Origin of the sequence: Rhodoferax sp. AJA081-3 (genome assembly GCF_017798165.1) — a bacterium.
GTDB lineage: Bacteria > Pseudomonadota > Gammaproteobacteria > Burkholderiales > Burkholderiaceae_C > Allorhodoferax.
On the sequence record NZ_CP059068.1, the window covers coordinates 2,293,070 to 2,523,755 of the forward strand.

The window sequence follows — 230,686 nt, forward strand, 5'->3', positions numbered from 1 at the left end:
CTACACATCGGTACAGGAATATTGACCTGTTTCCCATCAGCTACGCATCTCTGCCTCGCCTTAGGGGCCGACTCACTCTACGCCGATGAACGTTGCGTAGAAAACCTTGCGCTTACGGCGAGGGGGCTTTTCACCCCCTTTAACGCTACTCATGTCAGCATTCGCACTTCTGATACCTCCAGCAGGGTTTACACCACCACCTTCACAGGCTTACAGAACGCTCTCCTACCACTTGCAATAAATTGCAAATCCGCAGCTTCGGTAACTGGCTTAGCCCCGTTACATCTTCCGCGCAGGACGACTCGATCAGTGAGCTATTACGCTTTCTTTAAATGATGGCTGCTTCTAAGCCAACATCCTGACTGTTTTAGCCTTCCCACTTCGTTTCCCACTTAGCCAATTTTAGGGACCTTAGCTGGCGGTCTGGGTTGTTTCCCTCTTGAGTCCGGACGTTAGCACCCGGTGCTCTGTCTCCCAGGCTGTACTCGACGGTATTCGGAGTTTGCATTGGTTTGGTAAGTCGCCATGACCCCCTAGCCAAAACAGTGCTCTACCCCCGTCGGTAATACCTGAGGCACTACCTAAATAGTTTTCGGAGAGAACCAGCTATTTCCAAGTTTGTTTAGCCTTTCACCCCTATCCACAGCTCATCCGCTAGTTTTGCAACACTAGTCGGTTCGGACCTCCAGTACCTGTTACGGCACCTTCATCCTGGCCATGGATAGATCACTTGGTTTCGGGTCTACACCCAGCGACTTGACGCCCTATTCGGACTCGATTTCTCTACGGCTTCCCTATTCGGTTAACCTTGCCACTGAATGTAAGTCGCTGACCCATTATACAAAAGGTACGCAGTCACCCCTTGCGAGGCTCCTACTTTTTGTAAGCACACGGTTTCAGGATCTATTTCACTCCCCTCCCGGGGTTCTTTTCGCCTTTCCCTCACGGTACTAGTTCACTATCGGTCAATGATGAGTATTTAGCCTTGGAGGATGGTCCCCCCATATTCAGACAGGATTTCTCGTGTCCCGCCCTACTTGTCGCAAGCTCAGTACCACACAGGTCATTTCACGTACGGGGCTATCACCCGCTATGGCCAGCATTTCCAGGCTGTTCCGTTATGTCTTGTGCTATCACTTGCAGGCTTCTCCGATTTCGCTCGCCACTACTTTCGGAATCTCGGTTGATGTCTTTTCCTCGAGCTACTGAGATGTTTCAGTTCACCCGGTTCGCCTCGCATACCTATGTATTCAGTATGCGATACCTTTGCAGGTGGGTTTCCCCATTCGGAAATCTCCGGATCAAAGCTAATTTGCCAGCTCCCCGAAGCTTATCGCAGGCTATCACGTCCTTCGTCGCCTATCATTGCCAAGGCATCCACCATGTGCTCTTATTCACTTGACCCTATAACTTTGATGTTTCTTGCGAAACTACATCGTTGTTTTCAAGGAATGTTTGATTGGTCTTTCACCAATCGCGTTATGCCGTAAATGACGCCACCTTTTACTTACGTAAAAAGCTCGTCCAATTTACTTTCGAATTTCAAACAAAGTTTGATATTCATTTTGACGCAATCAAAAATTGTTGCTAACAACTGAGTGAGGCACGGTCTGCACTAAACCTTTACGAATGTGCAGTTTCCTCACGCAGCTTAAAGTTAGCAACGCTGATTAAACTCTATAAATTGTTAAAGAACAGCCGATTGATCAAGAAATCTCGATCAACAACAAAGCAGCCTTTTTCAAAGCTACTTTGGTGTTGAAATCCTAAGTATTCAATAAGTCATTAAAAGATTGGTGGAGGTGACAGGACTCGAACCCGCTACCTACTGCTTGCAAAGCAGCCGCTCTCCCAGCTGAGCTACACCCCCAATTCCACAAGGAATTCCAAATTCTAGCCAGAAGGACATTGGACGACGATGGTGGGTCTGGTTGGTCTCGAACCAACGACCCCTGCGTTATCAACACAGTGCTCTAACCAACTGAGCTACAGACCCAAGCCGGTCACTTGTGACCAAGGCGCTAGCCATAGCCGTCAGCGACAACCTTCCAACAACCGATAAGTGTGAGCGTTCAAATTAGATTGCAGTTTCCAGAAAGGAGGTGATCCAGCCGCACCTTCCGATACGGCTACCTTGTTACGACTTCACCCCAGTCACGAACCCTGCCGTGGTAATCGCCCTCCTTGCGGTTAGGCTAACTACTTCTGGCAGAACCCGCTCCCATGGTGTGACGGGCGGTGTGTACAAGACCCGGGAACGTATTCACCGTGACATTCTGATCCACGATTACTAGCGATTCCGACTTCACGTAGTCGAGTTGCAGACTACGATCCGGACTACGACTGGCTTTGTGGGATTAGCTCCCCCTCGCGGGTTGGCAACCCTTTGTACCAGCCATTGTATGACGTGTGTAGCCCCACCTATAAGGGCCATGAGGACTTGACGTCATCCCCACCTTCCTCCGGTTTGTCACCGGCAGTCTCATTAGAGTGCCCAACTAAATGTAGCAACTAATGACAAGGGTTGCGCTCGTTGCGGGACTTAACCCAACATCTCACGACACGAGCTGACGACAGCCATGCAGCACCTGTGTTACGGTTCTCTTTCGAGCACTAAGCCATCTCTGGCGAATTCCGTACATGTCAAAGGTGGGTAAGGTTTTTCGCGTTGCATCGAATTAAACCACATCATCCACCGCTTGTGCGGGTCCCCGTCAATTCCTTTGAGTTTCAACCTTGCGGCCGTACTCCCCAGGCGGTCAACTTCACGCGTTAGCTTCGTTACTGAGTCAGTGAAGACCCAACAACCAGTTGACATCGTTTAGGGGCGTGGACTACCAGGGTATCTAATCCTGTTTGCTCCCCACGCTTTCGTGCATGAGCGTCAGTACAGGTCCAGGGGATTGCCTTCGCCATCGGTGTTCCTCCGCATATCTACGCATTTCACTGCTACACGCGGAATTCCATCCCCCTCTACCGTACTCTAGCTATACAGTCACAAATGCAGGTCCCAGGTTGAGCCCGGGGATTTCACATCTGTCTTATATAACCGCCTGCGCACGCTTTACGCCCAGTAATTCCGATTAACGCTTGCACCCTACGTATTACCGCGGCTGCTGGCACGTAGTTAGCCGGTGCTTATTCTTACGGTACCGTCATTAGCCCCCTGTATTAAAAGAGACCGTTTCGTTCCGTACAAAAGCAGTTTACAACCCGAAGGCCTTCGTCCTGCACGCGGCATTGCTGGATCAGGCTTTCGCCCATTGTCCAAAATTCCCCACTGCTGCCTCCCGTAGGAGTCTGGACCGTGTCTCAGTTCCAGTGTGGCTGGTCGTCCTCTCAGACCAGCTACAGATCGTCGCCTTGGTGGGCTTTTACCCCACCAACTAGCTAATCTGATATCGGCCGCTCCAATCGCGCGAGGTCTTGCGATCCCCGCTTTTCCGTCCGTAGATCGTATGCGGTAAGCGTAACTTTCGCTACGTTATCCCCACGACTGGGCACGTTCCGATATATTACTCACCCGTTCGCCACTCGCCACCAGGATTGCTCCCGTGCTGCCGTTCGACTTGCATGTGTAAGGCATGCCGCCAGCGTTCAATCTGAGCCAGGATCAAACTCTATAGTTCGATCTTGAATTTTTGCTCTTTCGAGCAACTCATAAAGTGGAATCGACACGAACTTCATTTCTGAATTTCATATCTTTTTACTTCGCAGGCGTTTGTAAGTCAGTTAAGACTTAGTTCCGAAGAACTTGGCAATCGCCTTCAAACGCCCACGCTTATCGGCTGTAAATTTTTAAGGAACCGAAGAGTTTTTTACTTTCTTCGTTTGCTTCGCTGTGATCAGCGAAGCCTTGAATTATGACACAGTTTTTAGACCTTCGTCAAACTTCTTTGAAACTTTTCACTACCTATCAATTTCGATAGAAGCTCATTCTTATTTCAGCGAAGCCTTCTATTATGGCACAGTTCCAGCGCGATTGGCCAACTGATCGAACAAGGCTTAGACACGGTACCGATCCGACGTACTTCCAAGTCTAGACAGGAGTGCCCCCGCGATGTCAAGTAAAGGCAATACCTCGTCCGCAGCCCCATGAAGAATAGCCTCTCTAGGCATTCCAAACACAATACAACTCGCCTCGTCCTGGACATAGTTATAGCTGCCCGCGTCCTTCATTTCCCTCATCGCCTTTGCCCCATCGCCGCCCATTCCGGTCAACATAATCCCAAACGCATTTCTACCCACAACACGCGCCGCAGACTTGAAAAGAACTTCGACAGATGGCTTATGGCGATTAACAGCTTCACCGTCTTCAACTACGCAAACATAATTTGCACCGCTCTTGTCTATTCGAAACTGCTTCCCGCCGGGAGCAATGTAGGCGTGACCGGGAAGAACCCGCCCACCATTGACGGCTTCCTGAACTGTTATCTGACAAAGTGTATTTAAGCGCGCGGCAAAACTGGTCGTAAATCCAGGCGGCATGTGTTGCGTGATGACGATGCCAGGCGAGTCCGCCGGCATACGCATCAAGATCTCCTTGATAGCTTCAGTCCCACCAGTAGACGCCCCAATACAAATCAGCTTCTCGGTTGAAACCCTACCCAATGAAATGGGCTCAGCGCGCTGAGCCCCGCCCGAGGCGTTCCCGCTTGCCGCCATGGACGACGGGTTCGGCAGCGACACTCGCCGAATATGCGCTGATGCCGCTATCCGAATTTTCTCAACGATTTGGCCAGCAAGTTCATTGATCCCATCTGCAAGGCCAATTCTCGGTTTTGCCACAAAATCGACCGCGCCAAGCTCCAACGCTCGCATGGTGACCTCCGCGCCGCGCTCGGTCAGAGTAGAGATCATCACCACCGGCATTGGTCGAAGCCGCATCAATCGCGAGAGGAAGTCGATACCATCCATTCTGGGCATCTCTATGTCTAAAGTGATGACATCCGGATTGAGGTCTCGAATCATTTCCCTGGCAATCAACGGGTCATTGGCGGCCCCGACACACTCCATATCTTTCTGGCGGTTGATGATCTCGGTCAACAGGCCACGCACCAGTGCGGAATCATCTACAACGACAACGCGAATCTTCTTCACGTGAATCTTTCAAAACAAATCAACCGAGCCGCCGGCGTTTGACTTCGCAACACTGGCAGCATTACCACGACGCTCTTCCACAGCCAAAGTTTCAGGATGTGAGTGCGCAAGTCTTTTGACCAACGCCTTTCCGGTTACGGGAAAGAAGCACACTTTGCGGGGATGAATATCGAGAACATCCTGAGACACTACCGGGATTCTTTCGGTAGACAGGTAGTCCAACACAAACTGTGTGTTGCGCTCCCCCACATTCATCGTGGTGAAACCAGCCATAACCTGTGCGCCGCCAAAAATCTTTGCCTGCATGGTTTCCCGTCTTGCGCCTAATTTAAACATCTCGTTAATCAGCAACTCCATTGCATACGATCCGTATCGACCGGAGCCCTCCCCGCCCTCTCCATCAGGCAGCATGAAATGATTCATGCCGCCCGTTCTGGCTTTTCCATCCCAAATGCAAGCAGCGATACAGGAGCCCAAAACCGTCATCACCACCAAATCTTCATTAGACACGTAATACTCTCCAGGCAAGACCTTCACCGCATCGTACTGAAAGTGGTGATCCGCATAGAAGAAAGAGGCCTCGCCAGGTTTGCGCGCCTGCGCCTTGAGATGGTCGATCCTTGACACGCGTCCATTTGCCAAAACCTTGGTCGCTGGCGAAGCACCCCCAACTGGTCGGCCAAACGACGACTCAACACTGTAATGCGGCAAATTCATGTAGACCTTGTTGTATGTAAAAACAGAACAGGCTCGCGCACCCTGATTCCTACAAATGTGATGCGCTATCGTCTTTCATAGACTGTCTTCCCCTTCAAGACAAACAGATCGCGCGAATCACTGAAATTTTCAGCGTGGCCGACAAATAACAAAGCACCAGGCTTCATGACTTTGTAAATTCGCTCCAGCACTTTTCTTTGCGTCTCAGCGTCAAAGTAGATCATGACATTTCTACAGAAAACGACGTCAAAGGCATCTTTAAACGGCCAATCATCCCGAATCAAATTGACTATCAAGAACTCAATGAGCCGACTCAATTCCGGCTTGACTCGCACCATGCCGTCGTTACCACCTTTCCCCCGCAAAAAAAACCGCTGCATCTTGCTCTGATCTATTCCTTTCATGCCGTCCAGTCGATAAACGCCTTGGGCCGCAGATGCCAGTACTTTGGAATCGATGTCACTGGCAGTCAGAGAAAACTTCGGATTTTGACCAAGGATGTCCATAGCCGTCATGACTATCGAATAAGGCTCTTCTCCTGTTGAAGCGGCACTGCACCATACCCGCCAATGAGTTCCTGCCGGCTTAGACTTCAGCAAGTCTGCAAAAATTTCGAAATGGTGGTGCTCCCGAAAAAAAGAGGTTAGATTGGTCGTCAAGGCATTGACAAACTCCTGCCACTCGGGGCTTTCGGCAGACTCTAACCAACCCAGATAGTCTCGAAAGCTCTGGTGACCAGTTTCCCGCAAGCGCCTCGACAACCTGCTATAGACCATCGCGTGCTTACCATCGTGAAGACTGATCCCCGCACGCTTGTAAATCATGGACTGCACGCGATCAAAATCTGCATTGGTCCACGCAAACTCACGTCCCTGCATTCCCGCCGAAGAGCTCACAATAACTCCCGTTTCAGAATAGTTCTCTAGCCACGCCGTTATGCGTCACCCGTCTGACTCCGCTGGAATCAAGAAAATCTGTTGTGCATCAATCAGATGCACCTACCAGTCCCATGTCCGGCGCAGACATCAGAAGTTCGATATCGAGCAAAATCAACATCCGATCACCCAACGACCCCAACCCCAACACCGCTGCGCTATCAATAACGCTATCGATGTCGGGCGCCGACTTCAGACTCTCTGGAGGCAATTCCATCACGTCACTGACTGAGTCAACAACGATTCCAACGATTCGATGCCTCAAATTCAAAATGATGACGACAGTAAAGGAGTTGTACTCCGCCTTTGAGCAACTGAACTTCAGTCGCATATCGACGATCGGCACAATCGTGCCTCTCAAATTCACAACACCTTTGATGAAATTTGGTGCATTCGCTACCCGAGTGGGCGGCTCATATCCTCTTATCTCTTGGACCTTGAGGATGTCAATGCCGTACTCTTCTTGATCCAGACGAAATGTGAGGTACTCTCGCGCTTCGGACGATGTCGGCTCTTCCAGTTTTTCCATCACACCCATATTGCACTCCTTATTCAATATGTTGGCATCAATGCCGAGATCGACGAACCAAGGCACCCGTATCAAGGATTAGAGCCACCTTGCCGTCACCGAGAATTGTTGCACCCGACACGTTTGGAACCTTACGGTAGTTGGACTCCAAGTTTTTAACCACGACTTGCTGCTGACCCAACAATTCATCCACAAGCAAGGCAACACGGCTTCCATCTGCCTCCACGACAACCATGATGTCGCAGGACTTTTCGAAGTCAAATCTGGGAATCTGGAAAATTTTCTCAAGCTCGATGACGGGCATGTACTCATCCCGAACCTTGACCAACTGAGAGCCTTGCCCAACCGTACTCACAGCGTCGGCTTTGACTTGGAAAGACTCCACTACCGACGAAAGGGGAAGAATGTACACCTCACCCCCCACACCCACGGACATTCCATCCATGATCGCCAGTGTCAACGGTAGGCGCACAGACACCTTCATGCCGTAACCTTCCGCTGAATCGATTTCAACCGTTCCGTTCAACGCGGCAATGTTCTTTTTTACAACATCCATTCCCACACCACGGCCGGAGACATCCGTAACGACCTCCGCAGTAGAGAATCCAGGTGCAAAAATCAGCTGCCACACCTCCGCATCTGACATCTGATCCGAAACGTCGAGCCCACGCTCCTTAGCCTTACTCAAAATTCTTTGACGGGACATACCCTTTCCATCGTCACGCACCTCAATGACGATGGATCCGCCCTGATGGGAAGCAGACAGTGTGATCGTGCCCGTTTCCGGCTTGCCCGCCGCCAAACGTTCAGCCGGAGACTCAACCCCATGGTCACAACTATTTCGCACCAAATGGGTCAATGGGTCAGTAATCTTCTCGACTAAGCCTTTGTCCAGCTCGGTAGCCTCACCCTGCGTAACAAAGTCCACCTTTTTACCCAGCTTAGTCGCAAGGTCACGCAACATCCTAGGAAAGCGGCTAAAAACAATGGACATCGGTATCATGCGAATCGACATGACCGACTCTTGCAAATCTCTGGTGTTGCGATCCAAATCAGCCAGACCAGATAACAACTGCTGGTAGACCGCCGGGTCTAACGCGCGACTATTCTGTGCCAGCATCGCTTGGGTGATTACCAATTCACCCACGAGGTTAATCAATTGATCGACTTTGCTGATGGCAACACGAATGGTTGCGGCCTCTGGCTGAGCGGCTGAGTTTGAGCCAGCGGGCTTGGCAGCGGCAGTTTTTGGCACAAGCGCCGTCGTTGTCGTTGTTGGAGCACCGGGGGCGCCATCGAAAAAGCCAAACCCAGGCAGCGGCGCCAATGGCGCGCCGGGCAGCGGGTCATCCACAATGCCCACAGCAACAGGCTCACTATCCACTACCTCAGATGTGGCTTCAACTGACTTAATCTGAATGTAGTCCCTTGATACATGGAATGCAAACAGATCCAGAAGGTCTTCATCCGTCGATCCCGTTTCAACCAGAAAAAGTCTCGTATTCTTTACATCCAATGGCAATGTAGAAATGCTGCCAAGCCCCGGAATATCCCGGAAAAGCTCTTGCACCGCATCGGCCTGCTCAAGTCTCTCCAGTGGCCCAATCCGTATTTCGAGCGTACGCGTTGACTTGGACTTCGCCTCAGATGCTGCCTTGGGTGGGCTAGCGATGGCGGGTGGCGGCTTCACCGCCACAGGCGCAGGGGCCGCAACGGGCGTGTTACCCGCAGCCAATTCACTGATGCGCCGAACCAGGTCACCAGTTGGCAGAACTTCGCCTTCACCGCCCGCCTGATGGCGCGCCAGCAAACTTCGTGAAGCATCTGCAGACTCCAGCAGAACATCCACCATTGCCGAATTAGGATGCAGTTCATGCCTACGCAACCGGTCCAGCAGCGACTCCATCTGGTGCGTCAACTCTGCAACATCGGCAAAACCAAATGTTGCCGCACCGCCTTTTACAGAATGGGCACACCGGAAAATGCCGTTCAACACTTCATCGTCCGCAGTTTCCAAATTCAGATTGAGAAGCATCTGCTCCATCAAATCCAGATTTTCACCAGCTTCCTCGAAAAAAATCTGATAGAACTGGGTTAGATCGAAGTCGCCGCCACCGCTGCTGTCCTGATGCGTCTCAGACATACCTATCTCCTGTTTGCTATTTATCCCACTGTCGCGTAGTCAGTCAGCGAATGACCTTCTTGATAACGTCCAAAAGTCGCGCTGGATCGAAAGGTTTTACCAACCAACCAGTTGCGCCAGCAGCACGGCCAGCCTGTTTCATGAGATCACTGGACTCTGTCGTTAGCATCAAAATAGGCGTAGTTTTGAACTGAGGATGGTCCCGTAGTTTCCTAGTCAAACCCAATCCATCTAGGCGCGGCATGTTTTGATCTGTCAAAACCAAGTCAAACGACTGCGATTGCGCCTTCTCATAGGCATCTTGACCATCAACCGCCTCCACCACTTGGTACCCTGCACCGGTCAAAGTAAAGGAGACCATCTTGCGCATGGAAGGTGAATCATCAACGGCGAGTATTAGAGGCATTTGTAACTCCGACTATTCAGTTTGGTGTAATAGGTATGTGGACTCAGAAGAGCTCAACAGAACCAGCGTCCATCTCGTCCTGCGTAACAGGATTGGGCCGTTCGGGAACCTCTTCAACAAAAGGCACAGCCTCGCCGTCTTCACCCCCCATGGATTCCGACGCCAACCGGTAGGCGCATCCCTGAAGGATTTTCGAAGTGTGAACGATAAGCTGCGACGCCATGTCCTGAAATTGCAGTTCCGTAACGGCAGCACGCAAAGTGCTGCGAACGTCGTCCAATTCCTTGGTGTTCATCAGTGCGGGTGTTGCCAAGTTGGCACTTGCACTGGTAAAGCGCTCCATGAGGTTTTCCATCGTGTGCGCGAGCAATCCGTCTAGCCTGGATAGGTCATGGACAACCACGAGCAGGGAATCTTGTACCTCCGCGACAAGCATGACGGGCATCTGAACCGCGGGAACAGTTGGTGTTGTCAATGTTGGTTGCATTGTCATAGGTCCTAAGTAACCACTCTCCACATAGGCTTCGCTCCGTTTCCTGAAACCGAGACATCACACGTTACTAGATTAGCAGGAAACAACCAGGTTTGGGAACTTTCGCTAGCGTTGCGTCACATAATACCTGCGCTATTGCCACTTGCTTGCTCTGGCATCAACCATCCATAATCAAGTAACAATGCCACGCTGAAAATGGACGCACAACATACCGCCGCGACGCTCAGCATATTGCATCTGGAAGACTCTGCCCAAGACCACCGGTTGGTCTGCAGGGTGTTGGATAAAGCAGGGTTCCAATATTCGATCAGTCGTGTCGAAACACTCGCGACTTTTACCGAGGCCGTGCTCTCAGGTGCGTATGCATTGATCCTCGCCGACTACCGTTTAGCCGGATTTACTGCTGTTGATGCATGGTCATCTTTGCCAGCCAACAGCCTCCGGCCCCCCTTCATATTGCTGTCAGGAGCAATCGGCGAGGCTGCAGCGGTTTCCGCCATACAGCTCGGCATTAGCGACTACCTGCACAAAGACAACTTGGCACAACTGGAACGCGTTATTTTGCGAGCGCTAGACGTCTACAGTGCCCACAAAGCCAAAGAAAAGGCCAGTCTGGAACTGGCAGTCTCCGAAAGGCGGCTTTCTGAGTTGACGGGGTATCTCCAAACTGCAATTGAGCGGGAGAGAGCGTCAATTTCACGTGAAATCCACGACGACATAGGGGGCTCACTTGCGGCTGCCAAGCTCGACCTGGCCTGGATTTCCCGACACGAGCCCGATCCCACAATACAGCCCCATCTGCAAGCCGCCACAGACATGATCCAACATGCCCTCGGGGCCAGTCAACGGATCATGATGAATCTGCGACCCTCGATTCTGGATCAGGGTCTTTTTGCCGCGGTTCAGTGGTTGGCGTCCAGTTTTGAGCGGAGGACCGGCATCAAAACCACATTGCGCGCAACCAATGAAGATCTGTGCCCAGAAAAGGCCGTTCAGCTGACCGCCTACCGCACAGCGCAAGAGGCGCTCACCAACATTTCCAAATATGCGAAATGCAACCAGGTTCAAATAGATATTTCGGACGCAGAGCAATTTTTGACGCTGGAGATCAGCGACAACGGAGTCGGCATCTCATCACAAGAGATGCAAAAGCCCGACGCGTTTGGGATCCGTGGGCTTCACGAACGTGCAAAAACCGTCGGTGGCTGGCTGGACATCAGCTCACGCCAAGGCTTTGGCACATCCGTGATTCTGTCGGTTCCACTCAACGCTGAGATGAATCAACTTACGGAAGCGCAATTCAAGTGATCAAAGTGATTCTGTGCGATGACCACGCCATGGTACGACGTGGTATCAAAGACACACTGGCAGACGCCAACGACATCACGGTAGTGGGCGAGGCGGGCGGCTACGCTGAGGTCAGAACTTTGATCCGAACAGAACCCTGTGATGTGCTCATCCTGGATCTGAACTTGCCCGGCCGCGGAGGATTGGAGGTTCTGGCAAGTTTGCGCGAGGACAACTCTCCCATCAAAGTATTGATTGTTTCCATGTTTGCCGAAGACCAGTACGCCATCCGTTGCCTGCGCGCTGGCGCAGACGGGTATCTGAACAAGGCCGGGGACCCCTCTGAACTGATCCCCGCCGTGCGTACTTTGGCCAAGGGCCGAAAATATGTCACCCCAGCAATATCCGAAATGCTTGTGGACAATTTAGCGTCGCCCAGCACAACGTCGCTGCATGCAACTCTCTCTGAGCGTGAACTGCAAACCTTGTTAAAGATTGCTTCTGGCAAACGCCTCTCGGACATTGCAGAGGAACTCATGCTCAGTCCAAAAACCGTCAGTGTGTACCGTGCACGCTTGCTGGAAAAGCTCAAACTTTCCAACAATGCCGAGCTGGCGGTTTACGCCATTCGCAATGAATTGGTCTAGCGTCAATTTCACTGCTTGCGAGAGAAGAGGTCTATCGAGCGCTCCAGAAGCACCATGAACGGTTGGTCCAGCATGGGCAAGGTGGCGGCAATGCCGATCAGGCCCACTACCAGCGTAATGGGGAAGCCAACCGCAAACACATTCATCTGAGGCGCCACCCTGGACACCACACCCAGAGCCAAATTTGCGAACATCAAGATGCCAACCATGGGCAGCGCAATCCACAGAGCGCTGGCAAACAAATCCGCGCCCAGATGCTGTAGTTTCATTTGCCCCAAGGTTTGCAGGAAATTCTGATCCACCGGAAAGCTGTAAAAACTCTGGGTAATCGCGAACAACACCATCAGATGACCATTGATTGCCAAAAACAGCAACGAGGTCATTTGGCCAAAAAAGCGTGCGACTGCGCTGGACTGTGCCCCAATCGTCGGGTCAAAGAACGCGGCAAAATTCAGCCCCATCTGAAATCCGACCACTTCCCCGGCTAACTCCACCGCGGAAAACACCACCCGCACGGCAAAACCTATGGCCAGCCCCACACCAACCTGTTGGACAACCACGGCGAGCGCGCCTGGGTCGTTGAAGCCGATAACCGGCATTTCGGGCAAACTGGCTTGCGCAGCCACTGCGACCAAAAATGCCAATGCAATTTTGGCGCGCACCGGAAATGCACGGGAGGAAAAAACAGGGGCCGTCGTAAAAACAGCCAATACGCGCAGAAATGGCCAGAATATGGGCGATATCCAGGCAGCCAGTTGCGCCTCTGTGATGGAGATCACAGCATCTCCCCCGTCAGACTACCGACCCTGGAATGGCCTCAATCGTGCGCCGAATGTACTCCACCAGCATGGTCAGCATCCACGGTCCCGCGATGGCAAACACAGCGATCACCGCCACGAGCTTGGGAACAAATGCCAATGTCGCTTCGTGGATTTGCGTAACCGCCTGGAACAGGCTTACCAGCAAGCCGACGACCAATGCGGTCCCTAAGACAGGGGCAGACACCATCAGCAACATCAACAAGGCATCTTGCCCCATCGTCAAAACCATTTGTGCATTCATAGTGCGGGCACCCCTCAGGTCACAAAGCTGGCGGCCAGTGAACCAATGAGCAGATTCCAGCCGTCGGCCAACACAAACAACATCAACTTGAACGGCAATGCCACCAACACGGGTGACAACATCATCATGCCCAGAGACATCAACACGCTCGCCACCACAATGTCGATCACCAGGAAGGGTATGAAGATCATGAAGCCAATCTGAAATGCAGACTTCAATTCACTAATGACAAAAGAGGGAACCAAAACCCGCATAGGGGCAGTATCTGCCTTTACTTCGGGTGGCAACTTCGCCAACTTGGCGAACAGGGCGAAGTCTGACTGCCGGGTCTGCTTCACCATGAAGCTACGAATAGGGGCTTCACCCCGCTCCAGAGCCTGCTCAAAGGTGATGGTATTTTTGGTCAGCGGCAGATAAGCGTCCGCATACACCCGGTCAAGGGTTGGTCCCATGACAAAGAAGGTCAAGAACAGCGACAGCCCTACGATCACCTGGTTGGGAGGCGAGGACTGTGTTCCCAAGGCCTGGCGCAACAGGGACAACACAATCACGATTCGCGTGAAGCCCGTCATCATCAACAACACGGCTGGCAAAAACGACAGTGCCGTAAAGAAAAGCAGTGTTTGAATGGGGACCGAAAAGCTCATATTGGAGCCGCCGGTTCCAACCAGCAAAGGCAACTGCCCAGCCGTTTGCGCAGCAACCGCCGCATGCAACGCCAACGCAGCTAGGCCCAACAACGACTTGCCCAAGAAAGCCATTCGACTCAAACAATGCTCCCAGGTTTAGGGACTTCAGGCTCAGACCCATCAACATCCACACAATGCAGGCAGGAGATGTTTTGTCCGGTGACCCCCAAGGTCAGCCATACACGTTTGCCCTCGGGTCCGACCTCCACGGTCACCACACGCTGGTGCGGCCCCACCGCCAGCGCTGAGACAAACCGCGATTGGCCACTGACGTCGGCGAAACGCCCGGGGACCCGTTGTTTAAGCCATTTCAACAGCACGGGCAAACACACCAACACGCCTAAAAAGGCTCCGATAAGGATCCAGGACTGCGTCATCACACCCCATCAACTCTTGCTGACCCGGCGCAGCCGCTCAGAAGGCGTCACCACGTCCGTCAAACGGATACCAAATTTGTCGTTCACCACCACCACCTCACCCTGGGCAATCAGATAACCGTTGACCAACACATCCATGGGTTCTCCAGCCAAGGCGTCCAGTTCAACAACCGACCCCTGTCCGAGCTGCAGAATGTGTTTGATAGGAACCTTGGTCCGGCCCAATTCCACAGAGAGCTGAACCGGGATGTCCAAAACCATGTTGATGTCATGCGACGGTACGTCCCCTCCCCCGCTGGGCATGGACGAAAAGGGTTTTGGCGCTTCACCGGCCAAAACGCCGCCCTGCCCATCACCGGCACCTGGCTCGGTCGCCTTTTGCTCCAGCAGCGCTTCCGCCCAGTCGGCCATGCCGTCATCGGCAGCCGGCTCTTCGGGTTTGTCTTCAGATGCCATTACTTTCTCCCAACCAGTTTTGGTCATTGCCCCGCAAGGCTTTGTCTATGCGAATGGCGTACTTTGCGTTGTGCGTGCCGTATTGGCACTCAAAAATCGGAACCCCATCCACCGAGGCCTGAATTTTTGGCTGCCGATCCAGCTCAATGAAATCGCCTTTTTTCATCGCCAGCAGTTGCTCTATGGTCGCGTCTGCACGCGCCAACTCCGCAACCAGGGTGATTTCCGCCGCCTGAATCTCCCGGGTCAGCAGATTAACCCACCGTCGGTCCACCTCGATCGAATCACCCTGCGTAGACGAGTAGAGCACATCCCGGATGGGCTCAAGCGTCGAATAAGGGAAGCAAAAGTGGATAGCGCCCGTGATGTCACCGATTTCAAGCTGAAACGACGTCGAAATCACGATTTCGCTAGGCGTTGCGATATTGGCAAACTGGGGCTGCATCTCGGAGCGCTGGTAATCCAGCTCCAGCGGGTAGATGCCCTTCCAAGCCTTTTTGTACTCCGCAGTGATGACGTCTACCAGGCGGTTGATGACACGCTGCTCGGTTGCGGAGAAATCCCGCCCTTCAATGCGGGTCTGAAACTTGCCGATGCCTCCATACAGGGTGTCGATGACACCAAACACCAGCGCCGGCTCGCAGACGATCAGGCCGCTGCCGCGCAAGGGCCGGATGGCCACGATATTGAAGTTGGTGGGGACCGCCAGCTCCCGCAGGAAAGCGCTATAGCGTTGTACCGTGACCGGTCCGACCGAAATTTCCGGGCTACGGCGGATGAAATTAAACAGACCAACCCGCAAGTTGCGGGTAAACCGCTCATTAACGATCTCCATCGTGGGCATGCGCCCACGCACGATCCGCTCTTGGCTGGAAATGTTGTAGGTGCGGACTTCGCCATGCTCGGCCGCCTCTTCGACCGTCTTTTGGCTCTCGCCGGTAACCCCTTCGAGAAGGGCATCTACCTCTTCCTGGGAAAGAAACGATTCACTCATATATAGATACCTGCGAAACCGCTACTGGACAATAAAGCTGGAGAACAGCACACCCACCACCGGGTAATCGGGCTGACGCGCTTTGGCTTTGGGCTTCTTTTTCTTCGCTTTGGCGCTATCTGCGGGCTCGGCGTCCTCCTCTTCGTCATCACCACCACCAAACGGTCGCGAGGTCTCACGCAGAATGTCCTTGGCCAGCTTCTGTTTGCCGTCCTGCGTCAAAAGCTCCTCGGCTGTTCTCTGGGAAATGAGCATCAGCACGCCGCTGCGTATGGTTGGCAAAAACGCCTTGACCTTGTCCACCGAGGCAACGTCGCTTACCTCCAACGTAATACCAACCTGTGCCACACGCTCACCACCAGGATCCGCCAAATTGACAACCATGCTGTCCAGCGGCAAATAGGCTGGAGGGGCCTTTGGTGAAGAAGAGTGCGCTGCTGACTTTGCCGGGCTGGCCTCTTCACCTTCTTCCGCTGCTGCTGCAGCCGCACGCTGCTTACTGATGTAGAAAAAAGCTCCGCCACCGCCCAATGCCAGCACCAAAACTGCCGCAACAATAATGATCAGCAGTTTTTTGCTTTTGGCGGGAGCTTTGCCGGAATCTCCGGCATCTCCTGCATCAGGTTTCGTAGCCACATGTGCTCCTTTTATTCGAAGTGGGGGTGTTTTTCATGAAACCGGTTCGTTTCACCCTGGTAGCAATGGTGACACATTCCTGGGTCCTAAACAAAAAGGTCCAAGGCCCCACCCGTTGAGCGTCGGGATCCGGCCACACTTTCCGTACGCGAGGGTTCTACAGATGCCACGCCCGCCTGGCGAGCGCCTTGGCGCGATTTGCGCTCCTGGCCACCGGCATCGCCAGCACCGGCCGTTCCCACGGAGACACCGGTCAGCACCACGCCTTCGCGTTGCAGCATGTCCTTCAGGTGTTCGCTGGCATTTTCCAACGCCGCCCGCGCATGTAACTCGTCAGACCGGAAGGCAATATGGGCTTCATTGCCCTGCATGCGGATACTGACCTCCACCGGCAGTTCGCCCATCCCGTCCAACTTCATTTCCGCGTTCTGCACGTCGTTGGAAATCCAGTAGGCCACCTTCTCCGCCACATACGTCTCCATCGAGGTAACTGGCGCCGGTGCATTGGCAAATGACCCGGTGGTTGCCGACGGTGCATAAGTCTGTACGGGTGACGCTGTGTCCGTAGCGGTGGATCGGAAAACCGACCGCTCACGAACCGGATCCTCCCTGCGACTGGACGCGCCAGCCACGGCCGCCGTCAGCGCAGCGGCCGTTGGGCTCAACGGCGCATCGGCGATTTTTTGCAAGACCTGTGTCTGCTGGCGGGACTCCGCCGCAACCGTGTTACCGGTTGGAGCGGGTTCGGCCAGCGCCGCCTGTGCGGCCGCCAATCGCTCGGCCACTTCCTTGTGCGCCTTACCCACTTTGCCTGCCAGTTCCGAAACCATTTCACCCAAGGCAGCATGGGCAAGCGCAGTGCCTTCCGGCTTTTCAGCGCCCATCAAAGGCTTGCCAGCAACCGGCGGGCTGATTGCGCCCGGGTTCGCGGCTTTGGGTTGGGACTGTTCCGGGCTTGCCGCCGCTGCGGCATTCCACTGCGCCGCCTGCGCGAGCAGTGCCGTGGTATCCACTGGCAACTCGGGCTGCCAAGGCACGTCAACCGGCGGTGGCAGGACACCCGGGTCCAGAACAACCTCTTCACCCTGCAACAACTTTGCAAGATCGGCCTCTGCAACGGCGACGCCCAATCCGATGGCTGGATCTGCCAAGTCGGCGGCCTCTGTATTCGCAGTGACGCCCTTCAGCGCCGCCGCTGCACGCTGCAGCGCGGCCAACGCGACAGCGCCGGGGTCTTTGGCCGAAAGCGGGAGATCTGCCACCGTGGGGACTGCCAGATCGGATGTATCCAAGGACGCCAAAATAGCCATGAAGCCGCCTGGGCCACCACCCCCTTGGCCATGGGCGTCGCCGGTTTTTCCTTTGCCATGTTTGGATTCGGTTGCCGCCGGTCGCGACGTGTTTTGTGCGGACGCTGTTTCAATTGTCATGTTTCTCTCCACTCATTGGCAGTGCCCGGTTGCGGGCGTGCTGCATGGCTGCAAATTCGTCGGTGTGGCGCTGCTGGCGCTGCCGCTGGGTGCGCAGCAAGGCCGTTTGCCGCACCTTCAGGATCTGGTTCAGGCCCAACAGGCGAACCTCGGCCTGCAACAGTTTGGCCTTGGCCTGTTCCAGCTGTCCGGCTGATTGGGTCAAAACGCCGGACTGCATGGCGATGGCTTGTTGCAGGCGGTCCATGAACTGGTACTGGTGCCGCATCAGCTCCACGGATACCCCCTGCGTCGCCTTCCCGGTCCAGCGGGTATCTGTGTCCGCGGCATAGTTTTCCAGCTGCGCCATCTGAGAGCGCGCAAAGTCCAGGTTGCGTTCTACCCGTGCTGCCGCCTTGGCCAAGGCATCGCGGTTGAGCGTGGCATGTTCTATGGCCAACAGAATGCTTTTTATTCCGGACATGGCCAGCTCCCTGGGTGGTGCAGCATCATGCAACCCCCGCGCCAACGCTGGTCGCTGCCAGCAACTCGTCCAGCACGTACTCCGCCGGCGCCGCCTGGTACATGTCTTGCTGCAAAAACTGGCGCATGTTGTCATGCAGGGCAATGGCTTCGTCCAGCGCCGGATCGGAGCCAGGTGCATAGGCACCAATCTGAATCAGGTCGCGGCCCCGCTCATACTTGGAGTAGACCGCGCGGAAGCGGCGGGCCAGCTCGAAATGTTCACGCGACACCACGTTGTGCATCACCCGTGAGGCCGATTGCTCCACATCAATCGCCGGGTAGTGGCCCGATTCGGCCAAGGAACGCGACAACACGATGTGGCCGTCCAGAATGGCCCGCGCCGCGTCGGCAATCGGGTCCTGCTGGTCGTCCCCCTCGGTCAGCACCGTATAAAACGCGGTGATGGAACCCACACCATTGAGCCCATTGCCACTGCGCTCCACCAGCTGAGGAAGCTTGGCAAAACACGATGGCGGATAACCTTTGGTAGCGGGCGGCTCGCCAATGGCCAGCGCAATTTCGCGCTGCGCCATGGCGTAGCGGGTCAGGGAATCCATCAACAACAGCACGTGCTGGCCCTGGTCCCGAAAACTCTCGGCGATGGCCGTTGCGTACGACGCACCCTGCAGGCGCAGCAATGGTGGTGCATCGGCCGGTGCGGCCACCACCACCGAGCGTGCGCGGCCTTCGGTGCCCAGAATGTCCTCGATGAATTCCTTGACTTCTCGGCCCCGCTCACCGATCAGGCCCACAACGATCACGTCGGCCTCGGTGTAACGGGCCATCATGCCCAGCAACACACTTTTACCCACGCCAGAACCGGCAAACAGGCCGATGCGCTGTCCCCGCCCCACGGTCAACAACGCATTGATGGCCCGCACACCGGTGTCCAGGGGTTGGCGCACCGGGGCGCGGTCCATGGCATTGATAGGCCTGCGGTCCAGCGGCTTGGAGGCCACCTCGGAAATGGGGCCTTGGCGGTCCATGGGCTGGCCCTGCGCATCCACCACCCGACCCAGCAGGCCATTGCCCAACGGCAAGCGCAACATGCCCGCGTCTGACACCGTGGCAGACGCGGCCGTTTCCCCCAGACGGGGCACCGGAATATAGGCGGCAGCGGGTGCAACCCCCGCACCGCTGGACAGGCCTTGCACATCGCCGGCGGGCATCAAAAACGCCCGGTCCCCTGCAAAACCCACCACTTCGGCCAGCACAGGTGCCCGCGCCTTCATGGAGACCACACACTGTGAGCCCACAGGCACACGGATACCACTGGCCTCCAGCACCAGACCGGTCAGCCGGGTCAGGGTGCCCCGCACCTCCAGTGTGCTGTCGTGGCGCACACTGCGGCGGGCGCGCTCCAGATACTCCGTCCAGCGGGTGGTGGTGTCACTCGTCGACATGTGCCACCTCCCACGCCGATTCCAGGCCCAACTTGGCAACCACCCTACTCCAGCGCTTTTCTATGGTGCCATCCACAACGGTTCCGGCCGCCTCTACCAGGCAACCACCGCGTGTGATGTTGGCATCTGCCAACAGCGAAAGCGAAAGACCGGAGAACTCCTGCCGTAAAACCTCTTCCAGTACATCCAGGTCCAACGGGTTCAGCCGCACCAGGGCGGCCTTGCAATCGGTGGCCAGCACACTCAAGGCTTCGCGGATGATGGGTTGCAGGGCGTTGGGGTTGCTGGCCAGTTCATGGCGCAACACCTGGCGTGCCAATTCACAGGCCAGCTCCAGCACGCCCTGGGCCATAACCTGCTGGGACTCCTCAAGCTGGGTGTTGGTCGTCTCAAACAGTTGCAGATACCGTTGCGCGGCATCCTGCCCCTGGTTTTCTATAAATTCCGTAATCTGGCGCTGCCCCTCCAGCGTGGCCTGGGCATGGCCCTGGGCATACCCGTCGGCAAATCCGTCGGAGAAGCCGGCTTGGCGCACCGCCTCATCGTGCACCAGGGTCTCGGCCTCTTCCTGTGCCTTGACCTTGGCCGCAAACCGCACCGAGGCCTGGTCTACAGGGCCAAAGTCCCAACCGACCACGGCGCCGAGGTCGTCGCTGGCAATAAAACGGCTTTGGTTGCTGCGTGTCATCAGACCATGGCGTCGTCGCCACCTCCACCGCCGATGACAATCTGGCCCTCGTCCGCCAGTCGGCGCACGATTTTGAGCACTTCCTTCTGCTGCGCCTCCACCTCGGACAGGCGCATGGGGCCGCGGGACTCCAGGTCTTCGCGCAGCGTAGCGGCCGCACGGGACGACATATTGGCCAGAATCTTCTCCTTGAGCTCGGGCTGCGCACCCTTCAGGGCCACGATCAGCACATCGGAAGACACTTCCTTCAGCACCATCTGGATGGCCTTGTCGTCGAGTTTGAGCACATCGTCGAACACAAACATCTTGTCCATGATCTTCTGGGCCAGGTCTGCATCGTGGTTGCGGATGGACTCGATAACCGTGCCTTCGATGGCCGTGCCCATCAGGTTGATCATTTCCGCCGCCGTCTTGATACCGCCCAGCGACGACTTGCGTATCTTGTCGCCACCCGCCAGCACCTTGAACAAGACCTCGTTCAGGTCTTTCAAGGCCGTGGGCTGGATACCCTCCATGGTGGCGATGCGCAGCATGACTTCATTGCGCTGGCGTTCGGTCAGGTTTTTCAACACGTCGGCGGCCTGGTCGTAGTCCAGGTGCACCAGGATGGCGGCCACGATTTGGGGGTGTTCGTTGCGCAGCAGTTCGGCCACCGATAGCGGGTCCATCCACTTCAGGCTCTCGATGCCCGAAACGTCGCCGCCCTGCAGAATCCGGTCGATCAGCAGTGCCGCCTTGTCGTCACCCAGGGCCAGCTTCAGCACCGAGCGCACATAGTCGCCCGAGTTGGACACCAGCAGACTCTGCGATGCCGCCACACCGGTGAATTTCGTCACCACATCGTCGACCCGCTCGCGGGTGATTTGTGTGGTCTTGGCAATGGCCTCGCCCAGCTTCTGCACCTCTTTGGGTGACAGATGCTTGAACACCTCTGATGCCTCTGCCTCGCCCAGAGACATCATCAGAATTGCAGCGTCTTGGAGTCCGTCGTCTTGTGCCATGGTGTTATTGTGCGCCGACCATCAGGCCGGTGCCTCGCCGTTCATCCATGCTTTGATGATGTTCGCCACCGCGGCCGGGTTGTCCCGTGTCAGCTGCCGGGCGTCTTCCAGTTGCTTCTCCCCGGCAGAGACCTGGGCCGCATCATTGGCGGTGCCAGGCCCCGTCAATTGCGGCCGCTCTGGCATGTCGGACTCCATGGCATCGAGTTGGTTCATTTGCATGTCGCTGCCGACTACACCGCCCGCAACCGGCGCCGTACCCATGGCCTTGATGGCCGGGCGGATCACACCCATCAGCACCAGCGCCCCAAACGCCAGGGTGCCCAGCGGCCAGGCAAAGCTGCGGGCCAGGTCCACGACCTCGGGCTGGCGGTAGAACGGCACATCCAACACGGCTACCTTTTCATCCACAAACGCCGCGTTGAGCAGGTTGACCGAGTCACCACGGTCCTTGTTGAAGCCCACGGTTTCGCGCACCAGGGCTGTCATTTTTTCAATCTGGGCGTCCGTTAGCGGTGTACTGACAACCTTGCCTTTGTCGTTGGTGGTCACATTGTTGTTGACCACGACCGCCGCATTGATGCGTTTGACAAGGCCCGAGGCACCCTTGACCACGCGGATGGTCTTGTCCACCTCGTAGTTGATGATGGATTCGCGCTTGCCACCGCCGGCCAGGGCGCCTTGGCCGCCTGCAGCCCCAGCAGCCAGGGTCTGGGCTGCACCGTTGATGGGTGCTGCAGCCGCGCCGGGTGGCTGGTTGGTGGTGGCGCCCGGCACGCCAGAGGGCGGGGTGTTGCCCGCCGCATTGGTGCTTTCGACCAGTTGCTGGCTGCGGATGGCACTGCTGTCGGCGGTCTGGTTGGGCTTGTGGGATTCGGTGGTGGACTCGGTCTGCGAAAAGTCCAGCTCGGCGGTCACCTGGGCCTTGACGTTGGCGCGCCCCACGATGGGCTCCAGGATATCCAGGATGCGCTGGCTGTACTGCTGCTCCACCTGGCGCACATACTTGAGTTGCTCGGCATCCACGCCCAACACACCACCCGAACCATCGGACGGCGTGGACAAGAGCTTGCCGGAGTCGTCCAGCACGCTGACGGCCGTTGGGCTCATCTCTGGCACGCTGGAGGCCACCAGGTGAACAATACCGGCCAGTTGGGCGCGGTCCAGGTTGCGCCCGGGGTGCAAACTCAGCAATACCGAAGCCGAGGGCTTTTGCTGCTCCCGGAAAAATCCGTTCTGATTAGGCAGCGCCAAGTGCACCCGCGCATTTTGTACAGAAGACAGGGCCTGGATGGAGCGGGTCAATTCACCCTCCAGGCCGCGCTGGAAGGTCAGCCGCTCCTGGAACTGGGTCATGCCGAAGCGGTTGGACTCCATCATCTCAAAACCATTGACCGAGCCCTTGGGCAGGCCCAGGGCCGCCAGCTTGAGCCGGACATCGTGCACACGGTCGGCGGGCACCAGGATGGCACCGCCGCCTTCGGAGTGTTTGTAGGGCACATTCAAGGTGCTCAGCTGGGCCACGACGGCACCGCCGTCCTTGTCTGCCAGATTGGAGTACAGCACCCGCCACTCCGCCTGGCGCCCCATCACCAGGCCCACAATACCAATGGCCACAAACAACACGATGCCAATGGCCAGGCGTAGACGCTGCCCTTGCTCCAGACCGGCCAGGCGCTGGGCGAGTGTGGGATTGACGGGAAGGGTGGCTACTGCAGACATTTTGTGTTCCGGTGGATTTCCAATGCAAAGGGGCGTGGTTCGCCGCGGGACTGGGATTGATTATTCGACCCGGACCCGAAAACATTAGGGTAATAAGCACCGGCTTTCCCTACCAATTCAAAATAATGGCCCCCGGGCACGGGGCATAGGATTGCGGCACCCCAAACAACCAGGGAGATCCACCATGGATTTCAAGCTCAGCCCCGTCACCATGCCCACCACGGTGCGCCCCAGCACCGGCGTGCGCCCTGCCGCATCCGCGGGCACCGAAGGTGTGGGCGGCGGCTTTTCGGGCGCCCTGAAATCAGCACTGGGCTCCGTCAGCGCGGCGCAGAACGAGGCATCTCGCCTGCAGAAGGAAGTGCAGATGGAAAACCCCAAGGTCAGCCTGGAAGAAACCATGGTGGCGATCCAGAAGGCGCAAATCGGCTTCCAGGCCAGCCTGCATGTGCGCAACCGCATGGTTCAGGCTTACACTGACATCATGAACATGCAGGTCTAGGCTTGGCAGAGTGCCTACTAACAAAATAGTGCTCTAGCCCCCGTAAAACCTGGATGTAACGCTATCAAATAAGTAGCAAATTACACGATGTGAAGGTGGATCAAATGAAGGCAGTGATACTGGCCGGCGGCCTGGGCACCCGGATATCCGAAGAGACCGACACCAAGCCTAAGCCCATGGTGGAGATCGGCGGCAAGCCCATCCTGTGGCACATCATGAAGATTTACTCCGCCCATGGCGTGAATGACTTTGTGATTTGCTGCGGCTACAAGGGCTACCAGATCAAGGAATACTTCGCCAACTACTTTCTCTATATGTCGGACGTCACCTTCGACATGAGCAAGAACACCATGGACGTGCACCAGCGCAGCGCCGAACCCTGGCGCGTGACACTGGTCGACACCGGCGAAAGCACCATGACCGGCGGGCGCCTCAAGCGCGTGGCCGAGCACATCCAGGGCGACGATGCCTTTTGCCTGACCTATGGCGACGGCGTCAGCGACGTCAATATCACCGAACTGATTGCCTTCCACAAGGCCCAAAACGTGCAGGCCACGCTGACCGCCACCCTGCCTCCAGGTCGTTTTGGCGCGCTGGAATTCAATGGCAACAAGGTCAACAAGTTCATGGAAAAGCCCAAGGGCGACGGTGCCATGATCAACGGCGGATTCTTCGTGCTGTCTCCCAAGGTTCTGGACCGCATTGGCGGCGACGACACCATCTGGGAACGCGGCCCGTTGGAAACCCTGGCCGCCGACGGCCAACTGGCCGCCTTCCAGCACACGGGTTTCTGGCAGCCGATGGACACGCTGCGCGACAAGATCCACCTGGAAGAACTGTGGGCCAGCGGCCAGGCGCCCTGGAAGGTCTGGAAATGAAGCCCGCGTTCTGGTCAGGCAAGCGTATCTTCCTGACCGGCCACACCGGCTTCAAAGGCAGTTGGCTGTCCCTGTGGTTGCAGCAGCTCGACGCCCAGGTTACCGGCTACGCGCTGGGTGCCCCCACCCAGCCCAGCCTGTTTGACGTGGCCCGCGTGGGCGAGAACATGCAGTCCGTGCACGGCGACGTGCGTGACCTCCCTGCCCTGCTGCGCGCCATGCAGGCCGCCCAGCCCGAGATCGTCATCCACATGGCGGCCCAATCGCTGGTGCGCCTGTCGTATGACACGCCGGTAGAAACCTATGCCACCAACGTCATGGGCACCGTCCATCTGCTCGAAGCCGTGCGCCAGACACCCGGCGTGCGGGCCGTGGTCAATGTCACCACCGACAAGTGTTACGAAAACAAGGAATGGGCCTGGGGCTACCGCGAGAACGAGCCCATGGGCGGATTCGATCCGTACAGCAACAGCAAGGGCTGCGCCGAGCTGGTCAGCGCTGCCTACCGTTCCTCCTTCTTCAACCCGGCCCAGCATGCACAACACGGCGTGGCACTGGCCACGGCACGCGCTGGTAATGTGATTGGCGGCGGCGACTGGGCCAAAGACCGGCTGATACCCGACATCCTGGCGGCCTTTGAGGCCGGCAAGCAGGTACCCATCCGCAACCCGCACGCCACCCGCCCCTGGCAGCATGTGCTGGAGCCATTGCGCGGCTACCTGACGCTGGCCGAACGCCTGTGCACCGACGGTCCGGCCTTTGCAGAGGGCTGGAACTTTGGCCCCCACAGTGACGACGCCAAACCCGTGGAGTGGATCGTGCGGCAACTGGCCGAGCGTTGGGGCCAGGGTGCGTCCTGGCAAGTGGATGCCGGCAACCACCCGCATGAAGCCAATTACCTCAAGCTCGACATCTCCAAGGCCGCGCAACGCCTGCACTGGCAACCCGCGCTGCGCCTGGACGCCGCGTTGGGCCTCATCGTGGACTGGGCGCGCGCACGGCAAGCTGGCGCCGACCTGCATGCCACGACACTGGCGCAAATAGCCGCCTACCAGGCGCTAGCATTGGCATCCAGCCCAGACTGATTTCCGAAACAACACCCCTTATGCAAAACGCCAAGACCCACGCCCTGCGGGAGCAGATTTCCAAACTGGTCGAAGAGTACGCGTCCATTGCGCTGGCGCCCGAGCTGTTCTTGCCCGGCGCCTCCGTTGTGCCGCCGTCTGGCAAGCTGCTGGACGCGGCCGAGCTGAAGAACATGGTCGACGCCTCGCTGGACGGCTGGCTGACCACCGGGCGCTTCAACACCGAGTTTGAGAAAAAACTGGCTGCCTTCATTGGCGTCAAACACCTGATCACCGTCAACTCCGGTTCGTCGGCCAACCTGGTGGCCTTCAGCACATTAACGTCGCCCCGGCTGGGCGCACGCGCCATCCAGCAGGGTGACGAGGTCATTGGTGTGGCGGCGGGTTTCCCAACCACCGTCAACCCCATCCTGCAGTTCGGCGCAGTGTCGGTGTTTGTGGATGTGGACCGCCTGACGCACAACATAGACGCCAGCAAGATCGAGGCCGCCATCGGCCCCAAGACCAAGGCCATCATGCTGGCGCACTCGCTGGGCAACCCGTTCAACCTGGACGTGGTGACCGCGCTGTGTAAGAAGTACAACTTGTGGCTGGTTGAGGACTGCTGTGACGCGCTGGGCAGCACCTACCGTGGCCAGATGGTGGGCACATTTGGCGACATTGCCACTTTAAGTTTCTACCCCGCCCACCACATCACCATGGGTGAAGGCGGCGCCGTGTTTACCAACAACGACGAACTCAAAAGCATTGCCGAGAGCTTCCGCGACTGGGGCCGAGACTGTTATTGCGCCCCCGGCAAGGACAACACCTGCGGCAAACGCTTTGACCAGCAGTTTGGCACCCTGCCCCACGGCTACGACCACAAGTACACCTACAGCCACCTGGGCTACAACCTGAAGATCACCGACATGCAGGCCGCCTGCGGTCTGGCCCAGTTGGACAAGGCCAATGCCTTCATCGCCGCCCGCCGCGCCAACTTTGCCTTCCTGAAAGAGCGCTTGAAGGACTGCGCGGAGTTTGTTAATTTGCCCGAAGCCACCGAACACTCCGACCCCTCGTGGTTTGGCTTTCCGATCACCCTCAAGGACAACGCGCCCGTGAGCCGCCTGGACCTGCTGACCTACCTGGACCAGAACAAGGTCGGCACGCGCCTGCTGTTCGCCGGCAACCTGACGCGCCAGCCCTATATGGTGGGTGCCAAATACCGCGTCAGCGGCGACCTGACGAACACCGACAACGTGATGAACAACACCTTCTGGATCGGTGTGCAACCCTCCCTCACCCAGGAGATGATGGAATTCACCGCCCGCAAGATCGAGAGTTACCTCGGAGTCAATTTCTGATGACCCTGGCGCGCATGTATGCCACCTGGGACGCAGACGTCGCCGCCATCGCGGCGCGCGACCTGCCCTGGCACCAGCTCTCCGGCGCGCGGGTGCTGGTCACCGGTGCCGGCGGCTTTCTGGGCGGTTACCTGGCACGCACGCTGCTGGGCCTGCACGCCCTGGGCAAGGTGGATGAACCGGTGCAGGTGGTCGGCCTGGTGCGCAACGCCGCGCGTGTGCACGAGAGCCTGGCCGACCTGTCCGCCTCGCCCCATTTCACCCCCCTGGCCTGGGACCTGAACACGATTGGCGTCCCCGACGTGGGCGACATCGACTACATGCTGCACGCCGCCAGCCAGGCCAGTCCGCGCTTCTATGGCAGCGACCCGGTGGGCACGCTGCTGCCCAACACCATCGGCACGGCGGCCTTGCTGGAAGCGCTGCGCCGCGCCAAGGCCCCCAAAGGTTTCTTGTTTGTCAGCAGCTCCGAGGTTTATGGCGCGGTGGCCGGCGACGCCACGCTGGCCGAGACCCATTACGGCAGCGTGGACCCCGCCACGGTGCGCGCTTGTTATGCCGAAAGCAAACGCATGGGCGAGACCATGTGCCTGGCCTGGCACCAGCAGTACGGCATTCCCAGCTTCATCGTGCGGCCCTTCCACACCTATGGCCCGGGCCTGCAGGCTAATGACGGCCGTGTGTTTGCCGACTTTGTGTTCAACGTGCTGCGCAACGAGAACATCGTCATGCATAGCGACGGCAGCGCGCGCCGCGCGTTTTGTTACGCGTCCGACGCCATTGCCGGCTTCTTCAGCGTACTGCTCAAGGGCACACCTGCCCATCCCTACAACGTGGCCAATCCGGCCGGCGAGTTGTCGGTGATGGAACTGGCCGAACTGCTGGTGGGTCTGTACCCCGCCAAACACCTCGCCGTGGACCGCCGCCACAGTCCCGACAGCCCGGGCTACATCCCCAGCGCCTACAGCCGCCTGGTGCCCGACGTGGCACGCCTGCATGCCCTGGGCTGGTCCGCGCAGATTGACCCCGCAGCCGGATTCCGGCGCATGATTGAGGCCTACACCGCATGAAATCCACTCTCGCCGCACTCAAGGACCAGTTCCAAGCCGGCACTTTATCCAAGCCCGATTTCATCCGCACGGCACTGGAAACGCACAAGACGCTGTTCGAGTATGTGAACATCACCCGCAGCACCGACGTCAAGGAAATCCTGATTACCGCCGACGGCGTGTCCTTTGTGCTGGGCGAGGAGCGTATCCGCCTCTACGCCCCCGAGAACGAAGCCCGCGTGGCCCCGATCGAGGTGATGAACTTCAACCACTACGAGCCGGCTGAGACGCGGGTCATGGACCTGCTGGCCGCCAACGCCCGCAACATCCTGGACGTGGGCGCCAATATCGGCCTGTACGCCATCCGTTTTGCCAAGCGCTTTGCACAGGCGCGGGTCTACGCCTTCGAGCCCCTGCCCACCAGCCACGCCTTCCTGCAGCGCAATGTGGCGGCCAATGCCGTCGGGGACCGGGTGAGCTGCTTCAACTATGGCCTGTCGGAAACCAGCGGCACGGTGGACTTTTTCATCTCCCCCGCTGCGGGCACCAATGCATCCCTGCTCAACGTGGCCGGTGCGCAGGACGCCCAGCGCGTGGTCGGGTTGACGCTCACCATGGACCAGTGGAACGCCAACCAGAACGTGGTGCCCGACTTCATCAAATGCGACGTGGAAGGTGCAGAGCTGTTGGTCTTCCGCGGTGGGCGTGCCACGCTGGCCCAGCACCAGCCGATTGTGTTTGCCGAGCTGCTGCGCAAGTGGTCCAAGCCCTTCGGTTACCACCCCAACGACATGCTGGCCTTCTTTGCCGAGCTGGGCTACCAATGTTTTGCCGTGGGCGAGGCCGGTGTGCGCCGCATCACCGAGGTGACCGACGACACGCCGGAAACCAATTACGCGTTTCTGCACGCTCAGAAACATGCCGACACCATCCAACGTCTGACGACGCTCGCCGGGTAGCACTGCCGTGACGGACACCACCCCACTCGCCCGCCGCATGCGCATCCAGGCACTGCAAATGGTGCACCGGGCCAAGGCCTCCCACATCGCCAGCGCGCTGTCCATCTGTGACATCGTCGCCGTGCTCTACGACCAGGTGCTCAACGTTGACCCGGCACAGCCCAAGGCGCCGGGGCGCGACCGCTTCATCCTCAGCAAGGGCCACGCCTGTGTGGCCGTCTACGCCGCGCTGGCCGAATGCGGCTTTCTGAGCGCCGACGACCTGCTGACCTATGGCCAGGACGACTCGGTGCTGATGAACCACATCAGCCACAAGGCCAACGGGGTTGAGTTCTCCACCGGCTCGCTGGGCCACGGCCTGCCCTTTGGCGTGGGCAAGGCACTGGCCGCCAAGCGCCTGCGCGCCGACTGGAAGACCTTTGTGCTGCTGAGCGACGGCGAGCTGGGCGAAGGCAGCAACTGGGAGGCGATGATGTTCGCCGCCCACCACGGCCTGGACAATCTGGTGGCCATCATCGACTACAACAAGCTGCAGAGCCTGACCACCGTGGACCAGACCCTGCGTATCGAGCCGCTGGCCGACAAGTTCACCGCCTTTGGCTGGAGTGTGCGCGAGGTCGATGGCCATGACCACGTGGCCCTTGCCAGCACGCTGGGCTCCACGCCCTGGACGAATGGCAAGCCATCGATGCTGATCGCCCACACCACCAAGGGCAAAGGCGTGAGCTACATGGAAAACACCGTGAAGTGGCACTACAGCACGCCCAACGCCGAGCAACTGGCGCAGGCCCTTTCCGAACTAGAAGGCTGAGGCAACCACCATGCGCAACGCCTTTATCGAAGAACTCGTCAGCCTGGCCACCCAGTACCCGCACATCGCTCTGGTGGTGGGTGACCTGGGTTACTCCGTGGTCGAGCCCTTTGCCGACCGCTTCCCGGACCGTTTCATCAACGCCGGTGTGGCCGAGCAGAACATGACCGGCCTGGCCGCCGGCATGGCGTCCGAGGGTTATCACGTCTTCACCTACTCAATTGCCAACTTCCCGACCTTCCGTTGCGCCGAGCAGATCCGCAACGACGTGGACTACCACCGCCTGCCGGTCACCGTGGTCTCGGTCGGTGGCGGGCTGGCCTATGGTGCACTGGGCTATTCGCACCACGCGGTACAGGACTACGCGCTGATGCGCTCTTTTCCCAACCTGCTGATCGCCGCCCCCGGCGACCCGATGGAGGTGCGCGCCTGCATGCGTTACCTGGCCGCCAACCCGCAACCGTCGTACCTGCGCCTGGGCAAGGCCGGTGAGCCCAACTTCCACAACGCCGTGCCCGATGTGGCACCCGGCAAGTGGCTCAAGGTGGTCGATGGAACGGACGGCGGCGATGGCCGCTCCACCCTGCTCTCCACCGGCGCCGCGATGGGCATCGCCATGGGCTGGCGCAGCGCACCGCAGTATCGCCGGCACAGCGTGCACAGCATGCCGCTATGGAGCATGGCCAGCAAACCGGACCAGATCGCCGCCGTGCAACCCTTTGAAGTGGTGGAAACACTGGAAGACCACCTGCGCGACGGTGGCTTTGGGTCCTGGCTGATGGAGGCTGTGGTGGGGCAGCCGGGTGTGGAGACGCGGCTGCGGGCCCATGCATTGAGTCCAGCGGTGTGTGGAACGGTGGGCTCACAGGCCATGCTCAATGCGCTAGGTGGGCTGGGAGCGGTTCCGCCGGTTTGAGTGGCAAGAGGCTTCCAAGGCAATGGCATTAAGCAAAATGCGCCTCTAGCCCCCGTATTTACTCACTGTCATGCTACTTAATACATAGCATGTTCAATGAACTGCACCAGCTTCAAGCCGGCACTGCCTTCACCACGTACTGCATGGGCAAGCTGTCCTGCACGGCCAGGTCGGGGTCTGCACCTACGCCCATTGCCATGGAGCGGATGGCGGCAATGATGTGTTCGTTTTTCAGCTCGCCAAAGATGCGGGGGAAGCCGACCTCCAATTTGAAGCCTGCGCCTGCAAACATCTCCAGCATCGTGGCACGGGTGAACCAGCGCATGTGGGTGCGGTCCATCAGGCCGCCTGCGTCGTAACGGAAGTCACCCACGGCCAGCTTGGCCTGCACGCTCCAGTGTTGGGCGTTGGGCAGGCAGACAATCACGCAACCGTCGGCCGGCATGCTGCGGCGGATGCGGGCCAACACCTCCCAGGGGTAACGCAGGTGCTCCAGTACGTCGCCAAAAATCCAGACGTTGTAGTCTGCATATTTGGCGTAGAAGGATTCGTCCACGCTTTCGATGTCCATCAGCAGGACTTCATCACAATAGCGGCGCGAGCCTTCGGCATTGCCGGCGTCGACCTCGATGCCGGTGTATTTGCAGGCCGGGTTGATGGCCTTGTAGGCACGGGCAAGGGCGCCATTGTTGCAACCCACCTCCACCACGCCACGGGCATTGGGCGGGATCAGTGGCAGCAGGTCACGGTTGTAATTGGTGGGCTCATCAGGCGCTGCTGCCGGGGAAGGGTTAGTGCTCTGTTGCTGTAGCTGCTTTTCCATGACGCTCCTTTGCCATTCTTCCAGGTGGTAGCCGCCGGTGCGCTTGACCGTGCCTTGCCAATCGTGTCGCAAATAGTGCTTGGGCTCAAAGGTGAGCGAGAAGTCTTCCTTGACCCAGTCTATGCCCTGTATCAGCTGGTGCTGGCCCGCGCGGTGGATAGCCAGCATGGGCTCGATGTTGGGTGCACCGTGTTTTGTGGGCATGGGCCACTGGCGCACCACCTCGATATTGCACAACATGCAGGCCGGGTGCAGGTAACGCACCGCGCCGTCTTCATAGGTGACGTCAAAGCCGCCTTCGTTGACATGGTTGACGTAACCGACGCCGTACATGCCAGGCTTGAGTTCTGCCAGTAGGGCCTCCACCAGGCCGGCCTTGAGCACAATCACATCCGAGTCCAACACCAGCACCGGGCCTTGCAGGTCCAGGTTCTGGTAGGCCCCATGCATGCCGGGGCCATGGTGGATGTTGTAGTCGAAGTGGATGAACTTGACGTTTGGATACTGGGCGCAGACGGCGGCGATGGCCGGGGCGTGTTCTGCACTGGAGCCGTCGATGATAGTGACCGGGTTGGCGTAAAACTGGCGGAAGGTGCGCAACAGTTCGTCCACCAACTCCGCCGAGTTGTAGGAGACGGAGACCAGCGGGATGCTCTGGATATCCATGGGCCGCGCTCAGCCCTTGTCGTACACCGCCTGCTCGGCCGGTGCCAGCGGGAATGAGGGCTTACCCTTCATCCGCACCTGGGGCTGCTGCATGGCGCGCTTCTCGATCACCAGCACACTGTCGTAGTAGTGCAAGGAAAAGGCGGTGCGCGTGAATTCGTTGACGGTCAGGCCGCTGTTGGGCACGGCGTGCCAGGCATGGAGCTGGTCGATCAGGTTCTTGGTGTATTCGACAAAGTTGACCGGGTCCTTGTAGCCGCCACCAAAGGAGGGCCAATAGCTGGTCAACATGTCTTCAATCAGGTAGATGCCGCCAATCTTCAGCTGGCGCCACATCTCTTCAAAGGTGGTGGTTTGCTGCAGCATGGTGTGGCCGCCGTCGTCGATGATGATGTCAAACGGGGGCAGGGTCTTGCAGATGTTTTGCAAGGACGCGCGGCTCTCCTGGTCGGCCAGCAAAATACTGATCTGGTCTTCGGCCAGTTCGGCGCAGCGCGGGTTGATGTCGGCACCAAAAATCTTGGCTTGGGGGCCAAAGTAATGCTTCCACATCTGCAAAGAGCCGCCGTGCAGCACACCAAACTCCAGCAGGGACATGGGCTTGTTGCGGAACTGCGAGAAATGGCGCTCGTAGATCTCGAAGTAATGCATCCACTTGTGGATCATGCGGTGTTCGTGGTTTTCGAAAAAGTCGATCAATACACTGCCATTGGCCTGTGGGTCCATCGTCGCTCCTGTGGATATGTGGGTTATAGATGGGCCCTGGGGCTTGGCGCCGCTTGCAAACAATATGGATGTTGCCTGCTGCAGCACCGCCTGAATCCGCTCCAGCGGGTAGGCGCCGGCCTTGACCTCGTCGCGCACCGACAGCAGAAACCAGATGCAGGTCACCAGCTTGGAGCTGAGCAGCTCATGGGCGGTGGGCTGGTCGGGCAAGAATTTTCTGTTCTGGTGGGCATCACAAAACAGCTCCAGCCACTCCACATTGGCCTTGATCTTGATGCCATTGCTGCGCTGGTCCTGTCCGCCATGGATGCGAAAGTAGCTCAGTGCCTCGGGCAGGTAGACGCCGTCCTTGTGTGCCAGCACCGCCAGCCAGGTGGCCACGTCCGACAAGGTGGTGTACTGCTTGCCCAAAAAGCGTCCAAACACCGGGCCTACGTCGCTCTTGCGAAACAGCACCGTGGTGGGTTCGCCAATCATGTTCAGTCCATTGGACAAAATGGTGGTGCCCAGCGAGCGCCCTTCGATCAACGTGTCCACTTCGAACTTGCGCTCCGTGCCCGAAATGGGGGCCATCTCGGCGCCCCTGCCGTCGATCAATTGGCGAAAAGATGTGACCAGTCCAATATTGGGCTTGGCCAGCATGAAGGACATCATCTTCTGGATTTTTTCCGGGTGGAAGAGATCGTCGTCCATCAGGTAATTGACATACTCGCCGGTGGAGCGGGCATAACAGTACTGAAAATTCTCCATCACACCGCAGCCCGGCACCCGCGCGTAATGGATATGCGGGTGGCGCTCCAGATACGGCGCAAACCGCTCTTGTGTCAGCGTATCGTCACTGTTGTCGTTGACGATGATTTCGATATGCGGGTAGGTCTGCGCCAGCGCGCTTTTCAACGCCAGTTCGGCGTAGTCGGGCCGGTTGTGGGTGGGTATCAAGAGGCTGACCAAGGGCAGTCCATGCCCCGGAAAACCACCGCCGCCGCCCTGGGCGTTGGCGGGCGCTTGCGGCATGTGTTTTTGCTTCTGTGTGCTGACAACCATTTACTGCGACCTTCCCAAGAACGAGCTTTTTTGTCCACCACGCGGGTCTGGCACCACCTTGCAGCCCTGCCCCGCTTGCAGCAGAGTATCGCAGTAGCCAGCGGTGTTTTTTTGCTCTTTGAACCCGGTCACGAATACGCGGTACCAGGCCTCTCCGGCCTGGGCCCCACCGTCTATGTGGTCCAGGTGGGCGGCGCGGATCCAGGGTTTGGCGGCATCACCACCTGCACCAGTGCCGCCGGTGTACCGCGCATCCAGGTCACGCCACAGGGGCAAGAGGCTGCTGCGGTGGAACACACCTGGCAGCTCTACCTCCCACTGGCCAATGGCGTTTGAGGGGGTCAGCGCATCCGCCAGCAGCACCGGCCTGCCATCCACCGGGCCCACCCGCAGGTCGCCGGCAAAGGTGGTCTGCAGGTGTTTGCCTGGCGCAAATTCGTAGGCCGCTTCGTTCAGTACGGCGCCCAGGCCCAGGGCGTACGACAGGTTGGCATAGGCACGCAGCAGTTCGGCCTTGGCGCGCTGGGTTTCGTCCGCGCTGCGCTGGTAGTTCTTGCGGCTTTCCAGTAAGCCGGACTGGTCAATGGCGCCCACCGCAAAGGCATTGCTGCCGATCTTGAAAATATTGAGAGCAGACCGTGTTACGGCTTTTTGTGCCTCCAGCCGACGGCCGGTGGTCTTTAGATTGGCCAGTGCACCCTCCACATCGCGCACCGCCTGCAGCACGGTCTTGCCATAGGTTTCCACCATCTCTTCGTAGTAGGACTGGGCAAAGGCCTGTTCGCCACGCTTCACCCCGGCGTCAAAGATGGACATGACCAGGGCCGCGGCCGTGCTGACCAGAAAGCTCTGCGGCTGGAACAGGCTGGCCACGCTTGCGCCGCTGAAGCCCACCTGGGTAGACAGGTCGATCGCCGGCAACAGACGGGCACGGGCTATGTCGATGTTGGCATTGGCCGCACGCATGCGGGCTTCCATCATGCGGATATCGGGCCGGCCAAGCAGCAGGGCCGATGGCAGACCGGTTTGCACTGCGGGCAGTTGCAAGGCGTCCAAGCCTTTTTCGGACAGCACGAGGTGACCGGGCAAGGCGCCAACCTGGCGCGAGATGGTATTGCGCAGGTCTTCCCGCTGGTTTTCCAGGCCGGGCAAGACCACCTGCTGGCTGAACAACACCGCACGTTGCTGCTCCAGGTCGTCCGCGGTGGCATCGCCCAGCGCCATGCGTTTTTCCACATTGCGCAGTATGTCCGCGGCCACGGCCTCGTTCTCCCGGGCGATCAGCATGCTGTCGCTGACCGACAGGTAGGCAATGTAGGCGTTGACCAGGGCACCGATGGTATTGCGCTGCACGTTTTCACGCTCGTGCACGGCGCGCACCAGTTGCATGTCAGCCGAGTCCACCAGCGCACGTTGCTCGCCCCAGACATCCACGCGGAAGGTGCCCGCCAGGCCCGCCTGCGAATTTTGCTGCGATTCGGTGTTGCTGCCCTGGCTTTGCACCACGGCACGCACCGGCGCGGTCAGGCTGGGCCAGCGGCCGGCGCGGGCCTGGTCGGCGCGGATTTTGGCCTGCACCACCTGCAGCGTGGCGACCCGCAGGTCGGCGTTATGGGCCAATGCGCGGTCCACCAGGCGGTTCAACTCTTCGCTGCCGTACTGCGTCCACCAGTCTGCTCGCACCGCGGCAGGTGCGGTGGCAACTGGTGCCCCTTGTTCGCTGGCCAAGGCATTGCGGTAGGTGCTGGGAATGGGAAAGGTATTGGCATCCACCTTGGGGCCAGTGCTCTCACAGCCCGTCAACACACACAGCGCCGTTACAGCACCCCATGCAGCCCAACGGCGCCCTGAAACCTGCGAACGGTGCGTGGATGTGCGGGATTTCATTTACGGCTCCCTCAAGGACTCTTTGGCGGCTTTGGTCAGCGGCCACAGCAAATACGACAACACCGAACGCTTGCCCACCATGATCTCGGCGGTCAGCGTCATGCCCGGCAGCAAGGCGGCATTGGGCGGCATGTCTTGCAGTTTGGCGCCGCCCAGTGTGATGCGCCCCCCGTAGTAGGCGTCCAAGCCGGCCTGGGCCACGTTGTCCCGGCGGAAGGCGTCCTGGCTCACGGTGCGCAGTGATCCGTCGAGGGTGCCGTGCTTCTGGAACGGATAAGCATCGATCTTGACGTTGGCCTTGGAACCAATCTTGATGTAACCCACATCCAGCGAGTCGATCTGCACATCGGCTTCCAAGGTCTCGCTGATGGGCACCAGCGTGAAGAAGGGCTCTGCCTCTTTGACAATTGAGCCGGCGGACAGCTTGGCTACCTCCAGCACCACAGCATCCGCCGGGGCGGTCAGAATCACCCTGCTCTGGCGCAAATTGGCTTTTTGCAACTGGTCGCTGACGGCGTCCCGCTCGCGGGACACGGCCAGCATCTCTTCCAGCATCTTTTGCCGCCAGCCGGTCTCATACGCGGCCTTCTCAGCCTCCAGCGCCGAGAGTTCCCGGCGGATCTCAATCTGGCGGTTGCGCGCCAGCTCGGTGCCCCGCTCAGCTTCCATCAGGCGGTCACGCACATCCAGCAGGCGGCTTTTCACCGCCAATTGTTTGCTGACCAGGTCCGCGGTCATGACCTCCATTTCTTTCAGGCCTTTGACCCGCGCCTGCTGGCCTTCTTCGTCGCGCCGTGCGGTCTCCAATGACGAGCGCAGTTTGGCAATTGACTCCGTTTGCCGCCGAATCTGCGACTGGTAACTGGACTGCCGCTCTTTGGACAAGCGCGACTGAATCTTGCTGTCGGGTGACTCCGCGCCGGGACGCTCCATACGTTCACCCGAGAGTTCCGCATCCAGGCTGGCCCATTGGGTGTTCAGGCTGTCGAGCTTGCTCTTGAGTTGGGAACCATCAGCGGCGGCAAAGGTGGGGTCCAGCGTGGCCAGGCGGTCACCCTTGCGCACCACCTGACCGGCCCGCACATCGATGGTCTGCACAATCGAGGTCTCCAGCGGCTGGACCACGATGTTGGGCAATGGTGTCACCAGGCGTCCCCGTGCCGTGACGATCAGATCAACCTCGGATATCCAGGCCCAGGCAAAAAAGCTCAGCAGCGCGCCAACCAACAAGTGCACGGTGATGCGGGCCATGGGCGGCAACGGGCGCCGCTCGATCTCGTCGGCGTCCGGCAGGAAGTCAATGGCGGTCTTGTCAGACCCGCCCTTGCTCTGCGCTACAGGTGGCTTGTCTGCTGATGCCATAGTTGTTGGTAGGTTTGACTCTTGGCGAGCAACTCTTCGTGGCGGCCGCTGTCGGCCAGTTTGCCCTGCTGCATCACCAAAATGGCGTCGGCATTGACCAAAGTGGACAAGCGGTGCGAGATCATGATGACGGTACGGCCTACGGCGATCTTGCCCAGATTGCGGATGAAAATGGCTTCACTCTCGGGGTCCAGCGCACTGGCGGCTTCGTCCAGGATCAACACGCGGGGCTTGAGCAACAGTGATCGGGCAATAGACAACCTCTGCTTCTGGCCGCCACTCAAGTTGGACGCGTTTTCTTCGAGTATGGTGTCGTAGCCCTGAGGCAGGCGTTCCACAAATTCGTCGGCACCGGCCATCTGCGCGGCGATGACAATTTCTTCGAACGAGGCGCTGGGTTTGGCGATGGAGATGTTGTCGCGCACGGAGCCGCGAAACAAGAAGTTCTCCTGCATCACGATGCCGACCTGGCGGCGCAAATGCGCCAATTCAATCTCGCGCGCATCCACACCGTCGAACCGCACAATACCTTCAGCGACCGGGTACATACCCTGGATGATCTTGGTTAGCGTGGACTTGCCGGAGCCGCTGCGCCCCACAATGCCGACCACCGTGCCGGCCTTGATGGTGAACGTGGTCTTGTCCAGTGCTGCCACATTGGCGCCGGGGTAACGGAAGGTCACGTCGTCAAAACTGATTTCCCCCGTCAAGGTCGGCCGCAGACCAGCACCACCGCCACGGCCCTCTGACGGACGGTTCATGACCTCACCCAGAATACGCACCGACACTGCGGTCTGCTGGTAGTCGTTGATCAGGCCGACGATTTGTGTCAGCGGGCCCATGACCCGGCTGGAGAACATTTGGAAAGCAATCAGCGCACCCACAGTCAGGGTCTGGTCGAACACACCCTGTGCGCCAACCACAATGACCACGATGGGCAACAACTTGCCCAGGAATTCCGTCATCGCATTGCCGGTCATTGCGGTCTTGGCCACACGGAAGTGCGAGGTAATGGTTTGCGCGGACAACTGGTCCCAGGCGCGGCGCTGGGCCGGCTCAATTGCCAGGCCCTTGACGGTACGCATGCCGTGGATGGTCTCCACAAGCAAAGCCTGGCGGGCGCCTTCGGCAGCATTCAGTGTGTCCAGCTGGCGCCGGTAGGTAGGCAGCAGGCCGGCAATGATGAGCGCAATCAGCATGGCAAACACCAGCACGATGGAACCCAGCTTGACCGAATACGAAAACAGCAGGGGCACGTAGATCAGCAGGGTCAGCGTGTCCAGACAGGTAAAGAACAGACGCCCAGTCAGGAAGCCGCGTATGGCCTCCAACTGCTGCATGACACGCGCCACCACACCAGCCGAGGTACTGTCAAAGTAGTCAATGGGCAACGACAGCAGGTGGCCGAACGCGCGCCGGGTGATCTGCATGTCAATCTTGTTGGTGGCCGAGAGCAGCAGCAGCTGGCGCACATAGGAGAACACCGTCTCAAAACCCAGCGCCACCAGAATGCCGGCCGCCAACACCCACAATGTGGAGACACTCTGGTGCACCAACACCTTGTCGATCACCAACTGGAAAAAGATGGGCGACGCCATGGACAAGATGCTGAGCGCCACGGCGGCAATGGCAATGTCCCTAAAGGCGGTCTTCTGCTTCAGGATCTCCGGGATAAACCAGCGGAAGCTGAAGGGCTGCTTGGGGTCGGTCAGCGCATGGGTGTGTTTGAGCAGGATGACCTGCCCACTCCAGTTGTCGGTGAAGACATCCTTGTTCAGGTAGTGGACCGAAGCCTTGGGAATCAGCGGGTTGAGGACTGCAACCTCGCCCTCGGCGCCATCCCCCCCGGCACGCACACCCACAATGATGACCGCCTTGCCATCCTTCAGCAGGCCGATGAAGGGAAACACGCCTTCCTGCGCAAACAGGCCTTTCCAGGTCAGTTTTGCCAGTTGGCCTTTGAGCCCGATACCGGCCGCCATGCGGATCACCAAGGCTGGGCGCGGCTCTTCGTCGGGCAGGGCATGCTCTTCAATCAAGCGCTCAGGGTTGACCTGCAGGCCATGGTGCTGCGCAATGGCAGTGAGGCACTGCACAACAGAATGTGATTTTTGCTCAGCCATTGCAGAGAGGAGCTTTCGGGGACAACGCCAGTGGAATCCAGTTGAGACCCGCTCATGGTCCCACGTTCACCCCGCACTTAAACTACAAAAAGGCCGTGGATCAGGTCTTATTTTCGTGAGCGGCGGTCCACACCTTGGCTCTGCGTTCGGCTTCAGCCAGCTGTGCAGCGCCCAGACCTTGGCGGGCCCGCGCGCGATTGGCTGCGGCCGCCTTGTCGCCCCGCTGCGCGGCGAGTTCGAACCATTTGCAGGCCTCGATGGGGTCGAGTGCCGCACCCTCGCCGGTTGCATAGGCAAGCCCAATGCGCGACTGGGCTGCTGCCACGCCCCCTTCCGCGGCCTGCAGCATGAGTGCGAACGCCTTGGCCTCGTCTTTGGCCACCCCTAAACCCAGGCGGTGGGCCTGGCCCAAGTTGAACAAGGCTTCCAGATCACCCTGCTCTGCTGCCAGGGTCCACCACTGCACGGCGCGGTCATGCTTATTGGCGCGGGCAAACAATGCGCCCAGCGTGGCGCTGGCCGGTGCAAACCCAGCATTGGCGGCGCGTTTGCACAGTTGCGTCGCCTTTTTGGCGTCAGCTTCCACACCCGCAATGCCGGTGGCATACAACTCGCCCAGATTCCACTGGGCCTGTGGCAGGTTCTGCGCTGCGGCCTTTTCAAACCAGATGAAAGCGCGGGCCATGTCTTTCTTGACGCCTTTACCCGAGGCATAACAACCAGCCAGCGCACACTGCGCTTCGGCATCCCCCTGCTGTGCCGCCAGGTCGTACCAGCGACAGGCGTCGAACCAGTTTTGCGCGACGGCGTCGCCGTGTGCATAACGGTCGCCCATGGCGCGCTGCGCTTGGGGCTGCCCCCCCGCTGCCGCGCGGGAAATCGCTTCCTGCGCAATCGCTGCGGCATCCTTTTTCAGCATTTGGGCCAAGGCGTACTGCGCAGTCGACAATCCTTGCGCCGCCGCGTTGGCGTAACCGGTCAGGGCACCGACACGGTCCTGCGCTACGCCCTGGCCCTGGAGATGCAACTCTGCCAGCGCAGCCTGCGCGCCGGCGTGTCCTTGCGCCGCGGCGCGTTCATACCATTGGGCAGCCAGACCCCATTCAGCAGACTCCAGGCCCTGGGCCAATGCAAATTGCGCGTCCGCGTGCCCGGCTTCGGCAGCCTTTTTGTACCAGGCTCGGGCCTGTTTCGTATTTTTCTCGACGGCAACACCCTGTTCGAACATCACGCCCAGGTGGAAAAAGTCATCGCTACGGCCATGTGCTGCATATTTGATCCAGCGTGCATCCCCGGTTCGGCGCTCGCGGGCTGGCGGGCGACTCTTGCCGGTGCTTTCGGATCGACCATCACCCGCCGCATCCATCCCTTCCAGGGCCAGCTGTGCTCCGGGATGGCCCTGTGCAGCCGCCTCGCGGTACCACTGCCGTGCCACCGCCACATTTCGGGCCACACCGGATCCCAGCGCGTGAAGGCCGCCCAATGCAAACTGCGCCGCAGCCAAGCCCTGCTCTGCGGCGCGCTGGTACCAGCCCAGTGCCAAACGCGTATCTTGCTCGGTGCCAAGCCCCGTGGCATACGCCTCGGCAACCAGGAGCTGCGCATCGGCCAAGCCGCGTTCTGCGGCCTCCAGTGCAAATTGCAGTGCAAGGCCGGGCTGGCCGGTGCCCAATACCTTGGCGAGTTTCAGCGCCGCCTTTTCATTGCCATGTTCGTAGGATTTGCTGAACCAGAAGAGCGCCTTTTGTTCATCCTTGGCTGTCCCCAAACCGCCGGAATACGCACTGCCCAAAAGATATTGCGCGGCAACGTGGCCTTTGTCGGCGGCCGCTTTAGTCCAGGCAAAGGCCTGGGCCACATTTTTACCAGTGCCCACGCCGGTGGCGTACATGAGCGCCACATCGTATTGGGCCGCTGGATCTCCAATGCGGGCCTCTTTCAGGCGCCGCGTGAAATTGCGCTTGTCGCTCGCGCTATCGCTCATACGGGCTCTGCCAAAGTCTGTCGGGGAGCTAGTTCGGTAACAAGGTCTTGCAGGCGCACTTCCAGATCACGGACAAACAATGGGGTATCGAACAACACGCCAGTTTCCCGTACCGTTGCCAGTTTGGTGCGCAAGGCGGCGCAGCGCTGGGGATCATTGGCCAGGGCAAGGGCCAGTGCCTCATAGTCGGCCAAGTTGTAGGTGATCAGTTCGGGCAAGCCGGCAGCTGTCAGCAGCGCCCCCGCCATGCGGGCACCAAAGGAGCGGCCTGTGTAGGTGACCAGCGGGCAACCCATCCACAAACAGTCGTTGGCTGTCGTGCCGGCGTTGAAGGGGAAGGTGTCCAGGAACAGATCGGCCACCAAATACCGCGCCAGATAGTTCTCTGGCGAGACCCGTGTGGCAAACACCAGGCGCTCGGGCGCAAAACCCTGGTCTTCAGCCACCTTGCGCAGGTTCTTCTCGGCCGACGGGTTGTCGGCCAGCAACCACAAGACACTGCCCGGTACCTGCTTCAACAGCGAGAGCCAGACGGCAAACACTTCGGGCGTGTATTTGTAGCTGTTGTTGAAGGAACAAAACACAAAGCCTTGCTCGGGCAAACCACAGCTGGCCCGGCTAGGGCGTGGACCGTGTACCCGTTTACGGTCACTCACCTGGTACACGTGGGGCATGTACAGAGGCTTCTCAGAATAAAACTGGGCCTCAGACCGGGGAATCAGAAACTCATCTGCAATCACATAATCAACACTGGGCAGTCCGGTGGTGGCAGGCAAGCCCAAATAGGTGATCTGGATAGGCGCTGGACGGTATCCCAAGATATTGGCACGTGCACCAGAGGTCTGGCCCTGCAAGTCCACCAGGATGTCGATCTCATGGGATCGGATCAGGCGCGCTGCGTCTTCATCACTGAGCTGGTGGATAGTAAAGAAATGGTCCATGGCCTGCTTGACCCGCTGGCGGGTCGCGGAGCCGTCTTCCGGGCTCCAACAGAAGCCGTAGACTTCAAACAGGTCTCGGTTGTGCAGCTCAAACATCTGCACTGTCAGTAGTGAAACCGGATGCAGGCAAAAATCGGACGAGCAGTAGGCAATGCGCAGTTTCTTATGGCCGTAGTTTTGCCTTTGTGTCAGCTGCGGTAGATTTTTGGCCAATTTGGCTTCTACAAACAGCTCCGCGGCATGTAACTGGTCACGCGGATCATCTGACACACTCAACATGGCCAGGGCAGAAGTGGCTTCGTGCATTGCCTCTTTGCTAACACCAGGTACATCCGCGTACACGGGCCAGGCACATTGCTTTTGCCGCATAAATACCCAATGGTGCAGTACATCGGGTTGGTCCGAATCGAGCAACAGGCTTTGCGTCAGGTAGGCTTCGGCTTCCGGAAACTGCTTTTTGGCCTCCAGAACCCGCCCCAGGTGGTTCATCGCCAGTTGCACCAGCGGCCGGGTCGCATCATCCCGCGGGCAATTGCCAACAATCCATTGCCACTCGGCCATGGCCGCGTCCACCTGTCCAGCGCGCTCCAACAACAAGCCGAGGTTAAGACGCGGTTGCGCAAAAGCGGGGGCGATGGCTATAGCCCGGCGATACGCGGCGTCGGCACCCGCTGTATCGCCCAATGTATTGAGGGTCGCGCCGAGGTTGAAGTTGACCGCATGCGCATAGGGTGAGGGGTTGCGATTCAGCCATGTCTGGTAGAGCAGCGCTGCCAAAGGTTGCAGCCCCGCGCTCTCCAGCCGGGATGTGTAGTCGATTAACTCGACGAAAGGAAGCTTGCCCTCCCAGGCCAGCAAGACTGTTGCACCATAGCTTTCAGCAATTTCCATCCGTTTGCGTCCCCAGACTGACCAAAACCTCGCCTCATCCAGACCCTGAAGGGTCCGGATGGCCGTGCGCTATCTAGCTCGACGCGAGTATATCGGTGTCTGGTTTGCGCTGAATGTTGGTATTCAGGCTTGTCGCAACGTGTCCGGAAGTAGCCCCTGCACCAGGGAGAAGCGGTTGACCATTGGCGTCAAACTGCTTCATAGCATCGACCATGCCGGTTACTGCTGGTGCCGCCGCGACTGCATGGATAGCTGCCTTTGGCGTGCCGGCCAGAGATTCGCCCGCCGTTGTTTCAGACACACCCTTGTTGCCGTAGGCTGCCATTGCGTCAACCAAACTGCCCACTTGTGCGCGCATTTGGTCGGACGCAGTCTCTGCCACCGGAGGAGCGCTCACCGCTGCAATATTTGCTGGCGGCAATTGCAAACCAACAGGCTGCGCCGGGGTGTTCGCAGCACCTGTTACCGGCGCGGCGCTACTGGTCTGGAACCAGACGTCTGCCATGTCGTGGACACCACCATCTGCGGTGGTGTAGTTGGACACCAATCCAATCAGGTTGCCGTTGTCGGTGGCGGTCGACGTTTGCGCGTTCAAACCAAGCTCTGTGATTCCCAGCGAACCCAGGCTGTGCAGCTCAGATTCCTGGCTTACGCCATCACCATCGTCCACCCACACCATGAGATCTGCAAAGCCCGCGTCGTCCGCACCGATAGCGCCATCACCATTGGTATCCATTTCGGCAAGGGCCTGGTAACCATTGGTTGCCTTGTCGCCGCTGGCCAGGTTTGTACCCTCGCCGAACAACTCCGTTCCGCCATTGATGGAGCCATCACGGTTACGGTCCAGAACCAGCAGACCATCACCGCCGGCTACCCAGCCCGTCGTGACGTTCTGGTTGACGCCAAAGATGTCGAACTGCACACCATTTGCAATGCTCTGCGTCGTTATGCCATTGCCATTCAAATCCAGAACAATGGGTGTACCGAGTTGCAGATGCGGTGTTTGGTCTGTCGTCAGCGCTCCGATCTGTTGCGAAGACAAAGCCTCGACCTGTTTGGTGGTCAGTGCCGCAATCTGATCAGTTGTCAGCGCAACAATCTGATTCGTTGTCAGGCCTTGTTGCACCTGAGCCGTGGTCAGCACCGCTACGTCACGTGTTTCGAGTGCCGCCGTGCCATCCGTGGTAAACGCAGCGACTTGACTGGTCCTGAGGGCAGCGACTTGGTCTGTGCGCAGTGCCACCACTTGATCCGTAGTCAACGCAGAGATACCTGCGGTGGTAACGGCGGCAACGCCGGACGTGGTGAGTGCAGCAATCTGTGAGGTCGTCAAGCCTTTGCTCACCTGATCCGTCGTCAAGGCTGCAATGTTTGCCGAGGTCAATACGGCCACATCACGCGTCTCAATCGCCGCCACCTGGTCTGTCGTCAGCGCTGCAACCTGGTTGGTTTTCAGTGCAACCACCTGGTCGGTGCGCAAGGCCACAACCTGGTCGGTCGTCAGGCCTTTGCTGACCTGATTGGTGCTCAGCGCAGCGATGCTGGCGGTAGTCAGGGCCGCTACGTCGCGGGTTTCCATCGCAGCAATGCCGTCTGTCGTCAATGCTGCCACCTGGTTGGTCTTGAGCGCTGCTACCTGGTCGGTGCGCAAGGCCACGACTTGGTCCGTGGTCAAGGCCGCCATGCCTGCCGTCGTCAAGGCTCCAGCACCAGCGGTCGTCAAGGCCGCTATTTGGTCTGTCGTCAGGCCCTTGCTCACCTGGTCGGTTGTCAAGGCACCAATGCCGGCTGTTGTCAGCGCTGCGACATCCAGCGTCTCCATCGCAGCAACCTGGTCTGTCGTCAGGGCTGCTACCTGGTTGGTCTTGAGAGCTGCAACCTGATCGGTCCTCAAGGCTACGATCTGGTCAGTTGTAAGGCCCTTGTTGACTTGGCTAGTGGTCAGCGCACCCACACTGGCTGTAGTCAGTGCCGCTATATCGCGGGTTTCAAGTGCGGCAATACCGTCTGTGGTCAGAGCTGCAACTTGGTGGGTCTTCAGAGCCGCAATCTGGTCGGTACGCAAGGCCACGACCTGATCCGTGGTGAGTGCCGCCATACCCGCCGTGGTCAGTGCTCCGGCACCGGCCGTTGTCAGGGCCGCCACCTTGGTCTGTGGTCATGCCCTTACTGATCTGGTTGGTGCTCAGCGCCGCAATGCTGGCTGTGGTCAGGGCCGCTACGTCGCGGGTTTCCATCGCAGCAATGCCGTCTGTCGTCAACGCTGCTACCTGGTTGGTCTTGAGGGCTGCTACCTGATCAGTGCGCAGGGCAACAACCTGGTCTGTGGTCAGCGCTGCCACACCCGATGTGGTCAAGGCGGTCACGCCGGCCGTTGTCAGGGCCGCTACCTGGTCCGTGGTCAGGCCTTTGCTGATCTGGTCTGTGGTCAACGCGCCTATGCTGGCCGAGGTCAGGGCCGCTACATCACGCGTCTCCATCGCAGCAACCTGGTCTGTCGTCAGGGCTGCTACCTGGTTGGTCTTCAGTGCAACCACCTGGTCTGTGCGCAACGCAACAACCTGGTCTGTGGTCAGGCCTTTGCTGATCTGGCTGGTAGTCAGTGCGCCAACGCTGGCTGTGGTCAGGGCCGCTATGTCGCGGGTTTCCATCGCAGCAATGCCGTCTGTCGTCAATGCTGCTACCTGGTTGGTCTTGAGCGCAACCACCTGGTCGGTGCGCAACGCAACAACCTGGTCTGTGGTCAGGGCCGCCATACCCGCCGTGGTCAGTGCTCCGGCACCGGCCGTTGTCAGGGCCGCCACTTGGTCTGTGGTCAAGCCTTTGCTGATCTGGTTGGTGCTCAGCGCCGCAATGCTGGCTGTGGTCAGGGCCGCTACGTCGCGGGTTTCCATCGCAGCAATGCCGTCTGTCGTCAACGCTGCTACCTGGTTGGTCTTGAGGGCTGCTACCTGATCAGTGCGCAGGGCAACAACCTGGTCTGTGGTCAGCGCTGCCACACCCGATGTGGTCAAGGCGGTCACGCCGGCCGTTGTCAGGGCCGCTACCTGGTCCGTGGTCAGGCCTTTGCTGATCTGGTCTGTGGTCAACGCGCCTATGCTGGCCGAGGTCAGGGCCGCTACATCACGCGTCTCCATCGCAGCAACCTGGTCTGTCGTCAGGGCCGCTACCTGGTTGGTCTTCAGTGCAACCACCTGGTCTGTGCGCAACGCAACAACCTGGTCTGTGGTCAGACCTTTGCTGATCTGGCTGGTAGTCAGTGCGCCAACGCTGGCTGTGGTCAGGGCCGCTATGTCGCGGGTTTCCATCGCAGCAATGCCGTCTGTCGTCAATGCTGCTACCTGGTTGGTCTTGAGCGCAACCACCTGGTCGGTGCGCAACGCAACAACCTGGTCTGTGGTCAGGGCCGCCATACCCGCCGTGGTCAGTGCTCCGGCACCGGCCGTTGTCAGGGCCGCCACTTGGTCTGTGGTCAAGCCTTTGCTGATCTGGTTGGTGCTCAGCGCCGCAATGCTGGCTGTGGTCAGGGCCGCTACGTCGCGGGTTTCCATCGCAGCAATGCCGTCTGTCGTCAACGCTGCTACCTGGTTGGTCTTGAGGGCTGCTACCTGATCAGTGCGCAGGGCAACAACCTGGTCTGTGGTCAGCGCTGCCACACCCGATGTGGTCAAGGCGGTCACGCCGGCCGTTGTCAGGGCCGCTACCTGGTCCGTGGTCAGGCCTTTGCTGATCTGGTCTGTGGTCAACGCGCCTATGCTGGCCGAGGTCAGGCCGCTACATCACGCGTCTCCATCGCAGCAACCTGGTCTGTCGTCAGGGCCGCTACCTGGTTGGTCTTCAGTGCAACCACCTGGTCTGTGCGCAACGCAACAACCTGGTCTGTGGTCAGACCTTTGCTGATCTGGCTGGTAGTCAGTGCGCCAACGCTGGCTGTGGTCAGGGCCGCTATGTCGCGGGTTTCCATCGCAGCAATGCCGTCTGTCGTCAATGCTGCTACCTGGTTGGTCTTGAGCGCAACCACCTGGTCGGTGCGCAACGCAACAACCTGGTCTGTGGTCAGGGCCGCCATACCCGCCGTGGTCAGTGCTCCGGCACCGGCCGTTGTCAGGGCCGCCACTTGGTCTGTGGTCAAGCCTTTGCTGATCTGGTTGGTGCTCAGCGCCGCAATGCTGGCTGTGGTCAGGGCCGCTACGTCGCGGGTTTCCATCGCAGCAATGCCGTCTGTCGTCAACGCTGCTACCTGGTTGGTCTTGAGGGCTGCTACCTGATCAGTGCGCAGGGCAACAACCTGGTCTGTGGTCAGCGCTGCCACACCCGATGTGGTCAAGGCGGTCACGCCGGCCGTTGTCAGGGCCGCTACCTGGTCCGTGGTCAGGCCTTTGCTGATCTGGTCTGTGGTCAACGCGCCTATGCTGGCCGAGGTCAGGCCGCTACATCACGCGTCTCCATCGCAGCAACCTGGTCTGTCGTCAGGGCCGCTACCTGGTTGGTCTTCAGTGCAACCACCTGGTCTGTGCGCAACGCAACAACCTGGTCTGTGGTCAGACCTTTGCTGATCTGGCTGGTAGTCAGTGCGCCAACGCTGGCTGTGGTCAGGGCCGCTATGTCGCGGGTTTCCATCGCAGCAATGCCGTCTGTCGTCAATGCTGCTACCTGGTTGGTCTTGAGCGCAACCACCTGGTCGGTGCGCAACGCAACAACCTGGTCTGTGGTCAGGGCCGCCATACCCGCCGTGGTCAGTGCTCCGGCACCGGCCGTTGTCAGGGCCGCCACTTGGTCTGTGGTCAAGCCTTTGCTGATCTGGTTGGTGCTCAGCGCCGCAATGCTGGCTGTGGTCAGGGCCGCTACGTCGCGGGTTTCCATCGCAGCAATGCCGTCTGTCGTCAACGCTGCTACCTGGTTGGTCTTGAGGGCTGCTACCTGATCAGTGCGCAGGGCAACAACCTGGTCTGTGGTCAGCGCTGCCACACCCGATGTGGTCAAGGCGGTCACGCCGGCCGTTGTCAGGGCCGCTACCTGGTCCGTGGTCAGGCCTTTGCTGATCTGGTCTGTGGTCAACGCGCCTATGCTGGCCGAGGTCAGGCCGCTACATCACGCGTCTCCATCGCAGCAACCTGGTCTGTCGTCAGGGCCGCTACCTGGTTGGTCTTCAGTGCAACCACCTGGTCTGTGCGCAACGCAACAACCTGGTCTGTGGTCAGGCCTTTGCTGATCTGGCTGGTAGTCAGTGCGCCAACGCTGGCTGTGGTCAGGGCCGCTATGTCGCGGGTTTCCATCGCAGCAATGCCGTCTGTCGTCAATGCTGCTACCTGGTTGGTCTTGAGCGCAACCACCTGGTCGGTGCGCAACGCAACAACCTGGTCTGTGGTCAGGGCCGCCATACCCGCCGTGGTCAGTGCTCCGGCACCGGCCGTTGTCAGGGCCGCCACTTGGTCTGTGGTCAAGCCTTTGCTGATCTGGTTGGTGCTCAGCGCCGCAATGCTGGCTGTGGTCAGGGCCGCTACGTCGCGGGTTTCCATCGCAGCAATGCCGTCTGTCGTCAACGCTGCTACCTGGTTGGTCTTGAGGGCTGCTACCTGATCAGTGCGCAGGGCAACAACCTGGTCTGTGGTCAGCGCTGCCACACCCGATGTGGTCAAGGCGGTCACGCCGGCCGTTGTCAGGGCCGCTACCTGGTCCGTGGTCAGGCCTTTGCTGATCTGGTCTGTGGTCAACGCGCCTATGCTGGCCGAGGTCAGGGCCGCTACATCACGCGTCTCCATCGCAGCAACCTGGTCTGTCGTCAGGGCCGCTACCTGGTTGGTCTTCAGTGCAACCACCTGGTCTGTGCGCAACGCAACAACCTGGTCTGTGGTCAGGCCTTTGCTGATCTGGTCTGTACTGAGGGCGGCCAAACCAGTAGTGGTGAGTGCAGCGACATCACGGGTTTCCATGGCCGCAACGCCGTCCGTTGTAAGAGCCGCAAGTTGGTTGGTTTTCAGGGCCGCAACCTGGTCTGTGCGCAGGGCCACGACCTGGTCTGTGGTCAAGGCCGCCATACCCGCCGTGGTCAACGCTCCAGCACCAGCCGTCGTCAATGCAGCTACCTGGTCTGTGGTCAGGCCCTTGCTCACTTGGTCAGTGGTCAAGGCGCCAACGCTACCGGTCGTCAACGCAGCAACATCACGGGTCTCCAGCGCTGCAACCTGGTCTGTAGTCAGGGAGGCAACCTGATTGGTCTTGAGAGCCGCCACCTGATCTGTACGCAGGGCAACCACCTGATCTGTGGTCAGCCCCTTGCTGAGCTGGTTGGTGGTCAGAGCACCCACGCCGGCTGTTGTCAGCGCAGCTACGTCGCGGGTTTCCAAAGCCGCGACACCGTCTGTCGTCAATGCTGCAATCTGGTTGGTTTTCAACGCGACCACTTGGTCGGTGCGCAGTGCAACAACCTGGTCTGTGGTCAGGGCCGCCATACCCGCCGTGGTCAGTGCTCCGGCACCGACCGTCGTCAGGGCCGCCACTTGGTCTGTGGTCAGGCCTTTGCTGATCTGGTCGGTAGTCAGTGCACCAATGCTGGCCGTGGTCAGGGCCGCTACGTCGCGGGTTTCCATCGCCGCGACGCCGTCTGTCGTCAATGCCGCAACCTGGCTAGTCTTCAGCGCTGCGACCTGGTCGGTCCGCAAGGCCACGACTTGGTCTGTAGTCAAGGCCGCAATGCCTGCTGTAGTCAACGCTCCGGCGCCCGCCGTCGTCAAGGCGGCTACCTGGTCGGTGGTCAGGCCTTTGCTAATCTGGTTGGTGGTCAATGCGCCTATGCTGGCTGTGGTCAGGGCCGCTACATCGCGGGTTTCCATCGCAGCGATGCCGTCTGTCGTGATGGCCGCAACCTGGTTGGTCTTGAGGGCTGCTACCTGGTCGGTGCGCAATGCAACAACCTGGTCTGTCGTTAGGCCTTTGCTGACTTGGTCTGTACTGAGGGCACCTATGCCAGCGGTCGTGATAGCCGCAACATCCCGCGTCTCCATAGCGGCTACGCCGTCTGTTGTCAAAGCTGCAATCTGGTTGGTCTTCAGGGCCACCACCTGGTCTGTGCGCAAGGCCACAACTTGGTCTGTTGTCAGCGAGGCTATTCCGGCGGTGGTGAGTGCAGATGCCTCTGCCGTTGTCAGAGCGGCAATTTGGTCAGTCGTCAGACCTTTGCTGACTTGGTTGGTCGTCAAGGCGCTTACGCCCGCCGTAGTCAAGGCCGCGATATCCCGCGTCTCCATGGCTGCGGTGCCATCCGTCGTAAATGCAGCGACTTGATTGGTCCTCAACGCAGCAACCTGGTCGGTACGCAGGGCCACGACTTGGTCAGTAGTCAAGGCCGCAATGCCCGCCGTAGTGACCGCCGCTACGCCTGCAGTCGTCAACGCGGCAACTTGGTCTGTGGTCAGGCCCTTGCTCACTTGGTCAGTGGTCAAGGCGCCAACGCTACCGGTCGTCAACGCAGCAACATCACGGGTCTCCAGCGCTGCAACCTGGTCTGTAGTCAGGGAGGCAACCTGATTGGTCTTGAGAGCCGCCACCTGATCTGTACGCAGGGCAACCACCTGATCTGTGGTCAGCCCCTTGCTGAGCTGGTTGGTGGTCAGAGCACCCACGCCGGCTGTTGTCAGCGCAGCTACGTCGCGGGTTTCCAAAGCCGCGACACCGTCTGTCGTCAATGCTGCAATCTGGTTGGTCTTCAAAGCCACCACCTGATCCGTGCGCAGGGCAACAACCTGGTCTGTGGTCAAGGCCGCAATGCTCGCTGTCGTCAACGCGCCAGCGCCTGCAGTGGTCAAGGCGGCGACCTGGTCTGTCGTCAGGCCCTTGCTCACCTGGTCAGTGGTCAGGGCACCAATGCCGGCCGTCGTGAGCGCTGCAATGTCTCGGGTTTCCATCGCAGCAATGCCGTCAGTTGTCAGTGCCGTGACCTGGCTAGTCTTCAGCACTGCGACCTGGTCAGTCCGCAAGGCCACGACCTGGTCTGTGGTCAGCGCCGCAATACCGGAGGTTGACAAGGCTGTCACCCCAGCAGTTGTCATGGCTGCGACCTGGGAAGTGGTCAGGCCTTTACTCACCTGGTCGGTGGTCAACGCACCAATACCGGCGGAAGTCAGAGCCGCTACATCACGGGTCTCCAGTGCAGCGACTTGATCGGTTGTCAGAGACGCGACTTGGTTGGTCTTCAAGGCTGCAGCCTGGTCTGTGCGCAAAGCAACCACCTGATCTGTCGTCAGGCCTTTTCCGACCTGGTCGGTGCTGAGGGCGCCTATACCGGCGGTTGTTATAGCCGCAACATCTCGGGTTTCCATCGCAGCGATGCCGTCTGTCGTCAAAGCCGCAATCTGGTTGGTCTTGAGAGCAACAACCTGGTCTGTGCGCAAGGCGACGACCTGGTCTGTCGTCAGAGAGGCAATTCCGGCTGTGGTCAAAGCTCCGGCACCAGCCGTTGTCAACGCGGCTATCTGGTCGGTCGTCAGGCCTTTGCTGATCTGGTTGGTACTCAGGGCGGCGATGCTGGCTGTGGTCAACGCGGCAACATCGCGGGTTTCCATCGCGGCAACACCGTCTGTTGTCAGCGCCGCAACCTGGTTGGTCTTGAGAGCAACAACCTGGTCTGTGCGCAGGGCGACCACCTGATCCGTCGTCAGCGCCGCAATACTTGCCGTTGTCATTGCGCCGGCACCGGCCGTAGTCAAGGCCGCAATCTGGTCTGTCGTCAGGCCCTTGCTCACCTGGTCGGTGGTTAGCGCACCAATGCTCGCCGTAGTCAGCGCAGCAACATCACGGGTCTCCAGCGCTGCAACCTGGTCTGTTGTCAAAGAGGAGACTTGACTAGTCTTGAGGGCAGCAGTCTGGTCTGTGCGCAACGCCACCACTTGGTCTGTGGTCAACCCCTTGCTAATCTGGCTGGTAGTCAAGGCGCCAATACTGGCGGTAGTCAGCGCTGCTACATCGCGGGTTTCCATGGCGGCAATGCCATCGGTGGTCAATGCGACTATTTGACTGGTTTTCAGCGATGCGACCTGATCAGTTCTCAGCGCAACAACCTGATCGGTCGTTAACGCGGCCACGTCCTTGGTGTTCAATGCGGCGATGAACTTGGTCTGCAGCGAAGCAAACTGGTCCGTAGTGAATGCTCGCACCTGGTCCGTCGTGAGTGCTAGGTAGTCCGACGTGGCCAAGCTATTCAGTTGGGTTGTCGTCAATACAGCGATATTCGCTGTGCTCATTCCCAGGAACGGTGAGGCCATGAAAAGTTCTCCTACAAGTTGCCGTACCTAAAGGGGATAGGTCAGCCCAGCAAATCCACTAACGGAATACCAGTATCCAAGAACTATCGGCAAAATTTTTACAAAATTAAACAACTTGTCAGTGCCATTTCCGGCGTTTTGCGCGCCCCCGTTTTTCCAGCTCGGGAAAGAACCGAGGGAAAACCCTATGCCTAGATTCCGCTAAAAAGAGCCGCTCGGGGTACTTCTGCAAATACGCCTGAAATCGCCTTCAGTTTCAGAAGCAAGCCCCTGTAGTTGGCAATACGATGTATACAAACCAGATAAAACCAACGCCATGAAAACCCACATGCCAAGTGACGTGTCACCCCCCCGCTATTTCACTAGTGAAATGTTGGTACCCAAATACGTCACCCAGTTTCAGTGCCTTGGCGGTGCATGCCCCGACACTTGCTGCTCCACATGGTCCATCAGCGTAGATCAGGACACCTACAAGCGCTACCGCGGTGAAAACCACCCAGAGCTCAAGCCGTTGCTGCAACAGTACCTGGTGCAAGCTGACAAAGAGTCATATTCCAAACATGGAACGCTGAACCTCAGGCCTTCCGACTCCCACTGTGGAATGCATTCCAGTGAGGGCATTTGCCCCATCCAGCAACACCTGGGCGAAGACGCTTTGTCTGACACGTGTTACGTCTACCCGCGCCATGTTGTGCAGTTTGGTGACCGTTTTGAACAGAGTCTGACCCTGTCCTGTCCAGAGGCTGCAAGACTGGCCTTGACACAGGACGATGCATTTGAGTTTGTAAGTGCAGACTTCACATCGCGCCTTGCGACCACACCAGTCATCACTTCTATTCACGGTTTCTCCGTGGAAGCAATGGATGAAGTGCGCATCTTTCTCATTCAGCTGTTTCAGACTCCGAGTCTTAGCAACACGGAACGTTTGGTGACTGCGGGATGGTTATGCCAGCAGATCGACCATCTGGTTGCGACCGACTCACAACCGTCTGTCGACACGCTCTTGGCAGAAATGACCAACATGGTCGAAAGCGGAAGCATCCACGCAACGGTGGACCAACTGAACAAACAACAGGCCACTAGTGTGACCTTGTTCTCCATTCTGTTTGGGGTGAAGTCACCTGCAGAAGTCAGGGGCATCCAACGTGATGTGCTCGACAGGGTCAGAGCAGGGCTGGGCATTACAGCCGAATTGCCCCTGGCAACCATTTCCAACAACTATGTTCGCGGTACCAAACTCCTGGCAGAAGACGGCGGAGTCTGGGAAAGACTGGCGTCAAAATACCTGCTCAATGACTTGATTCGGGAGACCTTTCCCTGGACACGAGGGTCAGCCATGGAGCACTACCGAAGACTCCTGACGCGGTACGGGATTCTGCGTCTCATGCTGGCGGGGGTTGCGGCTGAACAAGGTCGTGCACTGGACACTGAAACCATTGTGCAGACCATCCAGGTGTTTTGCCGCATCTACCAACACAACGCCCTGTTTACCAAGCGCGCGGAAAGCCTGCTGGCCCAATCAGAGTGGACACAGCTTGATCGCCTTTACGCGCTCTTACACTGAATCAGTGCAGGTAAGGGGGATGGTCTGCTGTTTTTGCATCCAGCTGTTCCAACCAAGGCTCGGCTAGGTAGCGGATTTGGGCATCGTTGCGCAGAATGCGTTGCATGATGCGCGTTTTCTCGGTTCGCTGCTCTGGCAATAGCTGCTCGGAATGGCTATGCAGTCGGAGTTGTTCAATCAGCACTGCACACACACCTTCACACCGTACCACCTGCTCCCAATCCTGGGATTTCGCTGCGTCCAGCATTTTCAGACTGCTTTCCTCTATTGATTTGTAATAGTCGATCAGCATCTGTGACATCTCAGGCTCCTGCGCGCATGGAGTACTGGGGCAGGTTGGCAACCTCGGCCTTGATGTCTGTCCAAGCTTGGGCCACGGGTTGAATCAATCGGATGACCTCTTCTACCTTATTGATGTCGTTGCGCAAATTCGCTTCCGTCAGGACCACGATGCAATAGTCGTACAGACTCCGCAGATTAAGCGCCAATTCGCCACCCTTTTCATCGTTGAGACCCGCCTTCAAACCTTCCTCAATCAGGCGAACGGCGCGAACAATAGCCTTGCCTTTTCCTGGAATGTCACCAGCCTGTATCGACAGCTTGGCAGCCCCACAGGACTGCAAGAGTGCCTGGTACAGGAGGCCCACCAACTGGTGGGGGTCAGCACCAGCTACGGAAGTTTCAACCCCAACGGTTCTGTAAGCATTTGCGGAACGCATATTGACGGAGGTGTACATTTTGAGTCTCTGGTAGCTGCTGTGTAACTTAGTTATCGGCAGACCTCCAACGAACTCAAGGGGGCAGTAAAACGAATTGGACGATTCTTTCAGTCTAATTTGCCGCAGCACCCAGACGGTTGGCTAAGCCCCCACGCCCTGGGCAACATATTTATAAGAGCCCAAGCGCCTGCTTGGCTTGAGGATGCTGTGGATCACATAACAGGCATTCCTCAAACATAACCTTAGCATCCTCCGTCTGCCCATGCAATACTGCACAGTAACCTAGCCAGTAATAAACCGCACCATTTTGGGGCGAATCCTGCGCAGCCTCGAACAATAGCGGCATCCCCGCTTCAACGTGCCCTTCCACGACCAAGGCTTGCGCCCATCGCATGCGGACCGTCGGCCATTGCCCACCCAACACCACAGAACCATGTCGAACGATGGCGTCGAAACTGTTGGTCAGTGGGTATTTAAATAAGAGAAGGATCCAGGCATCCAACTCCTTGGGCGCCTCAGGCCAGGACGATGGTGCCGCCTGTGCAACACCAGCGGTAGTCAAGAGACGAAACAGCAATAGTGCCAGCTTGGTGCTGTTTCCATCCGGCGTGTGGACAAGCCATGCATCCCACACACTGGTCGCATGCGCAGAGTGCCCCAATACAAAATGGGACCATCCAACAATCAGGAGAGCAGCCGGCAGGGTGTTTGCAGCCAACAACACGAGAGCCTGCTCCGCCCTGCCGGTATCCAACAGTATGCGAGCCAGCAATAGATCAATCTGGGGGTCGTTTGGAATCCCACGCAAAATACCTTCCGCGCGGTCTAAACGGCCCATCTTGTACAAACACCATCCCAACTTAAGTGCAACACCGCCGTCGGTTGGATTGCGGCGATAAGCCTCTTCAAACAAGGGTGCTGCCTGCTCAACCAGCCCACTATCCATTAGTAGGGCGCCCATCTCAGCATGGGCGTTGGAGAATTCCGCAGGCGCCTGCGCTATCGCCTTCTGCAACTGCACCATCGCCTCGTCGCCTCGCCCCAGTTTCCGCAACACTTGGGCCAACCCCGTACGCGCGCCATGACCAGTCGCAGCAGGATCAACAACCAGCGGGAAGGCCAACGCCGAAGCACTGAGTGCGGCGACAAAATCATCTGCAGCGCCCGCATAGTTTCCCAACGCCATTCTGGCACCGCCACGTTGGTACAGCAGGTCCGGCGATGCGGGAAACAATACAAGCGCGTGGTCTGCCATAACAACTGCCTGCTCCACGTTGCCACGCGACTGATAAACATGGATGGCAGCCAGGTACAAATTGACGACGTAGTGTTCTCCGCGGACGCGCCCAGGGTTGGCGTCTATCAGCGCCATAGCCTTTTGCGCGGCGTCGAGCATGGCATCTTTGTCAGACTGCGATAAGGCCATGGCGTACACAAACCATGAAAACGGATCGTCTGGCCGGGACTGCGTCAACTTATGGGACAAACGGATATTGCGAAGGGCCTTGCCCGCACCTGCAACGACCGCTGCGGTGTAGCCGTCATGGTCCAATTGCAAACAGGAAAGGCTGGAGGTACGCAACCCACCGGCTGCAACCGCTTCCAATTGCTCATGTATCTCGCCACGGTAACGCATACCCGGTCGTTCGCGTCGGAAGAGACGAAAAACCATCGCCTTTGAATACGTGCCGTTGTCATTCAGGCTGCGAATGGGCAAACTGAAACCGTCCCACTGCGATTGCAACAAGGCGGCCTTAAATTCCTCAGGCTTCTCGACAGTGAGTGCCTCATCACCGTCCAACACCAGTACCCATTCGCTGGTGACTTGATCCAGCGCCGCATTGCGCGCAGCAGAGAAATCATCACACCACGGAAAGTAGGAAACACGGACCCCAAGCGATTCCGCAATACCTACCGTACCGTCCGTCGAACCAGTATCCACAACCACCATCTCGCCAACCCAGTTGCGTACCGACTCCAGGCATCGGGCCAAGGCACGCTCTTCGTTTTTCACGATCATGCACAACCCCAGCTTTTCGCGTGGAAAGTTCAAGGGAGTGGGGGTGGCTGCCATGTAACCTGATCTAGTGGATGACTGAAATTGTAGACAAGTGCAAAAGGGCCAAAAGCCAGCCATTGGTGGCACAGGGTTCAACGGTATCATCGTGCATCAACGCCCACAGACCCGTTGCCACCGCGGGAAACCGAGACACTACATGAGCTTTAAAGACCTGATTCAACCTGGCGCTCCCTTGCAGATATTGGATGTGGGCGCTGCCTTTATCAACGAGCGGCCCGTGTACCTTCCGCTACTGAACGAAGGCTTGGGACATTTGAATGCCTTTGAAGGTGATGCCCGACAAACGGAAAAAATCAAACAAGCCTACGGTGACAGCGCACACGTTTTCACACAGTTTCTGGCCGACGGTCTGGCACACACCCTGTACGTAACCCACCCCGAAAGCGGGATGACATCCCTGCTCAAGCCCAAGGCAGCGGCGTTGAAGTTTTTCAATCAGTTCGAACATTTCGGCAAAGTTGAATACACCGAAACGGTTCAGACCACCCGATTGGACGACATAGTCGAAGTGCCGCCCATTGACTTCCTCAAAATGGATGTCCAAGGAGCGGAACTTACCGTGCTCAAACACGGCAAGAAGAAACTGGACCAGTGCGTAGCCATACAGTTGGAGGTTTCCTACATCTGCCTGTATGAAAACCAGCCCACATTTGGTGAGGTGGACGTATGGATGCGGGCCAACGGATACGTTCCGCATTGTTTTGTAGACGTCAAGCGCTGGTCCATTGCGCCCACCATCAAAAACAACAATGTCAAGGCGCCGTTCAACCAGTTGCTGGAATCGGACATCATTTACATCAAAGACCCACTCAATCTGCAACTGCTTTCCAACGCACAGCTGGTTAATCTGGCACTGATTGCACACTACAGCTTGGCCAGCTTTGATTTGTGTGTGTTTGTACTGCTGGAACTGATTGCCCGCAAACAACTTAAACCGGCAGCACATGGTCAGTACCTTGCTTTGTTGGCCGGCGGCGCTCCAACTGAACAGCAGAGGGAGTCAAAAGTGCCATCCCAAACGGAGACTAACGTTGTGACCGATGAAACTTCCCCGCTGTGGATACGATTTGAAGCCTGCCCACTGTGCAACAGTACGGACACCGTCTTGCTGCGCAGCGACAGTTGCGAGAACTACCCCATATGGCAACCAGGCTTGCCTTTGAAGCTGGATTGGATGCACTGCCAACAGTGCCAGCATATCTACAGCCGCAACTACTTTACGGCGCAGGGGCTGGCGCTGCTATTCAGCAAAGCCCATCCCATGCAGGTCACCGGCCTGAACCTGGACCAGGAGCGCGCACGATGGGCTCCCACCGTGGAGCGCGTGCAAGGCCACCTCCAGCAGCAGGGCTGGATGGGAGACAGTATGGTGTGGCTGGACGTCGGATGCGGCGCCGGTGGCCTGGTGATAACTGCCGCAGAGTATGGTTTCAGTGCGATTGGGCTGGATAGCCGCGTACAGTCCGTGGAGCGGATAGAGGCTTTGGGTTATAGCGCCGTGGTGGGTGACCTGATGGAGCTCCATGTCACCGATCCGGTCATGGTCATTTCTTTGGCTGATGTGTTGGAACACGTACCCTTTCCGCGCGAGGCTTTGAAACGTGTGCACTCGGCACTGATGCCAGGCGGATTGGTGATGATTTCTTGCCCCAACCTGGATAGCGGTTCTTGGCGCAAAGCCAATGCCGAGGGTGTCAACCCCTATTGGAGTGAGCTGGAGCACCACCACAACTTCAGTCGCGCATCGTTGATGCGTCTGCTGGCTGAAGAAGGGCTCATCCCTGTTGATTACAGCATTAGCACACGCTACAAATCTTGCATGGAAGTTATTGCGCGACGGGCGTAACGCCTTGCGCGGCCAAAGCCCGGTACTTGCGGGCTTCGTCACTTCGCCCCAATCCCTCGTAAATAACGGCGAGATTGGTGGAAGCCAAGTGACTGCCACGCCCTTGCACCGCTCCTTCGAGATCAGGCCGCTCACCAATCTCCAAACAACGCAGCCAGCTGGACTCCACCATGGGCATCAATACTGCGGCCTGCTGGGGCGCCTCACAAGCCCAGTCCAGCAATAGGTCTCCCACCGTGAACCAATAGTCCGGCGAATCCTGCCAAAGCGACATACGGGACTCGGCCAATTCAACGGCTTTGGCGTGCTGGCCACACTTTTTCAAAGCAAAAAGCCAACGCAGCAGAAGATCGTGGGCGATGGTAAGACCTGGTGGCAGGGCTTGGTCGGCCTGCTCAAAGTAGCGTGCCGCAAGATCAAAGCGCTGGTACACCGCGTGGTCCTTGCCCAGTTGGTACAACATGTAACCATTTCCCGGCGTTTCCATCAACGCGCGATGGAGCAATGCCGCGTTTCTGCCATCTTTGGCGACCATGGCGGATGGTGTGTATCCCGTGTGATCCAGATACACCCCCAATTTGCGCACGGTCAACATATGTTGTGGTTGCTCGTGGATGCGCCCGCTGTAACGCACCCCGCGGGGCAATACACGCGAAATCCAGGTCGAGGCAAAACCCTCAGAGTCGGAAGCTCCAAAGCGGTTGTCCTGCCGAACGGAGCCCACAAAGTCCGGACGGAGCGCGCGCAACTGGGCAATCGTCTCTCCGCCCACCGTCAGCACCTCATCGGCATCCAGCACCAGGTTCCAGTCGGCATCGGCGAAATCAAGGGCACGATTGCGTGCAACCGCGAAATCATCAACCCAGGGGAAATGCTCTACCCGAGCGCCACAGCGCTGCGCCAGGGCAACGGTGTCGTCCGTGGAGCCGGTATCCAACACCAGCATATGGTCGACCCAGGGGCGAACACTGTCCAGGCACTGGGCAATCGACGCCGCTTCATTGCGGACAATCATTGCGAGGGCGACAGAATGCATGCGGGGTGCGGACGTCGCGCGTGCAGGGGCAAACGATGTTTAACTTGTCTTGTTCCACTGCGCCAGTTGCGCAGTGACAAACGAACTCAGTCCACTCATTTTGGCCATCTGGGCATCCAGCGCAGAGTACTGCGCACGCAAACGCTTCTCAACAACCGCGGCACGGTCGTTGACCCGGTCCTGCTCCTTACCGTTTCGGCTGATGGCGCCCTGCAGTGCCGTCGACTTGTTGCTAACCGTCCCGTCCGCTGCCAGGAGACCGCTGGCCAGATCACGCAATTTCAAACCGAAGCCATTGGTTGCGGCATTTGAATTATTGGTTGTAAACAATTTCTGCAAATTGCTCACATCTCCCATGGCAGTTGCCAGTTTGGTCGTATTGAGCTTCAACGATCCGTCCGTTTGCTGCTCAAGCCCCACTTCCGACAGCCGCGTGTAGGTGGACCCGGTACTGCTGGATCCGATGATTGTGCGCATCAGGCTTTGCAGCCCAACGGTCGTCGAGTCCCCCTGCAACACCCCAGACCTACCGCCTTGCACATACTTGGTAGCGTCCGCCAGGGTTTTGCTCAGGGCCGAATAGGCATCCGCAAAGGTTTGGATATTCTTCTGTAGCGCAACTTTGTCCTGTGCCACATTAATCTGAACGGGTGAACCCGGTGTCGTGGTCTGCGACAGATTCAGCGTCACCCCCGGCACCATATTCGCCACCGTGTTGGTGGCAGACTCCAACGCAACACCGTTAATTTTCAAGGTGGCGTTCAAGCCCACTTGGCTCGACTCCATACCCAGCGCAGACTCAGATCCATTGCCCAAGGAGGTGAAGGAGAGACTATCCAGGGCTGCAAAGCCGCCATTCGATGCGATGGAAAAACCCGCATCGCTACCCGAGGTTGTCGACTGAAAGGACAGCCGCTCGGTATTGCCAATTTTCAGGACCGTCGCCTTGACGCCCGCATTGGCCGCGTTGATGGCATTGGCTATCGTTGTATAGGTGTCGGTTTCGCTGACATTGATGTTCACCGCGGCCCCTGCCCCGGCAACAAAGGGGCCTGCACCGGCAGGGCCCCAACTTCCCAGCTGAATGCTCAGTTGCCCCGTACCGGACCCCGCCCCCAGCGAAGCACCTGCCGCTATGCTTCTAGACGCCGTAGTCTGTGACTGTGCCAGGCGGGTGATATCCAGACCAAACGAAGTCGCTGTTGCGGTTGAGTCCACACTCACCGTCGCGGCAGCCGTGTTGGACGACGTCGCCGCTTGGCTGGCCCAACTGGTAGCCGACGCCAAAGTCGACGCAGCATCCTTCAGTGCAGAGACCTGGGACTTGATAGTCCCATACAAAGACAACTGGCTTTGTAAACTTGACGCCTTGACCTGCAAGGCTTGCAAAGGTTGCTTTTCAATTGCAACCAACTGCGTGACGATGCTATTGACATCCAGCCCACTACCAACCCCAGGTGATGAAATTGCCATGGTGGCCTCCTATTTCCAGTTTATAGCGCCCTAGCGGCAATTGCAAAACGCAGAAAAGCGGCGTTGGCATGTGCCAGACGCCGCTGCAGCAGGCTGGAGGCTCTCGCCTCCAGCCTTGCGCTTTGTTTACCGCAGCAGGGCCAGCACACCGCTTGGTCCCTGGTTAGCCTGCGCAACCATCGCCGTTCCCGCCTGCTGCAGGACCTGGGATCGTGTCAGATTGGCAGTTTCCGTCGCGTAGTCGGCATCCACGATGCGTCCACGTGCGGCAGCCGAGTTCTCAGCACCGACTCGCAAGTTGTTGATCACCGTTTCAAATCGATTCTGCGACGCACCCCAGGTAGCACGCAAGGTTGTGACTGCTGCGATGTCCACATCCAACTTGGCCAGTTCGGCATTGGCGGTGACGGACGTTGTGCCCAGTGTGGTCGATGTACCCGTGTAGGTTGCACCGGCAACGGCAATCTGGTCGCCTGTGTTGGCTCCAACCTGGAAGGTAAACGTGGTGGCCGCGATAACGGCTGTGCTGTTGAACAGCGTGGCCGTTGTAACCCGTGTATTTTCTGCGGCAAGCAACGCGAACTCTTGCTCCAAGGAGGCGATGTCGCTGGTGGTGTTGGTGCCGTTGGACGCTTGCACGGCCAATTCACGCATACGCTGCAGGTTGTTCGAAATGGCGCCGAGTGCACCTTCCGCCGTTGCAGCCAGCGAAATCGCGTCGTTCGCATTGCGAATGGCCACATTCATGCCGCGGGTCTGCGCATCGAATCGCTCGGCAATGGCCAGTCCCGCCGCATCGTCTTTGGCACCATTGACACGCATGCCGGAAGACAGGCGCTCCATGGATACGGCCAGACTGGTAGCAGAACGCGCCAGATTGCGCTGTGCATTGATCGACGTGATGTTGGTATTGATAGTTGATGACATTTGATTCTCCTAAAGATCGTTACAACCAGGCATCGCTGCCCTTTTCATAGCCAACCCCAAGGTTGGTCGCCATGACCGGGGCATCTGGGCAGACGCCTTCTGGCCGACGAGTCCATGAAGTAGAACCCGTTGGATTTGTTTTCGGTCGCTTTGGCCCAAGACTTAAGGATTAATTGCCAAAACCGTGTCCAGAGCACTGGAAATGGCTTGGTTTTACCGGTTTTATCCGGGAAATGAAAAATTCAAGTTTCTCCACAATTTGCTGACCGTGTAGCCAAGTCGGCGAGTGAGCTGACTCCAACCGGGAATTACCCCGGGCTTAACAGCTTTAAAGGAGCTCCTTATGTCAAGTACCATCAATACCAACGTTGCATCGCTCAATGCGCAGCGCAACTTGTCGACTTCATCAACGTCCCTCACTACGTCTATGCAGCGCCTGTCCTCCGGGCTGCGCGTGAATAGCGCCAAGGACGACGCCGCCGGTTTGGCCATTGCCGAGCGCATGGACACCCAAACCCGCGGCATGAATGTGGCCATCCGCAATGCCAATGACGCGATTTCCATGGCGCAGACTGCGGAAGGTGCGCTGGGCGCCATCACCAGCAACCTGCAGCGCATGCGTGAGCTGGCCGTGCAGGCCGCCAACGGCACCAACACGACAACCGACATCGCCTCCCTGGACCAGGAATACCTGCTGCTGAAGGAAGAAAACGACCGAGTCATTGCTTCGACAGCTTTCAACAGCGTGCCGCTGCTGAGCGCTGCCGTCTTGGCCCAGTTCCAGGTTGGCGCCAACACCGCCGATGTGATCATTGTGAATGCTGGCCAAGCCACCCAAACCGCCACCACACTGGGTACGACCAATGCGACCGCATCGGCCGAGTTGGCAATTCTCGATGCCGACCTCATGACCATGACCAGCATCCGCGCGACCTGGGGTGCCTCACAGAATCGCTTTGAGCAGGTCATTGCCAATCTGCGTGTCGCGGCGGAAAACTCTGCGGCGTCTCGCGGACGCATCATGGATGCCGACTACGCTAAAGAGACAGCCAACCTGTCCCGAGCAACCGTGCTGCAACAGGCCGGAACCGCCATGGTGGCGCAGGCCAACCAGATGCCACAAAGCGTATTGGCCCTGCTGCGCCAGTAAGCCGGTTGACCCCACTACCCCACCGACACGTCCCCGTGCCGGCAAGGGAAGCACGTTGACGGGTTTACGCCAACGGACATCTATATATAGATACGGACTGAAAGTTGAGAGTGCGCACCTGCAGCAAACCCTGCACGTTCTGCCACGCTCAAGTTGTATCGGCGCATGCCGATATGGATGCAAGACGCTTGACGAAAACCACTCTCCGCACGCTACACGGTATGGCCTGCAGAACGACCGGTTTCGGCTCGCCTTCTTACAGCCTGTAGGGCAACTTCCTACATACACTGCGCGCTTTCACTACAGTCGGATTAGCCTTTGTCCGATTTAAGTTTCTGGCACTCCAGCCCAGAATTGGCTCCATGGTGATTCACACGAATTGCCGCTCATACCAGGAGCCAAAAATGACCAACGAACAACTGCTGAACGAAATTCGTGAAGCCAACATGACCTACTTGATGTTGGCGCAAAACCTGATCCGCCAGGACAAACCCGAGGCACTCTTCCGCCTGGGCATGTCGGAAGAATCCGCCGACCTGATTGGCGCCTTGTCCCCCGCGCAGATCATGAAAATTGCCTCGGGCAATATGTTGCTGTGCCGCTTCCGGGTAGATGACGATATGGTCTGGAACCTGTTGACCAACCACTCCGTCAACAAGGTGGACAACGACGCAACGACCAAGCTGCATGCCAGCATCCTGATGGCCGGCCGTTACGCCGAAACCATGTAAGCCACCCCCCATTTTCCGGAGCAAGACCATGGCCACCAAAAGCGTTTTGAACGATTCCAAGCAAGTTGAACGTGCCGTTGCACTCATCCAGTTGGGCGCACGCCTTCAAGTATTGGAAAGCGAAACCGACCTGTCTTATGAGCGACTGCTCCGGCTCTACAAAGAGGTGGCCGGTCGTTCGCCCAGCAAGGGACAACTCCCGTTTTCCACCGAGTGGTTTTTGACCTGGCAGCCCAATATTCATGCGTCCCTGTTCCAGAACACCTACGAATACCTGACCAAGGTGTGCGCCATGGACGACATTGACGCCATCATGAAGGCCTACCGCCTGTACAGCGAACAAATTTCAGCCTGCGCAGTGGAGCCGCTGTTGTCTGTCACACGGGCCTGGCGCCTGGTCAAGTTCATTGACAACAACATGCTGTCCATGACCAAGTGCTGCAAGTGCGGAGGCCACTTTGTCAGCGAAGCCTATGAGAACAGCCGGCACTTCGAGTGTGGTTTGTGCACACCACCCGCCCGGGCGGGCAAGGGCGCGGCAGCAGGCGGGATACTGCTGCACTAATTGCTACTATATTCATAGCTAATCAGTGAGCAAACTCGGGGGCTAGAGGCCAATTTGACCAATACCGCCCCCGCCAGCCACGGTGGCTGCGCACATTGCTTCAAATTTCTCAAGCACATTTGGGTAGCGCCGATATGATAGTGACAGGCCCTCAAAAGCCCGTCTGTTCAACCCTTGAAGCCCCGGGCTTCCCTGTCACAATGCCCCTATGCTTGTAATCGTCGGCTGGCTTGTCATCCTGGTGTGCGTCTTTGGCGTGTACATCGTTCACGGTGGAAACATCATGGTGATTTTGAAGGCGCTGCCGTTTGAAATGATCACGATTGGTGGCGCCACCCTTGGTGCGTTTGTGGCCAACAACCAGATGAAGGTGATCAAAGCCACCTTGAAGGGTTTGGGCGAGTGTTTCAAAGGCAGCAAATACACCAAAGCCCGCTACATGGAGTTGATGGCACTGCTGTTTGACATCCTCCAAAAGGCCAGAAAAGAAGGCCTGATGGCGATCGAAAAAGACGTCGAAGAGCCACACGAATCCGAGCTGTTCAAAAAATACCCCACCGTCGGCCATGACCACCACGTCGTGGAGTTCATCACCGACTATTTGCGCATGATGGTGTCCGGCAACCTCAACGCCCATGAGATCGAGTCCCTGATGGACAACGAAATCGAAACCCACCACCACGAAGCCCATGCCGCCGTTGCCGCCATCCAGCGCATTGCGGGCGGTCTCCCCGCGTTTGGTATCGTGGCCGCGGTGCTGGGGGTCGTCAACACCATGGGTTCCGTCGGTCAGCCGCCGGCCGTATTGGGGGGCATGATTGGCTCCGCCCTGGTGGGAACCTTCCTGGGCATTTTGCTGGCCTATGCGTTTGCGGAACCACTGGCCGGCGTGCTGGAGCAAAAGGTTGATGAGGGCGGCAAAGAACTGCAGTGCATCAAGACCACCCTGCTGGCCAGCATGCAGGGGTACAACCCCTCTACGGCCATAGAGTTTGGTCGAAAAGTCCTCTACTCCACCGAGCGCCCCACGTTTGTCGAACTGGAGAGTTATGTGAAGGGCAAGAAGTAAGACCATGGACACCTGAGCATGGCAGGAGACGCCAAAAAGCTTCAACCCATCATCATCAAGCGGGTCAAAAAAGGGGGCCACGCTGCGCACGGTGGCGCCTGGAAGATCGCTTACGCCGACTTCGTGACGGCCATGATGGCGTTTTTTCTGCTCATGTGGCTGCTGGGCAGCACATCAGAAGGTGACAAGAAAGGCATTTCTGATTACTTTCAGTCGCCCATGAAAGTCGCCCTGCAGGGTGGCAGTGGCGCAGGCGCCAGCAGCAGTGTGATCAACGGCGGTGGCAGCGACCTGACGCAGACCACTGGACAGGCCCGGCGGGGCGACGGCGCAGACAAACGGGCCAAAAAGATGTCCGGTGAACTCAAGAAGGCCGAAGTCGCCAGGCGCGACGCCCAAAAACTCGCCGAACTCAGCGCCAAGATTGCAGGCGCCATCTCCAACAACCCCAAAATGGCAGAGTTCGCGTCGCAGATCCGCCTGGAAATCACACCCGATGGCCTCCTCATTCAGATTGTGGACGACCAGAAACGCCCCATGTTTGACAGCGGAAGTGCCGCGCTAAAACCCTATATGCGTGACATTCTGCGCGAAATAGGAACCGCCCTGCTGGACGTGGAAAACAAGATCAGCCTGGACGGCCACACCGACCGCAGCGCCTATGGCAACGCGGGCCGGGGTTACAGCAACTGGGAACTGTCGGCCGACCGCGCCAATGCCTCGCGGCGGGAGCTGGCGGACGCTGGCATGCCCGAGGAAAAATTGGCGCGTGTCGTTGGCATGGCATCCAGCCTGCTGCTGGATGCGGACAATCCGCTGAGCCCCAGCAACCGCCGTATCAGTATTTTGGTCATGACAAAAGAAGCTGAAGAAAGGCTTCTGGGTGGTCTGCGGGTTTCAGCCGACGCAGCGGACGAAGTTGAAACGCCGTGAGTGCACGGGCTTGCGTAACCAACCCATTGATTCCATGCAAAATTCGGTGATACTTAGCAATATGCAAAATTCACCCGGGAAAGGGTAATCCATGTCAAAAGAACTGCGCTTTTTAGTCGTCGATGACTTCTCCACCATGCGACGCATCGTGCGCAATCTACTCAAAGAGAGCGGGTTTGTTGATGCGGACGAGGCAGAAGATGGAGTTGTCGCCCTGCAGAAACTTCGCAGCTCGACTTTCGATTTCGTCGTGAGCGACATCAACATGCCCAATATGAACGGCTTTCAGTTGCTCGGCGAAATCAAGAAAGATGACAAGCTCAAGCACATTCCCGTACTCATGGTGACGGCAGAAGCCCGTAAAGAAGATATTGTGCTGGCAGCGCAACAAGGTGCAGCTGGTTACATCGTCAAACCCTTCACCAAGGCAACGCTGGAAGACAAGGTCAACCACATCCTGACCAAAACCGGATTGAAATAGTCCGGTCACTCCAGGGGCCAGCCCCCGCAAATAAGCAGGTGTATCTACCTGCTTATTGACCTTTAGTTCCGTAAGTCCCTTAGGACAATGGTGGCAACTACAGAGCCCCACCATGGAACAAGGCAGTCAAGATCGCAACCTACCGGCCTCCGAGCGCAAGCTCAAAAAAGCACGGGATGACGGTCAGGTTGGTCGCTCAGAAGACCTCTCCCACCTTGCAGTCCTGGGCGCTGGCGCCGTCAGCGTCATGGTTCTCGCGCCCATACTGTTCGACCGCTTGCAGCACAGCATGGGCAAGCAGTTGTCCTTTGACGCATCGACGGTCAAACAAACCGGCGCCATGCTGACCCGCTTGTCCGACGCAACCAGCATAGGTGTTGCTGGAAGCGCAGCGTTTGCCGGCATCATCACGGCGGCGGCCATTCTTGCTGCGGTTTCGTCGGGTGGCTGGGTGAACAGCCTGAAGCCATTGATGCCTGACTTCAGCAGGCTGAATCCCTTGGCCGGCTTCGGCAAACTGTTTGCCAAGAAGAAGTTGCTGACGGTGCTGAAGATGGCGGTCATGACCAGCATTCTTTTTGCCGTCGCTGCGCTTTTTTTAAGCTCTGGGTTTCAAACGGTTTCCGCCCTGATACTGCAGCCCTCCAGCATGGCCATTCGACACCTGACCGAATGGCTCACCAGCGGCATGGGCCTCTTGTTATTGGTGGTACTGATGGCGGCGTTGATAGACGTACCCCTGCAAGCCTTTCTGCACAAGGACGAAATGAAGATGTCCCACCAGGAAGTCAAACAGGAAGGAAAAGAGTCGGACGGCAACCCCCAGATCAAGGCCAAGATTCGCCAACGCCAACGCGAGATGGCACAAAAGAATAGCGTCAACGCGGTTCCCAAAGCCGATTTTGTCGTCATGAACCCCACCCACTTTGCCGTTGCCATCCGCTACGACGAAAAAACCATGGGTGCGCCACAGGTCGTGTCCAAAGGCACTGACCTTCTGGCCATGAAAATTCGGGATGTTGCCAAACACCACGCCATTCCCGTCTTGCAGTCCCCCATGCTGGCCCGTGCCTTGTACGCCAATTCGGAATTGAACCAGGACATTCCCTCTAGTTTGTATACAGCAGTGGCCCAAGTCTTGGCCTACGTCTACCGGCTGCGGGCCGCCATGCGGGGTGACGGCCCCAGCCCCGGTGAGCTCAACCACCCCTTCGTTCCTCCTGAGCTTGATCCGCTTACCAAACCAGCCAAGGCGACCGCGGCATGAACACCTATCTCAAGTCCCTGCAGCAATGGTTTGGCACCAACACCACGGTGATACAGGGGGCGTCCGCCCCCATGCTGGTTGTGGCCATTTTGGCCATGATGGTGTTGCCACTGCCACCGCTGTTACTGGACGTATTTTTTACGATCAATATTGCCGTGGCGCTCATGGTCATGATGGTGGCCGCCTACATGATCCGCCCGCTGGACTTCGCCGCATTCCCCTCCGTTCTGTTGCTCACGACGCTGATGCGACTGTCGCTCAATGTGGCCTCCACGCGCGTGGTGTTGCTGGAGGGCCACACAGGTCCAGGCGCCGCAGGTGCGGTGATTGAGGCTTTTGGCCACTTCCTGATTGGTGGCAACTTTGCGGTCGGTCTGATCGTCTTCGCCATCCTGGTGGTCATCAACTTTGTGGTGGTCACCAAAGGCTCCGAGCGTATTGCCGAAGTCTCTGCCCGCTTTACCCTGGATGCCATGCCCGGCAAACAGATGGCTGTGGATGCCGATCTGAACGCAGGGCTGATAGACGAGAAAGAAGCCAAACGTCGGCGCGCAGAGGTCGGCGAAGAGGCCGAGTTTTTTGGCTCCATGGACGGTGCTTCCAAGTTTGTCCGCGGCGATGCGATTGCGGGCATTCTCATTCTGCTGATCAATATCTTCGGCGGTTTCGCCATTGGCATCTTGCAGCACAACCTGACGGCATCCCAGGCCGCCAACAGCTACATCCTGCTTGCGGTTGGTGATGCCCTGGTTGCCCAGATCCCAGGTCTGCTGATTTCCGTCGCGGCGGCCATGGTGGTGTCGCGCGTAGGCAAAGAGCACGACATCGGCAAACAAATCGTGGGCCAGATGTTTGTCTCACCCAAGGTATTGGGGATTACAGCAACGATCATGTTCATTCTGGGCGTGATCCCCAACATGCCCCACTTTGTGTTTCTGACCATTTCGGCCGTACTGGCCTATGGCGCCTGGGTACTGGCGCACAAACCGCCACCGGTCGATCCACAAGCCTTGGTCGCTCCGGTGGCAACGGATGGCGAGGCATCGTGGGACGACCTGCAACCCGTCGACCAATTGGGTCTGGAGCTGGGTTACCGGCTCATCGCCCTGGTCGACAAGACACGCCAGGGAGACCTGTTGACCCGTATCAAGGGCGTGCGCAGAAAGTTTGCGCAAGAGGTCGGTTTTCTGCCCCCGCCCGTCCATGTGCGTGACAACCTGGAGCTCAAGCCCAGTGGCTACCGCATCACCCTACGTGGCGTCATCGTGGGCGAAGGTGAGGCCTTCCCCGGCATGTTTCTGGCGATCAACCCGGGCGGCATCACCACCCCCTTGATCGGCACCGCAACAACCGACCCCGCATTTGGATTGCCCGCGCACTGGATCGACGAACAGCAGAAGGAAACTGCGCAAATGGTCGGCTTTACCGTGGTTGATTCCGAGACTGTGATGGCTACACATTTGTCACACTTGATGCAGGTTCAGGCCTCCAAATTACTCAGCCGCACAGAGACCCAACAACTCGTGGAACACGTTGCCAAACTGGCCCCTAAACTGATTGAAGAAGTGGTCCCCAAAATGGTTTCCGTCGCCGTATTTCAGAAAGTGTTGCAGCTGCTGCTAGACGAATCGGTGCACATCCGCGACATCAGGACCATCATCGAGTCGATTGCCGAACATGCCAGCAGCACCACAGACCCGGCCGAGCTGGCCAAGCGGGTACGTGTGGCGCTGTCGCCGGCCATCGTCCAACAAATCTACGGTCCCGTACGCGAGCTCAATGTCATTGCTATCGACCCAGGTCTGGAGCGCTTGTTGGTCCAGGCCCTGGGCAATGCCGCGGGCCCTGCATTGGACCCTGGCGTCGCCGACATGCTGACACGCAGCGCGGCAGAAACAGCCATGAAGCAGGAAGAAGTGGGCGTACCCGCCTGCTTGCTGGTACCCGACCAGATCCGCAGTGCCATCGCCCGCTTGGTCAGGCGCGTAGCGCCCCGGCTGCAAGTACTGGCCCACAGTGAGATTCCAGAAACCCACACGATCCGCATCGGTCCGATCCTCAGAGGCGCAACACCATGAACATCCAACGCTTTACTGCACCGACTTCCCGTGAGGCGCTTGCCAAAGCGCGCATGGCCTTTGGTGACGGCACACTGATCTTGTCCAACCGCCCCACCGAAAATGGCGTGGAGGTGGTTGCCACTGCAGAAGACACACTGGCCGCCCTGGACCAGATGCCCGGCAACCCCATTTCCAAAGTGGGGGGAAGCCCTGCACGCAATAACAGACCCGCGCCGCAAGACGTGGCGACCAAGGTCGAAGACGACGCCGCGCAACTGAGCATGAGCACGCTGTCCTTTCAGGACTATGTGCGTGAACGGATGCTGCGCAAGCGCCACGAGACCGGCACAACCAACAGTGCAGAGGTATTTGCACCGCAGCCGCAGGAGCGGCCACGCGCAGCAACTACGGCCGAACGCCCAATGGTCCGCAAAGAACCTGTCCGCAAGCCACAGGCGACAGTCGCCACGCCCTCTGCCGCCATGCCCCAAGGCATCGTCGATGAGTTGCACGCCATGAAGGAGATGATGGAGGACCGGTTCAACACGCTGGCCTGGCTGGGCCAGGCGCGCCAGAATCCGATCCAGGCCAACCTGATGCTCAAGCTCATCCGCTCGGGTTACTCGCCCAATCTCTCCCGCACCATCCTGGAGCGGATGCCGGAAGAGATGAGCGCCTCTGAATCGGTTCACTGGGTCATGGACGTGCTGGAGCGCAACCTCAGGACTGACTCCGAAAGCACCTCGCTGAATGAAGAAGGCGGCGTTTTTGCACTGATCGGTGCAACCGGCGTTGGCAAGACCACCACAACGGCCAAGCTGGCTGGCCTGTGCGCCCGTACGCACGGTGCCGCAAGCGTAGGACTGATAACCCTGGACACCTACCGCGTCGGCGCCCACGAACAATTGCGGGCTTACGGAAAAATGCTGGGGGTGGTCGCGCACCTGGCGCATGACCGCGTCGCCCTGCAAGACCTGCTGGGCTTGTTGTCCAACAAGAAAATGGTGTTGATCGACACCACCGGTCTGGCACCGCGTGACCCCCGTAAACACGAGATGATGGAACTGCTCGATTTGCCCAGCGTGAAACGCCTCTTGGTGTTGAACGCCGGCAGCCACGGAGACACGCTGGATGAAGCCGTTGCCGCGTTCAAACCCGTGGGCACTCAACAAGCCATCTTCTCCAAAACCGACGAAGCCGTCAAACTCGGCCCCGCCATCGATGCGGCCATCCGCAACCAGTTGATGTTGCGCGGAATAACAACCGGCCAACGGGTGCCCGAAGATTGGGAGGCAGCCAACGCGGCCAAACTGGTCCGGCAATCCATGCGTACCGTGGGCATTTCAGCCTACGACCCCAAAGTAAGCGACCTGGGTTTCTACTTCGGGCAACCGTCCGCCCAATCTCTTGCCAAGGGGCGCATGGATGCTTGACCATTACGCCAACCAGGCGTCCGGCTTGCTGGGCTTGGGTTGCCAGCCGGGGCCGAAACTGATTGCCATGGTCAGCCACGGCGACGAGCATGCCGAATTGCCCCTGCTGTGGCAGCTGTGTTTGTCTATGGTGCAGCTCGGTTACTCCATCACCGTATTGGATGGAACAACGGCCGAGTCCGACACCAACCCCGGCCTGGAACAACTGCTGGACAACACACATTGGTCCGACGATGGCGCCAGTGGCATTCCAGCCTGGACCGTCATGCCTTCGGCCCATGGCTTGCGCGCCCTGTGCGGCACTCCCGACGCGCACACCCGTGGCCTGCACCACCTGCGCAAGGTGGTTCCGCCCGAAGGTGTACTGGCGCTGTATTGCCAGGCAGAGTGGATGACAACACTGCTGGGCGAGTGCCAGACGGAGCCCTTGCTTGCCGTGTCGTCCACGCGCGCATCCTTGTTGAGCAGTTATGCTGCACTCAAACGGCTGTTGATAACTGGCAAACTTAGGCCTACCATCATCCATATGCTGCAAGACACCAACCGCCATGCCTCCAGTACAACCGCAGACACGTTGTCCGGCTTGCGTGCCTGTGCAGAGCGGTTTCTGGGGTACGAATGCAAAACTTTAACCATGCGTGAGCCACGCCATGATTCACAACACAGCGCGGAAATGCAAAGCCTGGCCCTGCGCCTGCTCGAAAATGCGATGACACTGGACGCAAAAGATGCGCCAACCGGTGGCCTACACCGTCTGGCACCGCTGCGCCGTTTTGACCACTTTGCGGAGAGGCATTGATGTACACCGAGAAGGGGCAATTGGACCGGTCTGCGCTGATCAAGCAGTACCAACCTCTGGTACGGCGGTTGGCACATTACATGATGGCCAAGCTGCCTGCCAGCGTCGAGGTGGATGACCTGATACAGGTCGGCCTCATTGGTCTGGCAGATGCGCTGTCCCGGTACGAGTCCGCCCAAGGTGTGCAGTTTGAAACGTTTGCCACCCAACGCATCCGAGGTGCCATGCTGGACGAATTGCGCGGCAATGACTGGATGTCACGCGGCTCGCGCAAGAGCCAAAAAGAGATCGAGACCACCATGCGGCGCCTGGAACACCGCCTGGGTCGCAGTCCTATTGAGTCTGAAATTGCAAGCGAGATGGGTATGAGTCTGGTGGACTACCAGAGCCTGCTGGGCAAAGTGCGCGGCACCCAGTTGGTGTATCTGGAGGACATGTCGCGCAATGGGGAAGAAGACGATAGCTTCCTGGACCGCCATGTGGCGGACAGTGAAGCAGACCCCATGAACATGCTGCGGGACCACCGCCTGCGGGAATCATTGGTTGCCGCCATCAAGAGTTTGCCTGAGCGCGAGCAATACATCATGAGCATGTATTACGAGCAGGATATGAATCTGAAGGAAATCGCTGCAGTCCTGGACGTGACCGAGTCCCGCATCTGCCAGCTGCACAGCCAGTCAATTGCCCGTCTCCGGGCAAAAATGCGTTCACATTGATTGGTTTTTCGCGCAATCCCCACCACGCGGTGGGTGGGAGACAGGCTCAGGCAGCGAGGACCGAAAATGCGCCGGATTGGCGTACGGGTTGACCATAAGCGCCGCTTCCCGCATAGGTCGCTTTGTCTCGGGTAGCAGGCACCACAATCTCCAGTGCACGGTCTACGTAGGCCATATGGCGCAGCAGATTCTCACGCAGGTTGGCAATGCCAGTCGCCAAAACCTGGACTCTGCGGCGTTGACGGGGTTGCTTGAACTGCGCCAAACCTTTTCCACCGGTCACTTGCAGCAAGTCCACCGCCAAGCGCTGCAGTGCAGCACTACCGGACTGCAATGCGTCGGGGCGCCCTTCTACCAAGCTTGCGGACAGGGCGTTGAGCTGGGATTCAAGAAGATCGAGTTGGGTATCCAGGGAAGAATTTTGCATTTTGGGGCCTTTGCATTAAAAAAGTGCGCGGGCCCCAAACGAACTCAACGGGAGGTTCGGTTGAGCATTTCCTGCGCGTTGGTCAAAAGTTTGTCGGCAATGGCTTCCGGGTTGACCACGTAGGACCCGTCCTCGATGGCCGCACGAACGGACGCTACCTTTTGCGTATCGATGTCCGCACCCTCGTTCCGACCGGACTTCTCCAGCCCCCGGGCCAAAGTAGACACCGTTACAGCCACACCGGCAGACCGCGTGCTTTGCGTCGCTCCGCTGGAAGCGGTGGCACTGGCGTTTTGACCCGCCTTTTGTGCCGTTGCAGCATTGCCGAGCTGAGTCTGAATCGAGTTGTCTGGTGTTTGACCGATTTTCATAGGGTTCTCCAAAACCACGGAATATGTAGTCTCGTGCGATAGTTATCGGCCGCATCATGACTGACTTTAGAGAAATTTGCATAGAAAAAAGGTGGCAATTGTGGTCTATAGGTCGATCTTTACTGTTTTTGTATCCAGCACCGTGCCAGAGGACACCCGCCCGTTCTCCATGCGAACCCTGGCAACCTGCCCCACCACCCCTGCTGACAAAGCCTGCCCTTCGGCGGAAACCTGAAAACCGGCGCCCTGCGCGACCACCCGAACCTGGGCACCCGCCTGAAACACCTGCGCGGGTCTGACCATGCCTTGCCGCAGGGTCTGGCCCGTCATCAACGCGCGGGTGGCAATCTGTCCGACCCACAAGGCCTTGTCCCGGACGACGGGGCTGTTTTCCTCGGCCCAGTTCACTTCGGCCTCCACCACATCGTCTTCCGTTAGTGCACTCCCAGCGGCCACCTGTCCTTTGATCACCCAGGCGTTGCCATAGGCATTCACGGTCACCGGCAAAGACACATTCCAACGGCTCATGCCATCCACGCAGCGCAAACCCACACGGGTGCGCCCCCATAAACGGGCGCCAGGTGGCAGATACGGCTCGACATTCCCGCAGGGGGCCAGCTTCAGCCGGCTGTCCAGATTCCCCAGTTTGACCTCCATGCGCAGCGCAGTAGCGCCTGCCGGTTGGGCCGCAGCGGTGGCATCGCGCAACCAGTCCTGCGCCACAGCCTGAACCTCGGGTGCTGACGCGCCCTGCGCCAGCGCGGGGTTTGCGGCCATGGTCAGCCCCAACACGGACACCGCCGCCACTGGAAGCCACACGGCGCGCAGCTGACTCAAAAGACTAAACATGGCATTCCTCCAAACGCGTCAGCCGGTTGAAACCACCAGCCGGACACTAAGCATGGGAAAACCAACTATAGAGAGCAGAGGCAACCACAAACCCCTCAAATGACCGGCTTTAGCCCCCGTATTCCACCGCTAAAAAATTAAAGGTTTTCCCATAATTGCCCAACGCCGAACAACCTGGTCCATCCAGGGGGTTCGTAAACCCATTCGGAGGTGATCAATGTTTGCCAATCTAACCAGCACACTGGACTTTCACTCCAACGCGCTGGTCCTGCGCGCCGAACGGCAGCGTGTGATTGCCAGCAACATTGCCAATGCCGACACGCCGGGGTACGCCGGGCGCGATATCAACTTCAAAGAGGCATTAACCGCAGCGAATGGGGCAGCCCCGGCATCCTCTGCTCCGCGACAAGCCACGGGTTCCGGCAATCCGCGCCACATTCCACTGCAGGCCAGCACCACAAGCCTGGACGCAACGGCCCTGCGCTACACCACCCAGAGCCAACCGGCCATGGACGGCAACAGTGTGGACATGGACCGCGAACGCGCCAATTTTGTCGACAACTCGGTCCGCTACGAAGCGACCCTGCGCTTTATTAACGGCCAGTCCAAGACTTTATTGAGTGCCATACAAGGACAGTAGGGAGCTAAACCATGTCCATGTTTTCCATTTTCAACGTGTCGGGCAGCGCCATCAGCGCACAGTCCCAGCGCCTCAATGTGGTGGCCAGCAACCTGGCCAACGCCGATGCGGTCGCAGGCCCCGACGGCCAGGGTTACAAGAGTCGGCAGGTGGTGTTTGAGACCACACCCATGGGCGCGGATGCGTCGTCTGGCGTGCGGGTCAACAGCATCCGTGAGAGCAACGAGCCCATGAAACGGGTCCACAACCCGGCGCACCCTTCAGCAGACGCCGATGGTTATGTAACCCAGTCCAACGTCAACCCCGTGGAGGAGATGGTCAACATGATCTCCGCCTCGCGCTCGTACCAGAACAACGTCGAGGTGATGAACACCGCCAAAACGCTACTGCTCAAAACCCTGCAAATGGGTCAATGAGCCAAGGAGATTCCCACATGGTAAGCAGCGTCACCAACACCCCCAGCGCCATACCCGGTGCAACCGCCAAGACGGCCGGCCAGACATCGGCCGATGCACAACAGGACCGCTTTTTGAAGTTGCTGGTTGCGCAGTTGAACAACCAGGACCCCATGAACCCCATGGACAACGCCCAGATGACCAGCCAGATGGCACAGATCAACACCGTCTCGGGCATCCAGCAGTTGAACGAAACCATGAAGTCCATGGCCGGTCAGTTCACGTCCATGCAGGTGATGCAAAGCGCAAACATGATTGGCCACGGCGTCATGCTGCAGAGCAATACCTTGTCGATTGACGCTGGCAAGGCCCGTGGCGCCATTGACCTGGAAGGCACTGCCTCCAGCGTCAGTGTGCAGATCCTGAGCCCCGGCGGGCAGGTGCTGGACACCATCAACCTGGGCTCCAAGGCAGCCGGTCGCCACAGCTTTGAGTGGGACGCCTCCAGCTACAACGGCACCGCCAACCCCACGTTCAAAGTGGTTGCCACCAACGGCAAGACCAACGTGGCGTCCACTGCACTGGCACAGGACACCGTCACCTCCATTGGCACCGGCAGCGGCGGCATGAGCATCCAGCTCAAAGGCCGCGAAGCCGTAGGGTACGACGCCATTCAGGCCATTTTGTAGACACCACCCCGAACGCAACCCCTCCCAGCTACCCAAGGAATACACCATGAGCTTCCAAACCGGCCTTTCGGGCTTGAACTCTTCCGCCAAGAACCTCGACGTGATTGGCAACAACATCGCCAACTCCAACACGGTGGGCTACAAGTCATCCCGCGCGGAGTTTGCGGCCATCGTTGCGTCCTCCATTGGCCCCAGCGGTGGTGGTGGTGCGGGTGGCGGTATCGGCGTGGAGGTGGCGACTGTCTCGCAGCAGTTCTCCCAGGGCACGGTCAACATCACGGGGAACAACCTGGACGTGGCGATCAATGGCGGTGGATTCTTCCAATTGACGCTGACAGATGGCAGCCCAGCCTATACCCGTGACGGCCAGTTCAAACTCGACCAAGACGGCAACATGATCACCAACTCGGGCGCCAGCGTGATGGGTTTTCCGACCGACGTCAACGGAACCCCGACCAGCACCACCACATCACCCATGGTCATTCCGGCGGGCGCACCCATTCCAGCCCAGGTCACGAGTGAAATCTCCGCAGCCTTCAACCTGGATGCACGTGCGGTTATTGCGGCATCTGCCGTGCCGCCCACGCCCTACACCACCTACGGAACCTCCTTGAACGCCTTTGACCCGCAAGGTGTAGAAATTCCCGTCCGGCTGTATTTCATCAAGACGGCGGCTGACGCCTGGGATGTCTACGATGGCGACCCTGCCGGTGTACCAACACCCGGCACCAACCTGGGTGCCCTCACCTTTGACAACGCCGGCAACCTGCTCACGCCAGCGGCACCAGCCGAACTCAATATCACGCTGACCTCCAGCAACCCGAACATTGCGCCGTTTGTGGTCCCCATCGACTTCGGTTCGGCTACCCAGTATGGAACCGCCTTTGCCGTGTCCGACCTGACGCAGGACGGCTACACCGCGGGCACACTGACCGGTGTGTCCATCAGTGAGCAAGGTGTCATCACCACCCGCTACTCCAATGGCCAAAGCCAGGCGACCGGTCAGCTGGCCCTGGCGGAGTTCCGCAATGTGCAGGGCCTGAAACCCGTAGGCCAGGGCAACTGGGTGGAAACCAATACCTCGGGCCAGCCCATCCAGGGCAACCCCGGCCAGGGCAACTTCGGCACCATCAACTCCGGCGCACTGGAGTCTTCCAACGTGGACCTAACCGCTGAACTGGTGGCCATGATGACCGCCCAGCGCGACTACCAGGCCAACGCACAGACCATCAAAACGCAGGACACGGTGTTGCAGACACTGGTGAATTTGCGCTAACCACCGCTTAACGGAGCCACCCCACCATGGACCGCCTCATCTACACCGCGATGTCGGGCGCCAACGCGGCCGCAAGTCGCCAGGCCGTCCTGTCCAACAACCTGGCCAACGCCTCCACCAACGGGTTTCGGGCCGAGTTATCCACCTACCGCGCCGTACCCCTGCAGGGCGAAGGCGCCACCACACGCGTCTTCGCGGTGGAAGCCACTGCTGGCCATCTGGACCGGCCAGGCCCCGCCATGCGCACGGACCGCAGCCTGGACGTGATGGCCAATGGCAACAGCTGGTTTGCCGTGCAATCATTGGACGGCACCGAGGCTTACACCCGCAATGGCCACCTGGAAGTTTCCACCGACGGCACGGTTGTTTCCGGCATCGGGCTGCCGGTCCTCTCCAACGGCGGCGCGCCCATGACCGCACCGGCGGGCTCCACGCTATCTATTGGCAACGATGGCACGGTTACCGCCAAAGTGGGCAACCAGCCGGCCAATGGCATAGGCCGGCTGAAGATGGTCACGCCCAACGGCGACGATCCGATCCGGCGGGGGGCCGACGGTTTGTTTCGCGCCAACTCGGGTGACCCACTGCCCAACGACGACAACGCCAAACTGCAGACCGGCGTGCTGGAAGGATCCAACGTCAACCCCATCGAAACCATGGTGGGCATGATCCAAACAGCGCGCCAGTTTGAGACCCAGATGCGCCTGCTGCAAACCGCTGAATCCAACGACCGCTCCGCCGGCCAGTTGTTAGGCCTGCAAGGTTGATGCGCCCGCGCAGCCAACCACACCACTAGGAAGCTGACATGATCAACTCACTCTGGATATCCAAAACCGGCATGGAAGCCCAGCAAATGCAGCTGGACGTCATTTCCAACAACCTGGCCAACGTCTCCACCAACGGTTTCAAAAAATCGCACGCGGTGTTTGAAGACCTGATGTACCAGAACCTGCGCCAGGTGGGGACCAACACCTCGGAGCAATCCACGTTGCCCACCGGTTTGCAAGTGGGTTTGGGTGTGCGTGCGGTGGCCACCAGTCGCAGTTTTGCGCAGGGTAATCTGCAGCAGACCAGCAACAACCTGGACATCGCCATCCAGGGCAACGGTTTCTTCCAGCTCACCATGCCCGATGGCACCATTGGCTACACCCGCGATGGCGCCTTCCAGATCGACAACCAGGGCCGCATGGTCAACTCGGGTGGTCTGCCGCTGAGCGGCGGCATCACCGTGCCGGCCAATGCAACCGCCATCAGCGTGTCGCCCGATGGCACGGTGTCGGCCAGCATCCCTGGCAGCACCGCACCCCAAAATATCGGCACCATTGCCCTGGCCAGTTTCATCAACCCGCCGGGCCTGGAGCCCAAGGGCCAGAACATTTACGCGGAAAGCGCCGCGTCGGGGCAACCCAATGCGGGCACCGCGGGTGCCAATGGCCTGGGGACGCTGATGCAGGGTTTTGTGGAGACCTCCAACGTCAACGTGGTGCAGGAGCTGGTCACCATGATCCAGACCCAGCGCGCCTACGAAATGAATTCCAAAGCCATCCAGACATCCGACCAGATGTTGCAAAAGCTCGGTCAATTGTGAGGTTTGCTATGAAAACAAGAGCTACCAAGGCAATCAATACGGGGGCTACAGGCCGTTTTTGTGCTTCATTATTGGCCGTACTGGCCTTGACGGCCTGCCAACAAATTCCCCAAAAGGTGGTAGTGGACTTCGCCGAACCCAAGGTGGGCCAAATGCCCATGGCCACTCCAGCCGCGGCGCGTCCGGCGACCGGCAGCCTGTTCCAGACCGCGGGTTACCGCCCCGGTTTCGAAGACCGGCGCGCACGCGCCATTGGCGACACGGTCACCGTGCAGATTGTCGAAAACGTGACGGCCAGCCAAAAGTCGACCTCGACCGTCAACCGCACCAGCGCTATTGACTCCAGCGTATCGGCCCTGCCCTTCAACAGCCTGGAAGCCCTGGGCAAACTGGGCATAGGTGCCAGTACCAACAATGCCTTCTCGGGCAAGGGCGGCACGGAAAGTGCCAACACGTTTGCTGGCTCTATCACCGCCACCGTTATCGAAGTCCAGCCCAATGGCCACTTGGTCGTGGCGGGTGAAAAACAGATTGGTGTCAACCAGAATGTGGACGTGTTGCGCTTCTCCGGCACGATTGACCCACGGCTGGTGCAACCGGGCAGCGTGATCAGCTCCACCCAGGTCGCCAATGTACGGGTCGAATCCCGGGGCCGCGGCACGCAGGGTGAGGCACAGACAGTTGGCTGGCTTTCCCGGTTCTTTTTAAGCTTTCAGCCTTTCTAAAGTTATCCAGAATAGTGCCGAGGGGTAAGAGATCCACCCGGATCTGCCCACCAACCAACTCCGCACATGACACCCTGGACCCAACCGGTAAACACCAACAGCCCCCGGCTATGGGGCTCATTGCGTCTGGTGTTCTCCCTGGTACTTTGCCTGGTACTCGGTCTGGGTATGGCCACCGCAAGCCATGCCATGCGTATCAAGGAAGTGGCCAGCGTAGAGGGCGTGCGCAGCAACCAGTTGACCGGTTTTGGCCTCGTTGTGGGCCTGGACGGCACCGGCGACCAGACCACCCAAATGCCCTACACCACCCAGGGCCTGGCCAACTACCTGCAGCAAATGGGCATCACGCTGACCGCCACCACGCTGGCACAACTGCAGATGAAAAATGTGGCCGCCGTGCTGGTCACCGCACAGTTGCCCCCCTTTGCCCGCCCCGGACAAATGCTGGATGTCAATGTATCTTCGGTCGGCAATGCCAAATCTTTAAAAGGCGGCACACTGATCACCTCCCCGCTCAAGGGCGCGGACGGTGAAATCTACGCCCTGGCACAGGGCAACCTGATTGTTGCGGGTGCCGGCGCCGCAGCGGGTGGCAGCAAGGTCACCGTCAACCACCTGAGTGCCGGTCGCATTCCCGATGGTGCCCAGGTCGAGCGCGTGGTGCCCACGGCTTTGCAGGAAGGCTCCACCGTGAACCTGAGCCTGCGGGCCAGTGATTTCCAGACGGCCCGCAAGGTAGCGTCGGCCATCAACAGCAAGTTTGGTCCCGACGTGGCGCAGGCGCTGGACGGCCGCACCGTCCAGGTCAAGGCCCCCATGAACCCCAACGACCGCATCAGCTTCTTGGCCGAAATGGAAGAGCTGCCAGTGCAGAACTCGGTCGCCGCCGCCAAGGTCATCATCAATGCGCGCACGGGCTCGGTTGTGCTCAACCAGGCCGTGTCTCTGGGCGCCTGCGCCATTGCCCACGGTAACCTATCCATCAGCATTTCGTCCACCCCTGTCATCAGCCAGCCCAATGCTTTGTCTACCGGGGGCCAAACCGTGGTGGCCGAAAAAGCCAATATCGAAATCAAACAGGACGCGGGCAAACTCATCCAGTTACCCGCAGCGGCCCAATTGGCCGATGTGGTCAAGGCACTCAACTCGCTAGGGGCAACGCCCCAGGATCTGTTGGCTATTCTGCAGGCCATCAAGTCGGCTGGCGCACTGAATGCGGAGCTGGAGGTCATCTAACATGGGCTACGGATCCATCTCACCCTCCACCGCGCAGTCACTGGCGGCCGATGCCCAGTCGCTGGGCAACCTGAAGATGGAGGCTGGCAAAAACACACCCGCCGCCATCAAGGAAACCGCCAAACAATTCGAGTCCCTCTTTATGCGCGAGCTGATGAAAAGCATGCGCGAAGCCACCATGAAATCGGGCCTGCTGGACAGCGCCGGTGGCGACCTGGGCACCGATCTGCTGGACCAGCAGTTCGCCGTGCAGATGTCGGGCCAGCCCGGCGGCTTGTCGGACATGATTGCGCTGCAGTTGACCCGCCAGATGGCCGGTGCTTCCAAAGACGGAGCACCCGGCGTCGCGGGCACAACACCCACCGCAGCGGGTGCGACCAAGACCACCAGGTCCAGCCTTCCACCCGTATCCGCATCAACCATCGGCAAGACAACACGCGCCCCGACCGAGAGCCAGTCCAACTTTGTGCAACAACATTCCCAGGTTGCCCATGAAGTGGAAAAGGCAACCGGCATACCCGCCAACTTCATGCTGGGTCAGGCCGGGCACGAGACCGGCTGGGGCCGGTTCGAAATCAAACACAAGGGCGGGGCAACGTCCCATAATCTCTTTGGTATCAAGGCCGGTGCCGGCTGGACCGGCAAGGTAGCCGAGGTGACCACCACCGAGTTTGTCAACGGTGTCGCGCAAAAGGGCAAGGCACGTTTTCGGGCCTATGACTCCTATGCCGACGCGTTCAAGGACTACGCACGCATGATCTCCGAGAGCCCCCGTTACGCCAAGGTCATGGAGCAATCCCACTCGGCACACGGCTTTGCCAGTGGCCTGCAGAAGGCCGGCTACGCCACCGACCCGGACTATGCGGCCAAACTGAGCCGCGCCATCAACACCACGCTGCAAATCCGGCGCGCACAGGCCTAAAGCCGGGAGAGCACCATGGGCAGCTTACTCAACATCGGATCCCGCGCACTGCAGGCCAACCAGGCCGCCTTGCAGACCGCTGGCAACAACATTGCCAATGTCAATGTGCCAGGGTATTCACGCCAGAAGGTGGTGCTGAACACGGTTCCGGGTCAGTTCTCCAGCGCAGGCTACGTGGGCCAGGGCGTAACGGTTCAGACCATACAGCGCAATTTCAGTGAGTTCCTGACCCGCCAATCCAGAATTGCAGCTTCTGCGCAGTCGGCCGACACCACACGCTCGGACAAACTGCGCCAGCTCGAAGCGGTGTTCCAGGGCGGGGCACAGGGCCTGGGCGCCTCCATCAACGACATGCTGAACGCCTTTTCAGACGTTGCCAGCGCCCCCACCGACATGACCGCCCGCACGGTGGTGCTGACACGCATTGACGAAACGGCCTCCCGCATGCGCGCGGCGTCCCAGCAACTGGACGATCTGCAGACCGGTGTCACCCAGGAACTGGCACAAAAAATCACGAACATCAACAGCCTGGCCACCAGCATTGCCGCCGTCAACGAGCAGATCGCCCGGACCAATGGCACCGGCCAGCCGCCCAATGACCTGCTGGACCGCCGCGACCAGTTGATCAAGGAGCTCAATCAATACGTGCAAACCACGTCCATCGCCGCGGATGACGGCACGGTGGGCCTCTACATCGCCGGCAGCCAGGAACTGGTGCTCGGGACCAACGCTTCTACCGTGGCCCTGGTCAGTGACGACTTTGGCGACACCCGCAGCAGCAAACTGGCCATCATGCGTGCTGGCGTGCCAAACACCTTGGACGAAAACATGCTGGGCGGCGGTGAGGTATCGGGCCTGCTGCGCTTTCAAAACAACGATTTGAACGAAGGCCGCAACCTGCTGGGCCGCCTGACGCTGGCCACCACTGGCGCCATGAACGACCAACACAAGCTGGGCCTGGACCTGAATGGCAATGTGGGCGGCGACCTGTTCAGCCCCATCGTTCTGGGCACCAGCAACGTGTTTGAGCCCAAGGCACCAGCAGCGCTCAATACCGGCTCCATGAGTGGTGCGGCAGCTCCCACGCTGTCTGTGTCGGACAGGACCCAACTCGTGGCGTCCGACTACGAAATGCAGTTCTCTGGCGGCACCTTCACCATCACCCGCCGTTCGGACGGCGCCGTGTTTACCCAGGCGCAGGTGCCACCAGGGCCTACCGCCGGTCCGGACGTGATTGCCGAAATAGACGGCCTGCAAATCCACAATCCCCTGGGTGGCGCCGCCAACCCGGGCGACCGCTTCCTGTTCAAACCATTCAGCACGTCTGCCAGCAACATCAGCAGCATGTTTTCTACTCCCCGTGCCTTGGCCGTGGCAAGCCCGGTGGCTGCCACCATGGGCACGGCCAATGCCGGAAGCCTGCAACAGATCTCGGTCAGTGCACGCAGCAACCCCATTTCACCCGCAGCCCTGGGCGTCGTGTTGACCTTTTCCAATTCCAACACCTACTCCCGCAGTGACGGGATGGTCAATCCGTTCCCTACCCGTTTCGACGGGTCGCCCAACCCGCTGTTTGGCACCACCGACTTCGAATACATCCCCGGTCAAACCATTGAAGCCACGCCCGGTGTCTCTCCACCCGCTGAATGGTCTTTGACGTTGCAAGGCACACCGGCTGCGGGCGACACGGTGACTGTCAACACCAACTTGTTCCCCACCCTGTCGTCGGGCAATGCCACGGCCATGATGAACCTGCGCGATGTCGCCATGTTTGATGGTGCCGCGCTGACAGACGGCTACGCCGGTCTGATCTCGCAAATTGGCATCCGCACACAAAGCGCCGAGTACGCGGCACTGGTGTCCTCGTCCATTGCGACCAATGTGGAACGGGACCGCGCGGGTGTATCTGGCGTCAATCTGGATGAAGAGGCAGCCAGCCTGCTGCAGTTCCAGCAGGCCTACCAGGCCTCCGCCAAAATGATACAAGTGGCGCAGAGTATTTTTGACACCCTGATTCAGAATCTGGGTCGCTAAGGGCCTTTGATTTAGGAGGCATGACATGGCTAACTTTGTAAGACTCGGGTCCGCCAATGCGTACGACACCGCGTTGTCCAACATCATGAGCCGCCAGACGGCCCTGGCCAACCTGCAGGAAAACCTGACATCGGGCAAACGCGTAGTGCGCGCCAGTGACGACCCCACCGGTGCGGCACAGGCCGAACGCGCCATCACCCGCTTGGCCCGCATCCAGACCGACCAGCGTGCACTGGAATCGCAGCGCGCGTCCATCGCCCAGGCCGAAGCCACGCTGGGCGATGTCAACACCGCACTGCAAAGCTTCCGTGAACTGGCGGCCACCGCAGGCAATGCCTCACACTCCGCACAAGAACGCCAGGCCATTGCCAACGAGTTGAAGGGTTACCGCGACCAGATCTTCGCCATGGCCAACCGGCAGGACACCAATGGCCTGCCCCTGTTCAGCGCCCTGGGCAGCGCCCTGGCCCCCTTTGTAGGGCCGCAGGGTTTGCCGCAGGACTACACCTTTGCCGGCCAACCCGGCCAAGTGGCCAGCAACGAGGTGTCCATACCCTACACACTGGATGGTGACCGCGCCTTCATGAACATGCCAGGGCGCGATGGCGTGTTCAACGTGACGCTGACCACAGTGGCCGGCGCTCCGCACGAACTCCGCAGCAGTGGGGTCACCCTGGTACAACCGCTGCCCGCTGCGCCCTCGGGTTTGTCGTCCAACTCTTCTTATGCCATCACCATCACGGGGGTGGACACCACCAGCGTTCCCGGCACGACCACCGTGACCTATGACATTTCTGAGACCCCCAATGTCACCGGCCCCTTCAGCGGTTCGTCCAGCTACCCCAGCAACACACCGGCCAATATTGCGGTCACCGCCATCCCCGGCCTATCCATCAATGTGCGCGGTGCACCCGTGGTGGGCGACGTGTTGACGCTGGACCCACGGCCCAGCATCTTCAGTGTGCTGGACGACGCCATCCGCGACATCGGCAATGCGCCCAACAGCAATGCATCCATGCAGGCCGTGGGCCAGGCTTTGCACAATGTAGACATCGGCATGTCGCGTATATCGGCCGTGCGCGGCCAGGCGGGTGATTTGTTGAACCGCGCAGACCGCATCTCGAACAACCAGGAGAAACGCAGCATCCAGGTCGAAGGCGACCGCTCCCGTGCGGAAGACCTGGACATGATCAAAGGCGTGTCTGACTTTCAAAACCAGCAGACGGGTTACCAGGCGGCGCTGCAGTCCTACGCCCAGGTGCAAAAGCTGTCGCTCTTCAACTTCATCAGTTGAGGCCGCTATCCCCGGCCGGTTGACGCCATGACTCCATCGGTTCTGGGCAGCGTCACCCTCGGATACGAACTGCTCTGGAACCAGAAACGCCGCTGCTGCGGTGTGCGCCTGTTTGTAGACAGCCCGGTCAGCAGCACCCTGGACGCCCGCCATTTGCTTGCCGCGCTGGCCGAGCTGTGGCCCGACACGGCCCCCAACCTGCTGCTGCAGGTGCGCGACCCTTCCTTGCTGGCGGGCCTGCTGGCGCTCACCCCGCCGCGCAGCCTGTGGCTGGAGTTGACGGACACACAACTGGCCAACACCACGCTGGCCAACAGCGCACGCCAGGCACATGCCCGCGGGCTGCCCCTGGTCTGGAGCGGGGAAGCAGGCCATGCGCCAAGCGCCAACATGGCGAAGATTTTCCACAAGACCCTGCGCGCACTGACACCCCACCAGGCCCTGGCCGCCCTGCGCACGTCACAGCAACCCGGCGCACCAAGCCCGGTCGTCGCGGGCAGCATTTATGAGGGACTGGCCAGCCCGGCGTTGCTGGAACATTCACTGGACCGCCAGGGCGCATGGGCCGTAGCCGGCTGGCCCGTGGACGAAATTTTGCATGCCTACCGGCTCAAACAAATTCAACCCTCGCGCCAGTTGCTGCGCGGCCTGGTGGCAGCCATAGAAGCCGATGAATCACTGGATGTGCTGGAGCACCGCATGGGGGAAGAGCCGCTGCTGGTCTACCGCTTTCTGCGGTATGCCAACTCTGCCCACCTGGGCGCCCGCTGCGAGGTCACCACCGTGCGCCAGGGCCTGATGGTTATGGGTTACAGCAAGCTGCGCAACTGGCTGCTGGAGCAGACGCAGCAGGCCAGTACGGACGCCAACCTGGACCCGATACGCTGCGCCATGGTGCTGCGCGCCCGCATCATGGAGCACCTGTCCGAAGCCGGCCTGGAAGACGCGCTGCGCAGCGAAGTTTTCCTGTGTGGCGTGTTGTCGCAGCTTGATCTGCTGCTGGGCGAACCCCTGGGCGCCGCCATCCACCGCCTGCCACTGCCCGGGCGTATTGCCTCTGCGGTGGTTGGAGACAGTGGCCCCTACGCGCCGTGGCTGGCCGTGGCCAGCGCGCTGGAATCCAGCAACACGCGCATGGTGCGCGAGGTGTGCCGGGCGCACAAGATGCCGGCGGATATGGTGAACCGGGCGCTGCTGCGCACGCTGGCAAAGGTTGGCGGTTAGACCTGAACCCAACGGCGGGCGTCTTTCAGCAACAAGAGAAGCTGATCCGGGCGCAATGGTGACGCCTCAAAACCGAACCGCAGGTAAAAGCGTGCCGCGTCCGCGTCCAGCGGGTGAGTCAGCAGCGCGCGAATGCCAGCTTGTTCGGCAATCAACAGCGTGCGTCGAATCGCGTCTTGCAACATGCCAATACCTACGCCATGTCCTTGCGCCTGTTGTGCTACAGCCAGGCGCGCCAAGATCACAACGGGAACCGGGTATTGGCCCATGCCTTTGCGGATGCGCTCGGGAGCCTCCAAGGTATCGACTTGGCCTACCGTCAGGCTGAAATAACCAACCACCCCGTCATCGTGCGCCACCACAAAGGTCTTGGCAGAACCGCTGGCCTGGGATTGGCGTGCGTAGCGTGTGAGCCACTCATTGAGGCTTGGTTTTCCACAATCGAAACTGTCGAGACGGTGCAAGGCCTGTAACGGAACGGGAGCCCCGAACGTCATGGTTTATCCCAGGGCGCCTTGTGCGAAAACAGGTCTTTCAGGCCTGGGTTGTCCTGCGCGGGCCTATCCAGCAAATCCATTAGCGCCTGGTATTGGCTACCGGACACCATGAACAACCGCTGGTCCAATAGGGTTTGTTCGGCCGCCAAACAAGCACTGTCCAGAATGAAGTCTGTCAGGGATTTGTGGGCCACCTCGGCGGCGCGGCGCAATATGGCCTCTTGCTGGTCCGTGGCGCGCAAACCCAAGCGGGCCGATCGCGCTGCATTGGCGGAACGTGCCGAAGGCGTATGGGGGGCGACTGCTGAAGTCATGGTTGCACCTGGATTGTGTTGCTTGGTTGTCAGTCATGTTAGTACAAATGACACACAAACACAATGTCTGTGGGTCGATTGCGTCTACTGCTCCGCCCGCAACCTCTCAAACGTATCCCAAAACTGCGCATCCTGCGTCGTCGCAAAGTTGACACGCATCAGCGTGCTGGGCTGGCGTTCGGCGTGGAACAAGGCGCCGGGGGCGAGCAGATAACCCTCGTCCAGCATGCGCTGCGACAACACGTCGGTGTCCACCCCGGTTTCGACCCAGCCAAACAAACCCGCTGGTGGCGTGGCAAAGCTGCAGCCGTGGGCGAGCGCCAGCTTGACGCTGCGGGCGCGGGCCTGGTCCAGCCGGGTACGGATGCGTTCGGCGTGGCGGCGCAGCTGGCCCTGGTCTATGCACCAGGCCAAGGCCTTTTCCAGTAGCGCCGGTGTGGTCAGCGTGGCCAGCAGCTTGGTGTCCACAAAAGCCTCCACCAGCGAGGCCGGCGCGGCCAGAAAACCCACGCGCCAGCCCGGCGCCAGTATCTTGGCAAAGCCACTGACATAAATGGTGCGTTGCAGGCCGTCGAGCGCACACAGGCGCGTGGCGTGGTCAGGGGCGATGTGGCTGTAGGTGTCGTCCTCGACGATGTGGAAGTTGTGCGTATTGGCCAGTTGCAGCACCCGGTGCGCGCTGCCGGGCGTCAGGCAATAGCCGGTGGGATTGTGGAACACGCTGACGCTGACAAACAGCTTGGGCGCATGCAGTTCGCAGTAACGCGCCATCACATCCAGGTCTGGCCCGTCCGCGCGGCGGGGTACCGGCAAGATGCGTATGCCCAGTGCTGCCAGGCGGGCGAATTCGATGGCCCAGCCGGGCTCCTCCACCATCACATAGTCGCCGGCGCGCAGCAGGGTGCGGCTCACAATATCCAGCGCGTGGGTAGCGCCCACGGTGGTGACGATCTGGCCGGGCGCTGCGTGCACGTTGTAGGCCACCAGCTTTTGCGACAGGGCCTGGCGCAGACCGCTGTCGCCCGCCGGCTCCCCGTACTGCAGCGAGAAAGATTGCAGCGAACGGGTGCTGGTGACCTTGCGCACGGCGGCGGGCATAAACGTGGTCTCCAGCCAGTCCGACGGGAACACCCCCATGCCGGGTTGCGGCTTGTCCGAGCTGCCGTGGAACATGCCGCGTATCAGCGCGGTGGCGTTCACCGGCACGTGCTGCGCCTGAAAACCACCCCGTGGGCGCATAGGCACTACAAAATCAATAGCACCACTATCAGCACCATCAGGGGCTACAGCCATTTCCCGTACATAGAAACCCTTGTTCTTGCGGGCTTCCACCAGCCCCTGGGCCAACAACTGGTCATAGGCGGCCACCACGGTGGACGGGCTCACGCCCTGCTGCTGCGCACACTGGCGCACCGAGGGCAGGCGCGCACCGGGCGCCAGCAGCCGGGTGCGGATGCGCTCAGCAAAACGGGTGCACAGCTGCTCGGTCAGTGACTGGGATGCGGTCTTCATCAACATGGTGCGGGCCTCGTCGTCCGATAGGTGGCAAGGGGCAGGCCACCGGCGGTGTGCGCCTGTGTTGCCCCAATCAACAATACAGTTTCAGCGAATGACCTTGAAACTGTACTGGTAGTGTGTTGATTTCAACTATAAAGTCTGTTGCATGACTTGGCAAGAATTCACGGCACTACTGGTACTGGCCACGGCGATGAGCTTCTCGCCCGGCCCCAACACCACGCTGGCCACCGCACTGGCAGCCAATGGCGGCCTGCGCCGCGCCATGCCCTTTGTCTGCGCCGTGCCGCTGGGCTGGAGCGCGCTGCTAATGCTCTGCGCACTGGGTCTGGGGGCCCTGGTGCTGGCCGTGCCGCTCTTGAGCTGGGCGGTCAAGATTGTGGGCGTGGCCTACCTACTGTGGCTGGCCTTCAAACTGAGCCAGTCGCGCCAACTGGGCGAGGCCGACGCGGCGCGGCTGCAGGTGGGCTTCTGGCAAGGTGTGGCGCTGCAGTTTGTCAACATCAAGGCCTGGATGCTGGCCCTGGCCATTGTGGGTGGCTGGATCGCCGGGCGCGCTGACCCCGGCCAGCGCCTGGCGGTGGTGGTGCCGACCATGCTGGTCTTCGCCTTTGCCAGCAATTTGCTGTACGCCACGCTGGGCTCCCTGTTGCGGGACTGGCTGCGCGGCCCACTGGGCAGCGGCAAGCGCCTGCTGGCCTTCAACCGCGTGATGGCCGTTGTGCTGGTGGCCACCGCCCTGTGGATGCTGACCGTATGACAACCACCACCATGGCTAACCAACGCCAGATCAACCAGGGCCTGTGGCTGGGCCTGCTGGGCATCGCCATCTTTTCGGTAACGCTGCCCATGACCCGTATGGCGGTGGGCACGGCCGAAGCCCCGCAGATGTCGGGCTTCTTTATTGCCATGGGCCGTGCGGTGGTGGCGGCCGCGCTGTCGGGTGCCTTTCTGCTGCTGACCCGCGCGCCCCTGCCGCGCCGCGAAGACTGGCTGCCGCTGGCAATCACGGCGGGTGGTGTGGTGTTTGGCTTCCCCCTTTTCACGTCCTTCGCCATGCGGTATGTAGAGGCCACACACGCCAGCGTCATCATTGGTGTGCTACCGCTGGCCACTGCCGCCGTGGGCGCACTGCTGCACCGCCAGCGCCCGTCCTTGGGCTTTTGGTTGTGCGCGGCGCTGGGCAGTGCGCTGGTGGCGGTGTTTGCGGTGATGCGCGGCAGTGCATCCGCAGCCGGTGCCGCGTCGGGTGGTATGTCCGTGCACGGCGCAGACCTGCTCTTGGTGGCCGCCGTGTTGTGCGCTGCAGTGGGTTACGGCTACGGCGCACGCCTGTCGCACCACATGAAGGCCGAGCATGTGATTTGCTGGGCCCTGGTGATCGCCCTGCCCCTGACGCTGCCGCTGTCGGCCTACCACTGGCCCACCGCGCCTTTGCACAGCAGCGCCTGGTGGGGCTTTGCCTATGTGGCCGTGTTTTCGATGTGGCTGGGCTTTTTCGCCTGGTACCGCGGGCTGGCTTTGGGTGGCACGGTGCGGGTCAGCCAGGTGCAGCTGGTGCAACCCTTTTTGAGCATGCTGGTAGCTGTACCGCTGCTGGGTGAGAAGCTGGATGCAGTGACGCTGGGCTTTGGCCTGGCCGTGATTGCCACTGTGTTTTTTGGCAAGAAGATGCCGGTTTCTCAGCGGGTGGCGGCGTGAAGACCATGGAGACATGTACGCCGTTGTTACCTGCCTGCCGGGGTGGGCAAGGCCGAGGCCCTCATGGTGCGGGTACGCACAAATCGGGCCTCGGCCTTACCCACCCTGGCGAGTACAGTGGATGGGTTCTCCACCCATTGCGCGCCTCCATTCTTTCCAGCAAGGGATTGCGGTATGCCGGTGTCCGATTTGTGCGTACCCGCACCATGAGGACACCGGCATACCGCAATCCCTTACCCCCACAAAACTGAACGTGCAGTGCCCCCAATCACTGCACCAAAGCGCAAAATCTATCCCTTAACCAAAAAACGAGGCAACCCGAGATGAAACCCAACGACCTCCCAACCAACACCCCCTGGACCATGGCTCGCCGCGCCGCGCGCATGAACCCCTCCGTGATCCGCGAGATCCTCAAGGTCACCGAGAAGCCCGGCATCATCAGTTTTGCAGGCGGCCTGCCCTCCAGCAAGACATTTCCGGTCAGTGAGTTCACCGCAGCCTGCACCCAGGTGCTGACCCACGACGCACAAGCCGCACTGCAATACGCCGCCAGCGAAGGTTTTGCCCCGCTGCGCGAAATGGTCGCCGCCCGCCTGCCGTGGAACGTGGACCCGGCACAGATTTTGATCACCACTGGCTCACAACAAGGCCTGGATCTGGTCGCCAAAATCTTGATCGACGCCGACAGCCGCGTGCTGGTCGAAACGCCCACCTACCTGGGCGCATTGCAGGCTTTCACACCCATGGAACCCGAAGTGGTCAGCGTGGCCAGTGACGACGAAGGTGTGGACGTTGCCGACCTGGCGAGCAAGGTTGGCACCGGCGCCAGCAAGGCCCGTTTCCTCTACGTGTTGCCCAATTTCCAGAACCCCACTGGCCGCACCATGAGCGAGGCGCGCCGCGCCGCGCTGGTGGCCAAGGCCGCCGAACTGGGCCTGCCACTGATTGAAGACAACCCCTACGGCGACCTGTGGTTTGACAAAGAGCCACCTGCTCCGCTGACATCACGCAACCCCGAAGGCTGCATCTACCTGGGCTCGTTCTCCAAGGTGCTGGCACCCGGTTTGCGCCTGGGCTTTATCGTGGCGCCAAAAGGCATCTACTCCAAGCTGTTGCAGGCCAAGCAGGCCGCCGACCTGCACAGCCCGGGCTTCAACCAGCGCATGATTGCCGAGGTGATGAAGGACGGTTTCCTGGACCGCCACATCCCCACCATCCGCGCGCTGTACAAGTCGCAACGCGACGCAATGCTGGAAGCATTGAAGAAAGACATGCCCAGCGACGTGACCTGGAATTCACCCGACGGCGGCATGTTCCTGTGGGCACGTTTGCCCGAAGGCATGAGCGCCCAAGAGCTGCTGCCCAAGGCCGTGGACAAGGGTGTGGCCTTTGTACCCGGCGCAGCGTTCTACAACGACCATGCAGACCCGCGCACCATGCGCCTGTCCTTCGTCACGCCCAATGTGGACGAAATCCGCACTGGCGTAGCCGCGCTGGCCGCCGCCATCCGCGAACACCGGGCTGGTTGAAGCCATGGCGGACGACACCACCATTCGCCTGTGGGGCCGCATCAGCTCGCTGAATGTGCGCAAGGCCGTGTGGGCCGCGCAGGAGTTGGGGCTGGACTTCCAGCGCACCGATGCCGGCGCAGCCTACGGCGTGACGACCACGCCGGAGTACCAGAGCAAAAATCCGAATGGCCTGGTGCCGCTGCTGGAGATTGGGGACTTCACGCTGTGGGAGTCCAACACCATCGTGCGTTACCTGTGTGCGCGTTACAGCAACACCGAACACAACTTCTATCCGGCTGAACTGGAGCCCCGCTTCGATGCCGAGCGCTGGATGGACTGGCAACAAACCACGTTCAACCGCGCCGGTGGCCCGGCCTTCCTCCAGCTGGTGCGCACGGCGGCTGAAGCGCGCAATGCCGACGTGATACAGCAATCTGTGTCTGCAACCGAGCCCCTGTTGGCGCTGCTGGACAAGCATCTGCAAAGCCACGCCTATATGGGTGGCGACAGCTTTGGCATGGCCGATATTCCGCTGGGCTGCGAGATGCACCGCTGGTGGGGCATGCGCACCGCGCAGTTCGACGCCTATGGTGTGACCCGCCAGGAGCTGCAGGCCTTCCCCAACGTGCAGCGCTGGTTTGGCCAGCTGCAGCAACGCCCCGCCAGCCGCGGCGTTTTGGATGTAACCCTGAGCTGACATGTTGCCCCCACGCTCCGCCGCTTCGCGGGTCGCTGCCCCCCAAGGGGGCCTTCGCGCCTTGGGGCGGCCCGGCGGCACTCATCCATCGAAATAAATTTCTATGCAACAACGCCCCTTCAAACAAGTTGACGTATTCACCGCCCAGGCCTACCGGGGCAACCCGCTGGCCGTGGTGCTGGATGGCACGGGCCTGAGCACCGAGGACATGCAGCAGTTCGCCCGCTGGACCAATTTGTCCGAGACCACCTTCCTGCTGCCGCCCACACCCGAAGCGGCTGCCGAAGGTGCGGACTACCAGGTGCGCATCTTCACGCCCGGCTACGAAATGCCCTTTGCTGGCCACCCAACGCTGGGCAGCTGCCATGCCTGGCTGGAGCACGGTGGCGTGCCGAAAACGCCAGGTCTGGTGGTGCAGCAATGCAAGGTGGGCCTGATCCGCATCAACCAGGCCGGTGGCCGCCCCGCCTTTGCCGCACCGGCGCTGAAGCGCAGCGACGCCACGCCTGAACTGGTGGCCGCGCTGGCCGACGCGCTGGGTCTGCCGCTGGCCCACATCGTGGCCAGCCAGCATCTGAACAACGGCCCCACCCACTTTGGCATCTTGGTCGATGACCTGACGGTGTTGCTGGGCCTAAGCCCGGACGCCGTGCAACTCAACACCGTGCTCAGCGGTGCTGGCATCAGCGGTGTGGGTGTTGCCATGGTGCAGCCCGCAGACGATGCGGCGGGGCCTGGCACCGCTTTGATTGGCCGCTCCAACCGCGAGGCACGCGCCTTTGTCGGTGGTGGTGGCACAAGCAGTTCGGCCGCGGTAGACGAACCCACGGTCGAAGTACGTTTCTTCTTCGACCACGGCAAAGGCGTGGGTGAAGACCCGGTCACCGGCAGCTTCAACGCCAGCCTGGCGCAGTGGTTGATCGCCACCCGCCATGCACCCGCGCAGTACGTGGCCGCGCAAGGCACCTGCCTGGGCGTGTTGGGCCGTGTGCATATCCGCCAGGACGCGGATGGACAGGTCTGGGTGGGTGGCGACGCTGTCACCTGCATCAACGGCAGCGTGCTGCTGTAGCCAGGGCAGCGGTCGGTCAGCGGATGGCTTGCATCGACCACCTCGTGGTGATGGCCTCCAACCTGGCGCAGGGCGTGGCCTGGTGTGAGGCCACGCTGGGCGTCACACCCGGGCGCGGTGGTGAACACCCGCTGATGGGCACCCACAATCGCCTGCTGAAAATAGCCACCGCAGAACACCGCACGGCCTATCTGGAAATAATCGCTATCAATCCGATAGCAATACCATCAATAAATACGGGGGCTAGACGCTGGTTTGACATGGATTACCCAGCGCTGCAGGCCCACGTGGCCCAGCACGGGCCCCAACTCACACACTTTGTCGCCGGCGTGCCGGACATCACCGCGGCCGTGGCTGCGCTGGCCGCGCAGGGCCTGGACCGGGGCGCGATTGTGCAGGCCTCCCGCACCACGCCCAGTGGCCTGCTGCAGTGGCAGATCAGCGTGCGGGCAGACGGCCAACGCCTGTTCGATGGCTGCCTGCCTACGCTGATCCAATGGGGCACCACCCACCCTACCGATGCCATGTCCGACAGCGGCGTGGCGCTGCTGGGTCTGCAGGTGCAGCATCCACAGGCTGCAACATTGGCCAGCGCCTACAACACCCTGGGGCTGTCCGACCGGGTTACACCCGCCCCGGGTCCCGCGCGCCTGAGCGCCCGCCTGCAAACGCCCAAGGGGCTTGTCGAGATCCACACACCCTGAGTCTGCCCATCCTCGGCGGGCCTTGACGCTGGGGGTTGGCACCCTGGGGTTGCAACCGTGGTGCCAAGGCCCAGAAGGTGATATACCCGCGTCATTGTTCTTGAAACAAGGAGACGGTGATGAGAATGCGTGGCAAATGCGTGGGTCTGTCGGCTCTGGCCGGGTTGGCCCTGGCGGGGCCGGCCCTGGCGGCCGGATTGAGCCTGGTCCCTGGAGCGGCGGTGTATGACGCCGACGGTTTTGTCAGAATTTCGGGCGAGATTCAGAACAACACCGGCAAAACGGTGTGCACCCCCCAGGTGGATGTGTTCCTGAAAGACGCCGCGGGCAAACCCATCACGGTCACGTCTGTTCTGACCGAGACCAAAAGAGGCTTGCAGCAGGAGCCCACCGACGGTGTGCTCTCTACACGCCACTGGCTGCCCAACGGCGAGGTGGCGGTGTTTACCTACCTGCGCGACGTGAAAAAGCTGGGTGGTGCAAAACCGACCCAGCATGTGCTGGCCTTGTCCGCCCGCGCATGTGAAGGGGCCTTGCCAAAAATCACCGTGGAGGGATTCAAGGACACGGTTGACTCCGTCGGTTCCCACGCCGTGTCGGGTACGCTGCGCAATACAGGCAGTGTGCCCTGCCGCTCGCCCAAAATTGTGCTGGGCTTTTATGGGACCGACGGCACACTGATCGAGACCAACTACATTGAGCCAGACGCGACCTTCCAAAAACAGCTGGCCCCGGGAAAAAGCGTCGCGTTTTCACGAGACGCGATGGCGTCGCCCGATTGGCAAAAGCCGGTCAAGTTCAGCTTCAAGTACTGGGGCGATTGCGCTTCACACGAACCCTGATGTAGCCGGCGCATGAAGCGTTTATATGCCGCAGCATGGCTGGCAACGGGTCTGCTCACATCTACCGGGGTTACAGCCTTGACACCCTTGAGCCCCCACTTGACACCTCAGTCCCATCAGGAACTGACCGCCCGGTTGACCGAACTGGGCTTTCCGCAAGTGGGGCACAACAGCGTCGTGATCGCGTTGACACAGGCTCTGGGCTTCAAGGCGGAGTCCAAAACCTATGACTACCACGAGCGCCATGCCCATCTTCCCCGCGTACAGGTGCACGTCACGCCGGATTCCGCGGGCTGTGCCGTTGTTGCATTGCAGGCGAACTACCAACTGCCCCAACCGGGGAGTGTTCAACTCCAGGGGCTGTATTGCCTGAGCGGCATGGGCCAGTGGCAGGCCAGACAGCAGGTGCTTACGCCCGCCCCTTGAGGGCAAACAGCTCAGGGCATGTGGATGGTGCCCAGTGCGCCGACGATGAGCAGTTGTCCTTTGTCCCCCCGCCCTATGCCCATCAGCTGGGCAGGTCCGCTTTTCTTCTTCACCCAGGCAGCACCTTCCTTGGCGATCACCGCGCCTTCGCGGCCCGCAGCCACCCAGCTCTGCCCGACACGGGCAACCGCCAGCAACCCGTAGCCTATGCCACTAGGGGTGGCACGCCAGGCCAAACCGTCATATTCGAAAACTGCGCCCGTTTCGCCCACGGCGACGGCCTGCCCGCTGCCATCCACCGCGATGGCGTTGAGTGCGGGCTGCGCCGCAAGGGGCATGGGCGTCCAGCGCCCATCGGTGTGGGCCAACACGCTGCCCCACTCGCCCACCACCATGGTGCTGGACGCGTTGCCATGCACGCCGCGCAGGTTGCGCTGGGTGCCACTGGTCTGCTGTGCCCAGCGTTTGCCGTCGAAATGCAGGATGGTGCCCGCGTCGCCTACCGCATAGATATCGGTGGGTGAGCGCCCCCAAACAGAGCGCAGGGGCGACGCAACCGGCGAAGCCATAGCGGACCAGGCTTGACCGTTCCACTGCAGGATGGTCCCCTTGTCGCCCACCGCCACCTTGAAGTCCGGCGCGGCACACCATAGCCCATACAGGTGATGCTGCGAGCCGCTGGGCACCGCCAGCCACCGGCCGTCCTGCTGGCGCAGGACGGTGCCATCACTGCCCACCGCCCAGGGGGCTTGTCCACCAGGGTTGCAGATGCTGTAAAGGCTTGCGCGGGTGGTGATAGGCAACAGGGGGGCTGCTTCGGCGCTGTATCGCAGCACAATGCCCCGCATCGCCACCGCGTACAGCGTGGAAGCCTCGGGCGCCCCCCAAATGCCAGTGAGTAGGCGCCCGTCATGGCCGTCCATGGCATGCCAGCGTGTGCCATCAAACCGCAGAATGGTGCGGTTGCCGATGGCATACACCTCTTTGCCGGAGCGGCCCCACAGGCCGCTCAGCATCTGTTCGGTTCCGCTGTTCATGGGCGTCCAGGTGCGCCCGTCATACCGCAGCAGGGTGCCCGCTTCACCGGCGGCAAACACCTGGTCTGGTCCGGTGCCCCAGACCGCCCACAAATTCTGTTGTGTGCCGCTGTGCATGGGGGTCCATCGCCGTCCGTCGAAATGCAGGATGGTTCCGCGGGTTCCCACGGCGTAGACGTTGTGGCCACTGGTACCCCACACGCCACCCATCCACGGCCCGCCCGAGCCTTTGTCACCCGCACCCGGCTGGCCGGCCTGAAGTTCCCAGCGCTTGCCGTTGAAATGCAGGATGGTGCCGTTGTAGCCGACCACAAACACGTCTTGCTCCGACGTGCCCCAGACGCCGTAGAAACGGTCTTTGTAGGGCGGGTTCAGCGCTTGCCAGGTTTTGCCATCCCCCTTTAACACCGTGCCCTGGCTGCCCACCGCAAACAGTGGCCCGCCCGGCAGGCCCCAGATGCCGAACAAGCTGGACGACGTGCCGCTGTCCATGGGCTTCCAGGACTGCCCATCGAAATGCTGGATGCGGCCCGATTCACCCACGGCGAACACCGCACGTTCGTTGCGCCCCCAGACCGCATGCAGGCTGAAGCCCGGTGCCGTCATGGCATGCCAGGCTGGAGATGGATTTGCAACCGGGGGACTGGCCATGGCGGTAGGTTCCATGAGGATCAAAAACAGGCTCAACAGCCAGGCGAACGAAGACAACAGCAATTGGGCGCGTCCCACCCGCAATGCGGTGAGACGCGCACGGATAGGGGGAAAGAACTTCATGAAAAGTCTCAAGCTCAGCCTCACGTTGCGCGCAACCGCAGCATACCAAGACACACTAGCCAATGGCAGGAAGTGTTAGCGCGGCACGCAGGCCGCCCAGTGGTGAATCCAGCAGCGCCACCTGGCCGCCATAGAGCCGTGCCAGATCGTCCACGATGGCCAGACCCAACCCCGAGCCCGGCACCTGCTCATCGGCGCGCACTCCGCGGCGCAGTACCGCATCACGCTGCTCGGCTTCCAGCCCGGGTCCATCATCGTCTAGCGTGATGGTGAGCAGGTCGCCATCGGCGTGGGCACGCACCTCGACCCGGTGCGCCGCCCATTTGCAGGCGTTGTCCAACAGGTTTCCCAGCATTTCCTGCAGGTCCTGCGCCTCGCCGCGAAACGCCAGCGCAGGGTGCCAGGGCTGCAGCACGGTGATTGTGATGTCGCGCTGCGCATGGATGCGCTGCATGGCCCGCACCAAGCCCTCCACCACTGGCAGCAGCACGGTCCGAGCACCCGGCACGCGTGTGGCGGCCGCGGCTTGGGCACGGGTCAGGTGGTAATCGACCTGGCGACGCGCAACCACGGTCTGCTCCAAGACCAGACGTGCCAAGTCCGGGTCTTTGGACGCGCTGGCCTGGGCCGCATTGGCCAGCACACTCAACGGTGTCTTCAGGGCGTGGGCCAGGTTGCCCGCATGGGTGCGGGCACGCTCCACAACCGCCGCGTTGTGGGCCAGCACGGTGTTGAACTCTGCAACCAGCGGCATCACCTCGACCGGAAAATCACCATCCAGTCGCTGCGCATCGCCCGCGCGCACCCGGGTGAGCGCCGTGCGCAGCGCACGCAGGGGCGCAAGTCCGACCGACACCTGCACTACCGCGGCCAACGCCAGCACCGCGCCCAGCACACCCAGCGCGAGCCATAGCGCCGCCTGGAACTGCCCCACGGGTTCGGCCACCAGGTCGGCATCCGCAGCCACCAGAAGGCGCAAGTTGCGGGGTGCGCCATCGGGGCGGTCATTGATCTGCACACTGCGCTCGACCAAGCCCAAGGGCTTGCCCTTGGGACCCGCCACCTGGTGGACATGGATATCCCCCACCTGCAGATTGTCCACCGGCGCTAGCAGCACCACATCCCACAGAGACCGCGACCGCAGCAAGGCCCTTTCCGCGCCAACACCCTGCGCGGCGGCGTCCACCTGCCAGTAGTAACCGGAATACGGCCGACCAAAACGCGGATCGCTGAGTGGCATCGCCACACTAACCCCGCCCTGGGCGTTCACCGCGATGTGGGCGGTCAGCTGGTCCAGATGGGTGCGCAATTCGGCTTGAAACTGCGTGTCCACATGCTGGCGAAACAGGGTACCCAGCCCCCAGCCCGCCACCACAATGGTGACCACCACCCCCAGCAGCGTACCCACCAGCAGACGGATGCGCAGGGAGCGGCGCCAGGCAGACCGTGTCATGGGCAGACAACCATCAGGTGCCCGCACTCAGGCGGTAGCCCAGACCGCGCACGGTGGCGATCAAACCCGGCGGCAGTTTCTTGCGCAGGCGGGCGATAAAGACTTCAACCGTGTTGGAGTCCCGCTCAAAATCCTGGGCATAAATGTGCTCCACCAGGTCGCTGCGCGACACCACCTCGTCGCGGTGGTGCATCAGATAGGCCAGCACCCGAAACTCGTGGCTGGTGAGCACCAGGGTCTGGCCATCCACCACGGCGCGGCCGTTGCGAATATCCATGCTCAAGGGACCGCACACCAGTTCTGCACTGGCATGGCCACCGGCGCGGCGTATAAGGCCGCGCAGGCGGGCCAGCAACTCTTCCATGTGGAAGGGTTTGGTCATGTAGTCGTCGGCACCGGCATCGATGCCAGAGACCTTTTCCGCCCAGCCGTCCCGGGCGGTCAGTATCAACACCGGCATGGTGCGCCCGGCGGCACGCCATTTGCGCAGCACCGTGGTGCCGTCCATCTGCGGCAGGCCCAGGTCCAGTACTACCGCGTCATAGGGTTCGGTGTCGCCCAGAAAATGGGCATCCACCCCATTGCTGGCCACATCTACCGCATAACCGGCATCGCGCACGCCCTGCGCCAGTTGGGCCTGCAGCGTGGGTTCGTCTTCGACCACCAGGATGCGCATCAACGTTCCTGCGCCGGCGGCCGACTGCGTGTTTGGTTGACCAGCACGCTGCCATCGCGCGCATCCAGTTTGAGTTTGACCAGGGCGCCGCCTGTGCGCAAGACCTTGATCTCGTAGATCCAACGCTCCCGGCCGCCCACGCGCTCGCGCTCCAGCTCCACGTCCATGACCTGGCCGGGAAAGTCGCGCTCCACCCGTTCCAGAATGGTCTTGAGGGGCAAGACCTCACCGGCCTCCAGCGCCTTGCGGGCCCGTTCGTGGTCCTCCCGGTCGGCATGGGCCGCGCCACTGCCAGCCAGCAGGGCCAGGCTCAGCGGCAATGCAATCCAGCGCAGGGGGAAGAGGAGTTGTGGCATCAGACTGGTGTTTATAGCCCCGTGAATCTGAACGGCAGATGAACGCGGAATTCAGGTGCTGTTCAGTTGCCCCCGAGCATAGTCGCTCCCGTATCCACTGTTTGAACGGGCACACCATGCGAATGACACGAACCCTCCCCTACCTGCTGGCCGCTATGGCCCTGCTCTTTTCTGCCGCCAGCCAGGCCGGCGTGCGCGAAGACCAGCTGGCCGCCTATGCCAGCGCCGCAAAGGCAGCAAACGCCGGCTTCGCCGGCTTCTCTGCCGAGCGGGGCAAAACCCTGCACACCCAAAACTTCAGCGGTGGCAAACCCGACACCCCCGCCTGCACGGCCTGCCACGGCAAAGATCCGCGCGGCAGCGGCCGTACACCCACTGGCAAGGCCATCGACGCGGTGGCGGTTTCGGTCACGCCGACCCGTTACACCGATCCCGCCAAGGTGGAGAAATGGTTCAAGCGCAATTGCACCGAGGTGCTGGGCCGCGTGTGCACCCCGCAGGAAAAGGGTGATTGGCTGACCTACATGCTGGGGCAATGATGAACATCCGCTACCGCCCTATCCTTCTGGTTCTGCTGGTGCTGGTCTTTTCGGCGCTGATTTTTGGCCGCGCCCGCGCGGGCGGCGACCATTACTTTGCACCCGTGGCCCATGCAACCGTCAAGGCCGAGTGTGGCAGCTGCCATCTGGCGTATGCGCCGTCCATGCTGCCTGCCCGCTCCTGGACCCACATGATGACCAACCTGGACAAACACTTCGGTGACGACGCCTCGGTCGACCCCAAACTGGCTGCCGAAATCACCGCCTACCTGGTGGCCAATGCGGGCGACCAGGGTGGGCAGCGTTATGGCGCCAAGTTGTTGCGGGGCGTATCACCCACCAGCACACCCCAACGCATCACCGAGCTGCCCAGATGGGTCAAGGAACACCGCGAGGTGTCTGCCCAGGAGTGGAAACACAAAGACGTGCGCTCAAAAGCCAACTGCACGGCCTGCCACACCCGGGCCGAACTTGGCTACTACGACGAATAGAAACGGAACACCACCATGAAAGCCCTCATCGCTATGCTGCTGGCCCTGGTCGGCCTTGCCTGGGGCTGGGACCTGGCGCAGGCCGTGCCTGCCACCGGTACCCATCCGCTGTGGGTGGCGCGCCAGGCGCTGCTGACGCTGAGCGGCTTTTTGTCGATAGCGTTGATGTCGCTGACCATGTTGCTTGCCACGCGGCCAACCTGGCTGGAGACGCCGCTGGGTGGCATGGACCGCATCTACCGCACGCACAAGTGGGCAGGCATTCTGGCCGTGGTGTTTGCCGCATTGCATTGGTTGATCGAGATGTCCAGCGACATCCTCAAAGCCACCATTGGCCGCGCGGGCCGCGTGCCAAAAGAGTCTTTCACCGGGTTCCTGGAAGTGCTGCGCGACCTGGCGGGAGACATGGGTGAGTGGGCCATCTACGCACTGCTGGCCATGCTGGTGGTCACGCTGTGGAAGCGGTTCCCGTACCGCAGCTGGCGGGTACTGCACAAGGCCATGCCGGTGATCTATCTGATGCTGGCTTTTCATGCCGCCTTGTTGGCACCACAAGCCTACTGGCAACAACCCGCCGGTGTGGGGCTGGCGCTGCTGCTGGCAACCGGTGTGTATGGCGCCGTCCGCTCACTACTGGGCAGCATTGGCCGCAGCCGCAAAGCCACGGGACACATTGTCGCCATTGAGCACCCGTCCAGCGACGTCACCACCGTGCGTTGCCAACTGGACCGCGCTTGGCGCGGCCACCGGCCGGGGCAGTTTGCCTTCGTGCGTTTCGACGACGGCGAGGGCGCGCACCCTTTCACCATTGCCAGTGCGGACCGGGGTGACAACACCGTCAGCTTCCAGATCAAGGCGCTGGGCGACTACACCGGCACACTGGCGCAACACCTGCGCATGGGCCAAACCGTGCAGGTGGAGGGGCCTTATGGCCGCTTTGAGCTGGCCCGGCGCAACCCCAAGGCGCGCCAGATCTGGATCGCCGGCGGTATTGGTGTGACGCCATTTCTGGCGTGGCTCGAATCACTGCAGACCCATCCTGAACAGGCCCCTACCGCCGATTTGCATTACTGCACGCGCGACCAGCAGGGCGACCCGTTTGTGCCACACCTGCAGACCCTGTGTGCAACCCTGCCCACCATCCGGCTGCACATCCACAGCGCCCGCCAGGGTGCCACGCTGAAAGCCGAGGCGCTGCAGGGTGCGCAGCGGGCGGAGATCTGGTTCTGCGGCCCCAGCGGGTTGGCGGCATCGTTGCAACAGGGGTTGCGGGGTCTGGGTATGCGTGCACGCTTCCACCAGGAAGCCTTTGCGATGCGTTGACGAAAGGACGCCACAGCTGTCGCCCCAATGACAAGAGAAAGCAGGCCCCTTGCCTTAGATTCCCTCCATGGGAAAACTCTATCTGGTACGACACGGACAGGCGTCTTTTGGCGCCGCCGACTATGACAACCTGAGCGAACTCGGCCACAAGCAGAGTGTTCGCCTGGGTGAATACTTTGCCTCCAAAGGCAGGCGTTTTGACGCGGTGCTGACCGGCACGCTCAAGCGCCACGCACAGACCTATGCCGGCATCGCCCAGGGCGCGGGCATGGACCTGCAGCCCACGCTGTGGCCGGGCCTGAATGAATACGAGGCCGATGCGGTGATCGCCGCCATCCACCCCGCCCCCCTGGAGCCGCCGACCACACCCGAGTCCTACAAGCTGCACTTTCGCCTGCTGCGTGATGGCCTGACCCAATGGATGAATGGTGTGCTGACGCCCAAGGGCATGCCAACCTACGACGCCTTTGTTGCCGGTGTGACCAGCGCGCTGGACCATGTGCGCAAACAGCACACCGGTGATGTGTTGCTGGTCAGCAGCGGCGGGCCCATCTCCACGGCCATGGGCCATATCCTGGGGACCTTGCCAGAGAAGACCATCGAACTCAACATGCAGATACGCAACAGCGCCGTGACCGAATTTTTGTTCACGCCCAAGCGCCACCTGCTGCTGAGCTTCAATTCCCTGGCCCATCTGGACGGCGCAGAATACGCGCCATGGATCACTTACTCCTGAGCGCCTGGTGCTGGTAACCAGCAGAGGCTAAACAGCCAGCTGGATTTCCACCACCGTGTTGCCGGGCACGCTGGTGATACGCAACTGCGCCTTGATGGCCAGTGCACGCTCGCGCATGGTGGCCAGGCCATTGCGGGTGCTGGATGTGGGATCAAATCCACAGCCGTCGTCTATCAGCCGTACAAAAACCTGCCCGGTACCCTCCGGCGCATGGCCTTCGACCCGCAACACGTGTGCTTTGGCATGCTGCAGCACGTTGGACAGGGCTTCGAACAGCATGAACTGCAGCTCACTCATGGCACTGGCGTCCAGGTTTTCACAGACGGGCAGCAGGTCCACATCCCATTGCAGCTCGATGCCCATGCCGGCAAAACGCGGCCCCATGCGGTAGCGCATATTGGCCAGCAGGGCCGTCACATCGCCCGGTGCCAGGTGGATGGCGTCTATGGACAGCTTGAGGTGGTCCAGCCCGTCGCGCAGGGTTTGCAGCACCTCGTTGCGTGCTATGACATGGCCGGTGCCCTCCATCTGCAATTGCCGCATGGCCGAGCTGATGTGGGCACCCACGCCATCGTGCATATTGCGCAGGATGCGCCCGCGCTCGGCCGTGCGCTCCTGGGCGCGGGCCAGATGCTCCAGGGTCTTGCGGCTGTCCAACACCTCCTGCACGGCCGCGCTGCTGATGTGGTCAAAGGTCAGCGCGAACAAAAACAGCACCGACACCAAACCGCCCGTACACACCATGTTGAAGGCGGTGGTGTACTCCTGTTGGTAGAGTAGCGGAAACTGGTAGCCCAGCAGACTGGCCACCCCATAACCCACCGAGATCGCAACACACACCAAAAACCAGACCAGGGCATCTACCCCATACCCCAGCAGCAACACCGCCGCCACCGGTATCAGCGTAAACCAGGGCAGCACCGGCGAATGCAGGCCGCCAGAGAAAAAACTGCAGCCCATCACCGCCACAAACACCACATTGGCCATGTACCAGTTGACGCTGGGGCGCAGCTTGCCACTGGCGCGAAAGTAGAACAAGGCGATAAACAGGAACACGATGCCAGCGGACATCAGCAGCGCACCCACGGCAAAACCGATGGCCAGCGAGGTGAACACGTACACCAACGAAAACACCGCGTTGATCAGGCAGATGTAGACAAACATGCGGCTGGCGCTCAGCGTGCGTTCGTCCAGCGCGGCCTGGTGCGGAATGAACCAGGCCACCAGGCGGTCCATGTGCTCCACGCTTGCTTTGCTGAGGGCCGTATGCATGGCAGACCGCTGCGTGGCTAGGCTGTGTGGTCCGTGAGTGTGCCCAGGGGCAGCTGGTGCAGTTCGGCCAGCAGGCGGGCCAGTGCGCGGCCGGCCGCATCCAGCACGGCACGCCCCTTGTCGGCTGTGGCATGGGCCGCATTGCCCACGGCACCGTGCGGGTTGTAATCCTGCATCTGCCAGCCCAGCTTGGCGCTTTTGCCGTTGCCCAAAATGGTGAACTTTTGCGCACGGTCTTCCGAGGTGGAGGCAAAGTTTTGTGCCTGCGCCATGTCCACCAGCTGCGGCGCCAGCGCCAGCATCATCGAGGTCTCGATGTCACCGGCATGGATGCCAAAGCGGTGCTCGTGGGCGCTGAAGAGGGCATTCACATCCTCACCCTGCGGCCCCAAGAGCGGCAGACCGAACCAGTTCACGCTGTAGACCAGCATGCCCAGACGGGCGCGCAGGTCGCGGGCCACGATGTCCATCACACCCACCTGGCCGCCATGGGAATTGAGCAACACCAGCTTCTTGATACCGCTGGCGGCCACACTTTCACCAATATCGGTCCACAGGCGAATCGTGGTTTCGGCCTTCAGTGTCAGCGTGCCGGCAAAACGGGCGTGCTCGGGGCTCAGGCCCACGGCCTGGGTCGGCAAAAAGAGGGCTGGAACATCGGCAGCCAGATGGGGCAACGCGGCGCTGACGACACCATCGACCAGCGCGCTGTCCACTTTCAGTGGCAGGTGGGGCCCGTGCTGCTCGGTGGCGGCCACCGGCAACACCGCAATCAGCTGCGCCAAAGCACCGCTGGCCTTGCACCGGGCAAAGTCCTTCGTGCTCCAGTCGGCCCAGTAGCGGGATGGCGACGCAGTGGGCAAGGCGGAGGTGGCGGAAGCTTCGGGCATGTGTGTGGCGAAAGGGGCAGTCCAACGGAGCAGCCATGGTAACGCGCTATGGTGTCAAAAACCACCGCAGTATCATGCCGCCATGAGAGCCTGTCAGAAATTTTGTGTGCGAGGCATAACATGTCAACAAGGAGCATGAATGCCAAGCAAGACAAAGAGCGCCACGGTGGCGGACAACGCAACACAACTTCAAATCCCAGCCGAGTTGCTGGACCAACTGGTGACCGGCCCCATGACAGCCGGTCAAGTCCAGGGACTGTTTGACCAGTTCAAAAAGGCCGTGCTGGAGCGGGCACTGGCTGGAGAAATGAGCCATCACCTGGGCTACGCGCCGGGCAAGGCCAAACCCGAGGGAGCGCCTGCAAACCACCGCAACGGCAAAAGCGCTAAGACGGTACTGACCGATGCAGGAGCCCTGCGCATTGACGTCCCGCGCGACCGGGAAGGCACGTTCGAACCCCAACTCATCGGCAAACACGAGCGCCGTTTCACCGGCTTTGACGACAAGATCATCGCCATGTACGCGCGTGGCATGACCGTGCGCGAGATACAGGCGTTTTGAGCGAGATGTACTCGGTCGATGTATCGCCCGACCTCATCAGCCGCGTGACTGACGAAGTCATGAGCGAGGTGACAGCCTGGCAGAGCCGCCCATTGGAATCCATGTACCCGGTGGTGTTCTTCGATGCGCTGCGCGTCAAGATTCGTGAGGACGGGGTGGTGCGCTCCAAGGCCGTGTACTTGGCCCTGGGCGTGCTGGCCGATGGCAGCCGCGACATCCTGGGGATCTGGGTCGAGAACACCGAAGGGGCCAAATTCTGGATGAAAGTGTTCAACGATTTGAAGACCCGAGGTGTGCAGGATATCCTGATTGCCGTCACCGACGGGCTCAAAGGCATGCCAGAGGCCCTGGGCGCGGTGTTCCCGGCCACGACACTGCAAACGTGCATCGTGCACCTGATACGCAACAGCCTGGACTTTGCCAGTTGGAAGGATCGCAAGGCGCTGGCTGCGGCCATCAAACCCATCTACACGGCGGTGAGCGCAGAGGCAGCACAGGCTGAACTCGATGCATTTGAGGCAGGTCCCTGGGGCCAGAAGTTCCCCACCGTGGTGGGAGCCTGGCGCAGGGCTTGGGACAGAGTGATTCCCTTCTTTGCGTTCCCGCCCGAGGTACGCCGTGTGATCTACACGACCAATGCCATTGAGAGCGTAAATGCCAGACTGCGCAAGATCATCAAGTCCAGAGGACACTTCCCCAGTGACGATGCGGCCACCAAGCTGATCTGGCTGGCACTGCGCAACATTACCGAGGATTGGGGACGTGCGGCTAACCACTGGAAATCAGCCATGAACCAGTTTGCCATCCTCTACGGCGACAGGTTCACGCAGCCCACTCACGGGGGTGCAAAATGAAGGAGCTGAACCCTGCCACTCAGGGTTCTACCGGGGGGGGCCTCCGGCGGCCTGGCAGGGGCCTTAGTTTGAATAAAATTTACCCATCAGCTGATTTCTGAAACCGCCTCACACACAGAAATTCTGACACTCCCCGCCATGACCCCAAGCCGCCCCCGCAATGCCACCGGCGACACGTTTTTTGCGTGGGATGGCGACACCCTCGTCGTCAACATTCTGGGCAAACCTGCCGCCAGCAAGGACGCCATTGGCAAACCCATGGGCACACAACTCAAGGTCAGCGTCACCGCCGCGCCCAAGGACGGCAAAGCCACGGACCATATGGTTCGTTTCCTGGCCCCACTCTTTGGTGTGGCCGTGGCCGACATTGAAGTGGTGTTTGGCCAGGAAAGTATTCACAAGCAGCTGCGTATCAAGGCGCCCAAGAAGCTGCCGGCCGTCTTTTCAGTCTAGTCTTGGTCGATGCCACAATGGCGTGCTGACCCGCGGTGTACCGCACCGCGGCGGAACTTTTAGGCTGCCACAAGCTCCCAAATTGCAATGACCCACGCTTCTGTATCCCCGCCCAAGCGCCCTGGCGCACCCCGTTTGTCCTCCGTTCCCTTGCGAATTGCTATATTTTTTATAGCTGTATGCTCAATATTGACGGGGGCTAATGCCCAAATTCTCTTAAAGGGCACCGCCCAAACCGGCACCGTGTCGGCCGTTGTGCAAACCGAGCAGGTGCGCGCCGAACTGCTGGCCCATGCGCCCGATGGCATTGATCCCGGCAAAACGGTATGGCTGGGCCTGCAACTCAAACACCTGCCGCACTGGCACACCTACTGGACCAATCCCGGCGACTCCGGCCTGCCCACTACCCTGCAATGGAACCTGCCAGCGGGCCTGACCGCCGGTGACATTGCCTGGCCCACACCCCGGCGTATTCCGGTGGGCAGCATGGCCAACTTTGGGTACGAAGACACGGTGTTGCTGCCCGTGCCGCTGACCGTGGGCAAGGATTTCAAACCCGGCGCCAACGGCATGCTGGAAGTGGGCCTGACCGCCAACTGGCTGGTCTGCCGCCAGGAATGTATTCCGCAGGAAGGCAAGTTTGTGCTGCAGGTGCCCGCCCAGGGCTCCACCGCAAGCCATGGCTCGGCCTTTGAAGCCAGCCGCGCCGCCAGCCCCCAGGCCCTGACCGGTTCTGCACAGGCCAAGCTGCAGGGTGATGCCATGGTGGTCAGCGTGAGCGGCCTGCCCGCCAGCTGGAGTGGCCGTGCGCTACAGGTTTTCCCGGAAACCGCGCATATTGTGGAGCCGGTCACCACGCCCCAAGCCAGCGACGCGGTGGGCACTGGCGCGGCCTCCGCCGGCACGCCGCCCACCCAGGCCTGGAGCAATGGTGTGTGGAGCGCCCACTTCCCGCTGTCCACCCAACGCGAGTCCGCACCCGCCAACCTGCCCGTGGTGCTGGTGCTGGGCACAGAGAGCCTGCGCACCGTAGCCACCATCAGCGGAACCTGGCCCGCAGTGGGGGCCACCACCCCGGTAGCCGCGGCCACTACCCCAGCCCTGCAACCGGTCACCGCGGATACGGGCGGCCTGGGCGCCTGGGGCCTGGCCCTGCTGGCAGCCGTGCTCGGTGGATTGATCCTGAATCTGATGCCCTGTGTGCTGCCGGTGCTGGCCATCAAGGTACTGGGTTTTGCACGCCACAGCGAACACAGCCGCGCCTCACAACGGGCCCAGGGCCTGGCCTACACGGCCGGTGTGGTGTTGTCATTTGTGGCCCTGGGCGCCCTGATGCTGGCTTTGCGCGCCAGTGGTGAACAACTGGGCTGGGGCTTTCACCTGCAGTCACCCGCCGTGCTGGCCGCACTGGCCACGCTGTTCACGCTGTTGGGCCTGAACCTGGCCGGTGTGTTTGAGATCGGTAGCCTCTTGCCCCACAGCGTTGCCAGCATGCAGGCCCGCCACCCGGTGGTGGACGCGTTTTTGTCCGGCGTGTTGGCCGTGGCCATTGCGTCGCCCTGCACCGCGCCCTTCATGGGCGCCTCCTTGGGTTACGCCATCAGCCTGCCCGCTGCGCAGGCCCTGGGCATTTTTGCCGCGCTGGGCCTGGGCCTGGCCCTGCCCTTCCTGGCCGCTGCCTGGGTGCCCGCGGTCGGCAACTGGCTGCCCCGCCCTGGCGCGTGGATGGACACGCTGCGCCGCTTCATGGCCTTTCCCATGCTGGCCACCGTGGTCTGGCTGGTCTGGGTGCTGGGCCATCTGAGTGGTGTCGACGGCGCGGGTGCCCTGCTGGCCCTGCTGCTGACCCTGAGCCTGCTGGTCTGGTCGCTGAACCTGGAGGGGCGCAGCCGGACCGTATTCGCTTCTATTTCAATAGCAGCACTGCTAGGTTTGACAGGGGCTATTGGCCCATTGGTCATAAAGACCGAGGACAACACAACGGCAAGCACCGGCGCCAGCAGCCTTGCATCCACTGCGTTATGGCAGGCCTGGGCACCCGGCAAGGTTGAGGCTGAGCTGGCCGCGGGCCGTCCGGTGTTTGTGGATTTCACGGCGGCCTGGTGCATCACCTGCCAGTACAACAAGAAGACTACCTTGGCCAATGCAGAGGTGCTCGCCGACATGCGCGCGCGCAACGTGACCCTGCTGCGCGCCGACTGGACACGCCGCGACCCCGCCATCACCGTGGCCCTGGAGGCCCTGGGCCGCAGCGGTGTGCCGGTCTATGTGCTGCACCAGGCCGGCAAGGCGCCGGTGGTGTTCTCCGAAATACTGGACGCCCAGGCGCTGCGCTCCGCGCTGGCAGCGCTTTAAACCGCCGCCATGGACGCTGAAGCAGGCGACATCGCCCATATCCTGGCCCACTGCCGCACCGTGGCCGTGGTCGGCCTGTCGCCCAAGCCCCACCGCGACAGTTTTGCCGTGAGCCGTTACATGCAGGCCCAGGGCTGGCGCATCGTGCCCATCAACCCCAATGCCAGCAACATCCTGGGCGAGACGGCCTACCCCACCTTGACAGAGGCGGCGCGCCACCACCGCATTGAGCTGGTGAACGTGTTTCGCAACAGCGCCGACGTGCCGCCGGTGGTGGACGAGGCGATTGCCGTTGGGGCGCAGGCGGTGTGGCTGCAGATGGGGGTGGTGCACGATGGTGCCGCCCAAGAGGCTCGCGACGCCGGGCTGCGTGTCGTGCAAAACAAGTGTTTGATGGTGGAGCACAGGCGGCTTCTCTGAAGTGGGATTTTTGGCGGTTGCGGGACCTCGCTTTTTTGACAGCCCACTCCCCCAGCCCCTCGCCCCGCCGGGCGAGGGGAGCCTTTTCAACAGCCGATTTTGGATAAGCGCTCCGGCTGCGACCTTACAGGCGCATTGGTGCGGTACTCCGCAGCGCGCGCCGTGTTTCTGACGCGGCGGTCGTAGTCAACGGCGCTGTGCAGGCATGCCAACACTGGCCGCTGCGCGTGCCAGCGGCTCCGCGCAGACCCGGCGGCGACCACTACGACCGTTGGAACGCAGCCGAGGTGTCCAAGCCCGTAACGCGACCGCACTCGCGTAGCCCGTAGCCGGCGCGAACACCTCAAATCGGCTGTTAAAGGCTCCCCTCGCCCAGCGGGGCGAGGGGCTGGGGGAGTGGGTTGTTAAAAACCACGGCAGTGAACCAAGCACAAAGGTCAACGAACCAGTCCTGCGACAATCAGAACCATGACCGACACCACCTTCGCCAACCACCACAACCCCACCTTCCTGCAAGCCTGCCTGCGCCAGGCCACGGCCCACACCCCCGTCTGGCTGATGCGCCAGGCTGGACGTTATTTGCCCGAATACCTGGCCACCCGGGTCAAGGCTGGCAACAGCTTCATGGGCCTGGCCACGAATGTGGACTACGCCACCGAAGTCACGCTGCAGCCGCTGGACCGTTACCCGCTGGACGCTGCCATTTTGTTCAGCGACATCCTGACCATTCCCGACGCCATGGGCCTGGGCCTGAGTTTTGGCGTGGGTGAGGGCCCGCGTTTTGCCCACCCCGTGCGGGATGAGGCCGCTGTTGCCAAGCTGGCCGTGCCCGACCTGGACAAACTGCGTTATGTGTTTGACGCCGTGTCCTCCATCCGCAAGGCGCTGACCCGCCCCGATGGCAAAAGCCGCGTGCCACTGATCGGTTTCTCGGGCAGCCCGTGGACGCTGGCCTGTTACATGGTGGAAGGCGCGGGCTCCAGCGACTACCGCCTGGTCAAGACCATGCTGTACAGCCGCCCGGACCTGATGCACCGCATTCTGGCCACCAACGCGGACTCGGTGGCCGCTTACCTGAATGCCCAGATCGACGCCGGCGCCCAGGCCGTGATGATTTTTGACAGCTGGGGCGGTGTGCTGGCCGACGGTGCCTTCCAGGAATTCAGCCTGGCCTATACGGCACGGGTGCTGGCACAACTGAAAAAGACCCATACCGACGCCGCGGGCAACACCGTGACCATCCCCCGCATCGTGTTCACCAAGGGCGGTGGCCTGTGGCTGCAGGAGATGGCGGCGCTGGAATGCGAGGTGCTGGGCCTGGACTGGACCGTCAACCTGGGCAAGGCCCGCGCGGCCATCGGCGGTGTAGAGAATGGCCCGGGCAAGGCGCTGCAGGGCAATATCGACCCCAATGTGTTGTTTGCCCAGCCAACCCAGATCGAGACCGAAGTGGCGCGTGTGCTGGACAGCTTTGGCACGCCCTACCAGGGCACGGGCACCGGCCCCACACACATTTTCAACCTGGGCCACGGCATCAGCCAGTACACCCCACCCGAACATGTGGCGGCGCTGGTGGACGCCGTGCACCGCCATTCCCGTGCTCTGCGGACCTGATCTTTCTGGCATAAGTTTCCTACCATTGATTGGAGCCAAAACCAAATCGGGCGATGGCACTTATGCACAAAAATAGGGTGTGCCTGTGCGGACTATCCCGCATGGGGGCAACAAGCGCTATGAAAGCAATAGCGCTTGTAAGTTATTGATTCATAAGGAATTCAAACTTTGCTTTTTTTCCGGGCATTCCAGCCAAAGCCTTGATTTTCAAGGCCTCGCGGGGTCTCAAGACAAGATATCAACAAAGTTATCCACAGAAACACTGGGTTAGGTGCAAAGTCTTTTCAAATCAAGCACTTAGCCCTGATTTCGCAAGTCAACATCAATAATTTCACTCAAGTGGCCTTTTGCACCATGCCCCACCGCGCAGCCGCCCGCCATCGCCCATGAGCCACTGGTTGTGTGTGCTCGTCCAAACCCCGGCCCATGCCAGCCTGGGGTCGGTGCTGAGTTATAGAAGTGAGTCGCTACTAGCACCTGGCACGCTGGTGCGTGTGCCCTTGGGCAAGCGTGAAACCCTGGGGGTGGTGTGGGACGCGGATGCCGCACAGGCCACCGGTGAGCTCGATCCCGGCAAGGTGCGCGACGTGGCGGGGGTACTGGAAGGCATCACACCGCTAAGTGCCAACTGGCAACAATTGCTTACATTTACTGCACAGTATTACCAGCGCTCCATCGGTGAGGTGGCCCTGGCCGCCCTGCCCCCGCAGCTGCGGGAGCTGTCGCCCCAGCAAGTGCAGCGGCGATTGCAGCGCGTACAGAAACCGCCGTCCGGTGCAACACCGGGGGTTGACACCGCCCTGCCCACGCTTAGCCCCGAGCAGGCCACGGTGGTGAGCCAGATCCAGTCCCAGGCCGGCCCTTTTCTGCTGTTTGGCGCCACTGGCAGCGGCAAGACCGAGGTGTACCTGCACAGCGTGCAAACCCTGCTGGCCAGCGAACCGCTATCCCAGGCCCTGGTCATGGTGCCCGAGATCAACCTGACGCCGCAGCTGGAGGCCCGTTTCAAGGCCCGTTTTGCACCGATCTATGGTGAGGACGCGGTCGTCTCCCTGCACAGTGGCATGACCAACCCGCAGCGGCTCAAGAGCTGGCTGGCGGCCCATAGCGGTACCGCGCGGATTGTGCTGGGCACCCGCATGGCGGTGTTTGCATCTATGCCGCAGCTGCGCCTGGTCGTGGTCGACGAAGAACACGACCCCAGTTACAAAAGCAGCGAAGGCGCACGGTATTCGGCGCGTGACCTGGCGGTCTACCGCGGGCGGCTGGAAAGCGCCAAGGTGCTGCTGGGCTCGGCCACACCCTCGCTGGAGAGCTGGCACCACAGCCGCCCTGCGGCCGAGGGCGGGCGTTATGTGCGGCTGCACATGCCCAGCCGTATTGGTGCCCCGCCAGCTGCAACACCAGACGGTTCACCACCCACCGCGCGCCAAGCCATGCGCTCCACCGCCGCCACGCCCGACGGCCTGCCCCTGGTGCGCCGGGTGGACATGAACCACCAGCACCGCAACGCCGTGTTCTCCATCCCGCTGCTGGAGGCCATCAAGGAACGGGTGGCGCGTGGCGAACAAAGCATGGTGTTCCTGAACCGGCGCGGTTATGCCCCGGTGCTGCACTGCACCGACTGCGGCTGGAAGAGTGAATGCCCGCACTGCAGCGCCTTCCGCGTGTTCCACAAGATAGACCGCACCCTGCGCTGCCACCACTGCGGTTTTACCGAACGTGTGCCGCGCGCCTGCCCCACCTGTGGCAACCCCGACATTGCGCCACTGGGCCGTGGCACCGAGCGGCTGGAAGAACATGTGGCCGAACTGCTGGCCGATGTGCGCAGGCCCAACACGGTCAGTGCAGAGTTTCCCGATGGTGAACCGGTGCGTGTGGCCCGCATCGACGCCGATACCACACGCCTCAAAGGCGAGTTGCAAAGCCAGCTGGCGGCCGTGCACGCCGGTGATGTGGATGTGCTGGTCGGTACGCAAATGATTGCCAAGGGCCATGACTTTCGGCGCATCACGCTGGTGGCGGCCGTCAACCCAGATGGTGCGCTGTTCTCCAGCGACTTCCGCGCACCGGAGCGCCTGTTCAGCCTGCTGATGCAAGCCGCGGGCCGCGCCGGGCGTGACGCCGCCCTGGGTGAACGCAGTGAGGTGTGGATACAGACCTTTCAGCCCGCCCACCCTTTGTACGCGGCCCTCAAACGCCACGACTACCCCGGCTTTGCCACCCAGCAGCTACTGGAGCGCGAACAGGCCGGCCTGCCGCCCTTTACCGCCCAGGCCCTGGTACGCGCCGAGGCCCGCACACAGGAAGTGGCCCAGGCGTTTTTGAATGCCGCCAGCAGCGCGGCACGCAATGACATGGCGCAGTGGGAAGGTTGGGCGCCGGTGCTGGACCAGATCACGCTGTACCCGGCCGTGCCCATGAGCATCCAGCGTGTGGCCAATATTGAACGCGCCCAGATGCTGGTGGAAAGCCCGTCACGCGCGGCCCTGCAGCAATTCTTGACCGCCTGGCAAGCCGTGTTGCACGCCACGCGCCAGGGCCCAGACGGCAAGGGTCTGGTGCGTTGGGCCGTGGATGTGGACCCCCTGGCGATCTAGCAGAATGTTTCACCGCAGGGCAGCCCCAAGGTGAAACGCGACCCCCTCGGGGGGCAGGGCGCTACACGCAGTGAGCAACCGTGGGGGCCATGCCTTTACATCTCGCTGTTGACACCGCTGGCAACCCGCGGAAACACCACGCGGATACGGCTGCCCGCGCCCGGTGTGCTGTGCACGGTGATTTGCCCTTCCAGAATGCGCGTCACGATGCCGTGCACGATGTTCATGCCCAGGCCGGTGCCGCCGCGGCCCATCTTGGTCGTGAAAAACGGGTCAAAAATACGTGCCCGAATATGGTCTTCCATGCCCAGGCCGTCGTCGGCGACGACCAGCTCCACGGTATCGGCATCAGCCGCACCGATGGACACCGAGATATTGCCGCCGGTCTTGCCGTCAAACGCGTGGATGGTGGCATTGATGACCAGATTGGTCAGCACCTGGCCATAACGCCCAGGGAAACTGTCACACACCAGGCCTGGAGTGAGGTTCTTGGTGATGTGGCAACCCGATTTGCGCAGCATGGGTTGCAGCATGTTCAGGATTTCGGTACTCACTTCGGCCAGATCGAAGGCGCGGCGCTGGTCGCTGGTCTGGTCCACCGCGACCTGCTTGAAGTCCGAAATCAGATGTGCTGCACGCTGCAGGTTTTTCAGCGACAGGGCCAGCCCCTCATCGGCACGCGCAATAAACTGCTGCAGTGACGAGCGGCGCATGGAGCCGCTGTCCAGCTCGGTCTTCAGTTCCCCCAGTTCACCCTGGATGGTGGAGGCCACGGTCAGGGCATTGCCGATGGGCGTATTGAGCTCATGCGCCACACCTGCCACCACGCGCCCTAAAGAGGCCAGTTTTTCGGTCTGGATGATTTCCTCTTGCGCACGCTCCAAGGTCTGCAGCGTTTGCTCCAGGGACTCGGTGCGCTCGGCAACCCGCTGCTCCAGGTGTTCGTTGGCATCGGTCAACTCCAGATTGCGGCTTTCCAGCTGGGCAATCAGGTGCAGCAACGCCAGGCGCGTGGCCTCCAGGCTGTCGGCCAGCGCACCCACTTCGTCCCGGAACACCGGCCGAATGGGTACATCCAACTGCCCTTTTTCCAGGCGGCCCGAGGCCCTGACCAACTCCTCCAACGGCCGCACCAGGCGCCAGTGCATCAACAGCAGAATAAACAGCAAGGCACCCACCGATATTTGCGCCGCGTTGCGCAGGTACTGCAGGCGCACCTCATTCACCTTGCGCAGGTAACCCGCGGTGGACATTTGTATGGTGAGCTTGCCCACCATGGTCTTGTTGCGTTCCACCACATGGGTGGTGGCGTCGACCAGCCGGGCGTCTTCGGCGCTGCGGGTTCGGGTGGCAAAGGGTGTGCCCTTGTCATCCCATATGGCGATGGAGACCACGTCGGGGTTCACAAATGCCGCCTCCATGATGGAGTTGGCCTGCTCGGCCTCAAACTGCCACAGGGGCTCACGCAGGGCCAGTGAGGTGAGGGTGCCCAGGTGGTTCATTTCGGTGCGGATCTGGGCAATGTGTTGTTCCCGCAGATCCGAGGTTTGCTCCACGTACGACAGGAACGACGCCAGCAGAACCCCCAACACCACCGTCATCGCAATAGCCACCCGCAGGGAGCGCAGCCGCAGCAACAACTTGCGCAGGCGAACGGTGAGGGGCTCGGATATCCGCGTCATGGAATGGGGTGTTTGCGCCACTGTAACGCATAGCGGCCTGACTAGGCCATGCCTACGGCGCAGGATGTCGCGGGCACATCACATTTGCCGGAACAGGTGGACAAAACTCCGGCTGACGGGCAAACATTCGGCGCTGCCCTTGATCTGTACTTCGCCCCCGTCATGCCCGCCGTGGCTGAACTGCTGAACCTGGTGCAGGTTGACAATGGCCGAGCGGTGGATTTGCACAAACCGCGACGGGTCCAGCTCATCAGCCAGCTCGCGTATGGTCTTGCGAATCAGCGCCTCGCCGCCCTCCCAGACCACCAGCGTGTATTTGGTGTCCGACTTGATGTAGCGGATCTGCTCCACCGGTATCAGGCGCACCGTGCTGCCCACCGAGGCCTTGATCCACTGCAGGTAATGCACGGGTGCCAGCTGGCCTTGCAGGTGGGCCGACAACTGGTCCAACACCTCCGCGGTCAGCGCTGTACTGCCAGCCGGGGGTGGTGTGGCCCAGCGCTGGCGCAGCCGCCGCACGGTTTCCTGCAGGCGTTCTGCATCCAGGGGTTTGACGATGTAGTCGATAGCCCCCTGGCGAAAGGCCTCTACGGCGTATTGCTCATGGGCGGTCACAAACACGATGTGGGCCCGCTGCCCTATACACCGGGCGGCTTCTATACCGTTCATGCCGGGCATGTGAACGTCCAAAAAAGCGACCTGCGGCGCATGCTGGTCAAACAACTCCACGGCCTCACGGCCGTTTCGGGCCGTGGCCACGATGTCCAGCTCCGGCCATATATCCGCCAACAAGGCAACCAGGCGGTCGCGCAGCAGCGGCTCGTCGTCTGCCACCAGGGCCGTTACGGACTTCATGTCACAACACACCTTCCAGAATGATTTCGGCCTTGACGCCGTGGGGAACCTGCTCGCTCAGCTCCAGGCGGGCTGACGCACTGTAAAACGCCTGTAATCGGGCACGCAAGTTGGCCAGACCAATACCCGGCTTCGCAGACTCCACCATGCCCTGCCCGGTGTCCGCCACCCACAGTCGCACACCGCGGGTGCCGTCAGACGGCCCGAAAGCCTGCGCCCCCACATCGATACGGCCACCATCGCAGCTTGGGTCTATGCCGTGGTGTATGGCGTTTTCCACCAGGGTCAACAAAGCCATGGCCGGAAAACGCAGGCCGCGCAGGCTGGGGTCGATGTCCACGCTGAACTGCAGGCGGTCGGGCATACGCATCAACATCAGCTCCAGATAGGAGCGCACCAGATCGGCCTCCTGGCCCAGCGTGGCGCCCTCCTGGTGGAGTTGGGGCATGGTGGCCCGCAGGTAGGCAATCAGGCTCTTGAAGACCGGGCCGGCCTGGGGCGAACCACTTTCCACCAGGGCCTGCACATTGGCCAGGGTGTTGAACAAAAAGTGCGGCTCGATCTGGGCCTGCAGCAGGTGCAGACGCGCGTCGGTGGCCTGGCGCATCAGGGTTTCATGCTCCAGCGCAAACTGCAGGGCCTGGGCCCGTGCCTGGGCTTCGCGTTCACGCACCCTTGCTGCCAGCGTGACCGACAGGCCCACAATGGCGGCACAGATGGTCACCCACCAGAACCCGACGACCCGGGGTCGGGAGTTGGTGAAGGCGTGCAGATCACCCTGCACCGACACCATGTGCACGATCAACGGCCCCAGCGGCGCTGCAGCACAAACGGCAAAGACCTGCACCAACCAGCGCGGCGCCCAGGTTTGCCGCCAGGCACCTGCCATTAGATAGGCACACAGCAGGATGGCAGACACCAGCGTGGTCTCCACCAGGATGGCCGCAAACGAGTCGCGGAACATCATCTTGAAAATCGGCGCCGCGATCAGGGCGCCCAAGGCCGCCACCTTCAGGGGCCGGGAATGCCGTTGCACAAAGCCGTGGATCAGGGAAATGGGATGCATGCCCGGACCATACTAATCGACACCCCCAGGGTCAAGCCAGTGCGCCTGCCAGGTGCGACAGGGCGCGGGAATGGAGGGGTGAACGGCGAGGCCCAGGCCGAACCAGGTCTTCAGCGCAGGCCGCGCACGTAGCGTGCGCTATCGGCCGCAACTTCCGCGGCTGCCGCCTGGGACGCGTTGGTTGCCAACAGGCTGCGCAGTGTGGGCAGGGCAGACGGACCCGGCGAACGCAGGTCCCTGGCCCGCGGGGCGGCGGTGGGCAACACCGCCTGCTCCAGCTTGTCGGCCCAGGCCACCAGCTCCACGTGGCCGTCTTCCTGCGCGCTTTGCCGGGCAAAACGCACGATTTCGGTGGCGTATTCGGCGTTGTCCGCCATCCACTGCGTGTCGGTCACACGGCCGGTCTTGCGCCGCAACAGCACGTGCAAATGGGCGGCAATGGCGAGTTTTTCACTGGCAAGCATGTGCAATCTCCTGTTCAGGTTCCCATGTGTTCACGGTGCTGGGTAATGTCCAGCCCCGTCTCTTCGGCGCCATCCTCCACGCGCAGGCCCACCATCAGCTTGGTAAACCACAACACGGCCGCACTCATCACGGCGCTGTACACCACCACGGCGGCCACGCCCATCAGTTGCATCACAACGTCACCCTGCACGCCCGACACGGTCTTGCTGGCCAAGAGGCCGGTCATCAGCGCGCCGACGATGCCACCAATACCGTGCACGCCAAACACATCGAGTGAATCGTCGGCGTTGAGCAGGCGTTTGAGGCCGGTGGCCCCCCAGTAACAGGCCAAGCCCGCCACAGCACCGATCAAGAGCGCGGAAGCCGGTGTGACAAACCCCGCCGCCGGGGTGATGGCCACCAGACCCGCCACCAGGCCCGAGCACAGGCCCAGCAACGAGGGCCGCCCACGCAGCATCCATTCCCCCAGCATCCAGGTCATGGCACCGGCCGACGCCGCAATATGGGTGACGGCCATGGCCAGGCCGGCACGCCCGTCGGCCGCCACGGCCGAGCCAGCATTAAAGCCAAACCAGCCCACCCACAACAGGCCTGCGCCGGCCATGGTCAGGCCCAGGTTGAAGGGCTCAAACGATGCGCGCCCATAGCCCTTGCGCGCGCCCAGCATGTAGGCACACACCAGGCCCGAGACACCGGCGTTGATGTGCACCACGGCACCACCGGCAAAATCCAATACACCGCGTTGCGCCAGCCAGCCACCAGGCTCCCAGACCCAGTGCGCTATCGGTGCATACACCAACACCGACCACAGCCCCACAAACCACAACAGTGCAGAGAAGCGCAGGCGCTCCACCACGGCACCCACAATCAAGGCCGCCGTGATGATGGCAAACGTAAGCTGGTACATGGCGTAAACCGATTCCGGCACATTGGGCGCCACGTGGCTCACCGCCACTTTGCCTGCCTCTTTGATGTAGTCCAGTCCACTGAACCACATCCGCATGTCACCGCCCAGCAGACCGTTGCCCGGTGTAAAGGCAAGCGAATACCCCACGGCAAACCACAACAAACTGACGAGCGCCGCAGCGGCAACCACACTGGCCATGGTGTTGAGCACATTCTTCTTGCGCACCATGCCGCCATAAAACAGGGCAATGCCGGGCAGCGTCATCAGCAGCACCAGGGCTGTGCTGGTCATCATCCACGCGGTGTCGGCACCATTGATGCTGTCCTGTGCCACCAGGCTGGGCCGGGTCAGCGCTGCGGTGGTCTGTGCCCACGCGCCGCTGCTGAGGAAAAACGTAGAGGCGAGCAGGCCCTTCAGTCCGATTCGGTGCATCTTGTTCCTTCGTGACGTCCAACACGGCGGCTGTACGCACAAGCCGTGCCACATCCACACGGCGGATGGGCGTCACCAGTTTGGTGCGAAAGTTGCTAGTGGTGGGGCATGTTGTCCAAACTGTCCCAATGGCTGGGCCACTTGAGTGTGGGCCGCAAACTCACGCTAATCTACTTGCTGGATTTGACGGCCGTGATTTATGTGTCGGGCATCCTGATCCACGAGAAATACCTGGCCATTGACTTCGCACGCAAGGAAATCGTCGGCACAGCCTATACCGAGGTGGTGCGGCAAAACCTGATGGATGTCTTTTTGGACACCCGCAGCGCCACCCGCGACAGCGCAGCCACCCTGAGGCTGGAGGACGCGCGCCAACAACACGACGAGCGCCTGCACACCGAAGCCATGGCCAGCCGCTTCGCCGAAACGCTGAACAGCTTGCAGACCGCGACCGCGCCCAACCAATCCGCCAGCGCGACAGGTGTACAACAGGGTGCCCTGCTGGCCCAGGGCCGCGACCTGCTGACCACCATTGGCAACCAGTCCAACCTGATCCTGGACCCGGACCTGGACAGCTACTACGTGATGTCGCTGGCGGTGCTACGTTTCCCTGAGCTGCTGCAGGTGCTGCACGACGCCCACGATTTCATGCAGAACTGGGGATCACCCCAGACCGGCAAAAACCAGGCGGCGCAGTTGTTGACCCTGGTGGGCCGGCTGGACGCCGTGCTGACCGGCATGGAGTCCGACTACGACCAGGCCTGGGCCGCCGGCTCGCCGCAACTGGCACAGGCCCTCAAGGCCAGCCGCACGGCACTGCACAGCCAGGCCCGTGGCTACCAGAACGCCCTGGAAGAAGCCGCCAACAAACCCGACACCGCCCACCTGATCACCCGCGCAGAGGGCGCCATGCATCAGGCCACGCTGGCGGCGCTGGACGAAGCCTGGCGTGTGGCGGTGGTCGAGCTCCATGCGCTGCTGAAAACCCGGGTGGAGCAGCTGTTTGCGCGCATGTGGCTGCACCTGGGCACGGCCCTGCTGCTTTTGGGCAGCATCCTGAGCCTGGTCTACCTGGTGGCCAGCCAGATTGCCCGCCCGCTGCAGGCACTGGCCAAGGTGGCCGACCAGGTGCGCCGTAGCGCCGACTACACCCACCGCGCGCACTGGACCAGCAGCGACGAGATTGGCAGCCTGGTTACCGCCTTCAATGACATGTTGGCCCAGTTGGACCGGGACCGCATCATCCAGCAGGAGCAGGCCGCGCTGGCCGGTGCCGCCCAGGCCCAGCGCGAGTTGGTCGAAGGCTTTCCCACACCCATGGTGGTGACCTCGGTGCCCGACCACGAGGTGCTGCACGCTAACGCCCCGGCCCTGGCCTGGTTGGGTGATATTCGGCGCGACCCGTGGGCGCCCGGCCTAGAACCCCATGTGCGGGCCCGCTTCTTCCAGCGCCTGGCAGACCATGGCACGGTCGATGAGTTCGAGGTGCGCTGGCTGGCTGGTGCCACACCGTCCTGGGCCGTGTTATCGGCACGCCGCCTGCAATATCAGGGGCGTGAGGCGGTGCTGACCGCCTTCACGCCCATCAACAAGCTCAAGCTGCTGGAGCAGCGGCTGGAGCTGTGGGCCAAGGTGTTTGAGGCGTCCAGCGAGAGCATCGTCATCATGAATGCGCAGCGCCAGGTCATCAGCGTCAACCAGTCATTCTGCCGCAGCACGTTTTACGACTTCCACGAAGTCATCGGCGCCGATTTCGCCACCCTGGTAGACAGCCCCCAGGCTTTGCAGTGGATGCAACAACCCGAAAAAGATGCCTGGCAGGGCGAGGTGATGATGCGCCGCATGACCGGCGACAGCTACCAGGCCTGGCTGATGGTGTCGGCCGTGTACAAGGGCTCGACCAGCGGCGAGGTGGTCAACTTCATCGCTACCTCCATCGACATCACCGACCGCAAGGCACACGAGGAGCGTATCCACTTTCTGGCCCACCACGATGTGTTGACCGAGCTGCCCAACCGCTCGTTGTGCCAGCAGCGCCTGGGCGAGGCGCTGACCCAGGCGCGCAGCAGCGGTGAGAAGGTGGCCGTGCTCTTCATCGACCTGGACCGCTTCAAGACCATCAACGACACCTTGGGCCACCACATTGGTGACGGGCTGCTGCGCATCGTGGCGCGCCGCCTGAGCCAGGCCGTGCGCGCCGACGACACGGTCAGCCGCCTGGGTGGCGACGAGTTCGTCATCGTCATGCGCCACGTGCGCGACCATGAGGAACTAGACGCCATGGTCAACCACCGCCTGATCCCCACCATACGCCAGACCGCCGTGGTGGAGGGCCACTCGATTGTTGTGTCGTGCAGCGTGGGGGTGGCGGTGTTCCCGGACGACGCGGCGAACCACGACGAGCTGATGCGCCGCGCCGACGCCGCCATGTACGAGGCCAAGGCCGCCGGGCGCGACATGGCGCGCTTCTTCTCCACCGAGACCGACCAGCGCTTGCTGGCCCGCCAGACGATGGAGGCCCAGCTGCGCATGGCACTGGAGCGGGGCGAGTTCAACCTGCACTACCAGCCCCGCCTGTGCGCCCGCACGCGGCGCATGCTGGGCGCCGAGGCCCTGCTGCGCTGGACCAACCCCGTGCTGGGCACCATATCGCCGGCCGAGTTCATCCCGCTGGCCGAAGAGACGGGGCTGATCAAATCCATTGGCCTGTGGGTGCTGGAAGAAGCTTGCCAGCAGTGGATGCAATTCCAGTCGCACGGTCTGTTTGAGCGCAAGCAGTTATCGGTCAACCTGTCGGCCGCCCAACTGGCCGACCCCGATCTGGTGGGCCAGCTGCAGCAGATTCTGGAACGCACACGGCTGCCCGCCGCACAGCTGGAACTGGAGCTGACCGAATCCCACCTGATGGACAACCCCAGCGCGGCGCAGGAGCAGGTATCGGCGCTGAAGGCGCTGGGTGTGCACATTGCGATTGACGACTTTGGCACGGGCTACTCCAGCCTGGCCTACCTCAAACGCTTCGAGATCGATATCCTGAAAGTGGACCAGTCCTTTGTGCGCGACATGCTGGACGACAGCGCCGATGCCGCCATCGTGCACGCCGTCATCGCGCTGGGCCACACCCTGGGCTTCAAGGTGGTGGCTGAAGGCGTGGAGAACCTGCCCACCGCCCAGACGTTGACGGCGCTGGGCTGCGACGAACTGCAGGGCTACTGCTTCAGCAGGCCACTGGCCGTGCCGGAGTTCCAGGAGTGGGTGCGCAACCATGGGGCGCCGGTGCAGCGCCGGCGGGGTGGCTGAGGTTTTCAGTCCGCATACTTTTCGTACATGCTGGCCGCGCGCTTGGTGCGCACTTCACCTAACCGCGTCCACAACAGCTCGGCCCGGGCCTTGTCGGCTTCGACGTATTGCCGGCTCAACATCAGGTAGTAGTCCCGCACCACGATGGGGGGCTCCAGCTTGACCACATTGCTGATGCTGTTGCGCCGCAGAAAGGCGTCGGCCGAGTCCTCCAGCGTGGCATAGGCCGATATACGCCCCAGCCTGAGCTTGGCAAAGTTCTGCTCGGTGCCGCGGCCGCCGTCGTCTACGGTCAGGCCCATTTTCTTGAGGTCTTCACCGATGGAGAAGCTGAAGTTGATGCCCACCGGCGCACGCCCGTTCGTCAATTGCGCGCCATCCCAGGCGACATCACTGGTCGCCATTTTGTAGAAGCTGTAGTTGTTGCTGGCGATGCGGCGTTGCCGGTCGGGCTTGCCCTGGTGCAGGGGGTACAGGCCATATTGCAGGCGCTCCTCCCGGTAAGAAAAGATGAAGGCACCGTCCAAACGGCCAGCCTGCATCTCCACCAGCAGCCGCTGCGCAGGCATGCGGACAAAACTCACCTTCACATCCGCCGCCGCAGCGGCTTCACGTATGAGTTCTACCGCAACACCCGGGGCCGGCGCCAACTGCTCGCCGTTGCCCATCTGGTAGGGGAAATTCTCCACGTCCGAAAAGCCCAGGCGCACCGGTTCGGCGGTGAAACCGTGCAACGAGACCGTCACCAAAACAATGCCCAGCAGGATACGCATTCAGTGCCCCTTGAGATGGCACTCCCTGATTGGCCCAGCTTACGCCATTCGTTTGCTGCGCGCAACACAGTGCGCATGGGCTGCGCAGACCGTATGCCCCAGTGATTGCTATAAAACATATAGCTACACATTCATATATCTCGGGGGCTACAGGCTCATTTGGCTTAAGCCGTCGACTGGAGTACCATTTTCCGATGAGCGCCACAGAAGCCCGGTTCGCGGTATTACGCCAGTCCGCCGATTCCTCGGTGGTGGCCGCTATCGAACAGTTGGTTGCCCAGGGGACGGATGCGGCGTTGAACCGCATCAACGTGCCGGCCTTGGCACACCAACGCGGCTGGGACGAAGAAGCCGCCATTGCCGCTTTTCTGCACGCCGCCCGGCTGGGCCTGTTTGACCTTTCCTGGAATGTACTGTGCCCCGGCTGCGGCGGCGTGTTGTCGTCCAACGCCACGCTGAAGACGGTGGACAGGCTCGCCTACTCCTGCGCACTGTGCGCCGCCGGTTACGAGCCCACGCTGGATGAGATGGTAGAGGTGGTCTTTACCGTCAACCCGCGTGTGCGGCACATTGCTGCCCATGCCCCGCACCGGTTGCCCCAGTGGGACTACATGCGGCAAATTTTCTGGGGCTCGGGTTTCCGAATTCCCGACGGCGAGGCTTTCGACCAGTTGCTGCAAGACATCGTCATCGAGTCGGTCGAACTGCCTGCGGGCGAAAAAGCCTACCTGTCTGTGCAACTGCCAGCACAGTTTGTCATCGTGTTTGACCCGGTCACCCATTCCGCCCATTTTCTGGATGTGCAGGGTGAGCCCACCCGTGAACGCCAAAGCCTGGAGGTGGTGTTCAACAACGTACACGCCCCCACCGGCACCGTGACCATGCGCCCGGGGCCACTGCGGCTGACGCTGGACAACCAGACCACCGAACGCACCCTGCCTGCGGTCTATATTGCAGGGGATGCCCTGCACCACCTGCTGGGCAACCGCGGGCCGTTTCTGACCGCCAAACGCCTGCTGACCAACCAGACCTTCCGCGACATCTACAAGGCCGAAACCCTGGACATCGACCAGCGGCTCAAGATCACCAGCCTCACCTTTTTGTTTACCGACCTGCGCGCGTCTACCGAGCTGTACGAGCGGGTGGGCGACCTGGTGGCCTATGACATGGTGCGCGCCCACTTCCAGGTACTGAATGCCGTGGTGGCCGCCCAGGCCGGTGCCGTGGTCAAGACGATTGGCGATGCGGTGATGGCCACTTTTGCCAGCCCCGACCATGCCATGGCCGCCGCCCTGGGCATGCGCGAAGCCATGCGGATACTCAATGCCCAGAGCAGTGGGCGTGAAGACCTGGTGCTCAAAATTGGCCTGCACGAAGGCCCTTGCCTGGCCGTATCGCTGAACGACCGGCTGGATTACTTTGGTCAGGCCGTCAACATCGCTGCGCGGGTGCAGGGGCTGGCCACGTCCAGTTCCATCTTTGCAACCGAACCCGTGGTCGACTATCCCGGCGTGGCCAGCCTGCTGCAGGCGGCAGGCCTGACAGCGCAGGCGCAGAGCCACCAGTTGCGCGGCATTGCGAATGCGCTGACGGTGTTTGAGATTCCCTAACGCTGCAGTGGGGCGCGCAGATCAGGTCATTAAAGCCACTGCGCCTGCAAACGTAAAAAACGCCGCCGCGGTGGATACCAGGATGATGCGTGCAATACGCCCGTTGTCCGCCCCAAAACGCTCAGCCAGCAGCGACACGTTGCTGGCGCTGGGCAGGGCCGCCAGCAACACCAGCACGGTCAGCGCAAAACGGTCCATGTGCACGCCCATCTGAATGGCGCCCGCGCCCACCAGCAAGACCAGCAGCGGGTGCAAAAACAGCTTGATGGCGGCCACCGGCACCACTTCCATCCAATGCACGGCGTGGCTCTTGTCCTCCTTAGCCAACATCTGGGAGCGGGCCAGCACCGCGCCAATGGTGAACAGCGCCACCGGCGAGGCCGCATCCGCCAACAAACCCACGGTTTGCACCACGGGCTTGGGAAATTCCAACTGCAGGGCCGACACCAGCGCGCCCAGCAGAATGGACCAGGGCATGGGGTTGGTGGCTACACCTTTGAGCGCATTTTTGGCCGCCTGCGCCGCCGATGCATCACCGGGGCCATGGCTACCCAGGCGTGACAGCGCTATACACAGCGAGGTGGTGATCACCATGTCCACCAGGATGGTCACGATGGCTGGCCCGGCGGCCTTGGGGCCTAACAAGGCCACCAGCAGCGGCACCCCCATAAAGCCGGTATTGGGAAAAGCCCCCACCAAGGCGCCAAAGGACGCGTCGTTCCAACCGATACGGCCGTGCCGCGTGACCGCCACCACAAAACCCACCATGACCAGGGCACACAGCAGATAGGTCAGCGCCACACTGGGGTCCAGCAATTGCGCAATCGGCGTGGTGGCGCCAAAGCGGTACAACATGCAAGGCAGCGCAAAAAACAGCACAAAGGTGTTGAGACCCGGGATCGCGGCGATGGGCAACATGCCCCGGCGTGCGGCGATGAATCCGCACAAAACCAGGGCAAAGAAGGGGAAGGTGACGGTCAGGATTTGCAGCACGGTTTGATTGTCCGGTATTTCCGGTCGCCTCCCCAGCATCTAGCCCTCAGCAGCCAAACTATCATTTAGATAGCGATTCAGTCATATTCGACGGGGGCTAGGGGCCGATTTGACATACAAGCCCTCGGCCAGCCCACAAACGGGCCGCTGCGTGCCGCCGCCCACCCCAGCCGCAGTGGCGCCTGCCCGGTAAGATGGCGCGTTCGTCCGCCCGTATTGCCCGCCTGAATGTCTGCCGCTCCCCCCTCCCCTTCTTCCCCCATGGCCCACAGCATGAATGCCGCGCAGCAGGAGGCCGTCAACTACATGCACGGCCCCTGCCTGGTGCTGGCCGGCGCCGGCTCGGGCAAAACCCGGGTCATCACACACAAGATCGGCCGACTGATCCAGGCCGGCATGCCAGCGCAAAAAATTGCCGCCATCACCTTCACCAACAAAGCGGCGGCAGAGATGCGCGAACGTGCCAAGAGCCTCATTGGCCGGGCCGCCAAGGACGTGGTGGTCTGCACCTTCCACGCGCTGGGTGTGCGCATGCTGCGCCAGGACGGCGCCGTGCTGGGCCTCAAGCCGCAGTTCAGCATTCTGGACAGTGACGACGTGACCAGCATCCTGAAAGACGCCGGCGGCAGCACCGATATCGCCACGGCCCGCCAATGGCAATGGACCATCAGCGCCTGGAAAAGCGCCGGCCTGAATGCCGAGCAGGCGCTAGCCCAGGCCGCCGACGACAACGAACGTGTCACCGCCGTCGTCATGGGCCGCTACGAAGAGCGGCTCACCGCCTACCAAAGTGTGGATTTCGACGACCTGATCAGCCTGCCGCTGAAGCTGTTGCGCGACCATGCGGAGGTGCGCCAGAAGTGGCAAAGCATGATGGGCCATGTGCTGGTCGACGAATACCAGGACACCAATGCCACGCAGTACGAAGTGTTGAAGTTGCTGGTGGGCGGCAACGTCCCGGATGAGGCCCGCTTTACCGCCGTGGGTGACGACGACCAGTCTATCTACGGCTGGCGTGGCGCCACGCTAGACAATTTGCGTAAGTTGCCGGTGGATTTCCCGGCGCTCAAGGTCATCAAGCTGGAGCAGAACTACCGCTCCACCAGCGCCATCTTGCGTGCCGCCAACAACGTGATCGGCCCCAACCCCAAGTTGTTTCCCAAGACCCTGTTCTCCGAATTGGGCGAAGGTGAACCCGTGCGGGTGGTGGACGCCGACAACGAGGAACACGAGGCCGAACGCGCCGTGGCCCGCATCCAGAGCCTGCGCGCCGATGGCACCGCAAGCCAAGGCAAACAATACAAGGAGTTCCGAGACTTTGCAGTGCTGTACCGCGCCAACCACCAGGCCAAACCGTTTGAGAAGGCGCTGCGCAAGGCCGGTATTCCGTACAAGGTGTCAGGCGGCCAGAGCTTCTTTGACCGGGCCGAGATCCGCGATCTGTGTGCCTGGTTTCGCCTCTGGGCCAACAACGATGACGACCCGGCGTTCCTGCGCGCCGTGACCACGCCCAAACGCGGCATAGGCCACACCACATTGGGCACGCTGGGCGTGTTTGCGACGCAGTACAAGCTCAGCCTGTTCGAGTCGCTGTTTGCCAGTTCGCTGGGCGCCGTGCTGTCGGCCAAGGCCCTGGGCAGTCTGCACGAATTTGGCCGCTACATCAACGATTTGCAATACCGCGCCAAACACACCGAAGGGGCTGAGGCCGCCAAGACCTTCATGATGGACTGGCTCAAGGAGATTGGCTACGAACAACACCTGGTGGACGGCGAAGACAGCGAGAAGGTAGCCGCCGCCAAGTGGGGCAATGTGCTGGAGTTTTGCGACTGGATGGCTGCGCGCTGCGGCGGCGAACTGGACGATACGGCCGGCGTGACCACACAGCGTGAAATCAAAAACCTGCTGGAAGTGGCCCAGACCATTGCGCTGCTGTCCACCATCAGCGAGCGCGAAAAAGACCAGGATGTCGTGACCCTATCGACGCTCCACGCCTCCAAAGGCCTGGAGTGGCCGCACGTGTTGCTGGTGGGCGTGACCGAAGGCATGCTGCCCTTCAAGCTGGGGGACGGCGCCGATTCGCTGGGCGGCTCCGAGCGCGCCCACGAATCCGCCAACGAAGACATGGCCCAGCGTCTGCAGGAAGAGCGGCGTCTGATGTATGTGGGTATCACCCGCGCCCAACGGAGCCTGGCGGTCAGTTGGACACGCAGGCGCAAGAAAGGCCGGGAGATGGTGGCCGCCCTGCCCAGCCGCTTTATTGCCGAAATGGGCCTGGACCAGACCACGGTGCGCGAAGACCCGCGCGAGAAATTGAAGGCCCTGCGGGCGGAATTTGCGGCGAAGGCGCTGAATACAGCCGCTGCTGCCGCACAAGTGCGATAAACCAATAGCGGGATGTTTCACCGCCGGACCACGTTCAGCGCAGGACGTCCCAACCTGTACGTGTACGCGACATTACGGAATCCGAAAAACCGTTGTCACCTTTGGGTTCAGCGGCACCAAACTGCGCATCGTGTATCTCGGCCAGCAACATCATGGCGTTGGCCGCGTCCTGGTTAAAGCCCATGCGGGCATGGCCCATGCCATCACCGCCACTCAGAATCAGCTTGGAAATATAGTCGCTGCACTCTTTGTAACCCCACAGCGTGCGTATGGTGTTGGCGATTCGGTGGTGGTGCAGTTCAACCGTGGACAATGCGTCTTCCCTGCGCTGCTCCAGCGTACGGGCTTCGCGGGACAGGGACACGTCTTGCTCGGTTGGAATGTTGTCCTGCAGCCCCATGGGCGCAGTATTCTGAAAAGCTGCGTCGATGGTGGGCAGTGCGCTGAATTTGGAGTCTTGCTCGGCGACCGCGTCTTCCCACAAACCCCAGGCCGTGTTGGGGTCGTCTTCAACAACCTCCAGCCCCCGTGAGTCCACCGCTTCGGGTGGTGCATTCGGCTTTTTACCCTTGCCCAGAAAACCATTAAACATGGCGTTTCTCCATTGTTTGTGCCAATGCTACTCCAGCCAGCGAATCTTTGCCACCCTCAGAGCCTGTAACACGGCCAGAAAACAAAAAGCCCGTCACGTGGACGGGCTTCAAGGAAATTTGGAGCGGGAAAAGAGGCTCGAACTCTCGACCTATACCTTGGCAAGGTATCGCTCTACCAACTGAGCTATTCCCGCATGTGACCACCGGGGTGGTCAAGATAAAAATCCATCCGAAGACAAATTTCTAAATTTGGTGGCCTGGGGCGGAATCGAACCACCGACACAAGGATTTTCAATCCTCTGCTCTACCGACTGAGCTACCGGGCCTGAGCCATCGATTATAGCAGGAAGATTTGGGTGTTTTGCACAAAGTCCATCAAATTCCGTTGCGTTTGCCACGCGTCAGGTCCACACCCAATTGTTTCAACTTGCGGTACAGGTGGGTGCGCTCCAGACCGGTCTTCTCGGCGACGCGCGTCATGGAACCGCTTTCCCGGGCCAGGTGGTATTCAAAATAGGCCTTTTCGAACTCGTCCCTGGCCTCCCGCAGCGGTTTGTCCAGCACAAAGTTCTGCGTGGCCTGCAGGCCCGCCTCTACCGACGTCACTACCGAAGGCGGCACGTAGGCCAGAGAAGCCTCCATCGTGGTGACAAGTGGTCGCGCAACCGCCGCGGGCAAAGACTTGTGCAAGGTGCTGCGCACCAGGCCCTGCTCCACCGCTTTGAGCAGTTTTTGCAGGGTAATGGGTTTTTCCAGAAAAGCCAGGGCACCAATCTTGGTAGCTTCCACTGCCGTATCAATGGTGGCATGGCCGCTCATCATGATCACCGGCATGGTCAACAATCCGTTGGAGGACCACTCCTTGAGCAGCGTCACACCGTCGGTGTCCGGCATCCAGATATCGAGCAACACCAGATCGGGGCGCTCTCGGGTGCGGGCAGTGCGCGCCTGTGCCGCGTTTTCAGCCAACTCGACGTTGTGACCTTCGTCGTTGAGGATTTCCCAGAGCAAATCCCGAATGCCGTGCTCGTCATCAACAACCAGAATGTTTGCCATGGTGTATGCGTTGTCTCTTTCTAAGCTGTGTATTGCACTCAAGCCGGCGCACTGCCGTCGGCCGCCAATGATAACGACACTTGCGCACCCACCACCGCGCCGTCGGTCACGCGGTTGACGATGTCGATACGCGAGCCGTGCTCGTCCGCAATTTTCTTGACCACCGCAAGCCCCAGACCGGTGCCTTTTGCCTTGGTGGTGACATAAGGTTCAAACGCGCGTTTGAGGATGTGTTCGGGGAATCCGCCACCGCAGTCCAACACACTCAGCCGGACACGCCCTGGTGTACGCTGGTATTGCGTACGCACCACCACGCTGCGGTCTTCTGCATGGACTGCAGGCGCTATTTCGCTCGCGTCCTGGGCGTTTTGCAGCAGGTTGTGTATGACCTGGCGCAGCTGTTGGGCGTCACCCATCACGCGGGGTGATGCGGCGTCCAATTCGGCGCGAACCGGAACACTTTGGCCCTCACCTTCATACAGGTGCAACACATCCATCACCAGTGCATTCAGGTCCACCGGCTTCATTTCTGCGGCGGGCAGGCGCGCGTAGTCGCGGAAGTCGTTCACCAGACGTTTCATGGCGTCGACCTGGTCCACTATGGTTTTGACGGACTTGGTCAAAACAGCCTGGTCGGTTGGGACCAGCTTGCCCGTCAGCTTCATTTCCAGGCGCTCCGCCGACAGCTGGATAGGGGTCAGCGGGTTCTTGATTTCGTGGGCCAGTCGCCGCGCCACTTCGCCCCATGCCTGGGCCCGTTGTGCCGACACGATGTCGGAGATGTCGTCAAACACCAGAAGACGGGCATTGCCGGGCAACTCGGCACCCCGCGCGACCAATGTCAGGGTACGGTCGAACGGCCCGTACATGGCGGCAGTGCCACCACCGCCCAGCTCAAACGATTTCTGCCAATGGTCCAGGCCTTGTTCGTCGCGTTGCAGCAGAAAATCCGCAAACTGCGCCTGTACGGCCTGGCCAAACTCCTGCAATCCATCCACCGCCTCCAGCGGTTGGCCCTCGTAGTCGGCGAGTGAAACCTTGAGAATCCGGGCAGCACCGGGGTTGGACGAACGCACACGGCCCTGCGCATCCAGCACCATGACACCGGCCGTCAGGTTGTCCAGAATAGTTTGTAAATTGGCCCGCGCGGCGTCCACCTGCGACATGCTTTGCTGCACCGCCTGGCGCGCGTCGGCCAACTGTTCGGTCATGGATGCGAAGGCCCGCGTCAAACCACCCAATTCGTCTTTGCCACTCATGGCCAGTTTGGGCGTCAAATCGCCGGCGGCCACCTGGCTGACGCCTTCGGCCAGCATCAACAGCGGGCGTGCAATCTGGTCGCCCAATATCACCGCCAACAACACTGCGGCAAAGACCGCGAGGAACAGGCTCAGGGCCAGTGTGCCCAGGTACATGCGCTTAAGCCCTTCACGCCCCAGGGCACGCTCCTGGTACTCGCGGTTGGCGCTCTCTACGGCCAGCGCATTCGCCACCAGATTGGGCGGCAACACCCGGGAAACCAGCAGATACCGACCTTCCGGCGCCAGACCCAGAATGGAACTGGACAGAGGCACCAACACCTTGACCCGTACGCCACCTGGATTTTGCGCGGCGGCCTCATCCAGCCCCTCGATCCAGGACAGGGCACGGTCCGCCTTGGCGGCACGGAACTGTGCCGCCGTCGGCTTGTCTGGCGCCAATTGAAAGCGGGACAAGCCGGAACTTGCCAGCAGCTTGCCAGAGGCACTCCACACCGTCACATCGGCCGCACTCAGTTGCTCCAGCAAGCGGTCCAATGTCAGCCCCACCGTCAGCTCGGCCGTTTCCGACACCTGGGCTGCCGCCGTACGGGATTTGGAGGTCAGGTCGCTGGACAGGGTGTCCAGCGTCACCCGCCCCAGGTTCAAGCCCGCCTCCAGTGCACCTTCGACTTTGACATCAAACCAGGTTTCAATCGATCGGGATACAAACTGGTACGAGACACCAAACACCAGCAAACCGGGCGCAACCCCCACCAGCGCAAAAATGGTCGCGAGTTTGACCAGCAAGCGGCTGCCAAATCGGCCCTGGCGCAGGCGCACCACCAGACGGTAGCCCACCCACAGGATGGCACCGAACAGTACGGACGCCACCACCACATTCACCACGAACAGTCGCGCATAGTTGCGCTCGTACATCTCGCGGTTGTTGGTAGCCTGCGTCAGCAGGTACAGCAGGACCAGACCAATGATGACCATGGCGAACGCACCGGCCGCGACGGTCCAACGCAAGGCACGGGAACTCTGCAGCGTGGGCGTGGGTTCGCTGTTGCGGAAATCGCCCATCATTTGAGGGGTGCAAGCGTCAGCGTGGTACTGGTTGCAGCATTCAGATCCCAGTCGGACTGCCCCAGCGCTCCGATCTGGAACGGTCGCGGCAGTTGGCTCAAATCCAATTTGAAGCTGAAATTCACCTTGTACTTCAGGCCGCTTTCAAAGTCCGCCACATCGGCAATCTTCCAGCGTGAAACCCGTTTGACGGCGGACAGCGCTTCCTCCAAGGTATCAAAACTCGGATTCAGTGCCAAGCCCACACTGACCTCGCGACCCGCTCCCGCCGAGACATTGAGCCGCCAGCGGCGGGTGAGTGGCTGGTAGGCCAGGCGCATGTGCCGCTGCACAGCGACCAGCTTCTTGTCATACCAGTACCAACGCTCACGCACTACGGTGGCCTCGGTCACAAAAAACATGGGGATGCCCTTTAGCAGCGCATCTTCCACGGCGGGGGGGAGATCGAAAGCCACCTGCGCCGACACCAGGACCTCTTCTTCGAAACGCTCTACCTGGTATTGGGAAACTTCTGCGGCAATTTGCGCCTGGCAGACACCTGCCAGCCATACAAAAGCCCATACACATAGCTGGCGCAGGGCACGTTCAGGCCATCTGTTTCTGCAGCAACGCGTAATAAAAGCCATCGTGGTCACGGTAACCATTGTCCGGGACGGCATCCGCTTTTGCGACATTTTGGGGCATTAAATGGCCTGGCGACGGCAGCAACACCGCATCGGTGTTGTGTGTGAGAAACGTTTGGACCTGTCCGTCCCCTTCCGCCAAAAACAGCGAACAGGTGCAGTACAACAAGCTCCCGCCGGGCCGCAACAAGCCCCACAAGGCCTGCAGCATGCGTTTCTGAATGGCGGCCAGTTGGGCAATGTCGGTTTCACGCCGCAACCAGCGCACGTCCGGGTGTCGGCGGACAATGCCGGAGGCTGTACAGGGCGCATCGAGCAAAATCGCATCGAATGGCTGCCCGTCCCACCAGTCCTGCGGGCGCGAGGCGTCGGCCGTTACCACCTGGGCTTGCAACTGCAAACGCGCCAGGTTTTCGGTGATCCGGCGGGTTCGTACGGCGTCAATTTCGAGCGCCAACACGTGGGCCTGCGACAACTCCAGCAAGTGCGCGGTTTTGCCTCCAGGCGCCGCACAGGCGTCCAGGATGCGCATATGGGCCTGTTCGGGCAAACCATCCAACAACAACGGCACCGCCATTTGCGCCGCCGTGTCCTGCACCGAGACCCATCCCTGTTCGAACCCGGGCAGGCGTTGCACGCCGACAGGCTGGTCCAACACGATGGTTGCGCCACTGTTGGCCCTGACGGCGATGCCAGCGCTCTGCAACGCGGCCAAATAGTCGTTTGGCGTGGCTTTTCGGGGGTTGACCCGCAGCGTCATGGGAGCATGGCAATTTGCGGCAGCCAGCACCTCGCGCCAGCGTGAAGACTGCTCCTTCTGCAAACGCTTGATCCACCAGCCGGGGTGGTTCCAAACGGCGACGGGATCGGCATCGGTTTGCGCGACCAAGGCATCCCGTTCGCGCAGGAACCGGCGCAGGCAGGCGTTCAGGAAGTTGGCTTGCGCGTGGGTACCCGCGCCACGTTTGGCAGCCTCTACGGTCTGATTGACCAGGGTGAACATGTCGTAAGGCGCCTGGGCATCACTCCACGCCAGTGCCAAAGCGACACAAAGGAGGGCATCGGCTTGCGGGGGCGGCAGCTTGGCAGCCAGCAGTTTGCGCAGCGCCTGTGCCCGACCCATGTTGCGCCATACGTGGAACGCCAGCGACTGAACGCCGGGCCGTAGTTCGGCAGGCACGGTCTCCAGGGCTGCGGTACCCGAAACACCCTCCCGCACTGCTTGTATGACTGTGGCTGTGGCACTGAGCTGGCGCCACAGGGGAATTTGTTCGTCCTTGGGATTCATCGTGTCCTTAGAGCTTGCTACCGGGTTTGAAGCCCATGGCGCCGGCAACGAGGCGTGCCGGAAACTGCGCCAAGGCTTCGTTGTATTGGGTCAGTATCTGGTTAAAACCCCCACGCGCGGTTTCCACACGCTGGGTCACGGCATCCCATTGGGTGCGCATGGTGGCGGGCACCACTGGCCCCGCCAGATCGGGGGGTGCTTCGTTCAGGCGGTGCCAGGCGGTCTGTACGGCGTCGAAAGACTGGCCCAGGCGTGCAGGTGCGTCATTGCGCAAGGCGTTTGTGCCGGTTTCCTTCAGGGCGTCTTCAAAAGCCTGCAGCGCAGCGAGCAAAACCGCCCAGTCATCGGGCGTCTTGTCGCCCGTGGGGGCGTGCAGATGCACGGCCGCCCCGTGCGCCAGGTCATTGCGCACCAGATCGGCAACCACACGCATGTGTTTTTCGACCGAACCCAGGGCACTCAGGCCACGTGCCCGGATACGCATCAGCCGGTTGTACAGCCCCACGCCCCAAAACACCAACAAGGCCAGCACTATCCACACTATCAGCGAACCACTCATGGCACTCCTACATAAAAAAAGCCTCAAGCCCCCGTAAAGTGGACTTGAGGCGCTACGTTTAATGTAGCAGTGCGAACTTACTCGCCAGCAGCACCTTCGCTGCCCAGGGGTTCGGAGACCGCTTCAGCATCACCCGCCAGTTCAGCGGCTTCGGCTTCGGCAATGGCACGGCGCTCGGCGTCGTCCATGTTTTCGCGGACCTTGCGTGCCTCGTGGTACGCCAAGCCGGTACCGGCTGGAATCAGACGGCCCACAATCACGTTTTCCTTCAGACCACGCAGCTCGTCGCGCTTGCCCATGATGGCGGCTTCGGTCAGTACGCGGGTGGTTTCCTGGAAGGAAGCCGCGCTGATGAAGCTGTCGGTGGACAAGGACGCCTTGGTGATACCCAGCAGCAGGTTGGTGAAGGTGACCGGAATCTTTCCTTCAGCCCGCAGTGCATCATTGGTGTTGAGCATCTCGGAACGCTCGACCTGTTCCCCGTTGATGTAGCTGGAGTCGCCCGCGTTCTCGACCACCACACGGCGCAGCATCTGGCGAACAATCACTTCGATGTGTTTGTCGTTGATCTTCACGCCCTGCAAGCGGTACACGTCCTGCACTTCGTCGACGATGTAACGTGCCAGCTCTTCAGAGCCCAACAAACGCAGGATGTCCTGTGGGTCGGCTGGGCCGTCCACCACGGACTCGCCCTTGTTGACCACCTGGCCTTCGTGCACCAGCATGTTCTTTTCCTTGGGCACCAGGTCTTCCCAGACCTTGCCATCAGGATCGGTAATCTGCAGGCGAATCTTGCCCTTGGTCTCCTTACCGAAGGACACGGTACCCGTGATCTCGGCCAACGTACCCTTGTCCTTGGGTGTACGCGCTTCGAACAGCTCGGCAACCCGTGGCAGACCACCGGTAATGTCGCGGGTCTTCTGGCCTTCGACCGGAATACGCGCCAACACTTCGCCGGGGCCCACGTCCTGGCCATCGCGCACCTGGATCAGCGAGCCGATCTGGAAGCCAATGGTCACCGAGTGGTCGGTGCCGGGAATCTTCACTTCGTTGCCGGTCGCGTCGATCAGCTTGACCTGAGGGCGCACGACCTTGGTTGCGCCACGGCGCTTGGGATCGATAACCACCATGGTGGACAAACCGGTCACTTCGTCGACCTGTTTGGCAACGGTCAGACCTTCTTCCACATTCTCGAAATGCGCCTTGCCGGCGAATTCGGTAATGATGGGGCGGGTCAGCGGGTCCCAGTTGGCCAAAATGGCACCAGCCTTGATGGTCTGGTCGGCCTTGACGGTCAACACCGCGCCGTACGGCACCTTGTGGCGCTCGCGCTCACGGCCATGCTCGTCATGGATGATGATTTCGCCAGAACGGGCAATCACCACCAATTCCTTCTTGCTATTGGTCACGTAACGCATGGTGGCGTTGAAGCCGATCACACCGTTGGACTTGGCTTCCACGCTGGAGGCGATGGCCGCACGCGACGCCGCACCACCGATGTGGAAGGTACGCATGGTCAGCTGGGTACCGGGTTCACCGATGGACTGCGCAGCGATCACACCGACTGCTTCACCGCCGTTGATCAGACCACCACGGCCCAGATCGCGGCCGTAACACTTGGCGCAGATACCAAAGCGGGTTTCGCAGGTCAGTGCAGTACGCACCTTGACCTCGTCCACACCTGCCACTTCCAGCTCGTCGATCAGGTCTTCGTCCAGCATGGCGCCGGCTTCAGCCAGCACAGCACGGTTTTCTGGGTGCAACACATCTTCAGCCGCAGTACGGCCCAAGATACGGTCACGCAGCGACTCGATCACTTCACCGCCTTCGACAATGGCACGCATCAGGTAACCACCGTGTGTACCGCAGTCCTGCTCGGTCACCACCAGATCCTGCGTCACGTCGACCAGACGGCGTGTCAGGTAACCGGAGTTCGCTGTCTTCAGCGCCGTATCGGCCAGACCCTTACGGGCACCGTGGGTGGAGATGAAGTACTCCAACACGTTCAGGCCTTCGCGGAAGTTCGCGGTAATCGGTGTCTCGATGATGGAGCCGTCAGGCTTAGCCATCAGACCCCGCATACCAGCAACCTGGCGAATCTGGGCTGCGGAACCGCGGGCACCAGAGTCGGCCATCATGTAGATGGAGTTGAAGGATTCCTGCTGGACCTGTTTGCCATGGCGGTCGGTGACCGTTTCCTTGGACAACTTGGCCATCATGACCTTGGACACTTCGTCACCCGACTTGCCCCAGATATCCACCACCTTGTTGTAACGCTCGCCAGAGGTCACCAGACCGGACACATACTGCTGTTCGATCTCTTTGACTTCCTTCTGCGCACGGGCAATGATGTCGTGCTTCTCTTGCGGCACCAGCATGTCATCGATACAAATCGAGATACCGGCCTTGGTTGCCAGACGGAAGCCGCTTTGCAGCAGTTTGTCGGCAAACACCACGGTCTCTTTCAATCCGCACTTGCGGAACGACACGTTGATCAGCTTGGAGATTTCCTTCTTCTTCAACGCCTTGTTGATGTTGGAGAAAGGCAGGCCCTTGGGCAAGATTTCGGACAGCAGTGCACGGCCAGCGGTGGTTTCCCACAGCTTGGTCGAGGGTACAAACTCGCCGGTTTCCTTGTCCTTGGTGTACTCGGTCAAACGCACATTGATCTTGGCGTTCAGCTCGACTTCACCCGCGTCAAAGGCGCGCTGCACTTCACCGGTGTCGGAGAAGATCAGGCCCTCGCCCTTGCCGTTGATGCGTTCGCGGGTTGTGTAGTACAGACCCAGCACCACGTCTTGCGACGGAACAATGGAAGGCTCGCCGTTGGCGGGGAACAACACGTTGTTGGAGGCCAGCATCAGCGTGCGGGCTTCCATTTGTGCTTCCACCGACAGGGGCACGTGAACGGCCATCTGGTCACCGTCGAAGTCGGCGTTGAAGGCCGCGCAAACGAGGGGGTGCAGTTGGATGGCCTTGCCTTCGATCAGGATGGGTTCAAAGGCCTGGATACCCAAACGGTGCAGCGTAGGCGCACGGTTCAGCATCACGGGGTGCTCTTTGATGACCTCTTCCAAGATATCCCACACGACGGGCGTGCCGGATTCGACTTCCTTCTTGGCCGCCTTGATGGTGGTCGCAATACCCATGGCTTCCAGGCGCGCGAAGATGAAGGGCTTGAAGAGTTCCAAGGCCATCAGCTTGGGCAGACCGCACTGGTGCAGCTTGAGTGTTGGGCCCACGGTAATCACGGAACGACCGGAGTAGTCGACGCGCTTGCCCAGCAAGTTCTGGCGGAAGCGACCGGATTTACCCTTGATCATGTCGGCCAAAGACTTCAGGGCGCGCTTATTGGCGCCTGTCATGGCCTTGCCGCGGCGACCGTTGTCCAGCAAGCTGTCCACGGCTTCCTGCAACATACGCTTCTCGTTGCGCGCAATGATTTCCGGCGCTTTCAGTTCCAGCAAACGGCGCAGACGGCTGTTGCGGTTGATGACGCGGCGGTACAGGTCGTTCAGGTCGGAGGTCGCAAAACGACCGCCGTCCAGTGGCACCAGCGGACGCAGGTCCGGTGGCAACACGGGCAACACGTCCAACACCATCCACTCGGGCTTGATGCCGGATTTCTTGAACGCTTCCAGAACCTTCAAACGCTTGGCGTTTTTCTTGATCTTGAGTTCGGAGCCGGTCAGGTCGTTGCGCAGCTTCTCGATCGAACCTTCGATGTCGATGCTTTGCAGCAGGTCCTTGATACCTTCCGCGCCCATCTTGGCCTGGAACTCGTCGCCGTATTCCTTGAACTTGGCGTCGAAGTCGTCTTCGGACATGATGCTGAACTTCTTCAGCGGGGTCATGCCGGGGTCGGTGACAACGTATGCTTCAAAGTACAACACGCGTTCGATGTCACGCAGTGTCATGTCCAGCACCAGGCCCAAACGGCTGGGCAGGGACTTCAGGAACCAGATGTGGGCGCAGGGCGCAGCCAGGTCGATGTGACCCATGCGTTCGCGGCGAACCTTGGTCTGCGTGACTTCAACGCCGCACTTCTCGCAGATTACACCGCGGTGTTTCAGACGCTTGTACTTGCCGCACAGGCATTCGTAGTCCTTGATGGGTCCGAAGATCTTGGCGCAGAACAGGCCGTCACGCTCGGGCTTGAACGTGCGGTAGTTGATGGTTTCAGGCTTGCGCACTTCACCAAAAGACCACGAACGGATCTTCTCGGGCGAGGCCATGCCGATTTTGATGGCACCGAAATGCTCATCGGGCGTGAACTGCTTGAACAGGTCGAGTAATGATTTCATGGGTTAAATCCTTTTCTTGTCCGCGATCAGCTACGCTCTAGTTCGATGTCGATGCCCAAGGAACGAATTTCCTTGACCAGCACATTGAACGACTCCGGCATGCCGGCTTCGATGGAGTGTTCGCCCTTGACGATGCTCTCGTACACCTTGGTACGGCCTTGCACGTCGTCGGACTTCACTGTCAGCATTTCCTGCAGGGTGTACGAGGCGCCATAGGCTTCCAGCGCCCACACCTCCATCTCACCGAAACGCTGTCCACCGAACTGGGCTTTACCACCCAAAGGCTGCTGCGTGACCAGCGAGTATGGTCCGGTCGAGCGGGCGTGCATCTTGTCGTCCACCAAGTGGTGCAACTTCAGGTAATGCATGTAGCCAACCGTGGTGGTGCGCTCGAAAGCATCGCCACTGCGGCCGTCATACAACTGGGCCTGTGTACGTGCGACGGTCAGGCCCTTGGCCTTGGCCACGTCATCGGGGAAGGCCAGTTGCAGCATGTCGCCAATTTCCGCTTCGGTCGCTCCGTCGAACACGGGAGATGCAAACGGCACGCCGTTGGTCAACTCTTGTGCCATGCTGCGGATTTCATCGTCGGACAACTGGCCGAGGTCTTCCTTGCGGCCCGTACCGTTGTAGATGCGTTCCAGGAAAGCGCGGATCTCGGCCGCTGCGGCTTCGCGCTGCAGCATGTCACCGATGCGATGGCCCAGACCCTTGCCGGCCCAGCCCAAGTGCACTTCCAGCACCTGGCCGATGTTCATACGCGAAGGCACGCCCAAGGGGTTCAGCACGATATCCACTGGGGTACCGTCGGCCATGTAAGGCATGTCTTCCACCGGGGTGATCTTGGAGACCACACCCTTGTTACCGTGGCGGCCGGCCATCTTGTCACCCGGCTGCAAGCGGCGCTTGACAGCGATGTAGACCTTGACCATCTTCAGCACGCCCGCGGGCAACTCGTCGCCCTGTGTCAGCTTCTTGCGCTTTTCTTCAAAAGCCAGGTCGAAGCTGTGGCGCGTCTGCTCCAGAGAGTTCTTGATGCTCTCCAGCTGTGTTGCCACTTCATCTTCTGCGGGACGAATGTCGAACCAGTGGAACTTCTCGACAGAAGCCAAATAGGCCTTGTCGATTTTGGTGCCCTTGGCCAGCTTCTGTGGTCCACCGTTGGCAACCTTGTTGGTCAACAACTTTTCGATGCGGTCAAAGGCGTCGGCCTCCACGATACGCAGCTGGTCGTTCAGATCCAGGCGGAAACGCTTCAGTTCGTCGTCGATGATCTGCTGGGCACGGCGGTCGCGGGTGATGCCTTCACGGGTGAAGACCTGCACGTCGATGACGGTGCCGGAACTGCCTTGGTCCACGCGCAGCGAAGTATCCTTCACGTCGCTGGCCTTCTCACCGAAGATGGCGCGCAGCAGTTTCTCTTCTGGCGTCAACGTGGTCTCGCCCTTGGGCGTAACCTTGCCAACCAGTGTGTCGCCGGGCAATACCTCGGCACCCACATAGATGATGCCGGACTCGTCCAGGCGGTTCAGCTGCTGTTCGCTCAGGTTGGGAATGTCGCGGGTAATTTCTTCCGCACCCAGCTTGGTGTCACGGGCCATCACCACGAGTTCTTCGATGTGGATCGAGGTGTAGCGGTCTTCTGCCACCACACGCTCGCTGATCAAAATCGAATCTTCGAAGTTGTAGCCGTTCCATGGCATGAAGGCCACCAGCATGTTCTGGCCGATGGCGATTTCGCCCAGATCGGTAGAAGCGCCGTCAGCAATCACATCACCCTTGGAGAGCTTGTCGCCCTTTTTGACGATGGGGCGCTGGTGGATGTTGGTGTTCTGGTTGGAACGCTGGTACTTGATCAGGTTGTAGATGTCCACACCCACTTCGCCGGCTTGTGCTTCGGCATCGTTCACGCGGATCACGACACGGGTTGCGTCCACGTAATCCACGATACCGCCGCGGGTTGCCACGACCACGGTACCGGAGTCAACCGCCGCCACGCGCTCAATGCCGGTGCCCACCATGGGCTTCTCGGGACGCAGCACAGGCACAGCCTGACGCGACATGTTGGCGCCCATCAACGCGCGGTTCGCATCGTCGTGCTCCAGGAACGGAACCAGCGAGGCGGCCACCGACACGATCTGCGCGGGAGACACGTCCATGTATTGCACGCGCTCGGCGCCCACCAAAATGGACTCGCCTTTTTCACGGGCAGACACCAGGTCACCGGTCAGCACGCCGTCTTTGTCCAGGGCCGCATTGGCCTGGGCAATCACGTACTTGCCTTCTTCGATGGCGGACAGGTAGTCGATGTCGTTGGTGACCTTGCTGTCGACCACACGGCGGTACGGTGTTTCGATGAAACCGTATTCGTTCAGGCGAGCATACAACGCCAGTGAGTTGATCAGACCAATGTTTGGACCTTCAGGCGTTTCAATGGGGCAGACGCGACCGTAGTGGGTCACGTGCACGTCACGCACTTCAAAACCTGCACGTTCACGTGTCAAACCACCTGGGCCAAGTGCCGATACACGGCGCTTGTGGGTGATTTCAGCCAGCGGGTTGGTCTGGTCCATGAACTGGGACAGCTGCGACGCACCAAAGAACTCTTTCAACGCAGCCGAGATCGGCTTGCTGTTGATCAGGTCATGTGGCATCAAAGGCTCTTGCTCGGCTTGACCCAGGCGTTCTTTGACAGCCTTTTCAATACGCGCCAGGCCAGTGCGGTACTGGTTCTCGGCCAATTCACCCACGCAACGTACACGGCGGTTACCCAAATGGTCGATATCGTCAACTTCGCCGCGGCCATTGCGCAGATCCACCAGGATCTTGACGACGGCCAGGATGTCTTCATTGGTCAACACCTTGGGGCCGGTCGACTCGGAACGACCCATTTTGGCGTTGAACTTCATACGGCCCACGCGCGACAGATCGTACGTGTCGGGGTTGTAGAACAGGCGCTGGAACAGGGCCTGCACCGCGTCTTCTGTGGGCGGCTCGCCAGGACGCATCATGCGGTAGATGGCAACACGGGCGGCAAATTCGTCCACGGTTTCATCGGTACGCAGGGTTTGCGAAATGTAAGCGCCTTGGTCCAGCTCATTGGTGTAGATGCAAGGCAGATCCTGCACACCGGCCAGACGCAACTTCTTCAGCAGCGCCTCGGTCAGCTCTTCGTTGGCCTTGGCCACGATTTCGCCGGTGTCACCGTCAACGATGTTGCACGCCACCACACGGCCGATCAGGAAGTCTTCTGGCACGCTGATGTGCGTGGTTGCAGACTGCTCCAGCTCACGGGTGTGACGGGCCGTGACACGCTTGTCTTTGGCCACCACAACCTTGCCGCTCTTGTCAGTGATGTCGAAACGGGCGACTTCGCCGCGCAGACGCTCGGCGACAAATTCCATCTGTGCGCCGCTGTCCATCAAACGGAAGTTGTCGTTGACGAAGAAGTTGGCCAAGATGGATTCGTTGGTCAGGCCAATGGCCTTGAGCAGAATCGTGACCGGCATCTTGCGGCGACGGTCTACACGGAAGTACAGCAGATCCTTGGGGTCGAACTCAAAGTCCAGCCAGGAACCACGGTACGGAATGATACGCGCGGAGAACAGCAGCTTGCCCGAGCTGTGGGTCTTGCCCTTGTCATGCTCGAAAAACACGCCAGGCGAACGGTGCAGCTGGGACACGATCACGCGTTCCGTTCCGTTGATGATGAAGGAACCTTTGCCCGTCATCAGGGGCACTTCGCCCATGTAGACTTCTTGTTCCTTGACCTCTTTAACCACCTTGTTTTGTGTGGTGGAGGACTCGCGGTCATAGATGATCAACTGGACCTTGGCGCGCACGGCGGAAGCAAAGGTCAGACCACGGGTCTGGCATTCACGCACGTCAAAGGCGGGCTTGGCCAGGCTGTATTCCAGGTACTTCATCTCGACAAAACCGTTGTGCGAGACGATGGGGAACGCCGCTTCGAACGCAGCTTGCAAACCTTCAGCGGTTCGCTTTTTCGGTGCTACATCCGCTTGCAGGAATGCGGTGTAGGCATCCTTTTGCATTTGCAACAAGTAAGGGATTTCGAGCACGCTATCGCGGTTACCGAAGTTTTTGCGAATCCGCTTGCGTTCTGTGTATGTATAAGCCATTAGATCTCCGGGCAAAGGCTGAGGAATCCTGGGGGTCCTAGGCGACTGTCGTACCGAGCACCATCACGCTCGGCCATTCTTGGCGATTGGCCACTACCAATCATTGGCGGACGGTTGCGCATTGCACGCAACCCGTTCCAAGGCATCTTCTGCAGTCGGGGTCAGAAGACACTAAAAAATGGCGTTGGTACGCAACTTTTTAGTGCACTCTCACAAGCACCAAAGGCTGGAGGCCCTTATCGGAACCTCCAGCCCTTGAAGAGGACTCAATTACTTGAGTTCAGCCTTGGCACCAGCGTCAACCAGCTTCTTCAGAGCTGCATCAGCATCAGCCTTGGCGATGCCTTCCTTGACAGCCTTAGGAGCGCCATCAACCAGATCCTTGGCTTCTTTCAAGCCCAGGCCAGTGATTTCGCGCACGGCCTTGATGACGGACACCTTGTTGGCGCCTGCATCCAGCAACATGACGTTGAATTCTGTCTTCTCTTCAGCAACCGCAGCAGCAGCACCGCCGCCAGCAGCTGGTGCAGACATAGCTGCAGCGCTCACGCCAAATTTCTCTTCGATGGCTTTCACCAGGTCGTTGAGTTCCATGACCGTCATGCTGTCCAGCGCGGTCAAAAATGCGTCTTTATCGAATGCCATTTTTATTTCCTAACAATTTTGGTTACTACAGACAGTGCGCACTTAAGCGGCAACTGCCTCTGCGGGGGCAGCTTCTACAACTGCGCCAGCGCCTTTTTGTTCCGCCAAAGCCGCCAGCACACGTGCCGTACGGGAAATGGGGGATTGCATCAAGCCCAACAACTGAGCCAACAACACTTCCTTGGAAGGGATGCTTGCCAATTGCTTCACGCCGTTCACGTCCAGGGCTTTGCCGCCATATGCACCAGCACGGATGACCAACTTGTCGTTGGTCTTCGCGAACTCGGCCACCACTTTTGCGGCAGCCACGGCGTCGACAGAAAAGCCATAGATCAGAGGACCGGTCATCTGGTCAGCCACCACTTCAAAACCGCTACCGGCAACAGCACGGCGGGCCAGGGTGTTCTTCAGAACACTCAAGGAAACGCCGTTGCTGCGCGCGTTATTGCGCAGTTTGGTCATGTCAGCGACCGTGATGCCGCGGTATTCCGCGATCACGAGCGTTTGAGCTTTAGCGGCGAGGCCGGTCACATCACTGATGACCGCTTCTTTCTCACTGCGATTAAGACTCAAGGTCTACTCCTTTAAATGCGCATTGCGGTTTACACCACGTTACGCTCCACATTGCAGCGACCAACTGTTAACAGAAATTCTCATTCCATCTGCAGCGGGATCGCCATCTGCGTTGGCTGGTGGTTTAAGTGCAGTCAAGCTGCACGCCAACGGTCTTGGATGACCTGCCGAAACCCTTGGATCTCAGCAGCCCACCACATTGAAAATCCCTTGCAGGACTTTCAAATTTTTGCGATTACGCCGCGATGGATTGAATGTCCACACGGACACCCACACCCATGGTTGACGAAACCGCGACTTTGCGCAAATACACACCCTTGCTGGAAGCGGGCTTGGCTTTGTTCAAAGCCTCGACCAGTGCAGCCAGATTGCCCTTCAACGCTGCCGCTTCAAACGAGCGACGGCCGATGGTGGAATGCACAATACCGGCCTTGTCGACACGGAACTGCACTTGACCAGCCTTGGCATTGCGAACAGCCGTTGCGACGTCCGGTGTGACGGTGCCAACCTTGGGGTTAGGCATCAGACCACGTGGGCCCAGGATTTGACCCAGGGTACCGACCACACGCATAGCGTCTGGCGCAGCAATCACAACGTCAAACGGCATGTCGCCAGCCTTGACCATGGCAGCCAGATCATCCATACCGACGATGTCAGCACCGGCGGCCTTGGCTTCTTCAGCCTTGGCACCCTGGGCGAACACAGCCACGCGCTTGGTCTTGCCGGTGCCGTTGGGCAACACAACAGCGCCACGTACCACTTGGTCCGATTTCTTGGCATCGATACCGAGCTGCACTGCAACGTCGATGGACTCGTCAAACTTGGCGGTGGCGAATTCCTTCACCAGACCCAAAGCATCAACCAAGGGATACAGCTTGTTGCTGTCGATCTTGCCGACTTGTGTCTTTTGTTTTTTGGTCAGATTGGACATTTACACGCCCTCCACATTCACGCCCATGGAACGGGCAGTACCAGCGATGGTGCGAACAGCGCCTTCCAGATCGGCGGCATTCATGTCCTTCATCTTGGTCTTGGCGATTTCTTCCAGTTGGGCGCGGGTGATCTTGCCAACCTTGTCTTTCAAAGGATTGGAGGAGCCCTTGTCCAGCTTGATGGCTTTCTTGATCAAAACAGTCGCAGGCGGTGTCTTGATGATGAACGTGAAGCTCTTGTCTGCGTACGCGGTGATCACCACGGGCAAAGGCAGACCTGGCTCAACACCTTGGGTCTGCGCATTAAATGCCTTGCAGAATTCCATGATGTTCAAACCACGTTGCCCCAAAGCGGGGCCGATGGGGGGGGATGGGTTGGCCTTACCGGCTGGCACTTGCAGCTTGACAAAACCGACGATTTTTTTCGCCATGATTTCTCCTTACGGGTCATAACGCCTGGGTACTGAACCATTCAGACCTGGGCTTCCCGGAATTAACGACTCTTCTTTACTGTTCGCACCGAGTCGGAAAATGCGAACCTCTAATCAGTTGAGGACAGGGCTTGACCGCTTACGCGGCCTGCGGTCTGTCCCGCAAAATCTCAGGTTTTGGTGAAACTTAGGTTTTCTCTATCTGAGAGAATTCCAGCTCGACCGGCGTGGAACGACCGAAGATGGTGACGGACACCCGCACCTTGCTTTTCTCGTAATTCACATCTTCAACGGAGCCATTGAAGTCGGTGAATGGGCCTTCCTTGACGCGCACAAACTCGCCCACCACAAACTCCACTTTGTGGCGCGGCTTGTCGGTTCCCTCTTGCATCTGGTTGACGATCTTCATCACCTCCGCCTCTGAGATGGGCGCAGGACGATTTTTGGCGCCGCCTACAAAGCCCGTCACCTTGTTGGTGTGCTTGATGAGGTGCCAGGTGTCGTCGTCCATGACCATTTCCACCAGCACATAACCGGGGAAAAACTTGCGTTCAGTCGTTTTCTTCTGGCCGTTCTTGACTTCAACAACCTCTTCCATGGGCACCAGAATGCGACCAAATTTAGCCTGCATACCAGCACGCGTGATGCGCTCCTGGATATTGCGCTCAACCGCCTTCTCCATACCAGAGTAGGCATGCACAACATACCAACGCAAATCGGGGTTGACGGGCGAAGCGGCCGATGATTCAGCCACAGTGGGTTCTACGACATCAGTCATTATTTCTTCCACCCCAGAATCAAATCGTAGAAAAGCCACTCAAGCGTCTTATCCGTAAGCCACAAGAAAAGCGCCATGATCAACACAAAACCAAACACATACACCGTGATCTGGATAGCCTCTTTGCGGGCCGGCCAAACAACCTTCTTAACCTCGCGCCACGCGTCTTGACCGAAAGCGATGAGTTGCCGGCCCGTTTCCGACACAAAGAAAACACCAGCAGCAGCAGCCAGACCCAACAGCAACGCCGCCCACTGAACCAGCGGGCCCTGTTTGTCCAACAGGTAAAAAGCAGCCAGCGAGGCCACGACCAAAACAGAAGCCGTAGCCAGCTTGGCCTTGTCTACCCCTGTATTAACGGTTTGAATTTGTGACGTGGCCATAATTTAGTTATTCGCGTTTCTCATTCGATTCAAACCAACCCAACTCAAGACGCCAAAGCCCGCTACGCAGTAGCGGGCTTGGATGCCACCAGTTTTACTGCAACTGGTTGGCAGGGGCAGTAGGAATCGAACCTACAACCTTCGGTTTTGGAGACCGACGCTCTGCCAATTGAGCTATACCCCTATCGTTCTAAGCAGTTGAGGACAGAGCTAAAGATCTGTCCCGCAAACATGTTTTAAGCGATGATCTTGGCAACCACACCCGCGCCCACGGTACGACCACCTTCGCGGATCGCGAAGCGCAGACCTTCTTCCATGGCGATGGGGTTGATCAGCTTCACAGTGATCGACACGTTGTCACCAGGCATGACCATTTCCTTGCCTTCTGGCAACTCGATCGCACCGGTCACGTCCGTTGTACGGAAGTAGAACTGGGGGCGGTAGTTGTTGAAGAATGGTGTGTGGCGGCCGCCTTCGTCCTTGGACAAGACATAGATCTCGCCGGTGAAGTGGGTGTGGGGCTTGATGGAGCCGGGCTTGCACAGCACTTGGCCGCGCTGCACGTCTTCACGCTTGGTGCCGCGCAACAGGATACCGACGTTGTCACCAGCTTGACCTTGGTCCAGCAGCTTGCGGAACATTTCCACGCCAGTGCAGGTTGTCTTCTGGGTGTCAGCGATACCGACGATTTCGATTTCTTCGCCGACTTTGATGATGCCGCGCTCGATACGACCGGTCACGACGGTGCCGCGGCCAGAGATCGAGAACACGTCTTCCACGGGCATCAGGAATGCGCCGTCAACAGCACGCTCTGGCAGGGGGATGTAGGTGTCCAGGGCTTCTGCGAGCTTGAAGATGGCTTCTTCGCCCAAAGCACCCTTGTCGCCTTCCATGGCGAGCTTGGCGCTGCCGTGGATAATGGGGGTTGCGTCGCCTGGGAAGTCATACTTGTCCAGCAGTTCGCGCACTTCCATTTCGACCAGTTCGAGCAACTCAGCGTCGTCGACCATGTCGCACTTGTTCAGGAACACGATGATGTAAGGCACGCCGACCTGGCGAGCCAACAGGATGTGCTCGCGGGTCTGGGGCATGGGGCCGTCAGCAGCGGAGCACACCAAAATAGCGCCGTCCATTTGGGCTGCGCCAGTGATCATGTTCTTCACATAGTCGGCGTGTCCAGGGCAGTCCACGTGGGCGTAGTGGCGGTTAGCCGTTTCGTATTCAACGTGGGCGGTATTGATGGTAATACCACGCGCTTTTTCTTCAGGAGCGGCGTCGATCTGGTCATAGGCCTTGGCCTGACCGCCGAACTTGGCTGCCAGCACGGTGGTGATGGCGGCTGTCAGCGTGGTCTTGCCGTGGTCAACGTGGCCAATGGTGCCCACATTGACGTGGGGCTTGGTACGTGTGAATTTTTCTTTTCCCATTGTCAGACTCCGAAAAGTAATGGTTCAAATCAATAACATTCGCTGCACCACCAACACGACGTCGGCAATACACAAAACTGGTGCCCTTTGCGGGAATCGGACCCGCGACCTCTCCCTTACCAAGGGAGTGCTCTACCACTGAGCCAAAAGGGCAAATTCTTTACAAACCTTTTTTTACAAAACCAGGCAACAAACCGACTGTGGAGCGGGGTAGGAGAATCGAACTCCTCGCTTTAGCTTGGAAGGCTAAGGTATTACCACTATACGAACCCCGCAGAGGTTCACTCAAAACAATCAAGCTCATCACTTGGTGGAGAGGGCTGGATTCGAACCAGCGTACTCGTAAGAGGGCAGATTTACAGTCTGCTGCCATTAACCACTCGGCCACCTCTCCTAAGGTGAACCCCGGATTATGCCATTAGTTTTTGACCTTGTCATATCCGGCCCCGAAGTTTTTTTCACATCCGGCGACAAAACGCGGAATTTTCAGTCGGTGCGTCCCGCCGTTTGGTGGGCTTCGCGCCAATCCCGCGCTTGTGAAAAGTGCCCACAACCGATGAAGGGTAGCGGAGGGCGCAGCGCCGACAGCGGCGACGGGTGGTTGGCCGTCAGCACCAGGTGGCGGCTGGCGTCGATCAGGGCGCGCTTGCTCTGTGCGTGTGCGCCCCAGAGCATGAACACCGCCGGCTGCGCCTCGTTGGAGACCTGATGGATGATCGCGTCCGTCAGCAGCTCCCAGCCCTTGCCCGAATGGCTGGCGGGCAGTCCCTCCTCCACCGTTAAGCAGGTGTTGAGCAACAACACGCCCTTTTGCGCCCATTTCACCAGGCTGCCACCGGGTTGCGGAAGCGTCGGAATGGGCGTACCCAGATCACGTTGCAACTCCTTGAAGATATTGCGCAACGAGGGCGGAAACGGCACGCCCGGCGCCACGGAGAACGCCAGACCCTCGGCCTGGCCACGCCCGTGGTACGGATCCTGGCCCAGGATGACAACCCGCACCGCCTCGGGTGGTGTCAGCTGCAAGGCCCGCAGCGGCAAAGGCGGAAACACAACCGCGCCCGCCTGCAGCCGCTGATCCAGAAATGCGAGCAATCCGTGCCCCGGTGTTGACTGGAAAAACCGGTCTACCAACGGCTGCCAGCCCTCGGCCACCGGCCAGGCTGCGGGTTCGGCGGACAACAACTGGTCCACCACGTCGTGGGGCAGCATGGTCTGTGCCGCCTTAGCCAAACAGAGCCGCGAGCGCCTCACCCGGCTCCGGAGCGCGCATGAAGGCTTCGCCGACCAAAAACGCATTAACACCGGCCGCACCCATGCGCAACACGTCGTCGCGGTTCAGGATGCCGCTTTCGGTGACCAGAATGCGGTCCGCGGGCACCTTGGCCTTCAGCGCCAAGGTTGTGTCCAGCGTCACCTCAAAGGTCTTCAGATTGCGGTTGTTGATGCCAACCAGCGGGGTTTTGAGCTTGAGCGCCCGCTCCAGTTCGGCGCCGTCATGCACCTCCACCAAAACCGCCATGTCCAGACTGCGGGCAATGGCATCGAAATCCTTCATCTGCGCATCGTCCAGGCAGGCGGCAATCAGCAAAATGCAGTCGGCGCCCATGGAGCGGGACTCGTAGATCTGGTACGGGTCGACCATGAAATCCTTGCGCAGCACTGGCAGTTGGCAGCTGGCGCGGGCCTGCTTTAGGTAGTCCACCTGGCCCTGAAAAAACTGCACATCGGTCAGCACCGACAGGCAGGCCGCGCCGTACTCGGCATAGGACTGGGCAATGTCGGCGGGGATGAAGTCTTCGCGCAGCACCCCCTTGCTGGGGCTGGCCTTCTTGATCTCGGCAATCACCGCAGGCTTGCCGGCCGCGATCTTGGCCTTCAGCGCACCCACGAAGTCGCGCGTCAGCACCCGCGACTCGGCATCGGCGCGTATGGTTTCCAGTGACATGCGCTTGCGGGCAGCCGCCACCTCCTGGTGTTTGACCGCAACTATTTTGTCCAGAATATCGCTCATGCAGCCCCCTTGGCAACCAGTTCACCCGACAGTTTGATCAGTGCATCCAGCTTGGCCTTGGCCGCACCGGATTCGATCGCCTGGCGCGCCAGCACAATGCCTTCCCCCATAGAGGGCGCCACGTTGGCGGCGTACAGCGCCACGCCGGCATTCAACACCACGATGTCTTTGGCTGCGCCCGGCTGGTTGTTCAGCACACCCAGCAACATGGCCCGGGAATCGTCGGGCGTCTCCACCTTGAGTGCCCGGTTGCTGGCCATGACCATGCCAAAGTCTTCGGGGTGGATTTCGTACTCGGTGATAACGCCGTCCTTGAGCTCACCCACCAACGTGGCAGCGCCCAGGCTCACCTCGTCCATGCCGTCGCGGCCGTAGACAACCACGGCATGTTCGGCCCCTAGGCGCTGCATCACCCGCACCTGGATACCCACCAGATCGGCATGGAACACACCCATCAGAATATTCGGCGCTCCGGCCGGGTTGGTCAGCGGGCCCAGCAGGTTGAAGATGGTCTTGATGCCCATTTCACGCCGCACCGGTGCCACGTTTTTCATGGCCGGGTGGTGGTTGGGCGCGAACATGAACCCGATACCGGTCTCGGCCACACACTGCGCAATCTGCGCAGGCGACAGGTTGATGTTCAAGCCCAGCGACTCCAGTACATCGGCGCTGCCACTTTTGCTGCTGACACCACGCCCGCCGTGTTTGCTAACCTTGGCACCGGCCGCCGCCGCGACAAACATGGAGCAGGTGGAAATATTGAAGGTGTGGGAGCCGTCGCCGCCAGTACCCACGATGTCCAGCAGATTTGTTTTGTCCGCCACTTCCACCTTGGTGGAGAACTCGCGCATCACCTGGGCCGCAGCGGTGATTTCGCCAATGGTTTCCTTCTTGACGCGCAGGCCGGTCGTGATGGCCGCCATCATGACCGGCGACATCTCGCCGGACATGATCTGGCGCATCAGGTGCAGCATTTCATCGTGGAAGATTTCGCGGTGTTCGATGGTGCGCTGCAGGGCTTCCTGCGGCGTGATGTGTCCAATGGGGGTTGGCATGCTGAACTCCTTCTTTTGCTTTAAGCGTTGGGCGACTCGGTGAGCGCCAATTTGATTCCGAATGCGACAAACATTGCGCCGGCAACCCGGTCCAGCCAGCGTAACGGGCCCCCACGCTCCTCCGCTTCGCGGGTCGCTGCCCCCCGAGGGGACTCCCCCGCCTTGGGGGCGGCCCGGCGGCGGGCGGCTTTCTGCATGTACTGTGTTAATCGAGCTGCAGCGAGCGCCCAGCCGATATTGACCCAGAGACCGTTGAAGTTGAACAACAAACCCAGCAACAGGAATGCCAACGGTTTGTGCTCCACCGTGGGGGCAATGAACTGCGGCAAAAACGCCAGGAAGAACAGCGCCACCTTGGGGTTCAGTACATTCGTCCAGAAGCCCCGCAGAAAAATAGTCTTGTAGTGTTTTGAGCCTATAGCCCCCGTCGTATCTACTCCATGCGCTTCTAATTTAATAGCATCATCGGCTTTGGAGAACAGCAGGCGAACACCCACATACACCAGATAGGCGGCGCCCAGCCACTTCAGCACGGTGAAAGCCGTGGCCGACGCGGCCATCAGCGCACTGACACCCACGGCCGCTGCAAAGATGTGGACAAAACAACCGGCCGTGATACCCAGCGCCGCCACCATGCCCACCCGCGCGCCGCCGCGCAAGGCGTTGGACACGATGTACAACACATCCGGCCCCGGCGTCAGGTTCAGCAGCAGGCCGGCCGCCACAAACAACACCAATTGGTCGATTGGCATGGCGTTACCTTATCGGGCGGTGGAAAAAAATTGCCGAATGGCGGCCACCGCACGGTCCACACCCGCGGCATCCACATCCAGGTGGGTCACGAAACGCAGTCGGTACAGGCCGGTCGCGCGTATGCCCTGCTCCGCCAGCGCGGCCAGCAGCGCCGCGGACTGGCTGCGCGCCGGGCCTTCCAGGTCCACAAACACAATATTGCTGTGGGGCGACTCCACGACCAGGCCTTCGATACCGGCCAGACCCGCGGCCATGCGCTGCGCCAGCGCGTGGTCATCGGCCAGGCGCCGCACATGGTGGTCCAGTGCATAGGACGCCGCTGCCGCCAGCAAACCCGCCTGGCGCATGCCGCCACCGGCCATTTTGCGCACACGGTGGGCGCGGGTGATCAGCTCACGGCTACCGCACAACGCCGAGCCCACGGGTGCACCCAGGCCCTTGCTGAAGCAAACCGAGACGCTGTCAAAACATTGGGCAATACGCGCCGCTTCGTGGAACACGTCACCGCCGGTTTGCGCTGCCTGCGCCGTCGCGGCATTGAACAAGCGCGCACCATCCAGGTGGCGGCTCAGGCCGCGTTCCTTGGCCAGCGCGGTAGCTGCCTGCACGTAGTCAAACGGCAGCAGCTTGCCGCCAATCGTGTTCTCCAGCGTCAGCAGGCGGCTGCGGGCGAAATGGGCGTCGTCGGGCTTGATGGCGGCTTCGATATCGGCCAGGGCCAGCGTGCCGTCTGCCTGGTGCGCCAAGGGCTGCGGTTGCACGCTGCCCAGCACGGCTGCACCACCGCCTTCCCAGCGGTAGGTGTGGGCCATCTGGCCGACGATGTATTCGTCACCGCGCTGGCAATGGGCCATGATGGCGCACAGGTTGCTCTGTGTGCCGGTGGGCATGAACAGCGCAGCCTCAAAACCCAGCAGGGCTGCGATCTTCTCTTGCAGCGCGTTGACCGTGGGGTCGTCGGCAAACACGTCGTCACCCAGGGGCGCTGCCATCATTGCGTCGCGCATGGCGGGCGTAGGCTGGGTCACAGTGTCGCTGCGCAGATCGACCGTTGTGGCGGTGGATGTATTAGCCATTTATGCCTCTAGCCCCCGTCGTATATAAGCATTTCGCTATATTATTCATAGCAAAAAGTTCTTCAGCATCGCATGGCCGTGCTCGGTGAGTATGGACTCGGGGTGGAACTGCACACCTTCCATGCGCACCGCATGGTCCAGACCGCTGTGGCGCACACCCATGATCTCGCCGTCATCGGTCCACGCGGTCACCGCCAGTTCCTTGGGGCAGGTGGTCCGTTCAATCGCCAGCGAGTGGTAGCGGTTCACCGTGAACTGACTGGGCAAGCCGGCAAACACGCCCTCTTGTGTGGTCGTGATCACCGAGGTCTTGCCGTGCATCAGCTGCTGCGCCCGGACGATGGTGCCGCCCAACGCCGCGCCAATGCTCTGGTGGCCCAGGCACACACCCAGGATAGGCAGCTTGCCCATGAAGTGCTGGATGGCGGCAACCGAGATACCGGCCTCTGCGGGGGAACAAGGACCGGGCGAGACCACCAGGCGGTCCGGTCGGCGCTCGGTTATGCCCTCTATCGTGATCTCGTCGTTGCGAAACACTTCCACCTCGGCGCCCAGTTCACCAAAATACTGGACGATGTTGTAGGTGAAGCTGTCGTAGTTGTCGATCATCAACAGCTTCATACCGTTTCTCCCTGTTGCCGCAGCCGCGCAAATTCGCGGTGCTCAAAAGAAATGCAGACTTCCATCATGCTGCGGTAGATCGCCTCGATGACGGCGGGCTCGCCGCCTTCGGCCAGCGCCTGCTTGCGCACCCGGTCCACAATGGCCTGGATGCGTTCTTCGTCCCGCACCTGGTTTTCGGATTGCTTGATACGCGCGGCCTGGGTCATGTAGCCGCTGCGTTGCACCAGCAGCGGCACCAGCACATCGTCCAGTGCGTCGACACAGCGGCGCACGTCGGTCATCGTGGTGCAGTGCTGCACCTGTTCAATTGCTTTGGTGGTAGTCATTATTCCAATCCCTCCTCGACCAGTTCTGCCGCGCGCAAGAGCGCACGTGCCTTGGCCTCTGTTTCTTTCCACTCCAGCTCCGGCACGCTGTCGGCCACCACGCCGGCGGCGGCTTGTACGTACAGGGTCTGGTTCTTGATGATGCCGGTGCGGATGGCAATCGCCACGTCCATGTCACCGGCGTAACTCAGGTAACCGCAGGCGCCGCCGTACAGACCGCGTTTGGTGGGCTCCAACTGGTCGATCAGCTCCATGGCGTGCACCTTGGGCGCACCGGTCAGCGTGCCTGCGGGGAAGGTGGCCTTGAGCACGTCCATGCTGGTCATGCCGGGCAAGAGTGTGCCTTCAACATTGCTGACGATGTGCATGACGTGGCTGTAACGCTCCACACAAAAGGCATCCGACACCTTGACACTGCCGGTCTGGGCGATGCGGCCAATGTCGTTGCGCGCCAGGTCGATCAGCATCACGTGTTCGGCGCGCTCCTTGGGGTCACCAACCAGCTCTTCCTCGGCGGCTTTGTCCAGCTCGGGTGTGGCGCCTCTCGGGCGTGTGCCTGCCAGTGGCCTGATCGTGATCTTTGTCGACACGGTATCACCAGCGTTAACCAACTCCTGTCTCACCAGAATCTCAGGGGATGCCCCCACCACATGGAAATCCCCAAAGTGGTAGTAGTACATATAGGGACTGGGGTTCAGCGACCGCAGCGCGCGGTACAGGCTCAGCGGCGATTCGGTGTAACGCTTCTTGATGCGCTGGCCCACCTGGACCTGCATGAAGTCGCCACCTGCGATCAGTTCCTTGGCCCGCTCCACCGCGGCGATGTAATCGGCCTTGGCGAAGTCGCGCTGGGCCGGGTGACTGGGCGTGGGTTTGACGGCCGGAATGCTGACCGCCTGGGCCAGACGTTCTTTCAGTGCGCGCAGCCGCTTTCCACCGCTTGCATAGGCATCCGGCTGACCAGGGTCGGCATACACGATCAAATGCAGCTTGCCCGACAGGTTGTCGATGACGGCCAGCTCTTCACACTGCAGCAGCAGGATGTCGGGGCAACCCAGCTCGTCGGGCGGGCAGCTGTCTTGCAGCTTTTTTTCGATGTAACGCACGGCGTCATAGCCAAAATAACCCGCCAGGCCACCACAAAACCGCGGCAGACCAGGGCGCAAGGCCACTTTGAAGCGTTTTTGGTAGCTGGCGATAAAGTCCAGCGGGTTGGCGGTAGATGTCTCCACCACTACACCGTCGGTCACCACCTCGGTACGGGCATGGGCGCCAAAACCACTGGCACGCAATAACGTGCGGGCTGGCAGGCCGATGAAGCTGTAGCGCCCGAAACGTTCACCCCCCACCACGGATTCGAGCAAAAAGCTGTATTTGCCGTTGTCGGGGTCGGCGTGCTGACCCGGCGCATGGGCCAGCTTGAGGTACAGGGATAAGGGTGTCTCCAGGTCGGCAAAGGCCTGGGCCATCAGCGGGATGCGGTTGTAGCCTTGGGCGGCCAGGGCCTGGAATTCGGATTCGGAAATCACGGGTGGTGGTCCTCTCGTTGCAGGGCGGCACCGGGGTGCCACCAACGCTGCGCGGGCTCAAGCCGGCAGCGTTTTATTCAAACCGATTCCCCGGCAAGGTGTTCTACCTGGGAAAGACTGGGTGCGCGCAAGATGTCGGAGTGGGGGTCCGTGCCGCTTGGTCGCGCAGAACCCGTGGGGACCTGCGCAATGTTCACCTGAAGGAATCAGGCCTGTGGCGCAGCCACGGATCCGGGCATGGCGGTGCAGGTACGCCAGGGCCAGGCTCCCCGGTCGCTACAACCCGTCAAAAAGATATGGTGAACGAACATGCGCCGAGTGTATCAAACCCTCTGATGCGTCCGCCTTTGCACCAAACAAGGGCACCCTCCGCGAAAACCCTAGGGTGTTGCAAGTTGTAAACGGCGCAAAATTCGGGCGTTGAACACAAAAACGAACGACTGTTCACTTTTATCAAAAAAGGCTCCCCATGAAACTGCACCAACGCTTGCTGATTGCCGCCACAGGTTTGCTGATGGCAAGCACCGTTTATGCGGCCACCATAGACGTCGAAGGTGTAAAGGTTGAAGACAGCGCAACCGTCGCCGGCGTCAAACTCACCCTCAACGGAGCAGGCGTACGGTACAAGGGCCCCTTCAAGGTGTACGTCGCCGAGCTGTACACGCCCAAAAAGGTGAAGTCACTGGAAGAGCTGGTGGCCACGCCCGGCCCCAAACGCATGACCCTGGTCATGACCCGCGAAATTGAGGCCGGCCCCTTTGGCAGGTTGTTAACCCGCGGCATGGAAGACAACAACCCCAAGGCCGAGATGTCCAAACTGGTACCGGGCCTCATGAAGATGAGCGAGCTGTTTTCGGCCAACAAGAACTTCGTGCCGGGAGATGTCATCGTGATGGACTGGATTCCCGGTACCGGACTGGTCGTCACGGTCAAAGGCAAGGTGCAGACTGAGCCCTTTAAGGAACCCGAATTTTTCAAGGCCCTGATGGGCATCTGGTTAGGCCCCCAACCCGCCTATTGGAAGCTGAAAGACAACCTGTTGGGTGACATGTCATAGCGCCCACAAGGCTCTAACCGCCATACACCCACCATTTACTCCATAGCAGCACTGTCACTCACTTTTATTTACGGAACACCCCGATGCGCTTGATAAAACCTTCACTGCTTCTGGCAGCAGCCCTCTTCTTCAGCCTGCAGGCCACAGCCGCGCCCACGGTCATCCACGGCGTCAAAGTTCAGGAGACCGCCGTAGTGGGTGGCGCCACCTTGCAACTCAATGGTGCGGGCACCCGGTACAAGGGCCCGTTCAAGGTTTATGTGGGTGATTTGTACACCAGCAAAAAAGTTAGCTCATTGGAGGAGCTGATTGCGGCACCCGGCCCCAAACGCCTGTCCATGACCATGCTGCGTGAAGTGGAGGCAGGGCCTTTTGGCAAGCTGCTGACCCGCGGTGTAGAAGACAACACCTCCAAACCCGAAATGTCCAAGCTGGTCCCAGGCCTGATTCGCATGGGTGACATCTTCACCGTCAACAAAGTGTTGCTGGTTGGCGACGTCATCACCCTGGACTGGATTCCCGGCACCGGCATGGTGGTCACCGCCAAAGGCAAGGTACAGGGCGAGCCCTTCAAGGAGCCTGAATTCTTCAAGGCCATGATGTCCATCTGGTTTGGCAGTTCCCCTGCGGACTACATGCTCAAGGACGCGATGCTGGGCATCACCAAGTAAGCAACCTGCTATCCCCTCAACAAAAAGCCCGCAGGCCCGTGCCTGCGGGCTTTTTTACCTTTTGGGCTCGGTAAATTGCGCTACACAAGCTTACAAATTAGCGCTAGAGTGTATTAGTCTGCACGGGAATGTTGGATCCGCATAACGAGGATGTCGCCATGAAACTCAGTCTGAAACTCCCCCTGGCCTTTGCGTTTGCGCTGGGCCTGCTCTTTCTGGGTGGCATGTTTGGCATTGCCAAACTCAATGCTGCGCTGGATGTGTATGAGAAAAACGTCTTGTCCACGGTGGCCGCCCACAAGAAGGTGGCGGTCATTGATTCCAAATTCTCCACGGCCATCCAGGAGTGGAAAAACGTGCTGCTGCGCGGGCAAGAGCCCAAGGACCTGGACCGGTACTGGAACGCACACATCAAGGAAATGAAGGCCGTGCAGGATGGCCTGCGTGAACTAGACGCCATGAACCTGGACAGCGCGGCCAAAGAGACGCTGGCCAAGCTTGAGCGCGCTTTGCCTGTCGTGGGTGAGGCTTACAAAAAGGCCTTTGAAGAGTTCAAATCCATGAACTTCGATCCCACCATAGGCGACAAGGCCGCCCGTGGCAAAGACCGGGAATCGGGCGCATTGATGGCAGAGCTGAAAGACAAACTGTCCAAGGCAGAAAGCGAAACATCGTCCGCCGCCACCAAGGACGCCGCCAAAGCCACTCTGTGGGCCCTGGTGGTGATGGTGATAGGTGCTGCCCTCGGCATGGCGGGCGGCATTTGGCTGAGCCGCCAGATTGTGCTGCCCCTGGCGCGGGCCGTGGAGCTGGCCGACCAGGTGGCGCATGGACAGCTGAACAACAACATCGACGTCCGGGGCAAGGACGAAATTGCCGCCCTGCTGCAGTCGCTCAAAGACATGCAAGGCAGCCTGGCCAAACTGGTGATCAATGTGCGCCAGGGTTCCGAAGGTGTGGCCACCGCCAGCGCGGAGATTGCCCAGGGCAACAACGACCTCTCTGCCCGCACCGAACAACAGGCCAGCGCGCTCGAAGAAACCGCGGCCAGCATGGAAGAGCTGGGCTCCACCGTCAAACAAAACGCCGACAGCGCCCGCCAGGCCAACCAGCTGGCGCAAAGCGCCTCCAGCGTGGCGGTGCAAGGGGGCGTGGTGGTGGACCAGGTGGTCGAAACCATGAAGGGCATCAACGAGTCCAGCCGCAGGATTGCCGACATCATCAGTGTCATCGACGGTATTGCCTTCCAGACCAATATCCTGGCGCTGAACGCGGCGGTGGAAGCGGCACGGGCTGGTGAACAGGGCCGTGGATTTGCAGTGGTGGCCAGCGAGGTGCGGTCCCTGGCCGGACGCAGCGCCGAAGCGGCCAAAGAGATCAAGTCCTTGATTGGTGCCAGCGTGGAGCGCGTGGAACACGGCACCACCCTGGTCGACCAGGCCGGCAGCACCATGAAAGAAGTGGTGGACAGCATCAAACGCGTGACCGACATCATGGGCGAGATCAGCGCCGCCAGTGGTGAACAAAGCGCAGGTGTGCAACAGGTGGGCGAAGCCGTGATGCAGATGGACCAGGCCACCCAACAAAACGCCGCCCTGGTCGAAGAAATGGCCGCTGCCGCGAGCAGCCTGAAGAGCCAGGCCCAGGACCTGGTGCAGGTGGTTGCCGCCTTCAAGGTTGACGAGGGCACGGGTGGCGGCATGGCCCGCACGGCAACCAAGGTGCCCCGTGCACCCACAGCGGCCGCGGTACGGGTACCCGCTAAAGCACCGTCCAAGTTGGCTACCGCCGCATCCAAGCCCACTTCTGCCACAACATCGGCTGCCACCGCCTTGCCAAAACCCGAAGTGACCACCCGCACCAAACCCACACCGGCCGGTGGTGACGACGACTGGGAGACTTTTTAACCCGCGCGGTCCCGCACCCAGGCCACCAGCGCCTGGGCTTCCAGCGGTTTGCCATACAGGTAACCCTGGCCCTTGTCACAACCCAGATCGGCCATCAGGCGGGCTTGGCCCTCGGTTTCGATACCCTCGGCCACCGTACCCAGCCCCAAGGTGTTGGCCATGCGAATGGTGGCTTCGATCAGCACGCGGTGGTAGGCACTGTCCTGTGCCTGGCTGACAAAGGAGCGGTCGACCTTGACAAAATTCACCGGCAACTCGTGCAGGCATGACAAGGACGAATACCCGGTACCGAAATCGTCCAGCGACAGGGCCACCCCTAGGGCACGTATGCCATGCAGCGTGGTCAACACCTCTTCATCCTGCGCAGCCAGGCTTTCGGTCACCTCCAGCACCAGTTGCTGGGGTGACAGGCCATTGGTGCGCAGGGCATCTTGCACATCGGCCACCAGGCCAGGCTGGCGCAGTTGGGCGCGTGACAGGTTGACCGCCAGCGTGGGGTACACGCCCTCGGCCACCACCAGCGGCATGGCCGCGAAGGTGCTGCACGCGGTCTGCAATACAAACTGCCCCAGCGATGCAATCAGGCCACTGGCCTCGGCCACCGGGATGAACTCTACCGGCGACACCATGCCCCGCACCGGGTGGCGCCAGCGCAGCAAGGCCTCCATGCCGGTAAAGGTGCCCGTGGCCAGGTTGACCAGGGGCTGGTAGACCACAAACAGCTCCTGCTTCTCCAGGGCCTGGCGCAGGTCGTTTTCCAGCGACACCGAGGCATTCACCTGCTGGCGCATGGAAGGCTCAAACATGACGTACCGTGCACGCCCCGTGCGCTTGGCTTCGTACATGGCAATGTCAGCATCGCGCAGCGCACCATCGGCGTCGTCGGCCGCATGGGTGCTGGTCACAATGCCAATGCTGACCGATGAGTTGACCTTGTTGGTGCCCACGGTATAGGGCACGGACAACACGTCGATCAGGCGGCTGGCCACAATTTCTGCGTCTAGGTCGCCGCGTATATCGTCCAGCACCACCACAAATTCGTCACCACCGATGCGGGCCGCCATGTGCGCAAAATCACTGGTGTGCAGCAGGCTGTCGCCCGGGCGCAGGCTGTGTTGCAGGCGTGCGGCGATCTGGCGCAACAGGTCATCCCCCACGCCGTGGCCCAGGGTGTCGTTGACCTGTTTGAAGCGGTCAAAGTCCATGAACAAGACCGCAAAGTGGTAACCGGGTTGTGCCTTGCGGCGCGCAATCGCCAGCTCTATGGTCTGCAACACGGCGCTGCGGTTGGGCAGTTGGGTGAGCACATCGGTGCGGGCGGCGGCACGCAGCTCCTGCTCCATGGTTTTCTGGGCCTGCACGTCCATGGCCACACCGGCCATACGCAGCGCGTTGCCATGGACCGAGCGGTCCACCACGGCACCCACAATCAGTATCCAGACCCAGCGCCCGCTGCTGTGGCGAATCCGCATGGACATGCGCAACGGAACCGAGGGGTCACGCACCTGCGCCATCACAGCCGCGGTCCAGGGCTTGAGGTCCTCCGGATGGGTCACGGCGTGCCACGCATCAATATGCATGGCAATGTCCATACGCTGGTAACCCATCATGTCCAGCATACGTTGGTTGCACTGCATGGCGCCGGTGGCTACGTCCCACTGCCAGGTGCCCAGCCCTGCACCATCCACCGCCAGGGTCAACAGGCGCTGCTGGGCCCGCAGATCGGTCAGGTCGGTGGCCACCGCCACCCAGCCGGTCAGCTCACCGTCATCACCGTGCATGGGCTGCAGGTCCATCAGGGCCCAGCGCGGCTCGCCGTTGGCGGACCGCAGGCTGATTTCCCGTTTGAGGGCTTGGCCCTTGTCCACCGCGTCGCGAAACTGGGCAAAGGCGGCGGGGTCTGCATGGCCCCGCTCCAGCAGCACCGCCAGTTGTTGGCCCACACAGACCTGCGCCACCAGCCCCATCATGCCGGTAAAGGCCTGGTTGACCCAGACCACGGTGCGGTCGGCATCGGCCAGCGCCACCGCATTGGAGCTGCGCTCGGCCACCACGGCCAGGCGTTTCAGGCGTTCAACCAGCGCAGCCTGGGCTTCAGATGCAGGATCAGAGGGTTTGGAGCCTGGCATGGAGACTGGCCAAGGAGCGACGCACTTCTGGTACTTGTGGCGACCTAGGCGGCCAGCGCGTGGCGCATGGCGTCAACCACCGCCTTGTAATCGGGTTTGCCAAAGATGGCGCTGCCGGCGACGAAGGTGTCGGCCCCGGCGTCGGCCACGCGGCGGATGTTGTCGACCTTGATGCCGCCATCCACTTCCAGGCGGATGTCCTTGCCGCTGGCATCGATGCGTTTGCGCACGTCCGCGATCTTGCGCAAGGCGGAATCGATAAAACTCTGGCCGCCAAAACCGGGGTTGACACTCATGATGAGGATGAGGTCGATGTCGTCGATCACCCAGTCCAGCACATCCAGCGGCTCGGCTGGGTTGAACACCAGCCCGGCCTTCACGCCCTTGGACTTGATGGCCTGGATGCTGCGGTGCACGTGACCGGAGGCATCGGGGTGGAAGCTGATGTAGTCGGCCCCCGCATCGGCAAAGGCTGCGGCCAGTGCGTCCACCGGCGAAATCATCAAATGCACGTCAATCGGCACGGCCACACCGGCAGCGGTCTTGGCATGGGGCTTCAAAGCCTGACAGACCATGGGGCCGAACGTCAGGTTGGGCACATAGTGGTTGTCCATGACGTCGAAGTGGATCCAGTCGGAACCGGCGGCAATGACGTTTTTGACTTCTTCACCCAGGCGGGCAAAGTCAGCGGAGAGTATGGAGGGGGCGATGCGGTAGGTCATGGCCGGAGTTTAATCAGATAGCGAATCAGATAGGATCGGCGGCTATGGCCAAGTATCAATTTTCTGTCGAAGTTTTACCGCAATTCCTGCCCGAACAGTCCGCACCGGACGAGGACCAGTATGTGTTTGCCTACACCATCACCATCACCAACACCGGTGATGTGACGGCCCAGCTGATCTCACGCGCCTGGAATGTCAACGACTCCAACGGGCATACCGAACGGGTCAAGGGCCTGGGCGTGGTGGGCCAGCAGCCCCTGCTCAAGCCCGGCCAGGCCTTTGAATACACCAGCGGCACCCGCCTGCGCACACCCACCGGCACCATGCACGGCAGTTTCTTTTGTGTGGCAGAAGACGGTGAAAAGTTCGAGGCCGATATCCCCATGTTTGTGCTGGACGCACTGAGTGGCGAAGCCGGCGTGGGCGGTTCGCGCACCTTGCACTGATGACACAGCCCCCCGCGCGCCCTGCCCCACCCCCAGCCGAGCAGCAGGCGCTGCTGTACCTGCTGGACACCATGGACGCCGATGCCAGCCAGGTGCAGCGCCACCTGTGGCTGATACGCCTGATGGACTGGATACGCGGCGACGGCAGCTCGGCCGACGCCGCGGTGGCCCGGGTGGGCCAGCTGATCACCGCGGTGGAGGCCGACCCGGCCACCACCATACGCCTGCAAGTCTGGTGGCGCACGCTGCTGGACACAGTGGACGGCACCACCCTGCTGTCCGACTACGGTTTTGCCTCGCGCAATGCTTTTGTCAGCGAGTTGGTGGAGCGCCTGCACTACAAGCTGCTGCCGGTGTCGCCGGAAACCACGGACGCCTCCGACCTGTTTGCCCTGGTCATGCCCAGCGCGCTGGACGCCGCCTGGCTGGCGGCCCTGCCCGGCACCTACCTGGAGCGCCTGGCGGAGTTGCTCAGCGCACCCGCCTCTGGCATGCAGGGCGCGGCCCACCCCAAGCTGACCTACTGGCAAAACACCCTGCTGGAGGCCATGACCTTTTGCACCAGCCAGATCCGGGCGGCCGGCTTCTCCCCCGAGATACGCCTGCGCATGAGTGTGCGGGCGCGCGACGCCAGCCCCTTCCACACCCTGGCGTCCGACTTTGACACCCTGCGCGACGCCTGGCTGGCGCAGCTGGACGGCAGCGGCTCGGGCGCCGACCTGGCGCAGGCCGTGAACCACTTTCGCACCCGCCTGGATGCCTGCCGCAACGCAGCCTCCACGGTCTACACCCACCTGGACGCCCACGGCATCTCGGTGGACCTGGTATTCCGCCTGCGCCAGCTGCGTGAGCGGGTGATGCGCATCCGCGCCCTGCTGGACTGCCTGCTGGTCGACCCGCCCCATGTTCACACCGCGCTGCTGATGTCGCACCTGGCCAGCGTGGGGCAGGACCAGCGCAGCCTGCGCGCCCTGTTTTCCAACAGCACCTCGCTCTTGGCGGCCAAGGTGGCCGAGCGTAGCTCCGAAGTGGGAGAACACTACATCACCCGCACCCGCAGCGAATACCGCGGCATGCTGCGCAGTGCGGCCGGTGGCGGCGCATTGACGGCGCTCACCACCGGGCTGAAGTTCGCCATCATGGCTGTGGGGCTCACCGCCTTTTGGAACGGCTTTTGGTCCGGCCTGATGTATGCCGCGAGTTTTGTGCTGATCCAGCTGCTGCACTGCACGCTGGCCACCAAACAACCGGCCATGACCGCTCCGGCCATGGCGGCCAAACTGCGCGACTTCTCCGACGCGGGTGCCATGCATGCCTTTGTGGACGAGGTGACCCACCTGGTGCGCTCGCAGGTGGCGGCGGTGCTGGGCAATGTGGTGGTGGTGTTCCCCGCCGTGTTGCTGATTTCGGGCGCCATGCAACTGGCCATCGGCCGGCCCATGATCAGTGCCGAGGCGGCGGCCTACGTTTTCCAGTCGCTGACGCTCTTGGGGCCCTGCCTGCTGTTTGCGGCCTTTACCGGCGTGTTGTTGTTTGCCTCCAGCATATTGGCCGGCTGGGTGGAAAACTGGTTTGTGCTGCACCGGCTGGACTCGGCCCTGCGCTACAACCCCCACATCACCCGGCGCCTGGGTGTGGAGCGGGCCGACCGCTGGGCGCTGTTCATGCGGCAGCACATTTCGGGATTTGCTTCGAACATCTCGCTGGGCTTCATGCTGGGCCTGTTTCCGGCCATCTTCGGATTCTTGGGCCTGGGCCTGGACGTGCGCCACGTCACCCTGTCCACAGGCCAGCTGGCGGCCGCCTGCGCCGCCCTGGGCTGGGATGTGGTGCGCAACCCGGCGCTGTGGTGGGCCGTTGCCAGCATTCCCTTCATTGGCGCGCTCAACCTCAGCGTGAGTTTTTACCTGGCCTTCCGCGTGGCCCTGCAAGCCCATAGCGTGACCGGCCTGGGCCGTGTGCGCATACGCCGTGCGGTGCTGGAGCGCCTGCGCAGTGAGCCCATGAGCTTTTTGCGCCCCGCCCGCGAAGAAGGCTGACACGGGGGCCCCATGGGTGAGTTCGAACTGATACGCCGCTTCTTCACCCGGCCCACACCCCGCGCGGTGCTGGGCGTGGGGGACGACTGTGCGCTGCTGCAGCCAGGGCCCGGCATGCAACTGGCCATCTCTACCGACATGCTGGTGGCCGGCCGCCACTTTTTTGACAACACCGACCCGCGCCGCCTGGGCCACAAGGCACTGGCCGTCAACCTGAGCGACCTGGCCGCTTGTGGCGCCAAGCCGCTGGCGTTTACGCTGGCCCTGTCGCTGCCCACCGCCGATACCGACTGGCTGGAACCCTTTGCGGAGGGCCTGCTGGCGCTGGCCGATGCACACAGCTGCGAACTGGTGGGCGGTGACACCACGCAGGGTCCGCTGAACATTTGCATCACGGTGTTTGGCGAGGTGCCGGCCGGTCCACCCTTGCGCGCAGGCATGCCCGCCACGCAGGCCCTGCTGCGCGGTGGAGCCCAGGCTGGCGACGACATCTATGTGAGCGGCACACTGGGCGATGCGCGGCTTGCACTGGAAGCCTTGCAAGGCCATATTCAGTTGCCCACCGATCTAATGGCCGCAGCCCGTTTGCGACTGGAGCAGCCCACGCCGCGCGTGGCGTTGGGCCTGGCCCTGCGCGGCGTCGCCAGCGCAGCGGCCGATATCAGCGACGGGCTGCTGGGCGACCTGGGCCACATCCTGGAACGCTCGGGCGTAGGGGCTACGCTGGACACATCAATTGCTATTACTTTGATAGCTTCACAGGCATATTTCTCGGGGGCTAGAGGCCAATTTCACCAAAACCCTTCTGAACTGACGGCCTTGCAGTGTGTACTGGGCGGCGGAGACGACTACGAACTGGTGTTCTGCGCCGCACCCGCGCAACGCGCCGCCGTGTTGGCCGCAGCCCAGGCCAGCGCCACACCGGTCACCCGCGTGGGGCACATCGATGCCCAGCCGGGCCTGCGGCTGGTGGATGCACAGGGCGCACCCGTGGACCACCACTTTGCTTCCTTTGACCACTTCCGGTCCAACAAGGCCGCCAACACCACTGCACCATGAGCCGACTGGGCCACACCCGCGACAAGATATACAAAACCGTGGCCCGCCAGCTGCATGGCGTGGTGCCCTGCTGGGTCTGCGGCCTGCCCGTGGCCCCGGCAGACGCCACACTGGAGCACATCAAACCCCTGAGCGAGGGTGGCAACAGCCACCTGGAAAATCTGGCCATCAGCCATGCGGTATGCAACCACCAGCGCAGCCGGCCACAGATAATCCCAGCGGAACCACCGGAGCCCACACCATGACCGAGCCCAAGACCCACGGCCCCGACGCCGTTTTCCACATCAGCCGCACCGTCAACGGCCCGCAGGACGCGGTGTGGAAGGCCTACACCGAACAAGAGCCGCTGATGCAGTGGTTTGGCCCCAGCGGCTTCTCCATGCCAGTCAGCCACTTTGACCTGCGCCCCGGCGGCATCTTCCACTACTGCCTGCGCACACCCACCGGTTTTGAGATGTGGGGCAAGTGGACCTTTGTCACCATCGACGCACCCCACACCCTGTCCATGGTGGTGGCCTTCTCGGACGCCAACGCTGGCCTCACCCGCCACCCCATGTCGCCCGCCTGGCCGCTGCAAACCCTGTCGACCACCACCTTTGAAGCGGTAGAGGTCGACCAGACGCGCATCCACATCGCCTGGGAGCCCTACCAGTCCAATGCGGACGAGATAGCCGTCTTCACCGCTGGCCATGCCTCCATGGCCCAGGGCTGCAAAGCCAGTTTTGAACAACTGGACGCCTACCTGGCGCAGCTGCCCCGCATATGACCACCAGGCCCGACCCGCTTGCCGACCCGGTGACCGTGTTCCCGGTGGATAGCGGGCGCCCGCCACCCATCGCCCGGCCGACAGTGCGTTTTCTGCTGGCCCACCCCGCACACTGGATCGCACTGGGCTTTGGCTCCGGCCTGTCACGCATCGCACCCGGCACCGCGGGCACGTTGTGGGCCTGGGTGGCCTTTCTGGTTCTGGCGCCCTGGATGAACGACCTGCGCTGGGCCGTGCTGATTGGCATCAGCCTGCCACTGGGCTGGTGGGCCAGCACCGTCACCGCACGCCACATGGGTGTGCTGGACCCCGGCAGCATTGTGTGGGACGAGGTGGTGGCCTTCTGGCTGGTGTTGTGGCTGGTCATGCCCGCCGGGCTGGTGGGCCAGGTCATGGCCTTTGGCCTGTTCCGTTTTTTTGACGCGGTCAAACCCGGCCCCGTGGGCTGGGCCGACGCGCTGTACCACCACCTGGACCCCACCAGCGACCCTGGAGCCTGGCGCAAAGCGGGCTTTGGCATCATGCTGGACGACCTCGTGGCGGCGGGCTGCACGGTGCTGGTGATTGCCGTGTGGAGGTTTGCCACATGACCCCATCACCATCCAATTCGCTATCAAAAAAAGAGCTGACTATTGATATTTCACGGGGGCTAGTGGCCAATTTCCTTCTCAGCCATCAGTGGAAACTGGCCACCGCCGAAAGCTGCACCGGTGGCCTGATCGCCGCCTGCTGCACCGATGTGGCCGGCTCCAGCGACTGGTTTGACCGCGGTTTTGTAACCTACTCCAACGCCGCCAAGACCGAGATGTTGGGCGTGGACGCCGCGCTGATAACCGAGCACGGCGCCGTCAGCGAACCCGTGGCCCGCGCCATGGCCCAAGGCGCCCTGCAACACTCCGCCGCCCAGGTGGCCTTAGCCGTAACCGGTGTAGCCGGCCCGGGTGGCGGCAGCCCCGCCAAACCAGTGGGCACCGTCTGGCTGGGCTGGGCCACACCCGCCGGTGTGGTCACCGAACTGCACCACTTTGCCGGTGACCGAGCCCAGGTGCGTGCCGCCACCGTGCAGCACGCGCTCCAGCGTTTGTTGGAGCTACTGCAGGCCATAAAAACTTAGCCCCCACGTGTCCCCATGGGAAGGGCCCGCAGAGAAGCCAAAGGCGTCTGGGCGCCAGGGCGTTCTGCGCAGGTAAAAGGAGGAGCCCGCGCAGCGGGCGGGGGACACGGAGCAGAACGCCCTGGCGCCCAGACGCCGCCCCCCACCCGCACACAACCACACGTTAAGCCCGAATGAAATCCTGAAGCCGACGCCGCGGTGCAGGCTCCACCGCCGCCGCATACCCCACCCGCGCCCACATCTGCACCGTCTCACCCGGCGCCGTAGCACCGGCCAAGGTGTGGATATCGGCATAAGTCTGCTGTTGCTCCACATACTCCTGCAGCGCCTGGGACAGCGGGTGCATGGCCAGACCCTGGGCCGTGGCGGCCAACTGCGCACGGACATAGGCGCGGCCCGCGTTGACCTGGGTCACGCGGTCGTTGCCCGGCGTCACCAACCACCAGAAGCCGGGGGTGGACTCCAGCTTGGCGTCAAAAGCCTTGATCTGGCTGGTGGTGGCATACGAATCGGGCGCGGGCGCCTGGCTGCGGTCAAACAGGCCCAACCGGTCCATGGCCACCACCATGGGTGCGGTCAACGAAACGCCGTCGCGGTGGGTGGCAATTTCGGACTGCCCCACGCGCAGCACGTCAAACGACTCCATGATGGTGCGTGGCACCGTCAGCTCGATGCGCCAGGCATCCCGTGCGATGCGGCGGTGGGCTGCCAATACGGACGCGCCCTGCTCCACCCCGGCAAACCCCACACGCGCACCCTGCAACCCCACCGCCGCAGCACCAGCCATGGCGTCCCAGGCTGCAGCCGGCACCGGGCGGGCCAGGTCATAACTGTTGCGGTTGGTATGGCGGCGCAAGATCTGCGCAAACAACGGGTCTTTGGCGACACTGCTATCGGGTGTCAGCCGCACGGTAGCGACCGGGCGTGTATCCAGCGTGGCAGGGCCAAACCGGCCTTGGGGGAACAGCTCAATATCGGCTCGCAAACCCCGCTCACGGGCGGCTATGTCCAGCAGCTCCAGAAACGTGCCGTGGCTCATCATGATCTGGCGCGACAGCGGATCGGTCTGCGGCAGCAGGCGTTTCAGATCGCAGTACAGCGTGATCTGGCCGGGCGTGCCCAGGTCGGCCACCCAGGACTGCAGGTTGTGTGAGTGGGGCGCCAGGATGGCGTAGCCCAGCAGCCAGCGCCGCACGTCGGTAGCGGCGCCCACAACAGCGCCCGGGCCGGCCCAGGCTTCAATCGCCTCCGGCGGCATGGTTGGGGCACAGCCGGACAAACCGACCGTGCCCGCGGCTGCCATGGCAGACACCACACCACCACCGACCAGGCGTATGAAGTGCCGGCGTTGCAAGGGCTGGCCTCGGGTGGGGTTGGAAGAACCAATGGGGTTGGGTGGAAAGTGCATGGGGAAGTGCATGGAGGTGCTCCGGGATCAGTGGATGGGCTTGGGTTGTGCGGTTGGCTGCGCAGCAGGGCGCACAGCGCCCACCGGCGGGCCGGGAATCAACCCCAGATCGACCAGCGCGGCCTGTGTGGCCTGGGCCAGGGGCGTGTGCGGCTCGGGACCGATCAACGCGGTGAGTTTGTCATTGGCCAGTGCATGGGGGGTGAACCACAGGTAACGCATCTCCAGCAGCGCCGCCCAGCTGGCCACCAACAGCGCACCGATGCGGATGACGGGCCAGGGCAGTTGCGCCATCTTGAGCGCCGCACCGGGCTTGCCCCAGGCCTGGGCCTGGGCAATAGGGGCCAGCACATCCGACCACCGTTGGCCGGTGATGCGGTGGCCGGCAAAATGCAAGACCTCAAAGGCGGGCAACGCGGCGCGCCGCTGTGCCACGGCCACAAAGGCACGGGCCAGGTCCGGCAGGTAGGCCCAGGCCCGGGACACTTCGGGTGCACCGGGGTAGGTGAACAACCCTTTGCGGATGTTCTTGACCAGGACCGTATCAAACCAGGTGCCGCTGCCGCTGCCAAAAAAGTCGCCCGCACGGATGACGATGCTGGGTACTCCGCTGTGTTGCAAGCGCTGCTCCATGGCGATGCGGATCTGACCCTTGACCGTGCCCGCCGACTGGGGCGTGTTTTCACGCAGCACGGCTGGCATGCTGGCGCCAAAGTTGTAGACATTGCCTGGCACCATCAGCGTGGCACCCAGTGCACGGGTGATGGTGATGGCCGCGTCGATCATGGGCAGCACCTGGGTTTGCCAAGCCTTGTTGGTGTAAGCGGGGTTGAGGGCGTGCACCACCACGCTGGCGCCTTGCGCGGCCTGGGCCAAGGCATGGGAGTCGTACGGGTCTATGGCCAACCATTCGATGGACGACGGCTCGGTCGGGAGGACGGCCCCCGGACGGGTCTGCCCCAGTACACGCCAGCCGGCCTGGGCAAACGCACGGGCGACCGCCAGGCCAAAACGGCCGCGGGCGCCGAGTACCAGAACGGTGTTGGCGGTGTTGGGGATGTGCATGCTGCCTCCAGGTGTGGTTGATAGAGGCATTGTTAAAACTTTCAGCCATTCACACAATTGCATATATGCTTACAACAGCTATGCAATTGTGAACACCGCCATGCCACCCAACTTCGACTGGAGCCTGATCCGCTCCTTCCTCGCCGCACTGGACCAGGGCAGCCTGCTGGGCGCCGCGCGGGTACTCAAAACCAGCCAGCCCACACTGGGGCGCCACATTGCCGAACTGGAGAGCCAATTGGGCGTGGTGCTATTCGAGCGCACAGGGCGGGGCCTGGTGCCCACGGCCACGGCCTTGCAGCTGGCCGATGCGGCGCGCGAGATGGAAGCCGGTGCCCTGCAGCTGACCCGCACACTGACCGGCGCACAGGCCCAGACCATGGGCACGGTGCGCATCACCGCCAGCCAGCCTGTGGCCGCCCAATTGCTGCCACCGCTGCTGGCGCAGATGCGCCAGGCCCTGCCTGACATCCAGGTAGAGCTGGTGGCCAGCAACCAGGTGTCCAACCTGCTGCGCCGCGAGGCCGACATTGCCGTGCGTATGGTGCGCCCGGACCAGGGAACGCTGGTGGCCAAAAAAATTGGCAGTGTTGCCTTGGGCGCCTATGCACACCGCAGCTACTTGGCGCGGCGCAGCACCCTGCGCCAGCCCGGAGATTTGTTGCAGCATGACCTGATCGGCAGCGACACCGACCTCGCCATCCTGCAGGGTTTCCAGGCCATGGGTTATGCCGTGGGGCCCGAGGCTTTTGCCCTGCGCACCGACGATCTGGTGGTGCAATGGCAGGCGGTGCGCGCAGGCCTGGGTATCGGCTTTGTGGCTGACTACATGGCCCGCGCCGAGCCCGATGTGTTACCTGTATTGCGCGGCCAGTTGCCTATACCGCCCCTGCCCATGTGGCTGGCCGTGCACCGTGAAATCCGCACCAACGCCCGCATACGGGCGGTCTACGACTTTTTGGCAGACGGCCTGCCAGACCTCCTTTAGAAGGTTTCCCAATCATCATCCCCACCGGCAGGGGCAGGTTTACTCTGGGTCTTGGGTGCAGCCGCAGCGGCGGGTTTGGGGGCGGCGGGTTGAGGCGCGGTGGCTGCAGGCTTGCGGGCAGCGGCGGCACTGCTTGCTGCGATGGCACGGCGCTCTTCGCCCTTGAAGGGCTTGGCCTGGGCGGCGGGGGCACGCACGGCCGTGCGGGGCAGGCTGGGAGCCTGGCTTGTACTTGCTCCCAACTTGAAGAAGGCAACCGCCTGCACCAGCTCTTGTGCCTGGCCCTTCAGGGCACCGGCTGCCGCTGCCATTTCTTCGACCAGCGCGGCGTTTTGTTGTGTGGCCTGGTCCATTTGTGTGACGGCTTCACCCACCTGCGCCACGCCGCTGGCCTGTTCACTGCTGGCCGCGCTGATTTCACCCATGATGTCGGTCACGCGGCGGATGCTGTCGACCACTTCCGTCATGGTGGTGCCAGCCTGGTCCACCAGCGCGCTGCCGTGTTCGACGCGCTCCACACTGGCGTTGATCAATTGTTTGATTTCCTTGGCGGCCTCGGCGCTGCGGCCGGCCAGGCTGCGCACCTCGGAGGCCACCACCGCAAAACCACGGCCCTGTTCACCCGCACGGGCGGCTTCCACCGCAGCGTTCAAGGCCAGGATATTGGTCTGGAAGGCAATGCCGTCGATGACACTGATGATGTCGGCAATCCTGCGGCTGGATTCATTGATGCCCTTCATGGTCTCCACCACCTGCTCCACCACCTTGCCACCCTGAACCGCCACGCTGGAGGCGCTCTGCGCCAGCTGGTTGGCCTGACGGGCGCTGTCAGCGTTTTGTTTGACGGTGGAGCCCAGCTCTTCCATCGATGCAGCGGTTTCTTCCAGCGCACTGGCCTGCTGTTCGGTACGGGCAGAGAGGTCGTTGTTGCCCTGGGCAATCTCCGCACTGGCAGTGGCCACACCTTCGGACCCGGCGCGCACCGTGGTGACAATCTGGGCCAGATTGCCCTGCATGGTGCCCAGGCTGGCCATCAGGCTGGTGGTGTCACCGGCTTGCAGCACCACGTTGCGGGTGAAGTCACCCTGCGAAACGGCCTGCGCCAAGTCAGCAGCGACACCGGGTTCGCCCCCCAGCTCCTTGAGCAGGCTGCGGGTGATGAAGTAGCCCAGTGCAGCGGCTACCAGTAGGGCCAAGACCCCCAATACCAGCATCACGGTCCGTGCCTGGCGATAGGTTTCATCACCAACCTTGGCGACGGCATCCATGGCCTCGGTCTGGAAGGCTGCCAATTCGGTAAGCCCGGCCATATAACTGTCCAGCAGTGGACGCAATTCCTTGTGGAGATACGCCTTGGCTTCGTCCGCCTTGTCTGCGGTGATCATGGCGACCAGCGCATCCTGCGCGGCGACATATTTGCTACGCTGTTCTTTGACTTTGCTTAGGAGTTCCTTGCCCTTGGGCATCACGATCAGCTGCTCCAGCAACTCGACGTTCTTGGCTGCGATGGTGCGCGCCTGGGCAATGATTTCTGCCTGCTTTTGGCGATCTGCCGCATCGGATGCGAGCAACATATCGCGCACCGCGATGGATTGGTTGTTAGCCTGTATTTCAATGGTGTATGCCGCATCGATCTTGGGCACGCTGGTGTCTACCACCGTGCGCAAAACACCATCCACGCGCGCCACAGAGAGCAGGCCTACGCCCAAGATAACCAGCATCAGGGCGCAAACCAGACCAAAGCCAATGGTGAGTCTCAATCGTACCGACCAGGAAGAAATGCTCATTCGATCACTCCAAAAAAGGTTTGCAGTGCGGTGCTGCTTGAACGAACGCGCATCCCAACTTTGTCGCGTGTCTGGCATATCGTAACGTCGCTGCAAAACACAAGCAACGCCATACGCCAAGAACAACCCCCTATTTGGGGCCTAAGTTTTACGAGCGTTGATCTAGGTCACGCGCCGTGGCACTTCTTGTATTTTTTGCCACTGCCGCAGTGGCACGGGTCATTGCGGCCCGGCACATCCGCGCGGCGCAGGGTCTCCACGCGCGGGCCTATGCCGCGCCAGATCTCCCGCAGGTCATACACCGACCACACGGCATCGGCAAAGGCGTTGAGCCGGTCCGTGCTCATGGAGGGCGGGCCGTCATCACTGAAGGGGGACAGCTCGGGTTCACCCGCGTCGTCTTCGGTCAGGGCCACGATGGCCTGCAGGGCCACGTCGTGCCACTTGGCGGCCTTTTTGTCGCTGGGCTCGGCCCATTCGTCGGGCCAGGCCTCGACCGCAAACATAAAGCCCAGGGCCCAGACCTGACCGAAGGCTGGCAGGTCCTCGTCGGGCAGTTCCGCGCGTTCTTCGGGCGACAAGGCGGCCATGGCGCCGCGCACGTCCATCACCTCGGGGTGGTAGGCGTGGCTGTCTTCCAGGGATTCGATGGGCGTGTCCAGTGCGGTCTGGACTTCGGCCCAGCGCTGGTTCCAGATCTGCAGGAACTGTGCGCGTTGGGCGTCATCGGCAAAGGAGCCGCCCGCCTCGGGTGCAGCGTCACCTTCCTGCACCACCAAGGGCTCATCGTCACCACCCTCACCGATGGCCAGCAACACATCCAGGTACTCGGCCTGGGGGATGGGGCGGCGGCAGCAGATCAGCGCGGCCATGAAGCCTTCGCAAAACTCCCATTGCGGGGTTTCGTCGTAGCGGGTGCGCAGGTCGTCCAGGATGGCGTCTATGGTGTCAAACTGGTCGGCGGTGACGGCACCGGGCAGATCGCCGGGGGTTTCAGGGGTATCGGTGGGGGCGGGCGTAGGGTTCATAGGGGTAGCGGGTGTGTGTGTTGGTGCGCAACAAGGAAGGGGTTAACACCATTTTGCCTTGTTGCATTTGCCTGCTATTGTCGGGTGATGCTGCACTACCTCAACACGATTTTCCCCGTGCGTTACACGGCCATGGGCCTGAGCTGCTTCGGGCTCTTGCTCAGCATCTTCAGCCTGGTGGCCTTTGGGGTTGGCATACCGGCTTTCCTGCTGTTTGCAGCCCTGGTCGCCACGGGTGTCTACGACCTGCAGCAGACCAAACGATCCATCCTGCGCAACTACCCCATCATCGGCCACCTGCGCTTCACGATGGAGTTCATACGCCCGGAGATACGCCAGTACTTCATCGAGAGTGACACCGACGCCAACCCCTTCTCGCGTGCCCAGCGCTCCCTGGTCTACCAGCGGGCCAAGGGGGACCCGGACAAACGCCCGTTTGGTACCCAGCTGGATGTGCATGCCGAAGGGTATGAGTGGATCAACCATTCGCTGGCGCCCACCCGTCTCTCCACCCACGACTTTCGCATCACCATCGGCGCGGACCGCGCCCAGCCCTATAGCTGCAGTGTGTTCAACATTTCGGCCATGAGTTTTGGGGCCCTGAGCGCCAATGCCATCCAGGCGCTGAATGCGGGTGCCAAACGCGGTGGTTTTGCACACGATACGGGTGAAGGCTCCATCTCCGTCCACCACCGCACCCACGGGGGTGACCTGATCTGGGAGGTGGCCTCGGGCTACTTTGGCTGCCGCAACGACGACGGCACGTTCAATGCCGACAAGTTTGCCGTCAACGCCCGCGACCCGCAGGTGAAGATGATTGAAATCAAGCTCAGCCAGGGTGCCAAGCCGGGCCATGGCGGCGTGTTGCCCGGCGCCAAGGTAACGCCCGAGATTGCCGAGGCCCGGGGTGTGCCGGTGGGCGTGGATTGTGTTTCGCCCGCATCCCACAGCGCGTTTTCCACTCCGATTGAAATGATGGAGTTTGTGGAGCGCCTGCGCCAGTTGTCGGGTGGAAAACCCACGGGCATCAAGCTGTGCATTGGCCACCCCTGGGAGTGGTTTGCCATGGTCAAGGCCATGCTGGCCACCGGCATCGTGCCCGACTTCATCGTGGTGGATGGTGCCGAGGGTGGCACCGGTGCTGCCCCAGTCGAATTTACCGACCACGTGGGCTCACCGCTGCAGGAGGGTCTGCTGCTGGTGCACAACACGCTGCGCGGCGTGGGCCTGCGCGACAAGATCAAAATTGGCTGCGCCGGCAAGGTGGTCACCGCCTTTGACATAGCCCGCATGATGGCCCTGGGCGCCGACTGGTGCAACAGCGCGCGCGGCTTCATGTTCTCTTTGGGCTGCCTGCAAGCCCAGACCTGCCACACCGGCCACTGCCCCACCGGCGTGACGACACAAGACCCGGTGCGCCAGCAGGCCCTGGTGGTGCCCGACAAGGCCACCCGCGTCTACAACTTCCACCAGCAAACCCTGCATGCCCTGCAAGAGCTGGTGCAGGCCGCCGGGGTTAACCACCCCGCAGAGATCACGGCCCACCACATCGTGCGCCGCTCGGGCGACCACAAGGTGCAGTCACTGGCCCAGCTGATACTGACGCAGCTGCCCGACCGGGCGTTGCTGGAAAGTGATTTGCAGGCCCTGCCCATCATCTACCGCCAGACCTGGCCGCTGGCCGCACCACAAAGCTTTTTGCTGCAGAGTGAACCGCTGCAGGCGCTGCCGGCTTAAAGCCTCAGGACGCGGCAGGCACAGCGATTGCTACACTTTCAATAGCAATCTGCGTAGATGCACCGAAGGCTAGCAGCCGTTTTTTCATACAAAGCACGGCGTTGTCCTTGCTCAGCACCAGTGCCTTGTGGGCCACTGCCAGGTCGATGAACTTCTGGTCGTCCGGGTCTTTGCAGATGATGGGGGCCTTGGCCGCAACGTCTACCGTTTGGACGCGCGCATCAAATTGCGCCAGCACATCAGCCGCCTGCAATGTGTAAAAGGCCAGGCGCTTGGCGATCTTGGGGTAGGCCAGCACCCGCTCCAGCTCTTCGCGCATGGGGGCGGTGGCAATCCACTGCAGCGTGCCAGCCTCCAGCGCTTGCCGAAGGGGTTTGGCGGCAGGGTCGTTGAAGACAAAGGTGTCCAGGACGATGTTGGTGTCCAGGATGACGAAATGGGGGTCAGATTCCAATTTTTCATTCTCCGGCGGCTGCGAAGAAAAGGGGTCAGAGCACATGCCCGCTATGCGGCCAGTGATCCGACCCCATTTCTTCTTATTGACCCGGCCCCAATTTAACTTCCGGCTCTCCGCCCGGTGACTTCTTGTCTCGGGCCGTGCCTTTGATCATGTCGAACCTGAACATGCGGCACTCAATCGGCCCATTCCACATCGGCACGCGTCGGGATTCTTTCAGGCGCATCTTGCTGGGCAGCTTGAGGTCGGGCGTCAAAATCCAGCCGGTCCAGCCGCTGAAGTTTTTCTTCCAGTGGGTGGCGAGCTGACTGAAGAATTCACCGCCATCTTCGGTCACCGCCTCTTCGCGCGCGCCACTTTGCGCTTCGTAGTCCGGCAGCGGGGCATCGTTGCGGTCGCCGCGGTTCGGCGCGCCAGAGCGTCGGGCGCCCGCACCGCTGACACCGGCCACGGCGATACGATCTCCATACGGCGGGTTCAGCAGCAGCACGCCCGGTATGTCGGTAGGCGGCATACGTTGCAAGGCATCACCACCGCGGAATTCGATGACATCGGCCACACCGGCGCGTTCGGCATTACGCTGGGCAAAGTCCACCATGCGGTGGGCCACATCGCTGCCATAGATCAGGGCTTTCTGGCCCGGCTCGGGTTTGACCACTGCGGCGGCGGCATCGGCCTTGATCGCGTCCCACACGTGTTGCTGGAACGGTATGTATTTCTCAAACGCAAAACGGCGCAGGCTGCCCGGCGCAATATTGCAGGCGATCTGTGCAGCTTCGATGGCAATGGTGCCGCTGCCGCAGCAGGGGTCATACAGCGGCAACAGATCGTCGTCGCCATCGGCCCAGCCGCTGGCGGCAATCATGGCCGCGGCAAGGGTTTCTTTTAGTGGCGCCTCGCCCTTGTCCTCGCGCCAGCCGCGTTTGAACAGGGGTTCTCCCGAGGTGTCGATGTACAACGAACAGGTGTCGGTGGTCAGGTGGGCGTAGATGCGCACATCGGGCCACTGGGTGTTGACGTCCGGGCGCACGCCGTGGGCCTTGTCGCGGAAGCGGTCACACACGGCGTCCTTGATCTTGAGTCCGGCAAAGTTCAAAGAAGTCAAAGGACTGTGCTGCGCCGTCACCTCGACCTTGATGGACTGTTTGGGTGTGAACCAGATCTCCCACGCCACGTCACTGGCCGCACGGTACAGGTCTTGTTCGCTGCGGTATTCAGAGTAAGACAGTTGCACCAGTACCCGCTGCGCCAGACGGCTGTGCAGGTTCAGGCGCATGGCATCGCGCCACGAGGCCCGGGCCATGACACCACCGCGGCGAGTCAGCAGGTCTTCACCCATCAGGCCGGTCAGGTCGTGCACCTCGTGGGCCAACAGGTCTTCCACGCCGGCGGCGCAGGGGAGGAAAATTTGGAGTTGATTCATAGGGCCTTCCTCAGTGAAGCGGGAGCAATCTTCAGCCCCTCACGGTATTTGGCCACGGTGCGGCGGGCGCATTCAATGCCCTGCTCTTTGAGCATTTCGGAAATCTGGTTATCGCTCAAGGGCTTCTTGTCGCTCTCGGCGCTGATGAATTGCTTGATCAGCGCACGCACGGCGGTGCTGGACGCGTTGCCGCCAGACTCGGTGCCCAGGCCAGAGCCAAAGAAGTACTTCAGCTCAAAGGTGCCAAACGGCGTGGCCATGTATTTGGCGGTGGTGACGCGGCTGATGGTGGACTCGTGCAAACCCAGCTCATCCGCAATCTCACGCAGCACCAGTGGGCGCATGGCCATCTCGCCGTGGGAGAAGAAGCCCTTTTGTCGCTCCACAATGGCCGTGCTGACGCGCAGGATGGTGTCAAAGCGCTGCTGGATGTTCTTGATGAACCAGCGGGCCTCTTGCAGGCGCTGCTGCAGGCCGGCGTAACTGGCGCTGTCTTTGCCGCCACCGCGGTGGTTGCGCAGCACGTTGGCATAAATGTCGTGCACCCGCAGCTTGGGCATGACCTCGGGGTTGAGCATGACGCGGAACTGCGGGTTGATGCCATTGCGGGCCTTGCCTGCGGCCACCACCAACACGTCGGGCACCACAATATTGCGCTCCACGTCGATGAAGCGGCGCCCGGGTTTGGGCTCCAGCCGGGCGATCAGTGTGATGGCTTCGCGCGTTTGTGCATCGGTGCCACCACAGCGTTGGACCAGATTTTTGACATCGCGGCGGGCCAGCAAATCCATGGGCTGGCCGCAGATGCGCAAAGCCAGTGCCAACAGGCTGGCGTATTCGGGCTCGGGCGGGTTCAGCGCGTCGTCCAGTTGGGCGCGCAGCTGCAGGCGCAGGCATTCGCCTAGGTCGCGCGCGCCCACGCCTGCTGGCTCCAGGCTGTGCAGCAGACCCAAGGCCACCGTGAAGTGGTGCACCAGGTCTTCAACCTGTTCTTCGTCGTCACCGGCCAGGCTGCGGGCCAGGTCGGGCAAGGGGTCTTCCAAGTAGCCGTCGTCGTTCAGCGACTCGATCAGAAAGCGCAACGCGCTGGCGTCGGTCTCGCTCAGCCTGAGGCTCAGGGCCTGGCGGTGCAAAAAGGACTGCAAGGATTCCTGCGTGCGGGCCAACTCGGTGGCGTCGGTATCTTCGCCGTCGCCTAAGTTGTTGGCTTTGGCTTTGGCGTCCGTGCCCCATTCGCCATCGTCGGGCACCATCTCGGTGGTGCCGTCGCCGTCCCAGCTGGGCTCATCGTCACCGCTGCCCAGCGGCGTTGTCTCTTCGTCTTTTGTGCCGCTAGCCCCCGTGGAATCTGCATAGTCTGCTATGGAAGCAGGAGCAACCTCGGCTTCGCGCTCACCGGCGCTGACCGGTGTGTCGGCCTGGGCCAGGCCAAAGTCCTCGCGCACGGCCTCGTCCTGGGTCAGCTCCAGGAAGGGGTTCTCGTCCAGCATCTGCTCCACCTCCTGACTGAGTTCCAGCGTGGAGAGTTGCAAGAGGCGGATGGACTGCTGCAACTGGGGCGTGAGCGCCAGGTGCTGCGAAACGCGTAGAGAAAGGCCCTGCTTCATAGCAAATCAGACCGGTAGTCGGCGGGAACGGCAATTTGCTGCCGGGCCGCCCCAAGGCAAATTAGCCCCCTCGGGGGGCAGCGACCCGCGCAGCGGTGGAGCGTGGGGGCCATATCCATCACATTTTGAAATGTTCGCCGAGGTACACGCGGCGTACATCGGCGTTGGCCACGATCTCGGCGGGGGTGCCTTCGGCCAGCACCGTGCCATCACTGATGATGTAGGCGTGGTCACAAATGCCCAGGGTCTCGCGCACATTGTGGTCGGTGATCAACACCCCAATGTCACGCGACTTCAGGAAATTGATGATGCGCTGGATCTCGATCACGGCGATCGGGTCGATACCGGCAAAGGGCTCGTCCAGCAGAATAAACCGGGGCCGCGTGGCCAGCGCCCGGGCGATCTCCACCCGGCGGCGTTCGCCACCGGACAGGGCCAGGGCCGGGGATTCGCGCAGATGCTCCACCCGCAGGTCTTGCAGCAGGGCGGTCAGGCGGCGCTCGATTTCGGCACCATTCAGCGGCTTGCCAGCCTCGTCGTGCTGCAGTTCCAGCACGGCGCGCACGTTGTCTTCCACATTGAGTTTGCGGAAGATCGACGCTTCTTGTGGCAGATAACCCAGACCCAGGCGTGCGCGGCGGTGGATGGGCATGTGTTCGATGGAGTGGCCGTCGATGGTGATGTCGCCCGCACTGGCGCGCAGCAGGCCCACGATGATGTAAAACGACGTGGTCTTGCCCGCGCCATTGGGGCCCAGCAGGCCCACCACCTCGCCGGTGCGTACGGTCAGCGACACGTCTTTGACGACCTGGCGTTTGCCGTAAGACTTCTGGATATGGCTGACTTCCAGCCGCCCGACCGCGGTGTCGGGCACCGTCTCTACCGATTCACTCACTGGGGGTTACTCCCCAGGGTGGCAGAGGGGCGCAAGGTTGGGCCGGGTTGCACCGGTGTTTTGGCGGCCGGGGTGGCAGACGCCACCGCTTCCGGCTTGGGCGTCAACATGGCACGCACCCGGCCGCCCGGTGCTGGGGTCACGCCGGGGCTGGCGGCGGCCGTGCTGCTGCCGTCCACGCTGAATTTGTCGGTGAGGTTTTCATACACGATGACCGCGCCACTGATTTCATCGGCCAGCTCCGCACCGCGCAGGCGGCGCAACTGGGCCTTGCCGGTGAATTTGACGATGTCGGCGCTACCGTCGTAATCGATGCGTTCACTCTCGACCTCGATAAATTCGTCCACCGCGTCACGCTTCTGCCGGAAAAAAGCCGGTTTGTCGGGGGTGCCGGTGATGACGGCCAATTCAAAACCATCAGGGGTTTGGCGCACATCAATCTTGGCGGCACGAACGATGATGGTGCCCTTGGTCATCACAACGTTTCCTGAGAACACGCTGGTCTGCTTCACATCATCGATGCGCAAGCTGTCAGCTTCGAAAAACGTATCTTTCTTGCGGTCGGCCTTCTCCGCCCACGCAGGCAGGGCCAACGCCGCACACAGGGCCAACAGCAGCAGGAATAGGGGTGGTTTTTTCATAAAGGCACGGAACTTGCTCAGAGCGAGCTTGAACGATTGTACTGAGCCTGTTGCCAGCGCGTGCCATCCTGCGCCAAGCTTTTTAGAGCGCTTACATTTTGATAGCGAACTAGCTATATTTCACGGGGGCTAGAGGCAATTTTTGCGTACAAGAACAGGGCCAAGAAGCCCTGCCAGACACATCCAGACCACGGCATGCTTGTGGGTGCTGCACAACAGTCAGAGGCTGGCACCCCGTCCTAGAATGGTCCGACACAGCCGACCGGTCGGCGCTTCAACAGGAGACAGCCCATGTTTGAACCCGCAGAAATCGGCCACAGGGTCAGCAAAACCGCCTTCAAGGCCGCCGTGCCCGCCCTGCGCGCGGCGCTGCTGGAGGCGCAGGTGGACCTGCACGAGGGCAAAAAGATCCCGGTTGTGGTGCTGATCAGCGGCCAGGACGGCGCCGGCAAAGGCGAAACCATCAATGTGTTGTATGAGTGGATGGACGCGCGTTTTCTGTCCACACTGGCCTTCTCCCCGCCCACCGACGAGGAACGCGAGCGCCCACCCATGTGGCGCTACTGGCGCGCGCTGCCGCCCAAGGGGCGCGTCGGCATCTTCGCCGGCTCCTGGTATTCGGAGCCGATACGCCAGCGCATAGAGGACGAGATATCGCTGAAAGAGCTGGACGCCCAGGCCGACGAGATCAACCGGTTTGAGGCCATGCTGGTGGGCGAAGGTGCGCTGGTATTGAAGTTCTGGTTCCACCTGACGAAGGCTGGGCAGGTCAAACGCCTGAAAGCCCTGGAGAAAGACCCACACACCGCCTGGCGCGTGACGCAGTGGAACTGGGACCGGCTCAAGACCTATGACAAGTTACAGGACGTGGCGGGCCACCTGCTGCGCATGACCAACACACCCTGGGCGCCGTGGATGGTGATTGAAGGCACGGACGACCGCTACCGCGCGCTGACGGTGGGGCAGATGCTGCTGCAGGCCATGCAGAAAAAACTGGCCAGCAACGACGAGCAGGACGCACCCGTGGCGCCGCTGGTGCGGGTGGATACCGATGGCCGCACCGTGCTGTCGGCGATGGACTTGCACCGGCACCTGGATGACAAGGCCTATGCGGATGCCCTGGCCCATTGGCAGGCCCGGCTGGCAGAGCTGCTGCGCGACCCGCGTTTCCAGGGCCGGTCGTTGGTGTGTGCGTTTGAGGGCGCCGACGCGGCCGGCAAGGGTGGCGCCATTCGGCGCATCACCGCCGCGTTGGATGCCCGCCAGTACCAGGTGATACCGGTCGCCGCACCAACCGAGGAGGAGCGCGCACAGCCTTACCTGTGGCGCTTCTGGCGCCATGTGCCGCGCAAGGGCCGGGTGGCAATTTTTGACCGCACCTGGTATGGCCGTGTGCTGGTGGAGCGGGTGGAAGGTTTTTGCAGCGAGGCCGATTGGCTGCGTGCGTATGCCGAGATCAACGATTTTGAACACGAGCTGGCGGCGTCGGGCGCGATCGTCGTCAAGTTTTGGTTGCAGATCAGCCAGCAGGAGCAACTGAAGCGCTTCAAGGCGCGCGAGCAGATCGCCTTCAAACGTTTCAAGATCACCGAAGAAGATTGGCGCAACCGCAAGAAGTGGGATGCCTACCAGTTGGCCGTGTGCGACATGGTGGAGCGCACCAGCACCGGCAATGCGCCGTGGACGCTGGTGGAGGCCAATGACAAGAACTACGCCCGCATCAAGATTTTGCAGACGCTGTGTGAGCGGGTGGAGGCGGAGCTGGATGGGCGTGCAGCAGATGGCTCTCCGGCGCGGCCCAAGAAGGCCAAAAAGTCCAAAAGAAGAGACAAGCGCAAGTAGGCGTAGGAGTGGGAGTGTCAGAATTTCTGTGTGTGAGGCGGTTTCAGAAATCAGCTGATGGGTAAATTTTATTCAAACTAAGGCCCCTGCCAGGCCGCCGGAGGCCCCCCCCGGTAGAACCCTGAGTGGCAGGGTTCAGCTCCTTCATTTTGCACCCCCGTGAGTGGGCTGCGTGAACCTGTCGCCGTAGAGGATGGCAAACTGGTTCATGGCTGATTTCCAGTGGTTAGCCGCACGTCCCCAATCCTCGGTAATGTTGCGCAGTGCCAGCCAGATCAGCTTGGTGGCCGCATCGTCACTGGGGAAGTGTCCTCTGGACTTGATGATCTTGCGCAGTCTGGCATTTACGCTCTCAATGGCATTGGTCGTGTAGATCACACGGCGTACCTCGGGCGGGAACGCAAAGAAGGGAATCACTCTGTCCCAAGCCCTGCGCCAGGCTCCCACCACGGTGGGGAACTTCTGGCCCCAGGGACCTGCCTCAAATGCATCGAGTTCAGCCTGTGCTGCCTCTGCGCTCACCGCCGTGTAGATGGGTTTGATGGCCGCAGCCAGCGCCTTGCGATCCTTCCAACTGGCAAAGTCCAGGCTGTTGCGTATCAGGTGCACGATGCACGTTTGCAGTGTCGTGGCCGGGAACACCGCGCCCAGGGCCTCTGGCATGCCTTTGAGCCCGTCGGTGACGGCAATCAGGATATCCTGCACACCTCGGGTCTTCAAATCGTTGAACACTTTCATCCAGAATTTGGCCCCTTCGGTGTTCTCGACCCAGATCCCCAGGATGTCGCGGCTGCCATCGGCCAGCACGCCCAGGGCCAAGTACACGGCCTTGGAGCGCACCACCCCGTCCTCACGAATCTTGACGCGCAGCGCATCGAAGAACACCACCGGGTACATGGATTCCAATGGGCGGCTCTGCCAGGCTGTCACCTCGCTCATGACTTCGTCAGTCACGCGGCTGATGAGGTCGGGCGATACATCGACCGAGTACATCTCGCTCAAAAACGCCTGTATCTCGCGCACGGTCATGCCACGCGCGTACATGGCGATGATCTTGTCGTCAAAGCCGGTGAAACGGCGCTCGTGTTTGCCGATGAGTTGGGGTTCGAACGTGCCTTCCCGGTCGCGCGGGACGTCAATGCGCAGGGCTCCTGCATCGGTCAGTACCGTCTTAGCGCTTTTGCCGTTGCGGTGGTTTGCAGGCGCTCCCTCGGGTTTGGCCTTGCCCGGCGCGTAGCCCAGGTGATGGCTCATTTCTCCAGCCAGTGCCCGCTCCAGCACGGCCTTTTTGAACTGGTCAAACAGTCCCTGGACTTGACCGGCTGTCATGGGGCCGGTCACCAGTTGGTCCAGCAACTCGGCTGGGATTTGAAGTTGTGTTGCGTTGTCCGCCACCGTGGCGCTCTTTGTCTTGCTTGGCATTCATGCTCCTTGTTGACATGTTATGCCTCGCACACAAAATTTCTGACAGGCTCGTAGGAGTCAGGGCGTCGCAGCGTTCTGCTCCGTGTCCCCCGCCCGCTGCGCGGGCTCCTCCTTTTACCTGCACAGAACGCCGCGCCGCCCTGGCTCTAGCGGGAGGGTGTTTCCTTCAACAGGATGGACAAGTCCAGACTGGCCTCCAGCCCCGGCTGGGCATTGCGCAGATTCAGGCTTCCGCCATGGGCCTGTGCCACCAGTTTGCACAGGTACAGCCCAAGACCCACGCCCCCTGCTGTGCGCCCCCGTGCGGAGTCGGGTCGGTAGAAGGGCTCGGCCAGATGGGGCAAGGCGTCTTCGTCCACACCAGAGCCGTAGTCCCGCACGGTGATGCAGACGCGGTGGCCTTCGGCATCGGGCGCCAGCTGCAGGCGGACCATGGGCGGCTGTGCAGCGTCGGCACTGTGGCGCAGTGCGTTGTCCAGCAGGTTGCGCAGCAGCAGGCGCATGCGGGTGCGGTCCAGCTGTAGCGGGGGCAGGTCGCTGACCAGGTCTAGCGCCACCGGCTGCGCCGATGCGGATGCTGGAGTAGCAACCTCAGCGACCTCCCGGATCAGCTCGGCCAGATCCACCGACTCCAGTTGCAAGGCGGCATGGCCCTGGCCCAGGCGTTCACTTTCCAGCAGGTCGGTGACCAGGTCGCGCATTTCGCCCAGGTCGCGCAGCAGGGCCTCGCGGCGCGGCGCCACATCGCCCACCTCGGGCAACAACTCCGTGTTCAGGCGGGCGCGGGTCAGCGGGCTGCGCAGCTCGTGGCTGATGGCCAGCAGCAGGCCGCGTTTGGCCTCCAACATTTGGTGGATGCGGCCGGCCATGGTGTTGACATCGGTGGCCAACTGGCCCAACTCGTCCCGCCGGCGGATGGGGATGGGTTGTGCAAAGTCGCCACTGCCAAAACGCTGGGCACCGTCGCGTATGTCATCCAGTGGGCGCAGCAGACGGCGTATGTAGCCGTAGGCCAACGCGGTCAGGGCCAGAATGCCGGCCAACGTGTACCAGCCCACGCGGTGCGGCTGGTTTTCCCACGCGGCGACGCTGACACCCAGGTCGATGCGGTGGCCGTCGGCCGTGGTACGTGACAGCAGACGCGGCAGGCCGTCTTGCCAGTCATCATTGCCGACGCGGTGGCGGTGGCGGAACATATCGGACTGCGGGCTGCTGCGCCAGTTCACCACCGGGCCGGATATCTGCACACTGACCGGTAGGCGCTGGGTCAGGGCCTGCGCCCGTTCGATGCTGGGCGGGCTGCCAATGTCGGCCGCCAGGCGGTCCACATAGTCACTGACCAGGGGGCGGGCCGCCACCCGCCAACCCACACTCAGCGCCTTTTGCATGCCAAACGTGAAAGTGGCCGCCAGGGCCATGGCCAGCAGCAGAAACACGGTCACCAGGCGGCCCCGCAGCGAATGCCCCAGGGCGTGCCGTGCCCGGTGGTGCCAGGGGCGGTGGGGCTTCTTCTTAAACATGGGGCGGCCCTGGGTTGCGCGCACGCAGGGCCAGCGCATAACCGGCGTTGCGCAGCGTCTTGATGGCGTCTAGCGGTTCCAGCTTTTTGCGCAGGCGGCTCACCACAATGTCCACCGCGCGGGTGTACAGGTCGGCGTCATGGCCGCGCAGCTGGTTCAGGATGTCATCGCGGTGGAAGACCTTGCCCGGCTCGCGGGCCAGCAGGTGCAGCAGGTCAAATTCGGTGCTGGTCAATTCAAGGGGCTGGCCCAGGCACAACACGCTGCGGGTGGTGGCATCCACCGTCAGGCCTTCGAACTGCAGGCGGCCATCCTGGCTTGTCGGCGCCAGAGGCACGGGGCTGCTGCTTGGAGGTTGGCGGCGGCGCAGCACGGTTTGCAGCCGTGCCACCAGTTCACGTGGCTCAAAGGGTTTGGGCAGGTAGTCGTCGGCACCCAGCTCCAGCCCCACCACGCGGTCCATCACATCACCACGCGCGGTCAGCATGATGAGTGGAATATCACTCTCTTTGCGGATGGTGCGGCACAGGGCAAAACCATCCATCTCGGGCAGCATCACGTCCAGGATGGCGGCGTCAAACCCGCCCTGGCGCAACAGGGCCAGGCCGGCGCTGGGGCGCGTGGCGTGGCTGAGCTGCATCTCAAAACGGGCCACGTAGGCGGCCAGCGGTTCGCCCAGTTGTTCGTCGTCGTCAATCAACAGAATGCGCAGGGTCATGCGCGGATTGTCCCACCGGCGTGGTGGCGCAAGAGTTGGCGGAGGCGTTGCTGGCGCATGGCGGGCAGACGGTCGAAGGTATCGGCCGCTTGGTCCAACGCATGGTCCAGCGCCGGGCGGTTCTGAGCCACAGACTGCGCCAGGTACCGGCCGTGCTCCCGGTCAAACCGGGGCCCCCAGACCAGGGCTAGCAATTCGGCCGCCGGCTCGGTGGTAGATGCCAGCAGCACCGGCCCATGGGCACGCATGCTGCTGAACAGGGGTTGCAGGCTGTGCATCACAGGCCTCTACTGCGCTCAGCCGCGGTGCCACCAGCCGTGGCGGCCCTTTTGCATGGCCTCGCGCACCTTGGTTTGCTGGGCGGGTGTCAGGCTGTCATAAAAGTCGGCCATGGCGGCGATCACCTCGGGGCTCTTGCCGGTGATGGCGGCGGTTTTTTCGGCCACCAGGGTCTGCGCACGGCTGCGGTCGAACTTGTCACCGGCCACCAGAGCTTGCATATCGGCCCGCGGGTTGGTGGTTTTACCGACCAGGGCCGCACGTTGCTCTTGGAGCTTGTCGGCCAGCACGTTTAAGCGCTGCTTCTGCTCGGCATTCAGGTCCAGCTTGCTGCTGACACGTTCGACGATTTTGCCGCGCATCTGGGCCTGGTCCTCAGCGCTCATGGAGCTGCCATGGCCGTGGCGGTTGTGGCCGCAGGCGGACAGGCCACCCAGCACAATGCTGGCGCCCACCAGGCTGTAGAGACTGCGTTTGATCCAGGTTTTCATATTTGGTCCTTTGGGGGAATGTGTTGAACAGGCCTTGATGGTGCCGGTGCCGACCTGTTAAGTCCTCTCGCTGGGGTATCGGTTTGTTTCAGTATTTTTCAGCGGCAGGCCGGTTTGGGGCACACTGCAGCACAAAGGTGCACCCTATGAACTGGTTTGAAGGCTTTACAGCGCAGTCCATTACCGCCAACGGTGTGGACATCTTTTTCCGCTGCGGTGATAACCGGCAGAAGCCCGCCCTGGTGCTGCTGCACGGTTTCCCGCAGACCCATGTGATGTGGCACCGCGTGGCCCAGTTGCTGCGCCAGGACTATTTTTTGGTGCTGCCGGATGTGCGGGGTTACGGCGATTCGTCCCACGCTCCGGGCCTGCCGGACCACAGCAACTACAGCAAACGCGCCATGGCTACCGATGTGGTGGCGATAACCGATGCGCTGGGGCTGGACAGATTCTTCCTGTGTGGCCATGACCGGGGCGGCCGGGTTGCCCACCGTCTTGCGCTGGACCACGGGGCACGTATTCGCAAGCTGTGTGTGATCGACATTGCGCCCACGCTGGACATGTATGCCAGCACCAATATGGAGTTTGCCCGCGCCTACTACCACTGGTTCCACCTCATACAACCCAGCCCCATGCCCGAGAGCATGATTGGCGGCAACGCCACGGCCTATCTGCACCAGAAACTGGGCGGTTGGGGTGCAGGTGGCCTGGGGCATATTGAGCCGCAAGCGCTGGCGGAGTACGAACGCTGTTTCTGCAGACCAGAAGCCATCCACACGGCCTGCGAAGACTACCGTGCCAGTGCTGGCCTAGACCTGGAGCACGACCGCGCGAGCCGTGACCAGGGCGAGAAAATCGCCTGCGATACGTTGGTGTTGTGGGGGGAGCGCGGCGTGGTGCAGCGCATGTTCAAGCCCATGGACCTGTGGCAGGCCCAGTGCGGCGCACAGGTCAGCGGTGCTGCTGTGCCCGCGGGGCATTTCATACCCGAAGAGTTGCCCGGGATGACGGCGGACGCCCTGCGCAACTTCATGCGCTGAGGCGTCCCCGCAAGCGGTTTAGGCGGCGCCCTTGGTACGCAATTCGGCAATCAGTCCTTCGGTGACCTGAATAGCCCGCTCCATGTTGCCGGCCATGGACCCGTCGGTGTAAAAACGACCGCCGATACCAATGGCGGGCACACCTTCCACCTTGTAGGCATTTTGCAACTGGGTCGCCCGTGTCGCCTTGGTCTGGATGGAGAAGGAGTTGTACTGCTCCAGAAACTTGGCTTTGTCCACGCCCTGGCGGCCAACCCACTCTGCAATGGCATCACCGGTGGTCAGGTTGACCCGTTCCGCATGGATGGCGGCGAAAACCTTGGCATGCAGTTTTTCGACCAGGCCCATGGCCTCCAGCGTCAGGGCCAGACGCTGTTGCGGCACAAAGGCATCCTGGAACGCAACGTGGGAGCGGCGGAACGACACGTCCTTGGGCAGGGTCTTGATCCAGGCCGCCAGCGTGGGCTCGAACGCATTGCAGTGCTGGCAGTTGTACCAAAAGAACTCCACCACTTCGATCTTGCCGGCCGGGGCCTCTACCGGCGCCCGACCATCAAGAATATGGTAGTGCTTGCCTGCGGAAAACCGGGCCTGGGCATGTGCCAAGGGAGACAACAGGCCGGTTGTGGCCAATGCAGCACCGGCTGCAACCTGGGAAAACTCACGACGTTTCATCATGTTCATGCAATACCGCTCCAAAAATGTGTCATTGTGATTGCCGGGCTTCAATATAGTTCCCGACACCAGGCCCGTAACGCGCCACGCAGCTTAACGCTGCACCCGCACCAAGGATGTTTCCAGACCCGCCTTTTCCAGCTTTTCCTTGTTGCGCTCGGCATCTTCCTTGGTGTCAAAAGGCCCGGTGCGCACGCGGAATACAACACGACCTGATTGTTCGCGTTCGGTGATCTTGGTCTCAATGCCACTCAGTGACAGTTTGGCGCGGTGGGCCTCGGCATCTTCTGCGGTGCGGAAGGCACCGAGTTGCACAAAGAACAAGAAGGGTTCTGACGCAGTGCTGCCGCCCGCTTTGGCCTTGGCCAGGTCGCCCAAGGGGTCCGCAGACACAGCGGGCTTGATCTCACCTTTGGCATCGGGTTTGGCGGCAGTCTTGGCGTCGGCTTTGCCATCCGCCGGTTTGGATGCGGCTGACGACGCGGCCGCCACAGGTGCTGCGACTTTGGCCGGGTTCTTGCCGTACAGCGGCGCATTCGGGTCCCAGTCCTTGTTTTTCTTGGCCTCGGCCTCGTCCTGGTCGGCCGAGCGGCTCTGGCTCTTGTTCATGAAGGGGACGGGTACCTTGGTCACGTAGACCGCCACGGCCAAAGCGGCGGCCAACCCAACCACCACGCCGATGATGAATCCCAAAACGGTTCCGCCAAGCTGCTGCTTCATGCACTACCTTTTTTCAATCTAATCAGTTGAGGACAGAGCTGAAGATCTGTCCCGCAAGTCATCACATCTTTTGCGGGGCACTCACGCCCAGCACCGCCAAGCCATTGTGCAACACCTGCGCCGTGGCCGCGACCAGGGCCAATCGTGCCAGTTTGACGGATTCTTCGTCCACCAGAATCCGCTCTGCATCGTAGTAGCTGTGGTAACTGGCGGCCAGCTCACGCAGGTAGAAGGTCACGTCATGTGGCGCTTCGTCGTTGGCGGCGGCGGTCAACATTTCGGGGTACTTGGCCAGCAACAGCATCAGGGCCTGGGCTTGTGGGCTATGCAGGGCCGACAGGTCCACATTCTTGAGGCTCGCCACATCACCGCCCCAGGCAGCCAACACCGAGCAGATGCGCGCATGGGCGTATTGCACGTAGTAGACCGGGTTGTCGTTGTTCTTGGCCACTGCCAGATCGACATCGAAGGTGTATTCCGTATCGGGCTTGCGGCTGAGCAGGAAGAACCGCACCGCATCCTTGCTAGTCCACTCGATCAGGTCGCGCAGCGTCACGTAGCTACCCGCACGTTTGCTGATCTTGACTTCTTCCCCACCCTTGACCACGCGCACCATGGTGTGCAGCACATAGTCAGGGTAGCCCAACGGAATGCCCACACCGGCCGCCTGCAGGCCGGCACGCACGCGCGCGATGGTGCCGTGGTGGTCCGTGCCCTGGATGTTGACCACCTTGGTGAAGCCACGCTCCCACTTGGCAATGTGGTAGGCCACATCGGGCACAAAGTAGGTGTAGCTGCCGTCCTGCTTGCGCATGACGCGGTCCTTGTCGTCACCGTAGTCGGTGGATTGGAGCCACAGCGCGCCGTCCTTGTCATAGGTCTTGCCATTGGCGACCAGTTTGGCCACGGTCTGGTCGACACGGCCACTGGTGTAGAGGCTGGATTCCAGGTAGTACTCGTCAAACTTTAAATTGAAGGCCTGCAGGTCCTTGTCCTGCTCGTGGCGCAGATAAGCCACGGCGAAGTTGCGGATGGACTCCAGGTCTTCCACATCACCGCTGGCGGTGAAGCTGCGGTCGTCGGCCTGTACGGTTTTCTTGGCCAAAAAATCGTCGGCAATGTCCTGGATGTAGTCGCCGTTGTAAAACGCCTTGCTCAGCGGATTCTCCGGGTCCACGGGCCAGCAGTCGTCGCCGGGTTTGAAGCCCTTGGCGCGCAACTGTGTGCTGTTAGCCAGGGTCTGGATCTGCACACCGGCGTCGTTGTAATAAAACTCGCGGTGCACCTTCCAGCCCTGGGTGCTGAACAGGTTGCAGATGGCATCACCCAACGCCGCTTGGCGGCCGTGGCCTACGTGCAAGGGGCCGGTGGGATTGGCCGACACAAACTCCACCAGCACACACTGGCCGTTGCTGGCCTGGTAGCCAAACTGGGCGCCCTGGCCCAGCACCTCGCGCACCACCTGCTGTTTGCTTTCGGGCTTGAGGCGGATATTGATAAAGCCGGGGCCTGCGATTTCGATCGCATCCACCCAGCGTTGAAAAGCGCTTTGGCCCAACAACTCAGTCTTCAGGTTTTCGGCCAATTGGCGGGGGTTGAGCTTGAGGGGTTTGGCCAATTGCATGGCGGCCGTAGTGGCCAGGTCCCCATGGGCGGCGACCTTGGGCGACTCAAACGCCGCCTTGGCACCGCTCCCGGGGGAGAGTTTTTCGAGGGAAGCGGCCAGCGCCTCCAGAAGTTCGTTTTTTACAGACAGCATGCGGGGATTTTACGGGGGCCGCTTACAAGGCGGGTTGGGGGGGCCGCGGCATTGTCGTTTTTGGCGTTGTATGTTTGAATCCTCCGTGGATTTCCCCTCCCACATGCAACGGCAGCGCGGGCTGTCACTTACCTCAAAGGACGATCATGAAGAAATTGCTTACCCTGCTGGCCTTGGGTCTCTCGCTGTCGTATGGCGCCGCACATGCTGCCGATGCCGAGGCGGCCTGCGGTGAAAAGGCGGCCGAGAAAAAACTGGCGGGTGCTGCCAAAACCAGTTTTGTAAAAAAGTGTGTGGCAGACGCTGGTGGCGCCATGGCAACAACAGGTGCAAGTCCCGCCTGCGAAAAATCAGCTGCTGACAAGAAACTGGCCGGCGCCGCCAAAACCGCCCACATCAAGAAATGCACTGCCGATGAAAAAGGCGGAGCACAGGCGGCCGCCAGCGCACCCAAAAAATAAGCCCGCGCCAGGCGTGCACCCAAGCCCGACCGTTATGCGGTGCGGGCTTTTTCTTGTGCCAAAGCGCGCACGGTCTGTTCAAAAGCCGCGACCGGTACCGGCCGGGCAAAGAAGTAACCCTGGCCCTGCACACAGCCCAGATCAAGCAGGATCTGGCGCGTGGCATCGTCTTCTATGCCTTCCGCCGTGGTGCTCAGGTTCAGGCTCTTGGCCATCTGGATGATGGCAGTCACGATGGCCCGGTCCTGGGGCCCCATCAACAGGCGTTTGACAAAGGACTGGTCAATCTTGAGTTTGTCCACGGCGAACCGCTGCAGGTAAGACAGGTTGGAGTAACCCGTGCCGAAGTCATCAATCGATATCTTCACGCCCAGCGCCTTGAGGTGTTGCAGGGACGCGATGAAGGTCTCGGTGTCCTGCACCAGCGTGGATTCGGTGATTTCCAGCTCTAGGCAGGCGGGGTTCAAGCCGGACTGCTGTAGGGCCGCGGCCACCACGGTTTCGATATTGCCCCGGCGAAACTGCACGGGTGACAGATTAACCGCCATCACAAAATGTTCGCGCCCAGCCGCCTGCCAGGCCACCATTTGCCGGCAGGCTTCCCGAAGCACCCACTCGCCCAACTCCACAATCAAGCCGGACTTCTCGGCTGCAGGAATAAAGTCGCCGGGCGGCACCAGGGTGTGGGGCGTGTGTTGCCAGCGGACCAGGGCCTCGGCCCCCACCAGTTCGCCAGTCGTCAGGTCCACCACCGGTTGGTAATGCAGTACAAATTCGCTGCGCACCAGTGCTGCGCGTAAATTGGACAGTAGCAACAGGTTGCTCTGGATGTTGGCATTCATGGCAGGGTCAAAGAAGCGGCAGGTATTGCGTCCCGCCTCCTTGGCCTGGTACATGGCGATATCGGCCTCGCGCAGCAGGGATTCGTAGTCCGCGCCATCGTCCGGAAACAAGGCAATGCCAATGGAGCACGCGGCGCTGAGCTCGGTGTCGCCCAGGAAAATGGAGTGCCCCAGACTGGCCTGCACGGTACTGGCCGCCTTGGAGACATCGTCCACGCTGAGGATGTCGGTCAGGCCGATGACAAACTCGTCGCCACCCTGGCGGGCCACGATGTCGGATTTGCGCACCGACGCCGCCAGCCGCGTGGCGACCTGTTTGAGAAACTCGTCGCCCATCGCATGGCCCAAGGAGTCATTCACCGCCTTGAAGTTGTCCAGGTCTACAAACAACAACGCCACCCGCGACTGGCGGCGTGTGGCATTGGTGATGGCCTGCTGAATATGGTCACGGCCCATGGCCCGGTTGGGCAGCCCCGTGAGTGCGTCGTGTTGTGACAGATAGGCCAGCTGTTTTTGGGAGGCGGTTACCTTGACCACCTGCTCGCGCAGATTGAGCAGTGTTTTGTGCATATCGTTGACAACGGTCCATACCGCCAGCCCCCCGACGGCCAGGATCAGGGATACATCCCGCCACAGCTCCACCGGGTCCCGGGGCAAGGTGGGGGATGCCCGCCAGCCCTTGGTTGTCGCCCACGTCTGCACAGCCAGCAGACCTATCATGCTGGCCCACAACAGGTAATAACCACGCTTGCCCACCAGCAGACCGGCCATGATCAGCAGCACGGGAAACGCCAACAGGGCCGCGTCCTTCAGCCCATCGCCCCACCACATCAGCATCCATGACATGGCGGTGATCGATGTCAGCAGCAGCAGCGTCGCCCGTGCCGTGTGGCCCCGGCGGTTCAAGACAAAACAAATGATGGCGACGGTCAAACCACCCAGCAGCGGATAAACCGTCTGCCAGCGCGCCTGGTAGACGAAAAAAGGGAGTGCCACCGCCAACGCGACGGCCACCATGACGGAAATCTGTGCCATGCGCAGGGTGCGCAGGGCATGGGCCGTATCAAGACTGGGATCGGTGGTATTGGGCATGGGCAGCAGTGCACAAGCTTAGCTGCTTGCCCGGGTTACGCCAAGCTGGACACCAAAATGCCGGCAAACAAGGCCGCTCCCACCCAGTGGTTCAGGCGAAAGGCCTTGAAACAACCGTCCCGCGTGCGCTGGCGAATCAGACCGTAGTGCCACACCACCTGCCCCGCTGCGATGGCCACCCCAGCCACCAGGCCCAGGGCAACACTAGGGGTGCCACCACCCAGGACCAGATGCCCAGGTACAAGCCATAAAACAACATGACGGCGGGCACATCCCAGCGGCCCAGCGTGATGGCCGATGTTTTCATGCCGATGCGCAAGTCATCATCCCGGTCCACCATCGCGTATTCGGTGTCGTAGGCCAGCACCCAGAACAGGTTGCCCAGCAGCAGCACCCAGGCCTCTGCAGGAATGCTACCCAGCACGGCGCTGTAAGCCATGGGGATACCAAAGCTGAAGGCCACCCCAGCACCGCCTGGGGCATGGATACAAACCGTTTGGCATAGGGGTAGACCAGCGCCACGGCCAACGCCGCAAACGACCACAACACCGTGGCGGAATTGGTGGTCAACACCAGGCCAAAGGCCAGCAGCGCCAGCACGGCGCCCACCAACAGGGCCTCGCGCACCGACACCGCACCGCGGGTCACGGGCCGCTGCGCCGTGCGTTTGACGTGTTTGTCAAACTCGCGGTCCGCCACATCATTGATGCAGCAGCCGGCGCTGCGCATCAGGATAGTGCCCAGCGTGAAGACGGCAAGCAGGTGCCAACCCGGAAAACCGCCGGCCGCCAGCCACAACGCACTCAGCGTGGGCCACAACAACAGCAACCAACCCGCAGGGCGGTCCCAGCGGATCAGCTGCAAATACAAGCTGATTTTTTCGCCTACCACCATACGCATCACAGGCCCACAGCCCGCAAGTCCAGTTGCCGTTGCGCAGCGGCGGGCACCAGAAGTAGGCACCGGTGACGGGTTTGGACATGGTGAACAGGCCATCCACCACACCATCCTCCAGCCCCGCCATACGCCGCATTTGCACTTCAAACGCATCCAGCGAATGGCCGAAGGCTACAAACAGCAGGCCGGCCTGTATGCCGGCGGCCCAGGGCATGGAACGGCGCAGCACAAAGGCTTCGGGCGCAAAACTTTCCTGTGCCGTGCGTTTGACATGGGCAGACTCCGGCGCATCGTCCAGCTCTTCGTTGTCGCTGCGCCTGCGGCCCATCACATGGTCCTGCGCCTGCGCGCCCATGGCTTCAAAGGCGGCAAAGTCGTGCACCCACTGCTGCACGGCGACGAAACTACTACCAACCAAGCCCGGGCCACCACCTTGCACCAGCGCAGCCTCCAGCGCGGCATCACCTTCGGGGTTTCGGTGCCATCTTCGTAACCGGTCAGGTCACGGCCATGGCCGTTGGGGCCTTGGCCGTGGCGGAACGCATCGACCACCTGGTGCAGATGGAAGGCCGGCGCCAGGGCTTGTGCGACACGCCGGGTCAGGTTCACCAGATCACCCGCATCGTCACCCCGCAACCAGCACCACAGGGCGCAGGGGTTGCCGGCACGGACACGGGCGCGGCACCCAGATCGGGAAAGGCGCGCAAGCCCGGTACGTTGGCACCCAGTGCCGCGACACAGTCCAGCCCCAGACCGAGCACCAGGATTGGCCATCTACCAGCGGAGACAGACGGATCAGGGCTGCGCCGACCGTCTGTGGCGCATCGGCCAACACAAAAACAAATATCGCCCAACACGGGGCGCCGGAGCCAGGATTCCGGACTGGGCAGCATGTGCCATAACCACTACTTTCTATGGGTAGATCACGACAGCCGTTTGACGCCTGGCAACTCGCAGGCATAAATGGCGTTGCGCAGGGCGGCAATCGCCTGTAACGGGTGAAACTGCGGCGCCACACCAGCACCACGCGCCGCGAAGGGGCTCGCCCCCAGCCCATCGTCTATGGGCAGGTATTTGACCAGCGAATCTGCATGCCGGCGCGTCTTGGCTACCAGGGCGCCCGAGGGCACGCTGAGCCGTGGCACCAGGGTGATGCCCATGCCAGCGGCCACCATGTGTTTGATGGTCTCCAGCGACGAGCCTTCAAAACTCTTGCGTATGCCCTCGGTGTCACTGGAGAAGCGCGCAAATTCGGGGCAGACCTCCAGCACATGGTCCCTGAAACAGTGACCATTGCCCAGCAGCAGCATGGTCTCTTTCTTGAGCTCATCCGTGGTGACACTGGTTTGCGCCGCCAATGTGTGCTGCATGGGAATGGCGGCCAGAAAAGGCTCGTCGTACAGGGCGCAGAAGCCAACCCGGCATCGGGGAAGGGCTCGGCCAGGATGGCGCAGTCGATCTCGCCGGTGCGCAGCATCTCCATCAGCTTGACGGTGAAGTTCTCCTGCAGCATCAGGGCATCTGCGCCGTGTGTTTGATGACCTGGCGCACCAGGTCGGGCAGCAGGTAGGGGCGATGGTGTAGATCACACCCAGTTTGAGGGGTCCGGCCAGCGGGTCCTTCCCACGTTTGGCAATGTCCTTGATGTTAGCGGCCTGCTCCAGCACACTTTGCGCCTGGCGCACGATTTCCTCACCCAGGGGTGACTGTGACCTCGTTGGCGCTGCGCTCGAAGAGTTTGACTTCCAGCTCTTCTTCCAGCTTGACGGCCACCGACAGCGTGGGTTGCGACACGTAGCAGGCCTCCGCGGCCTTGCCAAAGTGGCGCTCTCGGGCCACAGCCACAATGTATTTCAGCTCGGTCAGGGTCATAAGGGTTGGATTTTCAGCGGCTTATCGCTGTTGTTGACCCGATTCTGCGCCAAAGCTGTGGATCAGCAGGTCGAGCCGCTCTTTCCAGGCCCTGCGCGCCTCGGGTTTGCTGCCGTTCAGGATGCGAAAGGCCACCAGGCGGGGGTCGTCTTCGGTCCAGTAGTCGTCGCGCACGGCCACCTCCAGCCCGTGCCAAACCCATTGACCGAGGCGCCTTTCAGGCTGCCGTGGAAGGTGCGCTTCGGCATGCAGAATGACCTTGCCGCTGGGATGCAAATCAATCAACCAGACAATTTGTCCACGCGTATCAAACTCCATTTCGGTGGACGTGCCTTTGAATCCGGCAACGGCCCGCCACTTTTCCAGCTGCGCGGCGGCCCTGGCCTCACGGTCGGCTTCACTCAAGGGTACGGTGGGATCTTCTTCAGGCTCAACAGTCAGCCCAGCCGCCGCCGCGGCCGCTTCCTGCTCCAGCTTGCGCTGCTCTGCGACCTTGTCCCGCAGCTGCTGCTCCACCTTGGCGATCCAGGCCCGCAGCCCATTGGCGAACTGCTGGAACTGGGTGGCAATGGGGTCGGGCACCGGTCGATGCGCAGTTCCGAACGGTGGCCACCGAGCTTGCCCATGGCTTTGTGCAAGGGTTCGTCGGTCGCGGCAAACACGATGCGGCTCAGGCCAGTGGGCTTGGCGGGGCCACCCTGGGGTCTTTGACCGAAATGCGCGATACCTCGATCTGCAGGCCTATGGCCACCAGCGTCACGGCCAGCGCACCGGCCTGCACCTCTTCCTCACCACCGGCCAGGGGCTGGCGTGCATAACGGCCGTTCCGGGTCGTGACCTTGATTTCTTTGCTACCGTGGCGCGACTCCACCGTCAGCCCCTGGGCCACAAACCGAAGTCCCCAGGCACGCTGATGACACTGGTGCGTAATAGGTAGGCCTGGTATTCGATAAATAGGTAGACACAGCCCCCAACACGGTAGCGCCGCCCAGGGTCCACCACAGCAGGGGAGAAATCCGGTCATGTCCATCGTGTTCAGGCCTTTAAAAATTCTGCTTTTCCGCCCAACCACCGGGCCACGTGGCGCGCGGCCAGCTGGGGTGGTGGTCCAACAACATGGGGGCCTCGCGCCGGGCCCATTCAACAATGCAGTATCGCGGTTCAGGTCGGCAAACCGCAACATGGCTTCCCTGATTGTCGCGCGCCCAGGAATTCGCCGGGGCCGCGTATGTCCAGGTCACGCCGGGCGATCTCGAAACCATCGTTGGTCTCGGCCATGGCCTTGAGTCGCGCGCGGGCCGTCTGGCCCAGCCGGGGGCATCGCCTGTGGAGTACAGCAGTACACAGGCGGATGCCGCAGCCCCCGCCCCACCCGGCCGCGCAACTGGTGCAACTGGGATAGGCCAAAACGCTCGGCATGTTCGATCACCATCAGCGAGGCATTGGGCACGTCCACCCCCACTTCGATGACGGTGGTGCTGACCAGCACCGCCATATGCCCTCTTTAAACGCCGCCATGACGGCCTTCTTGTCGTCCGTATGCATGCGCGAGTGCAGAAGGCCGATTTGTGGCCCCACGCTCCGCCGCTGCGCGGTCGCTGCCCCCGAGGGGCTAACCCGCCTTGGGCGGCCCTGCGGCGTGTTGCACGCCCTGCAAGGCCTCGACCAGATCGGCATGGGTTTGTGTGGCGTTTGTCAAATCCAGCGCCTCGCTTTCCTCGATCAGCGGGCAGACCCAGTAGACCTGGCGCCCCTGGGCGATCTGGCCCCGTATGTTCTATCACCTCATCACGTCGGGCATCGTTGACCAGCCGGGTGATGATGGGCGTGCGCCCTGGCGGCAGTTCGTCAATCGTGGACACATCCAGGTCCGCGTAATAACTCATGGCCAGCGTGCGCGGGATCGGCGTGGCCGTCATCATCAGCATATGCGGCTCCATACCGTCATGGTTGAGCTTGTTGCGCAAGGCCAGACGCTGGGCCACACCAAAGCGGTGCTGCTCGTCGATGACGGCCAGGGCCAGGCTCTTGAATTGCACCTTCTCCTGGATCACGGCGTGGGTGCCGACCACCAGGGCCGCCTCACCGCTTTCAATCATGGCCAGGGCCTCGCGGCGTTCCTGGCCTTCTGGGTACCGGTCAGCCAGGCAGTAGTGACACCAGCGGCTCCAGCCAGCTCAGCAGCTTGCGAAAGTGCTGCTCGGCCAGGATTTCGGTCGGTGCCATCAGTGCGCACTGCCAGCCTGCGTCTATACAAATGCAGGCCGCCAGCGCGGCGACCACAGTCTTGCCGGAGCCCACATCACCCTGCAGCAGCCGGTGCATGGGCACTGCGCGCGCCAGGTCGTTCGCAATTTCGGCACAGACCCGTTGCTGTGCGGCGGTGAGCTGGAAGGGCAATGTAGCCACCAGTTCAGAGTACAGCGGCATCAGCACCGGCTGCTCGGGTTCGCCAGGGGGCTGAAGACCTCGGGCGCCACCATGGCCAGCTCCGGTGCACGCAGGCGGGCCCGTTCGCGGCGCGACTGCAGCTGCGAGATCTGCTGCGCCAGCAGTTCCTCTGCCTTGAGCCGCTGCCAGGCCGGATGGCTGTGGTCCTGCAAGGTGTCCAGCGACACATCGGGCGTGGGGTGGTGCAAAATGATAGCGCCTCACGCAGTGTCCACAGGGGCTGGGGGTTGATTTGGCTTAAATCACCTGGGGAAAGGTATCCGACAGCTCGGCCCGCGCCAGTCCCGCCAGCACCTCCTGCGCAACACCGGCTGCGACAACCCGGCCACCGTGGGGTAGACGGGTGTCAGCGCCGTTGCCAACGCCCCGCCGGCACTGCGAAAGGCCGGGTGCAGCATGGTGAAGCCCAAAATCCGCCCTTGATCTCGCCCCGCGCACGGATGTGGTTGCCCACCGCCAATGCTTTTGCTGCGAGGGGTAGAAGCTGAAAAACCGCAGCGTGCAGGTGTCGGTGCCATCGTCCAGCGTCACCACCAGCTGGCGGCGGGGCGGAAGCTGACCTCGCAGTCCGTCACCCGGCCTTCGATCTGGATGGAGTCGCCCTCGCGTGCATCGCGCAACTTGGTGATGCGGGTTTCGTCCTCGTACCGCAGTGGCAGGTGAAGGGCTAGGTCGATGTCGCGCTTCAGGCCCAGCTTCTCCAAGGCCTTCTGGGTGGCGGTTTTAGGGGTGGCCGCGCTGGCTTTGCTACCGGGTTTGGGTGGGGCTAAAGTGGCGGTGCTGTGCGGCATGGGACAATTCTGCCCGTTCTTTCAACCTTGGCACGGGTTTGTTCAACCCTCAAGCACCTATGACCTCTTCTGCACCCGACCACAGCGCTGTGGTCAACACCGTCACCACCACCCATACGCTGAGCGACTTTGACTTCGTACTGCCCGAAGCCCTGATCGCCCAACACCCTGCGGCCACCCGCACGGGCTCGCGCCTGCTGGACGGCACCACCAGCCCCCGATAGACCGCATCTTCAAGGACCTGCCGGGCCTGCTGCGCGCCGGCGACCTGCTGGTCTTCAACGACACCAAGGTTGTCAAGGCGCGGCTGTTCGGGAAAAGGCCACCGGCGGCAAAGTAGAGCTGCTGGTGGAACGTGTGCTGGGCGGCAACCAGGTAGCGGCCCATATGCGGGTCAGCAAAAGCCGGAAGTGGGCGCCACACTGAAACTGGTCTGCGCGCCGGGCCACGAAGACGGCATCAGCGCCACCATGCTGGGCCGCTGGCCCGATGCCGATGGCCCGCTGTTCCGCTTTGTGTTGTCCAACGACGCGGGTGATGACCCTACACGCTGATGGAGCGCCACGGCCACGTGCCGCTTCCACCCTACATCACCCATACAGATTCGGCCGAGGACGAACAGCGTTACCAGACCGTATTCGCCAAAAACCCCGGCGCCGTGGCCGCCCCCACCGCCGCCCTGCACTTTGACCAGGCTTTGCTGGACCAGTTGATCGCGATGGGTGTGCACCAGGCCCACGTGACATTACACGTGGGCGCCGGTACCTTCCAGCCCGTCAAGACCGAAAACCTGTCCGAACACCAGATGCACAGCGAGTGGTACGACGTGCCCGCCGCCACACAACAGGCCGTGGCCGACTGCCGCAACCGCGGTGGCCGCATCATCGCGGTGGGCACAACCACCGTGCGCACACTGGAATCCTGGGCACACAGCGGCGTGGCACGCGGCGACACGCGCATCTTCATCACACCGGGGTTTGAATTCAAGCTGATCGACCTGTTGGTGACGAACTTTCATCTGCCCAAGTCCTCATTGATGATGCTGGTCAGCGCCTTTGCGGGGTACGACCACATCATGGCGCTGTACCAGGCGGCCATTGCGCGTGAATACCGCTTCTTCAGTTATGGCGATGCGATGCTGTTGATGCGCCAGACCACCACCTTCACACCTTCCTCCACCTCGTAACAGATACGCCATGCTGCAATTCAACCTCCTCCAAACCGACCCAGCCATCCCGGATGGCACCTACGCTGGCTCCCACGCCCGCCGCGGCACCCTCACACTGAACCACGGCGTGGTGCAAACCCCCATCTTCATGCCGGTGGGCACCTATGGCACGGTCAAGGGTGTGATGCCACGCAGTCTGGAAGAAATGGGCGCGCAAATCATCCTGGGCAACACCTTCCACCTGTGGATGCGCCCCGGCCTGGACGTGATGGCCAGCTTTGGCGGCCTGCATGCGTTTGAGAAATGGAGCAAGCCTATCCTGACCGACTCGGGTGGTTTCCAGGTCTGGAGCCTGGGCGAGATGCGCAAGATCAGCGAGGAAGGCGTCAAATTCGCCAGTCCTGTCAACGGCGACAAGCTGTTTTGACACCCGAGATCAGCATGCAGATCCAGACCGTGCTCAACAGCGACATCGTCATGCAGTTCGACGAATGCACGCCCTACGACACCAAGGGCCACATCACCACCGAGCGCGAAGCTCGCACATCGATGGAGCTGAGCCTGCGATGGGCCAAACGCTGCCAGGCCGAATTCACCAAACTGGAGAACCCCAACGCGCTGTTCGGCATCGTGCAAGGCGGCATGTTCGAGAACCTGCGCCAGGAGTCGCTGGACCAACTGGTGGAGATGGATTTCCCGGTTATGCCGTCGGCGGCGTCAGCGTCGGCGAGCCCAAGGACGAAATGCTGCGCATCATGGCGCACACACCGCATAAGCTGCCGGCCAACAAGCCGCGTTACCTGATGGGCGTGGGCACGCCCGAGGACCTGGTGCAGGGCGTGGCCGAGGGTGTGGACATGTTCGACTGCGTGATGCCCACCCGCAACGCACGCAACGGCACCATCTTCACCCGGTATGGCGACCTGAAACTACGCAATGCCCGCCACAAGATGGACCCGCAGCCGCTGGACCCCAGTTGCACCTGCCATGCCTGCGCGGGTACGTCGGGTGTGTCATGGGACCAGGGTGGCCGTGAAGGCTTCAGCCGTGCCTACCTGCACCACCTGGACCGCTGTGGCGAGATGCTGGGCCCCATGCTGGCCACCATCCACAACCTGCACTACTACCTGAACCTGATGCGCGAGGTGCGCGAGGCGCTGGACGTGGGTGCGTTTGGTGCCTTTCGGGCACGGTTCAAGACGGAGCGCACGCGGCATTTGAAGCGCTGCGCTTTCGGGGCCTTCGGAGCGCCGGGGTCTTGAGGGCAGCGTGGCCGACAGTGGACAAGAATAGGCCTTGCCACCGCGGCGAAATTTTGCCTACACTGGCATGCAGGCTTGGCAAGCCCTTCTCGTATAACCCCAATCGGAGACATCCATGTGGCCTACCCGCAAGGGAATCATCGCACTGGCGCTGGGTGTCGCCACGCTGTCCGCATCTGCGGGTGAGGCCCTGACCGCATACACCGAAGAGTGGCGGCCTTTCAATTTCATGAACGAGAGTAATGAAATTGACGGCTTCACCACCGCCATCGTGCGCAAAATCGCTGCAGACCTGGATACCAAAACGGACATTCAACTGGTCCCCTGGTCCCGCGCACTCGAATTTACACAGCGCAACAAGAACAGCCTGATTTATTCCATCTACCGTGTGCCAGAGCGTGAAAGCCTGTTCAAGTGGGTGGGCCCCATCTACCAGGTCGATACGATGTTGTGGGGCATCCAGGACAGGGATTTGTCCATCAAGAACATTGAAGACGCCAAAATACAGGATCACCGTCCAGGCCAACAGTGCGTACGCTATTGCGCTGGAGAATCTGGGGTTCAACAAGGACAAGCTGATCCTGGATTACGCCCAGACAGACATCAAAATGGTCCTGCGGCAGCAGGCTGATTTGGTGCCGCTCAGCATCTTCAGCATCGGCAAACTGAATGCCCAAGCATTGGAGTACTCGCAAACCCCGCGCGGAAAATCGGGCCGTCCGTGCAATGGAAAGCCTACGCCCCGCTTTCCACGGCGCACCTCTATTTGGCTTTCAACAAGGAAACGCCCGATGACGTCATTGCGGCATGGCAAGATGAGCTCAACAAGCTAAAAAGACGGCCCTCTTTCGATCGTTTGAAAAACCCATATCGCCCCACTGTTGAACGAGGCCAGGGGCATCCGATAACGCGTTTGCGCCAGGCGACATCGTTTAAGTCGCTGGTGCAATAAACACCGTCAACACGCCGGTGTAACCATACAGGTGGTGGTGGGCGATCTCTCCGGCCGCGAAAAACCCCACCAGCGGTACATCACCCAAGGCGCGGCGCACCAGCTGCAGCTCGGCACTAGGGCCGCCAAAGTGGGCGCCCCACGGCCTGTGCAACTAACATACACGGCACCCGCCACCCGCCGGGCCGGGTGCGGTGCCAGCTCAGGGCCGAGGCCTGCACCGCGTGTGCGGTTTCCAGGGCCTGCTCCTGGGGCTCTAGTTCTTCGCGGATTTCGGCGCAGATGCGGGTCAGGTCGGCACGTGCAGCCTGCACATTGCGCCGGCAAAACACCATTTGCGCGCCGGCCTCCACCCGGTCGGCCAGGGCCACACCCTGCGACCCGGGTCCAGGCCAATCATGTGGCGCACCAGCACGTCTTCGCCAAAGTTACCGGTCTGGCGCACCGCAGACGGCGCCGCAGTCTTGGCCACACCCGCAGCCTGTGCGCCGTCTGGCGCGGGGACCAGACCGATCAGCGTGGCACGCACCACATCCAGCGCCTCCTGCGGCTGGTCCAGCGAAATGTGCAGGTCGCCCATCATCACGTCCAACGCGGGCTCGCCGTCCAGGGTCAGCACCAGATTGTGGTCCGCCTCGGTCACCCGCCGCGCCTTGGACACCGGCATACAACCCTGCGTAACACGTGACACCAGGGCCACCTCGGGCCCAAAGGCCACGCCGCTCAAGCCCCCGCTGAATACCCCACTGGCGGCGCCATGCCCGCCAATATTGCCGTTGCCTCCCACGGCAAACTGCACCGTTTTCCAGCGGCTGCTGAGAGGCCACCAAACACGTAGTTGGAGTCGGTGCGGGCGGCCATTTCGGCAATTAGCTCACCCACATCGGTGGTTTCCGGGTCGGCATGGACCAGGGCGGTGTGGGCCTCAAACCCAGACCCAGGGCGCCACGCCGGAGAACACGCGGTACTGGTCGCTGGGTAGCTCCAGCAGCATGACGGCCATGGCCGGCTCGTCCCAGTACTCCACATTGTTGGACACAATGCCCATGCCCACCGTGCCCGACCAGTCGGTCACCAGCGGCAGCTCGCCCGCCAGGTGGTCGAGTATGTCCTGGGCCACCCCGGCGTAATGGTCGGTGATGTACAGCAGGGCCAGCGTAGGGGCATTGGCATACCCGTGCAGCGCCATTTGTGCCCGCAACTGGGCCAGCACCAGCGCAGCCGCCATGGGCCACTGCGGGTGCGTGGCGTGTGCATAAGGAAAAGTTTCATATCCGGTCCCCTTGCGGACGGACCCGGCCAGGCCGGGCACTATTGAGCAGGCGCTATTTCCAGGCGTCAATTACCGCCGCGGGACGCCGTTTTGCGCGCCGCTGGCTTGGCCGTGGCACGTTTGACCGCGCCACTGGCGGCCTTCTTGCCCGCCGCCTTGGCAGACTTGATGGCCTCTTTGGCCATACCGGTGGCCATGTTTTTGGTGACATCGACCGCAGTTTTGGTAGTGGCTTCCTTGAAGGCGCCGGCCGCAATCTGCTGGAACTGCTGGGTCAACGAACCCCACAGGTGCAGCGGGTCCACCAGAGCGCCCACTCCCGCCGCCGCTTTGCCGGCCTTGGACGCTGCGCTACTGTTGCCGGTGGCCACGTCGGAGATGGTCTTGGCGGTAGACGCCGCACGGTCGCTGACGCGTTGTACCCCGGTCTGCACCGATTCGGCCGCCTTGAGTTTGAGCGCATTGGCCACGTCGCCGATGTTGAAGTTCATGCCCTTCAGGGTGGCCAGGGTCATCTTCTGCACCTCCAGCGCCTGGATGGTGGCGCCCAAGGCGCGGGAGTTTTGCTCCAGCCAGAAGTGCACGGCCTTGAGCTCTTCTATGCGTTTCTCCAGCTCTTCCACGTTGAGCGTGGGAGCCACCCAGTTACCCAGGTTGGGCATTTGTGGAATGTTGTTGGTCGCCCCTTTGGCCAGGTTCTGTAAAAATCAAAACCCGGCACAAATTTGCCAAAACCGGTGCTGTCTGCGTCACTCATATGCACTCCTGGGAGGTTGTCAACTTTGAACTGGGCACAGCTTACTCCAATGCGCCGCGTCGGCATAGACCATGCCGCCCGGCCGGCAATCACGGCTAGACTGCTGATCGACCACTGGCCGCTTTGAGGATATGCCACCATGATGCATTACACGTTCCTGTCCGCCACCATTTTGCTGGTACTGATCACCGATCCGATCGGCAACATCCCCATTTTGCCAATGCGCTCAAACATGTGGCGCCGGAGCGCCGTGCACGGGTCATCCTGCGCGAAATATTGATTGCCTTTGCGCTCTTGCTGACCTTTATGTTTGTGGGCGAGAGTTTTCTGCGGGTCATGAACCTGAGCGAGCTGTCCCTGCAGATTGGTGGCGGCGTCATCCTGTTCCTGATCGCGCTGCGCATGGTCTTCCTGCCCGGCTGGCGCCGTGGATGAAGAACAGATGGTGGAGCCGCTGATCGTGCCGCTGGCCGTGCCCGCCATTGCCGGGCCGTCCGCGCTGGCCACCGTGCTGCTGCTGGTCTCCCAACAGCCCGAAAAGCGCCTGGAGTGGATCGGCGCCCTGTGTGTGACCATGCTGGTCAGCGCCGTGGTGCTGGTGTCGGCCGAGCGTATCCAGCGCGTCATTGGCACGCGCCTGGTCGTGGCCGTGGAGCGGTTGATGGGCCTGGTGCTGGTGTCGGTAGCCATCGAGATGATGCTGCGCGGCTTCAAGACCTTTGCACAGCAGCTGGCACGCGGCTAACGCCCCGGCCGGCCCCAGGGCGTGCCCCATAAGGGATTGTAAAACCATATAAACCGTTATGCTTGTGTCAGGCGGTTCATATGGCCCAGGCGCAGATCTCTCCAGATGGTCACCAGCCAACATTCAACTTTGGCGTGGTTTGCGCTTTTTGGACATGTTGCACCCTGCCCTGCGCCTACAGCGCCCCTGCATTCATCCCCATGGCCGAGGCCAGCACCGGGTTGGCCTTTTCCGCATCCGAGGTGGGCGCCCATGCAGCCCACATCCGAAACCAGCTGCTGCTGGAGATGGAGGCCAGCCAGGAGCGGGGATGCACCGTGCACTGCGACGCGATTGCAGAGGTATGGGAGAAGTTGCTCCTGTCATCCAGTCACAGCAAACCCAGAGCCCCATCACATTCCGCCTGGAGATCGTGAACAGCCGCAGTGTGGATGCCCTGGCGTTCGCAGAAGGCACGGTCATCCTGTCCGAAGCCTTTGTGTCCCGCCTGGCACTCGACCGGGCGCATATAGCCTTTGTCCTGGCCCACGAGGTTTCACACATCCTGATGCAGCATGAGCGGCAGACGCTGACATCGGCCCTGGCCTGGATGGCACCGCTGCCCACCAGCAGCGCGGCAGATATCTACCGGGAGATGGAAGATCGGTACTTTCAAATGGACACCTACCTGTCTGTCGTGGCCCACCAAACGGAATTTGAGGCCGACGAGATCGGCCTGGCACTGGCCGCCATGGCAGGGTATGACCCCCGTCGCCAACTGGAGTTCATGCAGACCCTCACGAACCGGGGTAGCCAACAGTCCATGCTTTCCACCCACCCCGACCCGTCACTCCGCTTGGGCCGGCTGCGTGACCACCTGCCGCTGGCGGTGCGTTTGTTTGAAAGGGCACAGGGTCAGCCGTAGCCCGACCCTAACGCCCTAAAACACCGACAGGCCGGTTTTGGCCACAAACAGTTCCAGGGCCATGCGCCCCAGGTGGGAGTTGCCGGTCTTGTCCAAGGCGGGTGACCACACACACAGGCTCAGGGTATCGGGCACCACGGCCATGATGCCGCCGCCCACCCACTCTTGCAGGGCAAGCCGATGCGAAACGCAAACTCTCCCGCCGCGTCGTAGGTACCGCAGGTCAGCATCAGCGCATTGATGCGCCGGACCTGGGCCTCGCTGACCACCTGTGGGCCGCCATAGGGGTGTGCCCCATCGCGGCACAGATACCCTGCCGCACGGGCCACCTGTTGGCAGTTCATGCGGATGGCACACTGGTTGAAATACACATCCAGCACACGGTCCACGGCGTTGTCCAGCGTGCCAAAACCTTTCATGAAATTGGCCAGCGCTGCGTTGCGGTAACCCGTGTCGGCCTCAGACTGTGCCACCTCGGGGTCTATGGCCACCGGCTCACCACACAGACTGGACAGCAGGGCGGTGATGTCGGCCTTGGCATCGCCCCGGCTTAGCAGCCGGTCGGCCACTGCGATGGCTCCGGCATTGATGAAAGGGTTACGCGGAATGCCGCGTTCGGTCTCCAGTTGCACCAGGGAATTGAAGGGGCTGCCCGAGGGTTCGCGCCCGATGCGCTCCCACAGGCGTCGCCCTGGCTGCGCATGGCCAGCGTCAGCGAAAACACCTTGGACATGCTCTGGATGGAGAACGGTGTGGTGCTGTCGCCCGCCGCGGCCTCCTGGCCTTCGCAGGTGCGCAGCGCCATGCCAAACTGCAGTGGCGACACCCGGGCCAGGGCGGGGATGTAGGTGGCTACGTGGCCCGCCGTGCCCAGCAGGGGTAGGATCTGCGCGGTGATGTCGTCCAGTACGGCCTGAAAATCCATGGGAATCCTCTTTTCCCGCGGATTGTCGCAGCCACCGGGCTAGTTCAGCGTTTGCAGCCCCAATTCGGTGGCTTCGCCAAACATGCAGGCCCGCTCGTACCGCTGCACTTCATCCACCGGGTATTTGATCGCGCCATCAATCTTGATGTAGCGCGGGCCTGTGCCCACCGCCGTGGCCAGGCTGATGGCCGATTCGAACGGCCCCAGCGCTTGGCCAGCTCGCCTTGTGACAGCAACTTGTTCACAGTGGCATCCATAACGATTTCTCCCGGTTTTTCGTGTCGTGTCCCATTGTTGTATCGACACGCCCCGGTGAAAGTGAAGATGTGTAGGCCTTTATTGGCGTACTTTCTCCAGCGCCACCACTTCCTGCTCGATTGCACCAAAATGCTCTGGCCATCCAGGCCCTTCATCTCGATGCGTATGGTGTCGCCGTATTGCATGAATTCGGTGCTGGGCTGGCCGTTTTGTATGGTTTCCATGGCGCGCTTTTCGGCGATACAGCTGTAGCCATTGGGCCACTCGGTCTTCGCCTGGTCGCCCTCGCCCTTGGTGACACCCTTGTTGCTGACCGTGCCAGAGCCGATGATGGAGCCGGCGCGCACATTGCGGGTCTTGCACAGGTGGGCAATCAGCTGGCCGAAGTGGAAGGTCATGTCCGGCCCGGCGTCGCACAAACCCACTTTGCGGCCATTCAGGTGCTGGCCAGCGGCAGGTGTACACGGCCGTTGACCCAGGCATCGCCCAACTCGTCGGGCGTGACCGCCACGGGGCTGAAGGCCGTGGCGGGCTTGCTCTGCACAAAACCAAAACCCTTGGCCAACTCGGCCGGTATCAGATTGCGCAGGCTGACATCGTTGACCAGCAGGACCAGGCGAATACCGTCCAGCGCACGCTCAGGGAGCAGCCCATGGGCATGTCGCTGGTCACAACCGCCACCTCGGCCTCGAAGTCGATGCCAAAGGCCTCGCTGGCGCAGACGATGGGGTCGCAGGGGCCGGTGAAGTCATCGCTGCCGCCCTGGTACATCAGCGGGTCGGTGTAAAAACTCTCCGGCACTTCGGCACCGCGCGCCTTGCGCACCAGCTCCACATGGTTGAGGTAGGCCGAGCCATCGGCCCACTGGTAGGCGCGGGGCAGTGGCGCCATACATTGTGTGGGGTCGAACGGGAAGGTGTGGCGGGCCCGGCCGTTGTTCAGCGTGTCGTACAGGTCCTGCAACTGGGGTGACAGGTAGTTCCAGTCGTCCAGCACCTGCTGCATGCGGTTGGCAATGTTGGAAGCGTAGACCGCCAGGCTGAGGTCACGGGATACGACGACCAGTTGGCCGTCGCGCGAGCCGTCTTTGTAAGTTGCGAGTTTCATAGGGGGTGTCGCTCTGAATTAAACTGCGGCCATGCCCCACCTGCCCCCGGCCACCGCCAGCCACCGACCGTCCTGGCGCCTGGTCCTGCTCACCAGCGTGGTATTGCTGGCACACTGGGCGGTACTGCGTGCTGCGCCGCTGTCACTGGCCGCCCATGCCAGCTCGGATACCAGCTCCGCCTGGGCTTTTCCACCCGCACCATTGCCGCGGAGACTCCGGTGCGTACTGCGGCCGCCACCCCAGCGGCCAAGCCCACCACCAAACCCGCAACCCGGTCCACCGTGGCGCCTGCGCCCTACCCGCGGACACACCAGACCCGCGCCCTGCGGAGCAGTATGAGCCTGCCACACAAAGCCTTGAGCAAAATAGCACTCTAGCCCCGTAGAATCTACACAACTTGCTATTGAAACGGTAGCGACAACTGAATCCAGTGACGAACTGTTTGCCAACAACGACGTGCTGCTGGCCGCCGCGGCAATGCCCGCCACCAAACCCTCGGCCGCGCGGACCAGCACGGCCAGCCCGACCGCGGCGGCGCTCAGCAGCCAAGGCCGTGCGCAAGTTTGCGTTTCCACCATCCACCCGTTTGAAGTACGACGTCAAGGGTGAGATCAAGGTTTTCCCTACCATGTAAAGGTGACCTGCAGTGGGCGCAGGACGGCAAGACCTACAACGCACGTATGGAGATCAGCCACTTCTTGCTGGGCGCGCGGGTGCAGACCAGCACCGGGCGTCTGGGTGCACATGGTCTGGAGCCCACCCGCTTTGGCGACAAGGTGCGCAGCGAGGTAGCGGCCCACTTCAACTACGAGCAGAACAAGATCACCTTCAGCGCCAATACGCCCGACGCACCCCTTCTGCCCGGCGCACAGGACCAGCTGAGTGTGGTGCTGCAAATCGGGTCCATGCTGGCCGCTGACCCCAAACTCTTCTCGCAGGGCAGCACGCTGTCCTTCCAGGCGGTAGGCCCCAGATCGGCAGAAGCCTGGGTCTTTACCATTGGCACCACCGAAAAGCTAGGCCTGCCGGGCGGTGAGCTAAGCGCCCTGCGCGTGTGGCGCGAGCCGCTGGGTGAATACGATTCGCGTGTGGAAATCTGGTTTGCGCCGGAGATGAACTATTTGCCGGTGCGCATACGCCTGACCCAAGCCAACGGTGATGTAGCGGACCAGTTGTGGAAATCCACCGAAGGCGCCCGCACCCTTGATTTCATGACTATTGCGCCCACTTGCAATAGAAGCTCTATTATTCCAACCATGCAAACGCTTTACGACTCCGACACCTATTCGGTCACCCACATGCTGGCCAATGCCGAGGCAGATGGCAAGACGGCTTTGGGTGTGATCAAAACCGTCCAATACCCCAGTGGGGTGCCCACCATGGCGCGCCATGGCTTTGAAATCGTAGACAAACGCTCGGGCAAAGAGGTGTACCTGGATGGCTCCTGGGCCGAACTGTTCCAGCAGCACATCATGGCCTGGCAAGTCAACACACCCACGCAAGAAGAAGTGGAAGACACACTGGAGCAATACGCCGAACTGGCACAGAACCCGGTGGTGGTGCACTAAGGTAGTTGACCTTGGTCAAGGTGGTTTAACACCAGGCGGCGCATGATGCAGTTGACACCGTACAACACAGGAGCCACCTCATGCAAACACCTACAACCAATAACTACCAGCACCAACTGATGACCATGCGTACCGCCCTGCTGGCACAAATCGCCGAGCAACGCGGTGGCATCGTCAGCCGTGCCGACGTGGCAGCCGACCACTTTGGCCGCAGAGGACAGTGGCGCACAGCTGGCCACCGAACGCGAGTTGGAATTTGCCCTGGGTGAGCGCGAACTGGCAGAGTTGGCCGCCATTGACGCCGCCTTGGCCCGTCTGCAAGCCGGAACCTATGGCGAATGCACCGACTGTGGTGTGGCCATTGCCCCGCACGGCTGCAGGCAACGCCCGAGGCCCCGCGCTGCATCCACTGCCAGGAAAAGCAGGAGCAGTTGCACCCGGTCTGAACCCGCCGCGCGCGTAGGCCAAAACCCGTCGCGATGCGGTGGGCGTGGAGGCAGCAAATCCGCGCAGGGCCGCCCCAAGCGGATTTAGCCCCTGGGGGCAGCGACCCGCGCAGCGGTGGAGCGTGGGGCTCCACTTCAACGACAATGTCGCTCCATGAGCCAGACCTACATCCTCACCCTGTCATGCCCAGACCGCCTGGGATTGGTCCACGCCGTTTCCGGCTTTTGCTGGAGCGGGTGGCAACATCGAAAAGCCGCCCAGTACAACGACCCCGATACTGGCCTGTTTTTCATGCGGGTGCAGTTCACCTGTGTGCGCCTGACCCATTCGGACCTGCGCAGCCAGTTGGCCTTTTGCCAAGCCCTATTCCATGCAATGGGGCTGCATGCCACGGCGCAGCCCATGAAGACCGTGCTTCTGGTCAGCAAAGAGGGCCACTGCCTCAATGACCTGCTGTTCCGCTGGAAGAGTGGGCTGCTGGCCATAGACATCCGCGCCATCGTGTCCAACCACCGGCACTTCTACCAGTTGGCCGCCAGCTACAACATCCTTCCACTACATACCGATCACGCCGGAGACCAAGGCCCAGGCCGAAGCGCGCCAACTGGAAATCATCGAGTCTGAAGGTGCAGAACTGGTGGTGCTGGCCCGCTACATGCAGATTCTGAGCGACGAGTTCTGCCAGAAGCTCTCCGGCCGCGCCATCAACATCCACCACTCGTTTTTGCCCAGCTTCAAGGGCGCCAAGCCCTACTACCAGGCCCATGACCGCGGCGTGAAGCTGATCGGCGCCACCGCCCACTACGTGACGGCAGACCTGGACGAAGGCCCCATCATCGAGCAGGACGTGGCCCGCGTAGAACACAGCAAAACCGTGGAAGACCTGACCACCCAGGGCCGCGATACCGAAAGCCAGGTGCTGGCACGCGCCGTCAAGTGGCACAGCGAGCACCGCGTGCTGCTCAACGGCCATAAGACCGTTATCTTCAAATAGCCCCCGCCGGGCGCCGCCGGCTTTCAACTCTTCAGGTCAAACCGTCCTACGAGTTGATCCAGCGACTGGGCCTGCTCGTCCAGTGACTGGGCGGCCGCCGCGGCTTCTTCCACCAGTGCGGCGTTCTGTTGGGTGGTCTCGTCGATCTGTGCAATGGCGCGGTTCATCTCGGCAATGCCTTCGCTTTGCTCCAGCGAGGCACCCGAGATTTCTTCCATCACCGTACTGACCTCTTCCACCGTCCTGGCCATGTCGGCAATCGTCTGACCCGCGCTGCGGCCAGTTGAAGCCTTCTTTGACCTGGCGGGTCGAGTTCTCGATCAGGGCACTGATCTCCTTGGCAGCGGTAGCACTGCGTTGCGCCAGGTCGCGCACCTCGGCAGCCACCACGGCAAAACCACGGCCTTGCTCACCGGCATGGGCGGCCTCCACCGCGGCATTCAGCGCCAGGATATTGGTCTGGAAGGCAATGCTCTGGATGGCGCCAATATTGGAATGGATGGCCATCGTGCTCTGGCTGATTTTTTCCATGGTCTGCACCACATTGGCCACCACCTCACCACCCTGGCGCGCGGCCTGAGTGGCAGTACCCGATAGTTGGGCGGCGCGGGTGGAGCTGTCGGCATACCGCTTGGCAATGGCTGCCAGTTGCTCCACATTGGTGGTGGTGCGCTCCAGCGACGAGGCCTGTTGTTCGGTACGGTTGGACAGGTCCAGGTTACCCATGGAGATTTCGCGCGAGGCGTTGGCCACCTGGGCCGAACTGTCGGCGATCTCCCCATGGTCTCGGCCAACCGGGTCTGCATTTCGTGCAGGGAGTACAACAGGCTTTGGGTGTCATTGGCGGCCAGCTGGATCTCCATGGTCAAGTCTCCGTCGGCAATACGGCTGGCAATGGACTTGGCATAAGCAGGTTCGCCACCGAGCTGGCGGGTCAGGCGGGCTATCACCCAGCTCCCAACCCCTATCGACACAGCAATCAGCAGCAGCACAATGCCGATCACCCATACCAGGGAGGTCTTGTAGATCTCGCCCGCATGGGTCATGGTGGCCTGTGCCGATTGGCCGCGTTGCGCGACCATGGCGTCCACAATCTTTTCGACCTTGCGGGTCTCGTTGACCAGGCCCGCGTCTTCGGATGCAACGTCAGGGCTCAGCTCCATGAAAGATAAAGGCTGCTCCTTGACCAGTTTGACGTACTCCCGCAGGCGCTTGCTCCATTTGGCAATAGCCTCCACCAATTGTTTGGCGGTCTCCTTGGATTCGTCGGTGTTGGACAGGCCCTGGATGGTTTCGATCTTCTTGCCGACTTCCGCCAGGCTTGCTTCAACGTCTTTGGCCAAGGCATCACGCTCGGCAGCGGTGCTGGACGTCAGCAACTGGGTCTGGGCACGGCTGGCACGCAAGATATTGCTGCGCACCTGTTCGGCGGCCTGCCCAGCGGTGTATTCCTGTTCATAAATGATGCTGGTGGAGGTGTTCAGGCGCCCCATCTGGAACAGCGAAAACACACCAATGACCAGGGCCCCGCCACCACGACGGCAAAGGCCAGGCGCAGGCTGGCCCGCACCGACATGCCATCGGTTGCTGAACTGGCAGGTTTGATCAAACGCTCACGTACGACTTGCGCCATACCGCCCAAGGCTTTCATGGCTTGCTTTTGTGGAGCTTGTCGCATGTCTGGCATCGATGGTGACAATGCCGGTTGCAAGCTTTCAACTGAATCGGATTCCATCGTGCGGGTCCTCAAATGGAAGGTGCAAAGACCTCAGGATAGCCGGGTTTTATGCCCGCGTGCCCATTTTCGCCCATTCGGATGGCGCCTGCGGGTGCCCATTGGGGCTAAACGCCAATGGGCCGCGCGGAAACAAAAGCACCACGGTAGACCCCAGCAAGAATCGCCCCATCTCGGCACCCTGGGCCAAAGACACACCGCCATCGGCATAGGTCCGCTCCACAAATGACCGGGGCGCGGCGGGTTGACCAGACCGTGCCACACCGTGGCCATACTGCCCACAATGGTGGCGCCCACCAGCACCTGCACAAACGGGCCCTGGTGCGAGTCAAACACACAGACCACACGCTCGTTGCGCGCAAACAAGCCGGGCACGCCCCGCGCCGTGGTCGGGTTGACCGAGAACAAATCCCCGGCACATAAATCATGCGGCGCAGCACCCCGGCACAGGGCATGTGGATGCGGTGGTAGTCCTTGGGGCTCAGGTACAGCGTCGCAAAGTGGCCATCCTCAAACTCTGCGGCCAGCGCGGCATCCCCACAAGCGCAGTCGTGGGTAGCTGTGGCCCTTGGCCTGGAAGATCTGGTCTTTGTGGATGGGCCCGAACTGGCTGATGGCGCCGTCTACCGGACACACCAGGTCGGCCTGTGCCAGCGGGCGGGCGCCGGCCTTCAGGGGCGGGTGAAGAAGTCGTTGAACGTGGCGTAGCTGGCGATGTCGGGGTTGGCCGCCTCGGCCATGTTGACGTTGTAACGTTTGACAAACCAGCGGATGACAGAAGTGGTTGTCTTTCCGCTGTGGCGCTGGCCAGCTTGCCAGCCAAGGCGGTGATCGCCTGTTTGGGGATGAGGTACTGCGGCAATACCGCCAGGGTGTCGGACACGGCAGTCCCTTCTTATAGTGTGTTGGTGCCAAGAGGCAGGGGCGAATGGGGCCGGATTATAGTAAGCCATGTCCGCTGCCCGCATTCCTCCTATCCAGTGCCTGCTGACCTTTGAAGCATTGGCCCGCCTGCGCAGTGTGACACAGGCTGCTGAAGAGCAATGTGTGACCCCAGCGCGGTCAGCCATAGGGTCAAACAGCTGGAGCAGATCATTGGTACCAAACTGTTTGGCCGGGCGGACTTTTCGCTGACCACCGAAGGCAGCGAATACCTGGCCCACGTACGCGAAGGCCTCAGCAGCCTGCAGAAGTTTCCCAGTTCGGCCGCCGCACCCGGCAAACGCAAGCTGCGCCTGGCGGTGACACCCACGTTTGCACGCTCCATCCTGATCCCGCGGCTGCGCCAGTTCACCGAGGCCTACCCCGAGATTGACCTGACACTGCAGGTTTCCATCCCGCTGCTGGACGTGGTGGCCGAAGACGCCGACCTGCTGGTGCGTTTTGGGCCGGGGCGGTATGCCGACCTGGAACATGTATGCCTGTCCAAAGATGTTGTCACACCGCTGGCATCACCCGCTTTTGTGCGGGAACATGGCCCGTTTGAAGTGGCCCAAGACATCGAAGGCCTGCCACTGCTGCGCAGCCCGCTGGAGCCTTGGCGCACCTGGTTTGCCGCCCAGGGGCTGGACTGGCCCGAACCCGTGGACGGCTCCCAGTTCAACGACATCGGCCTGATGTGTGATGCCGCGGCCGCGGGCATGGGTGTGGCCCTGGTCCGCCTCAAGCTGGGCGCCCCTGGCTGGACAATGGCGCTCTGGTGCGCCTGGGCAGCAACGCAGTTTTTGGCAGCAACGTGCCCAGCCCCCACGCCCACTACCTGTGCTGGCGCACCGGCACCATGGACCGCTGGGAATGCGCGGCGTTTGCGGACTGGTTGAAAAGCGGTGGCCTAGCGTTCAATTTCTTCACACCCGACCCGCAGGCTTTGCCGTACAGTGTTCACATGAACACGCCCACCTCTACCAATCACCCCGATTTGCTACAAAAGCAGAGCTACAGAGTAAGGTATTACGGGGGCTCGTGGCCCATTTGCCTTCAAGCAGTCTGTTGTGGAACCGTGAAGACACCACCCCTACGAATGTGATGGCCTGACCGCCTACCGCCAGCGGCCACTGGTAGTGGCCTTGCCGGAAACGGACGCCCAAGTGGCGGCCGTGCTGAAAACCTGTTTTGACATGGGTGTGCCGGTGGTGGCACGTGGCGCGGGCACCGGCCTGTCCGGCGGGGCCATGCCACACGCGCTGGGCGTGACCCTGTCGCTGGCCAAGTTCAACAAAATCCTGAAGCTGGACAAGCGCAGCCGCACGGCCGTGGTGCAGTGCGGCGTGCGCAACCTGGCCATCAGTGAAGCCGCATCCCCTTGGGCCTGTACTACGCGCCCGACCCGTCCAGCCAGATCGCCTGCACCATAGGGGCAACGTGGCCGAGAACTCGGGCGGCGTGCACTGCCTCAAATACGGGCTGACGCTGCACAACGTGCTCAAGGTCAAGGGCTACACGGTGGAGGGCGAGCCCATCACGTTTGGCAGCGACGCGCTGGACACCCCGGCTACGACCTGCTGAGCTTGGTGGTTGGCAGCGAAGGCATGCTGGCAGTCATCACCGAAGTGACCGTCAAGCTGGTGCCCAAGCCGCAACTGGCGCGCTGCATCATGGCGAGCTTCGACGACCTGCGCAAGGCGGGTGACGCGGTGGCGGCGGTGATTGCGGCCGGCATCATCCCCGCGGGCCTGGAGATGATGGATAAACCCATGACCGCGGCCGTGGAAGATTTTGTGCACGCCGGTTACGACCTGAACGCCGAAGCCATCTTGCTGTGTGAGAGCGACGGCACCCCCGAAGAGGTAGAAGAAGAAATCGGCCGCATGGCAGATGTACTGCGTGCCCACGGCGCCACGGCTATTGCAGTGAGCCAGAACGAGGCCGAACGCCTGAAGTTCTGGAGCGGTCGCAAAACGCCTTCCCGGCCAGTGGCCGTATCAGCCCCGACTACATGTGTATGGACAGCACCATCCCGCGCAAACGCTTGGCCGACATCCTGCTGGCGATTCAGGAAATGGAGAAGAAGTACCAGCTGCGCTGCGCCAATGTGTTCCATGCGGGCGATGGCAACCTGCACCCGCTGATCTTGTTCGACGCCAACGACCCCGACCAGTTGCACCGCTGCGAACTGTTTGGTGCCGACATTCTGGAAACCAGCGTGGCCATGGGCGGCACGGTAACGGGCGAACACGGTGTGGGGGTGGAGAAACTCAACTCGATGTGTGTGCAGTTCTCCGCTGCCGAGAATGCCCAGATGATGGGTATCAAGAACGCCTTTGACACCAAGGGTTTGCTCAACCCCGGCAAGGTGATCCCGACGCTGCAGCGCTGTGCGGAGTACGGGAAGATGCTGGTGCGCGGCGGGCAGATCAAACACCCGGATTTGCCGCGGTTTTGAGAGGCAAAAGCCACTACCACCAGCAAGCACCGCGCCTCGCTTCCAGCCGCTGGCGTAATGCGGAAGAATAAGTGGATACCAGGAAAAAGTCCGAGGGGAATACCGTTTCCTTGATCTAAAGCAACACCGCGCAGCACCATCCCGTGGTCGACTAGGGCCGCATCCACACGTCGTATTCGGTGAGCTCGATTTACTCAAACGGGGAGGAAACCATGCGCAACAACGTACCGGTCACCAACAAGGCCTACCAAATGTCGGCCAACCAGACTTTGGTGTCCGTCACCGACCTCAAGGGCCGTATCACCTACTGCAACCCTGCCTTTATCGAGGTCAGCGGATTCACCCGCGAGGAACTGCTGGGCCAAGCCCACAATATCGTTCGCCATCCGGACATGCCGCAAGAGGCCTTCCGCGATTTGTGGAACACCATCCAGAACAAATTGCCCTGGACGGGTTTGGTGAAGAACCGGCGCAAGAACGGAGACCATTACTGGGTGCGCGCCAATGCAACCCCCATGATGGATGGCGACACCGTCACCGGCTACCTGTCGGTACGCACCGCCCCTTCGGCGCAAGAGGTCAGCATGGCAGAGGGTCTGTATGCCCAGATGCGTGAAGACGCCAAAGCAGGCCATGCGCGCGTGGCATTGCACCGCGGCGCCGTGCTGCAGCAGGGTGCGATGGGCAAGCTGCAGCGGCTGCTGAGCCCCGGCATGGGGCAAAATTGTCGCCCTCAAATGGTGGCCGCCGGCCTGCCGGGTATCGCCATGTGGATCGGCCTGCCTCTTGCCGTTGTGGCCATCGTCTACGCATGCGCCATTGCCGGGGCAGCCTGGCTGACCTGGCAACTGGCCATGAAACCGCTGGAAGGGCTGGTGGCCGATGCCAACCACCTGGCTTCGGGGACCTGTCGCACCGCGTGAAGACCGGAGACACCGGCTTGGTGGGGCAGCTGCAGCAGGCTTTGAACCAGATGTCGGTCAACCTGCGCACGGTTGTCAGCGATGTGCGGTCCGAGGTGGACCACCTGCATATTGCAATGCAGGAGATAGCCGACGGCAACCAGGACATGTCGTCCCGAACCGAATCACAGGCCAGCAGTCTGGAGCAGACCGCGGCGTCCATGGAAGAAATCAGCGGCACCGTCCAGCAAAGCGCCGCGTCTGCGGTGCGGGGGTCGAGCTGGCCCATGAAACGGCCCACGTCACCTCGCGCAGCAACGAGGCTGTGCACTCCGTGGCCGAGACCATGAAGGGCATCACCGAGTCGTCGCTGCGCATCCAGGAGATCATTCAACTCATTGAGGGTGTGGCCTTTCAAACCAACATCCTGGCCCTGAACGCGGCCGTAGAAGCCGCACGCGCGGGTGAACAAGGACGCGGCTTTGCGGTGGTGGCCACCGAAGTACGCGCACTGGCACAGCGGACCACCGGTGCCGCCCGGGAGATCAAACAACTCATCACCGAATCCGCCGAGCGGGTGCAAAAGGCAGCGAACAAACCGACCAGGCCCTGCAGCGCATGGACGATGCCCAGCAGTCGGTGACCAAGGTCAGCACGGTGCTGGACGAGATCAAAACCGCGGGCACGGAACAAACCATGGGCATTCGCCAGATCAACGAAGCCATTTCGCACATGGACACCATCACCCAGCAAAACGCCGCCATGGTGGAACAGCTGGCCGCGTCGGCCAAAGCCGTGCAGGAACAGGTGGAGGGTGTGAGCAACTCCATGCGCCTGTTCCGCCTGGTGCGGGGAGCGCACGTTGTCGCAAATGGATGCGGTGGAGATGCGCAAGAGCCATAAGCTGCTAATGGCAGAGGAGTAAGCGATTTCGGCACAAGACTTACCCGCCCCATCGCTTGCTTACACCGAACTGCTGCTGTCGCACCACCTGGCTGCGCTTCCAAAACGATTCCACAAGATCACATCGCTGTGAAAGGCATTGGTCATTCATCGCTGCCGATGCCATTGCTGTTTCGATTGCTGGCCTGAGTCATGTAAGTAGGGCTCGGTTGATCCAGGTCAACCCAGCTTGCGCAGGAGCGCCTAAGCTGAAGCCTTGATCAAACGAACAAGGAAAGTATGTCCCACTACCACGCCGTTGTCTGGCTCGACCACTCTGAAGCCCACGTCATGCACATCAGCCCAGACGATGTAGAGAAATCAATCATCCACCCGCACAATCCGCACCACAAACTGCATTCACGCGCAGGCGCCGTGGGCAGCGGGCGCTCGCCAGAGGAACATAGCTACTACCATGCAGTGGTAGAAGCGCCCAGGGCGCGCAGGAGATCCTGGTGGTTGGGCCCGCGCAGGCCAAACTGCAGCTCGTCAAGCATATCCATGCACATGACGCAACCATGGTGAACAAGGTTGTGGGCATCGAGACAGTGGACCATCCCACCGACGGCCAACTGGTGGCCTATGCGCGGAAGTACTTTGTGGCCAAAGACCGCATGCTGGCATAAGTTTGCTGTGCGCCCCGCTGCGGGTGCGCCACCTTGCACCTTGGCGCGTGATCTGCATTAGCGCATAGCGCTTGGCGCCAGTCAGTGAGTGTTCGTCATTGAGACTTAGCGCAGCCTGAGCCCCGAGGTCGTGCGGGCTTTCACGTGGCGTGTGCGGACAAGAGTTTGGCGGGGAACGGCATGAACGCGGTGCTATGCGCAATGCCCTCTTCAGCTGCAAATTTCAATTGTTTACTGTGACGAATGCAGAGCGTGGTTAAGACACAAAGCGGTCACCCCTATCGCCAGGAGCCGACATTCAAACCCTTTGATTTACAGCCTCAAAACGTTGAAGTTGAGCCGCGAGCAGCGGCTGGGCACTGAAGGTCCAGAATGAAATAGGTGCCTGAAGTGGCCAGCCGTTACGAGTCCGCCTGAACGCCCGGTTTGACGTCATGTTGCCCACTGTATGTTTGAACCAGCCCCTATGTACCCCACACCCGAATGCCTTCGCGTGTGACCGAATATGGAATCTTGGCACGCTTGGCTGCGGCGACCAATTCAGCCGTGAAGTCGTGAATCTCTGGTTCCAGCAGCTTGCCGCGGCTGACCGAGAGCCTCGCTCGAATGTCGAGCCACTCGATGACTTCGCAGCCGCCGAACACATGAAAAATGTCACCATCCCAACGATCATCAGAGCTTTCGGCTTCATTGATGTCCTTGCGCCGAAAATCCACTGGCAAGTTTTCGCGATTCAACTCTTCAAAGAGACGTTCCCACTTCGTCTTGTTCAGAACGCTCACGAGTTGCTGATCGGCGAGTTCGCGAAGCAGTTCTGCGGTGCGGCGGGGTTGCGGCATGGTTTGACACCTAACGAATATTGAATGACACACGTCGTAAATATAGTCAGTCGGACTGGCACCGCGAAGGACCGCTTACGCCCCTGCGGACAAGGATAACGCCACTAGCCGCTCCGCCGTTTCCAAATCATCCGAATCAACAGTGTGACTGGGACAGCTATGACTGCCACGACCAGGGCGAAAACTACGCCGAGCAGTTCGCCTCCCTCTGACATGAGGTCCATTGAGCTTTCCACCTGTGAATCACTCCCCAGTAATCCGAGCCACAAAAGAAAGGCCCCGTATGCGCCGAAGGCAACTACAAGAGCCAATACACACCACTCAGCCCAGTCAGTGGGGCGGAATTCTGCGACAGCATATAGGGCGATAGCTAGGAAAGGCGTCCCCAAACTACCATGCACACGCGCACGAAAAGCTCTATGTCGAAGAGACCCTTTAGGCGTGCAAGTAGTGTCGTCATAAGCTCTAAACTTTAAGCCACCAGCACGCAGCAAGCGCCGCGCAGTAGCAACCTGGTGCGGTGTGTCCGTGTGAGTCCATTGGTTAAAGTGAATGCTTCTGCGCTCCACTTACAGCGGCCTCGTAATGCTCTGAGAGCATGTCAACGTAAAACCATCCGATCTTTCCGAAAACATCAAGCTCCAGGCTGACTGTGCCAGCTCCCACCGGCACTTGAATACGTTCGAAGTCTCGGACTTCGAGAAGTTGGCGTTGCTCAAGCGTAAGGCGAGGAACAGGATACGCCAGAAAAGAATAGGAGTCAGGAGCTCCCGCAATGAGCTGAGGCGGGAGGACCACGCGTACTATTTCCTCCGCAAGGTCTGATCGACCGATCACCCTGCAGCCATTCGTCACCGCACTCGCGAAGGCAGGACAGACGTCAGCAAGAAACGGTCGATCAACGAGAAATGGGTCTGTCATGCGTTTCAGGGTAAAATGACCGCGGGCCATCACTTATACACGCCGCATCGAACATTAACGATGGGCGGCGAGCTACGGCGGTTTTGCGACTTGTCAAAGACGGCCTTCAATGAACCTCATATTGGCTATCGTACTTTGTACCAGACTCGCTCGCGGGAAGACCGCTTTCGCCCCAAAGCAAGCCTGCAGTTTGAATGCGGTTCATAGCTCGCACTCTAACAATGAAGCACTCCAGCGTCCCCATTGTCAATGCACATATCCACGAGAAACTCGCGAGTGACAAACGGCGCAAGGGCAAGACTCCCAGCAAGCGCAAGCATCAGCCACGACACTGTGCCAATTTGCGGAAATCTGCCGAGGGCTCTAAACGCACCAATCGCACCAAACAGCGAAGCACCGGACAACAGCAAAGATGCCAATGCTCTGCGTTCCCAACCCAGTTTGTGCGGCCCGGGCGGTCCTCCGGCTACCCATACACCAAAAACGCGTCGTTCAAGAAGAATAGCGAAACGACACACAAGACCAACAAGACAAGCCATCGGGCAATCGCTGAAGTGAGTATTCTGGTGTACATGCGACTTACTGAGGTTGCTGATGGGCCATTTTCGATGGCCCACGACGATTTGAACATCGCCAAATTGGGGAGTCACTGGGAAGGCCGCTATCGCCCCGATGCAGCGTCGATATCAGACAATGCTCCCGTCAGCGACGAGCCACCAGTTAAGTCGCATTCGGTTGCCGCCCTTGCAGAAACACTCGCCAAGTCAACCAGGACATGGCTGCTAAGGCTGACGCATCACCCAGGCCGTTAAAAGAGTTGACCATGAGTACTCAATACGACCTTGCGGATAGTGCTGGTTGTACACAAGGATACTCCCCAATAACAAGCACTCATAAATCGAAATACTCAAGAACGCGAAGATAATACTGCGCGTTCCGGCAGTGAAGGCGATGAGAACGGAGCACACTGCAAACAGCAGCGTCGTAGCAACGACCGAGTGTGTGCGGTAGGAGAAGTCAGGCATCAAGAAACTCACGGGGACGACCCACCAAGTCCAATAGAGCCAGAGGACGCCCACTATGATTGCACCGAGCGCTGCGACCACCGTGGAATAGGCACGGACTTTCATGCGATTTAACGAAATGCATGCCGCAAAATCTGCGGATTAATCTGGGCGCTGCGGTATAAGCTGGCCATGAATTCCCTAAAAAGTGGCTTGCAGCCTTGCTCGCAGAAGCTCCCCTAATCTTTATACAAGTATAAAAATTCCAACAAAGCCGCAGGCTGTACCTCGACGATTCTAGACTTCAACTGCATTTAAGAGCATCGAACGAACGCCCGCTTTCGCCCCACAACGGACTTACACGGCTTCTCAAACCAAGCACGCTCTGCCACCGACCAACTCACCCAATCTTGTCCAAAGCCGCTTCCAACTGCGCCACCGTGCGGTCCACGTTGTGCAACTTCTCCAGCCCAAACAAGCCCACGCGGAAAGTGCTGAAATCCGCCGGCTCGTCACACTGCAAAGGCACACCGGCCGCAGTCTGCAGACCCACTGCCAGAAACTTCTTGCTGTTCTGCATGCCTGGGTCTTCGGTGTAACTCACCACCACGCCCGGGGCCTTAAACCCTTCCGCAGCCACGCTGACGATACCTTTGCTCTCGAACAGCGCGCGAACTTTGTTGCCCAGATCCATCTGCTCGGCGCGCACCTTCTCAAAGCCGTAGTTGCGTGTTTCCTGCATGACCTCGCGCAGGCGGGTCAACGCGTCGGTGGGCATGGTGGCGTGGTACATGTGGGCGCCGCCTTCGTAGGCTTCCATGATCTGCAGCCACTTCTTCAAATCGCAGGCAAAGCTGGTGCTGGTGGTGCTGTCGATGGCGGCGCGGGCGCGTTCGCTCAGGCAGACCATGGCGCAGCAGGGTGAACCGCTCCAGCCTTTTGCGGCGCGCTGACCAACACGTCCACACCAGTCGCTTCCATATCCACCCACATGGCGCCGGATGCAATGCAGTCCAGCACAAACAGGCCGCCCACGGCGTGCACGGCGTCACTCACGGCACGCAGGTAGTCGTCGGGCAGGATCATGCCGGCGGCGGTTTCCACGTGCGGGGCGAACACCACATCGGGCTTCTCGCGGGCGATGGTTGCGACCACTTCTTCTACCGGGCATGGAATCCATTGCGCCTGTTTGCCTTCGCCCACACGGCGGGCCTTCAGCACGGTGGATGCGCTGGGGATGCGGCCCATGTCAAAATTTGCGTCCAGCGGTAGCTGAACCAGCCATTGCGGATGACCAGTGTTTTCTTGTCGGTGGCGAACTGGCGGGCCACGGCCTCCATGCCAAAGGTGCCGCTGCCAGGCACCAGAATGGCAGACTTGGCGTGGTAGACCTCTTTCAAGATCGCCGAGATGTCTTTCATGACGCCCTGGAAGCGCTGCGACATGTGGTTGAGCGCGCGGTCGGTGTAGACCACCGAAAATTCAAGCAGGCCCTCGGGGTCGATCTGGGGCAATAGTCCGGGCATGGTGGTCTCCTTGGCGTCGGGTTTTATAGCGGAGGGGCAGCTTAGCATGGGCGGCCAAGCCCTTCGCACCGTCGGCCTACCCAGCCTCCCCGCGCCTACCAGGTGTCAATACTGGGGCCAGGGGCATGGGGTCTCACGACCCGCCTGCAAACCACGCAGCAGCCAGGCCCGCGTGTCGGCCGGGTCGATCACCGCATCAATCTCTAGCGTGGCGGCCATGTTCATGGCGCTACCGTTGTCGTATTGGCGGGCCACCAGTTGGTCGTACAGGGCCTGGCGCTCGGTGCCCCGGGCACGGCTTCCAGCTCCTTCTTGAAGCCCAGTCGCACCGCGCCCTCCAGCCCCATGGCACCAAACTCGCCAGTGGGCCAGGCCACGGTGAAGAGTGGGGAATGAAAACCACCCGCGGTCATGCCCATGGCCCCAGGCCATAACCCTTGCGCAAGACCACGCTCAGGAACGGCACACGCAAATGCGCCGCAGCGATGAACAGCCGGCTGACATGGCGCATCTGGGCCGTGGCTTCGGTATCCGGCCCGACCATGAAGCCGGGTGTGTCCACCAGGCTGATGAGGGCAGGCCGTGGGCATTACACAGCTGCATGAAACGTGCGGCTTTGTCGGCGGCGTCGGCATCTATCGCGCCGCCCAGGTGCAGCGGTTGTTGGCCAGCAGGCCAACGGGTCGGCCTTCGATGCGGGCCAGCGCGGTGTGGATGCCTTTGCCAAAGCCGGTGCGTATTTCCAGCAGCGAATCCACGTCGGCAATGCCTTGCAGTGCGGCACGGGTGTCGTAGACGCGCAGGCGGTTCTCGGGCACCACGTCGCGCAGGGCCAACGCGGGGGTGCGCTGAATTCTTTGAGAGGTCCTTGGAAGAACGACAGGTAATGCCGCGCTGCGGCCACAGCCTGCGCCTCGTCATCCACCAATATGTCGATGACACCATTGCCATGCTGCACACTGGAAGGGCCAATCTGTTCGGGCTTGAAGACGCCAAGGCCACCACCCTCCACCATAGCCGGGCCGCCCATGCCGATGTTGCTGGCCCGGGTGGCGATGATGACGTCACTGCAACCCAGGAGCGCCGCGTTGCCGGCAAAACAACGCCCGGCGACGATGCCACCACCGGCACCTGGCCGTTGAGCCGCGCATAACTGGCAAAGGTGGCCACGTGCAGGCCGGCCACAATGGGCATGTCCACATCTCCGGGCGGCCGCCGCCGCCTTCGGCAAACAGCACCACCGGCAGCTTGTTTTGCAGCGCAATGCCCAGCATGCGGTCGGTCTTCTGGTGGTTGCGCATGCCTTGCGTGCCGGCCAGCACGGTGGCGTCGTAGGACATGGCGACGATGGACTGGCCATTGACCTGGCCCAGGCCGGTGACCATGCCGTCGGCCGGGGTGTTCTGGATCAGGTCTTCTGTTGTGCGGCGGCTGCGCTGGGCGGCCACGGCCAGCGCGCCGTATTCTGTGAAGCTGCCAGCGTCGCACAGGTCGGCGATGTTCTCACGGGCGCTGCGCAAGCCCTGGGCGTGGCGCTTGGCCATGGCCTCGGGGCGGCTGGCGTCTTGGGTGAAGGCTTGGCGGGCCAGCAACTTGTGCAGGTCGGCACGCGGCGCCTCCGCTGCCGCAGGGTCCAGAGCCCGTTCAGCGGAAGTGTTGTGAGCGATTTTGGCCTCTAGCCCCGTGGAATATCACTAGTTAGCTCCCAAATTAATAGCACCTCATCTGCATCAACCATTTCCCCGGTGCAAACAGCAGCTCGGTGATACGCCCTGCAGACTCGGCGCGCACCTCGTGCTCCATCTTCATAGCCTCCAGGATCACGACCACATCGCCGGGGCGTACGGCATCGCCGGGTACGACCAGCCATTGGACAATCTGGGCCTGCAGGGGAGCGGATGTGGGTCATGGCGGGATTGTGGAGCAAGGCATTTGGTTAACGCGTCAAGCGAGCGACAGGCGGAATGGGGCGTCCGATTTTTGCTCCACAATCGCGGCATGCAACACACCCCACTGATAGAAATGACCCGCGGTGGCACCCTGGAGAACCAGCACTTTGGCTCGGTTGCCGTGGTCAACACCCAGGGCCAACTGCTGGCCCATGCCGGTGATCCGCATTGGATGACCTTCACCCGCTCCACGCTGAAGGCGCTGCAGGCCCTGCCCTTTGTCGAGGCTGGTGGCCCCAACACTTTGGCTTCACGCCCGAACACGTGGCCCTGCTGTGCGCCAGCCGCAGCGGTGAGCCCATGCATGTGCAAGCCGCGCAGCAGATGCTGGAGAAGGCCGGCCAGACCTACAAGGTGCTGCGCTGCGGCTGCCATGTGCCCTACCATTTTGAGAACACCGGAAAGGCCCCTAGCCCCGGTGAAACCTTTGATGAGCGCTACAACAACTGTAGCGGCAAACATGCTGGCTTTGTCGCCTACTGCGTGCAGCACGGCCTCTCCCTGGACAACTACGAGTCGCCCGACCATCCCCTGCAGCGGGCGATTCGCCGCGATGTGGCCCGCGCCGTGGGCATGGACGCCAACGATATGAAGCTGGGTGTGGACGGCTGCTCGGCCCCAACTACGCGATGCCGCTGTCCGCTGGCCACGGGTTATGCCCGCCTGGCCAGCGGCGCCGCCGACACGCAGTTTGGCAACAGCTTTGCCCAGCTCAGCACCGCCATGACCGCCCACCCAGATCTGGTTAGCGGCACTGGCCGCAACGACAAGGCCTTTATGGAAGCGGGCAAAGGCGACTGGGTCACCAAGGTGGGGGCCGACGGTGTGCAGGTAGTGGGCAGCGTGAGCCGCGGCCAGGCCTTTGCGCTGAAGATCATCGACGCCAACAAGCCCGCGCTGTTTGCCGCCAGTGTGGAGGTGCTGGAGCAACTGGGCTGGCTGGACGACGCCCAACGCGAAGCACTGCGCCCCTGGCGTGCACAAGCCATCATCAATGCCCGTGGCATCCAGGTCGGCGAGCGCCGCCCGGCCTTCCAATTGCAAACCCCTTAAAGCAGCTATACCCACCATGACAAATACCAAAATCAGTTTGATAGGCGCCCCCACAGACATCGGCGCCGGCAGTCGGCGCCAGCATGGGCCCCGAGGCCCTGCGTGTGGCCAACATCGCCCCCGTGCTGGCCGCACAAGGCCTGGACGTGCTAGACAGGGGCAACCTGGTCGGCCCCAACAACCCCTGGCTGCCCCCGGTGGACGGCTACCGCCACCTTGCCGAAGTCACGCACTGGAACCAGGCCGTGCACGACGCCGTGTATGCGGAGCTGTCTGACGGCCGCCTGCCCATCCTGCTGGGCGGCGACCACTGCCTGGGCATAGGCTCGATCAGTGCTGTGGCCCGCCACTGCCGCGACACCGGTAAAAACTGCGCATCCTGTGGCTGGACGCCCATGCCGACTTCAACACCAACGCGCTGACACCCAGCGGCAACATCCACGGCATGCCGGTGGCCTGCCTGTGTGGCCACGGCCCCAAGGAACTGATCGAGATTGGCGGCCACGTGCCGGCCATTTCACCCAAGTGGATACGCCAGATCGGCATCCGCAGTGTGGACGAAGGCGAAAAGCGTTTTGTGCACGAGATGGACTTGGAAGTGTTCGACATGCGTTACATCGACGAGATGGGCATGCGCGCCGCGATGGAGCTGGCACTGGCGCTGGTGGACGCCAACACCCATTTGCATGTGAGCTTTGACGTGGACTTTCTGGACCCCGACATCGCCCCGGTGTGGGCACCACCGTGCGTGGCGGCCCCAACTACCGTGAGGCGCAACTCTGCATGGAAATGATTGCCGACACCGGCCGCCTGGCCAGCCTGGATGTGATGGAACTCAACCCCGCGCTGGACGAGCGCAACCGCACGGCCGAGGTGGCGGTGGACCTGATCGAATCGCTGTTTGGCAAGAGCACGCTGATGCGCAAATAACCCCGGGGCCTGGGTGGTGGTGGCGAACCTCAGGGCACCACCGGATCCAGGGCAAACTGGAGGGCGGCAGATATTCCACCCGGTCACGCCCCTTGTTTTTGGCAAGGTAGAGCGCCTGGTCGGCGGCCGCATACAGTGCCTCCAACGTGAGCCCCTGGCCCGGCTGCATGGCCGTGCAGCCCAGGCTGGCGGTCACGGGCAGGTTAAGACCCGGCAATACCAACGCCTGTTTTTGATCGCAGCACACAGTTTGCCGGCCGCTATCAGCGCGCCTGTGTGGTCGGTGTTGGGCAGCAACACCACAAACTCCTCACCGCCCAAACGCGCCGCAATATCGGACGACCGCACGGACGTGGTGATGAGGGCGGCCACCTGCCGCAAGACTTCGTCTCCGGCAGGGTGTCCATGCTGGTCGTTGATTTTTGAAGTGGTCCAGGTCCACCATCACAAGCCCTACACCATTGGGGAAACGCTCTGCCCGGTCCAGCTCCACATTGGCCAAGCTGGCAAAGGTGCGGCGGTTGTACAGGCCGGTCAAACTGTCCCGCTCCGCCAGATGGGCCAATTCGCTTTGTTTCTGCAGCAGTTCACGGCGCAGCAGCACCAGATGGGCATACTGCCGCCACACGGCCACGGCCACTACAAACGACACCACGGTGGCCACCAGCGTTTGGACGATGGAGCGCGCCACCTCGATAGGCTCCAGCCCCACCCAGGCCAGCATCAGCGCAAACTGCACGGTGCCAATGCCGAAGCACAAAAAGGCAAACAGCGGCCGCATCAGAGACAGCGCAGCCACTGCCACACTGACCATGAAATACGAGGTAATGCCCAGCCCCGCACGCTGGTCCACAATGGCATCCAGCATGCCAAAGGTGCCGTAGACACTGCACAACAAGGCATGCAACACGATGGCAGTTTGGGAGGCACGGGTGTGGCGTTTGACAAACCTGCGCACCACCAACCCCAGAATGACAGACACACACCCCATGCTGAGCTGCACCACAAACTTGCCATGGGCCCAATCCAGCATCCCTGTGCGGCCACCCGGGTCATAGAAGACGCCGTACCAGAGCGCGAGCAGAAAATGGATGGGCGCCAAAAATACAGCAGCCAGACAAAACGACGCAGCGTTGTCATCGTGGCCTCACCCTGCACCAGGTGGTTGTCCTTGCTGGAGTTCGCGAAGGCACGCCACATAGCGGTCCATCTATCCATATGCGCCATCTGCATCCTTTCGGCCGGGGCAGTCCGTTCAAACGGGGTTTACGAACATTGTGGGTAGGGCGGTCGGCGGTGTATATGCAGGTAAACGCTAGCTGCACGGTGACTTTGCGCCCTGTGCTTCATTTGCTACAGCGCGCCTGAACTGTTAGCATGATTTTCCAGGTCCCCATCGGTTTTGTCCGTCTTGAACGAGGATGTGACCATGAAAACGCTGCTGTGTGTTGGCTTGTTGTGGTCTGCTGGCGCTTGCGCGGGGGATTGGTCGTCACCACGGAAGATGCGCCGCCCTTCAACTTCGCGGCCGACGATGGCAAAACGGTGGTGGGCAGTGCGACCGAAGCCGTGCAGGAAATGTTCAGGCGCGCCAAGCTGGAGCACACCATCACCCTGTACCCGTGGATGCGGGCCATTACCATGGCGCGCACCGACAAAGACACCTGCGTCTACTCCACCACCCGCACCGAGGAGCGCGAAAAGACTTTTGTGGGTGGGGCCAGTCGCCTCCAGCAACTGGGTGTTTTTGCCAGGGCCAACAGCACCATCAAGCTCGACAGCTTCGACGACGCCCGCAAGTTCAAGATCGGTGGTTACCGGGGTGACGCCGTGGCGCTGTACCTGAAGGCCTTGAAATTCAACGTGGACGAGTCGTACTACGACGACCAAAATGCCAAGAAGCTCGAAGGCGGCCGCATCGACCTGTGGGCCACCGGCAGCCAGAACGGCCCCTACTTCGCTGCCAAGAAAAACGTCAAGATCAAGCCACTGTTGGAGTTCAAACAGACCGAGCTCTACCTGGCCTGCAACCTGTCGGTGCCGGCCGACACCATTCCAAACTCAATGCCACGCTCAAGGCCATGGCCAAAGATGGCACCACCGACCGGATCAACAAGAAG

The 230,686-nt window shown here is 60.9% G+C and carries 198 protein-coding genes, 8 tRNA genes, 2 rRNA genes and 20 pseudogenes (2 of these 228 cut by a window edge); 93 read left to right on the top strand and 135 right to left on the bottom strand.

Going from position 1 to position 230,686, the window contains the following annotated elements:
- The 11 genes from HZ993_RS10700 to HZ993_RS10750 form a co-directional block, all read right to left on the bottom strand.
- Positions 1 to 1,404: ribosomal RNA gene (locus HZ993_RS10700) — 23S ribosomal RNA — on the bottom strand; it reaches 1,477 nt to the left of the window's first position.
- A gap of 390 nt (positions 1,405 to 1,794) precedes the next feature.
- Positions 1,795 to 1,870 (bottom strand) — tRNA-Ala (locus HZ993_RS10705).
- Between the two features lie 49 nt (positions 1,871 to 1,919).
- A tRNA-Ile gene (locus HZ993_RS10710) sits at positions 1,920 to 1,996 on the bottom strand.
- Positions 1,997 to 2,095: 99 nt separating this feature from the next.
- Positions 2,096 to 3,629 (bottom strand): 16S ribosomal RNA (locus tag HZ993_RS10715).
- Together the 16S and 23S rRNA genes with 2 tRNA genes alongside form the textbook arrangement of a ribosomal RNA operon.
- 376 nt (positions 3,630 to 4,005) lie before the next feature.
- On the bottom strand, positions 4,006 to 5,100 hold the full coding sequence (locus HZ993_RS10720; RefSeq protein ID WP_209397789.1) for a chemotaxis response regulator protein-glutamate methylesterase: 1,095 nt from the start codon (positions 5,098 to 5,100) through the stop codon (positions 4,006 to 4,008).
- Positions 5,101 to 5,109: 9 nt separating this feature from the next.
- A complete protein-coding gene (gene cheD / locus HZ993_RS10725) occupies positions 5,110 to 5,817 on the bottom strand; it encodes a chemoreceptor glutamine deamidase CheD (protein WP_209397791.1) in 708 nt (235 codons plus the stop codon).
- A gap of 65 nt (positions 5,818 to 5,882) precedes the next feature.
- Complete coding sequence (locus HZ993_RS10730; RefSeq protein ID WP_209398409.1) at positions 5,883 to 6,695, bottom strand: CheR family methyltransferase; 813 nt, start codon at positions 6,693 to 6,695, stop codon at positions 5,883 to 5,885.
- 106 nt (positions 6,696 to 6,801) lie between these two features.
- Positions 6,802 to 7,290, bottom strand: a complete 489-nt coding sequence (locus HZ993_RS10735) for a chemotaxis protein CheW (RefSeq protein ID WP_209397793.1) — start codon at positions 7,288 to 7,290, stop codon at positions 6,802 to 6,804.
- A gap of 28 nt (positions 7,291 to 7,318) precedes the next feature.
- A complete protein-coding gene (locus HZ993_RS10740; RefSeq protein WP_209397795.1) occupies positions 7,319 to 9,424 on the bottom strand; it encodes a chemotaxis protein CheW in 2,106 nt (701 codons plus the stop codon).
- A 43-nt stretch (positions 9,425 to 9,467) separates the two neighbouring features.
- Entirely contained in the window at positions 9,468 to 9,830 is a 363-nt protein-coding gene (locus HZ993_RS10745) for a response regulator (protein ID WP_209397797.1), read from the bottom strand.
- A 43-nt stretch (positions 9,831 to 9,873) separates the two neighbouring features.
- The gene (locus HZ993_RS10750; RefSeq protein ID WP_209398410.1) at positions 9,874 to 10,317 is read right to left on the bottom strand and encodes a hypothetical protein; all 444 of its coding nucleotides are present in this window, start codon (positions 10,315 to 10,317) and stop codon (positions 9,874 to 9,876) included.
- A gap of 201 nt (positions 10,318 to 10,518) precedes the next feature.
- Between HZ993_RS10750 and HZ993_RS10755 the strand changes: the two genes are divergently transcribed.
- Together HZ993_RS10755 and HZ993_RS10760 are read left to right on the top strand one after the other, a co-directional pair.
- Positions 10,519 to 11,631: a histidine kinase gene (locus HZ993_RS10755; protein WP_209397799.1), complete on the top strand. Its 1,113-nt coding sequence runs from the start codon at positions 10,519 to 10,521 to the stop codon at positions 11,629 to 11,631.
- Positions 11,628 to 12,257: a response regulator transcription factor gene (locus tag HZ993_RS10760; RefSeq protein WP_209397801.1), complete on the top strand. Its 630-nt coding sequence runs from the start codon at positions 11,628 to 11,630 to the stop codon at positions 12,255 to 12,257. Before HZ993_RS10755 ends, HZ993_RS10760 begins: the two co-directional genes overlap by 4 nt.
- A gap of 8 nt (positions 12,258 to 12,265) precedes the next feature.
- Here HZ993_RS10760 and fliR read toward each other — a convergent pair whose 3' ends face one another.
- The 13 genes from fliR to fliF form a co-directional block, all read right to left on the bottom strand.
- Complete coding sequence (gene fliR, locus HZ993_RS10765) at positions 12,266 to 13,036, bottom strand: flagellar biosynthetic protein FliR (RefSeq protein ID WP_209397803.1); 771 nt, start codon at positions 13,034 to 13,036, stop codon at positions 12,266 to 12,268.
- Between the two features lie 13 nt (positions 13,037 to 13,049).
- A complete protein-coding gene (gene fliQ / locus HZ993_RS10770) occupies positions 13,050 to 13,319 on the bottom strand; it encodes a flagellar biosynthesis protein FliQ (RefSeq protein ID WP_209397805.1) in 270 nt (89 codons plus the stop codon).
- 14 nt (positions 13,320 to 13,333) lie between these two features.
- Positions 13,334 to 14,080, bottom strand: coding sequence for a flagellar type III secretion system pore protein FliP (gene fliP / locus HZ993_RS10775; RefSeq protein WP_209398412.1), 747 nt, complete (start codon positions 14,078 to 14,080; stop codon positions 13,334 to 13,336).
- 5 nt (positions 14,081 to 14,085) lie between these two features.
- Complete coding sequence (locus HZ993_RS24960; RefSeq protein ID WP_209397807.1) at positions 14,086 to 14,385, bottom strand: flagellar biosynthetic protein FliO; 300 nt, start codon at positions 14,383 to 14,385, stop codon at positions 14,086 to 14,088.
- Between the two features lie 9 nt (positions 14,386 to 14,394).
- A complete protein-coding gene (gene fliN, locus HZ993_RS10785; RefSeq protein WP_209397809.1) occupies positions 14,395 to 14,841 on the bottom strand; it encodes a flagellar motor switch protein FliN in 447 nt (148 codons plus the stop codon).
- Positions 14,831 to 15,835, bottom strand: coding sequence for a flagellar motor switch protein FliM (gene fliM, locus HZ993_RS10790; RefSeq protein ID WP_209397810.1), 1,005 nt, complete (start codon positions 15,833 to 15,835; stop codon positions 14,831 to 14,833). The genes fliN and fliM overlap by 11 nt, the downstream gene beginning before the upstream one ends.
- A 21-nt stretch (positions 15,836 to 15,856) precedes the next feature.
- Positions 15,857 to 16,471: a flagellar basal body-associated protein FliL gene (gene fliL, locus HZ993_RS10795; protein WP_209397811.1), complete on the bottom strand. Its 615-nt coding sequence runs from the start codon at positions 16,469 to 16,471 to the stop codon at positions 15,857 to 15,859.
- A gap of 86 nt (positions 16,472 to 16,557) precedes the next feature.
- On the bottom strand, positions 16,558 to 17,901 hold the full coding sequence (locus HZ993_RS24395) for a flagellar hook-length control protein FliK (protein WP_245213906.1): 1,344 nt from the start codon (positions 17,899 to 17,901) through the stop codon (positions 16,558 to 16,560).
- Positions 17,891 to 18,364 (bottom strand): flagellar export protein FliJ, encoded by a 474-nt coding sequence (locus tag HZ993_RS10805; protein WP_209397812.1) that lies wholly within the window; start codon positions 18,362 to 18,364, stop codon positions 17,891 to 17,893. Before HZ993_RS10805 ends, HZ993_RS24395 begins: the two co-directional genes overlap by 11 nt.
- A gap of 25 nt (positions 18,365 to 18,389) precedes the next feature.
- Entirely contained in the window at positions 18,390 to 19,808 is a 1,419-nt protein-coding gene (fliI, locus tag HZ993_RS10810; protein ID WP_209397813.1) for a flagellar protein export ATPase FliI, read from the bottom strand.
- Positions 19,795 to 20,496: a flagellar assembly protein FliH gene (locus HZ993_RS10815; RefSeq protein WP_209397814.1), complete on the bottom strand. Its 702-nt coding sequence runs from the start codon at positions 20,494 to 20,496 to the stop codon at positions 19,795 to 19,797. The genes fliI and HZ993_RS10815 overlap by 14 nt, the downstream gene beginning before the upstream one ends.
- Positions 20,496 to 21,497: a flagellar motor switch protein FliG gene (gene fliG / locus HZ993_RS10820; RefSeq protein ID WP_209397815.1), complete on the bottom strand. Its 1,002-nt coding sequence runs from the start codon at positions 21,495 to 21,497 to the stop codon at positions 20,496 to 20,498. The genes HZ993_RS10815 and fliG overlap by 1 nt, the downstream gene beginning before the upstream one ends.
- Before the next feature lie 21 nt (positions 21,498 to 21,518).
- On the bottom strand, positions 21,519 to 23,219 hold the full coding sequence (gene fliF, locus HZ993_RS10825) for a flagellar basal-body MS-ring/collar protein FliF (RefSeq protein ID WP_209397816.1): 1,701 nt from the start codon (positions 23,217 to 23,219) through the stop codon (positions 21,519 to 21,521).
- Between the two features lie 184 nt (positions 23,220 to 23,403).
- Here fliF and fliE point away from each other — a divergent pair, with 184 nt between their 5' ends.
- From fliE to HZ993_RS10865, 8 genes are all read left to right on the top strand, one after another.
- Positions 23,404 to 23,721, top strand: a complete 318-nt coding sequence (fliE, locus tag HZ993_RS10830) for a flagellar hook-basal body complex protein FliE (RefSeq protein WP_209397817.1) — start codon at positions 23,404 to 23,406, stop codon at positions 23,719 to 23,721.
- Positions 23,722 to 23,825: 104 nt separating this feature from the next.
- Complete coding sequence (rfbF, locus tag HZ993_RS10835) at positions 23,826 to 24,599, top strand: glucose-1-phosphate cytidylyltransferase (RefSeq protein WP_209397819.1); 774 nt, start codon at positions 23,826 to 23,828, stop codon at positions 24,597 to 24,599.
- Entirely contained in the window at positions 24,596 to 25,684 is a 1,089-nt protein-coding gene (gene rfbG, locus HZ993_RS10840; RefSeq protein ID WP_209398416.1) for a CDP-glucose 4,6-dehydratase, read from the top strand. Before rfbF ends, rfbG begins: the two co-directional genes overlap by 4 nt.
- 20 nt (positions 25,685 to 25,704) lie before the next feature.
- A complete protein-coding gene (gene rfbH, locus HZ993_RS10845) occupies positions 25,705 to 27,027 on the top strand; it encodes a lipopolysaccharide biosynthesis protein RfbH (RefSeq protein WP_209397821.1) in 1,323 nt (440 codons plus the stop codon).
- Positions 27,027 to 28,097 (top strand): NAD-dependent epimerase/dehydratase family protein, encoded by a 1,071-nt coding sequence (locus HZ993_RS10850; protein WP_209397823.1) that lies wholly within the window; start codon positions 27,027 to 27,029, stop codon positions 28,095 to 28,097. The genes rfbH and HZ993_RS10850 overlap by 1 nt, the downstream gene beginning before the upstream one ends.
- Positions 28,094 to 29,035, top strand: coding sequence for an FkbM family methyltransferase (locus HZ993_RS10855; protein ID WP_209397825.1), 942 nt, complete (start codon positions 28,094 to 28,096; stop codon positions 29,033 to 29,035). Before HZ993_RS10850 ends, HZ993_RS10855 begins: the two co-directional genes overlap by 4 nt.
- A 7-nt stretch (positions 29,036 to 29,042) precedes the next feature.
- Complete coding sequence (locus HZ993_RS10860) at positions 29,043 to 29,846, top strand: transketolase (protein ID WP_245213907.1); 804 nt, start codon at positions 29,043 to 29,045, stop codon at positions 29,844 to 29,846.
- Between the two features lie 10 nt (positions 29,847 to 29,856).
- Positions 29,857 to 30,762: a transketolase family protein gene (locus HZ993_RS10865; protein ID WP_209397827.1), complete on the top strand. Its 906-nt coding sequence runs from the start codon at positions 29,857 to 29,859 to the stop codon at positions 30,760 to 30,762.
- A gap of 112 nt (positions 30,763 to 30,874) precedes the next feature.
- Here HZ993_RS10865 and HZ993_RS10870 read toward each other — a convergent pair whose 3' ends face one another.
- The 12 genes from HZ993_RS10870 to HZ993_RS10920 form a co-directional block, all read right to left on the bottom strand.
- Positions 30,875 to 32,251 (bottom strand): methyltransferase domain-containing protein, encoded by a 1,377-nt coding sequence (locus tag HZ993_RS10870; protein WP_209397829.1) that lies wholly within the window; start codon positions 32,249 to 32,251, stop codon positions 30,875 to 30,877.
- A gap of 9 nt (positions 32,252 to 32,260) precedes the next feature.
- Positions 32,261 to 33,991, bottom strand: a complete 1,731-nt coding sequence (locus HZ993_RS10875; RefSeq protein ID WP_209397831.1) for a glycosyltransferase — start codon at positions 33,989 to 33,991, stop codon at positions 32,261 to 32,263.
- A 30-nt stretch (positions 33,992 to 34,021) separates the two neighbouring features.
- Positions 34,022 to 35,908, bottom strand: a complete 1,887-nt coding sequence (locus HZ993_RS10880) for an efflux transporter outer membrane subunit (RefSeq protein ID WP_209397833.1) — start codon at positions 35,906 to 35,908, stop codon at positions 34,022 to 34,024.
- Complete coding sequence (locus HZ993_RS10885; RefSeq protein ID WP_209397835.1) at positions 35,909 to 37,270, bottom strand: HlyD family type I secretion periplasmic adaptor subunit; 1,362 nt, start codon at positions 37,268 to 37,270, stop codon at positions 35,909 to 35,911.
- On the bottom strand, positions 37,243 to 39,393 hold the full coding sequence (locus tag HZ993_RS10890) for a peptidase domain-containing ABC transporter (protein WP_209397837.1): 2,151 nt from the start codon (positions 39,391 to 39,393) through the stop codon (positions 37,243 to 37,245). Before HZ993_RS10890 ends, HZ993_RS10885 begins: the two co-directional genes overlap by 28 nt.
- A gap of 100 nt (positions 39,394 to 39,493) precedes the next feature.
- Positions 39,494 to 41,377 carry an SEL1-like repeat protein gene (locus HZ993_RS10895; protein WP_209397839.1) on the bottom strand — a complete coding sequence of 628 codons (1,884 nt, stop codon included), beginning with the start codon at positions 41,375 to 41,377 and terminating at the stop codon, positions 39,494 to 39,496.
- On the bottom strand, positions 41,374 to 43,209 hold the full coding sequence (locus tag HZ993_RS10900; protein WP_209397841.1) for an acetylglucosamine transferase: 1,836 nt from the start codon (positions 43,207 to 43,209) through the stop codon (positions 41,374 to 41,376). The genes HZ993_RS10895 and HZ993_RS10900 overlap by 4 nt, the downstream gene beginning before the upstream one ends.
- 73 nt (positions 43,210 to 43,282) lie before the next feature.
- Complete coding sequence (locus HZ993_RS10905) at positions 43,283 to 45,307, bottom strand: hypothetical protein (RefSeq protein ID WP_245213974.1); 2,025 nt, start codon at positions 45,305 to 45,307, stop codon at positions 43,283 to 43,285.
- A complete protein-coding gene (locus tag HZ993_RS24400; RefSeq protein WP_245213908.1) occupies positions 45,198 to 46,955 on the bottom strand; it encodes a hypothetical protein in 1,758 nt (585 codons plus the stop codon). The genes HZ993_RS10905 and HZ993_RS24400 overlap by 110 nt, the downstream gene beginning before the upstream one ends.
- 20 nt (positions 46,956 to 46,975) lie before the next feature.
- On the bottom strand, positions 46,976 to 47,611 hold the full coding sequence (locus HZ993_RS10910; protein WP_209397845.1) for a hypothetical protein: 636 nt from the start codon (positions 47,609 to 47,611) through the stop codon (positions 46,976 to 46,978).
- Positions 47,612 to 47,631: 20 nt separating this feature from the next.
- Positions 47,632 to 48,267 carry a hypothetical protein gene (locus HZ993_RS10915; RefSeq protein WP_209397845.1) on the bottom strand — a complete coding sequence of 212 codons (636 nt, stop codon included), beginning with the start codon at positions 48,265 to 48,267 and terminating at the stop codon, positions 47,632 to 47,634.
- A 20-nt stretch (positions 48,268 to 48,287) separates the two neighbouring features.
- Complete coding sequence (locus HZ993_RS10920; RefSeq protein ID WP_209397847.1) at positions 48,288 to 52,469, bottom strand: heme utilization protein; 4,182 nt, start codon at positions 52,467 to 52,469, stop codon at positions 48,288 to 48,290.
- A 316-nt stretch (positions 52,470 to 52,785) separates the two neighbouring features.
- On the opposite strand from HZ993_RS10920, the gene fliB reads away from it, so the two are divergent.
- Complete coding sequence (gene fliB, locus HZ993_RS10925) at positions 52,786 to 54,033, top strand: flagellin lysine-N-methylase (RefSeq protein ID WP_209397849.1); 1,248 nt, start codon at positions 52,786 to 52,788, stop codon at positions 54,031 to 54,033.
- Between the two features lies 1 nt (position 54,034).
- On the opposite strand, the gene HZ993_RS10930 is transcribed toward fliB, so the two are convergent.
- The 3 genes from HZ993_RS10930 to HZ993_RS10940 form a co-directional block, all read right to left on the bottom strand.
- Complete coding sequence (locus tag HZ993_RS10930) at positions 54,035 to 54,334, bottom strand: flagellar protein FliT (protein WP_209397851.1); 300 nt, start codon at positions 54,332 to 54,334, stop codon at positions 54,035 to 54,037.
- Position 54,335: 1 nt separating this feature from the next.
- A complete protein-coding gene (gene fliS, locus HZ993_RS10935; RefSeq protein WP_209397853.1) occupies positions 54,336 to 54,770 on the bottom strand; it encodes a flagellar export chaperone FliS in 435 nt (144 codons plus the stop codon).
- 151 nt (positions 54,771 to 54,921) lie between these two features.
- Positions 54,922 to 56,805 (bottom strand): tetratricopeptide repeat protein, encoded by a 1,884-nt coding sequence (locus tag HZ993_RS10940; protein ID WP_209397855.1) that lies wholly within the window; start codon positions 56,803 to 56,805, stop codon positions 54,922 to 54,924.
- A gap of 163 nt (positions 56,806 to 56,968) precedes the next feature.
- Between HZ993_RS10940 and HZ993_RS10945 the strand changes: the two genes are divergently transcribed.
- Entirely contained in the window at positions 56,969 to 58,678 is a 1,710-nt protein-coding gene (locus HZ993_RS10945) for an FkbM family methyltransferase (RefSeq protein ID WP_209397857.1), read from the top strand.
- On the opposite strand, the gene HZ993_RS10950 is transcribed toward HZ993_RS10945, so the two are convergent.
- The 3 genes from HZ993_RS10950 to HZ993_RS10960 form a co-directional block, all read right to left on the bottom strand.
- The gene (locus tag HZ993_RS10950) at positions 58,659 to 59,714 is read right to left on the bottom strand and encodes a glycosyltransferase family 2 protein (RefSeq protein WP_209397859.1); all 1,056 of its coding nucleotides are present in this window, start codon (positions 59,712 to 59,714) and stop codon (positions 58,659 to 58,661) included. The genes HZ993_RS10945 and HZ993_RS10950 overlap by 20 nt on opposite strands.
- Positions 59,715 to 59,753: 39 nt before the next feature.
- On the bottom strand, positions 59,754 to 61,187 hold the full coding sequence (gene fliD, locus HZ993_RS10955; protein WP_209397861.1) for a flagellar filament capping protein FliD: 1,434 nt from the start codon (positions 61,185 to 61,187) through the stop codon (positions 59,754 to 59,756).
- A gap of 126 nt (positions 61,188 to 61,313) precedes the next feature.
- The gene (locus HZ993_RS10960; protein WP_209397863.1) at positions 61,314 to 62,114 is read right to left on the bottom strand and encodes a flagellin; all 801 of its coding nucleotides are present in this window, start codon (positions 62,112 to 62,114) and stop codon (positions 61,314 to 61,316) included.
- 343 nt (positions 62,115 to 62,457) lie between these two features.
- Here HZ993_RS10960 and HZ993_RS10965 point away from each other — a divergent pair, with 343 nt between their 5' ends.
- The 11 genes from HZ993_RS10965 to HZ993_RS11015 all read left to right on the top strand — a co-directional run bounded on the left by HZ993_RS10965 (position 62,458) and on the right by HZ993_RS11015 (position 73,318).
- A complete protein-coding gene (locus HZ993_RS10965) occupies positions 62,458 to 63,264 on the top strand; it encodes a flagellin (RefSeq protein ID WP_209397865.1) in 807 nt (268 codons plus the stop codon).
- Positions 63,265 to 63,668: 404 nt separating this feature from the next.
- A complete protein-coding gene (gene flhD / locus HZ993_RS10970; protein WP_209397867.1) occupies positions 63,669 to 63,995 on the top strand; it encodes a flagellar transcriptional regulator FlhD in 327 nt (108 codons plus the stop codon).
- A gap of 28 nt (positions 63,996 to 64,023) precedes the next feature.
- Positions 64,024 to 64,560, top strand: coding sequence for a flagellar transcriptional regulator FlhC (gene flhC, locus HZ993_RS10975; RefSeq protein ID WP_209397869.1), 537 nt, complete (start codon positions 64,024 to 64,026; stop codon positions 64,558 to 64,560).
- A gap of 208 nt (positions 64,561 to 64,768) precedes the next feature.
- The gene (gene motA / locus HZ993_RS10980; protein ID WP_209397871.1) at positions 64,769 to 65,629 is read left to right on the top strand and encodes a flagellar motor stator protein MotA; all 861 of its coding nucleotides are present in this window, start codon (positions 64,769 to 64,771) and stop codon (positions 65,627 to 65,629) included.
- Positions 65,630 to 65,647: 18 nt separating this feature from the next.
- A complete protein-coding gene (gene motB, locus HZ993_RS10985; RefSeq protein ID WP_209397873.1) occupies positions 65,648 to 66,562 on the top strand; it encodes a flagellar motor protein MotB in 915 nt (304 codons plus the stop codon).
- Positions 66,563 to 66,653: 91 nt separating this feature from the next.
- Positions 66,654 to 67,043 (top strand): chemotaxis response regulator CheY, encoded by a 390-nt coding sequence (cheY, locus tag HZ993_RS10990; RefSeq protein WP_209397875.1) that lies wholly within the window; start codon positions 66,654 to 66,656, stop codon positions 67,041 to 67,043.
- 112 nt (positions 67,044 to 67,155) lie between these two features.
- Positions 67,156 to 68,310 carry a flagellar biosynthesis protein FlhB gene (locus HZ993_RS10995; RefSeq protein ID WP_209397877.1) on the top strand — a complete coding sequence of 385 codons (1,155 nt, stop codon included), beginning with the start codon at positions 67,156 to 67,158 and terminating at the stop codon, positions 68,308 to 68,310.
- Positions 68,307 to 70,388, top strand: a complete 2,082-nt coding sequence (gene flhA, locus HZ993_RS11000; RefSeq protein ID WP_209397879.1) for a flagellar biosynthesis protein FlhA — start codon at positions 68,307 to 68,309, stop codon at positions 70,386 to 70,388. The genes HZ993_RS10995 and flhA overlap by 4 nt, the downstream gene beginning before the upstream one ends.
- The gene (gene flhF / locus HZ993_RS11005; protein WP_209397881.1) at positions 70,385 to 71,803 is read left to right on the top strand and encodes a flagellar biosynthesis protein FlhF; all 1,419 of its coding nucleotides are present in this window, start codon (positions 70,385 to 70,387) and stop codon (positions 71,801 to 71,803) included. The genes flhA and flhF overlap by 4 nt, the downstream gene beginning before the upstream one ends.
- Positions 71,796 to 72,602, top strand: a complete 807-nt coding sequence (locus HZ993_RS11010; protein ID WP_209397883.1) for a hypothetical protein — start codon at positions 71,796 to 71,798, stop codon at positions 72,600 to 72,602. Before flhF ends, HZ993_RS11010 begins: the two co-directional genes overlap by 8 nt.
- On the top strand, positions 72,602 to 73,318 hold the full coding sequence (locus HZ993_RS11015) for an RNA polymerase sigma factor FliA (protein WP_209397885.1): 717 nt from the start codon (positions 72,602 to 72,604) through the stop codon (positions 73,316 to 73,318). Before HZ993_RS11010 ends, HZ993_RS11015 begins: the two co-directional genes overlap by 1 nt.
- A gap of 46 nt (positions 73,319 to 73,364) precedes the next feature.
- Here the strand turns inward: HZ993_RS11015 and HZ993_RS11020 are convergent, their stop codons facing one another.
- The 3 genes from HZ993_RS11020 to flgA form a co-directional block, all read right to left on the bottom strand.
- Positions 73,365 to 73,745 (bottom strand): hypothetical protein, encoded by a 381-nt coding sequence (locus HZ993_RS11020; protein ID WP_209397887.1) that lies wholly within the window; start codon positions 73,743 to 73,745, stop codon positions 73,365 to 73,367.
- Positions 73,746 to 73,789: 44 nt separating this feature from the next.
- The gene (gene flgM, locus HZ993_RS11025; RefSeq protein WP_209397888.1) at positions 73,790 to 74,116 is read right to left on the bottom strand and encodes a flagellar biosynthesis anti-sigma factor FlgM; all 327 of its coding nucleotides are present in this window, start codon (positions 74,114 to 74,116) and stop codon (positions 73,790 to 73,792) included.
- Positions 74,117 to 74,221: 105 nt separating this feature from the next.
- The gene (flgA, locus tag HZ993_RS11030) at positions 74,222 to 74,965 is read right to left on the bottom strand and encodes a flagellar basal body P-ring formation chaperone FlgA (RefSeq protein WP_245213909.1); all 744 of its coding nucleotides are present in this window, start codon (positions 74,963 to 74,965) and stop codon (positions 74,222 to 74,224) included.
- Positions 74,966 to 75,182: 217 nt separating this feature from the next.
- On the opposite strand from flgA, the gene flgB reads away from it, so the two are divergent.
- The 12 genes from flgB to HZ993_RS11090 all read left to right on the top strand — a co-directional run bounded on the left by flgB (position 75,183) and on the right by HZ993_RS11090 (position 86,988).
- Positions 75,183 to 75,605 carry a flagellar basal body rod protein FlgB gene (flgB, locus tag HZ993_RS11035; protein ID WP_209397890.1) on the top strand — a complete coding sequence of 141 codons (423 nt, stop codon included), beginning with the start codon at positions 75,183 to 75,185 and terminating at the stop codon, positions 75,603 to 75,605.
- Positions 75,606 to 75,616: 11 nt separating this feature from the next.
- A complete protein-coding gene (gene flgC / locus HZ993_RS11040; RefSeq protein ID WP_209397892.1) occupies positions 75,617 to 76,021 on the top strand; it encodes a flagellar basal body rod protein FlgC in 405 nt (134 codons plus the stop codon).
- A gap of 17 nt (positions 76,022 to 76,038) precedes the next feature.
- A complete protein-coding gene (locus tag HZ993_RS11045) occupies positions 76,039 to 76,689 on the top strand; it encodes a flagellar hook assembly protein FlgD (protein WP_209397894.1) in 651 nt (216 codons plus the stop codon).
- A 46-nt stretch (positions 76,690 to 76,735) separates the two neighbouring features.
- Positions 76,736 to 77,965: a flagellar hook protein FlgE gene (gene flgE, locus HZ993_RS11050; RefSeq protein WP_209397896.1), complete on the top strand. Its 1,230-nt coding sequence runs from the start codon at positions 76,736 to 76,738 to the stop codon at positions 77,963 to 77,965.
- A gap of 26 nt (positions 77,966 to 77,991) precedes the next feature.
- A complete protein-coding gene (locus HZ993_RS11055; RefSeq protein ID WP_209397898.1) occupies positions 77,992 to 78,732 on the top strand; it encodes a flagellar basal body rod protein FlgF in 741 nt (246 codons plus the stop codon).
- Between the two features lie 38 nt (positions 78,733 to 78,770).
- Entirely contained in the window at positions 78,771 to 79,553 is a 783-nt protein-coding gene (flgG, locus tag HZ993_RS11060; protein WP_209397900.1) for a flagellar basal-body rod protein FlgG, read from the top strand.
- An 8-nt stretch (positions 79,554 to 79,561) separates the two neighbouring features.
- Positions 79,562 to 80,278: a flagellar basal body L-ring protein FlgH gene (locus HZ993_RS11065; protein ID WP_209397902.1), complete on the top strand. Its 717-nt coding sequence runs from the start codon at positions 79,562 to 79,564 to the stop codon at positions 80,276 to 80,278.
- Between the two features lie 66 nt (positions 80,279 to 80,344).
- Positions 80,345 to 81,514: a flagellar basal body P-ring protein FlgI gene (locus HZ993_RS11070; protein WP_209397904.1), complete on the top strand. Its 1,170-nt coding sequence runs from the start codon at positions 80,345 to 80,347 to the stop codon at positions 81,512 to 81,514.
- 1 nt (position 81,515) lies between these two features.
- Positions 81,516 to 82,436, top strand: a complete 921-nt coding sequence (flgJ, locus tag HZ993_RS11075; RefSeq protein WP_209397906.1) for a flagellar assembly peptidoglycan hydrolase FlgJ — start codon at positions 81,516 to 81,518, stop codon at positions 82,434 to 82,436.
- Between the two features lie 15 nt (positions 82,437 to 82,451).
- A complete protein-coding gene (gene flgK, locus HZ993_RS11080; RefSeq protein ID WP_209397908.1) occupies positions 82,452 to 84,470 on the top strand; it encodes a flagellar hook-associated protein FlgK in 2,019 nt (672 codons plus the stop codon).
- A 25-nt stretch (positions 84,471 to 84,495) separates the two neighbouring features.
- Positions 84,496 to 85,764, top strand: a complete 1,269-nt coding sequence (gene flgL / locus HZ993_RS11085) for a flagellar hook-associated protein FlgL (RefSeq protein ID WP_209397910.1) — start codon at positions 84,496 to 84,498, stop codon at positions 85,762 to 85,764.
- A 27-nt stretch (positions 85,765 to 85,791) separates the two neighbouring features.
- On the top strand, positions 85,792 to 86,988 hold the full coding sequence (locus HZ993_RS11090; RefSeq protein ID WP_209397912.1) for an HDOD domain-containing protein: 1,197 nt from the start codon (positions 85,792 to 85,794) through the stop codon (positions 86,986 to 86,988).
- Here HZ993_RS11090 and HZ993_RS11095 read toward each other — a convergent pair.
- The 3 genes from HZ993_RS11095 to HZ993_RS11105 all read right to left on the bottom strand — a co-directional run bounded on the left by HZ993_RS11095 (position 86,985) and on the right by HZ993_RS11105 (position 89,317).
- Positions 86,985 to 87,485 carry a GNAT family N-acetyltransferase gene (locus HZ993_RS11095; RefSeq protein WP_209397914.1) on the bottom strand — a complete coding sequence of 167 codons (501 nt, stop codon included), beginning with the start codon at positions 87,483 to 87,485 and terminating at the stop codon, positions 86,985 to 86,987. The genes HZ993_RS11090 and HZ993_RS11095 overlap by 4 nt on opposite strands.
- Positions 87,482 to 87,799, bottom strand: a complete 318-nt coding sequence (locus HZ993_RS11100; RefSeq protein ID WP_209397916.1) for a DUF1778 domain-containing protein — start codon at positions 87,797 to 87,799, stop codon at positions 87,482 to 87,484. The genes HZ993_RS11095 and HZ993_RS11100 overlap by 4 nt, the downstream gene beginning before the upstream one ends.
- 84 nt (positions 87,800 to 87,883) lie before the next feature.
- On the bottom strand, positions 87,884 to 89,317 hold the full coding sequence (locus tag HZ993_RS11105) for a PLP-dependent aminotransferase family protein (protein WP_209397918.1): 1,434 nt from the start codon (positions 89,315 to 89,317) through the stop codon (positions 87,884 to 87,886).
- Positions 89,318 to 89,462: 145 nt separating this feature from the next.
- Between HZ993_RS11105 and HZ993_RS11110 the strand changes: the two genes are divergently transcribed.
- The 8 genes from HZ993_RS11110 (at position 89,463) to HZ993_RS11145 (ending at position 96,267) form a co-directional block, all read left to right on the top strand.
- On the top strand, positions 89,463 to 90,074 hold the full coding sequence (locus tag HZ993_RS11110) for a LysE family translocator (RefSeq protein WP_209397920.1): 612 nt from the start codon (positions 89,463 to 89,465) through the stop codon (positions 90,072 to 90,074).
- Positions 90,071 to 91,015 (top strand): DMT family transporter, encoded by a 945-nt coding sequence (locus tag HZ993_RS11115; RefSeq protein WP_245213910.1) that lies wholly within the window; start codon positions 90,071 to 90,073, stop codon positions 91,013 to 91,015. Before HZ993_RS11110 ends, HZ993_RS11115 begins: the two co-directional genes overlap by 4 nt.
- Positions 91,016 to 91,338: 323 nt before the next feature.
- Entirely contained in the window at positions 91,339 to 92,544 is a 1,206-nt protein-coding gene (locus tag HZ993_RS11120; RefSeq protein WP_209397922.1) for a PLP-dependent aminotransferase family protein, read from the top strand.
- 4 nt (positions 92,545 to 92,548) lie between these two features.
- The gene (locus HZ993_RS11125; RefSeq protein WP_209397924.1) at positions 92,549 to 93,223 is read left to right on the top strand and encodes a glutathione S-transferase family protein; all 675 of its coding nucleotides are present in this window, start codon (positions 92,549 to 92,551) and stop codon (positions 93,221 to 93,223) included.
- 103 nt (positions 93,224 to 93,326) lie between these two features.
- Complete coding sequence (locus HZ993_RS11130) at positions 93,327 to 94,295, top strand: PhzF family phenazine biosynthesis protein (protein WP_209397926.1); 969 nt, start codon at positions 93,327 to 93,329, stop codon at positions 94,293 to 94,295.
- Positions 94,296 to 94,318: 23 nt separating this feature from the next.
- Positions 94,319 to 94,999 (top strand): VOC family protein, encoded by a 681-nt coding sequence (locus HZ993_RS11135; protein ID WP_209397928.1) that lies wholly within the window; start codon positions 94,319 to 94,321, stop codon positions 94,997 to 94,999.
- Between the two features lie 119 nt (positions 95,000 to 95,118).
- The gene (locus HZ993_RS11140) at positions 95,119 to 95,841 is read left to right on the top strand and encodes an FxLYD domain-containing protein (RefSeq protein ID WP_209397930.1); all 723 of its coding nucleotides are present in this window, start codon (positions 95,119 to 95,121) and stop codon (positions 95,839 to 95,841) included.
- Between the two features lie 12 nt (positions 95,842 to 95,853).
- Positions 95,854 to 96,267 carry a hypothetical protein gene (locus HZ993_RS11145; RefSeq protein ID WP_209397932.1) on the top strand — a complete coding sequence of 138 codons (414 nt, stop codon included), beginning with the start codon at positions 95,854 to 95,856 and terminating at the stop codon, positions 96,265 to 96,267.
- A gap of 11 nt (positions 96,268 to 96,278) precedes the next feature.
- Here HZ993_RS11145 and HZ993_RS11150 read toward each other — a convergent pair whose 3' ends face one another.
- Genes HZ993_RS11150 through HZ993_RS11165 form a run of 4 tightly spaced genes read right to left on the bottom strand, consistent with a single transcriptional unit; the run spans position 96,279 to position 100,563 of the window.
- Positions 96,279 to 98,078 (bottom strand): hypothetical protein, encoded by a 1,800-nt coding sequence (locus tag HZ993_RS11150; protein ID WP_209397934.1) that lies wholly within the window; start codon positions 98,076 to 98,078, stop codon positions 96,279 to 96,281.
- A gap of 55 nt (positions 98,079 to 98,133) precedes the next feature.
- Positions 98,134 to 99,531: a sensor histidine kinase gene (locus HZ993_RS11155; RefSeq protein WP_209397936.1), complete on the bottom strand. Its 1,398-nt coding sequence runs from the start codon at positions 99,529 to 99,531 to the stop codon at positions 98,134 to 98,136.
- A gap of 13 nt (positions 99,532 to 99,544) precedes the next feature.
- Positions 99,545 to 100,207, bottom strand: a complete 663-nt coding sequence (locus HZ993_RS11160) for a response regulator transcription factor (RefSeq protein ID WP_209397938.1) — start codon at positions 100,205 to 100,207, stop codon at positions 99,545 to 99,547.
- A complete protein-coding gene (locus HZ993_RS11165) occupies positions 100,207 to 100,563 on the bottom strand; it encodes a PepSY domain-containing protein (protein WP_209397940.1) in 357 nt (118 codons plus the stop codon). Before HZ993_RS11165 ends, HZ993_RS11160 begins: the two co-directional genes overlap by 1 nt.
- A gap of 122 nt (positions 100,564 to 100,685) precedes the next feature.
- On the opposite strand from HZ993_RS11165, the gene HZ993_RS11170 reads away from it, so the two are divergent.
- The 4 genes from HZ993_RS11170 to HZ993_RS11185 all read left to right on the top strand — a co-directional run bounded on the left by HZ993_RS11170 (position 100,686) and on the right by HZ993_RS11185 (position 103,652).
- Positions 100,686 to 101,102, top strand: a complete 417-nt coding sequence (locus tag HZ993_RS11170; RefSeq protein WP_209397942.1) for a DUF1924 domain-containing protein — start codon at positions 100,686 to 100,688, stop codon at positions 101,100 to 101,102.
- Positions 101,099 to 101,593, top strand: coding sequence for a diheme cytochrome c (locus tag HZ993_RS11175; protein WP_209397944.1), 495 nt, complete (start codon positions 101,099 to 101,101; stop codon positions 101,591 to 101,593). Before HZ993_RS11170 ends, HZ993_RS11175 begins: the two co-directional genes overlap by 4 nt.
- A gap of 15 nt (positions 101,594 to 101,608) precedes the next feature.
- On the top strand, positions 101,609 to 102,916 hold the full coding sequence (locus HZ993_RS11180) for a ferric reductase-like transmembrane domain-containing protein (RefSeq protein WP_209397946.1): 1,308 nt from the start codon (positions 101,609 to 101,611) through the stop codon (positions 102,914 to 102,916).
- 67 nt (positions 102,917 to 102,983) lie between these two features.
- Entirely contained in the window at positions 102,984 to 103,652 is a 669-nt protein-coding gene (locus HZ993_RS11185; RefSeq protein ID WP_209397948.1) for a histidine phosphatase family protein, read from the top strand.
- A 27-nt stretch (positions 103,653 to 103,679) separates the two neighbouring features.
- Here the strand turns inward: HZ993_RS11185 and HZ993_RS11190 are convergent, their stop codons facing one another.
- Both HZ993_RS11190 and HZ993_RS11195 read right to left on the bottom strand, forming a co-directional pair.
- A complete protein-coding gene (locus HZ993_RS11190) occupies positions 103,680 to 104,924 on the bottom strand; it encodes a sensor histidine kinase (protein ID WP_209397950.1) in 1,245 nt (414 codons plus the stop codon).
- Positions 104,925 to 104,941: 17 nt separating this feature from the next.
- Positions 104,942 to 105,814, bottom strand: coding sequence for a creatininase family protein (locus tag HZ993_RS11195; protein ID WP_209397952.1), 873 nt, complete (start codon positions 105,812 to 105,814; stop codon positions 104,942 to 104,944).
- Between the two features lie 139 nt (positions 105,815 to 105,953).
- Here HZ993_RS11195 and HZ993_RS11200 point away from each other — a divergent pair.
- The 6 genes and pseudogenes from HZ993_RS11200 (at position 105,954) to priA (ending at position 114,672) form a co-directional block, all read left to right on the top strand.
- Positions 105,954 to 107,230, top strand: a pseudogene (locus HZ993_RS11200) (IS256 family transposase).
- Positions 107,231 to 107,368: 138 nt separating this feature from the next.
- Positions 107,369 to 107,683: a DUF167 family protein gene (locus tag HZ993_RS11205; RefSeq protein WP_209397954.1), complete on the top strand. Its 315-nt coding sequence runs from the start codon at positions 107,369 to 107,371 to the stop codon at positions 107,681 to 107,683.
- A gap of 87 nt (positions 107,684 to 107,770) precedes the next feature.
- The gene (locus tag HZ993_RS11210) at positions 107,771 to 110,038 is read left to right on the top strand and encodes a protein-disulfide reductase DsbD (RefSeq protein ID WP_209397956.1); all 2,268 of its coding nucleotides are present in this window, start codon (positions 107,771 to 107,773) and stop codon (positions 110,036 to 110,038) included.
- 9 nt (positions 110,039 to 110,047) lie between these two features.
- The gene (locus HZ993_RS11215; RefSeq protein ID WP_209397958.1) at positions 110,048 to 110,458 is read left to right on the top strand and encodes a CoA-binding protein; all 411 of its coding nucleotides are present in this window, start codon (positions 110,048 to 110,050) and stop codon (positions 110,456 to 110,458) included.
- A gap of 468 nt (positions 110,459 to 110,926) precedes the next feature.
- Positions 110,927 to 112,072 (top strand): uroporphyrinogen decarboxylase, encoded by a 1,146-nt coding sequence (hemE, locus tag HZ993_RS11220; RefSeq protein ID WP_209397960.1) that lies wholly within the window; start codon positions 110,927 to 110,929, stop codon positions 112,070 to 112,072.
- A gap of 386 nt (positions 112,073 to 112,458) precedes the next feature.
- Positions 112,459 to 114,672, top strand: coding sequence for a primosomal protein N' (priA, locus tag HZ993_RS11225; protein ID WP_209397962.1), 2,214 nt, complete (start codon positions 112,459 to 112,461; stop codon positions 114,670 to 114,672).
- A gap of 95 nt (positions 114,673 to 114,767) precedes the next feature.
- Here priA and HZ993_RS11230 read toward each other — a convergent pair whose 3' ends face one another.
- From HZ993_RS11230 to HZ993_RS11250, 5 genes are all read right to left on the bottom strand, one after another.
- The gene (locus tag HZ993_RS11230; protein ID WP_209397964.1) at positions 114,768 to 116,354 is read right to left on the bottom strand and encodes a sensor histidine kinase; all 1,587 of its coding nucleotides are present in this window, start codon (positions 116,352 to 116,354) and stop codon (positions 114,768 to 114,770) included.
- 78 nt (positions 116,355 to 116,432) lie between these two features.
- Positions 116,433 to 117,209 (bottom strand): LytTR family DNA-binding domain-containing protein, encoded by a 777-nt coding sequence (locus HZ993_RS11235; protein ID WP_209397966.1) that lies wholly within the window; start codon positions 117,207 to 117,209, stop codon positions 116,433 to 116,435.
- 1 nt (position 117,210) lies between these two features.
- Positions 117,211 to 118,275, bottom strand: a complete 1,065-nt coding sequence (locus HZ993_RS11240) for a sensor histidine kinase (RefSeq protein WP_209397968.1) — start codon at positions 118,273 to 118,275, stop codon at positions 117,211 to 117,213.
- A 110-nt stretch (positions 118,276 to 118,385) separates the two neighbouring features.
- Positions 118,386 to 118,739 carry a hypothetical protein gene (locus HZ993_RS11245; RefSeq protein WP_209397970.1) on the bottom strand — a complete coding sequence of 118 codons (354 nt, stop codon included), beginning with the start codon at positions 118,737 to 118,739 and terminating at the stop codon, positions 118,386 to 118,388.
- Between the two features lie 14 nt (positions 118,740 to 118,753).
- On the bottom strand, positions 118,754 to 120,079 hold the full coding sequence (locus HZ993_RS11250; protein ID WP_209397972.1) for an ammonium transporter: 1,326 nt from the start codon (positions 120,077 to 120,079) through the stop codon (positions 118,754 to 118,756).
- Positions 120,080 to 120,187: 108 nt separating this feature from the next.
- Here HZ993_RS11250 and HZ993_RS11255 point away from each other — a divergent pair, with 108 nt between their 5' ends.
- On the top strand, positions 120,188 to 123,379 hold the full coding sequence (locus HZ993_RS11255; RefSeq protein WP_209397974.1) for an EAL domain-containing protein: 3,192 nt from the start codon (positions 120,188 to 120,190) through the stop codon (positions 123,377 to 123,379).
- 5 nt (positions 123,380 to 123,384) lie between these two features.
- Here the strand turns inward: HZ993_RS11255 and HZ993_RS11260 are convergent, their stop codons facing one another.
- Positions 123,385 to 124,152: an ABC transporter substrate-binding protein gene (locus HZ993_RS11260; protein ID WP_209397976.1), complete on the bottom strand. Its 768-nt coding sequence runs from the start codon at positions 124,150 to 124,152 to the stop codon at positions 123,385 to 123,387.
- A gap of 194 nt (positions 124,153 to 124,346) precedes the next feature.
- Between HZ993_RS11260 and HZ993_RS11265 the strand changes: the two genes are divergently transcribed.
- On the top strand, positions 124,347 to 125,762 hold the full coding sequence (locus HZ993_RS11265; RefSeq protein WP_209397978.1) for an adenylate/guanylate cyclase domain-containing protein: 1,416 nt from the start codon (positions 124,347 to 124,349) through the stop codon (positions 125,760 to 125,762).
- Between the two features lie 21 nt (positions 125,763 to 125,783).
- Here the strand turns inward: HZ993_RS11265 and HZ993_RS11270 are convergent, their stop codons facing one another.
- A complete protein-coding gene (locus tag HZ993_RS11270) occupies positions 125,784 to 126,755 on the bottom strand; it encodes an AEC family transporter (protein WP_209397980.1) in 972 nt (323 codons plus the stop codon).
- Between the two features lie 261 nt (positions 126,756 to 127,016).
- Here HZ993_RS11270 and HZ993_RS11275 point away from each other — a divergent pair, with 261 nt between their 5' ends.
- Positions 127,017 to 129,140, top strand: coding sequence for an ATP-dependent helicase (locus HZ993_RS11275; RefSeq protein WP_209397982.1), 2,124 nt, complete (start codon positions 127,017 to 127,019; stop codon positions 129,138 to 129,140).
- A gap of 34 nt (positions 129,141 to 129,174) precedes the next feature.
- On the opposite strand, the gene HZ993_RS11280 is transcribed toward HZ993_RS11275, so the two are convergent.
- The 29 genes from HZ993_RS11280 to HZ993_RS11420 form a co-directional block, all read right to left on the bottom strand.
- Positions 129,175 to 129,732, bottom strand: coding sequence for a hypothetical protein (locus tag HZ993_RS11280; protein ID WP_209397984.1), 558 nt, complete (start codon positions 129,730 to 129,732; stop codon positions 129,175 to 129,177).
- 119 nt (positions 129,733 to 129,851) lie between these two features.
- Positions 129,852 to 129,927: transfer RNA gene (locus tag HZ993_RS11285), tRNA-Gly, on the bottom strand.
- Positions 129,928 to 129,983: 56 nt separating this feature from the next.
- A tRNA-Phe gene (locus HZ993_RS11290) sits at positions 129,984 to 130,059 on the bottom strand.
- Positions 130,060 to 130,108: 49 nt separating this feature from the next.
- Positions 130,109 to 130,789 (bottom strand): response regulator, encoded by a 681-nt coding sequence (locus HZ993_RS11295; protein WP_209397987.1) that lies wholly within the window; start codon positions 130,787 to 130,789, stop codon positions 130,109 to 130,111.
- Positions 130,790 to 130,827: 38 nt separating this feature from the next.
- Positions 130,828 to 133,116: an ATP-binding protein gene (locus tag HZ993_RS11300; protein ID WP_209397989.1), complete on the bottom strand. Its 2,289-nt coding sequence runs from the start codon at positions 133,114 to 133,116 to the stop codon at positions 130,828 to 130,830.
- On the bottom strand, positions 133,113 to 133,694 hold the full coding sequence (locus HZ993_RS11305) for a DUF4390 domain-containing protein (protein WP_256440990.1): 582 nt from the start codon (positions 133,692 to 133,694) through the stop codon (positions 133,113 to 133,115). Before HZ993_RS11305 ends, HZ993_RS11300 begins: the two co-directional genes overlap by 4 nt.
- 7 nt (positions 133,695 to 133,701) lie before the next feature.
- The gene (rsmB, locus tag HZ993_RS11310) at positions 133,702 to 135,027 is read right to left on the bottom strand and encodes a 16S rRNA (cytosine(967)-C(5))-methyltransferase RsmB (protein WP_209397992.1); all 1,326 of its coding nucleotides are present in this window, start codon (positions 135,025 to 135,027) and stop codon (positions 133,702 to 133,704) included.
- Between the two features lie 7 nt (positions 135,028 to 135,034).
- A complete protein-coding gene (locus HZ993_RS11315; RefSeq protein ID WP_209397993.1) occupies positions 135,035 to 135,586 on the bottom strand; it encodes a LemA family protein in 552 nt (183 codons plus the stop codon).
- Between the two features lie 77 nt (positions 135,587 to 135,663).
- A complete protein-coding gene (gene rpoC, locus HZ993_RS11320; protein ID WP_209397994.1) occupies positions 135,664 to 139,890 on the bottom strand; it encodes a DNA-directed RNA polymerase subunit beta' in 4,227 nt (1,408 codons plus the stop codon).
- Positions 139,891 to 139,916: 26 nt separating this feature from the next.
- Complete coding sequence (gene rpoB, locus HZ993_RS11325) at positions 139,917 to 144,029, bottom strand: DNA-directed RNA polymerase subunit beta (RefSeq protein ID WP_209397995.1); 4,113 nt, start codon at positions 144,027 to 144,029, stop codon at positions 139,917 to 139,919.
- A gap of 270 nt (positions 144,030 to 144,299) precedes the next feature.
- On the bottom strand, positions 144,300 to 144,674 hold the full coding sequence (gene rplL / locus HZ993_RS11330) for a 50S ribosomal protein L7/L12 (protein WP_209397996.1): 375 nt from the start codon (positions 144,672 to 144,674) through the stop codon (positions 144,300 to 144,302).
- Positions 144,675 to 144,716: 42 nt separating this feature from the next.
- Positions 144,717 to 145,247, bottom strand: a complete 531-nt coding sequence (gene rplJ, locus HZ993_RS11335) for a 50S ribosomal protein L10 (protein WP_209397997.1) — start codon at positions 145,245 to 145,247, stop codon at positions 144,717 to 144,719.
- Between the two features lie 235 nt (positions 145,248 to 145,482).
- Positions 145,483 to 146,178 carry a 50S ribosomal protein L1 gene (gene rplA / locus HZ993_RS11340; RefSeq protein WP_209397998.1) on the bottom strand — a complete coding sequence of 232 codons (696 nt, stop codon included), beginning with the start codon at positions 146,176 to 146,178 and terminating at the stop codon, positions 145,483 to 145,485.
- Positions 146,179 to 146,610 (bottom strand): 50S ribosomal protein L11, encoded by a 432-nt coding sequence (gene rplK, locus HZ993_RS11345; protein WP_209398000.1) that lies wholly within the window; start codon positions 146,608 to 146,610, stop codon positions 146,179 to 146,181.
- A gap of 187 nt (positions 146,611 to 146,797) precedes the next feature.
- The gene (nusG, locus tag HZ993_RS11350) at positions 146,798 to 147,388 is read right to left on the bottom strand and encodes a transcription termination/antitermination protein NusG (RefSeq protein WP_209398002.1); all 591 of its coding nucleotides are present in this window, start codon (positions 147,386 to 147,388) and stop codon (positions 146,798 to 146,800) included.
- On the bottom strand, positions 147,388 to 147,771 hold the full coding sequence (gene secE, locus HZ993_RS11355; RefSeq protein ID WP_209398004.1) for a preprotein translocase subunit SecE: 384 nt from the start codon (positions 147,769 to 147,771) through the stop codon (positions 147,388 to 147,390). The genes nusG and secE overlap by 1 nt, the downstream gene beginning before the upstream one ends.
- A 108-nt stretch (positions 147,772 to 147,879) precedes the next feature.
- Positions 147,880 to 147,955 (bottom strand) — tRNA-Trp (locus HZ993_RS11360).
- A 52-nt stretch (positions 147,956 to 148,007) separates the two neighbouring features.
- Positions 148,008 to 149,198 (bottom strand): elongation factor Tu, encoded by a 1,191-nt coding sequence (gene tuf / locus HZ993_RS11365; RefSeq protein WP_209393189.1) that lies wholly within the window; start codon positions 149,196 to 149,198, stop codon positions 148,008 to 148,010.
- A gap of 78 nt (positions 149,199 to 149,276) precedes the next feature.
- A tRNA-Thr gene (locus HZ993_RS11370) sits at positions 149,277 to 149,351 on the bottom strand.
- A 48-nt stretch (positions 149,352 to 149,399) separates the two neighbouring features.
- Positions 149,400 to 149,473 (bottom strand) — tRNA-Gly (locus HZ993_RS11375).
- Positions 149,474 to 149,506: 33 nt separating this feature from the next.
- Positions 149,507 to 149,592, bottom strand: a tRNA-Tyr gene (locus tag HZ993_RS11380).
- A gap of 92 nt (positions 149,593 to 149,684) precedes the next feature.
- Entirely contained in the window at positions 149,685 to 150,410 is a 726-nt protein-coding gene (locus tag HZ993_RS11385; protein WP_209398005.1) for a uracil-DNA glycosylase, read from the bottom strand.
- Positions 150,411 to 150,423: 13 nt separating this feature from the next.
- Complete coding sequence (gene trpC / locus HZ993_RS11390) at positions 150,424 to 151,212, bottom strand: indole-3-glycerol phosphate synthase TrpC (RefSeq protein ID WP_209398007.1); 789 nt, start codon at positions 151,210 to 151,212, stop codon at positions 150,424 to 150,426.
- On the bottom strand, positions 151,209 to 152,267 hold the full coding sequence (gene trpD, locus HZ993_RS11395; RefSeq protein ID WP_209398009.1) for an anthranilate phosphoribosyltransferase: 1,059 nt from the start codon (positions 152,265 to 152,267) through the stop codon (positions 151,209 to 151,211). The genes trpC and trpD overlap by 4 nt, the downstream gene beginning before the upstream one ends.
- A 20-nt stretch (positions 152,268 to 152,287) precedes the next feature.
- On the bottom strand, positions 152,288 to 153,019 hold the full coding sequence (locus HZ993_RS11400) for a LysE family translocator (protein ID WP_209398011.1): 732 nt from the start codon (positions 153,017 to 153,019) through the stop codon (positions 152,288 to 152,290).
- 9 nt (positions 153,020 to 153,028) lie between these two features.
- Positions 153,029 to 154,096 (bottom strand): low-specificity L-threonine aldolase, encoded by a 1,068-nt coding sequence (gene ltaE / locus HZ993_RS11405; RefSeq protein WP_209398013.1) that lies wholly within the window; start codon positions 154,094 to 154,096, stop codon positions 153,029 to 153,031.
- A 45-nt stretch (positions 154,097 to 154,141) separates the two neighbouring features.
- Complete coding sequence (locus tag HZ993_RS11410; RefSeq protein ID WP_209398015.1) at positions 154,142 to 154,717, bottom strand: aminodeoxychorismate/anthranilate synthase component II; 576 nt, start codon at positions 154,715 to 154,717, stop codon at positions 154,142 to 154,144.
- The gene (locus HZ993_RS11415) at positions 154,714 to 155,046 is read right to left on the bottom strand and encodes a chorismate mutase (RefSeq protein ID WP_209398017.1); all 333 of its coding nucleotides are present in this window, start codon (positions 155,044 to 155,046) and stop codon (positions 154,714 to 154,716) included. Before HZ993_RS11415 ends, HZ993_RS11410 begins: the two co-directional genes overlap by 4 nt.
- On the bottom strand, positions 155,046 to 156,575 hold the full coding sequence (locus HZ993_RS11420) for an anthranilate synthase component I family protein (protein ID WP_209398019.1): 1,530 nt from the start codon (positions 156,573 to 156,575) through the stop codon (positions 155,046 to 155,048). Before HZ993_RS11420 ends, HZ993_RS11415 begins: the two co-directional genes overlap by 1 nt.
- A 469-nt stretch (positions 156,576 to 157,044) precedes the next feature.
- On the opposite strand from HZ993_RS11420, the gene HZ993_RS11425 reads away from it, so the two are divergent.
- The 3 genes from HZ993_RS11425 (at position 157,045) to HZ993_RS11435 (ending at position 160,210) form a co-directional block, all read left to right on the top strand.
- Entirely contained in the window at positions 157,045 to 157,632 is a 588-nt protein-coding gene (locus tag HZ993_RS11425) for a chalcone isomerase family protein (RefSeq protein WP_209398021.1), read from the top strand.
- An 83-nt stretch (positions 157,633 to 157,715) separates the two neighbouring features.
- Complete coding sequence (locus HZ993_RS11430) at positions 157,716 to 158,303, top strand: chalcone isomerase family protein (protein WP_209398023.1); 588 nt, start codon at positions 157,716 to 157,718, stop codon at positions 158,301 to 158,303.
- Positions 158,304 to 158,461: 158 nt separating this feature from the next.
- Complete coding sequence (locus tag HZ993_RS11435) at positions 158,462 to 160,210, top strand: methyl-accepting chemotaxis protein (RefSeq protein ID WP_209398025.1); 1,749 nt, start codon at positions 158,462 to 158,464, stop codon at positions 160,208 to 160,210.
- On the opposite strand, the gene HZ993_RS11440 is transcribed toward HZ993_RS11435, so the two are convergent.
- Positions 160,207 to 162,339, bottom strand: coding sequence for a bifunctional diguanylate cyclase/phosphodiesterase (locus tag HZ993_RS11440; protein ID WP_209398027.1), 2,133 nt, complete (start codon positions 162,337 to 162,339; stop codon positions 160,207 to 160,209). The two genes, HZ993_RS11435 and HZ993_RS11440, sit on opposite strands and share 4 nt — an antisense overlap.
- A gap of 44 nt (positions 162,340 to 162,383) precedes the next feature.
- Positions 162,384 to 163,061 (bottom strand): ribulose-phosphate 3-epimerase, encoded by a 678-nt coding sequence (rpe, locus tag HZ993_RS11445; protein WP_209398029.1) that lies wholly within the window; start codon positions 163,059 to 163,061, stop codon positions 162,384 to 162,386.
- 44 nt (positions 163,062 to 163,105) lie between these two features.
- Between rpe and apaG the strand changes: the two genes are divergently transcribed.
- The 7 genes from apaG to HZ993_RS11480 are packed head-to-tail and all read left to right on the top strand — an operon-like array spanning position 163,106 to position 168,485.
- Positions 163,106 to 163,507 (top strand): Co2+/Mg2+ efflux protein ApaG, encoded by a 402-nt coding sequence (apaG, locus tag HZ993_RS11450; protein WP_209398031.1) that lies wholly within the window; start codon positions 163,106 to 163,108, stop codon positions 163,505 to 163,507.
- A complete protein-coding gene (locus tag HZ993_RS11455) occupies positions 163,507 to 165,546 on the top strand; it encodes a site-specific recombinase (protein ID WP_209398033.1) in 2,040 nt (679 codons plus the stop codon). The genes apaG and HZ993_RS11455 overlap by 1 nt, the downstream gene beginning before the upstream one ends.
- A gap of 12 nt (positions 165,547 to 165,558) precedes the next feature.
- Positions 165,559 to 166,605 carry a thiamine-phosphate kinase gene (thiL, locus tag HZ993_RS11460; protein WP_209398035.1) on the top strand — a complete coding sequence of 349 codons (1,047 nt, stop codon included), beginning with the start codon at positions 165,559 to 165,561 and terminating at the stop codon, positions 166,603 to 166,605.
- Positions 166,602 to 166,850, top strand: a complete 249-nt coding sequence (locus HZ993_RS11465) for an HNH endonuclease (RefSeq protein ID WP_209398037.1) — start codon at positions 166,602 to 166,604, stop codon at positions 166,848 to 166,850. Before thiL ends, HZ993_RS11465 begins: the two co-directional genes overlap by 4 nt.
- Positions 166,847 to 167,371: an SRPBCC domain-containing protein gene (locus tag HZ993_RS11470; protein WP_209398039.1), complete on the top strand. Its 525-nt coding sequence runs from the start codon at positions 166,847 to 166,849 to the stop codon at positions 167,369 to 167,371. The genes HZ993_RS11465 and HZ993_RS11470 overlap by 4 nt, the downstream gene beginning before the upstream one ends.
- The gene (locus tag HZ993_RS11475) at positions 167,368 to 167,961 is read left to right on the top strand and encodes a phosphatidylglycerophosphatase A (protein ID WP_209398041.1); all 594 of its coding nucleotides are present in this window, start codon (positions 167,368 to 167,370) and stop codon (positions 167,959 to 167,961) included. Before HZ993_RS11470 ends, HZ993_RS11475 begins: the two co-directional genes overlap by 4 nt.
- The gene (locus HZ993_RS11480; RefSeq protein WP_209398043.1) at positions 167,958 to 168,485 is read left to right on the top strand and encodes a CinA family protein; all 528 of its coding nucleotides are present in this window, start codon (positions 167,958 to 167,960) and stop codon (positions 168,483 to 168,485) included. Before HZ993_RS11475 ends, HZ993_RS11480 begins: the two co-directional genes overlap by 4 nt.
- A gap of 163 nt (positions 168,486 to 168,648) precedes the next feature.
- Here the strand turns inward: HZ993_RS11480 and HZ993_RS11485 are convergent, their stop codons facing one another.
- Together HZ993_RS11485 and HZ993_RS11490 are read right to left on the bottom strand one after the other, a co-directional pair.
- The gene (locus HZ993_RS11485) at positions 168,649 to 169,905 is read right to left on the bottom strand and encodes a twin-arginine translocation pathway signal protein (RefSeq protein WP_245213912.1); all 1,257 of its coding nucleotides are present in this window, start codon (positions 169,903 to 169,905) and stop codon (positions 168,649 to 168,651) included.
- A 15-nt stretch (positions 169,906 to 169,920) separates the two neighbouring features.
- Positions 169,921 to 170,958, bottom strand: coding sequence for an NAD-dependent epimerase/dehydratase family protein (locus tag HZ993_RS11490; RefSeq protein ID WP_209398045.1), 1,038 nt, complete (start codon positions 170,956 to 170,958; stop codon positions 169,921 to 169,923).
- 100 nt (positions 170,959 to 171,058) lie between these two features.
- On the opposite strand from HZ993_RS11490, the gene HZ993_RS11495 reads away from it, so the two are divergent.
- A complete protein-coding gene (locus HZ993_RS11495; RefSeq protein ID WP_209398047.1) occupies positions 171,059 to 171,946 on the top strand; it encodes a LysR family transcriptional regulator in 888 nt (295 codons plus the stop codon).
- Here HZ993_RS11495 and HZ993_RS24865 read toward each other — a convergent pair.
- Entirely contained in the window at positions 171,943 to 173,733 is a 1,791-nt protein-coding gene (locus HZ993_RS24865; RefSeq protein WP_209398049.1) for a methyl-accepting chemotaxis protein, read from the bottom strand. The two genes, HZ993_RS11495 and HZ993_RS24865, sit on opposite strands and share 4 nt — an antisense overlap.
- A 167-nt stretch (positions 173,734 to 173,900) precedes the next feature.
- Positions 173,901 to 174,761 (bottom strand): UPF0149 family protein, encoded by an 861-nt coding sequence (locus HZ993_RS11505; protein WP_209398051.1) that lies wholly within the window; start codon positions 174,759 to 174,761, stop codon positions 173,901 to 173,903.
- A gap of 87 nt (positions 174,762 to 174,848) precedes the next feature.
- On the opposite strand from HZ993_RS11505, the gene HZ993_RS11510 reads away from it, so the two are divergent.
- Positions 174,849 to 176,498: an FMN-binding glutamate synthase family protein gene (locus tag HZ993_RS11510; RefSeq protein WP_209398053.1), complete on the top strand. Its 1,650-nt coding sequence runs from the start codon at positions 174,849 to 174,851 to the stop codon at positions 176,496 to 176,498.
- A gap of 4 nt (positions 176,499 to 176,502) precedes the next feature.
- Here the strand turns inward: HZ993_RS11510 and HZ993_RS11515 are convergent, their stop codons facing one another.
- The 5 genes from HZ993_RS11515 to lptA form a co-directional block, all read right to left on the bottom strand.
- Positions 176,503 to 176,952, bottom strand: coding sequence for a putative toxin-antitoxin system toxin component, PIN family (locus HZ993_RS11515; protein WP_245213913.1), 450 nt, complete (start codon positions 176,950 to 176,952; stop codon positions 176,503 to 176,505).
- A gap of 82 nt (positions 176,953 to 177,034) precedes the next feature.
- A complete protein-coding gene (locus HZ993_RS11520; RefSeq protein WP_209398057.1) occupies positions 177,035 to 178,378 on the bottom strand; it encodes a class I SAM-dependent RNA methyltransferase in 1,344 nt (447 codons plus the stop codon).
- On the bottom strand, positions 178,375 to 179,985 hold the full coding sequence (gene rpoN, locus HZ993_RS11525) for an RNA polymerase factor sigma-54 (protein WP_209398059.1): 1,611 nt from the start codon (positions 179,983 to 179,985) through the stop codon (positions 178,375 to 178,377). Before rpoN ends, HZ993_RS11520 begins: the two co-directional genes overlap by 4 nt.
- Before the next feature lie 118 nt (positions 179,986 to 180,103).
- Positions 180,104 to 180,880, bottom strand: a complete 777-nt coding sequence (gene lptB / locus HZ993_RS11530) for an LPS export ABC transporter ATP-binding protein (RefSeq protein WP_209398061.1) — start codon at positions 180,878 to 180,880, stop codon at positions 180,104 to 180,106.
- A complete protein-coding gene (gene lptA / locus HZ993_RS11535) occupies positions 180,877 to 181,521 on the bottom strand; it encodes a lipopolysaccharide transport periplasmic protein LptA (protein ID WP_209398063.1) in 645 nt (214 codons plus the stop codon). The genes lptB and lptA overlap by 4 nt, the downstream gene beginning before the upstream one ends.
- Positions 181,522 to 181,812: 291 nt before the next feature.
- Here lptA and pap point away from each other — a divergent pair, with 291 nt between their 5' ends.
- Positions 181,813 to 183,363, top strand: a complete 1,551-nt coding sequence (gene pap, locus HZ993_RS11540) for a polyphosphate:AMP phosphotransferase (RefSeq protein WP_209398065.1) — start codon at positions 181,813 to 181,815, stop codon at positions 183,361 to 183,363.
- A gap of 144 nt (positions 183,364 to 183,507) precedes the next feature.
- On the opposite strand, the gene HZ993_RS11545 is transcribed toward pap, so the two are convergent.
- The 5 genes from HZ993_RS11545 to HZ993_RS11565 all read right to left on the bottom strand — a co-directional run bounded on the left by HZ993_RS11545 (position 183,508) and on the right by HZ993_RS11565 (position 187,796).
- Positions 183,508 to 184,785 (bottom strand): IS256 family transposase, encoded by a 1,278-nt coding sequence (locus tag HZ993_RS11545; RefSeq protein WP_209395225.1) that lies wholly within the window; start codon positions 184,783 to 184,785, stop codon positions 183,508 to 183,510.
- 149 nt (positions 184,786 to 184,934) lie between these two features.
- A complete protein-coding gene (locus HZ993_RS11550; RefSeq protein WP_209398067.1) occupies positions 184,935 to 186,308 on the bottom strand; it encodes a cell wall metabolism sensor histidine kinase WalK in 1,374 nt (457 codons plus the stop codon).
- The gene (locus HZ993_RS11555) at positions 186,301 to 187,026 is read right to left on the bottom strand and encodes a response regulator transcription factor (RefSeq protein ID WP_209398068.1); all 726 of its coding nucleotides are present in this window, start codon (positions 187,024 to 187,026) and stop codon (positions 186,301 to 186,303) included. The genes HZ993_RS11550 and HZ993_RS11555 overlap by 8 nt, the downstream gene beginning before the upstream one ends.
- A complete protein-coding gene (locus HZ993_RS11560; RefSeq protein ID WP_209398069.1) occupies positions 187,023 to 187,304 on the bottom strand; it encodes a hypothetical protein in 282 nt (93 codons plus the stop codon). Before HZ993_RS11560 ends, HZ993_RS11555 begins: the two co-directional genes overlap by 4 nt.
- 18 nt (positions 187,305 to 187,322) lie before the next feature.
- Entirely contained in the window at positions 187,323 to 187,796 is a 474-nt protein-coding gene (locus HZ993_RS11565) for a Spy/CpxP family protein refolding chaperone (protein WP_209398070.1), read from the bottom strand.
- Positions 187,797 to 187,942: 146 nt separating this feature from the next.
- Between HZ993_RS11565 and HZ993_RS11570 the strand changes: the two genes are divergently transcribed.
- Positions 187,943 to 188,836 carry an alpha/beta fold hydrolase gene (locus HZ993_RS11570; protein WP_209398071.1) on the top strand — a complete coding sequence of 298 codons (894 nt, stop codon included), beginning with the start codon at positions 187,943 to 187,945 and terminating at the stop codon, positions 188,834 to 188,836.
- 18 nt (positions 188,837 to 188,854) lie between these two features.
- Here HZ993_RS11570 and HZ993_RS11575 read toward each other — a convergent pair whose 3' ends face one another.
- The 3 genes from HZ993_RS11575 to argS all read right to left on the bottom strand — a co-directional run bounded on the left by HZ993_RS11575 (position 188,855) and on the right by argS (position 191,990).
- Positions 188,855 to 189,511: a thiol:disulfide interchange protein DsbA/DsbL gene (locus HZ993_RS11575; RefSeq protein WP_209398426.1), complete on the bottom strand. Its 657-nt coding sequence runs from the start codon at positions 189,509 to 189,511 to the stop codon at positions 188,855 to 188,857.
- A gap of 93 nt (positions 189,512 to 189,604) precedes the next feature.
- Positions 189,605 to 190,231, bottom strand: coding sequence for an SPOR domain-containing protein (locus HZ993_RS11580; protein WP_209398072.1), 627 nt, complete (start codon positions 190,229 to 190,231; stop codon positions 189,605 to 189,607).
- Between the two features lie 61 nt (positions 190,232 to 190,292).
- The gene (argS, locus tag HZ993_RS11585; RefSeq protein WP_209398073.1) at positions 190,293 to 191,990 is read right to left on the bottom strand and encodes an arginine--tRNA ligase; all 1,698 of its coding nucleotides are present in this window, start codon (positions 191,988 to 191,990) and stop codon (positions 190,293 to 190,295) included.
- Between the two features lie 146 nt (positions 191,991 to 192,136).
- On the opposite strand from argS, the gene HZ993_RS11590 reads away from it, so the two are divergent.
- Complete coding sequence (locus tag HZ993_RS11590) at positions 192,137 to 192,451, top strand: hypothetical protein (protein WP_209398074.1); 315 nt, start codon at positions 192,137 to 192,139, stop codon at positions 192,449 to 192,451.
- A gap of 32 nt (positions 192,452 to 192,483) precedes the next feature.
- Here HZ993_RS11590 and HZ993_RS11595 read toward each other — a convergent pair whose 3' ends face one another.
- From HZ993_RS11595 to HZ993_RS24975, 10 genes and pseudogenes are all read right to left on the bottom strand, one after another.
- Positions 192,484 to 194,385, bottom strand: coding sequence for a bifunctional diguanylate cyclase/phosphodiesterase (locus HZ993_RS11595; protein WP_209398075.1), 1,902 nt, complete (start codon positions 194,383 to 194,385; stop codon positions 192,484 to 192,486).
- Between the two features lie 136 nt (positions 194,386 to 194,521).
- A pseudogene (locus HZ993_RS11600) lies at positions 194,522 to 195,285 on the bottom strand (UbiA family prenyltransferase).
- A pseudogene (locus HZ993_RS24965) lies at positions 195,285 to 196,182 on the bottom strand (Dyp-type peroxidase). Before HZ993_RS24965 ends, HZ993_RS11600 begins: the two co-directional pseudogenes overlap by 1 nt.
- Before the next feature lie 23 nt (positions 196,183 to 196,205).
- The gene (locus tag HZ993_RS11610) at positions 196,206 to 196,967 is read right to left on the bottom strand and encodes a LysR substrate-binding domain-containing protein (protein WP_371816979.1); all 762 of its coding nucleotides are present in this window, start codon (positions 196,965 to 196,967) and stop codon (positions 196,206 to 196,208) included.
- Between the two features lie 7 nt (positions 196,968 to 196,974).
- Positions 196,975 to 197,154 carry a LysR family transcriptional regulator gene (locus HZ993_RS24425; protein WP_245213914.1) on the bottom strand — a complete coding sequence of 60 codons (180 nt, stop codon included), beginning with the start codon at positions 197,152 to 197,154 and terminating at the stop codon, positions 196,975 to 196,977.
- Positions 197,155 to 197,175: 21 nt separating this feature from the next.
- Positions 197,176 to 197,736 (bottom strand): hypothetical protein, encoded by a 561-nt coding sequence (locus tag HZ993_RS11615; protein ID WP_209398077.1) that lies wholly within the window; start codon positions 197,734 to 197,736, stop codon positions 197,176 to 197,178.
- Positions 197,737 to 197,824: 88 nt separating this feature from the next.
- Positions 197,825 to 198,043, bottom strand: coding sequence for a hypothetical protein (locus HZ993_RS11620; RefSeq protein WP_209398079.1), 219 nt, complete (start codon positions 198,041 to 198,043; stop codon positions 197,825 to 197,827).
- 272 nt (positions 198,044 to 198,315) lie between these two features.
- Positions 198,316 to 198,432: a hypothetical protein gene (locus tag HZ993_RS24970; protein WP_371816996.1), complete on the bottom strand. Its 117-nt coding sequence runs from the start codon at positions 198,430 to 198,432 to the stop codon at positions 198,316 to 198,318.
- Positions 198,379 to 199,819: pseudogene (locus HZ993_RS11625) on the bottom strand (ATP-dependent DNA helicase RecG); the annotation flags it as partial. The pseudogene HZ993_RS11625 and the gene HZ993_RS24970, both read right to left, overlap by 54 nt.
- 313 nt (positions 199,820 to 200,132) lie before the next feature.
- Complete coding sequence (locus tag HZ993_RS24975) at positions 200,133 to 200,396, bottom strand: hypothetical protein (protein WP_371816980.1); 264 nt, start codon at positions 200,394 to 200,396, stop codon at positions 200,133 to 200,135.
- A gap of 59 nt (positions 200,397 to 200,455) precedes the next feature.
- Between HZ993_RS24975 and queA the strand changes: the two are divergent.
- From queA to HZ993_RS11640, 3 genes and pseudogenes are all read left to right on the top strand, one after another.
- Positions 200,456 to 201,582: pseudogene (gene queA, locus HZ993_RS11630) on the top strand (tRNA preQ1(34) S-adenosylmethionine ribosyltransferase-isomerase QueA).
- 130 nt (positions 201,583 to 201,712) lie between these two features.
- Positions 201,713 to 202,826: pseudogene (gene tgt, locus HZ993_RS11635) on the top strand (tRNA guanosine(34) transglycosylase Tgt).
- A gap of 115 nt (positions 202,827 to 202,941) precedes the next feature.
- Positions 202,942 to 203,457, top strand: a complete 516-nt coding sequence (locus tag HZ993_RS11640; RefSeq protein ID WP_209398081.1) for an ABC transporter substrate-binding protein — start codon at positions 202,942 to 202,944, stop codon at positions 203,455 to 203,457.
- 301 nt (positions 203,458 to 203,758) lie between these two features.
- On the opposite strand, the pseudogene HZ993_RS11645 reads toward HZ993_RS11640, so the two are convergent.
- Both HZ993_RS11645 and HZ993_RS11650 read right to left on the bottom strand, forming a co-directional pair.
- Positions 203,759 to 205,006: pseudogene (locus HZ993_RS11645) on the bottom strand (FIST N-terminal domain-containing protein).
- Positions 205,007 to 205,116: 110 nt separating this feature from the next.
- Positions 205,117 to 205,713, bottom strand: a complete 597-nt coding sequence (locus HZ993_RS11650) for a PhaM family polyhydroxyalkanoate granule multifunctional regulatory protein (RefSeq protein WP_371816981.1) — start codon at positions 205,711 to 205,713, stop codon at positions 205,117 to 205,119.
- 237 nt (positions 205,714 to 205,950) lie between these two features.
- Here HZ993_RS11650 and HZ993_RS11655 point away from each other — a divergent pair.
- A pseudogene (locus tag HZ993_RS11655) lies at positions 205,951 to 206,553 on the top strand (MarC family protein).
- A gap of 175 nt (positions 206,554 to 206,728) precedes the next feature.
- Here the strand turns inward: HZ993_RS11655 and HZ993_RS11660 are convergent.
- Positions 206,729 to 206,869 carry a hypothetical protein gene (locus HZ993_RS11660; RefSeq protein ID WP_209398083.1) on the bottom strand — a complete coding sequence of 47 codons (141 nt, stop codon included), beginning with the start codon at positions 206,867 to 206,869 and terminating at the stop codon, positions 206,729 to 206,731.
- A 27-nt stretch (positions 206,870 to 206,896) separates the two neighbouring features.
- Between HZ993_RS11660 and HZ993_RS11665 the strand changes: the two genes are divergently transcribed.
- On the top strand, positions 206,897 to 207,457 hold the full coding sequence (locus HZ993_RS11665) for a M48 family metalloprotease (protein WP_209398085.1): 561 nt from the start codon (positions 206,897 to 206,899) through the stop codon (positions 207,455 to 207,457).
- A gap of 15 nt (positions 207,458 to 207,472) precedes the next feature.
- Here the strand turns inward: HZ993_RS11665 and HZ993_RS11670 are convergent.
- From HZ993_RS11670 to HZ993_RS11675, 3 genes and pseudogenes are all read right to left on the bottom strand, one after another.
- Positions 207,473 to 208,382, bottom strand: a pseudogene (locus HZ993_RS11670) (glutaminase).
- Positions 208,383 to 208,421: 39 nt separating this feature from the next.
- Positions 208,422 to 208,550, bottom strand: coding sequence for a hypothetical protein (locus HZ993_RS24755; RefSeq protein ID WP_256440978.1), 129 nt, complete (start codon positions 208,548 to 208,550; stop codon positions 208,422 to 208,424).
- 168 nt (positions 208,551 to 208,718) lie between these two features.
- Positions 208,719 to 209,747, bottom strand: a pseudogene (locus HZ993_RS11675) (fumarylacetoacetate hydrolase family protein).
- 681 nt (positions 209,748 to 210,428) lie between these two features.
- On the opposite strand from HZ993_RS11675, the pseudogene HZ993_RS24430 reads away from it, so the two are divergent.
- The 5 genes and pseudogenes from HZ993_RS24430 to purU form a co-directional block, all read left to right on the top strand.
- Positions 210,429 to 210,899 (top strand): annotated as a pseudogene (locus HZ993_RS24430) (DUF3108 domain-containing protein); the annotation flags it as partial.
- Positions 210,900 to 211,004: 105 nt separating this feature from the next.
- Positions 211,005 to 211,316, top strand: coding sequence for a DUF3567 domain-containing protein (locus tag HZ993_RS24435; RefSeq protein ID WP_245213977.1), 312 nt, complete (start codon positions 211,005 to 211,007; stop codon positions 211,314 to 211,316).
- Positions 211,317 to 211,396: 80 nt separating this feature from the next.
- On the top strand, positions 211,397 to 211,585 hold the full coding sequence (locus HZ993_RS24980) for a hypothetical protein (protein ID WP_371816982.1): 189 nt from the start codon (positions 211,397 to 211,399) through the stop codon (positions 211,583 to 211,585).
- Positions 211,586 to 211,654: 69 nt separating this feature from the next.
- Positions 211,655 to 211,762 (top strand): TraR/DksA C4-type zinc finger protein, encoded by a 108-nt coding sequence (locus HZ993_RS24985; protein WP_371816983.1) that lies wholly within the window; start codon positions 211,655 to 211,657, stop codon positions 211,760 to 211,762.
- Positions 211,763 to 211,916: 154 nt separating this feature from the next.
- A pseudogene (gene purU, locus HZ993_RS11690) lies at positions 211,917 to 212,757 on the top strand (formyltetrahydrofolate deformylase).
- 36 nt (positions 212,758 to 212,793) lie between these two features.
- Here purU and HZ993_RS24440 read toward each other — a convergent pair.
- The 4 genes and pseudogenes from HZ993_RS24440 to asd form a co-directional block, all read right to left on the bottom strand.
- The gene (locus HZ993_RS24440; protein ID WP_245213915.1) at positions 212,794 to 213,312 is read right to left on the bottom strand and encodes a methyl-accepting chemotaxis protein; all 519 of its coding nucleotides are present in this window, start codon (positions 213,310 to 213,312) and stop codon (positions 212,794 to 212,796) included.
- Complete coding sequence (locus HZ993_RS11695; protein ID WP_245213916.1) at positions 213,198 to 214,268, bottom strand: MCP four helix bundle domain-containing protein; 1,071 nt, start codon at positions 214,266 to 214,268, stop codon at positions 213,198 to 213,200. Before HZ993_RS11695 ends, HZ993_RS24440 begins: the two co-directional genes overlap by 115 nt.
- Positions 214,238 to 214,492 carry a hypothetical protein gene (locus HZ993_RS24445; protein ID WP_245213917.1) on the bottom strand — a complete coding sequence of 85 codons (255 nt, stop codon included), beginning with the start codon at positions 214,490 to 214,492 and terminating at the stop codon, positions 214,238 to 214,240. The genes HZ993_RS11695 and HZ993_RS24445 overlap by 31 nt, the downstream gene beginning before the upstream one ends.
- An 11-nt stretch (positions 214,493 to 214,503) precedes the next feature.
- Positions 214,504 to 215,375 (bottom strand): annotated as a pseudogene (asd, locus tag HZ993_RS11700) (archaetidylserine decarboxylase).
- Positions 215,376 to 215,443: 68 nt separating this feature from the next.
- Between asd and HZ993_RS11705 the strand changes: the two are divergent.
- From HZ993_RS11705 to HZ993_RS25005, 8 genes and pseudogenes are all read left to right on the top strand, one after another.
- Positions 215,444 to 216,314, top strand: a pseudogene (locus HZ993_RS11705) (LysR substrate-binding domain-containing protein); the annotation flags it as partial.
- Between the two features lie 244 nt (positions 216,315 to 216,558).
- Entirely contained in the window at positions 216,559 to 216,846 is a 288-nt protein-coding gene (locus tag HZ993_RS24450; protein ID WP_245213918.1) for an FAD-binding protein, read from the top strand.
- Positions 216,847 to 216,853: 7 nt separating this feature from the next.
- Positions 216,854 to 216,997 carry a hypothetical protein gene (locus HZ993_RS24455; protein WP_245213919.1) on the top strand — a complete coding sequence of 48 codons (144 nt, stop codon included), beginning with the start codon at positions 216,854 to 216,856 and terminating at the stop codon, positions 216,995 to 216,997.
- Between the two features lie 89 nt (positions 216,998 to 217,086).
- Positions 217,087 to 217,874, top strand: a pseudogene (locus HZ993_RS24460) (FAD-linked oxidase C-terminal domain-containing protein).
- A gap of 212 nt (positions 217,875 to 218,086) precedes the next feature.
- A complete protein-coding gene (locus tag HZ993_RS24990; protein ID WP_209398089.1) occupies positions 218,087 to 218,797 on the top strand; it encodes a PAS domain-containing protein in 711 nt (236 codons plus the stop codon).
- Positions 218,794 to 219,126, top strand: coding sequence for a hypothetical protein (locus tag HZ993_RS24995; RefSeq protein WP_245213920.1), 333 nt, complete (start codon positions 218,794 to 218,796; stop codon positions 219,124 to 219,126). Before HZ993_RS24990 ends, HZ993_RS24995 begins: the two co-directional genes overlap by 4 nt.
- Positions 219,111 to 219,419 (top strand): methyl-accepting chemotaxis protein, encoded by a 309-nt coding sequence (locus tag HZ993_RS25000; RefSeq protein WP_371816984.1) that lies wholly within the window; start codon positions 219,111 to 219,113, stop codon positions 219,417 to 219,419. Before HZ993_RS24995 ends, HZ993_RS25000 begins: the two co-directional genes overlap by 16 nt.
- The gene (locus HZ993_RS25005) at positions 219,395 to 219,679 is read left to right on the top strand and encodes a hypothetical protein (protein WP_209398093.1); all 285 of its coding nucleotides are present in this window, start codon (positions 219,395 to 219,397) and stop codon (positions 219,677 to 219,679) included. Before HZ993_RS25000 ends, HZ993_RS25005 begins: the two co-directional genes overlap by 25 nt.
- Before the next feature lie 1,129 nt (positions 219,680 to 220,808).
- Here HZ993_RS25005 and HZ993_RS11735 read toward each other — a convergent pair.
- A complete protein-coding gene (locus tag HZ993_RS11735; protein ID WP_209398095.1) occupies positions 220,809 to 221,183 on the bottom strand; it encodes a DUF6678 family protein in 375 nt (124 codons plus the stop codon).
- A gap of 1,142 nt (positions 221,184 to 222,325) precedes the next feature.
- Here HZ993_RS11735 and HZ993_RS11740 point away from each other — a divergent pair.
- Complete coding sequence (locus HZ993_RS11740) at positions 222,326 to 222,916, top strand: hypothetical protein (RefSeq protein ID WP_209398097.1); 591 nt, start codon at positions 222,326 to 222,328, stop codon at positions 222,914 to 222,916.
- 592 nt (positions 222,917 to 223,508) lie between these two features.
- Here HZ993_RS11740 and HZ993_RS11745 read toward each other — a convergent pair.
- From HZ993_RS11745 to HZ993_RS24475, 3 genes and pseudogenes are all read right to left on the bottom strand, one after another.
- Positions 223,509 to 224,634: pseudogene (locus HZ993_RS11745) on the bottom strand (alanine--glyoxylate aminotransferase family protein).
- Between the two features lie 95 nt (positions 224,635 to 224,729).
- Positions 224,730 to 226,530: pseudogene (locus tag HZ993_RS11750) on the bottom strand (carboxyl transferase domain-containing protein); the annotation flags it as partial.
- 48 nt (positions 226,531 to 226,578) lie between these two features.
- The gene (locus HZ993_RS24475) at positions 226,579 to 226,752 is read right to left on the bottom strand and encodes a hypothetical protein (RefSeq protein ID WP_245214028.1); all 174 of its coding nucleotides are present in this window, start codon (positions 226,750 to 226,752) and stop codon (positions 226,579 to 226,581) included.
- Here HZ993_RS24475 and HZ993_RS11755 point away from each other — a divergent pair.
- A pseudogene (locus HZ993_RS11755) lies at positions 226,705 to 227,636 on the top strand (asparaginase). The gene HZ993_RS24475 and the pseudogene HZ993_RS11755 sit on opposite strands and share 48 nt — an antisense overlap.
- 16 nt (positions 227,637 to 227,652) lie before the next feature.
- A pseudogene (rocF, locus tag HZ993_RS11760) lies at positions 227,653 to 228,566 on the top strand (arginase).
- On the opposite strand, the gene HZ993_RS25010 reads toward rocF, so the two are convergent.
- Positions 228,472 to 228,813: a GGDEF domain-containing protein gene (locus tag HZ993_RS25010; RefSeq protein ID WP_371816985.1), complete on the bottom strand. Its 342-nt coding sequence runs from the start codon at positions 228,811 to 228,813 to the stop codon at positions 228,472 to 228,474. The pseudogene rocF and the gene HZ993_RS25010 overlap by 95 nt on opposite strands.
- Positions 228,759 to 229,599: pseudogene (locus HZ993_RS11775) on the bottom strand (GGDEF domain-containing protein). The gene HZ993_RS25010 and the pseudogene HZ993_RS11775 overlap by 55 nt, the downstream one beginning before the upstream one ends.
- Positions 229,600 to 230,009: 410 nt before the next feature.
- Between HZ993_RS11775 and HZ993_RS11780 the strand changes: the two are divergent.
- Positions 230,010 to 230,686 carry the 5' portion of an ABC transporter substrate-binding protein gene (locus HZ993_RS11780; protein WP_209398101.1) on the top strand. 70 nt of this gene lie beyond the right edge of the window, so only the first 677 of its 747 coding nucleotides appear in the window; the start codon lies at positions 230,010 to 230,012; its stop codon lies beyond the right edge, outside the window.

Excerpts from the sequence above, each read along its gene's own strand:
- HZ993_RS24985 (WP_371816983.1), top strand. The coding sequence starts at position 211,655 with ATGCACCGACTGTGGTGTGGCCATTGCCCCGCACGGCTGCAGGCAACG.
- HZ993_RS11520 (WP_209398057.1), bottom strand. The coding sequence starts at position 178,378 with ATGAATCAACTCCAAATTTTCCTCCCCTGCGCCGCCGGCGTGGAAGAC.
- HZ993_RS10965 (WP_209397865.1), top strand. The coding sequence starts at position 62,458 with ATGTCAAGTACCATCAATACCAACGTTGCATCGCTCAATGCGCAGCGC.
- HZ993_RS10895 (WP_209397839.1), bottom strand. The coding sequence starts at position 41,377 with ATGAGCGATAGCGCGAGCGACAAGCGCAATTTCACGCGGCGCCTGAAA.
- HZ993_RS11090 (WP_209397912.1), top strand. The coding sequence starts at position 85,792 with ATGACTCCATCGGTTCTGGGCAGCGTCACCCTCGGATACGAACTGCTC.
- HZ993_RS11235 (WP_209397966.1), bottom strand. The coding sequence starts at position 117,209 with ATGAAGTCCGTAACGGCCCTGGTGGCAGACGACGAGCCGCTGCTGCGC.
- lptA (WP_209398063.1), bottom strand. The coding sequence starts at position 181,521 with ATGAAAAAACCACCCCTATTCCTGCTGCTGTTGGCCCTGTGTGCGGCG.
- HZ993_RS11595 (WP_209398075.1), bottom strand. The coding sequence starts at position 194,385 with ATGCCCAATACCACCGATCCCAGTCTTGATACGGCCCATGCCCTGCGC.
- HZ993_RS10950 (WP_209397859.1), bottom strand. The coding sequence starts at position 59,714 with ATGCATTCTGTCGCCCTCGCAATGATTGTCCGCAATGAAGCGGCGTCG.
- thiL (WP_209398035.1), top strand. The coding sequence starts at position 165,559 with ATGGGTGAGTTCGAACTGATACGCCGCTTCTTCACCCGGCCCACACCC.
- HZ993_RS11410 (WP_209398015.1), bottom strand. The coding sequence starts at position 154,717 with ATGAAGCTGTTGATGATCGACAACTACGACAGCTTCACCTACAACATC.
- HZ993_RS11505 (WP_209398051.1), bottom strand. The coding sequence starts at position 174,761 with ATGAACCCTACGCCCGCCCCCACCGATACCCCTGAAACCCCCGGCGAT.
- HZ993_RS11430 (WP_209398023.1), top strand. The coding sequence starts at position 157,716 with ATGCGCTTGATAAAACCTTCACTGCTTCTGGCAGCAGCCCTCTTCTTC.
- HZ993_RS11135 (WP_209397928.1), top strand. The coding sequence starts at position 94,319 with ATGGCTTGCATCGACCACCTCGTGGTGATGGCCTCCAACCTGGCGCAG.
- HZ993_RS11485 (WP_245213912.1), bottom strand. The coding sequence starts at position 169,905 with ATGCACTTCCCCATGCACTTTCCACCCAACCCCATTGGTTCTTCCAAC.
- HZ993_RS11265 (WP_209397978.1), top strand. The coding sequence starts at position 124,347 with ATGAGCGCCACAGAAGCCCGGTTCGCGGTATTACGCCAGTCCGCCGAT.
- rfbH (WP_209397821.1), top strand. The coding sequence starts at position 25,705 with ATGCAAAACGCCAAGACCCACGCCCTGCGGGAGCAGATTTCCAAACTG.
- flgJ (WP_209397906.1), top strand. The coding sequence starts at position 81,516 with ATGGGCTACGGATCCATCTCACCCTCCACCGCGCAGTCACTGGCGGCC.
- HZ993_RS11095 (WP_209397914.1), bottom strand. The coding sequence starts at position 87,485 with ATGACGTTCGGGGCTCCCGTTCCGTTACAGGCCTTGCACCGTCTCGAC.
- HZ993_RS11665 (WP_209398085.1), top strand. The coding sequence starts at position 206,897 with ATGGGAGAAGTTGCTCCTGTCATCCAGTCACAGCAAACCCAGAGCCCC.
- rplA (WP_209397998.1), bottom strand. The coding sequence starts at position 146,178 with ATGTCCAATCTGACCAAAAAACAAAAGACACAAGTCGGCAAGATCGAC.
- HZ993_RS10890 (WP_209397837.1), bottom strand. The coding sequence starts at position 39,393 with ATGGCTGAGCAAAAATCACATTCTGTTGTGCAGTGCCTCACTGCCATT.
- trpD (WP_209398009.1), bottom strand. The coding sequence starts at position 152,267 with ATGCCAACCCCCATTGGACACATCACGCCGCAGGAAGCCCTGCAGCGC.
- HZ993_RS10905 (WP_245213974.1), bottom strand. The coding sequence starts at position 45,307 with ATGGCGGCACTCACCACGGATCAGGTCGTGGCCTTGCGTACCGACCAG.
- HZ993_RS24990 (WP_209398089.1), top strand. The coding sequence starts at position 218,087 with ATGCGCAACAACGTACCGGTCACCAACAAGGCCTACCAAATGTCGGCC.
- HZ993_RS11100 (WP_209397916.1), bottom strand. The coding sequence starts at position 87,799 with ATGACTTCAGCAGTCGCCCCCCATACGCCTTCGGCACGTTCCGCCAAT.
- flgM (WP_209397888.1), bottom strand. The coding sequence starts at position 74,116 with ATGAAAATCGGTCAAACACCAGACAACTCGATTCAGACTCAGCTCGGC.
- HZ993_RS11020 (WP_209397887.1), bottom strand. The coding sequence starts at position 73,745 with ATGCAAAATTCTTCCCTGGATACCCAACTCGATCTTCTTGAATCCCAG.
- HZ993_RS10870 (WP_209397829.1), bottom strand. The coding sequence starts at position 32,251 with ATGGATATCCAGAGCATCCCGCTGGTCTCCGTCTCCTACAACTCGGCG.
- HZ993_RS11510 (WP_209398053.1), top strand. The coding sequence starts at position 174,849 with ATGCTGCACTACCTCAACACGATTTTCCCCGTGCGTTACACGGCCATG.
- nusG (WP_209398002.1), bottom strand. The coding sequence starts at position 147,388 with ATGACTGATGTCGTAGAACCCACTGTGGCTGAATCATCGGCCGCTTCG.
- argS (WP_209398073.1), bottom strand. The coding sequence starts at position 191,990 with ATGCTGTCTGTAAAAAACGAACTTCTGGAGGCGCTGGCCGCTTCCCTC.
- flgL (WP_209397910.1), top strand. The coding sequence starts at position 84,496 with ATGGCTAACTTTGTAAGACTCGGGTCCGCCAATGCGTACGACACCGCG.
- fliQ (WP_209397805.1), bottom strand. The coding sequence starts at position 13,319 with ATGAATGCACAAATGGTTTTGACGATGGGGCAAGATGCCTTGTTGATG.
- flgA (WP_245213909.1), bottom strand. The coding sequence starts at position 74,965 with ATGTTTAGTCTTTTGAGTCAGCTGCGCGCCGTGTGGCTTCCAGTGGCG.
- HZ993_RS11190 (WP_209397950.1), bottom strand. The coding sequence starts at position 104,924 with ATGCATACGGCCCTCAGCAAAGCAAGCGTGGAGCACATGGACCGCCTG.
- fliD (WP_209397861.1), bottom strand. The coding sequence starts at position 61,187 with ATGGCAATTTCATCACCTGGGGTTGGTAGTGGGCTGGATGTCAATAGC.
- flhD (WP_209397867.1), top strand. The coding sequence starts at position 63,669 with ATGACCAACGAACAACTGCTGAACGAAATTCGTGAAGCCAACATGACC.
- HZ993_RS24395 (WP_245213906.1), bottom strand. The coding sequence starts at position 17,901 with ATGACAATTGAAACAGCGTCCGCACAAAACACGTCGCGACCGGCGGCA.
- HZ993_RS11565 (WP_209398070.1), bottom strand. The coding sequence starts at position 187,796 with ATGAAAACCTGGATCAAACGCAGTCTCTACAGCCTGGTGGGCGCCAGC.
- fliS (WP_209397853.1), bottom strand. The coding sequence starts at position 54,770 with ATGTACACCTCCGTCAATATGCGTTCCGCAAATGCTTACAGAACCGTT.
- rpoN (WP_209398059.1), bottom strand. The coding sequence starts at position 179,985 with ATGAAGCAGGGCCTTTCTCTACGCGTTTCGCAGCACCTGGCGCTCACG.
- flgB (WP_209397890.1), top strand. The coding sequence starts at position 75,183 with ATGTTTGCCAATCTAACCAGCACACTGGACTTTCACTCCAACGCGCTG.
- HZ993_RS24975 (WP_371816980.1), bottom strand. The coding sequence starts at position 200,396 with ATGCCGCACAGCACCGCCACTTTAGCCCCACCCAAACCCGGTAGCAAA.
- HZ993_RS10805 (WP_209397812.1), bottom strand. The coding sequence starts at position 18,364 with ATGTCCGGAATAAAAAGCATTCTGTTGGCCATAGAACATGCCACGCTC.
- fliM (WP_209397810.1), bottom strand. The coding sequence starts at position 15,835 with ATGAGTGAATCGTTTCTTTCCCAGGAAGAGGTAGATGCCCTTCTCGAA.
- HZ993_RS11280 (WP_209397984.1), bottom strand. The coding sequence starts at position 129,732 with ATGTTTAATGGTTTTCTGGGCAAGGGTAAAAAGCCGAATGCACCACCC.
- HZ993_RS10735 (WP_209397793.1), bottom strand. The coding sequence starts at position 7,290 with ATGGGTGTGATGGAAAAACTGGAAGAGCCGACATCGTCCGAAGCGCGA.
- HZ993_RS11175 (WP_209397944.1), top strand. The coding sequence starts at position 101,099 with ATGATGAACATCCGCTACCGCCCTATCCTTCTGGTTCTGCTGGTGCTG.
- HZ993_RS24960 (WP_209397807.1), bottom strand. The coding sequence starts at position 14,385 with ATGACGCAGTCCTGGATCCTTATCGGAGCCTTTTTAGGCGTGTTGGTG.
- HZ993_RS11735 (WP_209398095.1), bottom strand. The coding sequence starts at position 221,183 with ATGCCGCAACCCCGCCGCACCGCAGAACTGCTTCGCGAACTCGCCGAT.
- HZ993_RS11465 (WP_209398037.1), top strand. The coding sequence starts at position 166,602 with ATGAGCCGACTGGGCCACACCCGCGACAAGATATACAAAACCGTGGCC.
- motB (WP_209397873.1), top strand. The coding sequence starts at position 65,648 with ATGGCAGGAGACGCCAAAAAGCTTCAACCCATCATCATCAAGCGGGTC.
- HZ993_RS11130 (WP_209397926.1), top strand. The coding sequence starts at position 93,327 with ATGCAACAACGCCCCTTCAAACAAGTTGACGTATTCACCGCCCAGGCC.
- HZ993_RS11045 (WP_209397894.1), top strand. The coding sequence starts at position 76,039 with ATGGTAAGCAGCGTCACCAACACCCCCAGCGCCATACCCGGTGCAACC.
- HZ993_RS11550 (WP_209398067.1), bottom strand. The coding sequence starts at position 186,308 with ATGTTTAAGAAGAAGCCCCACCGCCCCTGGCACCACCGGGCACGGCAC.
- HZ993_RS10745 (WP_209397797.1), bottom strand. The coding sequence starts at position 9,830 with ATGCCTCTAATACTCGCCGTTGATGATTCACCTTCCATGCGCAAGATG.
- HZ993_RS11255 (WP_209397974.1), top strand. The coding sequence starts at position 120,188 with ATGTTGTCCAAACTGTCCCAATGGCTGGGCCACTTGAGTGTGGGCCGC.
- HZ993_RS11440 (WP_209398027.1), bottom strand. The coding sequence starts at position 162,339 with ATGCCAGGCTCCAAACCCTCTGATCCTGCATCTGAAGCCCAGGCTGCG.
- HZ993_RS11015 (WP_209397885.1), top strand. The coding sequence starts at position 72,602 with ATGTACACCGAGAAGGGGCAATTGGACCGGTCTGCGCTGATCAAGCAG.
- HZ993_RS10850 (WP_209397823.1), top strand. The coding sequence starts at position 27,027 with ATGACCCTGGCGCGCATGTATGCCACCTGGGACGCAGACGTCGCCGCC.
- flgG (WP_209397900.1), top strand. The coding sequence starts at position 78,771 with ATGATCAACTCACTCTGGATATCCAAAACCGGCATGGAAGCCCAGCAA.
- flhA (WP_209397879.1), top strand. The coding sequence starts at position 68,307 with ATGAACACCTATCTCAAGTCCCTGCAGCAATGGTTTGGCACCAACACC.
- priA (WP_209397962.1), top strand. The coding sequence starts at position 112,459 with ATGAGCCACTGGTTGTGTGTGCTCGTCCAAACCCCGGCCCATGCCAGC.
- HZ993_RS10930 (WP_209397851.1), bottom strand. The coding sequence starts at position 54,334 with ATGTCACAGATGCTGATCGACTATTACAAATCAATAGAGGAAAGCAGT.
- HZ993_RS10865 (WP_209397827.1), top strand. The coding sequence starts at position 29,857 with ATGCGCAACGCCTTTATCGAAGAACTCGTCAGCCTGGCCACCCAGTAC.
- HZ993_RS11195 (WP_209397952.1), bottom strand. The coding sequence starts at position 105,814 with ATGCCCGAAGCTTCCGCCACCTCCGCCTTGCCCACTGCGTCGCCATCC.
- rpe (WP_209398029.1), bottom strand. The coding sequence starts at position 163,061 with ATGACCTACCGCATCGCCCCCTCCATACTCTCCGCTGACTTTGCCCGC.
- hemE (WP_209397960.1), top strand. The coding sequence starts at position 110,927 with ATGACCGACACCACCTTCGCCAACCACCACAACCCCACCTTCCTGCAA.
- HZ993_RS11140 (WP_209397930.1), top strand. The coding sequence starts at position 95,119 with ATGAGAATGCGTGGCAAATGCGTGGGTCTGTCGGCTCTGGCCGGGTTG.
- HZ993_RS10750 (WP_209398410.1), bottom strand. The coding sequence starts at position 10,317 with ATGCAACCAACATTGACAACACCAACTGTTCCCGCGGTTCAGATGCCC.
- HZ993_RS11560 (WP_209398069.1), bottom strand. The coding sequence starts at position 187,304 with ATGCACAGCCTGCAACCCCTGTTCAGCAGCATGCGTGCCCATGGGCCG.
- HZ993_RS11170 (WP_209397942.1), top strand. The coding sequence starts at position 100,686 with ATGACACGAACCCTCCCCTACCTGCTGGCCGCTATGGCCCTGCTCTTT.
- fliP (WP_209398412.1), bottom strand. The coding sequence starts at position 14,080 with ATGGCTTTCTTGGGCAAGTCGTTGTTGGGCCTAGCTGCGTTGGCGTTG.
- HZ993_RS24970 (WP_371816996.1), bottom strand. The coding sequence starts at position 198,432 with ATGGCCGAGACCAACGATGGTTTCGAGATCGCCCGGCGTGACCTGGAC.
- HZ993_RS11230 (WP_209397964.1), bottom strand. The coding sequence starts at position 116,354 with ATGACGCGGATATCCGAGCCCCTCACCGTTCGCCTGCGCAAGTTGTTG.
- fliF (WP_209397816.1), bottom strand. The coding sequence starts at position 23,219 with ATGTCTGCAGTAGCCACCCTTCCCGTCAATCCCACACTCGCCCAGCGC.
- rplK (WP_209398000.1), bottom strand. The coding sequence starts at position 146,610 with ATGGCGAAAAAAATCGTCGGTTTTGTCAAGCTGCAAGTGCCAGCCGGT.
- HZ993_RS11180 (WP_209397946.1), top strand. The coding sequence starts at position 101,609 with ATGAAAGCCCTCATCGCTATGCTGCTGGCCCTGGTCGGCCTTGCCTGG.
- HZ993_RS11110 (WP_209397920.1), top strand. The coding sequence starts at position 89,463 with ATGACTTGGCAAGAATTCACGGCACTACTGGTACTGGCCACGGCGATG.
- HZ993_RS11415 (WP_209398017.1), bottom strand. The coding sequence starts at position 155,046 with ATGACTACCACCAAAGCAATTGAACAGGTGCAGCACTGCACCACGATG.
- HZ993_RS10880 (WP_209397833.1), bottom strand. The coding sequence starts at position 35,908 with ATGAAATCCCGCACATCCACGCACCGTTCGCAGGTTTCAGGGCGCCGT.
- HZ993_RS11150 (WP_209397934.1), bottom strand. The coding sequence starts at position 98,078 with ATGAAGTTCTTTCCCCCTATCCGTGCGCGTCTCACCGCATTGCGGGTG.
- HZ993_RS11480 (WP_209398043.1), top strand. The coding sequence starts at position 167,958 with ATGACCCCATCACCATCCAATTCGCTATCAAAAAAAGAGCTGACTATT.
- HZ993_RS11495 (WP_209398047.1), top strand. The coding sequence starts at position 171,059 with ATGCCACCCAACTTCGACTGGAGCCTGATCCGCTCCTTCCTCGCCGCA.
- HZ993_RS10995 (WP_209397877.1), top strand. The coding sequence starts at position 67,156 with ATGGAACAAGGCAGTCAAGATCGCAACCTACCGGCCTCCGAGCGCAAG.
- rfbG (WP_209398416.1), top strand. The coding sequence starts at position 24,596 with ATGAAGCCCGCGTTCTGGTCAGGCAAGCGTATCTTCCTGACCGGCCAC.
- HZ993_RS11575 (WP_209398426.1), bottom strand. The coding sequence starts at position 189,511 with ATGAAACGTCGTGAGTTTTCCCAGGTTGCAGCCGGTGCTGCATTGGCC.
- HZ993_RS24865 (WP_209398049.1), bottom strand. The coding sequence starts at position 173,733 with ATGAGCATTTCTTCCTGGTCGGTACGATTGAGACTCACCATTGGCTTT.
- HZ993_RS24445 (WP_245213917.1), bottom strand. The coding sequence starts at position 214,492 with ATGGAATCCGATTCAGTTGAAAGCTTGCAACCGGCATTGTCACCATCG.
- HZ993_RS11055 (WP_209397898.1), top strand. The coding sequence starts at position 77,992 with ATGGACCGCCTCATCTACACCGCGATGTCGGGCGCCAACGCGGCCGCA.
- HZ993_RS11205 (WP_209397954.1), top strand. The coding sequence starts at position 107,369 with ATGACCCCAAGCCGCCCCCGCAATGCCACCGGCGACACGTTTTTTGCG.
- HZ993_RS24425 (WP_245213914.1), bottom strand. The coding sequence starts at position 197,154 with ATGACCCTGACCGAGCTGAAATACATTGTGGCTGTGGCCCGAGAGCGC.
- HZ993_RS24980 (WP_371816982.1), top strand. The coding sequence starts at position 211,397 with ATGCAAACACCTACAACCAATAACTACCAGCACCAACTGATGACCATG.
- flgC (WP_209397892.1), top strand. The coding sequence starts at position 75,617 with ATGTCCATGTTTTCCATTTTCAACGTGTCGGGCAGCGCCATCAGCGCA.
- HZ993_RS10885 (WP_209397835.1), bottom strand. The coding sequence starts at position 37,270 with ATGGCATCAGCAGACAAGCCACCTGTAGCGCAGAGCAAGGGCGGGTCT.
- HZ993_RS11555 (WP_209398068.1), bottom strand. The coding sequence starts at position 187,026 with ATGACCCTGCGCATTCTGTTGATTGACGACGACGAACAACTGGGCGAA.
- HZ993_RS11105 (WP_209397918.1), bottom strand. The coding sequence starts at position 89,317 with ATGTTGATGAAGACCGCATCCCAGTCACTGACCGAGCAGCTGTGCACC.
- HZ993_RS11250 (WP_209397972.1), bottom strand. The coding sequence starts at position 120,079 with ATGCACCGAATCGGACTGAAGGGCCTGCTCGCCTCTACGTTTTTCCTC.
- rpoC (WP_209397994.1), bottom strand. The coding sequence starts at position 139,890 with ATGAAATCATTACTCGACCTGTTCAAGCAGTTCACGCCCGATGAGCAT.
- flhC (WP_209397869.1), top strand. The coding sequence starts at position 64,024 with ATGGCCACCAAAAGCGTTTTGAACGATTCCAAGCAAGTTGAACGTGCC.
- HZ993_RS11215 (WP_209397958.1), top strand. The coding sequence starts at position 110,048 with ATGGACGCTGAAGCAGGCGACATCGCCCATATCCTGGCCCACTGCCGC.
- HZ993_RS11165 (WP_209397940.1), bottom strand. The coding sequence starts at position 100,563 with ATGCCACAACTCCTCTTCCCCCTGCGCTGGATTGCATTGCCGCTGAGC.
- tuf (WP_209393189.1), bottom strand. The coding sequence starts at position 149,198 with ATGGGAAAAGAAAAATTCACACGTACCAAGCCCCACGTCAATGTGGGC.
- HZ993_RS11490 (WP_209398045.1), bottom strand. The coding sequence starts at position 170,958 with ATGCACATCCCCAACACCGCCAACACCGTTCTGGTACTCGGCGCCCGC.
- HZ993_RS11155 (WP_209397936.1), bottom strand. The coding sequence starts at position 99,531 with ATGACACGGTCTGCCTGGCGCCGCTCCCTGCGCATCCGTCTGCTGGTG.
- HZ993_RS10920 (WP_209397847.1), bottom strand. The coding sequence starts at position 52,469 with ATGGCCTCACCGTTCCTGGGAATGAGCACAGCGAATATCGCTGTATTG.
- HZ993_RS11580 (WP_209398072.1), bottom strand. The coding sequence starts at position 190,231 with ATGAAGCAGCAGCTTGGCGGAACCGTTTTGGGATTCATCATCGGCGTG.
- HZ993_RS11070 (WP_209397904.1), top strand. The coding sequence starts at position 80,345 with ATGACACCCTGGACCCAACCGGTAAACACCAACAGCCCCCGGCTATGG.
- HZ993_RS10855 (WP_209397825.1), top strand. The coding sequence starts at position 28,094 with ATGAAATCCACTCTCGCCGCACTCAAGGACCAGTTCCAAGCCGGCACT.
- HZ993_RS11435 (WP_209398025.1), top strand. The coding sequence starts at position 158,462 with ATGAAACTCAGTCTGAAACTCCCCCTGGCCTTTGCGTTTGCGCTGGGC.
- HZ993_RS11065 (WP_209397902.1), top strand. The coding sequence starts at position 79,562 with ATGAAAACAAGAGCTACCAAGGCAATCAATACGGGGGCTACAGGCCGT.
- cheY (WP_209397875.1), top strand. The coding sequence starts at position 66,654 with ATGTCAAAAGAACTGCGCTTTTTAGTCGTCGATGACTTCTCCACCATG.
- HZ993_RS10900 (WP_209397841.1), bottom strand. The coding sequence starts at position 43,209 with ATGGAAATTGCTGAAAGCTATGGTGCAACAGTCTTGCTGGCCTGGGAG.
- HZ993_RS10755 (WP_209397799.1), top strand. The coding sequence starts at position 10,519 with ATGGACGCACAACATACCGCCGCGACGCTCAGCATATTGCATCTGGAA.
- rsmB (WP_209397992.1), bottom strand. The coding sequence starts at position 135,027 with ATGAATCCCAAGGACGAACAAATTCCCCTGTGGCGCCAGCTCAGTGCC.
- HZ993_RS24435 (WP_245213977.1), top strand. The coding sequence starts at position 211,005 with ATGCAAACGCTTTACGACTCCGACACCTATTCGGTCACCCACATGCTG.
- fliI (WP_209397813.1), bottom strand. The coding sequence starts at position 19,808 with ATGTCGACGAGTGACACCACCACCCGCTGGACGGAGTATCTGGAGCGC.
- HZ993_RS11425 (WP_209398021.1), top strand. The coding sequence starts at position 157,045 with ATGAAACTGCACCAACGCTTGCTGATTGCCGCCACAGGTTTGCTGATG.
- HZ993_RS24475 (WP_245214028.1), bottom strand. The coding sequence starts at position 226,752 with ATGCGGATCACCGGCATGGGCCAGCAGTTGGCCCTGGGTGTTGACCAC.
- HZ993_RS11315 (WP_209397993.1), bottom strand. The coding sequence starts at position 135,586 with ATGAGTGGTTCGCTGATAGTGTGGATAGTGCTGGCCTTGTTGGTGTTT.
- rpoB (WP_209397995.1), bottom strand. The coding sequence starts at position 144,029 with ATGGCTTATACATACACAGAACGCAAGCGGATTCGCAAAAACTTCGGT.
- HZ993_RS10740 (WP_209397795.1), bottom strand. The coding sequence starts at position 9,424 with ATGTCTGAGACGCATCAGGACAGCAGCGGTGGCGGCGACTTCGATCTA.
- HZ993_RS11385 (WP_209398005.1), bottom strand. The coding sequence starts at position 150,410 with ATGCTGCCCCACGACGTGGTGGACCAGTTGTTGTCCGCCGAACCCGCA.
- rplL (WP_209397996.1), bottom strand. The coding sequence starts at position 144,674 with ATGGCATTCGATAAAGACGCATTTTTGACCGCGCTGGACAGCATGACG.
- ltaE (WP_209398013.1), bottom strand. The coding sequence starts at position 154,096 with ATGGCTAATACATCCACCGCCACAACGGTCGATCTGCGCAGCGACACT.
- HZ993_RS11295 (WP_209397987.1), bottom strand. The coding sequence starts at position 130,789 with ATGGCAAACATTCTGGTTGTTGATGACGAGCACGGCATTCGGGATTTG.
- HZ993_RS11570 (WP_209398071.1), top strand. The coding sequence starts at position 187,943 with ATGAACTGGTTTGAAGGCTTTACAGCGCAGTCCATTACCGCCAACGGT.
- HZ993_RS11160 (WP_209397938.1), bottom strand. The coding sequence starts at position 100,207 with ATGCGCATCCTGGTGGTCGAAGACGAACCCACGCTGCAGGCCCAACTG.
- HZ993_RS11010 (WP_209397883.1), top strand. The coding sequence starts at position 71,796 with ATGCTTGACCATTACGCCAACCAGGCGTCCGGCTTGCTGGGCTTGGGT.
- HZ993_RS11470 (WP_209398039.1), top strand. The coding sequence starts at position 166,847 with ATGACCGAGCCCAAGACCCACGGCCCCGACGCCGTTTTCCACATCAGC.
- HZ993_RS11400 (WP_209398011.1), bottom strand. The coding sequence starts at position 153,019 with ATGCCAATCGACCAATTGGTGTTGTTTGTGGCGGCCGGCCTGCTGCTG.
- flgE (WP_209397896.1), top strand. The coding sequence starts at position 76,736 with ATGAGCTTCCAAACCGGCCTTTCGGGCTTGAACTCTTCCGCCAAGAAC.
- trpC (WP_209398007.1), bottom strand. The coding sequence starts at position 151,212 with ATGAGCGATATTCTGGACAAAATAGTTGCGGTCAAACACCAGGAGGTG.
- fliG (WP_209397815.1), bottom strand. The coding sequence starts at position 21,497 with ATGGCACAAGACGACGGACTCCAAGACGCTGCAATTCTGATGATGTCT.
- pap (WP_209398065.1), top strand. The coding sequence starts at position 181,813 with ATGTTTGAACCCGCAGAAATCGGCCACAGGGTCAGCAAAACCGCCTTC.
- HZ993_RS11590 (WP_209398074.1), top strand. The coding sequence starts at position 192,137 with ATGAAGAAATTGCTTACCCTGCTGGCCTTGGGTCTCTCGCTGTCGTAT.
- flgK (WP_209397908.1), top strand. The coding sequence starts at position 82,452 with ATGGGCAGCTTACTCAACATCGGATCCCGCGCACTGCAGGCCAACCAG.
- flhF (WP_209397881.1), top strand. The coding sequence starts at position 70,385 with ATGAACATCCAACGCTTTACTGCACCGACTTCCCGTGAGGCGCTTGCC.
- HZ993_RS11120 (WP_209397922.1), top strand. The coding sequence starts at position 91,339 with ATGAAACCCAACGACCTCCCAACCAACACCCCCTGGACCATGGCTCGC.
- HZ993_RS10875 (WP_209397831.1), bottom strand. The coding sequence starts at position 33,991 with ATGCCGCAAGCGCCCGCCAACGCCCAGGGCGGCGGCGGTGGTTTTCCG.
- HZ993_RS11650 (WP_371816981.1), bottom strand. The coding sequence starts at position 205,713 with ATGCCCAACCTGGGTAACTGGGTGGCTCCCACGCTCAACGTGGAAGAG.
- HZ993_RS11545 (WP_209395225.1), bottom strand. The coding sequence starts at position 184,785 with ATGCCAAGCAAGACAAAGAGCGCCACGGTGGCGGACAACGCAACACAA.
- HZ993_RS10815 (WP_209397814.1), bottom strand. The coding sequence starts at position 20,496 with ATGACACGCAGCAACCAAAGCCGTTTTATTGCCAGCGACGACCTCGGC.
- HZ993_RS11275 (WP_209397982.1), top strand. The coding sequence starts at position 127,017 with ATGGCCCACAGCATGAATGCCGCGCAGCAGGAGGCCGTCAACTACATG.
- motA (WP_209397871.1), top strand. The coding sequence starts at position 64,769 with ATGCTTGTAATCGTCGGCTGGCTTGTCATCCTGGTGTGCGTCTTTGGC.
- fliB (WP_209397849.1), top strand. The coding sequence starts at position 52,786 with ATGAAAACCCACATGCCAAGTGACGTGTCACCCCCCCGCTATTTCACT.
- rfbF (WP_209397819.1), top strand. The coding sequence starts at position 23,826 with ATGAAGGCAGTGATACTGGCCGGCGGCCTGGGCACCCGGATATCCGAA.
- fliN (WP_209397809.1), bottom strand. The coding sequence starts at position 14,841 with ATGGCATCTGAAGACAAACCCGAAGAGCCGGCTGCCGATGACGGCATG.
- cheD (WP_209397791.1), bottom strand. The coding sequence starts at position 5,817 with ATGAATTTGCCGCATTACAGTGTTGAGTCGTCGTTTGGCCGACCAGTT.
- HZ993_RS11115 (WP_245213910.1), top strand. The coding sequence starts at position 90,071 with ATGACAACCACCACCATGGCTAACCAACGCCAGATCAACCAGGGCCTG.
- HZ993_RS11640 (WP_209398081.1), top strand. The coding sequence starts at position 202,942 with ATGTGGCCTACCCGCAAGGGAATCATCGCACTGGCGCTGGGTGTCGCC.
- fliE (WP_209397817.1), top strand. The coding sequence starts at position 23,404 with ATGGATTTCAAGCTCAGCCCCGTCACCATGCCCACCACGGTGCGCCCC.
- HZ993_RS11475 (WP_209398041.1), top strand. The coding sequence starts at position 167,368 with ATGACCACCAGGCCCGACCCGCTTGCCGACCCGGTGACCGTGTTCCCG.
- HZ993_RS10945 (WP_209397857.1), top strand. The coding sequence starts at position 56,969 with ATGAGCTTTAAAGACCTGATTCAACCTGGCGCTCCCTTGCAGATATTG.
- HZ993_RS11125 (WP_209397924.1), top strand. The coding sequence starts at position 92,549 with ATGGCGGACGACACCACCATTCGCCTGTGGGGCCGCATCAGCTCGCTG.
- HZ993_RS10730 (WP_209398409.1), bottom strand. The coding sequence starts at position 6,695 with ATGCAGGGACGTGAGTTTGCGTGGACCAATGCAGATTTTGATCGCGTG.
- secE (WP_209398004.1), bottom strand. The coding sequence starts at position 147,771 with ATGGCCACGTCACAAATTCAAACCGTTAATACAGGGGTAGACAAGGCC.
- HZ993_RS11145 (WP_209397932.1), top strand. The coding sequence starts at position 95,854 with ATGAAGCGTTTATATGCCGCAGCATGGCTGGCAACGGGTCTGCTCACA.
- HZ993_RS11240 (WP_209397968.1), bottom strand. The coding sequence starts at position 118,275 with ATGCATCCCATTTCCCTGATCCACGGCTTTGTGCAACGGCATTCCCGG.
- HZ993_RS11185 (WP_209397948.1), top strand. The coding sequence starts at position 102,984 with ATGGGAAAACTCTATCTGGTACGACACGGACAGGCGTCTTTTGGCGCC.
- HZ993_RS11455 (WP_209398033.1), top strand. The coding sequence starts at position 163,507 with ATGACACAGCCCCCCGCGCGCCCTGCCCCACCCCCAGCCGAGCAGCAG.
- HZ993_RS25005 (WP_209398093.1), top strand. The coding sequence starts at position 219,395 with ATGGACGATGCCCAGCAGTCGGTGACCAAGGTCAGCACGGTGCTGGAC.
- HZ993_RS11245 (WP_209397970.1), bottom strand. The coding sequence starts at position 118,739 with ATGCTTGCCAGTGAAAAACTCGCCATTGCCGCCCATTTGCACGTGCTG.
- HZ993_RS11260 (WP_209397976.1), bottom strand. The coding sequence starts at position 124,152 with ATGCGTATCCTGCTGGGCATTGTTTTGGTGACGGTCTCGTTGCACGGT.
- HZ993_RS10960 (WP_209397863.1), bottom strand. The coding sequence starts at position 62,114 with ATGTCATCAACTATCAATACCAACATCACGTCGATCAATGCACAGCGC.
- HZ993_RS11210 (WP_209397956.1), top strand. The coding sequence starts at position 107,771 with ATGACCCACGCTTCTGTATCCCCGCCCAAGCGCCCTGGCGCACCCCGT.
- HZ993_RS11300 (WP_209397989.1), bottom strand. The coding sequence starts at position 133,116 with ATGATGGGCGATTTCCGCAACAGCGAACCCACGCCCACGCTGCAGAGT.
- apaG (WP_209398031.1), top strand. The coding sequence starts at position 163,106 with ATGGCCAAGTATCAATTTTCTGTCGAAGTTTTACCGCAATTCCTGCCC.
- HZ993_RS11740 (WP_209398097.1), top strand. The coding sequence starts at position 222,326 with ATGAAGCACTCCAGCGTCCCCATTGTCAATGCACATATCCACGAGAAA.